The following is a 230686-nucleotide window of genomic DNA, read 5'->3' on the forward strand; positions in this document are numbered from 1 at the left end:
CGCGAGCAGGGCGTGGCGTTCCCGAACGACTTTCGCCGTGACCATACTTCCGACCAGCTCCATGCGGAATTTGATGGTAAGGGAAACGACGAGCTCATCTCTCTGAACGTCGAGGTCTCGGTCGCGGGCCGTATGATGACCCGCCGGATTATGGGCAAAGCCTCCTTTGTCACCTTACAGGACGTCGGCGGCCGCATTCAGCTGTACGTCGCGCGCGACGATCTGGCGGAAGGCGTCTACAACGAACAGTTTAAGAAATGGGATCTCGGCGACATCATCGCCGCCCGCGGTAAGCTGTTCAAAACCCAGACCGGCGAACTCTCCATTCACTGCACCGAGCTGCGTCTGTTGACCAAAGCGTTGCGCCCGCTGCCGGACAAGTTTCACGGCCTGCAGGATCAGGAAGCGCGCTATCGTCAGCGCTATCTGGATCTGATCTCCAACGAAGAGTCGCGCCACACCTTCAAGGTGCGTTCGCAGATCCTGGCGACCATGCGTCAGTTCATGGTCGCGCGCGGCTTTATGGAAGTCGAAACGCCAATGATGCAGGTGATCCCCGGCGGCGCCTCCGCGCGTCCGTTTATCACCCATCACAACGCGCTCGATCTGGATATGTATCTGCGCATCGCGCCGGAGTTGTACCTGAAACGGCTGGTGGTCGGCGGCTTCGAACGGGTGTTCGAAATCAACCGCAACTTCCGTAACGAAGGTATCTCCGTGCGCCATAACCCAGAGTTCACCATGATGGAACTCTATATGGCGTATGCGGATTACAAAGATCTGATCGAACTGACCGAATCTCTGTTCCGCACGCTGGCGCAGAACGTACTGGGTAAAACCGAAGTGCCGTACGGCGATCAGGTGTTCGATTTCGGTAAGCCGTTTGAAAAACTGACCATGCGCGAAGCGATCAAGAAATACCGTCCGGAAACCGAGATGGCGGATCTGGATAACTTCGATGCGGCAAAAGCGCTGGCGGAATCCATCGGCATTCACGTTGAGAAGAGCTGGGGCCTGGGGCGTATCGTCACCGAAATATTCGACGAAGTGGCGGAAGCGCATCTGATCCAGCCGACTTTTATCACCGAGTATCCGGCGGAAGTTTCGCCGCTGGCGCGCCGTAACGACGTGAACCCGGAAATTACCGACCGCTTCGAATTCTTCATCGGCGGACGGGAAATCGGTAACGGTTTTAGCGAGCTGAACGACGCGGAAGACCAGGCCCAGCGTTTTCAGGATCAGGTCAACGCCAAAGCGGCGGGGGATGATGAAGCGATGTTCTACGACGAAGACTACGTCACCGCGCTCGAGTACGGCCTGCCGCCGACTGCCGGCCTGGGTATCGGTATCGACCGTATGGTGATGCTGTTTACTAACAGCCACACCATCCGCGATGTGATCCTGTTCCCGGCAATGCGTCCGCAGAAATAAATCATGCAGAAACCAGGCCCCCTTATTTATTTAAGCCGGGGGCCTTAATTTCGACCCGTTTATCCCGGCGAGCGATATGGCGAATAAGCTTACTCCGGGCACCTTATGTGCTATAACAGCGCGCATAAAAAACATAAGGTGTTAATTAAATGAAAAAAATAAAATTAATTGTTGGCGGCGTGATCTGTGCAAGTTACTTATTAACGTCAGTATTATCAATGGCAAGTGATAATATAAACAGCAATACCATTCATTTTGATAAAGGCAGCAACGGCACGATAATAAAAAGCACCGTGACCGGCGACGATGTTAATGACTATACGCTGGAGGCGAAAGCCGGCCAGATGATGCATATCGGTATGAACAGCCAGTGGCCGCATCCCTTTTTTAATGTGATTACCCCGGATAATCACGCGATTTTTAACGGTTCGATGAGCGGCGATATTTTTGAGCAGCGTCTGGGTGTCAGCGGGAAATATACGGTGCGGGTATATCAGATGGGCGGCGCGCGTGATGAAGGGAAAACCAGCGCCTATGCGCTGACGTTTAAAATTACCGACTAATATTTGGCGGCTGTCTATTCAGGCTGTCCCGGAGGCGATGCTGCGCATCTGTCCGGGCTACCGGATCGCAGACGGTGGTGAACCCGTAGCCCGGGCAAGGCGCGTTGAGCGCCGCCCCCGGGAGCAGAGCGCAGAGTGGCTGAATGTTCCGGAGGCGATGCTGCGCATCTGTCCGGGCTACCGGTCCGCAGATGGCGATGAACCCGTAGCCCGAACAGCGCAGCGCTACCGGGAAAACAAAGCGCAGAGTGTTGCAGCACGAACCTGTTCCCGGGCTACAGCCCTTCGGTCACGATTTTCGCCGCCGCGGCTAGCACCTCTTTGCGGCTTTTCGCATCCTGCTGCGGTTGGGTAAAATAGGTCACTAGCACCAGCGGAGCATGATTTTCCGGCCAGATCACCGCGATATCGTTGGTGGTGCCGTAATCTCCGCCGCCGGTTTTATCCCCGACCGCCCAGCTTGCGGGCAGGCCTGCACGAATGCTTTGCCCGCCGGTGGTATTGCCTTTCAGCCATGTCACTAACTGGGCGCGCTGCTGTTCGCCCAGCGCATTGCCCAGCGTCAGCTTACGCAGACTTTCGGCCATCGCCAATGGGGTGGTGGTATCGCGCTTATCACCGGGAATCGCGCTGTTCAGCGCCGGCTCCATCCGATCGAGACGAAAAGTAACGTCACCGATGCTCTGGGCGAATGCGGTGACTTTTTCCGGCCCGCCAAGGTAACCGATAATCTTATTCATCGCGGTATTGTCGCTATACTGCAGCGCCGCAGCGCTGAGTTCCGCCAGGGTCATTCCGCTTTGCAGATGTTTTTCGGTAATCGGGCTCCAGACCACTAAATCCGATTTTTTAATCTCCAGCCTTTTATTCACCACATCGGGATGGCTTTCGCTCTGTTTTAACACCGCGGCGGCGGCCATCACTTTACCGGTGCTGCACATGGCAAAACGTTCGTCGCCGCGATAGAGGGTCTGCGAATCATCTGCCGTGTTAATCAGCGCCACGCCCAGCCGACCGCCGGAACGTTTTTCTAAATCAGCCAGCTTCTGCTGGAGAGTATCGGCACTGGCCCATAATGAACCGCTCGCCAGCAGTAGCGGAACGGCGGCGGCCATCAGGGCGCTTTTACGCCACGAACTTTTCAACATCTCTGACTCCTTGATAGTGATGAACTGCCCGGACTATCCGCGACTCCCGCGCGTTTGACAAGCACTATGTCGATGATGGAATTCCATCATAAATTCGTTATTCGTCCTCCTCTGCGCCTGCTTATAGTGTCTCTCCCCGGCAAAATAAAATCAGGAGCCGCTATGTTCCCGTCACAGTTACCAAAACCGCGCCATCCCGCCGCCTCGGCGATCCCCTCGCTGCGTTGGGCCATTATTGGCCCCGGCTGGATTGCCGAGCGCTTTGTGAAATCGTTAAAAGAGCTCAGCCACCAGCGGGTGGTTGCCGTCTCCTCGCGCACGCAGCAAAAGGCCGACAGCTTTGCCGCCCGCTGGGGGATCCCGCAGGCTTACGCTCAGGTGGATGAGATGCTGGCGCGCCCGGATATTGACGCGGTATACATTGCCACCCCGCATAACCACCACTTTCCCGACGGGTTGCGGGCGCTGCGGGCGGGCAAACATGTGCTGATTGAAAAGCCGTTTGCGCTGAACCGGCGGGAAGGCGCGGCGCTGAAAGCGGAGGCCATGAAGCAGGGGACGCTGGCGATGGAGGCGATGTGGTGCGACTACGCGCCGAAGTATGACGTGATTCGCCAGCTGCTGGAGGACGGCGTACTGGGCGATCTGCACACGCTGCTCGCCGATCACGGCGAGTTCTTTACTCCGGATCATCGCATTTTTAATGCCGATCTCGCCGGCGGGCCGATGATGGATCTCGGCAGCTATCTGACCTCATTCTGCGTGATGGTTGGCGGCGTGCCGCAGGACATTATCGCCCGCGGGCGTCCCGCCCAAAGAGGCGTCAACGGGCAGATTTCGATGCTGTTTAACTGGGAAAAGGGCCTCCAGGGATTATTGAACACCACCCTGTTCAGCAACACGCCGGGCGGCGCGGTGGTGGCCGGGCGCGATGCGACCCTTACCCTCGACGGGCAGTTCTACGCGCCGGGGAATTTTACTCTCGCCGCCAGTCAGGGCGGGCAGGTGCTGCGCTGGGAGGAGCCGCGCAACCGCTACGACCAGCTGTTTTATCAGGCCGAGCATTTTGCCTGGTGCGTCGGTCAGGGGCTGACGGACTCGCCGATCCGCCCGCTGGCCAGGGTACTGGAAAACCTGAGCGTGATGGATGAAGTGCGGCGGCAGATTGGCGTGGTATTTAACGAAGAGCGCTAAGTGAAGCGGCCCCGTATGCCGACCGCATACGGGGCTTTTTTACGCCAGTGGTTCAACGCTGACAAATTGTCCCTGCTGCAGCGAGAGCACAGCGGCTTCGGCGATGGCCTGCGCCCGCAGGCCGTCCAGCAGCCCCGGCAGGTCCGCCACCTCTTCTCCGCCTAGCGAGCGGACAAAAGCATCCAGATGCGCGTAGTACGACCCCTCGACGCGGCTGAACCAGTCCGGGTAGAGGCCGGGCTGAATGCGGCGCTCTCCCTGCCACAGCGTGACGCCGCGCGTTGTCTGACTGCCGGACTCCAGCACGCCATCCGGGCCAAGCAGGCTAATGCGCTCATCGTAGCCGTGGCCGGTGCGCCGGGTGTTGTCCAGCTGCGCCAGCGCGCCGCCGCGCATCCGCAGCATCAGAATGGAAGTATCGACATCGTCGAATTCAGCAATTTCCGCCAGCGCCAGCGCATCTCCCATGGCGGCGACGGTTGTCACTTCATCGCCGGTAAGAAAGCGCAGCAGGTCAAAGAAGTGAATCGCCTGGTCGCGCATCTGGCCGCCGGAGCTGCGCAGATATTCCAGCGGCGGCATAACCGATGCCCGACACACCATCTGCACCAGTTCAATTTTGCCAATCACCCCGGCCTCGATCTCCCGGCGCAGCTGCTGGTGGCTGGCGTCGAAGCGGCGGTTAAAGCCAACGGTCACCGGTACCCCGAGCGGCAGCACTTTCTCGACGACCTCGCGGGCGCGGGCCAGCGAAAGATCGATAGGCTTTTCGCAGTAGATCGCTTTCCCGGCGCGGGCGGCGGCCTCCAGCAGCGCCGCGTGTGAAGGCGTCGAGCTGGCGATCAGTACCGCGTCAATGGCGTCACTACTGATGGCCTCGGCGACGGTTACCGCCCGCGCGCCGTAGCGGGAAGCCAGCGCTTTCGCCCGCTCGGGGTCGGCGTCAGCCACCATGGACAGAACGGTTCGCTCATGGCGAGCGAGGCTGGCGGCGTGAACCTGGCCGATAAAACCGCTGCCCAACAAGGCAAAACGAATGCAGGTCATTTTTTTCTCCAGAAAGAGGGATTCAGCGTTGCCAAAGTAATCCGTTTGCTACACTGACCGACACAGGCGTTTTGATGGATTTCCATCATGGGGAAAACGATGAAAAGCATGTCGCTGGAGGCGCTGGCTAAACGGATTGGCGTGGGGGTAGCAACCGTTGACCGGGTGCTTAACGAACGCGGCGGCGTGTCGCCGGAAACCACGCGCAGGGTGCTACAGGCCGCTCGGGAAGCCGGGCTGAAGCGCATTCTGCCGGAAGAGCGTCGTCTACCGTGGCAAATAGAAGTGTTTCTCAGCGGTAACGATTCGCGCTTTTTCACCCGCCTGACGCAGGATTTCGCCGACGTGGCGGATAGTCTTGGCTATCGCCGACTGACGCTGCACCGTACGCTGGTGGCGGAGTCCGCGCCGGAAAAGCTGGCGAAAAGCATTATCCGCAGCAGCAAAAAACGCCATGCGCTGATTGTCTTTGGCAACGAACATCCGCTGGTCTACGAGGCTTTGCGCCAGTGCCGCGAGGCGAACGTGCCGGTGATTACGCTGGTTACCGATCTGCCCGGGGCGCAGAGGCTCTGCCACGTCGGCATCGATCAGCAGCAGGCTGGCCGCACCGCGGGCAGGATGATGGGATTAATGGCGCATCGGCCTGGAGAAGTGCTGATGCTCAGCGGACGCCAGGACTTCAGCGCCCATCGTTTGCGTATTCAGGGATTCCGCGAGGTGATAACCCAGCGCTTTCCGCATCTGCAGCTCGGCGATGTGCTGGCGGGGGAGGACAACCGGCAGCGGATCGACCGCCTGCTGGAAGAGGCCCTGCGCCGCAACCGCGACGTGGTGGGCATCTACAATACCGGTCTGGGCAACACGCAGGTGGCGCAGGCGCTGTCTCGCCACCGCCGCTACGGCGAGTGCTGTTGGATCACCCATGAACGTTACCGCACCACCCGTGAACAGCTGGCGCAGGGCGGAATGGCGTTGACGATCGATCAACACGTCCATCAGCATGCCCGCCTGGCGGTGGAGCTGGCCCTGCGTCACCTGGAAACCGGCTACCAGCCGCATCTCTTTAGCGACGGCAAGGTCGAATTTATCCTTTACAGCGCTGAAAACGTCGACTGAACGTTCGCGGTCCGCGTAACAATATCTCCTTTTACACCGTATCTGATACCCCGTTTCAAACCGCTATCGCTATCGCCGCGCCGCGTGGCAAACCGTCGCCTGCCTCTCATTTTTTGCGCGTTTATGCGTCAATGTTAGATGTGTGTCAAAGTTCTGTTAACACGTGGTTTTAAAATTTTCATTTCAGTTATTTACTTATAAAAGTTTCATATGAGTTTTTAATGAAATAAATGGTCTGGAATTTTTCTTACGCGGCAAATGGACTGATGTTTCAAAAAACCATTTTAAAACAACTGAATTTTGTGATTTCGATCACCCCTGAAAAATGCGCCAGCGCGTGGGTCGTTTTTTCGAAAAGCTGAAAAAGCAGGCGCTTAGCGCACGATTAATGAAACTATTTTTTCATTTTACCTTACCTAACCGATGCACCTGAAAATAAAGGATCAACTATGAACATCAAGAAAACGGTTGTTGCCTCTTTGATAGCCTGCATGCTGCCAGCGGTCGTGATGGCGAAAGATATTTCGGTCGGTGTTTCGATGGCGCTATTCGATGACAACTTCCTGACGATTCTGCGCACCGCAATGCAAAAAGAGATGCAAAAAGACGGCGTTAAGGCGCAGGTGGAAGATGCCAAAGGCGACGTCTCCCAGCAGCTACAGCAGGTACAGAACTTTATTGGTCAGGGCGTCGACGCGATTATCGTCAACCCGGTGGATACCAACGCGGTCAAACCGATTATGGACCAGGCGACCAAAGCGGGCATTCCGCTGATCTTTGTTAACCGCCGCCCGCAGGCGCAGCTGACCGACAAAATGGCCTACGTCGGCTCCGACTCGGTGCTGGCGGGGCGCTTACAGATGGAAGCGTTAGCCAAAGCGATGAACGGCAAAGGTAACGTCGCCATTCTGCTCGGCGACCTGGCGAATGAATCGACCCGTGACCGCACCAAAGGCGTCGAAGAGGTGGTGGCGAAGTACCCGGATATCAAAATCGTGCAGAAGCAGACCGCTAAATTTACCCGTAACGACGCCGTTGACGTGGTCAGCAACTGGATGACCAGCGGCGAAGATATTCAGGCCATCGCCTCCAACAACGATGAAATGGCGATCGGCGCGCTGCAGGCGCTGGGTAAAAACCCGAACCATATCCTGATTGCCGGCGTGGACGGGACGCCCGATGCCCTGCAAATGCTCAAAAACGGCAAAATGATCGCCACGATTTTCCAGGATGCCAAAGGGCAGGGCGAAGGCGCGGTGGATGCCGCCATTAAGCTGGCCAACGGCGAGAAAGTGGAAAAGGTCATCGACGTCCCTTACCAGCTGATCACCAAAGACAACATGGCTGAGTTCGTCAATCGCAACCAGAAATAGTCGCTCAGGGTACGGAGGTGAAGTATGAACGCTTTTGCACTTGAAGCCGAAGGGATCAGCAAATTCTTCCCCGGCGTGAAGGCGCTCGACAACGTCTCATTACGCGTGCGCCCGGGGACGGTGCACGCGCTGATGGGCGAAAACGGCGCCGGAAAATCCACGCTGATGAAATGCCTTATCGGGATCTACCGTCCCGATAAGGGCGCGATCCGCGTTAAAGGGGAGCCGGTCCAGTTTCAGGATACCATGGACGCGCTGCGCTCCGGGATCTCGATGATCCACCAGGAGCTGAACCTGGTGCCGCATATGACGGTGGCGGAAAATATCTGGCTCGGCCGCGAGCCGATGAAATACGGTTTTGTCGATCATCGCCAGCTTGCCCGGCAGACGCAGGATCTGCTGGATAAACTGAATATCCGGCTATCCGCCGACCGGCTGGTGGGAGAGTTAAGTATCGCCTCCCAGCAGATGGTGGAAATTGCCAAAGCGGTTTCGTGGAACGCGGATATTGTGATTATGGATGAGCCGACCTCGGCGTTAACCGAGAGCGAAGTGGCGCATCTGTTTACCATTATTCGCGATTTACGCCAGCAGGGAAAAGCCATTATTTATATCAGCCATAAAATGGATGAGATTTTTGCGATTACCGATGAGATCAGCGTATTTCGCGACGGCACCTGGGTCGGGAGTAAACAGACGACTGAGTTTACCCGCCAGTCGCTGATTACCCAGATGGTCGGCCGGGAGCTCACCCAGCTCTTTCCCAAGTTCAACAACGCCATTGGCGAAGAGGTGCTGACCGTCCGCAACCTGTCGCGCAAGGGGGCCTTTCACGATATCAACTTTAGCGTACGCCGCGGCGAGATCCTCGGCGTGGCGGGGCTGGTGGGGGCCGGGCGCAGCGAAGTGATGGAGAGCCTGTTCGGCATGGAGAAAGCGGATAGCGGCGAAGTGCTGATTGATGGGATGCCGGTCAATATTGATTCACCTTCAACGGCGATTGAGAAAGGGATGGCGCTGCTGACGGAAGACCGGAAAAAGTCCGGGCTGTTTCTCGTGCTGTCGGTGCTGGAGAATATGAGCATCGTTAAAATGCCGGAATATATCGGTAAAACCGGCTTTGTTCAGCACCTCAAAATGGCCGAAGACTGCATGGAGCAGATTCGCCGCCTGAATATTAAAACCCCCACCATGGATCAGATTATTAATAACCTCAGCGGCGGTAATCAGCAGAAGGTACTGATTGCCCGCTGGCTGCTGGCCCAGCCGAAAATACTGATTCTCGATGAGCCGACGCGCGGAATCGACGTCGGGGCGAAAGCGGAAATTTACCATCTGATCAGCGAGCTGGCCAACCGCGGCGTGGCGGTGATTATGGTCTCTTCAGAATTGCCTGAGATTCTCGGGATGAGCGATCGGGTAATGGTCATGCATGAAGGGCGTATTACCGGCATCCTCGATAAAGAGGACGCCGACCAGGAAACCATTTTGTCGTTGGCATCCCATTGAGGCACAGAGAATGAGCAATATGAAAATAACGGCGACCCCGATCACTGAGAAACCCTCTTTCTTTGGGCAATTACGCCACCGGCTGCCGAAAGATACCGGGATATTTATCGTCATGCTGGTGATTGCCCTGACTTTTGAAATTGCCGGCTGGTACGTCCGCGACCAGTCCTTTTTATTAAACACCAACCGTTTGATATTAATTGTTTTACAGGTAGCGATTATCGGTATTATCGCCGTCGGGGTCACCCAGGTCATTATTACCACCGGCATTGACCTCTCCTCCGGCTCGGTGATCGCTCTCGCCGCCGTGGTGGCGGCAAGCCTTGCGCAAACCTCCGATAGCCTGTCGCCGATGTTCCCGTCGCTGGTTAATATGCCGGCGATTATCCCGATTGGCGCCGGCATCGGCGTCGGCCTGCTGTGCGGCTTAACCAACGGCTTTCTGGTGACCCGCACCGGCATCCCGCCGTTTATCGCGACGCTTGGGATGATGGTGTCGGCGCGCGGTCTGGCGCAGTATTACACTCAGGGCAACCCCATCAGCTTCTTATCCGACAGCTTTACCGCCATCGGCCAGGGGGCGATGCCGGTGATTATTTTCTTCGTCGTCGCCGCGGTGTTCCATATCGCCCTGAAGCATACCCGCTACGGTAAATACGTTTACGCTATCGGCGGTAACATGACGTCGGCCAAGGTCTCCGGTATCAACGTGAATAAATACCTGGTGATCGTCTATGCCATCGCCGGGGCGCTCTCCGGCCTCGCGGGCGTGGTGCTGGCGGCGCGCGTCAGCAGCGGGCAGTCGAGCATGGGCATGTCCTACGAGCTGGATGCTATCGCCGCGGCGGTTATCGGCGGCAGCAGCCTGATGGGCGGGGTAGGGCGCATCACCGGGACCTTAATCGGCGCGATGATCCTCGGCCTGATAAAAAGCGGGTTTACCTTTGTCGGCGTCGACGCCTACGTGCAGGATATTATCAAAGGCATCATTATCGTCGCGGCAGTGACTATCGATATGCGCCGCAACCGCAAAAAGCATTGATCGGCAATAGCCCACGGCCTTTACTGCCGTGGGCCATGTCGCGTTTACGCCGCGCCGCAAGCGGGCTCATCCGCGGCAAGACGTAAACTGTTGAGCAGCACGTTCGCCCCTTTCTCCGCCCATTCCGGCAGAATGTTCTCCGCTTCGTTATGGCTAATCCCCTTCTCGCAGGGAATGAAAATCATGCTGGCGGGCGCGACCTTGCTGATATAGCAGGTATCATGCCCGGCGCCGGAAACGATGGTTCGGGCGCTGTAGCCCAACGCTTCCGCCGCCCGCTGGCTGCGCGCCAGGCATCTGGCATCAAAGGCAATGGGCGCGTAATCAAAAATACGCTCGACGTTTGCCGTCACGCCGCGCGCCGCCAGCGCTTCTGCGGCGCGATGCAGCGAGAGCTCCATCGCTTCCAGCGCCGGGGTTTGCGGATGACGAAACTCGACGCTGCACGCCACGCCTCCCGGCACCACGTTGCGCGAGCCCGGTATGACCTGCGCCATGCCGATAGTCGCGCGCCCGTCGGGATGGTGGGCGATACCGATTTGCTCCACCGCCAGCGCCAGCTCGGCGAAGGCGGTCAGCGCGTCGCGGCGGCTGCCCATCGGGGTGGTGCCGGCGTGGGCGGAAAAGCCCTCGAGGGTGATATTGAACCAGCGCTGGCCCATGGCCGCGTGAACAAGGCCGATATTAACGCCTTCTTCTTCCAGAATCGGCCCCTGTTCGATATGTACTTCGTAGCAGGCGTGGAGCGGGAAGGCGGCGGCCGGACATTCCCCGCGATAGCCGATAGCTTCCAGCGCCGCGCCAACGCTGATGCCGTCGCGGTCTACACGGGCGAGGGCGAAATCTTCGCTAAACTGCCCGGCCCATACGCCGGATGCCAGCATCGCCGGGGCAAAGCGCGCGCCCTCTTCGTTGGTCCAGTTCACCAGCACGATATCGCGTTCGGTCTCAATGCCGAGATCGTTCAGCGTGCGCAGCGCCTCCAGACCGGCGAGGACGCCGTAAATGCCGTCATAGCGGCCGCCGAGCGGCTGGGAGTCGACGTGGGAACCGGTCAGCACCGGGGCTAACTGCGAATTTTTACCGGCGCGGCGAATAAACATATTGCCCATGCTGTCGACTTCGCAGGGAAAGCCGGCTTCCCGCGCCCACTGGCGCAGCAGGTCGCGCGCCTGACGATCCTCTTCGCTGAGCGCCAGCCGGGTCACGCCGCCCGCGGGCGTGGCGCCGAGCAGCGCCATCTCGTTGAGCGTCGACCACAGACGTGCGCCGTTGACGGTTATCATGACTTGTCCTTTTGCACGCGATAGCGGAAGTCGCAGCACTTACCGCCCTGCATGATGGTGGTGGTGCGGGTCAGCTCCACGTCCGGCGCATAGCCGACGATAAATTTATCGTCGCGGGCGCAGGAGAGCAGGTGGCCAATCTCGCCGAGGCCCATTTCGTGGTACATCTCGGCGTAGCGGCAGCGGTTCACGTTGTAGTTATACTGCTGGTCGTCGGCGTCCAGCACCGTGACCTCCAGGGCGTTATCTTTCTCCCACAGATACTGCAGCGCGACAAAGCTGCGAATATCCGCGCCGTCAGGCTCCTGGCGGGCAAACGCTTTTCCCGCCTCAATGGCGGCGTTTTCAATGGCTTCGCCGATGACCGCCTGGGCGCGAGCCTTACCTATCTCGCGCACCAGGATGGCGTAAATCGGCTTGATTATTTCTGCTTCAATTTTGCGGCGGGCGAGAATGCCCAGCTCGTTATTATCACTCATCACATTGCCTCACTGCGTTACTTCGTTGTTGCGCCGCCGAGTACGGTTTGCGGCTGCCATTTGCCGTCGACGACTTTATAAACGGTAAAGGTTGGCGATTTCAGGTTGCCCTCTTTATCAAAGGCGATTTGTCCGGTCACGCCAGCGTAATTAATGCCGCGCAGGGCGGGCAGATAGTCGGCGGGATCGACGGAGTCGGCTTTTTCCATCGCCGCGACCAGCACGCGGGTGGCGTCATAGGCGAACGGCGCATGCAGCTCGATATGGGTGTGATAGCGCGACTGATAAGCCTGCTCGAAGGCTTTACCGCCCGGCATCTGCTCAACCGGCAGTCCCGGCTCCAGCGCCACCACGCCGTCGCCCTCTTTTTGCGCCAGCTGGAGGAAGGTCTGGCTAACGAAGCCGCCTGCGCCCATCAGGGTGGCGTTCATGCCCAGTTGTTTGATGCGGCGCGCCAGCGGGGCGGCCTGACTATCGACGCCGCCAAAGAAAATCAGGTCGGCGTTTTTGCTGCGGATCGCGGTCAGCACGGCGCTGAAGTCGACGGTTTTGTCATCGACGTACTGGCGGTCGACGATGTTGATTCCCTGCGCTTCCAGCGACTTAATAAATTCATCCGCCAGCCCCTGGCCGAAGGCGGTACGGTCATCGATAACCGCGATGCGTTTGGCCTTCAGGGTTTGTACCGCGTACTGTCCGGCAAACTGTCCGCCGTCATCGTCGTGGCCCATCACGCGGAAGCTGGTGTCGAAGCCCTGTTTGGTGTAGGCGTGCCCGGTGGCGACCGGCGCGACCTGGGCGATGCCCGCATCATGATAAACTCGCGCAGCGGGAATGCTGGTGCCGGTGTTCCAGTGACCGACGACGCCCGCGACGCCGCTGTCCACCAGACGCTGGGCGACGGCAACGGCGGTGCGTGGGTCGGACTGATCGTCTTCCGACTGCAGCTTGAAGGTTACCGCCTTGCCGCCGATGGTCGGATGCTGCTTGTTGATATCGTCAATCGCCAGCTGCGCGCCGTTTTCCAGATCCTTGCCGATACGCGCGGAAGGGCCGGTGAGCGGGCCTGCCAGGCCGATAATGACGGTTTCGCTGGCCGCGGACCACGCGGCGGATGAGGCAAAACCACTGAGCAGAATAGCGGCGCTGAGCGCACTGATTTTTACTGTTTTCATTGTTTTTCCCTGATGCTGGTTGTTTGTTAAACGGGCATTTCGCCCAAATAAATCTGTGCAATACGGTCATCGGCCAGCAGCGTCTGCGACGGACCGCGCTCGACGATGTTGCCGCTGTCCATCACCCAGGCGCTGTCGGTAGCCTCAAGAGCCAGGCGTGCGTTCTGCTCAATCAGCAGCAGCGCGACGCCGCGCTGGCGCAGGGTGGCGATGACGCGAAAAATGTTCTCGACCATCAGCGGCGCCAGGCCCATCGACGGTTCGTCGAGGATCAGCAGACGCGGCTGGCTGAGCAGGGCGCGGTTAAGCGCCAGCAGCTGCTGTTCGCCGCCGGAGAGCAGCCCCGCCAGCTGATGCTGACGTTCGCCAAGACGCGGAAAGTTTTCGAAAATGGCGCGCATCTCCTGTTTGACCGCCGCCCCGTCGCGACGCAGCCACGCGCCCATTTGCAGGTTTTCCAGCACCGTCATGCGTGCGAAGATTCCACGACCTTCCGGCACCATCACCAGCCCTTCACGCAGCAGGGATTCGGCCCGACGTTTGCGTATCGGCTTGCCGTTAAACAGAATGTCGCCGCTAAAGGGTTCCAGCCCGGTAATGGCGCGGACGGTTGAGCTTTTGCCCGCCCCGTTGGCGCCGATAAGCGTGGCCTGCTCACCCTCTTTCACGCTGAAAGAGACGTCGCGCACCGCCTGGATGCCGCCGTAATGAACGCTAAGCTGGTTGACGGTTAATAAATCAGACATGGGCACTGCCTCCCAGCCAGGCGGCGATCACCGCCGGATCGCGGCGTACGCTATCCGGCGTGCCGCTGGTTAACGTTTTGCCATAATCCAGCACCATCAGGCGATCGCAGATCCCCATTACAAGCTTGACGTCATGCTCAATCATCAACAGCGTTTTGCCGTCGTCGCGAATGCGCAGCAGCAGTTCGCCAAGGGCTATCTTCTCGGCGGCGTTCATCCCGGCTGCCGGTTCATCCAGCGCCAGCAGGCGCGGTTCGGTGGCCAGCGCGCGGGCAATCTCCAGCCGCCGCTGGTGGCCGTAGGCGAGGTCGCAGGCGCGATAGTGGGCGAACTGCGCGATGCCGGTATAGTCCAGCAGGTGCCAGGCCAGCTCGCGGGTTTGCGTCTCCTCGGCCCGGGCCCGTTTATGACGGGAGAGCGCGGCCCACAGGCCGTTGCGGGTGCGGACGTGGCGGCCCACCATAACGTTCTCCAGTACCGACATGTTGTTAAACAGCCGCACGTTCTGGAAGGTGCGGGCGATGCCCGCGGCGGTCACTTTCTCAATATTGTTCGGAAAATAGGCTTCCCCGCCGATAGCGAACTCGCCGCTGTCCGCCGGGTAAAGCCCGGTAATCAGGTTAAAGCAGGTGGTTTTCCCTGCGCCGTTGGGGCCGATCAGGCCGTAGATTTCACCCTGATTAATGCTCAGCGATACGTTGTCGACCGCCGTCAGACCACCGAAACGCTTCGTCATATGGCGTACGCTTAACAGGTTCATGCTTTCGCTCCTTGATGTCGCGCGGGCCAGATGCCCTGAGGGCGCAGCAGCATGACCAGCACCAGCGCCATGCCGTAGAACAGCTGGCGCAATACTTCCGGGTCAATCAGCACTTCGCCAAACAGCGCCTGCTGTACCGGCGCCGCCTGGCTGCGCAGCAGCTCCGGCAGCGCGGTCAGCAGCACCGCGCCGAGGATCACGCCGGGGATATGCCCCATGCCGCCCAGCACTACCATCGCCAGGACCGCAATCGACTCCTGCAGGGTAAAGGATTCCGGCGAAACAAAGCCCTGAAATGCGCCGAACAGCGCGCCCGCTACGCCGCCGAATGAGGCGCCGATAGCGAAAGCCAGCAATTTGTAGTTACGCAGGTTAATGCCCATCGCGCGGGCGACGTCTTCATCCTCGCGGATCGCGTGCCAGGCCCGGCCGATGCGCGAATGCTGCAGCCGCAGGCAGACGAAAATAATTGCCACAATCACCAGCATCAGCAGGTAGTACCACAGCCACAGCGCCGGGACTTTAAAGCCAAACCAGTGATAAACGCCGCTAAACTTGAGGCCGAACAGATTCAGCGAATCGACCCCGGAAATGCCTTTTGCGCCGTTGGTGATGTTGACCGGACGGTCGAGGTTGCGCATCAGGATGCGGATAATCTCGCCGAACCCGAGGGTGACGATGGCCAGATAGTCGCCGCGCAGCTTCAGCGTCGGCGCGCCCAGCACGATACCGCAGCCTGCCGCCACCAGCGCGGCCAGCGGAATAATCACCAGCCAGTAGATGTGCAGGCCGTCCGGAAACCAACTATTCAACATCGGGAAGACGTCCAGCAGATGCGGTGAGGCCAGCAGTGCCGCCAGATACGCGCCCACGGCATAAAAGGCGATAAAGCCCATATCCAGCAGGCCGGTATAGCCGACCACAATATTTAGCCCCAGCGCCAGCATAACGTAGAGCAGGGCGAAGTCGATGACTCGCACCCAGTAATTACCGCCGAGCTGGCTGGCGACCATCGGCGCCACCAGCAGCGCGCAGACGAACAGGGTCATCCCGGACCAGAAGCGGCGGGAGACGGCAGGCGTATCGAGTTGTGCCATTGTCATGATTTTTCTCCTAAGCCCGGTGCGCGACGCGTTCGCCGAGCAAACCGGCCGGGCGGAAGACCAGCACCAGGATCAGCACCATAAAGGCGAAAATATCCTGGTAGTTGCTGCCGAAGACGCCGTGGGTCAGGTCGCCGAGATAGCCCGCCCCAAGGGATTCGATAAGGCCCAGCAGCAGGCCGCCGATCATCGCGCCGCGAATATTGCCGATGCCGCCGAGTACCGCGGCGGTAAAGGCTTTAATGCCGGGTAGAAAGCCCATGGAGAAACCAGCGCTGCCGTAGTTGCTGGCCATCATCACGCCAGCCAGCGCGGCGAATACGCCGCCGATGGCGAAAGTGAGGGCGATAATCGCGTTAGGGTTAACGCCCATTAGCGTAGCGATGCGTGGATTTTCCGCTACCGCGCGCATACCGCGGCCTAAGCGGGTGTATTCCACCAGCAGCCACAGGCCAAGCATCACCGTGAGGGCCAGCGCGACGGTGACGATACCGGTGACGGTAACGAGAGCCGGAGGATGCGCTGCGCTGCCGTGGGTCACGGCGATCGGGTCCATCGGCAGGATCTGCGGGAACATCAGCGGATTGCGCGACCAGACGATCATCGCTACGGTTTGCAGCAGCACCGAGACGCCGATCCCGGAGATCAGCGGCGCCAGGCGCGGGGCGTTGCGCAGGCGGCGGTAGGCAAAGCGTTCGACCGCCATCGCCAGCAGGGCGCAGACCGTCATGGCCAGCAGCAGCGCCAGCCCGAGCTGCGCCAGCGGCGGCAGAGTGGGGAAATGCGCGTTCAGGGCGTGCATCCCGGAAAGGGTGGTCAACGCGCCGACCATCAGAATGTCGCCGTGGGCAAAGTTAATAATGCGCAAGATGCCGTACACCATGGTATAGCCGAGCGCGATCAGGGCGTAGATGCTACCGAGCATGACCCCGTTGATGATTTGTTGTATGAGTGTGTCCAACTGATTGTTCCGACAAGATGCTCAAATAATCGCTACCATCCAACAAATGAATTAAATTGTAAAATACGCATATATTCTTTCTTATTATAAATATGTTGTTAGATATCTTTATGATTTCTAACATAATTTAATAGTTCATCGGATAGCGAAATGCGCTAAGAAAATCAACATATGAAAAAAACAGAACAATCAGCGGGGCCGGTTAGCTGGTCGGAGAGTACGTTGGCCAACGATCCGCCGCTGCGGGCAGTGCGCGCCTTCGAGGCGATCGCACGCCTCGGCAGCGTGACCCTGGCGGCGCAGGAGCTGGCGATATCGCCCTCGGCGGTTAGCCATCAGCTCAAGGTGCTGGAGGGCTATTTGCAGATCCCGCTCACCGAACGGCAGGGGCGACGGCTGACTCTCAGCCAGCAGGGGCGGGAGTATTACCGCTCGATCCGCGCGGCGTTTAACGTACTGCGTCAGGCCACCGAGCATCTCGTCGAGCAGGTGCAAACCCAGCAGGTGACGATCAGCCTGATCCCGCTGTTTGGCATGGGCTGGTTTATTCCCCGCCTGCCGTCGTTCGTGCACGCGAACCCGCATACCGAAATCAACGTGGTTTACGCTAACCACCGCAACTATCTTAGCGACGCTTCCGATATGTCGATCCGCTTTGGCAACGGTCACTGGGTGGGCTATCAAAGTGAAAAGCTGATCTCCGGCAGAATGGTGCCGGTATGCAGTCAGGCTTTTCTCCGCCTCCATGGGCATATTGATACCCCGGAACAGCTGTTGCAGATGCCGCTGCTGCACGACGAGGAGCGCACGACCTGGAATCAGTGGTTTGTGCAGCAGGGAGTGAAGCGCCCGCCGCGCTCGACCGGGCCGCTGTTTGAGGACGGCCTGCTAACCCTGGCGGGCGTACAGGCCGGGCTGGGCTGTGCGCTCATGCGCGAGCCGCTGATCGCTCCCTATCTGAAGAGCGGCGAGCTGGTGAAAATCTTTGATGCGGCAATTGATGATGGCCGGGATTATTATCTCTGCGTACGTCAGGATAGCGAGATGACCCCCAACGGTAAACTATTGCAGAGTTGGCTACGCCAGCAGGCCCTCGGTTGATATTTAGTTAAGAATTTACTTAAGCCAGCTCACACTTTTGTTCGGTCGCCATTGTCATTACGCAGGGGCGCTTAGATAATCCGCCGAAATAACCCATTTTTATGATGGCGTGCTACTGCGAAAGCAGGCAAGACCAAAATAGAAATGCTCTCCCGCCAAGGGGAGCGTCTCTGTTTTGGTCTTTTTTTTTTGCCCCAACACCAGGGAACACTATGAACTATAACGAAACAGCAGACAAAATCCTCCACGCGGTGGGCGGTGCGGAAAATATCCGCATGCTCACCCATTGCGCGACCCGGCTGCGCATGGAGTTCAACGACCGCGCAAAGGTAAACGATGCGCAGATTGGCACCCTCCCCGGCGTAATCAGCGTGGTGGAGAAGGGCGGCCAGTTCCAGATTGTGATCGGCAACGAGGTGCAGCAGGTTTATCGGCGGCTCAATAAGGCGCTGCCGGAGAAAAAAGGCCCGGCAGGCGGCGATAAAAATGCGAAGCCGGCCGGCATCGTCGCACGGATTATCAGCGTTATTTCGACCACCTTTACCCCGGTGATCCCGGCGATTACCGGCGCGGGGATGATTAAAGCGCTGTTGGCTATTCTCAAGCTCACGGGGGTGATTAGCGAAACCAGCTCGACGTATCAGCTGCTGAATATTATTGCTGATGCGGCCTTCTTCTTCCTGCCGGTGCTGCTGGCCTACGGGGCGTCGCTGAAGTTTGAATGCAACCCCATTCTGGCGATGACCCTCGCGGGCGTGCTGCTGCATCCGGGCATTGGCCAGATGCTGGCGGCCGGTAAAGCGGTCGATTTTGTTGGCATCAACGTCCTGCTGTCCGATTACGCCGGTTCGGTGCTGCCGATTATTCTGACCGTGTGGCTGATGTCGTGGGTGGAGCTCTTTGCCGAAAAAGTGTCGCCATCGATTATCAAGTTTTTCGTTAAGCCGATGCTGATCCTGCTGATTACCGCGCCGCTGGCGCTGGTGGTGGTCGGCCCGGCGGGCATTTTGCTTAACGATCTGGTCGCCGCCGGAGCGGGCGCTATCGACCGCCACGCCAGCTGGTTGATCCCGATGCTGATGGGCACCCTGCAGCCCTTCCTGATCATTACTGGTACCGCCTGGGCGATGACGCCGATCGCCACCGGCCAGCTGAGTAAAAGCGGTTACGAGATGATTAACGGACCGGGGATGCTGGCGTCCAACGTGGCGATGGGGGCGGCGACGCTGTGCGTGGCGCTGAAAACCAAAAATAGCAACCTGCGCCAGCTGGCCTCTTCATCGGGCTTTACCGCGCTGCTGGGGATCACCGAACCGGCGCTGTACGGGGTGCTGCTCAAGTTCCGCCGCGTGCTGATTGCCGCGATGATCGGCGGCGGCTGCGCCGGGGTCTACGCCGGGGTGAGCGGGCTGGTGCGTTACGCGTTTGTCTCGCCAGGCCTCGCGGCGCTGCCGGCGTTTATCGGCGAAAACCCGATGAACATCGTCCATGCGCTGGTGACCTGCGCGATCTCCATCGTGGTGACCTTTACCCTGACCTGGTTTATCGCCTTTAAAGATACGCCTGAGGATCAAGAAGAGGTCAGCGAGGCGCCGCAGCCTGCGGTGAGCCCGAAAAGCGAAGGGGGGACGGAAGTATTCAGCCCGCTGCGCGGCCAGGTGGTGGCGCTCAGCGAAGTGAACGATGACGTCTTTTCCGGCGGTCTGCTGGGCGAGGGGCTGGCGATTCGTCCCGAGGAAGGGGTACTGCGCGCGCCGTTTAGCGGCACGGTGATGATGTTCCTGCCCTCCTGCCACGCCGTTGGCCTGCAGAGCGACAGCGGTCTTGAGCTGCTGATCCATATCGGTATCGACACCGTTAATCTTAACGGCCAGCACTTTAGCTCTACGCTGAAGGTGGGCGATAAGGTGGAAGCCGGACAGGCGCTGATCCGCTTTGATATTCCCGCCATCGAGCAGGCCGGGTATGACCTGATTACGCCGGTGATTGTGGTCAACGGTGACGAGCAGCACTCGCTGCGCCTGACCGCCGCCGCACAGGTCGATTACGGCGAGCAATTGATGGTGCAATCCGCTAAGGAGGCGCAGGCATGATTTATCAAAAGAAAGCGCAGTTCCCGGACGGTTTTCTGTGGGGCGCGTCCACCTCGGCCTATCAGGTCGAGGGCGCGTGGAATGAAGAGGGTAAAGGCCCCTCGGTGGTCGATATGCTCAGCCATCCGTCGGGAACGGCGGACTTCCGTATCGCCAGCGACCACTATCATCGGGTGGAGGAAGACGTCGCGCTGATGGCGCAGATGGGGCTGAAGGCTTACCGCTTTTCGGTGGCCTGGTCGCGGGTGATACCTGACGGCGACGGCGCGGCGAATCCGGCCGGGCTGGCCTTTTATCACCGCCTGATCGACGCCCTAACGCGCCATGGCATCACCCCCATCGTCACGCTGTACCACTTCGACCTGCCATGGGCGCTGGAGCGAAAAGGCGGCTGGCTGAACCGCAAAACCGGGGAGGCGTTCGTGCGCTATGCCCGGCTGCTGTTCAGCGAGTTTGCCGATAAAGTTGCGCTCTGGCTGACCATTAACGAACAGAACACCATGATCCTGCATCCCGGCGCGATTGGCGTGCCCGCCGATCGCGAACTGCCGGACAAGAAAGCCCTGTACCAGCAGAATCACCATATGATGCTGGCCCAGGCGCAGATCTTCGCCCTGTGCCACCGCGAATTCCCCGGGCTGCGCATCGGCCCGGCGATAAACACTACGTCGATGTACGCCGAAAGCTGTAAACCGGAGGACGCCGTCGCCGCGCATAACTGGGAGACGCTGCGCTGTTGGAGCTTTTTGGATGTGGCGGTACATGGCCGCTACAACGCCTTAGCGTGGGCGTATTTACTGGACCGCGGTCTTGCGCCGGAAATGCAGCCAGAAGATGCGTTGATTTTGCAGCAGGGACGGCCGGATTTTATCGCCATTAACTATTACTCCACCGCCACCATTGCCGCCAGCCGGGGTGATGGCGGCGACGTTGCGCCCCGCGCCGGGGACCAGCAAATTATGCTGGGCGAAGAGGGGGTTTATCGTCCGGCGGAAAACCCGTGGGTTGGCAAAACCCCCTACGGCTGGGTGGTTGATCCGGTGGGGCTGCGCCTGACGCTGCGTAAAGTGTGCGAACGCTACGGCCTGCCGATTCTGATTAGCGAAAACGGCATGGGCGCGCCGGATAAGCTGGAGCATGACGGGACGGTAAATGACGACTATCGCATCGCCTTCTTACAGGCGCATATCGAGCAAATGCGTCTGGCGATAGCCGACGGCGTCGAGCTGATGGGCTACTGCCCGTGGGCGGCGATTGACGTGGTCAGCACCCATCAGGGATACGCCAAGCGCTACGGTTTTATTTATGTCGATCGCGGCGAGGATGACCTGAAGAGCCTGCAAAGGATCCGCAAACGCAGCTTCTGGTGGTATAAGGATGTCATCGCGCAAAACGGCAACCACGACGAGTCGCAGAGATGATTGTTCAGAAGGTGCTCAATAATAGCCTGGTGCTCTCTATGGATGACGATAGCAGGGAGGTTATCGTCATGGGGAAAGGCATTGGCTTCAACAGCAGACCCGGGGATGAGATCGCCCCGGAGAAGATTGAGAAGCTGTTCGTGACTCAGGCGCTCGGCGCCCGCAGCGGCTATCTTGAAGCGCTCTCCGCCATTCCGGACGAGGTGATCGAAATGGCGGCGATGATTATTTCCCGCGCCAATATGCAGCTTGCCAGCAAGGTTCGCGAGCAGATTTTCTTTACCCTCGCCGACCACTTGACCTTTGCCATCGAGCGCAGCCGCAAAGGGATCGCCATTCAAAATCGCCTGCTGCCGGAAGTCAGGCGTTTTTATCCGCAGCAGTTCCGCGTCGCCAGCGAGGCGGTGACGATTATTCGCCAGCAGTACGGGATTGAACTGCCGGAGGAGGAAGCCGGGAATATCGCCTTTCATCTGGTAAACGGCCAGAGCGAGGGCGACGACGTGGCGCAGACCATGCAGTCGGTGAAGATGCTGAAGGATATTTTTAATCTCGTGCAGTATCACTTTAAACAGCAGATAGATACCGACTCGATTAACTACTCGCGTTTTCTGGTCCATATGCAGTTTTTCCTCCAGCGTTTACAAGAGGGAGAGCTGGACGGCGCGCGGGACAGTTTTCTGCTGGTGCAGGTGATTAAGGCGTATCCGGAGGCGTACCGCTGCGCGCTGCTGATCCGCGATTACGTCAAAGCCCAGCTCGATATCACCCTCGGCGGCAACGAGCTGCTGTGGCTCACCGTTCATCTGGTGCGGATCGCGGGCCTGGATGCGTGAATCACCGATGCCGAAACTGCAGCGTCGCCGGCAGGTAGCGCTGTAGCGGCTCGGGCGTATTGCCGTCAATCAGTTGGCTGATTAAATCGTAGCAGTGCCAGGCCAGTTGGCGGTTGTCCTGCTGGACGGTATCAATACGCAGCGATAGCGAATCGTAGAGATAGTGATCGTCAAAACTTGCCAGGTGGATGTCTGAATCCAGCAAATGGTGCTGGCTCATATAGCGCAGCACCCCTTCCAGTAGCCCGCAGGCGGCGGTAAACAGCGCCTTTGGCGGCCGACCCAGACGCGCACAGAGGGCGGCGAACATCTCATAGCCGGAGCTGGGATGGTAGTTGCCGTTGATCACCCACTCCGGGCGCAATTCAATACCCGCCTGGTCCAGACCCTGCGTAAACCCGGCCAGACGATCTCGGGAGGGCGACAGACGCGGCTGCCCGCCTAAAAACCAGAACTCATCGCGATGCTGAGGCGCGATGCGGGAAATCAGCTCCGCCGTCGGGGTAATTGAATCGGTCATCACCAGCGGCAGGGCGCTTTCATTAGGGCAGCGGTCAAACAGCACCACCGGCAGCTGTTCGCTGAGCTTCAGGTAGTCGGCATCGCTGTGCATACAGGAGGCGACGATCAGCCCGTCGACCTGGCGGGCAATCATGTTATTGACCACCATGCTCTCCTGACCGGGGTTTTCGTCGGTACAGGAGATCAGCAGCTGGACGCCCGCTTCGCGGCACAGCATCTCCAGCTCATGGGAAAAGACCGCAAAGCCGTAGTTGGTGATCTCCGGCACCACCAGGCCGATGGTGTGGCTGCGGTTATCGCGCAGCGAGCGGGCGTGAATGCTCGGCTGATAGTGCTGCTCGCGGGCAATCGCCAGCACGCGCTCGCGCGTCTCCTGCGCTACGCGCAGCTCTTTGCCACGCCCGTTGAGCACCAGGCTAGCGGTCGCTTTGGAAACGCCCGCCAGTTCGGCGATATCTTTAATGGTTACGCGTTTGGTTTTCATTACGACGCCATGAGCCTGAAAGCAAAACGCTTATTCTATCATGCATGTTCGCAGCGGCCAGTAGCAGAATGCATCCGGCGCGCTGCCGGAGAAAATCAGCTGCGACGGATAATCCGGGAAGCAGCGGCTGCTCATTACGCCTTCGCCGTCGTTAATGAAAATTTCCACGCTCGACCGATCGATGAAAATCCGCAGCGTGCGGACCTCGCCGCGCCAGTAGCGATAGTGCATCTCGTCGCTGGCGAGGCTGCGTCGCGCCAGACGGATACCGCTGGCGTTGCGCTCAAGGGTTAACGCGCCGCCGAAATCAAGGCTTAGCGCGTCGTCGACGGCGGTTTGCAGATTGATTTCCATCGGCGCCAGCGGTAGGGCGTTCCCCGACCAGCCGTGCGCTTCCCCGCGCAGGGCGGTCAGCTCGCGCAGCGGACGCTGGTAGAGCTGACCGTCGATAAACTCCAGCTCGCGCAGGCAGGTCATCTGATGGATCCAGCCATGAGCGAGCGTTGGCTGAAGCATCTCTTCGCCGTCCGGGACGCCCATCCAGCCGACCAGCAGGCGGCGGCCATCGCGGGTGTGCGTAGTTTGCGGGGCATAAAACTCAAATCCGGCGTCCAGCTCGTGCAGCTCGCCGTGTTTGAACGCAGCGCGTTCGTAGTCGACATCGCCGCTCATCCATACCGCCGGATAGGTATTGAGGAAACGCTCTTCTTCACGAGCTATCCCCTGCGGGCAGCAGATCAGAATATGCTGGTCGCCGAGCGGAAACAGATCCGGACACTCCCACATATAGCCCGCGTCGCTCAGGCCGTTAATGCCGTCGCCGGCGATTTCGCCCTCGCTGCGCCACTGATGAAGGTCCGGGGAGCTGAGCAGCAGCACCTTACCGCGCTTTTGCCGATCCTGCGCCCCCAGCACCATGTACCAGCGGTCTTGATGCCGCCAGACTTTCGGGTCGCGGACGTGGCCGGTATAGCCCTCCGGCAGCGGCAGGACCGGACCGAGCTTAGTGAAGGTACCGTCGGCGTTTTCCGTCGCCAGGCACTGCCACGCGGTTCGGCCGCCATCATTGAACTTCACGTTGCCGGTGTAGCACAGGGTGAGCGTACCGTTGTTATCCACCGCGCTGCCGGAGTAGCAGCCGTTGCGGTCGTACTCTTCATCCGGCATCAGCGCAATAGGCTCATGCCGCCAGTGCAGCAGATCCGCTGAACTCCAGTGCGCCCAGCATTTGAACTTATGATCGCAGGCGAGCGGGTTCCACTGGTAGAACAGGTGATAGCGCCCGGCAAACTCGACAAACCCGTTGGGGTCGTTCATCAGCCCTGTGACTGGCGCATGGTGCCAGCGGGGATAGTGGCTATCGGCCAGCGCGCGCGGCTGGCCCTGCATAACGGCCTGCAAAATCGCAGGCAGACGTGATGGAAGTGACATTATTCAGCGTCCGTTTTGTATTTCAGCAGCAGAGAGACGACGAAAGCGACGCCAAAGGCGATGACCATGCCGATAATGTAGTTCAGCAGCGAGCTGGCCTGCACGATGGCCATGCCGGGAATCGCCGTCAGGCCGACTGCGCTCATATAGACGTGCACGGACACGACCCACGCGCCGCCCGCCGCGCCGCCGATCAGCGCCGCGATAAACGGCTTCATGAAACGTAAGTTGATACCAAAAATCGCCGCCTCGGTGATGCCCAGCATAGCGGAAAACGCCGAGGGCAGCGCAATGGCTTTGATTTTGACGTCTTTGGTTTTAAACCATACCGCCAGGCAGGCGCCGCCCTGGGCGACGTTGGCCATAGACCAGATCGGCAGCAGGAAGTTGACCCCGATGGACGGGTTGCCCAGCAGGCCGGCTTCGATGGCGTGGAAGCTGTGGTGAATACCGGTAATGACGATAACCGAATAGAGACCGCCAAACAGCAGTCCGGCCAGCCAGCCGGCATGGCTAATCAGGGTACTCAGGACAAACGAGATGCCGTCGCCGAGCGCGCGACCGGCCGGGCCGATAATCAGTAGGGCGATAAAACCGGAAATAATCACCGTCAGGAATGGCGTCAGGATCAGGTCCAGCGCATCGGGGATCGCGCGACGCAGCTGCTTCTCAACGATACTCATAAACCATACCGCCAGCAGCACCGGGAACACCGTCCCCTGATAGCCGATCATGGCGATCTCGAGGCCGAAGAAGTTCATGGTATGGAAACCGGCGGCCACGCCCCAGGCGTTAGTCAGCGCCGGGTGGGTCAGAATGCCGCCGAGCGTCGCGCCGAGGTAGGGATTACCGCCGAATTCGCGGGCCGCGGTAAAGCCAATCAGGATCGGCAGAATGATAAACGCCGCCGAGCTGCACATATCCAGCATGATGTAGAGGGCGTTGCTCGGGTCAACCCAGCCGTAGGTTTTGACCATTCCCAGCAGGCCCATCAGCAGGCCGGAGGCGACGATTGCCGGGATAATCGGCACGAAGATGTTCGACAGCAGGCGCGCGATACGCTGGAAAGGATTAAGCTTTTTCGCCGCGATGTCGGCGGCTTCCGACTTGCTCGATTCGCTAATTCCTGCCGCCTGAATAAAGGCGGCGTAGACTTTGTTCACCACCCCGGTGCCGAAAATAATCTGCATCTGCCCGGCGTTACGGAAACAGCCCTTAACCCCTTCAATTTTGCCGATGGCCTGCTGGTCGGCCAGCGAATCATCGACCAGCACCAGCCGCAGACGCGTGGCGCAGTGCGCGGCGCTGGCGATATTTTCCTTGCCTCCCAGAAGCGGAAGCAGCGAGCGGGAAATCTGTTCAAAATCCATAGTACCCTCTGAATGCGTAAAAATTTTCGTGTTGTCGTCCCGTGTTCACGGGGGCGCAGTTTCTGCGTCGTTATCCTGTCCGGGGCGACAACGCGCGCGTAGCCGCCCCGGATGTTCCTGTCGTCAGACGTTACCCGTCAGAACCAGGTTTCCATCTGCATACCGAACGACCATTCGCCGCCCGATTTAAAACCACTGCTGCCCAGCGCGTCGTCGCTGGCGTAATTATTCAGTTTTTTGCTCCAGTCCATCCACGAGGTATAAAGGCGGATTTCAGGACGGCTGAAGAAATCACCGATACTGCCGACCTTAAAGGTCGGGGCGAAGGTGAGCTTGTAGAAGCTACCGTTCACCGCATGGCGATCGTTATAACCTTCAGGTTTAAGATCCATATACTGGTAGCTGCCTTCGTAAGCGAGAGCGAAGTTCTGGTTGATCTCCTGGATTAGACGCATGTTGAGCGTTGCCCACTGATAGCTGTCGCCCTCGGCATAACGATCTTTACTGCTTTGCGCCAGGATAGCCGGGGCGATAAACCAGTTTTTGCTGAGCGGCGTGGTGCCGTAGCTGGCAAAGCGCCAGGTGTTGGCCCCCGAGCGTAACGCGCCGTCAGAGCCGATGCCTTTAACTTCCGCGCCCAGGCCGTGACCGTAGAGCAGGGCGGTTTTGCTGGTGCCTTCACGCAGGCCGTAAAAACTGTCGTTATGCAACCCGAGCAGCGCATGGGTCCCGGTATTTGCCGCATCGCCTTTGACCGGATTACCGTTGGTATCCTGACGTTCATCGTTGTCTTTTGCCCGCATCCCGCTGACCATCACCTGCACCGGACCGATAAAGTTGTTCATGCTGACGATATAGTTCTGCACGCTGTTGCTCGAATCAGCAATATCGCCGAAGTTGCGTCCGTAGAGAGAGAAGTTACTGCGAATGCTATCGTTCCACCTGACGTCGTAAATACCGCCCCCGGTACCGGCGAGGAACACAACGTCAGAGTCAATCCAGTGAATATCAAAGTTGTCGCGATCGAAGCGTTTCCCGGCCCACAGGGTGGATCCTTTAAACGGCCCTTCGAAGGCAGGCAGGTTGCCCAGTTCGACGAAAGCCTGGCGAACGTTCAAATCACTGGTGCTCGCCGTCCAGTCGTTATAATTGGTTTGTCCGTCGGCGACCATCACTTTGAAGCGGGTCGTCGCGCCATTATCCAGGGTCTGCTTATGTTCAAGATTCATTTCAACATAGGTATCGGCCTGGTTTCCCAGACGGCCGATAGCCCCGCCGGTTTCCCCCGCTGGCGTCATGTAGGCGCCGGATTTGGTGCTGGCGGCGGAATCATTCATTATCACGCCGGAGCGGGCGTAGCCGTGAAACTCAAAGCCGCTTTTCTCATCGGCTTTTTTCTCAAGTTTGGCGGTACGTTGAACCACTTCCTGCGTCGTGTCCTGATTTTTTTGCTGCTGGGTGGTCAGCTGCTGGACTTTTTTCTCCGCTGACTCGGCGCGGTTTTCCGCGGTTTGCGCTCTGTTTTCCGCCTCCTGCAGGCGTTTTTCCAGCGCGACCAGGCGGGCTTCTATACTGCTGAGGTCCGTTTGCGCGTGGGCTGAGGCGGCGCCGGTTAGCAAAGCGATAAGGACCGCGAGTGTGCTTTTTTTATACATGCTGGTTGCATCCCGAAAGTAAAATTTGAAAATGTTGTTTTTTGCTAAACCGGTTTAGGCGCTATGTTAAACATGAGCCTTAACATTTTGAAATGGATTTTGCTAAACCGGTTTAATAATTGTGATGGATGCAACAAAGTGGGCCGCGCACGACGGCCTGAACAATCAAAACTGGCGATTAAGGTCGCGCTGGTATGGCAGAGCGGTCATCGCGCCTTTCGCCGTTGTCGCCAGAGCGCCGCAGGTTTGCGCCAGCGTCAGGGTGGGTTCCAGCCCTTCGATATCCGTCGGCATCCCTTTGGCGGCAAGGCTTGCGAGCAGTCCGGCGACAAAAGCGTCGCCCGCGCCGGTGGTGTCCACGCTGACCACGGGCTTGGCGCTGAAATGGGTAAACTGCTGCTGGAAAGCGGCAAGCACGCCCGCTTTGCCCTGGGTGACCAGCAGCAATTCAGGCTGGTAGCGCGCGGTGATGCTGGCGATGCCTTGCGCTAAATCATCACTTCCGCTGATGAATACCAGTTCCTCTTCCGACAGCTTCACCACGTTGGCCATGCGCAGGGCGCGATCGAGGCAGGCGTGCAGCAGCTCCTGATCCTGCCAGAGGTCCGGGCGGATATTGGGGTCAAAGCTAACCCGGCCGCCAGCTAGCTTGATTTTCTCCATAGCCGCGAAGGTGGTGCTGCGGCTGGGCTCGGCGCTAAGCGCGATAGAGCAGACGTGCAGCCACTGGTTGGCGGTAAACTGCGGCAGGTCTTCTTTCGCCAGGAACAGATCCGCGCTTGGGCGCACCATAAAGGTAAAGGTGCGTTCGCCCTGATCGTCAAGGTCGACCACGACGGTGGAGGTTCGGTGCTCGCCGTCGAGGCGCATGTGGCTGACGTCGACCAGCTCCTGCTGCAGCGTGTGGCGCATAAAGCGGCCAAACGGGTCGTCACCGACGCGCCCGATAAACCCGCTGATGCCGCCAAGACGGGCGATACCTACCGCCACGTTGGCCGGCGCGCCGCCGGGGCAGCGCAGCAGGCGGCCTTCGCTCTCCGGCAGCAGGTCAACTACCGCATCTCCCAGAACCCAAACTTTTGCAATCATGCTGAAAAATCTCCATAGCTAAACTTAGTTAAACCGTTTTAGCACATTAAAGCATAGCGACAGGATCAGGGGAACGTTACGGGCGGAAAAGTGCGAACCAGGGCATAAAAACGTGAGCTGGTTGGCAAAAGATTGATGATTCGGCCAGGCGGGAGGGGCTGCCGGTGGCGACGGGTGATATGGCGGCGAAACGCGGTATGCCGGAGAGGCGCAGCGCGCTGCCTCCGGCAAAGCCCAGGCAGAGAAGGGCTCTCAGGGCTGATGTTCAACGCCGAGCCTGCTCAAGCTCCCGCCGCCAGACCGTCGATAATCACCTGCATCACACCCTGAGAACAGGGCTCGATGCGCCCGCGCACGCCGTAAACCGCCGCCAGAGCCTGCGGGGTAATCACCTCGGCCGGCGCGCCGTCCCCCTGCAGTTGCCCCTCTTTTAACATCAGCACGTGATCCGCATGGCGCAGGGCGATATTGATGTCGTGAACCACCACCAGCGTGATGATGTTGCGCCTCCGCGTCTCCTCACGCACCAGATACATCACGTGAAATTGATAGTTTAAATCCAGCGCGCTAAGAGGCTCATCCAGCAGCAGGAGGGCCGGTTGGCGAATAAGCGATTGCGCCAGGCCGACGAGCTGCTTCTGCCCGCCGGATAGCCGGTCGAGGTAGCTCAGCGCCAGATGTTCAATGCCTAGCTGGCGCAGTAGCGACATCACCTGCGCCTGATTCTCCGGGCTGTGCGCTCCTCCGGCGGCGCGTTGAGCGACAATAATCGACTCCAGCACCCGCAAGTGCACGCCGGCGGGCAGCGTCTGCGGCAGGTAGACCACTTTTTCCGCTCGCCGGGCAAAGGGGAGGGCAAGCAGATTCTCACCGTCCAGCGACAGCTCGCCCGCGGACGGCCCCAGCCCGGCCATCGCCCGCATCAGGGTGGATTTTCCGCTGCCGTTGGGGCCGAGCAGCGCGGTGATTTTACCGCGCTGCAGCCTCGGTACCGTCAGGTCGCGGATCACCTGGCGTCTGGGATAACCGGCGCTGAAATGGGTCAGCGCCAGTCCGGATACAACCTGGCTCATACGTGCCCCCGATGACGCAAAATGATGCTCAGGAAAAAAGGCACCCCCACCAGCGAGGTCACGATGCCAACCGGAATTACAGCGCCGGGGATCAGGTTTTTTGCCGCAACCGAAGCCAGCGACAGGACGAGGGCGCCGATTAACGCGCTGGCCGGCAGGTAAAAGCGGTGATCTTCGCCGAAAACCAGTCTGGCGATATGCGGCGCTACCAGGCCGATAAAACCGATTGGGCCAACGAACGCCACCGAAATCGCCGAAAGAACGCTGATGCGCAGCAGGGTGGTCAGGCGCAGGCGGCGCACGTTGATGCCGAAACTGACGGCCCGGTCTTCGCCGAGGCGCAGCGCGGTCAGCTTCCACGCGCTGCGCATGGATAGCGGCATGACGACCGCCAGTATCGCAAACAGGATCCCCACCTTTTGCCATGAAGCGCGGTCAATGCTGCCCATCGTCCAGAACACCAGCCCCTGGAGGGTATCTTCGTTGGCGACAAACTGCAGCATCGATACCAGCGCATTGAAGGTAAACACCAGCGCGATGCCGAACAGAATGACGCCGGAGGTGGCGACCTGTGTCCAGCGCGTAATGCCGTCCAGCAGCAGCGCCGCCAGCAGGGCGAAGATAAAAGCGTTGGCCGAGACAAACCACTGGCCGGGAATGCCGGGAATACCCATCCCCAGCACGATAGCCAGCGCCGCGCCGAAGGCCGCCGCCGATGAGACGCCGAGCGTAAACGGGCTCGCCAGCGGATTGTTAAGGATGGTCTGCATTTCAGCTCCGGCGAGGCCGAGAGCCAGGCCGACGACGACGGCCATCAGCGCATAGGGCATGCGGATATCCCAGACGATCGCTCGCGTTCCGGCGCTGGCGCTGCCCGGGTCGGTAAGAGTTTGCCAAAGCGCCTGCAGCGACAGACCCGATGGCCCCATGACGAAGTCGAGCAGCAGCGAGGCAATAATCAACAGCGTCAGCAGCAGCAGCATGATGGCACGGCGGCGCACAATGTGACGATAGTTTGCCATGACGTCACGGCTATCGACGCCAAACGCGACGATATCGGATTCAGAAGAGAGACTCATGGCTCATTACTCACCTTGTTGCCAGGAAAAAACAAACGGCAGATCGGGCAGGGTGGTGAAATGACGAACAATGTAGTGCCAGCTGTCGTCAGGGTTGAGGCCGCTGAAGGTCTGGGGATAGATATCCTTCGCCAGATACGCCATACCGACGATATTCCACGGATGGTTATAGAAGTGGTGGTAAATGCCGTAAGCGCGTTTTGCTTCGATCGTCGGGATGTTGCTCACGCCGGTGCGCGACAGCAGCCGCTCCGCCTGGCGATTGACCTCCTGGGGATCGGCCTGTAAACCGAGCGGCAGCACCTGGCTATTCCCGCGTTTTGAACCGGTCATAATATAGGCATCCGGCTTCATGCTAATCACTTTTTCCAGCGACACAAATCCGGAAGCGCCCGGCAGCAGCTGCGAACCGATATTGTTCGCGCCGACGGCTTCGACCAGACCGCCCCAGCCGTTGTGGCCGTGCGTGAAGCAGCAGGCATCGCTATTACCCGCCAGCGCCTCGACAAAAACGTTAGCCTTCGGGGGGATGTTCGCGGTTTTCTGGCGGATGGCGTCCAGTTGCTGACGGTAATAGTCGGTATAGGCTTTGGCGTTTTCTTCACGGTTAAGGACTTTCCCCAGCAGATCGATACTCGGGGCGGTGTCTTTGCCGGGGTTGATTTCATAATCGACGAACAGCACGGGAATATTCAGCGCGCTGAGCTTGCTGATGACACCGCTCTCCTCCAGCGCGGGCTTCGCGCGAAGCTGGGCGATCATCAGGTCAGGCTGGCGGGAGATGACGCTCTCAAGGTCAACGTTGCCCTTATCGCTAAAGCCCATATCGAGGATCTGAGCGGATTGCGGCCACTTCTCCTGCAGCATTTTCCAGGTATTGATGTCCTGTTTTCTGGCCAGGTTATTCCATGCCACGACGCGCCTGAAAGGGTTGTCGCGGTCGAGCAGAGCCATGGCCATAATATCGCGACCATCCTGCAGGATAATGCGCTGTGGCTCATGCTGGAGCGTAATCGCGCGGCCGTCGAGATCGGTGACGGTGAGCGGATATTGCGCGGCAAAGCTTAAGAGAGGAGTGGAAATCAGGGCAGTAAGGATGAGCGAACCTACTGATTTTATTGCCATAATATGCGTTCCGTTTGCTAATTTATAAATATAATGATTCTGAGAATTATTCTCGTGTAAACATAAACGGCAAGTATATCAACGGCAAATGACTTAAAATGTAACAAATTTGTTGGAATTTATTCGAGCATCCAGAAGTGGGACGCGGCAGACCAAAAGTCGATAGAAAAGTCTGAAATCAGTTTTAAGAACAATCCCTAAAGCCAGACGGCAAAATCTTGTGCCATGCTAAATGCGACTCATAACATTAAGTTCGTTAGCGAGAGAGGATATTATGAAAAAAGCAATGATTGCATTATCGGCGATTCTGGTAGCAGCTCCTGTTTTTGCTGCAACAACGACACACGCAACCGACGATACCGTCGCGGCGGCCCATGAAGGGGCGAACACCGCGAAAGAAAAACTGCACGAGGCCCAGCACCAGGGCGAAGAGCAGCAGCTTAAAGCCAAACACGCGGCTGAAGGCAAAAGCGACAGCGTAGGCAGCGAAGTCAGCGAAGGCGCGCAGAAAACCTGGAACAAGACCAAAGAAGGGACTGAGAAGGGGTGGAACGCGACTAAAGAAGGCACCGAAAAAGGCTGGAATAAGACCAAAGAGGTCAGCAAAGAAGGCTGGGATAAAACCAAGCAGGGTGCTGAAGAGCTAAAAACTAAAGTCACTGAGTAATCACTGACTCTTTGCTAAAAAAGGCCGCGAAAGCGGCCTTTTTTGTTATTTAGCGCGTATTGTTCAGCCTCGGGATAATATTTTTAACAGGTGATAATGCTATCCCCAATGAAAATCGATCCGGCTTGCAGTATACCCGGGAGCAGAGTAAATCCTGTGGCTGGGTTAAATGAGCGCAGCCAATAAAAATGCGCCTTGAAAGACTAAGCGGATATGCCAGGAATTGTCCTGGTTATATTACTACTCACTATTCCTCCACATTTTCCTGGTACAAAGGAAATATATCAGGAGGTGTATTATGAAAAAAATTCTTTCACTGGCGATTATTTTATCTTGTGCTTTGACTTCCGTCTCCTGGGCGGATGGTCCTGGCGGCAACAACCACGGTCAGCAGCAGGTCTGGCAGCAAGACGCCGGCCGGGGCGGCCCGGACGGTAACCGTCAACAGGGGCCGCAGGCCAACAACCATCAGGGTAACGGCGATAACCGTGGCCCGACGCATGGTGACAAGGGGCCGCAGGGTAACCCTCATCAGGCGCGCCACGAGCGGGACCACTTCGCGTGGAACGGCCATGATTTCCGCAAAGGTCAGACGGCCCCGGAACGTTTTCGCGGCAATGATTACCGGATAAACGACTGGAACGATCGCGGATTACCGGCACCGCCACGCGGGCAGCACTGGTCCTATATTGACGGTAACTATGTGCTGATTGCCGCCGCGACCGGGATTATTACGTCGATCCTGATCAACGGCGCGCTGAGCCACTAACTTTTTTACTTAACCTCGCCACCGCTTCCCCCGGAGGCGGTGCCCCGGGCTACCGATTCCCCCGCGTCTGAGGGATGGTAGTCCGGCTAGCCTGGCGCTATCGGGCGATGCCCGCTCGCCCTTGTTTTCGCTTCAAATCCGCGCAAAAACTGCAAAGTTGAAAATATCATCCATGCGCCTCTTCTTTGCTGTTTTATCTGCTTATTTAGGCTTTATAAATGTGTATTGTGCTTCATGGTTAATAAAAAGCAGAGAATGTAAGAAGTACCCTGGTTCAGGCGTTAGTAAAAGACGTCCGCTTCGCCTTTAAATCGCTATGAATAAATCAGATGAAAACCCCGCGTGGAATAAGAAATCCTGCTTGCAATAAACCCTTAGCACGTTAAGTTATTAAAGCTTTGCATCTGATTCTATTCCCGGAGACCGGCATGACCGACTGTGTAATTCCTGAAATTAAAGCCACCGAAGATGAAATGATTGCGATCCGTCATTATTTACACGCCAATCCGGAATTAAGCCTGGAAGAGTTTAATACCAGCGAGCTGGTGGCCGGAAAACTGACCGAGTGGGGCTATATGGTGACCCGCGGGCTGGCGAAAACCGGGGTGGTAGGAACGTTAAGCAAGGGCGATTCGCCGCGTACTATCGGCCTACGCGCCGACATGGACGCGCTGCCGATTTTCGAAGCGACCGATCTCCCCTGGGCCAGCACCGTGGCCGGAAAAATGCACGCCTGCGGCCACGATGGCCATACCACTATTCTGCTGGCGGCGGCGAAATATATCGCCTCGCCGGCTTGCCAGTTCAACGGCACGGTACACCTGATATTCCAGCCTGCGGAAGAGGCGATCGGCGGCGCGGATTTAATGATTAAAGACGGCCTGTTTGAGCGCTTCCCCTGCGAGCGCATCTTCGGCCTGCACAATATGCCGGGCCTGCCGGTGGGGAAACTCGGCTTTTACGCCGGTAATTTTATGGCCTCGGCGGATACGGTAAAAATCACTATTACCGGCTACGGCGGCCACGGCGCGCACCCCGAGCGCACCGTCGACCCCATTGTGACCGGCGCGGCGCTGGTGATGAATCTGCAAAGTATCGTTGCCCGTAACGTACCGCCGGGCGAAACCGCGGTGGTCAGCGTCGGCACTTTCCAGGCGGGTATCGCCTCCAACGTCATCCCCGAGAACGTGGTGATGGAGCTGAGCGTGCGGGCGATGAAGCCGGAAATCCGCGACCTGCTGATTAAGCGCATCAAAGAGCTCGCTGATTTTACCGCCAAAAGCTACGGCGCCAGCAGCGAGGTTGAGGTTTTTGACTCTTATCCGGTGCTGACCAACAGCGGCGAGGAGACCGAGTTCGCCAAAGCGCTGGCGCTGGAGGTCTTTGGCGAGGAGGGCGTACTGGAATCCATTTCGCCGATGAACGCCAGCGAAGATTTCGCCTTTATGCTCCAGAAACGCCCCGGCTGCTACTTCCTGCTGGGCAATGGTGAGAAAGGCGGGAAGGGCGGCTGTATGGTGCACAACCCCGGCTATGACTTTAATGATGACATTATTTCCACCGGCGCGACGCTGTTCGCCCGGTTAGTTGAAACACACTGCCGTTGATCTCTGGAGTCCGTAAATAATGAAAAAATCTCTTCTGCTGTGGGTCGCGCTGATGGCCTCAACTTCAGCTCTGGCCGCAGAAAATAAGGAAATTCGCTTTGGCGTCGATCCCACCTTCGCGCCGTTTGAATGGAAAGATCCGCAGGGTAAGCTGGCGGGTTTTGATATTGACCTCGGCAACGCGATTTGCGCCCAGCTGCAGGCGAAGTGCGTGTGGGTGAAAAGCAACTTCGACGGCATTATCCCGGCGCTGAAGGCGCGTAAGTTCGACGCGATCCTCTCCGGTATGTATATGACCGAGAAGCGTAAAGAGCAGATCGGCTTTAGCGACAAGCTGTACAACGGCCCGGTGTTCCTCGTGGCGCGTAAAAACACCCTGGCCGGAAATACCGTCGAACAGCTGAAGGGGAAAACCATCGGCGTAGAGCAGGGCTCGGCGCAGGAGACTTACGTTAACCAGCACTGGCGCACGGCGGGGATCAATATCGTCGCTTATCAGGGGGCGGATCGCGTGGTTCAGGATCTGGAGTCCGGGCGTATTGACGGCGCGGTGTTGTCCGGGATGATGGCCGACTACAGCTTCCTGCAGCAGCCGCAGGGTAAAGATTTTGCCTTCGTTGGCGGTCACTTGAAGGACGACAAGCTGTTCGGCGCCGGCGCGGCGATTGGCCTGCGCAAAGAGGACGATGCCCTGCGCCAGGAGATTAACGGCGCGATAGCCCGCATTCTCGCCGACGGCACCTATAAAAAGCTCGCCGGGAAATATTTTAGCTTTGACGTCTATTCCGGGACATAATGTTGTTATGCATTCAGCGGGCACGGATAGCCCGCTTCAAGCTTCCTTTTCTTACTATCATTTCTGATCCTTGGCATTTCTTGAAAGGACACAGAATATAAGCATTACCCTATATAATTTGCGTTGCATGAAGGCGACAAGAGAGTGACAAATTCGTCAGGAACGAATTTGACCAGCCGAAGGCTGGCCTTCGGTGAGAGGCAGGAGCCTCTCATTAATCCCCGGGACCTTACTCGAGTATGTGACCGGGGTGAACACGCGAAGTCAACGCACAGGCAACGTGAAGTATGACGGGTAAATAAGGAGTGAACGGCATGATGACACGTCCCTTGGGCAAAACCGGATTTTCCATCGCCCCGCTGGTGTTTGGCGGTAACGTTTTTGGCTGGACCATCGATGAAAAAACCAGTTTTGCCATTCTTGATGCGTTTATAGACCACGGCTTCGATGCTATCGACACGGCGGATGTTTACTCCCGCTGGGCGGACGGCAACCAGGGCGGCGAGTCTGAAACCATTATCGGCCGCTGGCTACAGGCGCGGCCAGGCATGCGCGATAAGGTAAAGCTCTTCACCAAAGTGGGTTCCGATTTAGGCCTTCCCGGTCATAAAGGGTTGAAAAAAGCGTGGGTCCAGCAGGCGGTGGACGACTCCCTGCGACGCCTGAATACCGATTATATTGACCTCTATTTCGCCCACTGGCCGGACCCGGAAACGCCGGTCGCCGAAACCCTCGACGCCTTCCACGCCCTACAGCAGGCGGGGAAAATCCGCGCCATGGGCGCCTCGAACCTCGATGCGCAGCAGCTTTCGAGCGCGCTGGAAGTGTCGCGCAAAAGCGGTCTGCCGGCCTGGCAGGTGCTGCAGCCGGAATACAATCTTTATCATCGCTCGGCTTTTGAGGGCGCGCTCTGCGACCTGTGCATCAGCCGCGATATCGGCGTGGTGACCTACTACAGCCTGGCGTCCGGCTTCCTGACCGGCAAATACCGCCAGCAGTCCGATCTGGCGCAAAGCCAGCGCGGGGGCGGCATTGGCAAATATCTCAATCCGCGCGGGCTGCGTATTGTCGATACCCTGGTTGAAGTGGCGGAGCAAAGCGGCGCTAAACCTGCCGAAGTCGCGCTGGCCTGGCTGATGAGCCGCGACGGCGTGACGGCGCCCATCGCCAGCGCCACCAGCCTCGCTCAGGTGGAGAGCTTTGCTCGCGCCGCTGCACTGACCCTGAGCGCCGACCAACAGGCGCGTCTGGATACCGCCAGCGCGTAGTGATTGAGGCCGGAGCCTGTCGGGTTCCGGTCTTTTGTCTCGCCGCGTTTTGTTGCGCACGCTTCCTCACCTTCAGCCCAAACCACTGCGGCGAATCCCTTTCACCGAAAATGAAACGTTTTTCCAGACGGCAAAAGCCAGGCTTGATTACGATAAGATAATGAGTATAGTTCTCATTCTTCTTCTTGTTTGCGATTTTATCAGGAGATAACCTGCGTACGTCGCGGGCTCACAGGTAAACGGCGAAGGCACTGGATGGGGCTCACAGGCGCAAGACCGGAAACGCGAATTTCGGCGGCGGAGTCACTATCGGATCGTTGATTTTGTTCAGGACTGATCTTATGAAACGCACTCTCCCGGCGCTGGCCGTCTCTGCCAACTTAAGCGGCCGCGCCGCACCGGCTTTCCCACTGCGGAAAACGCTGCTGGCGTTAACCATTGGCGCTATCTCCCATTCGGCAACGGCGGCGGAAAACGTCGCCGAACGCCAGAAAAGCGAAGAAACGATGGTCGTTCAGGCCTCATCCGCCAGCGATTTTAAAGCCGGCGGCGATTTGGTGGTGCCCGCCTATCTCGATGGTCAGATAGCCAACGGCGGCCGTCTTGGGATGCTCGGCGAACAAAACGCGATGGACGTTCCGTTTAGCATCATCGGCTATACCTCGAAGCTTATCGAGGATCAGCAGGCGAAAACCATCGCCGATGTGGTCAGCAACGATGCCGGGGTTCAGCCAGTGCAGGGCTACGGTAACTACGCCGAGACCTACCGCATTCGCGGCCTTAAATTTGACGGCGACGATATGACCCTGAGCGGGCTGGCGGGCGTGGTGCCGCGTCAGGTGGTGGATACCGCCATGCTTGAGCGGGTCGAAATTTTTAAAGGTGCCAACGCGCTGCTTAACGGTGCGGCCAGCTCCGGCGTCGGCGGGATGATCAACCTGGAGCCTAAGCGCGCGGAAGATACCCCGACCGCTCGCGTGGGCGTCGACTATACCTCGGATTCTCAGGTCGGCGGTACGCTGGATTTGGGCCGCCGCTTTGGCGACGACAACCAGTTCGGCGCGCGGATGAATCTGGTGCACCGCGAAGGCGAGGCGGCGGTGGAGAGTGATAAGCGCAGAACCACGCTGGCCTCCATAGGGCTCGATTATCGCGGCGAACGGATGCGCAGCTCGTTTGACTTTGGCTATCAGAAAAAAACCTTCCACGGTAGCCCGATGGGCATCAACATTTCGGGCGTCGATTTTATTCCGCACCTGCCGGATAACACCCACAACTACACGCAAAAATGGGCTTATAGCGATATCGAAAATGAGTTCGGTATGCTGAGAATGGAATACGACATTGTCGATAAATGGACCGCCTACGCCGCTCTGGGGGCGCAGCATGCCCATGAAATCGGTCTCTATAGCGCCTCGAAGCTGATTGACCGGGCGGGCAACGCCACGGCGGGGCGCCTGGACACCAACCGCTATATGGATACCGCCAGCGGCATGGCCGGGATACGCGGCGAATTCGCTACCGGTTTTGTGTCGCACAAGGTCAACGTCGGCTATTCGGCGAAAACCCAGAACGACAAAACCGCGTGGCGGATGTCGAAGGCGGCGGATAATCCGCCGGTGAATATCTACGATACCCGTCCGGTTGCGCCCCCGGCGAACGCTTCCTTCGGCGGCGACTATGACGATCCGCTCACCAGCGGCCGTACCCGTTCCCAGGGCTGGCTGCTGAGCGACACCCTCGGCGTGCTGGACGATACGCTGCTATTCACCGTCGGCGCCCGTCATCAGAAAGTGGTGGTGCGTAACTACGATAAAGTCACCGGCCTGCAAAGCGATGCCTGGGACAATAGCCGCTGGATGCCGGCCTATGGCGTGGTCTATAAGCCCTGGCAGGTTCTCTCTTTATACGCTAACCATACCGAAGCCCTGCAGCCGGGCAGCAATGCGCCAACCTCCGCCGCTAACTATGGAGAAAGCGTCGGAATTATTCACTCGAAACAAAACGAAGTCGGGATGAAGGCGGATTTTGGCCGCATTGGCGGCTCGCTGGCGCTGTTTGAAATTAAAATGCCGTCTGCCTTCCTGGATAGCCAGAAACGCTATGGCCTTAACGGCGAGCAGCGCAATCGCGGCGTGGAATTTAACGTATTCGGCGAACCGCTGTACGGCCTGCGCCTTAACGCCAGCGCGACCTGGCTGAAAGCCGAACTGTCAAAAACCAAGGATGGCGTCAATGATGGTAAAACAGCCATCGGCGTACCGGGCTTCTACGCGGTGCTTGGCGCAGAGTATGACATCAAACCTATCGACGGCCTCACCGCCACCGCACGCCTCAATCACTCGGGTTCGCAGTATGCCGACCAGGCGAACAGCAAGAAGATTGATAGCTTCACGACCCTGGATCTCGGCGTGCGCTATCGTCTGGCGCTTAACGAGAACCAGAATCAGATGACGGTACGCGCGGGCGTCGATAACGTGACGGATGAGAACTACTGGTCCGGCGCGGACGACAGCGGAACCTATCTGTTCCGCGGCGAACCGCGCACGTTCAAGGTTTCGGTCGGCTACGAATTTTAAGGCAAAACCGCAGGAGCGGGCAGGGCGGCTCGTTTCCTGCGGGTTGCGACCGGCCCGGCTTAGTGTTAAAAGGTGCCCCTTCATATAAACACACAGGGGATCGACGTGAAAGACGCGTCAACGTCGTCGGATGCCGTAGAGGAAAGCGGCCCGACGCTTCATCGCGGTTTACAGAACCGACATATTCAACTTATCGCCCTTGGCGGCGCCATCGGTACCGGCCTGTTTCTCGGCATCGGGCCAGCGATTCAAATGGCGGGACCGGCCGTACTGATCGGCTATGCCGTCGCCGGGATCGTCGCCTTTCTGATCATGCGCCAGCTGGGTGAAATGGTCGTCGAAGAACCGGTTTCAGGCTCCTTTGCCCACTTTGCCTATAAATACTGGGGCCCGTTCGCCGGTTTTCTTTCCGGCTGGAACTACTGGGTGATGTTCGTGCTGGTGGGGATGGCGGAGCTGACCGCCGCCGGGATCTATATGCAGTACTGGCTGCCGGACGTGCCGACGTGGATCTGGGCCGCCGCGTTCTTCCTCATTATCAACGCCGTAAACCTGGTGAACGTGCGCCTGTACGGCGAGGCGGAGTTCTGGTTCGCGCTGATAAAGGTGCTGGCGATTATCGGCATGATTGGCTTTGGTCTGTGGATGCTGTTCGGCGGCCACGGCGGCAGCAAAGCGGGAATCGATAACCTATGGAAACACGGCGGTTTCTTCGCCACCGGCTGGCACGGCCTGATTATGTCGCTGGCGGTCATTATGTTCTCCTTCGGCGGACTGGAGCTTATTGGCATTACCGCCGCGGAGGCCCACAACCCGGAAAAGAGCATCCCGAAAGCGGTTAACCAGGTGGTATACCGTATTCTGCTGTTTTATATCGGTTCGCTGGTGGTTCTGCTGGCGCTCTATCCGTGGGTGGAAATCAAATCCGACAGCAGCCCATTCGTGATGATCTTCCATAATCTTGACAGCAATGTGGTGGCTTCCGTGCTGAACTTCGTGATTCTGGTCGCATCGCTGTCGGTTTATAACAGCGGCGTTTACTCGAATAGCCGGATGCTGTTTGGTCTGTCGGTGCAGGGCAATGCGCCGAAGTTTCTCGCCCGCGTCAGCAAGCGCGGCGTGCCGGTTAACTCCCTGCTGCTTTCCGGGATTATTACCTCCCTGGTGGTGGTGCTTAACTATCTGTTGCCGCAGAAAGCCCTCGGCCTGCTGATGGCGCTGGTGGTAGCGACGCTGCTGCTGAACTGGATCATGATCTGCCTGGCGCACCTGAAATTCCGCGCCGCCCAGCGGCGCAAGGGGCGCGAGCCGAAGTTTAAAGCTCTGCTGTCGCCCGGCAGTAACTACGTCTGTATCGCCTTTCTGGCGCTGATCCTGGTGCTGATGTGCACCATCGACGGGATGCGTCTGTCGGCGATTCTGCTGCCGGTGTGGATCCTGTTCCTGTTTGCGGCCTTTAAAACCCTGCGCCGGAAGGCGTAGCGCGCGATCGCCCCGCCGTCCGGCGGGGTATCATTCCTTTTATTGTGATCTTCTTCGCGCTTAGCGTATTTTGCCCGCGATCTTCTTTTTGTAATCGATTACTTTTCATTTGAGGGTATTTGTAATCGATTACTTTTTTGAGGGCGGTCGAAATGATCACAACAACCGAAGGTCGTGAAACTCCCCGCGCAACGCACCGTTTTCTGGTGCCGCGGCTGTCGTTAATGATGTTTATGCAGTTCTTTATTTGGGGAAGCTGGTCGGTCACGCTGGGGCTGGTGATGACCCGCTATGAGATGTCGCTGCTGATCGGCGATGCTTTCTCCGCCGGGCCGATTGCGTCCATTCTTTCGCCATTCGTACTGGGCATGCTGGTCGACCGCTTTTTCGCTTCGCAGAAGGTGATGGCGGTAATGCACCTGGCCGGGGCGGTGATTCTGTGGTTTGTTCCGCAGGCGCTGGTGGCGCAAAACGGCGCGCTGCTGATCGGCCTGCTGTTCGGCTACACTCTGTGCTATATGCCGACGCTGGCGTTGACCAATAACATCGCTTTCCACAGTCTGGCGAACGTCGATAAAACCTTCCCGGTGGTGCGCGTCTTCGGCACCATCGGCTGGATCATCGCCGGTATCTTTATCGGCGTGACGGGGATTTCCGATACCACAGGGATTTTCTCTGTTGCGGCGCTCTGTTCGGTGGCGCTGGCCATTTATAGCCTGACGTTGCCGCATACGCCGGCCCCGGCGAAAGGCACCCCGGTACAGTTTCGCGACCTGCTGTGCGCCGACGCCTTCGCGCTGCTGAAAACGCGCCACTTCCTGATTTTCTCCCTCTGCGCGACGCTGATTTCGATTCCGCTGGGGACCTACTACGCCTACACCGCGTCTTATCTGGCGGATGCCGGTATCGCGGACGTCAGCACCGCGATGTCTTTCGGCCAGATGTCAGAAATCTTCTTTATGCTGGTGATCCCGCTGCTGTTCCGCCGCCTCGGGGTGAAATACATGCTGCTGATCGGCATGGCGGCGTGGTTCGTGCGCTACGCCTTCTTTGCGCTGGGGGTCAGCGAAGAGGGGCGCTTCCTGCTCTATCTCGGCATCCTGTTGCATGGCGTCTGCTATGACTTTTTCTTTGTTGTCGGCTTTATCTACACCGACCGCGTGGCCGGTGAAAAGGTGAAGGGCCAGGCGCAGAGCATGATCGTGATGTTCACCTACGGTATCGGCATGCTGCTGGGGTCGCAGATTTCCGGCGCGCTGTATAACCATCTGGTGGCAGGCCAGAGCGTACCGCAGGCGTGGGTCGCCTTCTGGTGGATCCCGGCGGTGGCCGCAGCGGTCATCGCCCTGATTTTCCTTTTCTCTTTCCAGTACAACGAGAAAGAGCCGCGTTAATGTTTGGGAGGTGGTATGAAAACAATCAAGGGGCCGGGCATTTTTCTGGCGCAGTTTATCGGTACGCAGGCGCCGTTTAATACCCTGGAGGGCCTGGCGCAGTGGGCTGCCAGTTTGGGCTATCAGGCATTGCAGATCCCCTGCAACCATCCGGCGATTTTCGACGTTGAACGTGCCGCCGCCAGCCAGACCTACTGCGATGAGGTGAGCGGCAAGCTAGCGGAGCATGGCCTGGCGATCGGCGAGCTCTCTACTCATCTTGAAGGGCAACTGGTGGCCGTTCATCCGGCTTATGATAGGGCCTTTGACGCGTTTGCGCCCGTCGCGCTGCGCGATAACCCGCAGGCGCGCCAGCAGTGGGCGGTCGAGAAAGTGCGCCAGGCGGCGGTGGCGTCTGCGCGTCTGGGGCTGAAGGCGCACGCCACCTTTTCCGGGGCGCTGGCGTGGCCCTATTTTTATCCGTGGCCGCCGCATAATCAGCCGCTTCTCGATGAGGCTTTTGATGAGCTGGCCCGGCGCTGGCGGCCGCTGTTGGATGTTTTCGACGAACAGGGCGTCGATCTCTGTTACGAAATCCATCCCGGCGAAGATCTGCATGATGGCGTGACCTTTGAGCGTTTTCTGCAGCGACTCGATAACCATCCGCGCTGCAACATACTTTATGATCCCAGCCACCTTCATCTTCAGCAGATGGATTACCTGGCCTTTATCGATATCTACCACGCGCGGATCAAAGCGTTTCACGTCAAAGACGCTGAATTCCGCCGCAGCGGGCGCAGCGGGGTCTATGGCGGCTATCAGAACTGGCCGCAGCGGGCGGGACGTTTTCGTTCGCTGGGCGACGGGCAGATCGATTTCAAAACGATTTTCAGCAAGCTCACCGAGTATGATTTTGACGGCTGGGCGGTGCTGGAGTGGGAGTGTTGCCTGAAGGACGCGGAAGTCGGCGCGCGCGAAGGCAGCGAGTTTATCCGCCGCCATATCATTCCGGTCTCCGGACGGGCGTTTGATGATTTCGCCGCAGGCAAGGAGGGAGGAGAATGATTCAGGTCGGCATTATTGGCTCCGGGTTTATCGGGCCGGCGCATCTGGAAGCGCTGCGCCGGGTGGGCGATATCGAGGTGGTGGCGCTGTGCGATGGTTCGCTGGAAGTGGCTCAGCAGAAGGCGCGCCAGCTCAACGTGGCGCACGCCTACGGTAGCGTCGAGGCGCTGCTGGCGCATCCCGGATTGCAGGTGGTGCATAACTGTACGCCGAACCATCTGCATGCGCGGATTAACCGACAGATCCTCTCCGCCGGGCTGCACGTCTTTTCGGAAAAACCGCTCTGCATGACCGCGGAGGAGGCCCGTGAGCTGGTGGCGCTGGCGGAAAGCGCCGGGGTGGTTCATGGCGTCAGCTTTGTTTATCGCCAGTTTGCCATGGTGCAGCAGGCGGCGGCGATGATGCGCAACGGCGACGTCGGAAGGCTGTTTGCAGCGCACGGCAGCTATTTGCAGGACTGGATGCTGCTGGAGACCGACTATAACTGGCGGGTCGATTCGGCGCAGGGCGGCGCCTCGCGGGCGGTGGCCGACATTGGCTCCCACTGGTGCGATACGGTGCAGTTTATGACAGGCCGTCGCATTGTCGAGGTGATGGCGGATCTCTCTATCGTCTGGCCAGCGCGTAAAGCGCCCGTCGCCGGGGATGCGACCTTTAGCCAGCATCGCGATGATAGCGCGTATGAGGCGCGGCCCGTCGATACCGAAGATTTAGGATCGGTACTGTTCCGTTTTGATGACGGCAGTAAGGGCTGTTTTACCGTTTCGCAGGTCAGCGCCGGGAGAAAAAATGGCCTGACGGTGGAGATCAACGGCAGTAACTGTTCGCTGGCATGGGAGCAGGAGATGCCGCAGCGGCTGTGGGTGGGGCATCGCCAGCGGCCAAACCAGCTGCTGAGCGACGATCCGAGCCTGATGCTCGGCGAGGCCGCCGCCAGCGCCCACTTCCCCGGCGGGCATAACGAAGGCTGGCCCGATGCGTTTAAAAATATGATGCTGAGCTTTTATCAGGCGGTGCGCGCCGGCGAGATGCCGCCTGCGTCGTCGCAGCGTTTCGCCTCTTTCTATGAGGGGGCGGATGTGATGTACATCGTTGATGCGATAGTGAAAAGCCATCAGCAGCAGCGCTGGGTGCAGGTGGAAAGATAAGCAGAAGGCGCGGTGCGCATTTTGCGCACCCGCTGTATTATTTCACGCCAAAATAGCCGTCGAGATAGGTCCCGGACAGTTCATTACCAAACAGCACGGCGTCTTTATTTTCCATCTCGTTGTCCCATTTATCGCTGACGTTGCCGGTAAATGCGTGCTGGGTTTTTGTGCCCTGCGCCACCTGCTGCCTGATGGCGTCGGCAGTACGGCGGGCGTCGCTTTCGCTCATCCCCGACTTTCTGTCCTGCTGCCCACGGGCATAGATGTCGGTAAAGTTCGGCAGATTTAAGCGGTAGTTTTCCTGACGGTTACTCACGAAGTTACCACCGACGAAATCGCTGCGGTGTGAGACAAAATAGTAAGCGTGGCGTTCCGGGGAAGATTTTGAGGAGGTACAGCCGGAAAGGGCGGCAAGCGAACAGCCAAGCGCGATAAACGCCATTTTTAGTTTCATTGATATCATCATCCATAATTATTAGAACAGGTACACCGATCATTCGGCTACAGAACAAAACGGTTAAGTATGTCTGTACGGTAGCACCTGAAGACCCATGAATCCAAGGGTCTTCAGGCAGCATTTTTTAGATCTGCGCCAGTCCACCATCAACGTAGTCTGGTGGTTGCTGACAGCCCCTCGGACCTTATCAGCGGCAATATCGGCTGCGCGTATTTATCGACTGGCTGGCGGAGGCATTTCCGGCTGCGGTAAAAGGGGACTAGATGAAAGGAACCAGAAAATTATGCAGCGTGTGATTATAAATCAAGTAACAATAAATATTACGCTTACTTATAATATGGGGGATATATTTTGCTATATATAATATGACATGGTTAAATTCAGTGGGTATTTTATTAAAATATTTAATGAAATGTGTTAACGTTATTTTCTCTAAGGGCTTGAATTATAGATTAGTCTTTTATTTTCTATATTTATAGTAAATGTAATAGCAGCAATTTTTTTGTTTATAGTATGTTTGGTATTACGTCTGTATCTTTTTGAAAATATTTTTAGCCACTCAAGAGGTAAATGTAATGCCGGCAGGTAACCGTGAGATTAAATGTATGGCGTGTGGTTTAAACTGCCCTATTGAAGCGGAAGATAAAATTGAACGTTCTCTTTGTGGAGAGAGAAAATTTTCAGTATGGCCGGATAAAAATTATTTTTTTAAGCGAGCGGTCAATGATTTAGTTTTTCGTGAACTCACCTGTTTTTTGCCTGAAGGAATGGTGGTGGTGGACTTCTCCCTCGACAATATTTTGTATTTTCTGCATGAGGGATGGGCCGAAAAACTGCAGGAGACCGGGCTGAAGATTATTTTACTCGCGGATAAAAGCATGCTGCCCATGGCTAATTTTTGGATGCTGCGCTCCGGATTACTATGGTCGGTGGTGGAAGTCAACGATAGCTTAAGTAGCTTAATCAAGAAAATAAAACGCATCATGCTGGGGCGAAATCTTCGCTGCCGGCGCACACCGTCGCTGACGGAGCATGAAATGAAGACGCTACGCCTGCGGGCGGACGGGCATTCCAGCCAGGATATCGCCCGCATCATGGCGTGCGATACCCGCAGCGTCTACCGCTTTCAATACTCTTTATGCAAGAAGTTCGGCGGGCTCAATCGCCTGCACGAGCTGCGCTTCAGGCATAACATACCCGCGCTGGATTAGCAGCGGTTAACCCGGCGAATCCATGAAACAGCCGTTGCCTAATTTATGATAACGTCCTAATGCGACAATATATTTCCTGTTACTATTTTTCGCTTCGGGACCTGTCCAGCTCTCTCCTGGCAGCATATAAAATTGCGTTGAACTTTCATCGTCACCATTGCAGCCTTTCTGCAGAATGACTCTAAAATAGGTGTTGCCGGTATTTTTAATAGTGCCTGTAGCTTCGTTAATTTCATACTGGAATCGGGTCTTACGCGGGCGAACGATGAGAATCGTGCTCATCGATACCGAAGGGACAACATCCATTTTTTTCTGATCCAGACGCCAGGGAAGAACCATAACGGGCGTCTCCTTAAAGATCACCCGATAATAGCGCTCAACGTCATCTTTTGGCCCCCGGTAATAGAGTTTAAAATATTCCTGACTATTGGCCTGTACGGTGAACTGCAGCGGCGACCAGACCAGATCTTTATCCTGACCGGTCACTGGTCGCTCATCGCCGTTGCCCGGCCGGGAGATTTTATACGCAGATATAGTATATAAATTGTTGCTTTTAGTATCATTGACGATTGGCCGGGAGATAAAATCTTTACTGCCATCCATATCATAGATAATTGAGTCAAAGTACACCGCGGAAGCGGGCTGAATACACAGCCCACATAATCCGATGAGTAGGATTTTATTCATCACAGCCCCCGATCCACGCCGACCCACGTGGCGGTCACTTTTACATCCCCGGTGGCGCTGACGGTACCCATCCAGTCATGGCCATCGGTGGTGAACTGTGAATGCGGGTCATCCATCGGAAACAGCAGTTTCAGCGTGGTGGTAAAAAAGAAACCATCGTTGACGTTGGCGTTCCAGGCCGTCTGTACCCAGGCGGCGTTGGTCATATCGACAGGATTCTCACCGCAGCTGTTGCGCACTCTTACCGCTTTACCGGCGGCGGACGTCCATTCGAGGTAGGCCGGGACAGGTACTTTTAGCGTCTCGTCCGCTGAGGTAAACAGGCAGTACGGAAGACCATACATGTTGATGGCGTCGCCAATCACCTGGGCGGTGATACTGTCGGCCTGACGCGACGCGGAGGTAGTGACTTTATACTCAAAGGTGATGGGCTCTTCGCTACCGATCTTGCCGGATGCTTTTGGATGAGCGCTCCCGTCGCTGGCGATAATGCTGATGCCGTATTCCCGTGGGACAATGTTAATTAATGTTGATGGCGTAAACTGATAATAACCCGATTGCGGGGTAACGGAGTTATCAAAATAGAAGGTAAACAGCGCATCCTTGTTGGTTAAATCCGCGCCTGCTTTGAGGACTTTTTGGAAAAAGGCGTTGGACAGGAATACGTAGACGTACTCGCCTGATGGTTTGAAGACCTTGTTATAGGTGCTGACCGTACCAAAATTGGTCCAGCTTGCGCCATCACCGCTGTATTTTACGTCAGACGAAGAAGGAGAGAATCCCAACATCGCCGTGTCGATAACCATCCGGAAATCAAGTGAGGTGGTGAGGGTTTTAGTCTCCTGAAAGCTGTAAGAAACCATTTTACAAATGATCCCTGAAGCGCTTCCGACCACGCCCATCTGGCACAATTCAGAGCCGAGGTTGACGCTTGGCGTACCATCGCTGGCAATCCATACTTCCGCCATCGCTCCGGTACTGTTCAAGGCCAGATGCGAGACCTTTTCGAGATTCATCGTGTAGTAAACCCACTTTCCTCCGCTGGGGAGATCTTTACAGCGAACGCCGGAAGCAAAGTCATAATCGGCTTTGGAGTCCATGTAGCAAAGATTAAGCTGCAAACTATCGATGGTTCCCACCGGCCGATCGCGAAAATACTCATAGGCCGACTGGCTAAGCACTCCGGCACCGTAGTAACCGTTCGCTACGCTGTTGCCGGACATCGCGTGATAGTAACCGTCTTTGTCGAGAACATCGGCAGGGATAATGCCGGAAGCCGGGCAGTTTGCTCCCGTGGACATGCAGCGAAGCCCGAGAAACGGTTGGTTAATGGGGGAGTTGTCGATCCACAGATCAAAATAGCGGTTACTGTAACTCCAGCCCGAGTTGCCCATATATCCCAGACTACGCTGGTTCGTTTTATATTTTGTCCAGATATTGGCCCCGGTGAAGCGTGGGGACAGGGCGCTGGTGGTGATGAAATATTCATCATCGACATCGTTGTCGATAAACATATAGGTGTTGCTGCCGCTCCCGTCGTTGGTAGCGGTAAGTGCCATAGCCGGCGCGGCCAGCAGCCAGCCGGCCAGCAGCATGATGGCCTGGGGTTTAATAGACATTCTTAACATCTCCCGTCACTGATGCCGTTTGTTGTTGGATCTCACAAGGGATCTCACCGACCCATACGGCGCCTTTCGCCTCTGTCAGATCCAAATCCACTTCGCAAATGCCGCCGAATTTATCGACCAGGGTAATCACCGGATAGCGCTTATCGACGTCCATGGCGAACTCGCCGAGTTCGTCGGTGCGCGTTTTACCAATGTGGTTGTGTATATCGGCGTTGGCGTAGTAACCGCCGCGGCGATCTTTCACCCGGCCAAAGACGGTGACCAGCTGTTTGACTTCCGGGTTAATCACGCTGACGTTGCCGGGATAGAGCACGACTTTGTTACGTCGGCCGTTAACGATGTCGACGCTGTCTTCCGAATTTTTGTCGTTCATCAGTTCCACCTTATATTCCGCGTAAGGCGGAAGACTGATGAAGTTGCTTTTGCCGGTCAGCGGGTAGTTCTGGCCGTTGATCTGCGCCATCATCCTGCCCTTACCGCTGAAATTGGTATTCACTACCAGGCCTGCGGTTTGTGTGCCTTTGCCGACATAGACATTTTTTTCCGTCCAGGCCACGCTTCCCTGCGAGCTCAGGCTGTAGTTTGAACTGTGCTGCGATGAGCGGCTAACGGAGACGGTGCCAGCGTTATATTTGGTGTTATAGCTGACGTAACCATTGGCGGCGTAATCGTCTGAACGATAACGGCTATCGTCATTTTTATTTTGTTTAATCTGCTTCGAAACCGATGCTCCCACCTGGGTAATGGCGCTGTTGTCAAAGCTTTTGCGCAGCGTGGCGTTCGCCAGCATGTTTCCGTTTTGGCTGGACACACCGGTGCTTAGCCAGGTGGAGAAGGGGATAGAGACGTCAATATTGACGTACTTATCGCGCAGATTTTCATGGTTGTTGTACTGATAGTTCTGAATACCGACGCGTAACGTAACGGTTGCGTAGCGATTAGCTAACAGGGATTGATCGTAATCGACGTTGGTATAGGTGCTCCCGGTATATTTGTTATTGGTGCGGCTGACGCTCAGCGTACCGAGGAACGGCGCGATTTTACGCAGGTTAGCGTTGGCGCCGACGGTCACGTAGTCGTTTTGCTGCATCGGTAGCGCGTTACCAATGGAACTGTACTGGCGCGACCCCCACAGGTTGCCGTATCCGTCCGGTAAACTCATATTGAAGGTGGAGGTACTCTGCCAGCTGCCGTCGGTAGCGAGCAGCCCCTGCTGGTTAAAGCTGAACGCGTTGTTGAAAATCACGTTCGCTTCCGTTTCATTGACGCCGTTATTGTCAAAACCGTAGAGCGTGGTTTTCAGATTCACGCCGGAAAGCCAGGGTTGGCTGGTTGCCGCGGCGATCCCGGCTATCCACGTATTCCGTGTGCCATAATTGATGTTGTATTTATGGCGATAGTCCATCTTGTTGTATTCGAGGCTGCCGCCGAAAGTTTGCCATGAGAGATCGCCGGTCACGCTCGATTTCCGGGCGAACGTTTTATTGATGTTCGCCGTCCGGCTGCTGACCACGCGTCCGTTTACGACCACCTGTATATCAACGTTGTAGATGCCAAACGGCAGGCGCGACGTATCGAGCTCGTAGCTGCCCATCGAGAAGTTTTGAATGCTGAGCAGTTTGCCGTCACGATAAACATGCACTTCGCCGGCGGCCGGCAGGAACACCGTGACGGGCACCAGAGCTAGCGTATTGTCCTGCGTTTGGGAACTGCTTTTATTGCCATAGCTAATGCCGTAAATACGGCTGGAGTTCAGGGCGCTCATGCTGGCGATCGATTGCAGATTCCAGGTATCCACCATCCCCATTGCGAAGCGGCGTCCCTGATAGTCACGCTCGTACATCGAGCGATACAGTTTACCCTGCTGGTTGCCGGTACCAATCCCGTACAGGGAACCGTTAAAATTCAGATGGTGCTCGCGCAGCGACCAGGTATTGTCCAGCGTCAGATAGCTGCTGGCGCTATCGGTATTCTCATATTTGTTGTAATAGCTCCCCATCGAGTAATTCAGCACGCTCGAGAGATTCTGGGCAGTGGATTCCCCAAGCATATTGGTACGCGGCAAAATAGCGGCCTGCATGGCTGCCCGGTTAACCGTCAGCTCAAGATAAAAGGAACGCGTATCGAGTGAGAGAGAGGCGTCTTTGTTGATATAAACGCGCTGACCGTCGCCGATGCTTTTGTCCTGCATCTCGTTGAGCAATGATTTTATCTGAGGTGATAATTCGGTTCGTTCCGGCAGATCGCTGAGCGCGATCTGGTTCAGGCGAAACTCATTATCCTTGATGGTAAGGATGGCATCAGCGATTTTTTGCTGGCTGCGTTGGGTACTATTATCGCCTTCATAACGAATAAAAACAGGGACCGACATGCCCTGGTATAACGCGTTAGCAAATACCGAAGGAATAACATAGTTACTGACTTTAACTGGCGCTGTAGCATTAGCTGCCCATCCCTGGTTTACCGTAATTAATAATCCAGCGAACAACGTCCCTTTGACATAACCAAGATTATCCATAATGTTACTCAGTTTACATTTATATATTGCTCACCGTGCCATATTCCAATTCGCGTTTTTTTGTTGGTGAGATCGGTATGCTTTATTCTTACGCTAACACCAGGCATGACATAATAGCGTTCACGGCAGCCTTGCCCCTCATCCTTCGCTTTATCGCGACAGGGCCCGTAGGAGATAACGCGGAATGAAGCGTTACCGGTATTGGTTACCGTGTCATTATCGCGACGATAGTCAAATCTTTCTTCACGCGGCGCGACCACCAGAATCGTACCAATAATGGCAGAGGTCGTTGCCTCGCCCTGTTTTTTCTTTTTACTGGCTTCAAACTCGGTCACCGGCTCATCGGTCCAGGATATGCGATAATAACGTTCCTGGTTATCCTGAGGTCCTTTGTAAAAAAAACGAAAGTTCTCTTTAGCATTTCCGGGTAATATCAGACTGGCTGGTGTTGATAATAATTCCGATCTGCTCGCCATCGGGATAACCTTGCCGCCGGCCATAGGCGATGAGATACGCTCCACGCTGACGCTAACGTAACGCGCCGTATCGGTGGTATTAATGATTTCTTTTGCCAGAGTCGAGGCATCCGGCCTCATTATAGAGGTGACGTCCCCGACATTAATGGCATGGGAGGAGGGCGTCACGGTGAATAAAAAGAGAGAGAGTAATAATGGATTCAGTTTCATGGCGCATCCTTATAAGGAGGCCGAAGCCTCCTTGTCATACCGGACAGGTGTTGGCTACACCTGATTAGATAGTCCATTCCGCGTTGAACTGAACGCGAACGTCGCCGCTCCAGTAACCGTCGGTTAAATCTTTGAACTCAGCGGCGGTGCTGCCGTCAGAAGTCGCGGAGTCGATAGTGAAATCGAAGTTACCCTGAGTGCTGACGCGATCGGCGCCTGCGAAGGCGGTCGCGACAGCCAGCGCATCCAGACCCGCGGAGATGTTGTTGGCGGTATCAATCATCGTTACCGGGGTGGTTTTGTTCAGCGCGTTGCCGTTCCAGCTCACACCAACGGCCAGAGTAGAGGCGTCAGTGGTACGGCTCAGGGTGTTGCTGACGATCTGAGAGGTCAGCGTGAAGTCAGTCGCGCCAGACTGGCCCTGGATAGTGATATCAAAAGCGCCTTTCTGGGAGTTAAACGCTTTAATCCCTTCAGCGTACTGGAAGTTCAGGGATTTCAGCGGAGTGACAACCAGCGCGCTGGTGGTGTCTTTCGTTGCGCTAGCATCCCAGCTTGCAGTGGCGGAAGTAGTCACGTTAGCCATTGCGTTGGAAGAGATAAGAGCCGCAGCCACAACACCTGCTAATACGATTTTTTTCATTTTAAATTTCCTGAGAATAATTAAGTTAGTTCCATTTATGGAGTTATTGCTACAAATACTGATAATGACTTTATCCAGATAGAATAATGTTTAACTTCCCTCTGCCTCCCATCTTATTCTGCAAGCTGAGCTTGATTGCGTAAATTCTCTTTTCTGCCATTTGCAATTCTTTTGCTATCTCTTTAACCGACTTCTCGGCAAGTAAAAGATCGAGAACCAACACTTCCTGGTCGCTGAGTTTTTGACGGTAACCTCGTCCATCTCTTTGACCGAGAAACGAAAGCTGTATTTTCTTTTCAATCTCGTCTCGGGTATCGCTGGTGTTGATAATCGAAATTATCTGCTGACAGCGGTGTTTCCAGTACAGCGCCAGCGGCTGTGCTAATCTGTCGGCAATCAAAACTATCCGCAACCCTGTTTTAATCAGATATTCAATCCATTTTTCATTGGTGAATAATCTGATGTTGTAGCGAGAAAAATCAACAAAAATAAATCCAGAATTAGAGAAGTTGTAGTGCTTGCTAATTAAAAAACAATGCACACCATTTTTTAAGTAGATGTTTTTATCGGGCCATACGCAATAGTGAGTTTCAATGCAGTTAATCGATTTAATCGTAGGTCGTGGATAGATTTCGCATTGATACTGACAGCTAATGCAGTATACCTTCTCATATTTCTGAGGAGCCATATGTCGATTTATTTCCCTATATTGCATCATCCTATCGTTCAATGATGTGGCTATATTATGGCTAGTTAATAAATGTGACAACTTTAATTTCTGAAGAGTTATATAGATGAGAAATGTGTAAATTCTTAATGTCAAAAATTGCCTGAATCTAGACTAACTTACTATTATGAATAAGAAAAATCTTAAGGTGCAGAATTTTATGTCGATCGCTCTTTAAGAATTATCCATGATGACCAGGAATTTTCTCGCTGAATGGGGGAGAATTGGTTAAAAAAAAACAGCACAAAAGGTCAAAAAAAATGCTATCGCATCGTTGTTTGTTAATTTTGTGTTTTTATTTTGTTTTATTTCGTGGTGTTTATTCTGTAATGGCATGTTTTTCGTAAGGGAAAGTTGCGATGTTTTGGATTATGGGGGATAGGATTGTCTGGCCAAATATGATCTGGTGTACAAAAGAGGGCGTTTTAAGAACTAAACGCGTCGGCATTTGAAGAGGAGCGAATCAGAAGGATGTGCTAAATCTTAACAGGAGATGCGGGCAACTGATCTCGTGGAAGTGGGGCGCTTCAGCCTGAACTGGCTCTGCCTGCAAGCCGCCGCAACGCCACCGGAACGACGGCACCCTGGATTTTGACTTGCAGGCAAATGAGGCCATACTTTCGATGCGCCCCGGGCGCTTACGCCCCTTTCAGCAGAGGAAGCAGGTGATTCTCGGTAAGAGGAGCAAGCTTAATATGCCGATCCTGGCCCGGCGTATACCAGATAACTTCTTCTATTTCTGCCGTTGGTGTAAAGCTCGCTCTGTTGGTTGCTATTTGAAAGATATCCGCTGAGACCGTATGGCCCGGCTCGTTTGCCGCCGTATCGGTGAAGCGGCCTACCGGGACCAGTTCTTCAGGTGAGACGAGGAAGTTGAGCTCCTCTTCGAGCTCGCGGATCAACGCTGCTTCCGGGACCTCCCCGATTTCAGGCTTTCCACCGGGTTGCATAAAGTACTCCGTCCCTCGTTTTCGTACTAAGAGACAGCGTCCTTGACCGTCGGTGATCATTGCCGCTGCGATGTTAATATTTTTTATTGTGTTCAAGAGATACCCCAGTTATATGCCGATGACGTTCAACGGCCAGCGTACGTTTCGCCTCTCGCGAAACAACGCCGACGCTATCATGATAGCGACCTTAGCGTGCTAATCAATCCCGTCGATTCTTGCAAAACCTGCTGACGGCGCGGACGGGGCTCATTTATGATAGCCTGCGAAATATAACGTCTATGCGGGAAGTGCAGCCTCTATGTCAATTCAGAAAATCGCTCGCCTGGCGGGCGTCTCGGTGGCGACGGTATCGCGGGTACTGAATAACAGCGATACCGTTAAAGCGAAGAATCGCGAACGTGTGCTGCAGGCGATCAAAGAGAGTAACTACCAGCCTAATCTGCTGGCCCGCCAGCTGCGAACGGCCCGCAGCAATATGATTCTGGTGATGGTTTCGAATATCGCCAACCCCTTTTGCGCCGAGGTGGTCAAGGGCATTGAAGAAGAGGCGGAAAAGAACGGCTACCGGATCCTGCTGTGTAATTCAGGTTCGGATTTAGCCCGTTCAACCTCGGGTCTGCAGCTGCTCTCCGGCAAAATGGTCGACGGCATCATTACGATGAACGCGCTCTCCAGCCTGCCGGAACTCACCACCATGATCGGCGACGCGCCCTGGGTTCAGTGCGCGGAATACGCCGATAACGGCAGCATCTCCTGCGTCGGCATCAACGACGTCGACGCGGCGCAGGGCGCCGTTTCCCGGCTGGTTGACGCCGGGCGTAAACGCATTGCTTTAATCAACCACGATCTCAGCTATCGCTACTCGCGCCTGCGCGAGCGCGGCTATAAAAGCGTACTGCACGTTCGCGAACTGGCGTATCAACAGGTCACCTACGCCAGCGATCTGAGCGCCGCCGCCGGTAAACAGGCGATGGAGACGCTGCTGGCGCAGGAAGAGCAGCCGGACGCGGTGTTTGCCGTCTCCGATTCGCTGGCGGCGGGCGCGCTGCGGGCTATCGCTCAGGCCGGGCTGCGGGTGCCGGAAGATATCGCGGTGGTCGGTTTTGATGGCACCGAACTGGCCGAAGTGGTATCGCCGCAGCTGACCACCGTGGAACAGCCTTCGCGCGAGATTGGCCGCACGGCGGTGACGCTATTAATGAAGAGAATCGATAATCCTGACGCCGCCGTTGAGCGGGTGATGATGGACTGGCGCGTCATTTCCCGCGCCAGTACCTGAGGATATTACTGAGTAAACGCGCCCGCCAGCGAACGAATATCGTTGCCGGTGGGGGACTGATGGATCCGCAGGCCGAATTCGTCAACCACGGCATAGACGTGATCGAATATATCCGCCTGGATGCTTTCATATTCCGCCCACACCACGGTGTTGGTGAAGCAGTAAATCTCAATCGGCAGGCCGCTGGCGTCCGGGGCCAGCTGGCGCACCATTAGCGTCATATCTTTGCGGATGCGTGGATGATTACGCAAATATTCCTGCAAATAGGCGCGGAAGGTGCCGATATTGGTCATCTTGCGCTGATTCAATATCGATTGATCGGCGGCGTTCTGCTGGTTCCACAGGCTGATTTCCTGATGACGAGAATCCATATACGGCTTCAGCAGTCTGGCCTGAATTAAGCGCTGCTGCTCCTGTTCATCGAGAAAATGAATGCTGGTGGTATCGATATTCAGGCTGCGCTTAATCCGGCGACCGCCGGATGCCGACATGCCGCTCCAGTTTTTAAACGAGTCGGAAACCAGCGACCAGGTGGGAATCGTGGTGATGGTATTATCCCAGTTGCGCACCTTCACCGTGGTCAGCCCAATGTCGATAACCGCGCCGTCGGCGCCATATTTCGGCATCTCCAGCCAGTCGCCGAGTTTGAGCATATCGTTGGCGGAGAGCTGGATCCCAGCGACCAGGCCGAGAATCGGGTCTTTGAATACCAGCATCAGTACCGCGGCCATCGCGCCGAGCCCGCTAATCAGAATCGCCGGCGACTGGCCAATCAGTAAGGAGATCACCAGAATGCCGACAATAATCGCGCAGACCAGCTTAATCCCCTGAAATATGCCTTTAAGCGGCAGCTGAGAAGCGGTGGCGAATTTCTGCGATAAATTGAACACCACGTCCAGCAGCGAGAAGAAGGACAGCATCGCGTAGATCATCACCCACAGCTGGGCGCAGGTGGTGAGGATTTCCGCAGCCTCGCTGCCTTTTTGCAGCCACAACACCGCCTGCACGTTGACGATAATCCCCTGCAGGGTGAAGGCCAGACGATGAAAGAGTTTGTTCTGCGTAATAATTTGCAGCCATAGGTGACTACTGGCCTGCGCCCGCTTTTCGAAGGTGCGCAGCACCACTTTGTGCAGAATAAGGTGAACGACAATCGCCGTCAGAAAAATAATGCCGAAAATAATAATGAGTGAGGTGGTGGGGGTAATTTTGATGCCTAATGCGGCGATTTGCGATATTAATTCCTGCATAACGTCTCCTTTACATCCAGCGGTTATGATGACCGCTGGATGTCTATTATGCAAATAGCAGGTTACGCGAATGTGATTATGAGGTCGCTACCGCCGGACGGACGTTAAGGTGATGGCGTAGCCACAGCGCGATGGCGCCCAGTACCAGCATCATCACCACTTCCACCGCGAGGAAATCGATCAGCGCCCGTGGATAGTCACCGCCGCTGCGCTGGGCGAGGGCTAAGAATAGCGACCCGAGAATCGCCGGACCCAGACCCAGCGTCGCCTGTTGCAGAGTGCTGAGAATCGCGCTCCCGGCCCCGGCGTCGCAGGCGCTGATATCGCGCATCCCAATACGGTAAAAACTATTGACGATCAGGGCCTGCCCATAGCCGATAAGCGCCGTAGACGGGACCAGCGCCAGGGTGGCGGTGTGGACACCGAGACGATAAAAGGTCGCGCTCAACAGCAGCAGGCCGACAATCTGCACCGCCAGACCGATCAGCAAAATGCGTCCCATGCTGTAGCGGGCTATCAGTTTCGGCGCGTACAGCGCGGAGACGAAGTAGGCCACACCGAGGGCGATAAAGCTGTTGCCGGACTGCCACGGCGCCATCCCCAGACCGGCCTGCATGGTCAGCGCCATGCAGAACATGAACGCGGACCAGGCGCTGAAAAAGAGCAGGGCGATGGCCATGCCAAAGCGAATGCTGGTGAGCTTCAGCAGGCGAGGCGGTAAGAGCGGCTGCTCGCCGCGCTGCTGTTTGCTCAGCGCGCTGGCCCGCATCCAGACCAGCAGAGGCAGCACCGCAGCCAGCATCAGCTGCAGCGTCCACGGCCAGTGCAGTTCCGGCCCCAACGCCATCGGGAACAGCAGGCAGCAGAGGATCAGCGCAAGGCTAAAGGTGCCCTGCCAGTCGATGCGCGAATGCGCTTCGCGCCGGGTCTCCGGGACGTATCGCGGACTGAAAGCCAGCACCAGCAGGCAGATCGGCACGTTAATAAAGAAGGCGTTGCGCCAGCCTAAACCGGCGATATCCGCCGACACCAGCCAGCCGCCGCCCATCTGACCGACGATAAAGGCGATACCGCCAATGCCGCCGTACAGGCTGATGGCCCGGGCGTGGGCTGTGCCTTTCAGGGTGACATGCAAGGTAGCGAGGATTTGCGGCACGATCAGCGCCGCACCGGCCCCTTGCACCGCGCGCGCCGCCAGCAGCGTATTGATGGAGTTCGCCATTCCGCACAGCAGGGAGGCGACGCCAAACATCGCCACGCCCCACATAAACAGACGACGGCGGCCATAGTTATCGCCAAGCTTGCTGCCCATCGCCAGGCAGACGGCAAAGGCGACGCCGTACAGCGCGACGATCAGCTCAAGCTGAGTGGCGCTGGCGTTAAGCGATTGGGTAATGGAGTCCAGCGCGACGTTGGCGATCGAGGTATCGATCAGCGGCAGCATCTGGCCGGTCAACAGAAGGAATAAACCGGCGCGGCCGGGTGAAACAGCAGACGAATTCATCGGATCTCTCCATTGCGTCATTCAGCGGATAGCCGTAGCATCACCGATAAATTAAACGGGTACCAGTTCCTGTCTATACTGGTATTGGTACTACCATGCTGGAGGTTTTATGACGACCATGCCGCAACGTGAATTGACCATCGCCGCGCCCGATGACGGCCGCAAACAGCTGGGGGCGTTTCTGCGCGCCCGCCGCGAGAGCCTCGACCCGCAGCGCCTGGGGTTGCCCCGCGTTGGCCGGCGGCGCACGCCGGGCCTGCGGCGGGAAGAGGTGGCGATGCTGGCGGACGTCGGCGTCACCTGGTACACCTGGCTGGAGCAGGGGCGGGAGGTCAATCCGTCAGCGGCGGTGCTGGTAGGGGTGGCGAATGCGCTGCAGTGCAGCCCGCTTGAGACCCGGCATCTGTTTGTGCTGGCCGGGCTGACTCCGCCTGAGGCCACTCAGGTGACGGTATGCGAAGGTATCAGCCCCGGCACCCGGCGGATGCTCGATAGCCTGATGCCGCAGCCCGCCAGTATTCAGAATCCCGGCTTTGATATTGTGGCCTGGAACGACAGCTTCTGCCGCCTGATGGGCATCGATTTCGCCACCATCCCGGAGGAAGATCGCAACTGCATTTATCTGTACCTGACCAATGAAACCTGGCGCAGCCGTATCGAGAATCGTGACGTGCTGGCGACGTTTGTCTCCTATTTCCGCGCGGCGATGGCGGAGCACCGCGGCGATCCGCTGTGGGAAAATAAGCTGGCGCGCTTTTTCGCCGCGTCGGCGGAGTTCGAGGCGCTCTGGCATCAGCGCTATGAGGTGCGCGGGGTGGAAAATCAGGTGAAAAACTTTAACCATCCGCAGCTCGGACGCTTCAGCCTGCAGCAGATGTACTGGTACTCGGCCCCGCGCAACGGCTCGCGCCTGCTGGTCTATTTGCCGATGGATGAAACGGGCGAGCAGGCGCTGGCGTGGCTGGATAAACATTAACGACAGGGAATGCTTATGAACATAGCCTGAAAAGAGCAGCGCATTATTCAGCGTACGCTCAACGCCTGGCGGTCATTGGCCGCTATGCGAAGCGCATCTGGCACGCGAGAGCGGTAGATAAGGTGGGGGGATGCTGGCTACAAAATACTGCGGGCTATCCCCGGGGCGGCGCTTGACGCGCCTTACCCGGGCTACGGGTTCCCACAGTGTGTAATTTTGTAGCCTGGATAAGGCGACGGCTGCAATCCGGGGATTATCCTGACGTAAAAAAAACCAGAGAATTAAATCTCGGTAATGGTCGTTGCCTGCGGCAGGCGTGATTTCGGCAGCGTCGCGTTGAAGTCTTCGACGCTATGATGGCCGACCGGCACCACCACCAGGCTGGTGTAACCCTGGGCTTTCAGGTCGAATTCGGCATCGAGAATCGCGAAGTCGACGCCTTCAATCGGCACGGCGTCCAGACCCATGGCCGCGACGCCCAGCAGGAAATTGCCGACATTGAGATAAACCTGCTTCGCCATCCACTGATCGTCGTCGTGCAGCTCTTTGCGGTGCATATCGGCAAAGAAGGTGCGGCCTTTATGGTTTGCCGCTTTGGCTTCGGCGTTCGCAAAGCGGCCATCGGCCTCTTCCTGATCGACCACGCGCTCAAGCCAGGCGTCGTCCATTGCGGTTTTGGCGCAGAAAACCACCACGTGGGAGGCATCAAGAATTTTACGTTCGTTAAACACGTAGGTGCCGCTCGCCGCTTTGGCGACGCGCGCTTTGCCTTCATCGCTGCTGGCAACGATAAAGTGCCACGGCTGGGAGTTGGTGCTTGACGGGCTGTACTGCAGCAGCGTTTTCAGGTTTTCCGCCTGCTCGTCAGTTAGCTTTTTAGTGGCGTCAAAGGCCTTGGTGGAGTAGCGCTTTAAGGCAACCGATACGATATCCATACTCTTCCTCACTGTTTACAACCCCTTGCGGGTGCGTTTCGTGAAGGAAGAGTACAGCGATGACGGAAAAAAGATAAGGGGCAAAAATGCGATAACACTTATCGCGCAGCGCTGAAAATCACCGCGGGCGCAGCCGCTGCTGCTCTTTTTTGCTGAGTTTATCGACGATCAGGTTCCACGAATCATCGATCAGTTCCGCCAGCAGAGCTACGCTAATATCTTCGCCGGGAACCACGGTGATCCAGTGCTTTTTGTTCATGTGATAGCCGGGCTCAATGCTGCGGTAAATCGCCTGATGAAGCAGCGATTTCTGCGGATCGCACTTCAGGTTGACCAGCGCGCGGCCGCGAACCGTCGCGGTCAGCATAAAAATCCGCCCGCCGATTTTAAACACATCGTACTCCGGGCCAAACGGCCAGCAGTGCTCGGTAAAGGGAAGCTCCAGCGCGATACGATGCGCGTGGTCATGCAGCGAGCGGGGGTCCATCAGCTATTGTCCTCGGCAAGCGCCTGCCACATGGCTTCAAAGCCGAGTTCGACAAAACGCACGGCGCGTTCCGGCTCGTGGCAGGCGTATTCAATGGTGGTTTCGGCCAGCGAAAGAAACAGCGCATCGCCAAAGGTGCGGTATTCTTCGGATTGAAAAACGGGCTTGATGGAACGCTGGCACAGTTCATTGAGCTCGGGAAACATCTCTTTGACGCGGTTGCGGGTTTCGTCGGTGATCCTTTCACTCAGCGCCATCCGGCGAATCGCTTTATGCTCCATGGGATTACGCACGCCCCAGCCGATATAGCTGTTCCAGATATTGCGCGTGTTCTCTTTCGACTCGGTCTCGTTCGGATTGAGACCCGCGATCATTGTCTTAACCAGGTCTGCTTTTATAGTCAGATAAAGCTCGTTGAGCAGATCGTCCTTGGTGGCAAAGTAGCGAAACAGCGTACCCTCGGCAACCCCGGCGCTGCGGGCGATGGCGGAAGTTGAGGCGGCGATTCCCGATTGGGCAAAGGCGGCGGTTGCGGCCTCCAGTAACGCTTGCTTTTTATCTTCACTCTTAGGACGAGCCACTACACTTTACCTCACACATGATAAAACCACGATCTAAGCATGCCTGACATGGGCACTGCAACGCTGTCTGTCAAAATTTGAAAATCGTCTTGACGACTTTCAGCTTCTTCCTAATAATGAGTGCTTACTCACTCATAATCAAGCCTTATAACAAAAACCTCCAGGAAGGAGGATTTCGCCAGGTCAGGATATGAACCGTGTCACTTTCAGCGTGGTCGCCATCATGTTATTAGCGTCAGCAACAACTTTGCCGTTTGTGTTAAATGCCGGATTTGGTCAGGCGCCGCAGGGCGCGCAGCTCAGCCTGGTGGAGCAGTCGCCGCACTATCACGACGGTCAGTTTCACAATCAGCTTCCGACGCCTGGCTTTACCGGGCAAAAAAATATGCTGGCCGCGTGGTGGGAGTTTCTGGTCGCCAAACGTGAAAATGCCAGACCTGCACAGCCGCTGCCGCTGGTGAACACCGATCTGGCGGGCTTGCCGTCAGGGCAGGACGTGATGGTCTGGCTCGGTCACTCCTCCTGGTATCTGCAGCTGGCGGGCAAACGCATCCTGATTGATCCCGTATTTAGCAACTATGCCGCGCCGTTCTCGTTTATTAATAAGGCCTTCGCCGGGGATTACCCGTGGCACGCTGAGGGCATGCCGGATATCGACCTGCTGATTATCTCGCACGATCATTACGACCACCTCGATTACGCCACCATCAAAGCTCTAATGCCGAAGGTCAAGCGCGTGGTGACGCCGCTGGGCGTGGGGTCGCACCTGCGCTACTGGGGAATGGAGAGCGCGATAATCAGCGAGGCGGACTGGAATCAGTCGGTGCAGGTGAGCGATGAGCTGACGGTACACGTCCTGCCCGCGCGCCACTTTTCCGGCCGCGGCCTCAAGCGCAACCAGACCCTGTGGGCCAGCTTTATGTTCGTTACCCCGCAGCAGAAAATTTACTACAGCGGCGACAGCGGCTACGGACCGCACTTTAAAGCCATCGGCGAACAGTTTGGCGAAGTGGATTTGGCGATCATGGAAAACGGTCAGTATGACCAGGACTGGAAGTACATCCACATGATGCCGGAAGAGACGGCGCAAGCCGCTGACGATGTTCATGCACGCGCGGTGCTGCCGGGTCACGCCGGGCGCTTCGTGCTGGCAAAACACACATGGGACGATCCGTACAAAAGGCTGGCGGAGGCCAGCACAGGGCGACCGTGGCGACTGCTGACGCCAATGTTGGGTGAGCCGGTTTGGGTCGCCGATAAAACGCAATCATTTAACGCCTGGTGGCGCTAACGATGAGAGTGGTTCAGGAGGAGAGAGGACATATGACTATTTCCGCTCAGGTCATTGATACAATCGTCGAGTGGATTGATGATAATTTGCATCAGCCGCTACGTATTGACGATATTGCGCGCCACGCCGGTTATTCGAAGTGGCATTTGCAACGACTGTTTTTACAGTATAAAGGGGAGAGTCTGGGGCGCTATATCCGCGAGCGTAAGCTGCTGCTGGCGGCGCGCGATCTGCGCGATACCGATCAGCGGGTCTACGATATTTGCCTGAAATACGGTTTTGACTCGCAGCAAACCTTTACCCGCATCTTCACCCGCACGTTTAACCTGCCGCCGGGCGCCTACCGTAAAGAAAATCACAGCCGCGCGCACTGAAAACGTCCGCCGGGGGAAGACCGGCGGACGTTTTTCTTACCAGGCGTAGTTTACTGTCGCCGTCACCGTCCGGCCAATGCCGTAGAAGCAGGCGCTATCGCTGGCGCAGGAGGCCACGTATTTGGTATTGGCGAGATTGTTGACGTTGAACTGTACTTTCGCCCCTTTCAGGCTTGAATTCAGCTCGCCTAACTCATAGCTGACCATGGCGTCGTACAGATCCACTGCTGGTACCTTAAACGTGTTTTTCGCATCGCCGTAGCTGGTGCCGATATAGCGTACGCCAACGCCCGCAGTCAGGCTTTTTAACGCGCCGTCCGGCAGGGTATAGCTGGTGAACGCCGAAGCCATATGGGTCGGAATGCGTGCCGGCGTTTTCCCTTCGGTACCGACGACAGTGGTATTGACGGTTTCCGCGTCGGTGTAGGTGTAAGACGCGATCAGATTGAGGTTATCGAAGACCGTCGCGTGCGCTTCGGCTTCAACGCCTTTTGAGCGCACTTTACCGCTGTTCTCAAACCACCCGGCCGCGCTGTTGTAGGTCGCGACGTTGCTTTGCGTCAAATCGTACAGCGCGAGGGTCATTAACGCGTTTGGGTTAGGCTGGTATTTCAGACCCACCTCAACCTGTTTGCCTTCGCTGGGATCGAACGGTCCGACGCCCGGCGCGCGGTTGGTTTGCAGGTTAGGTTCGAAGGAGGTGCTGTAGCTGATATAGGGGGAAAGACCGGAATCAAAGGCGTACAGCAGGCCGGTGCGCCAGGTGAACTTATTATCATTCTGCTGGGTGCTGCTGGCGTCGGTAAAATCGGTGGTGCGTACTTCCGCCCAGTCGTAGCGCCCGGAAACTAACAGTTCCCAGTTTCGCCAGCTCAGCTGATCCTGAACATACACCCCAGCCTGGTCGAGATTTTGCTGTTCATTAGTGGCGGGACTGAAAGCGCTTTCATCGACGTTAACCCCGTAGGTCGGGCTGCGCCAGTCGATATCGTACTGCGAGCCGCCGGCCCGACCAAGATACTGCTTATCCTTACTGGTTTTGTAATCCACACCGCCAATCACCGTATGCGCCACCTGACCGCTGGCGAACTGCGCTTCAAGCTGGTTATCGATGCCAAACTCATCGGTCTGGCGCTGTTCATGCTGGGCGCGGCGGGAGAGTACCGAGCTGTTGGCGGCGCTGGTGGAATAAACCAGGTAGCGATACTTCTGTTTAATGGTGGCGTAACGGGCGTTCTGGCGCAGAGTCAAGGTATCGTTGAGCTGGTGCTCAAATTCATAGCCAATCATCGTTTGTTCACGCCACGACTGGTTGTAGTTGGGATCGCTGACGTTAAAATCGCGCGGAATATAGCTGCCGTCGACGCTTTCCACGGTACCGTAACGCGGCAGGAAGTTACGGTAGCCGGCATCCGGATCTTTCTGATAGCTGGTTAACAGGGTAAAGCGCGTGGCGTCATTAGGATACCAGGTGAGGGCGGGAGCGATAGCCATCCGCGTCTCTTTATAGTCATCGATCTGGTTATTCTGGGTGCGGGCGATCCCGTTCAGGCGATAGAGCAGGTGGCCGTCATCGCTCAGCGGACCGCCAATGTCGAAAGCGCCTTCGGCGAGATGGTTATTACCGGTACGGAACTGCACCTCATGAATCGGCTGGCTGGTCGGGCGTTTGCTGGTCATGCTAATCAGCCCGCCGGGGTTGACCTGCCCAAACAGCACCGAGGCCGGGCCGCGCACCAGTTCGACGCGCTCCAGCAGCCACGGATCGAAAGTGCCGGTTTGCGACGAGGCGGTGGCACCATAGCTCAGGCCATCGAGGAATTTGGGCACGTAGCTGAAACCGCGTACGAATACCTCGTCGTTGCGGTTAGATGAACCGCGGTATTCGGTAAAAACGCCCGCGCTATAGCGCAGCGCCTGTGAAACCGAGGTAACGTCCAACGCCCGCATTTGATCGCGGGTGACCACCGATACCGACTGCGGCGTTTTGACGATTTCCGCGGCGGTCTTTGTTGCCGACAGCGTTTTTGTTGCCACTATTCCCTTCAGCGGCGCGGTGGGATCCTCGCCGCTGGCGGCGGTGACGACGATCGTTTCCTCCGCCGCCAGCGCCGGCCCGCCAAACAGAGATGCCGCCACGCCCGCGGCCCAGAAAGCTTTTATCTTATTATATTTAAACATGTTTATTTTTTATCCTTGGTTGAATCGCCATCAAAAAACGCCCGCGTCGAGGGGGAATCGACCGGCGGCTAACATTAACGGCGTTAATGTTATTGCAAATAGTTATTGTTTGCATTAGCGTTATTAACAAATTCTTACAAGGAACTATCGGCTAATGAAGACGGCGTGGAGCGGCCTGCTGATTGGCATGAGTACCCTACCGGCGGCGGCAATGAACTGCGAATCTCCCTCGTTACAGGGTGAACTACAGGGGAAATTCGACGCCAGCGGCGAGGTCTGTTTTGACCTGCCGACATTGGGCGAGAACTACGTCGCGGCGACCCTCTCCGGCGTCACCGATGCCCGACTGCTGGATGACAATAACCGCCGTCTGCGCACGCTGCTGGCGGGCGGTCCGGCGGACGGCGAGCAAACCCTGCTATTTTCTCTGCCGGTAAACCGCGCCTCCTCGCTGGTGCTGCACGGCGAAGAGGGGGCGCGCTGGCGCTTTCAGTGGCAGATGCGGGAAACCACCGCGCTGGCCAAAATTCAGCCGCTGGATCCGGTCAGCCCGCGCCTGCAGCGGCTAAAGCGTGAACTGGCGGCGGGAGGTTCAACGACGCATTTCTGGCAGGAGCGCGAGCGGGAAGGGACGCCAATGGTGGAACCGGTGGACGCCGGCCATAAGCGGGTAACTTTCCTGTGGCGCGGGGCGAGCCGCAACGTGTTTATTCTGGGTTCGCCGGCGGGGGATCACGATCCGCTGTTTCGCCTCGGGGATTCTGACGTCTGGTTTCGCAGCTACGTGGTGCCCGCCGATACCCTCATGCAGTATAAGCTGGCCCCGGACGTGCCGCAGGTAAACGGCAGCGCGCGGGAACAGCGGCGGGCAATTCTGGTCAGCGCCCAGGCTGACCCTCTCAACCCGAACAGTATCAATGCCGCCCACGACCGCTGGAATCGCCACTCTCTGCTGGCCCTCAACGCCGCGCGTTTTTGCACCGCCCAGCGTATGGCGCAGCCGCTACGCTACGGAGTCTTAACCCGCCATCAGCTGCGCAGCGACTTTCTGCAAAATACGCGGGAAGTGCTGATTTATCGCCCGCGGTTGCCGCAGCCCGCGCGCTGGACCCTACTGCTCTTTGACGGCAAAACTTACCAGCACGAGTACCGCCTCGCCAACGTGCTGGATGCCCTGATCGCCAGCCATCGGCTACCGCCGATCAACGTGGTGTTTATCGATAGTCTCGATCATTCGCGACGGGCGAAGGAGCTGCCGCCAAATCCGCACTTTGCCGATTTTATGGCCCATGAGCTGCTGCCGTGGCTGCGTCGTCAGGGACTCAGCCTGAGCCGGCAAAAAACCGTGGTCGCCGGCTCCAGCTACGGCGGGCTAGCCGCATCCTGGGTAGCGCTGCGCTATCCGCGACAGTTTGGCAACGTATTAAGCCTGTCCGGGTCATACTGGTGGGCACCGCAAGGGGAGGAGGCCAGCTGGCTGACCCGCCAGTACCAGCAGTCGCCGCGCTATCCGGTGCGCTTCTGGCTGCAGGCGGGGAAATTCGAAACCAGCGGGCCGGACGGCGGCATTTATGCCAATACGCGTGAATTTGAGCGGGTGCTAAAAGAGAAGGGGTATACGGTGAGCTTCCATCCCTCATCCAGTGGCCACGATTACGCCGCGTGGTGCGAAGCGCTGGTCAGCGGCATGCGCGACCTGGCTGGCTTAGCGTTCAAGGGAAAACCAGCGACGCCAGACCCAGCGCAGCAGCAGATATTCAACCGCGCCCAGCGCTAAAAACCACAGGCAAAAGATCAGGGTATAAAGCTGGTTGAGATCCATCAGATGGAATGTCGCAACCAGCTTTTGCGCCAGCGTCAGGCCCAGAGAGGGCGCCGGCAACAGCAGGCAGGAGAGCAAAGCCAGCAGCAGAATGCCGGCGGCACTGAGGAGCGTTTCTAGCGGATGTTTCATTATTTGTTAATCATCAGTTAAAAACATATTGTCCGGTAAAAAGAGAATTAATGCAATATCGTTTCGTACGTAATCATAATACGCATTGGATATTATATTTAAACGTCCTCAATTATTCCCTTGTTAATTATTTTGGTAATATTTGTGATTAAGTTAATTACATTGCAATGTAAATTAACGTCATTATTATGCCAGCGCTTTTACAAAAGTATAGGTGCTATATCCCACCAAAGTAGCGATGATAATAGCCAGCAGGATGTACAGTAGCAGACGGCGTCCGCGGTAGATTCCAAACATAGTAGACCTCGTTTAGTTTTGGTTTATTAATATTCTGCAATAGTTGATTTATAGAATTAACTTACCACAAATTTTGTATTTGCGAGAGATTAAATATTGCGCAAGCTTAAATTATCTCCGCTGTTTAAAATTTTTCTCATTGGCCCGGAATGATTCCAGGCTTTCCGCCTCACGGAATTTTAAGGGAGATATATTTTGACCAAAACGATCAAAACTAATAATACCACCCCATCAGGGGATGCTGCGCCACGCCGCGCATATCAGCAGACGGTTGATGCGGTGCTGGCGCAGAATAAAAGCCATGCCAACGGCCTCAGCGCCGCCGAGGCCGCCGAGCGTTTGAAGACCTTCGGCCCCAACGCCTTGCCGGAGAAAAAAGGCAAGCCGGCCTGGCTGCGCTTCCTTGCCCACTTTAACGACGTCCTGATTTTTGTCCTGCTGGCCGCTGCCGCGCTCACCGCGGTCATGGGCCACTGGGTCGATACGCTCGTCATCCTTGGCGTCACGGTGATCAACGCTCTGATTGGCCATATCCAGGAGAGCAACGCCGAAAAATCGCTGCAGGGCATCCGCAATATGCTCTCCAGCGACGCGCGCGTGCAGCGCGGCGGCAAGCATGAAACCATCCCGACCCGCGACCTGGTGCCGGGCGATATCGTGATACTGCGCGCAGGTGACCGCGTGCCTGCCGATATGCGCCTGATTGAGAGCCATAATCTGCGGGTCGAAGAGGCGATTCTGACCGGCGAGTCGACGGTGGTGGATAAAACCACCGACGCGCTGGAAGGCGAACTGCCGCTGGGCGACCGCACCAATATGCTCTTCTCCGGCACAACCATCAGCGCCGGCGGCGGCGTTGGCGTGGTGACCGCAACCGGTCAGGAGACCGAGCTCGGCCACATCAACCAGATGATGGCGGGCATTGAGAAGCACCGCACGCCGCTGCTGGTGCAGATGGATAAGCTCGGTAAAGCGATTTTCGTTATCATCCTGGCGATGATGGCCGCGCTGTTCGTCTTCAGCCTCGCGCTGCGCGACATTCCTCTCGGCGAGCTGCTGCTCTCCCTGATTAGCCTGGCGGTGGCCGCCGTGCCGGAAGGCTTACCGGCGATTATCTCGATTATTCTCTCTCTGGGTGTACAGGCGATGGCGCGTCAGCGGGCGATTATCCGCAAGCTGCCGACGGTGGAAACCCTGGGCGCCATGACCGTGGTGTGCTCGGATAAAACCGGCACCCTGACGATGAACGAGATGACCGTCAAAGCGATCATCACCGCCGACTGCTGCTACCGCGTCGAGGGCGACAGCTACGAGCCTCAGGGTAACATCTGCCTGGAAGGCAGTAACGAGCCGGTGCAGATTAAAGCGGGCAGCGTGCTGGAAACCTATTTGCGCACCATCGACCTGTGTAACGACAGCCAGATGATTCAGGACGAGCGCGGCCTGTGGGGCATTACCGGCGGGCCGACCGAAGGCGCGCTGAAGGTGCTGGCGGCGAAAGCGCAGCTTGCGCCCGTCGATGCCCGCCTGGTGGCGAAGATACCGTTCGACTCGCAGTATAAGTACATGGCGACCCACCAGAAAATGGGCGACGTCGAGCAGGTGCTGATTACCGGCGCGCCGGACGTGATTTTTGCCCTGTGCCGCCAGCAGTTGAGCAAGCAGGGGGCGGTGCCGTTCGAGCCGCAGTACTGGGAAGAGGAGATGGCGCGCTTTGCCCGTCAGGGCCTGCGTATGGTCGCCGCCGCCTACAAACCGGCGAACGTCGGCAGCACCACGCTGACCCACGACGATCTGCGCGAAGGTCTGGTGTTCCTCGGCATTGCCGGAATGATGGACCCGCCGCGTCCGGAAGCGATTGACGCTATCCACGCCTGCCAGAACGCGGGGATCCGCGTGAAGATGATTACCGGCGACCACCCGCAGACGGCGATGAGCATTGGCCAGATGCTGGGGATCACCAACAGCCGCCAGGCGATGACCGGCTATCAGCTGGAGCACATGGACGACGCCGAGCTGGCGAAAGCCGCCGTTGAGTACGATATCTTTGCCCGTACCAGCCCTGAGCACAAGCTGCGCCTGGTGAAAGCGCTGCAGGATAACGGTGAAGTGGTTGGCATGACCGGTGACGGCGTCAACGACGCCCCGGCGCTGCGCCAGGCCGACGTCGGGATCGCCATGGGGATTAAAGGCACCGAGGTGACCAAAGAGGCCGCCGACATGGTCCTCACCGACGACAACTTTGCCACCATCGCCAGTTCGGTCAAAGAGGGGCGTCGGGTCTACGACAACCTGAAGAAGACCATTCTGTTCATCATGCCGACCAACCTGGCGCAGGGGCTGCTGATTATTATCGCCCTGCTGGCGGGGAATATCATTCCGCTGACGCCGGTGCTGATTCTGTGGATGAACATGGCCACCTCCGCCACGCTCTCCTTCGGCCTCGCGTTTGAAGCCGCCGAGCGCAACGCCATGAACCGCCCGCCGCGTAAAACCGGCCAGCACGTTATGGACGCCTTCGCCGTCTGGCGCGTCGCCTTCGTCGGCACGATGATTGCCGTGGCTGCCTTTATTCTTGAAGCCTGGCTGGCACCGCGCGGCCACAGCCCGGAGTTTATTCGTACAGTCCTGCTGCAGATGCTGGTTACCGCACAGTGGGTGTACATGATTAACTGCCGCAGCAGCGACAGCTTCTCGCTCAACATGGGGCTCCTGCGCAACAAAGGCATCTGGCTGGTGAGCGGCGTGCTGCTGCTGATGCAGCTGGCCATCATCTACGTACCGGTGATGCAGACGATGTTTGGCACCGAAGGGCTGCCGCTGCGCTACTGGTTCATTACGCTGGTCATCGGTATCGCGATGTTCCTGGTGGTGGAAGTTGAGAAGCGCCTGACCCGTCGTTTCCGTAAAACCGCGTAGCGTGACTGACTCGCCCGGCGTCCCTTCTCCTGCGGGGAAGGGACGCCGCATCGTCGTAAGGAATTCCCCATGAACAAGATCATCCGCTCCGCCCTGCTGGCCTGCGGCCTGGCAGGCTACGCGCTCGCCGCCGCCGCCGCGCCGGCCGTTCCGGTCCGCGTCGTCACCGTGGAACACGCGCCGCACGCCGGCGAACGGCAAATCTCCGGCCGCGTTGAGGCCATTCACTCCGTCGATATTCGCGCCCGCACCGAAGGAAAGATTGTGCAGCGCCACTTCCAGGATGGGCAGTACGTCAACCAGGGCGATCCGCTGTTTACGCTGGATGACGCCCAGCCGAAAGCCGCACTGGCGCTGGCCCAGGCTGAACTGAAGAGCGCCCAGGCGTCGCTACGCCAGGCCCAGCAGCTGCTGAGCCGCTACCGGCAGTTGATCAATAACCACGCGATTGGCCGCAACGACCTTGATACCGCGCAGATGCAGCGCGATGTCGCCGCCGCCGCCGTGGAGCAGGCCCGGGCGCGCATTGCCGCCCAGCAGATTACGCTCGGCTACACCCGCATTACCTCGCCGGTCACCGGGCGCGTCGGCCATAGTCCTTTTCACGTCGGTAGCCTGGTGAACCCTGCCAGCGGGGTACTGGCCGATGTGGTCCAGCTCGATCCGATTCGGGTGGTGTTTTCGCTGGATGAAACCGCCTTTTTCGCCAAAGCGGGGCAGCACACGGATATTGCCGCGCTGAAGGAAGCGTGGCTGGCGCAGGTGGATGTCGATGGACGGCGTGAAGACGGGGTTGTGACCTCCGTCGATAACCGTATTGATAGCCGCACCGCCAGCGTGGCGCTGCGCGCTGAATTCGCTAACCCGCAGCACCGCCTGCTGCCCGGCGGCAACGTCACCATTTTCTTCCGCCCGCGGCAGCTTCAGGAGAGCCCGATGATCCCTGCTTCTGCGCTACGGCAAGATGCGCAGGGCTTTTACAGCTGGGTACTGACGGCGGACAACACCGTGACGATGCGCCGCTTGACCCCCGCCGGTCAGCATGGCCAGAGCTTCGTGGTGGCCGATGGCCTGAAAGCGGGGGAGCGCGTAGTGACGGAAGGCGCCCAGCGCCTGCGTGACGGCGCGGCCGTTCAGCTGCTGAGTGAATAAGGGAGAGGCGATGCTCACATTTTTTATCCGTCGTCCGCGCTTTGCGATGGTGATTGCACTGCTGATGACCTTTGTCGGCGCGGTCTCGCTGAAGCTGATCCCGGTCGAGCAGTATCCGCAGATTACGCCGCCGGTCATCAACGTCAGCGCCAGCTGGCCGGGCGCCAGCGCGGCGGACGTGGCGGAAGCCATTGCCGCGCCGCTGGAGACCCAGCTCAACGGCGTCGACCATATGCTGTACATGGAGTCCACCAGCTCCGATGAGGGGACCTACAGTCTGAGCCTGACCTTTGCCGCCGGTACCGATGCCGATTTAGCCGCGATCGACGTGCAGAACCGCGTGTCGCAGGCGGTGGCGCAGCTGCCTGCCGACGTGCAGCAGAACGGCGTGCAGGTGCGCAAGCGGGCAACGAACCTGCTGATGGGGGTGAGTCTCTATTCGCCGCTCGGCACGCTGTCGCCGTTGTTTGTCAGCAACTACGCCAGCACTCAGGTGCGCGAGGCGCTGGCGCGTCTACCTGGCGTCGGGGAAGTGCAGATGTTCGGCGCGCGCGACTACAGTATGCGCATCTGGCTGCGCCCCGACCGCATGAACGCGCTGAATATCACAACCGACGATGTTGCCCAGGCGCTACGCGAGCAGAACGTGCAGGGCGCGGCGGGGCAGGTGGGGACGCCGCCGGTTTTTAACGGCCAGCAGCAGACGCTGACCATCAACGGTATCGGGCGACTGAGCGACGCCGCCGGCTTCGGGCAGATTGTGGTTCGCAGCGGCGACCGCGGCCAGCTGGTGCGCCTGTCCGACGTGGCGACCATCGAGCTGGGCGCGCGCAGCTACAGCTCCGGCGCGCAGCTCAACGGCAAAGATTCCGCCTATCTCGGCATCTACCCGACGCCCACCGCGAACGCTCTGCAGGTCGCCAGCGCGGTACGCGCTGAGCTGACCCGGCTGCACGCGCGTTTCCCGGCGGATCTCACCTGGGAAGTGAAGTTTGATACCACCCGCTTTGTTGCGGCGACGATCAAAGAGATCGGCGTGTCGCTGGCGCTGACCCTGTTGGCGGTGGTGGTGGTGGTCTCGCTGTTTCTGCAGAGCTGGCGGGCGACGCTGATAGTCGCTCTGGCGATCCCGGTATCGCTTATCGGCACCTTCGCCGTGCTCTATGGGCTGGGCTACAGCGCCAATACCCTGAGCCTGTTCGCAATCATTCTCGCCCTGACGATGGTGGTGGATGACGCCATCGTGGTGGTAGAGAGCGTGGAAACCAAAATGGCGGAGGGACTGGCGCGCGGCGCGGCAACCGCCGAGGCGCTGCGGCAAATCGCCGGGCCGGTGATCGCCACCACCCTGGTGCTGCTGGCGGTGTTTGTGCCGGTAGCGATGCTGCCGGGGATCGTCGGCGAGCTGTATCGCCAGTTCGCGGTGACCCTATCGACGGCAGTGACCTTGTCGAGCGTGGTAGCGCTGACCCTGACGCCCGCGCTGTGCGCGCTGCTGCTGCGTCCGCGGCCGCAGCAGCCAGCCGCCATCTGGCGCGGTTTTAACCGCGGTCTGGATAGGGTGCGCGATGGTTACGGGCGTCTGGTCGGGAGGATGAATCGTCGCCCCTGGCTGGCGCTGGCGGCGACAGCGGCGGCGGCCGGGGTGGTGGTGTTTAGCTTTACCACCATGCCGAAGGGGTTTCTGCCGCAGGAAGATCAGGGTTATTTCTTTGCCAGCGTACAGCTGCCCGAAGCCGCCTCGCTGGAGCGTACCGAAGCGGTGATGGCCCAGGCGCGCGAGCTGCTGAAACTGAATCCGGCGGTTGAGGATGTGATTCAGGTGTCCGGTTTTAATATTCTCAACGGTACCAGCGCTTCAAACGGCGGATTTATCTCGGTGATGCTGAAGGACTGGCACCAGCGGCCGCCGCTGGAGGCGGTGATGGAAAAAGTGCAGGGCCAGCTGATGGGGTTACCGGAGGCGACAATCATGACTTTTGCGCCGCCGACGCTGCCGGGGCTGGGCAACGCCTCCGGGTTTAATTTACGCATTCTGGCCCAGGCCGGACAATCGCCGGCGGAGCTGGAGCAGGTGACGCATCAGGTGCTGCGGACGGCTAACCAGTACCCGCAGCTGAGCCGGGTATTTACCACCTGGAGCAGCAACGTGCCGCAGCTGACGCTCACGGTCGATCGCGACCAGGCGGCCCGGCTGAACGTACCGGTGGCGAGGATTTTCAGCAGCCTGCAAACCGCGTTTGGCGGCACCCGCGCCGGCGATTTCAGCATCAACAATCGTGTCTACCACGTGGTGATGCAAAACGAGATGCAGTGGCGCGAGCGAGCAGAGCAGATAAGCGAGCTGTACGTGCGCAGCGACAGCGGCGAGCGGGTTCGCCTGAGTAATCTGGTGACGATTACGCCGACGGTGGGCGCGCCGTTTATTCAGCAGTATAACCAGTTCCCGTCGGTATCGGTGAGCGGGTCGGCGGCCGAAGGCGTCAGCAGCCGGACGGCAATGGCGGTGATGGAGCAGATTTTACAAGCGAATCTGCCGCACGGTTATGATTACGCCTGGAGCGGCATTTCCTGGCAGGAGCAGCAGACCGGTAACCAGGCTGTGTGGATTGTGCTGGCGGCGGTAGCGATGGCGTGGCTGTTCCTCGTCGCCCAATATGAGAGCTGGACGCTGCCGGCGAGCGTGATGCTGTCGGTGCTGTTCGCCATCGGCGGGTCGCTGCTGTGGCTCTGGTGGGCCGGGTACGCCAACGATGTGTACGTGCAGATAGGCCTGGTGCTGCTGATCGCGCTGGCGGCGAAAAACGCGATTTTGATCGTCGAGTTTGCCAGGGCGAAGCGCGAAGAGGGGATGTCGATCGTCGACGCCGCCCGCGAAGGGGCGACCCGCCGCTTCCGCGCGGTAATGATGACGGCGGTCTCTTTTATTATTGGCATTGTGCCGATGATGCTCGCTACCGGCGCCGGAGCGCAGAGTCGGCGAATTATCGGCACCACGGTGTTCAGCGGCATGCTGGTGGCGACGGTAATCGGCATTTTGTTTATTCCTTCGCTGTACGTGCTGTTTCAGCGCCTGCGCGAGTGGGTCCACCGCCGGATGTAGGTGGGCTGGGGTTTGGTGTCTGGAGATGTGCTGCGGGTTTGGTAGCCCGGACAGGCGCGGTAGCGCCGCCTCCGGGACGGTGTGGTAGGGGTTCCGTTCACTATTATTCCGCAGAAAATGTCTCACCGTGGTAGGTGAACGGGTAAAGGGGGAGAAAACCGTCTCCCCCTTTACAATCCCCGCGGTCCCGCAAAGAAATCGGTGCTGCGCACTGCGCTCACCTCCCGGACCTCAGCCTGCGGTCGGCTCAACTCGACATCCCTGTCTCGATTCGCCTCTGTCCGCCATCCCTGGCGGCCAGCCCTTGTCTTCAGGCCTCCGGTTCGCCGATTTCAGCGGGCACCAGGGCATCGCTGCATATCACGTTGTTTCAGAGACATATCCGCAGCGGCATGAAAATCTCCCGGAGGCGGCGCGTTGCGCCTGTCCGGGCTACTCTTCCGCAGACGGCTGGAAACCCGTAGCCCCGGTAAGCGCAGCGCCACCGGGGAAATCGGCTGCAGAATATTGCCGGGTTGCGAAACACCCCCGGAGACGATGTTTTGCCGATTACCTGCTCTCTACCGCGATCATGGTGACGAACGGATGGTACTGCCACGGCACGCTGCCGCCTTTCTGGTACATCTTCGAAATGGTGCCGTCGAGATAGAGCATCTGGCGCACGTTGAGCTTCGACTGCGCATAGCAGGCGAAATCGTAGAAATTGGTTTCGCGCGCGCTGAGCATAAAGACCACCTTGCCATCGCCGGTGATGCCCACGCCGTTACGCAGTTTGCGCGAGCTGGCGGACGGCTTCAGCCGCCAGTTGATCTTGCCGTTTTCAATCAGCATTGGCCCGGACTGCACGGCGTAGCGGATAGCCGGCGATGGCCTGAATTTATTGATGCTGACAATCCCCGCGTTTTGCCCGCGCAGATAAAAGACCCCGCCGGGACGAATAAAAAAGTTGCCACCGCCGGAGGCGCGGTTAAGTGGGGTCAGCTGCCTGCCATTCTCGATATACAGCCCCAGCGGCGCGTAAGCTTTATCATAAATTCCGCCGTTCATCGCCATCTGTACCTGCCCGTCGCGGTTGATATCCCCCAGCAGCGAGCGCAGCGATCCCCAGGCTTTACCGTCCTCATTCTGCCAGTACATCACGATGCGTTCGCGATGCGGATCAACGGTATAGCTTTGCAGCGTCAGGGACGGGTCGGTCAGCGAGCACTTCCCGCTGGCAAAGGCGGGCAGAGATAACAGCAACAGCGGCAGAAGCGATGACAAGCGCACGGCGGGGTTCCAGACAACCAAAGAGAGCGTGCAGTATAGCGTTTTATCGCCGCTACGCCGTCCAGATTTCGCAGTGCTTTTGTACCAGCCCGATCAACGAACCGCCATTGGCGACAAATTCGCGCATCTGCTGCGGCTCGCTGCGATTCTGCTTCGCCTGGCGCACCATCGCCTCCAGCGCGCTGCCGGCGTTGAGCTTATGGGCGCTGGGCGCCAGCTTATCCGCCAGCTGTAAAATCTCTTCGCGCAATGTTCGCTGTTCGCCGCTGTTCACATCGGTATTGATCCCGTCGAGCCCATAGCGGCAGGCCTGATAGCGGTTGAAGGGGTAGAGCAAATAATCCTCGGGCAGATGCTTAAACGGCCGCTCCGTCAGCAGCCAGCAGGCGATGATCTGGATAAAACCGGCGATATTCACCGCCTGGCTAATCGTCAGCGGCGTATCCATCACCCGGACTTCGACGGTGCCAAAGCGCGGGCTGGGGCGAATATCCCAGTGCAGATCCTTCATGCTATCGATCATGCTGGTATAGCTAAGACGGCGAAACAGACCGGTAAAAGCCTGCCAGTTATTGACCCACGGCATCGGGCCGTTATCAGGATAGGCGGCGAAAAGATTAAGCCGCGAGCAGGCAAAGCCGCTATCGGTCCCGTCGAGCCAGGGCGATGCCGCGTTCAGCGCGATAAAATGCGGTACGAAGCGCGACAGGCCGTGCAGAAGATAAATGGCATCATCGCCGTTTTGACACCCCACGTGCACGTGCTGGCCGAAGATCGTTGCCTGCTTCGCCAGATAACCAAAGTGCTCGACGGTTTTCCGGTAGCGCGGGCTATCGCTGATCTGCTGGCGCTGCCAGCTTTGAAACGGATGCGTTCCACCGCCGCAGATTTTCACATGATGGCGGGCGGCGGCACGAAGCACCGCCTGCTGAACCGCGCTCAGCTGCGCCGTCGCCTGGTGGATATCGCGGCAGACGCCGGTGGCGATCTCCAGCATGCTTTCGGTAATGTCATGCTTGGCCTCGCCCGCTTTCAGCGTGCCCTGCACCTCGTCAATCAGCGCGGAAGAGTCCTGGCTCAGATCGAAACCCGGCGGGTTGACGACCTGGAGCTCAAGCTCGATACCGAGGGTAAATGGCTCGGAGCGGTGAAAATCAGGTAACGGCATGGCGACTCCCTCTTTCTCTTTATCAGAAAGTATAGAAGACAACGTCTCAAACTGATGATTTGTCGGACATTATGAATTTAATTTATAGAAAATAACGCCACGTGATTATCCCTTTAAAAAGAAAGTAAGGCTGGTGCAATCCTGCAACAGAATTCCCGCCGGTGGTGCAAAAAGATAAGGTGATTATATTTTTTCGAGTAAAATCATATGGATGTTATAAGTCATTCTTATTTTATAAGCCATTTCACACTTATTTTCCGCGCATTCAGAACTGGTATGTATCTTGCCTGTTAAATAGCGACTTTTATTTAACAGGGACAATGTGATGCTGAAGACAAAATTACTTTCGCGTAAACGCCATCTCGCCGTTGCTGTTAGCGGGGCATTGGCGCTGTTTGCCTCTGTGCCGACTCAGGCTTCAACCCTGCGGATCGCCATGACCGCCGCCGATATCCCGTTAACCCTCGGACAACCCGATCAGGGTTTTGAGGGCAACCGCTTTACCGGCATTCCGCTTTACGATGCCTTAGTTGAATGGGATTTGTCGCAGGGAGAGAAACCCAGCGGCCTGGTGCCGGGGCTGGCGACCGAGTGGCACGTTGACCCGCAAAATCAAAGCCGCTGGATTTTCACCCTGCGTCCGGGGGTTAAATTTCACGATGGTTCTGCGGTCAACGCCGATGCCATCGTCTGGAACGTGGATAAGGTGTTGAATAAAGCCGCGCCGCAGTACGCGCCCGGCCAGATCGGCAACACGCTGTCGCGCATGCCGACCCTCACCGGCGCGGAAAAGATTGACGACCATACCGTGGCGCTGACCACCTCCGAACCGGACGCGCTGCTGCCGTATAACCTCACCAACCTGTTTATTGTTTCGCCGACCGCGTGGCAGAAGCTGTACGACGCGGTGCCGTCCGGCACCGGCGATACCGCCGCGCGCAGTAAGCAGGCGTGGACCGAATTCGCCGCCCACGCGGTGGGCAGCGGTCCGTTCAAAATGGAAAAACTGGTTCCCCGCCAGCAGCTGATCCTCGATAAAAATCCCGACTACTGGAACAAAGATCGTATTCCGCGGGTGGATAAAGTGGTGCTGATCCCGCTGCCGGAAGCCAACGCCCGCACCGCGGCGCTGCTCTCGAAGCAGGTGGACTGGATCGAAGCCCCGGCCCCGGATGCGGTTGATCAAATTAAAGCCCAGGGCTTTAAAATCTACGCCAACACCCAGCCGCACCTGTGGCCGTGGCAGTTCTCCTTTGAAGAGGGCTCGCCGTGGAAAGATATTCGCGTGCGCAAAGCCGCCAACCTGTGCCTGAACCGCGCGGAGCTAAAAAGCTATCTCGGCGGCTATATGACCGAAGCGACCGGCGTCTACGAGGCTGGCAGTCCGTGGCGCGGTAAACCCACCTTCCAGATCAAATATGACCCGGATACCGCCCGCAAGCTGATGACCGAAGCCGGCTATAGTGCCGGGAAACCGCTGCACGTCACGGTCGCCACCTCGGCCTCTGGCTCCGGGCAGATGCAGCCGCTGCCGATGAACGAGTACATTCAGCAGAGCCTGAAAAGCTGCTTCTTTAATGTCGATATTAAAGTCAACGAATGGAACACCCTGTTTACCAACTGGCGCCTCGGGGCGAAAGATCCCTCCGCGAAAGGGATCGATGCGATCAACGTCAGCGCCGCGGTTAACGATCCCTATTTCGGCATGATCCGTTTCTCTACCGCGAAGGCCTTCCCGCCGGTGGCGACCAACTGGGGCTACTTCTCGACCCCGGAAACCGAAAAGCTGGCGGCGGCGGTAAAGCACGCGTTTACCCCGGCCGAAATGGATAAAGCCGCCGGTGAACTGCACGCCGCGCTGGTCGATCAGGTGCCGTTCCTGTTCGTCGCCCACGATGTCGGACCAAGGGCGATATCGCCAGCCGTCACCGGTGTGGTACAGCCGCAAAGCTGGTTTATCGACCTTAGTCTGGTGAGCAAAAAAGAGTAATCGACACGGGAGCAAGAGATGATCAATACGCTGCTATATCGCATCCTGCTGGCCGTCCCCACCATGCTCGGGGTGGCGGTGATCTGTTTTATGCTGGTGCAGATAGCGCCGGGCGACCCGCTGGTATCGGTGATGCCGCCGGACGCCTCGGAATCGCTGCGTCAGACCTTAATGCAGGCCTACGGCTTTGATAAACCACTGCCGCTGCAGTTTGTGCACTGGCTATGGCGGGCGCTGCACGGCGATTTGGGGATGTCGGTCGCTACCGGGCGTCCGGTCATCGATGAGGTGATGACGGCGGTCACTTACTCTCTGCGTCTGGCGCTGCTGGCGACGGCGATCGGATTTGTGCTGGGCAGCCTGTTTGGTTTTGTCGCTGGTTACTTTCGTAACAGCATTATTGACCGTCTGGCCTCGGTGCTGTCGGTATTCGGCGTCAGCGTGCCGCACTACTGGCTGGGGATGCTGCTGGTCATCGTTTTTAGCGTCAAATTCGCGCTGCTGCCGGCGACCGGCGGTGGGCCAATCGGCGAGGTGGGCTGGCAGTGGAACTGGGAACACCTGCAGTTTATGCTGCTGCCAGCCTTCACGCTGTCGGTGATCCCGACCGGCATCATCGCCCGCACCGTTCGCTCGCAGGTGGCGGATATTCTCAGCCAGGAGTTTATCGTCGGCCTGCGCGCCCGGGGGCTCAACGAGTCGCGGATCTTTCTGCACGTGGTGAAAAACGCCGCGCCGACCGCGCTGGCGGTGATGGGACTGCAGGTTGGCTATCTGATGGGCGGCTCGATTCTGGTGGAAACCGTTTTCTCCTGGCCCGGTACCGGTCTGCTGCTGAACACCGCCATTTTCCAGCGCGACCTGCCGCTATTGCAGGGCACCATCTGGGTACTGGCGCTGTTCTTTGTGCTGCTCAATCTGCTGGTGGATATTCTGCAAACCAGTCTCGACCCGCGAATTAAGAGGAGCTAACGATGGTGGATACCGTGACGACCAAAGGCATTGCCGTCGCCGCCACGACGGTGGCCAGACAAGGCTACTGGCGCGGCGTGTTTCGCCGCTTGCTGCGCGACCCCGGGGGCGTATTCGTTGGCGCGATCATCCTCGTGCTGTTGACGCTGGCGCTGTTCGGTCCCTGGCTTATCGTCAAAGACCCGTATCAGACGTCGATGTTTTTACGCCTCAAGCCGATCGGTACCGACGGCTTCCCGCTGGGCTCCGATGAGCTCGGGCGCGACATGCTATCAAGGCTGATTCTTGGCACCCGGCTATCGCTATTTATGGGGATTGTCCCGGTGGTGTTCGCCTTTTTTATCGGTGGGGCGATCGGCATTATCGCCGGCTATGCGGGGGGGAGAACCAATACCCTGATTATGCGCACCGTGGACGTGTTTTACGCCTTTCCCTCGGTGCTGCTGGCGATAGCGCTCTCCGGCGCGCTGGGGGCGGGCATCGGTAACGCGCTGCTCTCGCTGACCCTGGTGTTCGTGCCGCAGGTGGCGCGTATCGCCGAAAGCGTCACCGCGCAGGTACGGCATATGGACTACATCGACGCCGCCAGGGCCACCGGGGCCAGCGCGTTCACCATTATTCGCGTGCAGGTGCTGGGCAACGTGCTGGGGCCGATTTTCGTCTTCTCCACCGGACTCATTTCGGTGTGCATGATCCTCGCCTCCGGGCTCTCTTTTCTCGGCCTTGGGGTTCGCCCGCCGGAGCCGGAATGGGGGCTGATGCTGAACACCCTGCGTACGGCGATTTATACCCAGCCGTGGGTGGCGGCGCTGCCCGGCCTGATGATTTTTATCACCTCCATTTCGTTCAATATCCTCGCGGACCGCCTGCGTGCGGCAATGGCGATTAAGGAGTAAGCGATGCAACCCTTTATCAATATCGACCTCGGCGGACCGGCGCAGCCGTTGCTGAAGGTCAACAACCTGCTGAAGCATTTTCCCGCTGGCGGCGGCAAAGCGCGCGAAGTGGTGCAGGCGGTGGACGACATCAGTTTTTCGGTGATCAAAGGCGAAACCCTCGGCGTGGTGGGGGAGTCGGGCTGCGGTAAATCCACCACCGCGCGGCTGCTGATGCAACTGCTCAAACAGGATAGCGGGGAGCTGATCTTCGATGGTCTGGAGGTGGGCTCATCGCGCCTGCCGATGAAAGCGTATCGCCGCCAGGTGCAGATGGTCTTCCAGGATAGCTACGCCTCGCTCAACCCGCGTATGACCATGGAAGAGAGCATTGCCTTCGGCCAGCGGGTACACGGCGTCAGCGCCAAAGAGGCCAGCGAATACGCCCGCTATCTGCTGGCGCACGTCGGCCTCGAACCGGAACGTTTTGCCCACCGTTATCCGCATGCGCTCTCCGGCGGCCAGCGCCAGCGCGTGAATATCGCCCGCGCGCTGGCGATGAAGCCCCGACTGGTGATCCTCGACGAGGCCGTCTCGGCGTTGGATAAATCGGTGGAAGCCCAGGTGCTGCAGCTGCTGCAGGAGCTGAAACGGACGCTGGCGCTGACCTATGTGTTTATCAGCCACGATCTGCACGTGGTGCGCTGGCTGTCGGACCGCATTCTGGTGATGTATCTCGGCGAGGTGGTGGAGATTGGCCCGGCGGAGCAGCTGTTTACCGCCTCGGCTCACCCCTATACCCGGGCGTTGTTAAGCTCGATGCCGTCGATGGACCCGCATAATCGCACCTTAACCTCTGCGCTGAACGGCGATCCGCCCAGCCCGATTTCGCCGCCTTCCGGCTGCCGCTTTCATACCCGCTGCCCGCACGCCAGAGCGGTGTGCGCCGAGGTGAAGCCGACGCTGCAAAGCGTCGGCGAGGGGCACCAGAGCGCCTGCCTGATGGCGCAGCCCGCGTCACCCTGGCATCAAAATATCGCCATTCAGGAGGTCAGCCATGTCGCATGAAGCTTACGTCCATATCCGCGACCTGCGGGTTGAGTTTCGCCGCGACGGCCAGACGGTCAACGCGGTCAACGGCGTCTCCTTTGATGTGCAAAAGGGCGAGGTCATGGCGCTGATCGGCGAATCTGGCTCCGGGAAAAGCGTGACCCTGCGCGCCCTGATGCGGCTGCATCCGCCGAAAAGCAGCGTGCTTTCCGGCACCCTGAAGGTCGGTGAGGACGAGGTGCTGACCATGAATGCCGGGCAGCTGCGGCGCTACCGCGGCGCGCGCTGCGCGATGATTTTCCAGGAGCCGCTGTTGGCCTTTGACCCGGTCTATACCGTGGGTCAGCAGATCGTCGAAGGGTTGCGTCGCCATGAAGGCCTGTCGCGCCAGGCGGCGCGAGAGCGGGCGCTGGAGGCGCTGCGCCAGGTGCGTATTCCGAGCCCCGAGCGGCGGCTGGATGCATACCCGCACGAGATGTCCGGCGGGATGCGCCAACGGGCGATGATTGCCCTCGCGCTCTCCTGTAACCCGCAGCTGCTGTTGGCGGATGAGCCGACCACCGCCCTTGATGCCACGGTGCAAATCCAGATCCTGATTCTGCTGCGCGAGCAGCAAAAGCAGCGCGATCTGTCGATTATATTTGTGACCCACGATATCGGCGCGGCGGTGGAGATCGCCGACCGGGTGGCGGTGATGTACGCCGGGCGCATCGTCGAAGAGGCGTCGATTGAGGAGATTCTGTATCGTCCGCGCCATCCTTACACCCAGGTGCTGCTGGGCAGCCGTCCGAAAGAGGGACTGAAAAAGGGCGATGCGCTGCGCTGCATTCCCGGCTCACCGCCGGATCTCTCGCGCCTGCCGCCGGGCTGCGCGTTTGCCGAACGCTGTCCGCACGCGCGTCCCGCCTGTACGCAAAGCCAGCCGGCCACCGAACAGGCCGGGCCGCGTCACGTGGTGAGCTGCCATCGCTGGCGCGAGCTGAGCTCGTCCGTTGAAAACCAGGCGCTTTACGCCTGAAGCCAGGAGAAAAACACGATGCAGGATGACCTTCGCGCGTTTATGCCCTATCCGCCGCATCCGGTGGCGCATGCGCTCAGCGGGCCGCTGAGCGGGTTAACCTTTGCGGTCAAAGATCTGTTCGACGTGGCGGGCTACCCGACCGGCGGCGGCAATCCGCATCTGCTGGCGCTATCCGGGATTAAAAACCGCACCGCGCCGGTGGTGCAAACGTTGTTAGATAACGGCGCGCGCTTTATCGGCAAAACCCATACCAGCGAGCTGGCGTATTCGATGAGCGGGCACAACGTTCATTACGGCACCCCGCGCAACGGCGCCGCGCCGAATCATATTCCCGGCGGCTCTTCGTCCGGTTCGGCGTCGGCGGTATCGAACGAAGTGTGCGACTTTGCCCTCGGTACCGATACCGGCGGCTCGGTTCGGACGCCGGCGAGCTACTGCGGACTGTTCGGCCTGCGTCCGACCCACGGCCGTCTTTCCCTCGACGGCTGCCAGCCGCTGTGCGCTACCATGGATACCTGCGGTTTCTTTGCCCGCTCGCCGGAGGTCTTTTCCGCCGTCGCTGCCTGTCTGTTTGCCGATGAACGCGCGGATCTGAGCGGTGTTCGGCTGGCCTGTCATGATGGGCTGTTTTCCCGCCTGCCGCTGCGCAGCCAGCAGGCGCTGCAGCCGGTTCGCCAACGGCTGGCGCGCTTTTTCGGCGCGGTAACCCCGCTCACCGCGCCGCTGCCGGACGTGGACGATATCTATCTCGCCTTTCGCCAGATACAGGGCTATGAAGCGTGGCAGGCGCAGGGCGAAACCATTGAGCGCTACGGCCTGCAGCTAGGGCCGGACGTCCGCGAGCGCTTTTTTTGGGGCAAAGCGGTCACCCGCGCGCAGTTTGACGCCGCCTGTCAGCAGCGCGAGCGTTTCGCCGCCTGGTGGGACGCGCAGCTGGGCGATGCGGTACTGGTGATGCCGACCGTTCCTGACGGCGCGCCGCTGCTGACGGCGCAGGCCGAGGAGATAGAGGCGGTCCGCCGCCTGTCCCACGACCTGCTGTTAATTTCCGTGATGACCCAACGTCCGCAGGTGACGCTGCCGGTCGCCCAGACGGGCGGTCTGCCGCTGGGGATCTCATTTTTAGGGCCGCGCGGCAGCGATCGTCTACTGGTTGAGCTTGCCGCCGCGTTTATGCAAGGAGACCGAAATGAGCAGTGATGTCCTTTTTACCCCGATGACCGAAACCACCGACTGCCGGATTAACGGCGAACGCCTGTGGAATTCGTTGATGACGCTGGCGGAAATCGGCGCCACGCCGAAGGGCGGCTGCTGCCGTCTGACGCTGACCGATCTTGATCGCCAGGGACGGGATTTGGTGATTAGCTGGGCGCAGGCGGCGGGGATGTGCGTCACCGTCGACAAAATCGGCAACGTCTTTATGCGCCGCGAAGGGCGTAATCCGGCGCTGCCGCCGATTGTCTCCGGCAGCCATATTGATACCCAGCCGACCGGCGGCAAATTTGATGGTAACTATGGCGTGCTGGCGGCGCTGGAGGTAGTGCGCACCCTGAACGATCGGGATATCGAAACCGAAGCGCCGATTGAAGTGGTGTTCTGGACCAACGAAGAGGGATCGCGCTTTGTGCCGGTGATGATGGGTTCCGGGGTATTTGCCGGGGTTTTCCCGCTGGAAACCATCTATGCCGCGCAGGATGCGGACGGTAAAACCGTGGGCGAGGAGCTGGCGCGCATCGGCTATATCGGCAGCCAGACGCCGGGCGATCATCCGATTGGCGCCTACTTCGAAGCGCATATTGAACAGGGGCCGATTCTGGAGGATGAAGAGAAAATTATCGGTATCGTGCAGGGCGTGCTGGGGATCCGCTGGTATGACTGCGTGGTGACCGGCCAGGAATCCCATGCCGGACCGACGCCGATGCGCCTGCGCCAGGATGCGCTGCAGGTGGCGACGCGTATTATGCAGGAGGTTGTGGCGATCGCCGGGCGCAGCGAGGAAGGGCGCGGTACGGTAGGGAGGGTGCAGGTCTATCCAAACAGCCGTAACGTGGTGCCGGGGGAGGTGACGTTTTCGATTGATATGCGCAATCTCAGCGATGCGCTGGTGGATGAGATGGACCGTCAGCTGCGGGCGTTTATCGCCGACGTTGAACGGGAGAGCGGCCTGAAGGTAGCGCTGAAAGAGGTGAGCCACTATCCGGCCGCGCCGTTCCACCCGGATTGTCAGGCGGCGATTGCCGACGCCGCGCAGCGTCTTGGCTATCCCGCGCGGGAGATTGTCTCCGGCGCCGGACACGACGCGGTGTATATGAGCTACCTGGCGCCAACCGGGATGATTTTTATCCCCTGCAAGGATGGGATCAGCCACAACGAAATCGAGTACGCGTCGCCGGAGCACGTTGAGGCCGGCGCGAACGTGCTGCTGCAGGTGATGCTGCAGTACGCGCGGGTAGTATAAACGACCGTCCTCCCCGGTCGCGCTGCGCTTACCGGGGCTACGGGTTTCCAGCCGTCTGCGGGGCGGTAGCCCGGGTAAGGCGTTTACGCCGCGCCCCGGGATTTCCGGGCCCGGTGCCTGAGGGAGGCAGTTTGGGTAGCCCGGACAGGCGCGCAGCGCCGCCTCCGGGAGATTTTCATGCAGCAGCGGATATATCTCTGAAACAACGTGATATGCAGCGATGCCCTGGCCCCCGCTGAAATCGGCGAACCGGAGGTCCGAAGACAAGGGCTGGCCGCCAGGGATGGCGGACAGAGGCGAATCGAGACACGACAAAATTGCCTGGAGCAATTTTGAACAGCGCTTGCGCTGGCCCCGTAGGGGCGAGTCCCAGGGATGGGACGAGTAATGTCGAGTTGAGCCGACCGCAGGCTGAGGTCCGGGAGGTGAGCGCAGTGCGCAGCACCGATTTCTTTGCGGGACCGCGGGGATTGTAAAGGGGGAGACGGTTTTCTCCCCCTTTACCCGTTCACCTACCACGGTGAGACATTTTCTGCGGAATAATAGTGAACGGAACCCCTGCACGCTTTCCCGGAGGCGGCGCTTACGCGCCTGTCCGGGCTACAAGGGCAATATTAGCGCCCACCTTCGGGAACGACTTTAGCGGCCAAATTTGCGCGAACCGATAACGCACAGAATCACGCCCAGGGTTACGTTCAGCATCAATGGGCTGACGGTTTCGTGCAGCAGCGCCGCCGCCAGGCCAAGCCCGAAGAACGGCTGTAAGAGCTGGAGCTGGCTGACGGCGGCGATACCGCCAGCGGCCAGCCCTTTATACCAAAAGATAAAGCCAATAAGCATACTAAAAACCGACACGTAGCCGAGCGCGGCCCAGGTCGATACCGACAGGGCGCTCCATGATGCTGGTTGGGTTATCCACGAGGCAACCAGCATAAAAGGCAAGGCGATAATCAGCGCCCAGCTAATCACCTGCCAGCCGCCGAGCTCCCGGGTCAGCTTCGCGCCCTCCGCATAGCCCAGGCCGCAGACGATCACTGCCGCCAGCATCAGCAGATCGCCGCTGAGCGACGCCGCCGCGTTTTGCGTCAGAGCGAATCCCACCACCAGCAGGCTGCCAATAACCGAAAAGATCCAGAAAGCGCGACGCGGACGCTCGCCGCCGCGCAGCACGCCAAAAATGGCCGTCGTCAGCGGCATAAGCCCGATAAAAACGATCGAATGTGCTGAAGTGACGTGCCGCAGCGCCAGCGCCGTGAGCAGCGGAAAACCGATCACCACCCCTGACGAGACAATCGCCAGCGGCATAAGCTGCGACACGCGCGGGCGTTGTTGGCGAAAGCCGACAACCAGCACGATGGCCAGCAGCCCGGCGATGGAGGCGCGCAGAAAGGTCAACAGAAAAGGGTCCATCTCCAGCACCGCCAGACGCGTCGCGGGCAGCGAACCGCTAAAAATGATGACGCCCAGCAAACCATTAAGCCATCCGGACCATGGCCCCGGCGCCGTGTTATGAACCGCTGAATCTACCACGCTAACCTCGCAATATTGGCTGTGCAGTGCCCGCTTGAGCAATGTCTGAAGCGATGGTAGTGTCCTTAATCTAATACAATCAAATTATTGTCATAGATACATTCACCGATGAAAGCCCGATACAAAACCATTGTCGACAGCTACGCGCAGGCGATTCATCGCGGACAGCTGCCGGCCGGCACCCGCCTGCCGACCCATCGTACCCTTGCCGCCGACGAACGCATCTCGCTGGCCACGGCCACCCGCGTTTATCGTGAACTGGAAGCAATGGGGCTGGTCAGCGGTGAAACCGGGCGCGGCACCTTCGTACGGGATATCTCGCTGCCGCCGGGGCACGGCGTCGATCAGCAGGCGGTGGCGGGCGATGTAGTCGATCTCAACTTCAACTATCCTTCGCTGCCGGCGCAGGGGGATGCGTTGCGCGAGGCGCTCAGGCGGCTGGCGATGGCGGGGGATATTGAATCTCATCTGCGCTACCAGCCTCATGCCGGACGGCTCTCCGAACGCGAAACTATCGCCCGCTATTTGACCGGTAACCGCTTTGCGCCTGACGCGGAAAACGTGCTGATCGTCAGCGGCGCCCAGCACGGGTTGGCGGTGACCGTGATGGGTCTTCTGCGCCCCGGCGATGTGGTGGCGGTTGATGCGCTGACCTATTCGGGCTTTAAGGCCCTGGCCGCGCTTTATCATCTGGAACTGGTGGCGATCCCCTGTCGCGCAGAGGGGCCGGATCTGCAAGCGCTTCACCTGCTGTGCCGGCAGCGGCGGATACGGGCAGTTTATACCATGCCGACGCTGCACAATCCGCTCGGCTGGGTGCTCACTTCTCGCCAGCGGCAGGCGCTGACGGACCTCGCGCGCCTGCATGACCTGCTGATTATTGAAGATACCGCATACGCCTGGCTGGTCGGCAATCCGCCGCCGCCGCTGGCCAGCTATGCGCCGGAAAGAACGGTTTATATCGCCGGTTTTTCGAAAAACGTTGCCACCGGGCTACGCGTGGGGGCGGTAATTTGTCCACCCTACTATCGGCAAGCGATTGAGCGTGCTATACGGGCGACGACCTGGAATACGCCTTCGTTGATGAGTTCACTGATCTGCGCCTGGATTGACGATGGGACGGTTGCGCGTTTTGCGGCGCAGAAGCGACGGGATGCACGGCTGCGGCAGTCGCTCGCGCGTGAGGCGCTCGGCGCGCTTCCCGTTGTGAGCCATCCGAGTTCGTACTTCCTCTGGCTGCCTCTGGGCGAGGAGAGCCGGGCCGATCGGCTGGTGAAAATGCTGATGGATCGCCACATTTCCGTGTCGACCGCCGAACCATTTTGCGCTGCCGCGAACGTGCCGCAGGCGCTCCGCATCGCCCTGGGTTCGGTTCCCCTGGATAGCCTGCGCGCGGCGCTGGTCCAGGTTCGCGAAGCCGTGGAGTATGAGCAATATCGCTAGCGTTTCGACGACGAGCGATGAGGTGACTGGTTAGTCACTTTTTATGGGGTAAATGGCGGGTTAATAGTGTTGAAATAAATGTTTGTTTTTTATTATTATGATTTGTAAGGTTAATTTTAAATTTGATGACAATTTAAAATTGTTACGGTAGTGTACATAAAACATCAAGTACGGTTGTGCTGTTGACGCTGAGCAAGCGCACGTCCTGAAGATACGACGTTGTTAATCATTTCAGGGGCGGAGCCGCGCCCTGTTCTGTACAGGATCCTTTTTCAATGCAGCAGCTCTACCTTTATATACTGATCGCCAGCCTGACCATTGCCAGTCCCGGCCCCGGTGTACTCCTGACGCTGACCAACACGCTGAATTATAATCTGCGTAATGCGATGGCGGGGATTATTGGGGTGGCGGTGGGGATGGGCGTCATATCGATTATTGCTGCCAGCAGCGTTGGCGTGATTATTACCACCTCTCAACTGACGTTGTTGATAGTCAAGGGGGTTGGGGCGGCCTATTTGATCTATCTGGGTGTAAAGCTCTTTCGCTCGGTGCCCCGCGCGCTGAATCAACCTCTCTCTTCTTCCGATATAACGATGCCTTCCGCCAGTCAGCGGTTTCGTCAGGGAGTACTGGTGTCGTTGTTCAATCCCAAACCCATTGTGTTTTTTATGGCGCTGTTCCCCCAGTTTATTCATCCGCAGCAGCCCTTTATTCCGCAGTTCAGCGTGCTGTCGATAACCTTCTGTATTCTGGTGGTTGTCATTCATTCACTCTACGGCCTTTTCGCACACAGCGTAAAAACGAAAATGTCGTCCGGAAATGCCTTCGTTAAGCTGAATAAAACTGGTGGCATCGTCTTTATGTGTTTTGCCGTCGGTCTCATTGTATCCGCCGTTCATCCTTATTTGTCGCTATCATCGTGAGGGCGCCGCGTTAAGGCAAGGGGCCTTGCGTTCACCCCATCTGCGCCAGCTGGCCACGCAGCACCTCCACGCCTTGTTCGATAGCGTCAGGATTAATGGCGTGAAACCCCATCCGAAAGAAGTTAGCCGGCGGCGCGTCGCTGAGAAAATGCCGCGCGCCGGGCTCAATCAGTACCCCGGCGTGGGCGGCGCGCCAGGTCAGCTGCTGGGTGTTGATTTGCTCCGGCGTGGCCAGCCAGAACGCGTTGGCGTGTTCGCTGCCGGGGATGATTTGGCACTCCGGCAGATGCTGCTGCAGCGCGTTGTTGAGCCGGTCCCAGCGCTGGGCCGAGTCGTAATGGTAGCGCCGCAGGTGGGTTTCATAGTGGCCCTGGGCGAGGAAATGGGCCATCTGATACTGAATATTGGTCGGCGGATGACGGTACACCAGCCGGCGCAACGCTCGGGCTTCATCAATCAGATCCGGGTCAGCGACCATAAAGCCCAGCCGCAGGCCTGGCGATAGCGCTTTTGACAGGCTGCTCACGTAGATGACTCTACCGCAGCGATCGCTGGCCTTCAGCGCCGGCAGTGGGTTGAGCATAAAGTTACTTTCAGAGTCGTAATCGTCCTCAATAATCACCGCGTCATGGCGAGCGGCATGCTCCAGCAGCTGGCTGCGCCGCGCCTTACTCATCGCCACCCCGGTTGGCACCTGGTGTCCGGGCGTCACGTAGTAGTAATCGCAGGAGGCGTCATTCAGGACGATCCCCTGTTCATCCACCGGATGCGGCACGATATCGGTATCGGCGAGCAGAAAGGTGTTAATAGCCTCGCGAAAACAGGGATTCTCCACGCCAACGCGCGTGCTGGATGACATCAGCAGGCGCGTCAGCAGGTAAAGCGCGTTTTGCGAACCGAGGGTAATCAGAATCTCGTCCGGCGCGGCGACAATGCCGCGCTTGGGCAGTACCCGGGTGCGGATCTGCTCAATCAGCATCGGCACGTCCTGATCGATATGATCCACCACCCACGCCGGGTCGCGCACGCCGCCGTGCAGCCAGTTCGCCGCCGAACGCCAGGTCGCCAGCGGAAACTGGCGGGTATCCGGCTGACCGTAGATAAACGGATAGCGGTAGTTCATCCAGCCGGCCGGTTTCAGAATCGACTCCTGCTGGCTGGGCGTGATTTGCAGCCGCGTGCCCCAGCGTGGTGCAGAACGCTCATCCTGGGGTGCAGTTTCTGGCGCGGCGGCGGGGTTGGCGTGCTGATAATCCGGGTGCAGGTAGTAACCGCTGCGCGGACGGCTCAGCAGATAACCTTCGTTAACCAGGCCCTCAAAAACTAGCGCCGTGGTGTTACGCGAGACCCGCAGCTGGCTGGCCAGCTGGCGGCAGGAGGGGAGCGGCGTGTCGGCGGAAAAAATGCCGCCCAGAATGGCGTTAATCAGCGTCTCGCGCACCTGCTCCTGCAAACCGCGGCGCGGGTCGAAATCAACGTGTAACAGGTGTCGGATCATGCCAGGCTCCTTACTCAAACGCTCAGTACAGGAACTGGAGCAAATTCCATACCACCCTGAGAATGACTGACACATCCGCGCGGTGAATCTGGCTCTATCTGGAAATTAAAAACCGTCCCTACAGTGAGAACCGACCCCATCAGGCTATTTTATTTGCCATTTTGGTCCTGGGCAGTGCTCACACTCCTCACGTACGACGTGTACGCTTCGGGTGTTCCGCGCTGTCCGTGTCCAGACTGGCTGCAAGAATGTACGCCTGATGGGATGGCTCTAAAAACGTATTCATCAGTCGCGGTTCGGAACTTCCGTCGGCACATATTTTGCAAAACCTTTTCATGTTCTGGAATGAACACGTCTGGCGAATTAATTAGGGGTGAATTAATGAACAAATCATTAGGTTCAATTTGTCTGGGCGCCATCATGGCGATGGCCTTTTCTTATCACGCAGCCGCCGCGGATCTTCCGGCAATAGAAAAATCCGGCACCCTGAAAGTCGCGACCGAAGATGATTACGCGCCTTTTAACTTTATGAATAACGGCCAGGCGGATGGCTTTAACAAAGATATGCTCGATGAATTACGTAAATACGCGAAATTCAACGTCGACCAGAGCATTCTGCCGTGGACCGGATTATTGGCGGCGGTGTCTACCGGGCAATACGATATGGCGTTAACCGGCGCAGTGATTACCGATGATCGTCTCAAGGTTTTTGATTTCACGCCGCCGTGGGCGTCAGCGCAGCACTATTTTGTTAAACGCGCGGGCGATAATTCTCTGAACACTATTGCCGAACTGAGCGGGAAAAAAGTGGGCGTCCAGGCGGGCAGCGCGCTGCTGGCGCGGCTGCCGGAGCTGAAAGCGATGCTGGAGAAAACCGGCGGTAAGCTGGGGCCGGTAGTGGAGTATCCCTCCTATCCTGAAGCCTACGCCGACCTTGCCAACAAACGGCTGGACTACGTGATTAACGTGGTTATCTCGGTCAACGATCTGGCGAAGGCCAAGCCGAAGGTGTTCGCTAAAGGTCTGGCGGTATCCGGCCCGGGCTATATGGCGTGGCCGATCCCGAAAAACTCGCCGCAGCTGCTGGCCTATATGACCAAGTTTATGAACCACATGAAGGAGACCGGCAAGCTCGCGGAACTACAGAAAAAGTGGTTTGGCGAAACCTATGACGATCTTCCTGACGTGCCAATCACCAGCCCGGAACAGTTCCATAAATTAGCCGGTCTGTAATGGGTTCTGCGGCGGGAAACCGCCGCCTGTTTAGGTGAAGGAGGGCTTCATGGATGCAATTTCCTGGCAGTTACTGATTGAAGGCGCATGGACGACCCTCTGGATTTCGGCCATCGCCATTGCCTTTGGGGTAGTGATTGGTCTGCTGATCGCCCTGGTGCGCATGCTGCGTATCCCGGTTATCGATCAGCTGCTGGTGATCTATATCAGCCTTGCCCGCGCGACGCCGCTGGTCACGCTGGTGCTGTTCCTGTTTCTTTCTCTGCCGACCGTCGGGATTAACCTCGATAAAAACGTCGCGGCGATTGTGGCGCTGACGCTCAATACCTCGGCCTTTAACGCCGAAATCTGGCGCAACGCCTTTCGCACCTTCCCCCGCGAACAGCGGGAAGCGGCGGAGTCGGTAGGAATGCGTCGCTGGGCCTACTTCCGCTATATCATGCTGCCGCAGATGTGGATTGAAAGCCTGCCCGCGCTGGTTAACGAGATGTCGTTCCTGATCAAGGGTAGCCCGGCCATTGCGGTGATTGGCGTGGTGGATTTGACGCGCGTCACTAACCGAATTTCTTCGGTCACCTATGAACCTCTTTCGCCAATTCTGGCGGCGGGTCTGCTGTACGTGGTGATTATTGGCCTGCTGCTGAAACTGCAGGGGATGGCCGAGCGTAAAGCGAAACGTCTGGCGCGATAAATACAGGAGGTACTATGAATCAGTGGGCCGTTATCTGGTCGGTGCGCGACAGCTTTATTGCCGGTTTACTCGCCACCCTTGAGCTTTTTATTACCGCGGCTATCGCCGGATTAATTATCGGCGTGGTCCTGTGCTATTTAACCGAATATCAAAAGAAAACGCTTAACCGGCTTATTATTGCCTTTGTCAGCTTAATGCGGGCGATTCCTTTTTTGATTCTTGCCTATTTGCTCTATTACGGGCTACCGCAAGTTGGTATTAGTATGGAACCGTGGACCGCCGGCCTGATCGCCTTAATTATCTACCATGGCGCCTATTTCTTTGAGATTTTGCGCAGCCAGCGCCGGGTATTTTCCGGCGGCTATATCGAGGCCGCGGTGGCGCAGGGATTTTCGCGCTACAAAATATTCCGCCGCATTATTCTGCCCAATATTCTCTCTTCAGCGCTACCGCTGATGGGCAATCAGCTGATTATCTGCCTGAAAGATACCGCGTTTCTCAGCATTATCACCGTCCAGGAGATAACCGCTGCGGCTAACAGCGTGCAGGCCACTTATTTTATCCCGTTTAACGCTTTTATCGTCGCGATTGGGCTCTACTGGGCGATCAGCATCCTACTGGAGCTGCTGATTAAGCGTCTGAGCGCCTGGGGAGTCAGAAGAGGAATGAGTCATGTCTGATACCACTGCAGTAAGCGTCAAAAACGTCTCTAAACAGTTTGATAACATTGAAGTTCTTCGTGATATCAACCTGACGGTAGAGAAGGGGACCGTGGTGAGCATTCTCGGCTCGTCGGGGTCGGGTAAATCGACGCTGCTGCGCTGCATGAACTGGCTGGAACAGCCGGATCGCGGCGAGATCCGCATCAGCGGCCAGCGGCTGGGTATTGATGAGCATAATGGCCGGGCGATGTCCCACCGCCAGCTATCGAAAATCCGCGAGCGGGTTGGCATGGTGTTCCAGAGCTTTAACCTGTGGCCGCACCTGACGGTGCAGCAGAACGTCAGCGAAGCGCTGCTGCACGTGAAGGGGATGAAGCGTGATGAAGCGAAAACCATCGCCATGCAGCAGCTGGAGAAAGTGGGGATGGCGCATAAAGCCGACGTTTATCCGATTACGCTCTCCGGCGGACAGAAACAGCGGGTGGCGATTGCCCGTTCGCTGGCGATGTCGCCGGAGGTCATTCTGTTTGATGAGCCGACCTCGGCGCTGGACCCCGAGCTGGTCAACGAGGTGCTGGGCGTGATGAAGGCGCTGGCCGCCGAGGGCTACACGATGGTGGTGGTGACCCATGAGATGGATTTTGCGCGCCAGGTCTCGGATGAGGTGGTGTTTCTCGAAAAAGGGTTGTTGATAGAGAAGGCGCCGCCGGAGAAGTTTTTCACCAATCCGGATTCCGAACGCGTCAGGCAGTTTTTGCAGAGCAGCCGCTAAGCATCAGCGGTCAATCTCCCCGGTGGCGCTGCGCTTACCGGGGCTACGGGTTTCCAGCCGTTTGCGGGGAGTAGCCCGGGTAAGGCGTTTACGCCGCGACCCGGGATTTCCGGGCCCGGAGCCTGAGGGAGGCAGATTGGGTAGCCCGGACAGGCGCGGCAGCGCCGCCTCCGGGGGATTTTCCGTCAGCTGTTGGTATCTTTCTGAAACTATGGGACACGCCGCGATGCCCTGGCCCCCGCTGAAATCGGCGAACCGGAGGACCGAAGACAAGGGCTGGCCGCCAGGGATGGCGGACAGAGGCGAATCGAGACAGTGATGTCGAGTTGAGCCGACCGCAGGCTGAGGACCGGGAGGTGAGCGCAGTGCGCAGCACCGATTTCTTTGCGGGACCGCGGGGATTGTAAAGGGGGAGACGGTTTTCTCCCCCTTTACCCGTTCACCTACCACGTTGAGACATTTTCTGCGGAATAATAGTGAACGGAACCCCTGTACACTTTCCCGGAGGCGGCGCTTGACGCGCCTGTCCGGGCTACCGGGCCCGGGCGCGGTGTCTGATACAACCAAACCTTAATCCCGATCGATGGCGAACGGCTGCCAGGCCTGACGCACCGGCATCACTTCGACCCGGTTGATATTCATATGGTCCGGCAGCGTGGCGATATAAAACATCTGTTCGGCAATATCCCGCGCGCTCAGCGGTGTGGTGCCGCGATACAGGTTGTCCGACGCCGCCTGGTCGCCTTTGGTGCGCACCAGGGTAAATTCCGTCTCGGCAATACCCGGCGCGAGATCGGTCACGCGCACTCCGGTCCCGAGCAGATCGCAGCGCAGGTTATAGCTGAACTGCTTCACGAAAGCCTTGCTGGCGCCGTAGACGTGGCTGCCGGGATAGGGCCACTGCCCGGCGATAGAGCCGATATTGATGATGCTCGCCCCCGCGCCGTGGTTAATCAGCGTCGGCAGCAGCGCGTGGGTCACGTTAACCAGCCCGGTGACGTTGGTATCGATCATCGTTTTCCAGTCGTCCAGATCCACTTTCTGCGCGGGCTGCGGCGACAGCGCCAGTCCGGCGTTGTTAATCAATGTCGTGATATCGGCGAACTCAGCGGGCAGCGCCGCTACGGCCGCGGCGACCGCATCGCTATCGCGCACGTCGAGTTCGATAATGTGCACCGGTACCTGCGAGGCGTGCTTGTCCTGTAACTTCTTTAGCCGCTCAAAACGGCGTCCGCTCAGCACCAGCGACCAGCCCGCATCGGCGAAGACCTGCGCCGCCGCTTCCCCAAAACCCGAGGTCGCCCCGGTAATAAACACCACTTTGCTCGTTGCCATTTCATTCTCCTGTGCAGGTTGTCGCTCCCACTATAGAAACCCTTCGCGCGCGGGCACAGGGCCAGTCGGCGCGCGGCGATGTGACACGGTGTCACATCATTTTCGCCTGACTGGCTCTATCCGTTTCTCCTCTGAACGGCCAATGATGAGGCCAACAACAACGACATGAGAGAGGGCAGGGTATGAAGCTGGCACTACAGAACGATGTAGCGATAAGCAATGATGAAGTTCGGCAGCTGGATCGCGCTTATGTGTTTCATTCATGGTCGATGCAGGGCAATTTACATCCGCTGGTGATCGCCGGGGCAAAAGGCTGCGAGCTGTGGGATTACGAAGGCAATACTTACCTCGATTTCAGCAGCCAGCTGGTCAACGTCAACATTGGCTATCAGCACCCTCGCGTACTGGCGGCGATGAAAGCCCAGCTGGAAGAGCTGGTGACTATCGCGCCCGCCACCGCCAACCTCGCCCGCGGCGAAGCGGCGAAGCGGATTGTCGAGCTGGCGCCGGAAGGTTTTAGCAAAGTGTTCTTCACCAACGCCGGCGCCGATGCCAACGAGAACGCCATCCGTATGGCGCGGCTCTATACCGGGCGCGATAAAGTGCTCTCCGCCTATCGTTCCTATCACGGCAATACCGGCAGCGCGATTGCCGCCACCGGTGACTGGCGGCGCGTGCCGAACGAGTATTCGCGCGGTCACGTTCACTTCTTTAACCCCTATCTCTACCGCAGCGAATTTAACGCCACGACGGAAGAAGAGGAGTGCCAGCGCGCACTGGCCCATCTGCGGCGGATGATCGAATGTGAAGGTCCGAACGCGATTGCCGCGATTCTGCTGGAGTCAATTCCGGGGACCGCCGGGATTCTTGTCCCGCCGGAGGGCTATATGCAGGGCGTGCGGGCGCTGGCCGACGAGTTTGGTATTGTGCTGATCCTCGATGAAGTGATGGCCGGTTTTGGCCGCACCGGGAGCTGGTTCGCCTTCGAGCAGGACGGCGTAGTGCCGGATCTGGTGACGTTCGCTAAAGGGGTTAACGCCGGCTACGTCCCGGCCGGCGGCGTGCTGATCAGCGAGCCGATCGCCCGCTACTTTGATGACCATTTCTTTGCCGGGGGGCTAACCTATTCCGGTCATCCGCTGGCGATGGCGGCGATTGTCGCCACCATTGACGCGATGAAAGAAGAGAAGGTGGTGGAAAACGCGGCGACCATCGGCAATGAGGTGCTGCGTCCGGGGCTGGAAGCGCTGGCGGAGAAGCACGCGATTATCGGCAACGTGCGCGGCCGCGGTCTGTTCCAGGCGCTGGAGCTGGTCAGCAGCCGCGAACATAAAACGCCGCTGGGCGCGGCCGATATGGCGGCCATTAAAGGCGCGTTGACCGAAGCCGGCCTGCTGGCGTTCGTCGTGGAAAATCGCATTCACGTGGTGCCGCCGTGCACCATCAGCGCCGAACAGGTGACAAAAGGGCTGGCGATTTTTGATGCGGTATTCGCCCGCTTCGCGAGCCTGGCGAAGTAAGAGGATGATTTCCCGGGTCGCGGCGTAAACGCCTTACCGGGCCATCCACTCGTAGCCCCGCTAAGCCTCGCGCAAGCGGGGCTGATTTTCATCCCATCTTAACTCAGTCGCTTATTCTGCCAGCATCTTCCTGCAATCCGGGTTTCTTGATATAACAACCTGATAACACTACGGGAGAGATAAGCGTGCCGGAAATCAATGAATTTGGTCAGCAGGTCAACGATCGCGTGCCGGGCTGGCAGGGCGCGGGGCTTCTGCGCCGCACGGCGTTAAATGGCCGCTTTTGCCGGCTGGAGCCGCTGGATACCGAGCGGCACGCGGCGGATCTGTTTGCTGCCTATGCCCTCGGCGATGACAGCGACTGGACGTGGCTGGCCAGCAACTGTCCGCAGAGCGTGGAGTCAACGGCGCACTGGATCACCGGCAAGGTCATGGACGACGGGCTGGTACCGTATGCGGTTATCGATCTGCACGCCGAGCGGGCCGTCGGGCTGGTCAGCTATATGGCGATTGAACGGGCGATGGGCACGGTGGAGATTGGCCACGTCACCTGGTCGCGGGCGATGAAAAATACGCCGCTCGGGACCGAGGCGGTATGGCTGCTGCTGCAAAATGGTTTTGCTCACGGCTATCGTCGGCTGGAGTGGAAGTGCGACTCGATGAATCTCGCCTCCCGCCGCGCCGCCGATCGGCTGGGGTTTACCTGGGAAGGGCGTCTTCGCCAGAGGATGGTGCGTAAAGGACGCACCCGCGATAGCGATATGCTGTCGATTATCGATAGCGAATGGCCCGCGCGCGATGCGGCGCTGCGGGCGTGGCTGGCGCCGGAGAACTTTGATGCTGGTGGACGGCAGATAAAGCGGCTGGAAGATTTTCGTTGAATTCAGGCCGTGCGCGATGAGTCGCCCGAATAAGCGTAGCGCAATCCGGGAAAATCGCGGTCAGGCCGGGTGAGGCGACGCCGCCACCCGGCATAGATCGTTTAGCGGCGAACCGGCGCATCCCCGGCGACATAATAAGTCGCGGTACTGCGCGGCAGCGGCTGGCGGCCGCGAATGGCATCGGCCATTTTTTCGCCAATCATAATCGTGGTCGCGTTAAGGTTGCCGGTAATAATCTGCGGCATAATCGAGGCGTCGACCACGCGCAGGCCTTCCAGCCCGTGAACCCGACCTTCGCCATCGACCACCGCCATCTCGTCGTAGCCCATTTTACAGGTACCGCAGGGGTGGAAGGCGGTTTCCGCATGGTTGCGCACGAATTCATCCAGTTCGGCATCGCTCTGGCACTCAATGCCCGGACTGATCTCCCGGCCGCGATAGTTATCGAGCGCCGGCTGGCTCATGATTTCACGGGTGATGCGAATGGCGTCGCGGAACTCCTGCCAGTCCTGTTCATGCGACATATAGTTGAACAGGATCGCCGGATGCTGGTGCGGGTCGCGCGATTTCAGACGCACGTGCCCGCGGCTCGGGGAGCGCATGGAACCGACGTGGCACTGGAATCCGTGCTCTTTTACCGCGTTTGAACCGTTGTAGTTAATCGCTACCGGCAGGAAATGGTACTGAATATTCGGCCACGCAAACGCCTCGCGGCTGCGGATAAATCCGCCCGCTTCAAACTGGTTGCTGGCGCCAATGCCGGTCCCGCCGAACAGCCACTCGGCGCCGATTTTCGGCTGATTCCACCACTGCAGCGCCGGGTAGAGCGACACCGGCTCTTTACATTCGTACTGCAGGTACATCTCCAGATGATCCTGCAGGTTCTCGCCGACGCCGGGTAGGACGTGAACCAGCGGAATATCGAACTGGCGCAACAGTTCCGGGTTGCCGACGCCGGAGCGCTGCAGGATCTGCGGCGAGGCGATAGCGCCCGCGCAGAGCAGCACTTCTTTATTGGCGGTGGCTTTTGACGGTGCGGCGCTGTCGCCCTCCAGCCATTCGACGCCGACGGCGCGCTTGCCGGCAAAAATAATATGATCGGTCAGCGCGTGGGTGCGAATAGTCAGATTGGGACGCGCGCGGGCCTGGTCGAGATAGCCGCGCGCGGTACTGGCGCGGCGTCCCTGCGGCGTCACGGTACGATCCATCGGGCCAAACCCTTCCTGCTGATAGCCGTTGAGATCGTCGGTGCGGGGGTAGCCGGCCTGTACGCCGGCTTCAATCATCGCGTGGAACAGCGGATTATTGCCCTGCTTTGGCGTGGTGACGCTGACCGGGCCGTCGCCGCCGTGGTAGTCGTTGGCGCCGATATCGCGGGTTTCCGCTTTGCGGTAGTAGGGCAGGCAGTCGAGGTAGCTCCAGTGCTCCAGCCCCGGCGCCGAGGCCCAGTTGTCGAGATCCATGGCGTTGCCGCGGATATAGCACATGCCGTTAATTAACGAGGATCCGCCGAGGCCCTTTCCGCGTCCGCACTCCATGCGGCGATTGTTCATATGCGGTTCAGGCTCGGTCTCGTAGGCCCAGTTATAGCGCCGACCCTGGAGGGGAAAGGCCAGCGCGGCGGGCATCTGGGTGCGGAAGTCGAAACGGTAATCCGGGCCGCCCGCTTCCAGCAGCAGGACGGTGGTATCGGGATCTTCCGTCAGTCGTGTCGCCAGTACGTTGCCGGCGGAACCGGCACCAATAATAATGTAGTCAAACTGCAAAAATGACCTCCTGGTTAAAATATGGATTGAAACTGACCCATCTCAACCTGGATGGATTTTATCTGGGTGTAGCTGTGCAGCGTCTGCACGCCGTTTTCGCGGCCAATGCCGGAGTGCTTGTAGCCGCCGACCGGCATCTCCGCCGGGGATTCGCCCCAGGTGTTGATCCAGCAGATCCCGGCCTCCAGCCGATGAATCAGGCGATGGGCGCGGTTTAAATCCGGGGTGACGACGCCGGCGGCGAGGCCATATTCGGTGGCGTTGGCGCGGCGGAGGGCCTCTTCTTCATCGTCGTAGCTCAGAATCGACATCACCGGGCCGAAGATCTCTTCGCGAACGATGGTCATCTGGTCATCGCAGTCGGTAAACACCGTCGGGGCGACCCACGCGCCGTGGTCGAAGCCTTCGCCTTTCAGCGCTTCGCCGCCGCAGAGCAGGCGCGCGCCTTCTTGCTTACCGGTCTCGATGTAGCGCAGCACGTTATCGCGATGCGGAAAGCTCACCAGCGGCCCGAAGTTGGTGCCTTCAGCGAACAGATCGCCGGGGCGGATACGCGCCACGCGCGCGAGGATTTTCTCTTCAAACGCCGCTTTCAGGCGTGCCGGAACGAATACCCGGGTGCCGTTGGTGCAGACCTGGCCTGAACTGTAGAAGTTAGCCATCATCGCGATGTCGGCGGCGAGGTCGAGGCTGGCGTCTTCGCAGACGATCAGCGGTGATTTGCCGCCCAGCTCCATGGTTACTTCTTTCAGTGAAGAAGCGGCGGCGTTAGCCATCACTTTTTTGCCGCTGGCGACGCCGCCGGTAAAGGAGATTTTGGCGATGTCCGGGTGCTCGGTGAGATACTGACCGGTTTCGGCGCCCGTGCCCGGTAGCACATTAAACACGCCTGCCGGCAGGCCCGCTTCGCGGTAGATCTCCGCCAGCTTCAGAGCGGTGAGCGGGGTAACTTCACTCGGTTTGAAGATCATCGCGTTACCGGCCGCCAGCGCCGGGGCCGATTTCCACAAGGCGATCTGGATCGGGTAGTTCCAGGCGCCGATCCCGGCGACCACGCCCAGCGGTTCCCGGCGGGTATAGACAAATGCGCTGTCGCGCAGCGGGATTTGGCTGCTTTCCAGCGCCGGGATCAGGCCCGCGTAGTACTCCAGCACATCCGCGCCGGTGACGATATCGACGGCGGCGGTTTCGCTCAGCGGTTTGCCGGTATCGAGGGTTTCCAGACGCGCCAGTTCGTCGTTGCGAGCGCGCAGAATATCTACCGCTTTACGCAAAATGCGCGAACGTTCCATGGCGCTCATCGCCGCCCAGATTTTTTGCCCTTTTTGGGCGCTTTTTACCGCCCGGTCGACATCTTCGCGCCCGGCGGCCTGGACGGTCGCCAGCACTTCCCCGTTGGCGGGGTTAATCGTCTCGAAGGTTTTACCGCTGGTGGCGGATACATAACCACCGTCGATGTAAAGCTGCTGTTCGGCCATTCGGGACATGGGTCCTCCATTATTGAGAAGTCGGTGGCAGGTATTGGCTGATGAAGTGCTCGGCGAGCGTTTCGGCGCGGGCTTTATCCAGCGGTTTACCGCTCAGCGCCGCGCGTAGCCACAGCCCGTCGATCAGCGCGGCGAGACCGTATCCGGCCTCCTGCGCCTCTTCGCGCGGCAGGGCGCGCTGGAATTCATAGACGATATTCGACAGCAGTCGTCGGCTGCTGACCTGCTGCAGGCGATAGAGCATCGGCTGATGCATGCTGCTGGCCCAAAAGGCGAGCCAGGCTTTCATCGCCGCGCTGCTTATCTGGCTGTCGTCGAAGTTGCCCGCCACGATGGCGCGTAGGCGTTCCTGCGGGCCGGCGTCGGGCAGGGCGTGCAGGCGGCTCAATACCGCCTGGCGCAGCTGGCCGGTGATATCGCGCATCGTCGCTTCCAGCAACCCGTTCTTATCCTTGAAATAGTGGCTGATGATGCCGGTCGATACGCCAGCCCGTCGGGCGATCTGCGCGACGGTGGCATCGTGCATTCCCACTTCATTGATGGCGGCCAGGGTGGCGTCAATCAGCTGCCGCTGCCGTATCGGTTGCATCCCCAGTTTGGGCATTTCGTAGACTCCATTCATCAGCTTTGTTTATCTATTAAAGCGGTTTTTGATTGGACGTTCAATATAAAATGTGTCTTAATTGTTGCGGATTTTTGTTTTAATAGTTGCAAAAACAGTAAGGAGAATGGATGACAGACCTTTCACCGAGCAGAGAAAAGGACAAAATCAATCCGGTGGTTTTTTACACTTCCGCCGGACTGATTTTGTTGTTTTCCCTGATGACTCTTTTCTTCAGCGATTTTTCCGCGGCCTGGATTGGCCGTACCCTGAACTGGGTTTCCCGCACCTTCGGCTGGTACTATTTGCTGGCCGCGACGCTCTATATTGTGTTTGTGGTGTGCATCGCCTGCTCGCGTTTCGGTTCGGTGAAGCTCGGGCCGGAACACTCGAAGCCGGAATTTAGCATGCTCAGCTGGGCGGCAATGCTGTTCGCCGCCGGTATCGGCATCGACCTGATGTTCTTCTCCGTCGCCGAGCCGGTGACCCAGTATATGCAGCCGCCGGAAGGGGCGGGGCAGACCATGGAGGCGGCGCGCCAGGCGATGGTGTGGACGCTGTTTCACTACGGGCTGACCGGATGGTCGATGTATGCCCTGATGGGGATGGCGCTGGGATACTTTAGCTATCGTTATAATTTACCCCTGACCATCCGCTCCGCGCTCTATCCGATCTTCGGCAAGAAGATTAATGGTCCGATTGGCCACAGCGTGGATATCGCCGCCGTTATTGGCACCATCTTCGGTATCGCCACCACCCTCGGGATTGGTGTGGTGCAGCTAAACTACGGCCTCAACGTGCTGTTTGATATTCCGGATTCGCTGGGGGCGAAAGCGGCGCTGATCGTACTGTCGGTGATCATCGCCACTATCTCGGTGACCTCTGGGGTGGATAAAGGCATCCGTATTCTTTCCGAGCTTAACGTGGTGCTGGCCCTCGGGCTGATCCTGTTCATCCTGTTTATGGGCGACACCGAGTTTCTGCTCAACGCGCTGGTGCTCAACGTTGGCGACTATGTGAATCGTTTTATGGGCATGACCCTTAATAGCTTCGCCTTCGATCGGCCGGTAGAGTGGATGAATAACTGGACCCTGTTCTTCTGGGCGTGGTGGGTGGCGTGGTCGCCGTTTGTCGGCCTGTTCCTGGCGCGTATTTCACGTGGACGCACCATTCGTCAGTTTGTGGTGGGAACGCTGATTATCCCGTTCACCTTTACCCTGCTGTGGCTGTCGGTGTTCGGCAATAGCGCGCTGTATGAAATCATCCACGGCAACGCGGCCTTCGCCGCCGAGGCGGTCGCCCACCCGGAGCGCGGCTTCTATAACCTGCTGGCGCAGTATCCGGCGTTTACCTTTAGCGCTTCGGTGGCAACCATTACCGGCCTGCTGTTCTATGTGACCTCCGCGGATTCCGGGGCGCTGGTGCTGGGTAACTTCACCTCGAAGCTGAAGGATATCAACAGCGATGCGCCAAACTGGCTGCGCATCTTCTGGTCGGTGGTTATCGGCCTGCTGACCCTGGGGATGCTGATGACTAACGGCATTTCCGCCCTGCAGAACGCAACGGTGATTATGGGGCTGCCGTTTAGCTTCGTGATCTTCTTCGTGATGGCGGGGTTATATAAGTCGCTGAAGGTTGAGGATTATCGCCGCGAGAGCGCCAACCGCGACACCGCCCCGCGACCGCTCGGCGTGCAGGATCGCCTGAGCTGGAAGAAGCGCCTGTCGCGGCTGATGAACTACCCCGGCACGCGCTATACCCGCCAGATGATGGAGACGGTGTGCTTCCCGGCGATGGAAGAGGTGGCGCAGGAGCTGAAGCTGCGCGGCGCTTACGTCGAGCTGAAAAGCCTGCCGCCGGAAGAGGGAGACAGCCTTGGCCATCTTGACCTGCTGGTGCATATGGGCGATGAGCAGAACTTTGTTTATCAGATCTGGCCGCAGCAGTACGCCATTCCCGGCTTTACCTACCGGGCGCGCAGCGGGAAGTCGACCTACTATCGTCTGGAGACCTTCCTGCTGGAAGGGAGTCAGGGCAACGACCTGATGGACTACAGCAAAGAACAGGTCATTACCGATATTCTTGACCAGTACGAGCGTCATTTGAACTTTATTCACCTGCATCGCGAAGCGCCGGGCAACAGCGTGACCTTCCCCGGAAAGTAGGCCGTCTAAACGTTTTCTGAAAAAGGGATTTAGCTGGTTAAATATACAGTGAATTGCGCAGGGAAGCGTATGATGACGGCGGGTGCCTGAGGCTTTCTGCGTTCAGGCTTAGGTGAGGATTCAGAAAGACGAAGCCTCAGGAGATGTTCCCATCAACCTGAGGCCTACAATCCAAACCTAGCACGCTGGATAGTAGCCTCTTCTTCGCATGGAGGCAACGAGATGCTGACAAAATACGCCCTGGTGGCAATCATCGTGCTGTGTCTGACAGCGCTGGGATTGACGTTAATGGGGCGCGACTCGCTGTGCGAGCTGAGCATCAAAGAACGTAGTATGGAGTTTAAGGCCGTTCTCGCTTACGAAACGAAGAAGTAGCCGGTATGCGGGGAGCTATCCCCGCTTATCCGCAGGCTGGGTAAGGCACCTTAAGGCACCTTTTTTCTGCTTATGGGGCAGGATGGACGGCGAGAGAACATCGACCGGTTAAAACAATCGCGCCGCCACCCTGCATACTGCTTCGCCGGTCGCTGCCAGTATATTGACATCCATACCGGTATTCGGTCCGTTCTACCAGCAGACAAAACCACCATCAACCACCAGGTCAACGCCGGTACAGAACGATGCGGCATCGCTGGCGAGGAACAGCGCCGGGCCGGCCATCTCCTCAACCTTCGCCATACGCTGGATCGGCGTCTGGCTTTCGAATTCGCGAGTCTGATGAACCATCTCAGGCCGGGTGTTCATCGGCGTGGCGGTATAGCCGGGGCTGATGGAGTTGACCCGAATCCCTTTGCCAATCCACTCCATCGCCAGGCTTTTTGACAGGTGGATCACGCCCGCCTTGGAGCAGTTGTAATGGGCCTGATCGAGGCCGCGGTTAACGATAATGCCGGACATCGAGGCGATATTAATAATCGAACCGCCGCCCGTTTCCTGCATCAGTTCGGCTTCCGCTTTACAGGAGTTCCATACGCCGGTGAGGTTAATATCGATCACCCGCTGCCACTGCTCGGTTTCCATCTCCAGCGCCGGATTGGCGTTGGCGATACCGGCGGCGTTGACGGCGATATCAAGGCGGCCAAAGCGGCTTTTTGCCAACGCCACCCCAGCGCGTAAGTCGCTAAGCTGGCGCACATCGCCGGTGTAGAAACAGGCCTCGCCGCCGATGGCTTCGATATTTTTTACGGTTTCGGCAAGGCCGCCATCTTCGCGGAGATCGAAGCAGACGACCCGAGCGCCCGCGCTGGCGAGTCCGTAAGCAATCATTTGGCCGATGCCGCTGCCCGCGCCGGTTACAAAGGCCACGCGGTCCTGCAGATTAAATAGCTGTTGGGCAAAATCTTTTGCGATCATAGTTATCACTCTCTGAATAAATATCCTGCGGCACGCCAGGTGACCAAACCGTGCCGATCTGTAGCCCGGGTAAGGCGTCAGCCGCAACCCGAGGAAACAGCCCAACTACGACATAATCAAGCCGCCGTCGATATTGATGGTCTGCCCGGTGAGATAACGCGCATCATCGGAAGCCAGGAATGCCACCAGCCCGGCAACGTCTTCCGGTTTGCCGGCGCGCTTCATCGGAATGCCTTCGACCCACTCCGCCATCAGCTCGCCTTTACCGTAGCGCTTCTGCTCGGTGCTGAGGATTTCGCCCCAGACGCGATCGTTGTAGTCCCACATCTCGCTCTCGATAATGCCCGGACAGAAGGCGTTGACGGTGATATTCCACGGCGCCAGCTCGTGGGCCAGGCTCTGGGTGATGCCGATCACGCCCATTTTGCTGGCGGCATAGTGCGGGGTGTAGATAAACCCCTGGCGGCCCTGGCCGGAAGAGGTGTTGATCAGGCTGCCGTGGTTCTGTTTGACCATATATTTGGCGGCCTCGCGGCAGCACAGCCAGACGCCGGTGGTGTTAACTGCCAGCACTTTTTCAAAGTCGGCTTTTGGCATGCGATCGTAATAGTCGATGGTGATCACCCCCGCGTTCTGGATAGAGACGTCGATGGCGCCGAAACGTGCCGCCGCCTGCTCGTACAGCGACTGCACCTGCGCTTCATCGGTGACATCAACCTGTAACGACAGGATATCGGCCTGATAGCGCTGGCGTAAGGTTTCCGCCGTTTCGTGGACGCGCTCGGCGTTAGAGACCATCACCAGATTCGCGCCGTCGCGAGCAAAGCGCTCGGCAATACCGGCGCCAATTCCGCGGCAGGCCCCGGTGATAACCACCGTTTTATTTGTGAAATTTCTTTGCATATTTTTCATCCCTTATAGAGGCCGGGCGGCAGAGCGTCCGGCGGGGTAATAAAGACGTGATTAACTGGTGGCTCCTGCCGCAGCCAGCTTCTCCTCATGACGACGCATCAGGATGACTTTGTTCTGCAGTTTTTGCTGGAACTGGTCGACGACGACGGCGGTGACGATAACCACGCCCTTAATGACCATCTGCCAGAAGTCGCTGACGCCCATCATCACCATGCCGTCGGCGAGGAAGACGATGACGAACGCGCCGATGATTGAGCCGGTCACCCGACCGCGACCGCCCGCCAGCGCGGTTCCGCCGAGCACGGTGGCGCCGATGGCATCCATTTCGAACATATTGCCGGTCATCGGGTGCGCGGTTTGTAGCTGGGAGGCGACGATAAGGCCGACGAACGCCGAGCACAGGCCGGAGAAGGCGTAGACGAAGATTTTTGCCTTAACGATAGGCACGCCGGCCAGACGAGCGGCGGATTCGTTACCGCCGATGGCATAGATATAGCGGCCCAGCGGGGTTTTGGTGGTCAGCCAGTAGCCCAGCAGCAGGAAGCCGATCATCAGCCAGATTGGCAGATAAATGCCCATCAGCGTCCCGGATCCGAGGGTGGAAAAACCGGTGTTGCCCAGCGCTTCCATGCCGTTAAGGTTCGGGTAGGTGCTGCCGTCGTTGAACAAGAGCGCCGAGCCTCTGGCGACATACATCATGCCCAGGGTGCAGATAAAGGGCGCAACGCCGAAGCGGGTGATGACCGCGCCGTTCACAAAGCCGACCAGCACGCCGAAGAGCGCCACGCAGAGGATCACTTCCGGTACGTTGAAGAAGATAACGCTGCCGTTCCATAAGGGCAGGCCGCTGGTTAACAGCGCCCCGGCCACCATGCCGCAGATGCCGGCGACGGCGCCGACGGAGAGGTCGATACCGCCCGTCAGGATAACCAGCGTCATGCCGATGGCCAGCAGGCCGGTGATGGCCACGTGCTGGGTCATAATCAGCAGGTTAGATGTGGTCAGGAAATTCGGTACCATCACGCTGAAGAACGCGATAACCAGCAGCAGAGCGATAAACGTTCTGGCCTTCAGCAGGTACATATAAATCATATATTTCTGGTTCATGATGGGTTCCAGCCTGATTAATCTTGAGGTGTTGAAGCCGCGATTAATTTTTCGCGGGTCACCGCATGACGCGGTAAATCGGCAGTAATCCGGCCGTCGGCCATGACCAGGATGCGATCCGCCAGCGCCATCACTTCATCCAGCTCCGATGAAGAGAACATCACTGCCAGACCCTGCTGGGCCATTTTGCCGATCAGGTGATATACGTCGGTTTTCGCGCCGACGTCGATACCGCGAGTGGGCTCGTCGAGAAACACCACCTCCGGCTTCGTCATCAGCGCTTTGCCGAGCACCACTTTTTGTTGGTTGCCGCCGCTGAGCGAGGTGATAGGCAGATCGGGGTCGCTGACCTTGATCGCCAGTTCGCGAATCATCTCTTTGACGCAGGCGATTTCTTTCTGCGGATTGAGCCACTTCCACGCCCGGCGAAAGCCCTGCAGGCTGAAATCAGAGAGGGTCATATTCGATTGAATCGACATCATCTGCACCACGCCTTCGCCCTGACGGTCTTCGGGCACCAGCGCCAGCCCTTTTTTAAGCCGCGCCTGGAACGGCGCCTTGTCGATATTTTCGCCGTTGAGATGGACGTTCCCGCTCTGGCAGGGCATCAGACCGACCAGGCCTTTAAACAGCTCCGTGCGTCCGGCGCCGAGCAGGCCATAGATGCCGATCACCTCTCCCTTACTTAAGGTAAAGGTCACATCGTTGAGCTTATAGCCGCCGCTGGAATGAAGCGCCGTCAGACCTTCAACCGCAAGCACCGCTTCGCCTTTCGGCGCCGGCCGGTAGTCGAAATGTTTTTTCTTATCGCCGACCATCTGTTCGATAATCCACGGAATACTGGCGTCGCTGACCTCGCGCTCGCTGATAAAGCGCCCGTCGCGGAAAATGGTGATGTGGTCGCCAATTTCCATTAGCTCTTCCAGACGGTGGGAAATATAGATGATGGTGACGCCGCGACGTTTAAGCTGCTCAATGACGTTAAACAGGATTTTGACTTCCGACTGGCTGAGCGCGGAAGTGGGTTCATCCATAATTAATACCCGGGTGTCTTTTGAAAGCGCGCGCGCAATTTCTACCAGTTGCTGATGGCCGATGCCTAATTCGCCGAGTTGGGTGTAGGGATCGACATCAAGCTCCAGCCTTTCCAGTAATGATTTGGCTAACTCATATTGATATTTTTCGTTAATTTTCCCTTTTTGAAAGAATTCGTTAGCCATAAAAATATTATCCATGACGTTCATATTCGGGAATAAATTTAACTCCTGAAATATGATGCTGATTCCCTGCTTTTCCGCCTGGTGCGTCGAGCTAAGGGTCACCGGAGCGCCATCAAGAATAATTTGACCGGACGAGGGTGTTTCAACGCCAGCAAGCATTTTCATCATGGTGGATTTACCCGCACCATTTTCACCGATCAGAACGTTTACTTTATTTCGATAGACCCGGTAATTCACGTTATCTAAGGCGACGACGCCCGGATAAACACGGGATAATTCGCGGGTTTCGATAATAACTTCAGAGTCGACTGGTTGGGAATTGACGAGTTCTTGCCGCTGCATGTTATTGTCCTCCCAAACGAACAATTTTTGCTGGCGTAATATCAGGAATGTTCTGTGGAATATCCCAGGCCGAGAACACGCCGTACACCTGTACCGCTTCGCCGGTTTTCACTTGCGCCGTCTGGATCATTTTTACCGCGTGTTCGTTAATCTTCCGGCTATATTCGCCAAACAGCACCTGATCGTTAAAGTCCTGATAGCTGGAGCCCTGATAGCCGTCGCGTAATAATGTGCCGCGCAGCGTCGGGCCAATTTGCACCACCACGTTGCCGCCGTGGGTATCCTCAATCGTCATTTTTCCGCTGCGCGAAGCGGAATCAATTTTGCTGATATTGCCTTCGACTTTGACGTAAAACACGCAGGGGTTTTCGTCCTGAGCGCGATAGCCTAACGCTTTGCAGGCGCTATCAATATCTTTCGCCGCGCGCAGGGCGGTCATAAGCTCGGCAACGGGGCGAGCTTTAGCCACAACCTGGGGAACCAGCTGGTCTTGCCATGTCCGATCGATATCCGCCATATGCGGATTGGGCGGAGATTTAAGATCGGCCAGCTCCTGCTGAGAGACGATACGACAGCCTCCGAGCGCGAGAACGACCAGCATCAGCGAGATTTTTTTATACATAATACGCTCCTGTGCGCCCCGGACGGGGCGCAACAACCCGAAATCAGGATTTGATATTGAAGTCCTGCACTTTGTCTGCATTGTCCTGAGTAATCAGAATGCCGCGGAACATCACGCGCTGCTTGGCCGGTTTTTCACCTTTTTGCAGGTAGTTATCGAGGTCGGTCACCCCCTGAGCGGCGATGGCCTGTGCCTGAAGCATCACGGTGGCCTGCAGGGTGCCGGCTTTTACCGCGTCGCGTTCATCGTTGCTGCCATCGATACCGACCACCACCACATCGTTACGATTCGCCGCTTTCAGCGCGGCAATGGCGCCAAGAGCAACGGGACCGTTGCCGCAAATTACGCCTTTAACATCGGGGTGCGCCTGCAGAATACTGTCCATAATGCGCTTGCCGTCGATTAAGGTGCCCTTCGCGTCCTGTTTAGCGACGCTGACCATATCCGGGTACTGGTCAATCACCTGGTGGAAAGATTTAGAGCGGGTCACGCAGTTATTATCTGCAAGGTTACAGGTCAGTTCGGCATATTTTCCTTTTTCCGCCATTTTCTCGACAAATACGTTGGCGACTTCAGAACCGGCCTGGAAGTTATTGTGGGTAATTTGCTCCAGCGCGATATCATCGACAGGAATTTCGCGATTGATTAAAACCACCGGAATACCCGCTTTCTTCGCTTTTTCAATGGCGGCGACGCTGGCGGTGGAATCGGCGTTATCCAGAATAATGCCCTGAACTTTTTTACCGATGGCGGTATCGATCAGCTCATTCTGTTTTTTGACATCTTCGCCATGCGACAAAATGGTGGTCTGGTAGCCCAGCTCTTTGGCTTTTTCGCTGGCGCCCTTGGCTTCAGAGGCGTAATAGGGGTTATCCAGCGAGTTAACCATGATCATAATGGTGCCTTTTTCTGCCGCCTGGGCAGCGAAAGAAAAGGCGGTCAGGGTGGCTGCGGTTAAAAGCGTTAAACGTAATTTCATGACAATTTTCTCTCTTGGTTGTTATTGTCGGGTACGGTGAAACAACGTAAGGCCTGCAAATCGAGTTTATGGGCCGGGGGTCTCCTTTTGTTGATAATTAAGAGCCTATCCATTAGGGCTATTTTACTGGCCATTTTGAACGCCCTTCAGGGCGGCCCGGAGGGCGAGCATCGCGAGTTAATCCTCACGTACTACGTGTACGCTCCGGGATCGAAGCGCTGTCCGTATTCAAACTGCCTGCGCCAATAACGCCTACGGGAATAGGCTCTAAGGTGCGTCACGCGTTCGATTCCCTGGTGGGCGTCAGGCGGACGTTGCCGGTTTCCATAATGTTCTGTTCACCGCATGGCGCCACTCCTGCCATCTCTTCTGCAGGCGCTGGTGGCGGGCCATATCGGGGATAAATTCGCTGTGTTCGGTTAAAAAGGCTTTCAGGTCGGTGACCGTTCCCGGATTCAGGGCCTTGCGCGCAAGGAGGGCCGCGCCAATCGCCGACAGCTCGGCAACGTCGCTGCGCATCACCGGGCAGCCAAGCAGGTCAGCCTGATACTGCATTAACCAGTCGTTCTTAGTCGGGCCGCCGTCGACCATCAGCGCCGTTAAGTGGAAGTCGTCCTGCTGGCGCATCGCCACCACAACATCGGCAATTTGATAGGTAATGGATTCCAGCGCGGCGCGAATCAGATGGGCGCGCTTGACGCCGCGGCTCAGGCCGCAAATCACGCCGCGGGCGCTGTCATCCCACCACGGGGCGCCCAGGCCGGTTAACGCCGGTACAAAATAGACGCCCAGCGTGGAGTCCACGGAGGCGGGCAGGGTGTTGAGTTCATGCGCCAGTTCAGCATCGGAAAGTTCGCTCAAGCCGGTGCTGTCCGCCATCCACGCTACGGCATCGCCGGTATGCGGAATATTACCTTCGAGTCCGTAGGTGATGCTGTCGCCGTCGTGCCAGGCGATGGTGGTGGCCAGCGCGTCGATATCGCACTGTGCGGATTTTACCGGCGCCATCACCGATGACCCCGTACCGTAGGTGGCTTTCACGCAGCCGAGTTCGCCCAGCGCGTGGCCAAACAGCGCGGCGTGGGAATCCCCGACCATCGCCATCACCGGAATACCGTCTGGGATAGCGTTCAACCCCCGGGTATAGCCAAACAATCCGCTGGAGGGCTTGATCTCCGGCAGCGCGGCGCGCGGGATCTGGAACAGCGCCAACATGTCGTCGTCCCACTGGCCGGTTTGCAGGTTCAGCAGCTGGGTACGCGCGGCATTGGAGTAATCGCAGTAGAACGCATCGCCCTGGGTTAAGTTCCACAGCAGCCAGCTGTCGATAGTGCCGAGGCAGATTTCTCCGCGCTCAGCCAGCGCGCGCCCCTCATGAAGAGATTCCAGCAGCCAGCGCATTTTCGAGGCCGAAAACAGAGGCGCGATCGGCAGGCCGGTCACGGCCTTGATTTGCTGCTCTTTATCGCTGTGGCGCAGTTCATCGCAAAACGCGGCGCTGCGGCTGCACTGCCAGGTGATCGCGGCGTTAATTGGCTTACCGCTCTGGCGATACCAGCCGATCGCGGTCTCGCGCTGGTTGCTGATGGCTAATGCCGCGACGTTTTCTGCGCCAACGTGCGCTACCGCTTTCGCGATAACCGCCAGCGAAGCGTCAACCAGGACTTCTCCCGACTGCTCGACCCAGCCTTCACGCGGCGTCTGGATCGCCAGCGGCTGAGAGAATTTCACCACGACCTGGCCGCGGCTATCGAGTACGACGGCTTTGGCATTGGTGGTGCCTTCGTCCAGCGCAATGATGAACTCTTTACGTGTTGCCTGCATTAGGTAGTCTCCTGAGTCACACTTCGTCCTGGCGCGGAGGGGGAAGTCGGTATTCCTCTTTATCGCATTGCTTCTTAGCAGGCCATGATGTGACAATTCGTTTTCACTTTTTTAATCACTGAATATATATTCGATAGTGATTATTTATTTGTTACCTTAGCCAGAAACTTCCCGTCGGGCTACCGGAAAAGTTATCAATTGTGCTGGCAATCACACTTATCCGTTTGGTGAAGCTTCCGGATGTCGGAGGAAAAGAGCGCGGTTGGATGGTTATATACGATTGAAATATAAAAATTTATTGCCTAAGCCTTTACGCCTGAAGGAGAGCGTAAAGGCTGTGGGAAAGTGTTTGAGTGAGGAAATTACCCGGCGATAAGCAGCCTGGCCGTTGGATAATCGGTGATCAGAACATCGATATAACCGCCCGAAAGCGCGCCTTTGATAGCCGCCACCTTCTCGCTGCCACCGGCAAGGGCCACCACGTTAGGGCACTTCTTCACCTTCTCCAGCGCCATGCCGATCACAGGATCTTCATCATCGCGCAACACCGCCTTGCCGTTTTTATCGTAGTAGTGCAGGCAAATGTCGCCCACGGCGCCGCGTTCCGCCAGCACCTGGAGCATATCTTCGTGATAGTAGTTACCGGAAGTTTTGAGCAGCTGCGAAGGCTCAAGGATGCCAATTCCGACGATGGCGATATCGACTTCGTCGAAGCGGGCAATGACGTCGGCGACATCTTTGCTGGCCACGAGGCGATTTTTCTCCTCAGTGGAGCCTTCAATGCTCTGGGAAGGGAGTAGCCAGGCTTCACAGTTCAGATGCTGCGCCAGGGTCTGGGTCAGGATAGTCGCCTGCACGTTACCATTTGGGCCCACGCCGCCAAGCAGTTGAATCACGCCGTTGGCCTTCAGGTTTTGCGCGTGAACCTCATCAACCATTGCGCGGATAGTCGAACTCCATGAAGAGACGCCGATCAGATCTTTCGGCCGCAATCGCGTTTCCAGATAGTGGGCGGCGGCGGAACCGATGGCGCGCTTGATGGTGTGATCGTTGGCGTCGTCTTCGGTATCCACGACGATGGCCTGTTTAATTCCGTAGCGATCCTCGAGGCCTTTTTCAAGATTGAGGAAAATATTCGATGGCTGAACAACGCTGATTTTGACCACGCCCTCTTTTTGGCAGCGGGCGATCGCTCGGGAGATAAATGACTGAGAAAGCGAGAGAAGTTGAGCGATATCGGACTGCTTTCGTCCTTCAAGATAGTAGAGCGTGGCAATCTTAACTAATAGCCGTTGTTCATCCTGCTTAGCCATATATTTCCCCGAAAATCATTTACGTGCAGCCATTATGTTAGAGCTCATTATCATACGCGAAAAGAAAAGACAGTTAAGTGTGATGGATATCTAACTTTCGCCAATCCTCAAAATCAGCGATGGACAAAAACAGAACAGTAGCCGCATAATTGAATAAAGAGTCGTTAGTGAATATATATTCATAGCGATTTCAGGTCAACTGAAAAGTGTCCGGGTGACGTTACGCCCGGTGGTAAGGAGGCAGAATGTTCCTGAGTATGATGCAGCGGCGTAAGTCTTACGATGCGTTGCCTGGGGATGTCTGGTTTTTTTAGTCCCTGACGGAATAAATATTCCAAGTTGAAAATAAATTCAGAGGTATTAAATGAATCCCTATAGCTATGATGTCCAGGCACTCGAGCGCAAAGCCCGCGCCGTACGTCGCCATATCGTCAGATTGAACGCCAACAGCCCTGCGGGCGGGCACACCGGCGCCGACCTGTCGCAGGTTGAACTGCTCACCGCGCTCTATTTCCGCATTCTGAACGTCGCGCCGGAGCGTCTTGCTGACGATCAGCGCGATATTTACATCCAGTCGAAAGGCCATGCGGTGGGCTGCTACTACTGCGTGCTGGCCGAGGCGGGCTTCTTCCCGGTTGACTGGCTGGACACCTATCAGCATGCCAATTCCCATCTTCCCGGTCATCCGGTTCGTCAGAAAACGCCGGGCATTGAGCTCAACACCGGCGCGCTGGGCCACGGTTTGCCTGTTGCGGTGGGGCTGGCGCTGGCGGCGAAAAAAAGCAACAGCTCCCGCCGCATCTTTTTAATTACCGGCGATGGCGAACTGGCGGAGGGCAGTAACTGGGAAGCGGCGCTAGCCGCGGCGCACTACGGCCTTGATAATCTGATCATTATTAATGACAAGAACAATCTCCAGCTGGCGGGGCCGACGCGCGAAATTATGAATACCGATCCGCTGGCCGACAAATGGAAGGCCTTCGGGATGACGGTCACCGAATGCCAGGGCAACGACATGGCCTCGGTTGTCGCGACCCTGGAAGGGCTGAAGCAGGAAGGTAAACCGAACGTCGTTATCGCCAACACCACGAAAGGCGCCGGTATTTCCTTTATCCAGGGGCGCCCGGAGTGGCACCACCGGGTACCGAAAGGCGAAGAGATTGCACTGGCACTGGAGGAACTGAAAGATGAGTAATGCAGAACACCTGGCGAGCGTGATGGTTCAGGCCTTTATTGATGCGGTTGACCGCGGCGTCGATCTGGTGCCGGTCGTCGCTGACTCCACCTCAACGGCCAAAATCGCGCCGTTTATTAAGCAGTTCCCCGGTCGTCTGGTGAACGTGGGCATCGCCGAGCAGAGCATGGTCGGGACGGCGGCGGGTCTGGCGCTGGGGGGGAAAGTGGCGGTCACCTGTAACGCCGCGCCGTTCCTGATTTCCCGCGCTAATGAGCAGATTAAGGTCGACGTTTGCTACAACAACACCAACGTTAAGCTATTTGGCCTTAACGCCGGCGCCAGTTACGGACCGCTGGCCAGCACCCATCACGCGATTGACGACCTGGCGGTGATGCGCGGCTTCGGCAATATCCAGATTTTCGCCCCGTCTTCGCCGCGCGAATGTCGACAGATTATCGATTACGCCATCGGCTATCAGGGGCCGGTCTATGTTCGTCTTGACGGTAAGGCGCTGCCGGAACTGTATGACGAAAGCTATCGCTTTGTGCCGGGAGCGGTCATCACGTTGCGGGAAGGCGAGGATATCGCGCTGGTCGCTACCGGATCGACGGTGCACGAAATCGTCGATGCCGCGCAGATGCTGGCCGATGCGGGGATTCAGGCCAAAGTGGTGAGCGTGCCGTCTATTCGCCCTTGCGATACCGCCGCGCTGCTGGCGGCCCTGAAGCCGTGCAAGACGGTGATTACGGTGGAGGAGCATAACGTCAACGGCGGCCTTGGGAGCCTGGTGGCGGAAGTGCTGGCCGAAGCCGGCGCGGGAATCCCCCTCAAACGTCTGGGGATCCCGGATGGCGAGTATGCGGCGGCGGCGGACCGCGGCTGGCTGCGTAAACATCACGGTTTCGATGCCGCATCCGTCGCCGAACTGGCGCAGAAAATGCGCTGATATCAGCGAGTGGCAAGCGCGTGCCCGGTGATACCGGGCCTGCAACAAATGTGCAGCGAGAGGATAGCGCGGTATTCGTAGGCCGGGCAAGGCGGTAGCCGCCGCCCGGCAGAAATGCGGGTATGGTGCTGAAAGCGGGTTGCCATCCGTCTCCGGTTGTCGCAGCGGCGCGTCTTTTATGGCGCGCAGAGCGTGATGACGCAGTCCCCTGCCTTAATCCACTGTAGCTGATACTCCCCGGCGGAGAGCCGAAGCCGCAGGTTTCCTTCCTTTATATATGTAACCTCAAAGTCGCTGAAACCTATCCTGGCCTGGATCGCCGAATGGCTGGCCTTAAACGCGCTCTCTTTTGCCGAAAACGCCAGCGTCAGCGCCAGCTCAGGCGGCAGGCCGCTGGCGTCCAGCCGTCTTTTTTCCGCGCTATTGATGATGCTGCTTTCCAGTTCCGCCGCCAGCGAAGGCACCATGACTCGTTCGATATCAACGCCGACCGGCCCGGCGGAGACAACCGCCAGCGCGCTGCGTTCGCAGTGGCTGATGCTGCCGTACCACGGCGCGGGCCACAGGGGCTGGCGTTGGTCACCAATGGCAGGCACCTCTTTTTCACCCACTTCCCGCAGCGCGTAAACCGCGGCGATACGCCCGGCGAGATGCTCGGACTGCCGCTTGCGGACGCAGCCGCTTAACCGGGCATGATGCGGGAGCCAGAGGAGGTCTTCAGGCTGGAAGGTCAACGGGTCGAAATCCACCCGCTGCAGCGAGTGACCGGCAAGTTGAATGATCGAGTGTTGGATGTGCATCAGGCGATGTTAACAGATTCTCCCTTCCGCCCTCTATGGGAAGAGGGCGGGGGAACGGTAGACAATCAGAAGTGGGTATTGACGCTCATATACCAGGTGCGGCCTGATTCGTTATAGGTATTGGCGCCCGCGCCAGCCATATAAGAAACATCGGTCAGGCTACCGGTGGTTTGCGCATTACCCGCGCGCCAGTGGCGCTTGTCGAAGACGTTATCCACGCCGCCGGTCAGGCTGACGTTTTTGGTCACATCCCAGGTGGCGCTCAGGCCAACGATGCTGTACGGGCTGACTTCGTCCGTTTCAGAACCCTCCGCCGGTTGACCTTTGTAGTTATATTTCTTCGGCTGCTGCTTGCCGTACCAGGTGAAGGTCGACTGTACGGAAATATCCTCCTGAATCTGCCAGCTCAGGGTAGAGTTCAAGGTGTATTCCGGAATAATCGACAGACGATCGCCGGTTTCCTTGTTTTTACTTTGCAGCATATAAGTGATGTTATTGGTCCAGTTCACCGTTTCGCTGACCGGCACGTTCAGGGTGCCTTCCAGACCTTCAACCACCGCTTTCGGCACGTTTTCCCACTGATAGATATCGGTTTTGACGTTACCTTTCGACGTTTTTGCAATCGGCGCGTAGCCCGCTTCGATTTTATCGCGGTAGTCGTTGCGGAACCAGGTCACCCCCGCCAGCCAGCCGTCGCGCTTAAACTCAAGGCCAATCTCTTTGTTGATGCTGGTTTCGGCTTTCAGGTCATCGTTACCCATCATGTAGCAACCGGTGCCGTTACCGCTGGCGTAGCAGCCCTGGCCTTTACTATAGAGAATATAGTTCGGGTTAGTTTGGTACAGGCTCGGCGCTTTGTAGGCGCGGGCGATGCCCATTTTTAACGTGAAGTCATCCCACAGACCCTGAGACAGGTTCAGCGACGGGCTCCAGTTGTTGCCGACGATCGTGTGATGATCGAAACGCAGCGCCGGCGTCAGCATGGTGGTGTCGGTCAGCTCCACGTTATCTTCGGCAAACAGGGAGAAGATCTCGGCCTTCGAGTACGGGCTACGGCCGGTGCTGTCATAGCCGTCGATATCGCCGCCCATAAAGGTCTGGGTATTTGACGCCAGATCCTTCATCCGCTGCTGATTCCACTCGGTGCCCAGCGTCAGGTTCTGGTTGAACACCAGATCCAGAGGAATGTTGACTTCGCTGTGCAGCATCACGTCGGCGAGGTCGATATCGCTGAACTGGTTGCTGTTGAAGATACCTTCCGTGCCGCCCGCCAGACCTTCGCCTTTACGCGAGTTACGGGTACGTTCGTACTGGGCCCAGTTGCTGGTGGTCACGCCGTTATCCCAGCCGCCGTTCCAGGTGACGGAGTAAGTCTGGCGATAGAGGCGGTTCGTCTCTTTACCGTAGTTCTCTTTCACCAGATCGTTGGTATTGGTGTTCTGCGTATCGCCCGCGTAGAGGTTGCCCTGACGGCTGTAGCCGGATTCAAACTCCAGCGACTGCATCGGGGCGAAATCCCAGCGCACGACGCCGTTAATGTTCTTATTTTTCACCCCTTCGCGCCCGGCAGGCATGGTATTGGCATAGGCGCCGGTACGCTCGGACTGATGTCCGTCGTTGATATCCCAGGCATCGGCCTGGGTTTTGTCGAGGTTGCCCAGCAGGCGGAAGCTGAAATCGCCGCCCAGCGGGCCACTGAGGCTAAAGTTGGTGCGTTTAGTCGAGCCTTCGTCTTTATGCTCCGGGGCGTTCATGTAGGTATTCCATGAACCGTGCCATTCGCCGTCGCTCTTCTTGGTGATGATATTGACCACGCCGCCCGCCGCGCCGTTGCCGTAGCGCGCGGCCGCCGGGCCGCGAATGACTTCAATACGTTCGATCAGCTCCGGCGGTACCCATGAGGTATCGCCGCGGGTATCGCGCTCGCCGCGCCAGCCCAGACGTACGGAGTTGCGGCTGGTCACGGGCTTGCCGTCAATCAGGATCAGGGTGTTTTCCGGGCCCATGCCGCGAATATCAATCTGGCGATTGTTGCCGCGCTGGCCGCTGGTGGAGTTGCCGGTCAGGTTAACGCCGGGCATGGTACGAATAATTTCCGACACGTCGCGGGCGGGCGGGCGTTTACGAATTTCGTCCGCGGTAATGGTTGAAACGCCGGGGGCCTGCAGGTTCTGCTCGGCGGCGGTGACGACCATGGTTTCATCAGCGGCTGCGGCTTTGCTATCGGAGGCCGTTTCCGCCGCGCTCAGCGGAAAGGCAGCCCCGTAGATTCCCAGATTGACCAGCAAGGCCAGGGATTTGATCCTGTTATTCATTGTCATTCCTGCTTTTCGTCGCCGCCTTCCCCAAAGGCCCTTCCCGTCGGGAGGGGAGGCGGAATCAATAGTGCCGGTAGAGGGCAAAGGCATTCCGTCGCTGGCTAAATGAGCCCTCTCTGACATGTTTATTTTTGAAAGACGCGCTTCCCACAGCGCGCTAATACGCTATTGCAAATGAAAATAGTTATCAATAATATTATCAATAAATATTGCGTTTATTAATGCGTTTGTTGATAAATGTCACGATAAACATAGGGTTGAAAAGGAATGCATAAGACAGGATGCGACGACTGGTGGCGCACTATCTCCGGTCCGCAAATAGAGGCCGTGGACGACGCGTATCGGGTGACCTTCTGGTGGCGCGATCCGGCGGGCGACGAAGCCTCTTCGGCAACCCGGCGGGTGTGGATTTATATTACCGGCGTGACTGACCATCATAAAAACGCCGTGCCGCAAACGCTGCAGCGCATTCCCGGCACCGATGCCTGGTGCTGGCAAACCACGCTTTCTCCCACCTGGCGCGGCAGCTACTGCTTTATCCCTTCCGCGCGCGACGACGATTTTTCTCCTCAGCTTTTTAACGGCGACAGCCCGGACCGCGCGCTGCTGCGCGAAGGCTGGCGCAAGCTGCTGCCGCGGGCGATTGCCGACCCACTTAATCCGCAAAGCTGGAAGGGCGGGCGCGGTCACGCGGTCTCCGCGCTGGAGCTGCCGGAAGCCCCTGAGCAGCCGGGCTGGGCGCTGCGCGATGAGCCTTATCAGCCTCCGATCTGCATTGAGTGGCGCAGCCAGCGGCTCGGTAACCGCAGACGAATATGGGTTTACGCCACCGGCGACGCGCAGCCGCAGCAGCGCCCGTTGGCGATCCTGCTCGACGGCCAGTTCTGGGCCGAAAGCATGCCGGTATGGTCGCCGCTGGCGGGCCTAACCCGCGAAAAACGGCTGCCGCCGGCAGTTTATCTGCTGATTGACGCGATTGATAACTCACACCGGGCCGCAGAGCTGCCCTGCAATGACGCGTTCTGGCTGGCGGTACAGGAAGAGCTGCTGCCAATGGTTCACCGGCTAGCGCCTTTTAGCGATCGCGCCGATCGCACGGTGGTGGCGGGGCAGAGCTTTGGCGGACTGGCGTCGATGTTCGCCGCCCTCTACTGGCCCCAGCGCTTTGGCTGCGTGCTCAGCCAGTCCGGCTCCTACTGGTGGCCGCATCGCGGCGGCGCGCAGACGGGCCTGCTGGTTGACCGCCTGAGCCGCGGCGAATTACATCCGCAAGGGCTACGTATCTGGCTGGAAGCCGGTATTCGCGAGCCGATCATTTTTCGCGCTAACCAGGCGCTGCTGACGCATCTGGAACAGCAGACGATTTTCTGGCGTCAGGTTGACGGCGGGCATGATGCGCTGTGCTGGCGCGGCGGGCTGACGGCGGGGCTCATCCAGCTGTGGCAGCCTTTATGCCGTGACGAGTAGCAAACCGCGCTTTAGGAGGAATTTGACATGCAATTCAGTAATCCCTTCGACAATCCACAAGGGCAGTTTTACATCCTGCGCAATGAGCAGCAGCAGTACAGCCTGTGGCCGCGCCACTGCGCGCTGCCGCAAGGCTGGTCGGTAGAGTGCCCGCCGCAGTCGTTAGAGGCGTGCAACGCCTGGCTGGCGGCGAACTGGTCTACCTTGAGCCCCGCCCACCATGCGTCCTGAGGAGCCGATAATGACCACACGTTTACCGCTGGTTGCGGCGCAGCCTGGGATCTGGATGGCGGAGCGCCTCTCGACGCTGCCCGGTGCCTGGAGCGTCGCCCACTATGTTGAGCTGCGCGGCGATATTGACCCGGTCCTGCTCGGGCGGGCGATTATCACCGGGCTGTCGCAGGCCGACACCCTCAGCATGCGCTTTTGTGAAGATAACGGCGAAGCCTGGCAGTGGGTCGATGAACATCGCATTTTTGCCGAGCCGGACTGTCGGGATCTGCGCGCGTTGAGCGATCCGCACGCCGCGGCGTTGGCGCTGATGCAGGCCGACCTCGGGCAGAATCTGCGGGTGGACGGCGGTAATCCGCTGGTCTGCCATCAGCTGCTGCGGGTAGGGGATAAGTGCTGGTACTGGTATCAGCGTTACCACCATTTGCTGGTCGATGGCTTCAGCTTCCCGGCCATTACCCGCCAGATCGCCGCAATTTATCGCGCCTGGCAGCGCGGTGAAGATACGCCCGCCTCGCCGTTTACGCCCTTTGCTGAGGTGGTGGAAGAGTACCAGCGCTATTACGGCAGCGACGCCTGGCAGCGTGACAAACGGTTCTGGCAGGCGCAGCGTCAGGCGCTGCCGTCCCCGGCCTCGCTGTCGGACGCGCCGCTAGCGGGAAGGGCGACCAGCAGCGATATCTGGCGCATGAAGCTGGAGGCGGATGCCGGCGTCTTTAGCCGGCTGGCGGCAAGTGCGCCGCAGTGCCAGCGCGCGGATCTGGCGCTGGCGCTGACCGCCCTGTGGCTGGGACGGCTGTGCAGCCGAACGGAGTATGCCGCAGGCTTTATTTTTATGCGTCGTATGGGCTCCGCGGCGCTCACCGCCACCGGTCCGGTGCTCAACGTTCTGCCGCTGGCAGTCACCATTGACGCCGGGGAAACGCTGCCGGAGCTGGCCGCGCGTCTTGCCGGACAGTTGAGGAAAATGCGCCGCCATCAGCGCTATGATGCCGAACAGATTGTCCGCGACAGCGGCAAGGCGGCGGGCGATGAACCACTGTTTGGCCCGGTGCTTAATATTAAAGTTTTTGATTATCAGCTAGATATCGATGGCGTACAGGCGATAACCCATACCCTGGCGACCGGTCCGGTCAACGACCTGGAGCTGGCGCTGTTCCCGGATGAAGCCGGTGGCCTGTCTCTGGAGGTGCTGGCCAATAAGCAGCGTTATGATAAACAGACGCTGGGCAACCATATCGCCCGACTTTCCGCGCTGCTGGCGCAGTTTGCCGATAATCCGGCCCTGCGCTGCGGCGACGTGAATATGCTATCGGCGGCGGAAGCGGAGCAACTACGGCGGGTGAACGCCACCGCCGTCGATCTGCCGCTCACCACCCTGAGCGCCCTGGTGGCGGAGCAGGCGGCGAAAACCCCGGATGCCCCGGCGCTGGCGGACGGCCGCTGGCAGTTTAGCTACCGCGAGATGCGCCAGCAGGTGGTGGCGTTGGCTGAACAGCTTCGCGCGCGGGGCGTCAAACCGGGCGATAGCGTGGCGGTGGCGCTGCCGCGTTCGGTATTTCTGACCCTGGCGCTGCACGGCATCGTTGAAGCCGGCGCCGCCTGGCTGCCGCTGGATACCGGCTATCCCGACGATCGTCTGCGGATGATGCTGGAAGACGCCCGGCCGTCGCTGTTGATTACCTCTGAAGATCAGCGGGCGCGCTTTAGCGATATCCCCGGACTCGAAAGCCTGTGCTATCAACAGCCGCTGGCGGCGGCGGATGCCGCGCCGCTGGCGCTCTCGCAGCCGGAGCATACTGCCTATATCATCTTCACCTCCGGCTCGACGGGGCGACCGAAAGGAGTCATGGTCGGGCAAACCGCCATCGTCAACCGCCTGCTGTGGATGCAGGACCACTATCCGCTCACCGCCGATGACTTGGTGGCGCAGAAAACGCCGTGCAGCTTTGATGTATCGGTATGGGAGTTCTGGTGGCCGTTTATCGCCGGCGCGCAGCTGGTGATGGCCGAGCCGGAAGCCCATCGCGACCCGCTGGCGATGCAGCAGTTCTTCGCCCGCTACGGCGTGACTACCACCCACTTTGTGCCGTCGATGCTGGCGGCGTTTGTCGCTTCGCTGGATACGGAAAATGTCGCGTCCTGCCAAACCCTGCAACGAGTATTTTGTAGCGGTGAAGCGTTGCCGACAACGCTGTGCCGGGAGTGGGAATCACTGACCGGCGCGCCGTTGCATAACCTGTATGGACCGACGGAAGCGGCGGTGGACGTCAGCTGGTATCCGGCCTGCGGGCCTGCTCTGGCGGCGGTAACCGGCGCCAGCGTGCCGATTGGCTGGCCGGTATGGAATACCGGATTGCGTATTCTGGATGCATCGATGCGCCCGGTACCGCCGGGCGTGGCGGGGGATCTCTACCTGACCGGCATTCAGCTGGCGCAGGGTTATCTCGGGCGTCCCGATTTAACCGCCAGCCGCTTTATCGCCGATCCTTACGCGCCGGGCGAGCGCATGTACCGCACCGGCGACGTTGCCCGCTGGCTGGATAACGGCGCGGTCGAGTATCTCGGGCGCAGCGACGATCAGCTAAAAATCCGCGGCCAGCGGATCGAACTTGGGGAAATTGATCGCGCAATGTCGGCGCTGCCGGACGTTGCGCAGGCGGTGGCTCACGCCTGCGTCTTCAACCAGGCGGCGGCGACCGGGGGCGATGCCCGCCAGCTGGTGGGCTATTTGGTTTCTGAATCCGGCCTGCCGCTGGATACCGAGGCGCTTAAAGCGCGGCTTGGCGAACAGTTGCCGCCGCATATGGTGCCGGTGGTGCTGATTCAGCTGCCGGCGCTGCCGCTGAGCGCCAACGGCAAGCTGGATCGCAAAGCGCTGCCGCTGCCGACGCTGAGCCGCGTAAGCCGCGGTCGTCCGCCGGAGCCGGGCGTTGAAACCACCGTTGCCGCAGCGTTCAGCCAGCTGCTGGGCTGCGAGGTGAACGATATCGACGCCGATTTCTTCGCCCTCGGCGGCCATTCGCTGCTGGCGATGCGTCTGGCGGCGACGCTCGGCCGCGAACTGCAACGCCAGGTGACGCCGGGGCAGGTGATGGTCGCTTCTACCGTTGGCAAACTGAGCGCGCTGCTGGCATCGGATCTCAGCGATGAACAGGCGCAACGGCTGGGCTTCGACGCGATCCTGCCGCTGCGCGAGAGCGAGGGCCCGACGCTGTTTTGCTTCCATCCAGCCTCCGGTTTTGCCTGGCAGTTCAGCGTGCTGGCGCGTTATTTAAACCCGCGCTGGTCGATCGTCGGCATTCAGTCGCCGCGACCGCACGGACCGATGGCGACGGCGGCGGATCTGGATGCGGTCTGCGAGCATCATCTGCAAACCCTGCTTTCGCAGCAGCCCCACGGCCCCTATTATCTGCTGGGCTATTCGCTCGGCGGCACCCTGGCGCAGGGAATTGCCGCCCGCTTACGCCAGCGCGGCGAAGCGGTGGCGTTTCTCGGCCTGCTGGATACCTGGCCGCCGGAAACGCAGAACTGGGCGGAGAAAGAGGCCAACGGTCTGGATCCTGAGGTGCTGGCGGAGATCGCCCGCGAGCGCGAGGCGTTTCTTGCCGCTCAGCAGGGGCAGGCTTCCGGCGAGCTGTTCCGCGTGATCGAGGGTAACTACGCCGACGCGGTGCGCCTGCTGACCACCGCGCACAGCGCGAAGTTTGACGGTAAGGCGACGCTGTTTGTGGCGGAGAAAACCCGTCAGCCCGGGATGGATCCGCAGAGGGTCTGGAGGCCGTGGGTCGGTGAGCTGGAGGTATTTAGCCAGGATTGCGCCCACGTGGATATTATCTCCCCGCAGGCCTTTGAGGCGATTGGCCCGGTGCTCAGGGAGATATTGGGGCAGGTATAGATGAACTCCCGGGTTGCAGATGGTGGTGAACCCGTAGCCCGGTCAGCGAAGCGCCACCGGGGAAGCAAACCGCAGAGCATTTCAGACCTGGCACATTTCCCGGAGGCGGCGCTTGACGCGCCTGTCCGGGCTACCGGCCCGCAGAAGGCGGTGAACCCGTAGCCCGGCTAAGCGTAGCGCGAGCCGGGAGTCTCTACTTTCGACCCAGCGGCACCACCAGCGGCGTATGTGCCACCGGATCTTCAATAATCGTACAGCGCAGGCCGTAAATCTTCTCGATCAGCGCCGCGTTGACAATCTCCTTCGGCGCGCCTTCGGCGACGATTTTACCCTCGCGCAGTGCAATCAAATGGGTAGCGTAGCGGCAGGCCTGGTTTAGATCGTGCAGCACCGCCGCCAGGGTATAGCCCTTCTGCTGATTCAGCTCGCTTAGCAGCTCAAGCAGGTCGATCTGATGGCTGATATCCAGCCAGGTGGTGGGCTCATCGAGCAGCATAATCGCCGTCTCCTGGGCCAGCACCATGGCGATCCACGCCCGCTGGCGCTGGCCGCCGGAGAGCGTATCGACGCTTTGTCGCGCCAGATCGGTAATACCGGTGGCCTTCATCGCCCTGCTGACCGCCTCTTCATCCTCTTTGCGCCAGCGGGTAAATAGCGGCTGGTGCGGATAGCGCCCGCGGGCCACCAGCTCATGGACCGTAATATCCCCCGGGGTGGTGGCGTTCTGCGCCAGCAGGCCAATGCGTTTGGCAACCTCTTTACTGGCGTAACGCTGGATCTGCTCGCCGTCGAGATAAACATGACCGCTGGCGGGCGTCATCAGGCGGCTCAGAGTGCGCAGCAGCGTCGATTTACCACAGCCGTTGGGGCCAATAATGGCGGTAAAGTGGCCGTCGGGAATGGTGACGTTCAGCGATTCGGCGATGGTTTTTTTGCCGTACGCCAGGGTCAACTGGTCGCCGCGCAAACGGGAGGTTACAGCGGTCATTTTTTGCGGGACTCCTGAATTAACAACCCGATAAGGTAGATGCCGCCAATGCTGACGGTCACCACGCCCACCGGTAACTGATAGGGCATAAACAGACGCTGCGCGCAGTAGTCAGACAGCGCCAGCAGCAGGGCGCCGCATAGCGCCGCCTGCGCCAGCCCCCAGCGGGCGGTACCGCTAAGGCGCCGCGCGATATGCGGCGCCACGAGGGCGATAAACGAAATCGGCCCGGCGAGCGCGGTAGCGGCGGCGGTCAGCACCACCCCGACCAGCATCAGCAGCAGCCGCGAGCGTTCAACCCGCACGCCCAGCGCGCAGGCGGTGTCGTCGCCCATCTCTAGCAGCCGCATACGCCGCGCCAGCAGCGCCCCGCACGCCAGCATCAAGAGAATCAGCGGCGCGGAGGGCCAGGTTTTCCCCCAGGTCAGACCGTTAAGCGAACCGGCATACCACAGCCCGGCGGAGAGGGCGGTTTCCAGCGAAGCGCGCAGCAGCAGCCAGGTGTTGAACGCCACCAGCATGGCCCGCACGCCGATGCCGATTATAATCAGGCGAAAGGTCTCAATGCCGTTGCGCCACGCCAGCAGCCAGACCACCAGCGCGGTGAGAATACCGCCAACCATTGCCGCCATGGCGATAGCCGCCAGGTTCTGGCCGAACATCACCATCGCCACCAGCACGCCGCTCCAGGCCCCGGTGTTGAATCCCATCACGTCCGGGCTACCCAGCGGGTTACGGGTCAGCGACTGGAAAATCGCGCCGCTGACGCCAAGGGCGGCGCCGATCAGCAGCGCCATCAGCACGCGCGGCAGTCGCCACTCGGTCACCACCAGGGTGACGTTACGCGGCGCATCGCCGAGCAGCGCGGAGATAACCTGCTCAACGCTTAACGGCACCAGGCCGCTACCCAGCCCCCACAGGGAGACCAGCACGCTGGCGACCAGCAGCAGCAGACAGCTCAATATCAGGCGACGAGAAGGCGCAATCACATGCCACCTCCGCGCGGCTGGCGGCGCACCAGCCAGATCAGCACCGGCGCGCCGATAAAGGCGCTGACCACCGAAACCCGCAGTTCGCCGGGCACCAGCAGGCGCCCCAGTACGTCGGCAAACAGCAGCAGAGCGGGGGTCGCCAGCAGGGTCACCGGCAGCGACCAGCGATGATCCGCGCCCACCAGCCAGCGGGCCATATGCGGCATCATCAGGCCGATAAAGGCGATCGGCCCAACCACCGCCGTGGCGCTACCGCACAGGACCGTAATCGCGAGCAGACCAATAAGCTGAGTCCGCGCGACGCGGCTGCCGAGGGCGGTGGCCGTATCGTTACCGAGGCTCAGGCTGTTTAAGGCACGACTCAGCAGTAGGGTCACCAGACCGGCCATCAGCACCGGGATTAGCACAATTTTCAGGGTTTGCAGGGTGCGCACGTCCAGCGAGCCCGCCTGCCAGAAGCGCAGTTGGTCATAGACGTCAGGATTAAGCAGCGCGATACCGCTGGAAAGCCCTTCCAGCACCGCCGCCAGGGCGACCCCCGCGAGGGTCAGACGCACGGGGCTAAGCTGTCCGCCGCCCTGGCTGCCGGTAAAGGCGACCAGCAGCGAGGCGCCGAACGCGCCGCAAAAGGCCATCAGCAGCTGCTCCTGCGGCGAGGAAAGGCCAAACAGCGCCGCGCCGAGCACGATAGCGAAGCTGGCGCCGGAGTTGACGCCAAGGATCCCCGGGTCCGCCAGCGGGTTGCGGGTCAGCGTTTGCATCAGCGCGCCGGCCAGACCCAGCGCGCCGCCGGCCAGCAGCCCGGCGAGGGTTCGCGGCAGCCGGGCATCAAGGACGATGGTGCAATCGGCGCTCTGGCAGGTGCCGGTGAAGGCATCGAGGACGACGCTAAACGGTAGGGGTTTGGCGCCGATCAACAGGCTGAGCGCAACGGCGATGATTAAAACGATTAAAAGACCCGGCACGGCAAAGGCGCGCGCCGCGGTCGTGGAACACGACATGGCTTACATCCCTGGCATGATAATGATAGTAATTATCGTTATCGATTCTATTCAGTTATGTTAGCATGTGCACCCATAAAAATGGTATGGAAAATAATAACAAGGCGCTGTCATGAACCGACAATCCTGGCTGCTGAATCTCAGCTTGTTGAAAACTCACCCGGCCTTTCGCGCCGTCTTTATCGCTCGTTTTATTTCAATCCTGTCGCTTGGCCTGCTGGGCGTGGCGATCCCGGTGCAAATCCAGATGATGACCCATTCGACCTGGCAAGTGGGGCTGTCGGTGACCTTGACCGGCGCTTCAATGTTTGTCGGTTTGATGATCGGCGGCGTGCTTGCCGACCGCTATGAGCGCAAGCGTTTGATCCTGCTGGCGCGCGGCACCTGCGGGATTGGCTTCGTTGGGCTGTGCCTGAACGCCATGCTGCCGGAGCCGTCGTTAATCGCCATCTATCTGCTCGGTATCTGGGACGGTCTGTTCGCTTCTATTGGCGTGACCGCGCTGCTGGCGGCGACGCCGGCGCTGGTTGGCCGGGAAAATCTGATGCAGGCCGGGGCGATCACCATGTTGACGGTGCGGCTGGGCTCGGTGATTTCGCCGATGATTGGCGGTCTGCTGCTGGCAACCGGCGGCGTGGCCTGGAACTATGGCCTGGCGGCGGCGGGAACCTTTATCACCACGTTGACCCTCCTGCGTTTACCGCTGCTGGCGCCGCCGCCGCAGCCGCGCGAGCACCCGCTGAAATCGCTGAACGCGGGGCTGAAGTTTCTGTTTAACAGCCCGCTTATCGGCGGCATCGCGCTGCTTGGCGGCCTGCTGACGATGGCCAGCGCGGTGCGCGTGCTCTATCCGGCGCTGGCCGGAAGCTGGCAGATGTCGGCGTCGCAGATTGGCCTTTTGTATGCCGCGATCCCTCTCGGCGCGGCGCTCGGAGCGTTGACCAGCGGGCAACTGGCGCAGACGGCGAGGCCGGGCGTGCTGATGCTGGCGACCACCGTCGGCTCGTTTGTGGCGATTGCGCTGTTCAGCCTGATGCCGGTGTGGGAGCTGGGCGCGCTGTGTCTGGCGCTGTTTGGCTGGCTGAGCGCGATAAGCTCGCTGCTGCAATATACGCTGATTCAGACCCAGACCCCGGAAAATATGCTCGGGCGCATCAACGGTCTGTGGACCGCGCAGAACGTGACCGGCGATGCGATAGGCGCGGCGCTGCTCGGCGGACTGGGCGCGATCCTGACGCCGGTGGCCTCGGCGAGCGCCAGCGGTTGGGCGCTGGTGATTGTAGGCGCGGTGCTGGTGGGGCTGTTACGCGAACTGCGCCGCTTTCAGCGCCCGGAAGTGGTCAGCGAAAGTTAACTCCGCTGGGTTTCCCGGCGGCGATGCTGCGCATCTGTCCGGGCTACGCTTCCCCAGCGGTCTGCGGTCCTGTAGCCTGGTCAGGCGCTTTGCGCCGCCCCCGGGAGATCGGCTTAGGCAAAGAGAGCTGCTAAACGCTGCAGCACCAGAACGGCGCTGTAGTAATCCAGGCGGAAGGTTTCCGTCCCTAGCGGATAAACGCGTTTGCCTTCGACCGCTGGCAGATGCGCCAGCAGCGGGTTGGCGTCAATCGCGTCGGCGTCCTTTTGGTCGCCGGCGAACAGGAACAGGCTCTGGCCATTAAGCCCGGCGGCCAGATTCTCCCCGCCCAACTGCACGATATCATGACGTTTTCCCTGGCTCTGGCTGGCATGCAGCCCGCCGGGCAGGTCGGCGAGGGTAAAGCCTAACTGCTCGAGCAGCTGTCCCTGAGCGGATTCTTTGGTCCAGATATTGGCGCTATGGGCCGTGGCGGTATAGACCAGCGCGGTGACCGGCTGCGGCGGCAGCTTCATTTTCTCTTTCAGCGCCGCTAGCTTTTTATCAAACTCCGCGATTCTCTCCGCCGCCTGTTTTTCGTGGCCGGTAATCTCCCCCAGTTGGGTCAGCAGGGCCTGCCAGCTTTTATCATCGTAGTTAATGATAAGCGTTGGAGCGATGGTGGAAAGCTGGTCGTAGAGCGTCATCGCTGAATCGCCGCCGGTGGCGCTAATCAGAATCAAATCCGGCATTTGCGCGGCGACGGCCTCAGCGCTCGGTTCGCCAATATAGAGGCGTGAGAGCTTGCGCGCTTTCGCCACCTCGCTCCATTGGCGCAAAAAACCCTGGCCATCGGCGACGCGGTTATTGGGCGTCGTGGCCCCGCTGGCCACCACCGGCGCGTCAATCGCCAGCAGCGAGCCGGTCAGCGTCACGCTGGTGGAAACAATGCGCAACGGCTGGCTTTCCAGCGTATGTGTTCCGCGGCTGTCGGTAATCTGTCGTGGCCAGTCTGCCGCCAGCGCTGAGCTAATACCTAAAATCGCCAGGCCGCTGGCGAGGAGGGTACGGCGGCAAAAGGTGGAGAAATTCACGTATTCGCATCCTGATTGAGTGGTGATAAATGCTTCTCATTTTCAGCTTTGCGCCGCGTGGATGCAAGTCTATACCCTAATAATTCGAGTTGCAGGAAGGCGGCAAGTGAACGAATCCCGATGAGCTTACTGTAGTAAGTGATTCGGGTGAGCGAACACAGCCAACACACCTGCAACTTGAAGTATGACGAGTATAAGTCGCACAACATGCTACCTGTACGGTTGACATAAAGCGCAATACCTTTTAGGTTAGCCAACCAAAATATAAATGATAATTATTCGTAATATCTTTATCGTTTTTGGAGGATGATATGGAAACGTCTTTGGCTGAGGAAGTTCGGGAGAAAAAAATGACCCTGCCGCCGGAAAGCTTCTTCTTTATGTCGCCGTACCGCAGTTTCACCACCGCTGGCTGCTTTAGCCGATTCTCTCATCCCGCCGCCGACGGCGATGATCCGAACGGAGAGTTTCAGCAAAAAATGGCCGCTGCTTTTAAAGCGGCGCGAACTGCCGGGATCGCCAGGCCGGTGATGGTCGGCGCCATTCCGTTCGATACCAGCGAGCCCTCCGAGCTGTTTATCCCCGCGAGCTGGACAGCATTCTCCCGCACTGAAAAGCAGCACTCCGCGCGCTATGCGTCGGGGCAAAATCCGATGGATGTCGTGCAGCGCCGGGAGATCCCCGAGCAGGATACCTTTATGGCGATGGTGGCGCGCGCGGCGGCCCTCACCGCGACGCCGGAAGTGGACAAGGTAGTCCTGTCGCGCCTGATTGATATCACCACCCGCGAACGAGTCGATAGCGGGGCGCTGCTCGAGCGCCTGATCGCCCAGAACCCGGCCAGCTTTAACTTCCACGTGCCGCTCTCAGACGGCGGCGTGCTGCTGGGCGCAAGCCCAGAGCTGCTGCTGCGTAAAGAAGGCGCGCATTTCAGCTCTCTTCCGCTGGCCGGTTCTGCCCGCCGCCAGCCGGACGATGTGCTGGATCGTGAAGCAGGGCACAGGCTGCTGGCGTCGGAAAAAGACCGCCATGAACATGAGCTGGTGACTCAGGCGATGAAGGCCGTATTAGCGCCGCGCAGCAGCGAACTCTCTCTGCCGGACTCTCCGCAACTGATCACCACGCCGACCCTGTGGCATCTGGCGACGCAGATTCAGGGTACCGCGCTGGCAAACGAGAATGCCATGTCGCTGGCCTGCCTGCTGCATCCGACTCCGGCGCTGAGCGGTTTCCCGCATCAGGCGGCGAAACGCCTGATCGGCGAACTGGAGCCGTTCGACCGCCAGCTATTCGGCGGCATTGTCGGCTGGTGTGATGATGAAGGCAACGGCGAGTGGGTAGTGACCATCCGCTGCGCGCGCCTGCAGCAGCGCACCCTGCGGCTATTTGCCGGCGCAGGTATCGTTCCGGCCTCTTCGCCGTTGGGCGAGTGGCGCGAAACCGGCGTCAAATTGACCACCATGCTGAACGTATTCGGCTTGCAATAAGGGACGATGATGATCGAATTTACCCGCTGGCCGGAAGCGTTCGCGGCCCGCTATCGGCAAAAAGGTTACTGGCAGGATCTGCCGTTAACCCATCTGATTACCCGTCATGCGGAAAACGACGCCCCGGCGATTATCGACGGCGAAAGAAGCTACAGCTATCGTGAATTCAACCACCTGGTGGATAACCTCGCTTCCTCGCTGCAGCGTCTTGGCCTGAAGCGCGGCGAAACGGCGCTGGTGCAGCTGGGCAACGTCGCGGAATTCTATATTACCTTTTTCGCGCTGCTGCGCATTGGCGTGGCGCCGGTCAACGCGCTGTTCAGCCATCAGCGTAGCGAGCTGAACGCCTACGCCGCGCAAATTGAACCCGCCTTACTGATTGCCGACCGCGCACATGCGCTGTTTGCCGATGATGATTTTCTTAACGCTTTTGTTACGCAACATCCGTCGGTACGCGTGGTGCTGCTGCTGAACGACGACGGCGAGCAGAGCCTGACGGCGGCCATTGAGCGCACTGACGATAGTTTCGTTGCGCATCCGACGCCTGCCGACGAAGTGGCTTTTTTCCAGCTTTCCGGCGGCAGTACCGGGACGCCGAAGCTCATTCCACGTACGCATAACGACTACGACTATAGCATTCGCCGCAGCAACGAGCTGTGCGGCGTGAGCGCCGAAACGCGCTACCTGAACGCGCTTCCCGCCGCCCACAACTACGCGATGAGCTCGCCGGGTTCATTAGGCGTGTTCCTCGCGGGCGGCGTGGTGGTGTTAGCGCACGATCCGAGCGCGACCCTCTGCTTCCCGCTGATAGAAAAGCACCAGATCAACCTGACCTCGCTGGTTCCCCCCGCGGTCAGCCTGTGGCTACAGGAGATCCATGACGCCGGCAGCAATGCTCAACTGCAATCGCTGCGACTGTTGCAGGTGGGCGGAGCGCGCCTGTCAGCGACCCTCGCCGCGCGCATTCCGGCGGAAATCGGCTGCCAGCTGCAGCAGGTCTTCGGCATGGCGGAGGGGCTGGTGAACTATACCCGCCTCAACGACAGCCCCGAGCGCATCATCAACACCCAGGGCTGTCCGATGTGCCCGGATGACGAAGTGTGGGTGGCCGATGCCGACGGTAATCCGCTGCCGCGCGGCGAAGTCGGACGCCTGATGACCCGCGGGCCTTACACCTTCCGCGGGTACTACAAGAGCCCGCAGCATAATGCCGAAGCCTTTGATGCCGAGGGCTTCTACTGTTCGGGCGATCTGATTTCGATCGATGAAGCGGGCTACATCACCGTGCAGGGGCGGGAAAAAGATCAGATCAACCGCGGCGGCGAGAAGATCGCGGCGGAAGAGATCGAAAACCTGCTGCTGCGCCACCCTTCGGTGATCCACGCGGCGCTGGTCAGCATGGAAGATAGCCTGCTCGGTGAAAAAAGCTGTGCGTATCTGGTAGTGAAAGAGCCTCTGCGTGCGGTGGCGGTGCGCCGCTTCCTGCGTGAACAAGGGGTCGCAGAATTTAAACTTCCGGACCGCGTGGAGTGCGTTGATGCGCTGCCGCTGACGCCGGTGGGCAAAGTCGATAAAAAACAATTACGTCAGTGGCTGGCTGAACGCAAGCTGGGCTGAAGGAGAAGACAGAATGGCAATCCCAAAATTACAGGCTTACGCGCTGCCGGAAGCCAGCGATATCCCGGCGAACAAAGTGAACTGGGCATTTGAGCCGTCCCGTGCCGCGCTGTTGATCCACGATATGCAAGAGTATTTCCTCAACTTCTGGGGCGAAAACAGCCCGATGATGGAGAGAGTAGTGGCCAACATCGCCGCCCTGCGCGAGTTCTGCAAACAGAACCATATTCCGGTCTTTTACACCGCTCAGCCGAAAGAGCAGAGCGATGAAGACCGCGCGCTGCTGAACGACATGTGGGGACCGGGCCTGACCCGTTCGCCGGAACAGCAGCAGGTGATTGCCGCGCTCGCACCGGACGACAGCGACACGGTGCTGGTGAAATGGCGCTACAGCGCGTTTCATCGCTCGCCGCTGGAGGAGATGCTGAAAGAGGCGGGGCGCGATCAGCTGATCATCACCGGCGTTTACGCCCATATCGGCTGTATGACCACTGCGACTGACGCGTTTATGCGCGATATTAAACCATTCTTTGTCGCTGATGCGCTGGCCGATTTCAGCCGTGAAGAGCATCTGATGGCGCTCAACTACGTGGCGGGCCGCTCCGGTCGCGTGGTGATGACCGAAGAGCTGCTGCCGCTGCCGGCATCGAAAGCGGCGCTGCGCGCGCTGGTGCTGCCGCTGCTCGATGAATCCGATGAACCGATGGATGACGAAAACCTGATCGACTACGGCCTGGATTCGGTACGCATGATGGCGCTCGCCGCGCGCTGGCGTAAAGTTCACGGCGATATTGACTTCGTGGTGCTGGCGAAAAACCCGACCATTGATGCCTGGTGGGCGCTGCTTTCCCGCGAGGTGAAATAATGAATGGACTCGATTTTCACGGCCAGACCGTGTGGATCACCGGGGCGGGCAAGGGGATCGGCTACGCCACCGCCCTGGCGTTCGTTGAGGTCGGCGCGCAGGTAACCGGCTTCGATCTGGCGTTCGACGGTGAAAGCTATCCGTTCGCCACCGAGACGCTGGATGTCGCCGACGCGCGGCAGGTGGCGCAGGTCTGCGGTCGCCTGCTGGCTGGCATTGAACGGCTGGATGTGCTGGTCAATGCCGCCGGCATTTTACGGATGGGGCCGACGGATGCGCTGAGCCTGGAGGACTGGCAACAGACCTTCGCCGTCAACGTCGGCGGGGCGTTTAACCTGTTCCAGCAGACGATGGCGCAGTTTCGCCGCCAGAAGGGCGGGGCGATTATCACCGTGGCTTCCGACGCCGCACATACCCCGCGTATCGGCATGAGCGCTTACGGCGCTTCGAAAGCAGCGCTGAAGAGCCTGGCGCTGACCGTCGGCCTGGAGCTGGCGGGCAGCGGGGTACGCTGTAATCTGGTTTCTCCTGGCTCGACCGACACCGACATGCAGCGGACGCTGTGGGTCAGCGACGACGCTGAACAGCAGCGTATTCGCGGCTTCGGCGAGCAGTTTAAGCTGGGCATTCCGCTGGGCAAAATCGCCCGTCCACGGGAGATTGCCAATACCATTCTGTTCCTCGCCTCCCCTCACGCCAGCCACATCACGCTGCAGGATATCGTGGTGGACGGCGGCTCGACGCTGGGAGCATAAATGGCCTGGAAACGTCAGCTGACGCTGGATGCGCTTAATGCGACCAGCGCGAATACGATGGTGGCGCATCTGGACATCGTTTATACCCGGCTGGAAGAGGGGGTACTGGAGGCGGAAATGCCGGTCGATGCGCGAACCCATCAGCCGTTCGGGCTGCTGCACGGCGGCGCCTCCGCCGCGCTGGCAGAAACCCTCGGTTCAATGGCCGGATGGTTGATGACCGAAGAGGGGCAGTGCGTAGTAGGCACCGAGCTCAACGCCACTCACCACCGGGCGGTTTCCAGCGGTAAAGTGCGCGGTGAATGTCGACCGCTGCACCTGGGGCGTCAGGGCCAGAGCTGGGAAATTGCGGTGTTCGACGAGCGGGGGCGCCGCTGCTGCACCTGCCGGCTGAGTACGGCGATCCTCGGCTGAGGAATAGCCTGTTCCCGGGTCGCGCTGCGCTTACCCGGGCTACGGGTAACGCGCCGTCTGTGGTTCCGGACAACTCACCGTCGTCTGCGGTGTGCTTCCCCGGTGGCGCTGCGCTGACCCAGGCTACGGGCTCACCGTCATCTGCGGACCGGTAGCCCGGGTAAGGCGTTTACGCCGCAACCCGGGGATACGCCGGGATGAATGTATCGGTGCGTTTTCTTCCCGGGTCGCGCAGCGCTTACCCGGGCTACGGGTTCATCATCGTCTGCGGACCAGTAGCCCGGACAGGCGCGTCAAGCGCCGCCTCCGGGAAACAGACCGCGATGCAGTTACAGATTATCCTCTCCGTTTTCATCTCTTTTCCTGCCAGAAGTGATCTCGCTTGCAATGTGAGATAAATCCTTGCCGTCAGGCGACATCCGCAACGTTTCAAAGTTGTTAAAATTCACATTATGTTCTAGAAACAACTTGTAACATCCTGATTACCCTACAGTGGAACACAATGATGAATAATTCAGGGAAATACCTCATCTGGACACTGCTCTCCGTTATCGGAGCCTTTGCCCTGGGCTATATCGCGCTAAACCGGGGTGAACAGATCAACGCGCTGTGGATTGTCGTCGCGGCAGTCTGCGTCTATCTGATCGCCTATCGCTTCTACGGCCTGTATATCGCTAAAAATGTACTGGCGGTCGACCCGACGCGCATGACCCCGGCGGTGCGTCACAACGACGGCCTCGACTACGTTCCGACCGACAAAAAAGTGCTGTTCGGCCACCATTTTGCGGCCATTGCCGGCGCGGGGCCGCTGGTCGGCCCGGTGCTGGCGGCGCAAATGGGCTACCTGCCGGGAATGATCTGGATTCTCGCGGGCGTGGTGCTGGCCGGGGCGGTACAGGACTTTATGGTGCTGTTCGTCTCCACTCGCCGCGACGGACGTTCGCTCGGCGAACTGGTGAAAGAGGAAATGGGCCCGACCGCCGGCGTACTGGCGCTGGTGGCCTGCTTTATGATCATGGTGATTATCCTCGCGGTACTGGCGATGATCGTGGTGAAAGCGCTGACCCACAGCCCGTGGGGGACTTACACCGTAGCCTTTACCATCCCGCTGGCGATTTTCATGGGGATCTATATTCGCTATCTGCGCCCTGGGCGCATTGGCGAAGTGTCGGTGATTGGCCTGGTGATGCTGGTGTTCGCCATCATTTCCGGCGGCTGGGTGGCGGAAAGCCCGACCTGGGCGCCGTGGTTTGATTATACCGGCGTGCAGCTCACCTGGATTCTGGTGGGCTACGGCTTTATCGCCGCCGTGCTGCCGGTCTGGCTGCTGCTGGCGCCGCGCGACTACCTCTCCACCTTCCTGAAAATCGGCACCATCGTCGGCCTGGCGATCGGTATCCTGATCATGCGTCCAACGCTGACGATGCCGGCGCTGACCAAATTTATCGATGGCACCGGCCCGGTGTGGAGCGGCAGCCTGTTCCCGTTCCTGTTTATTACCATCGCCTGCGGCGCGGTTTCCGGCTTCCATGCCCTGATCGCCTCCGGCACCACGCCGAAAATGCTGGCCAATGAAGGCCAGGCCTGCTTTATCGGCTACGGCGGCATGCTGATGGAGTCCTTCGTGGCGATTATGGCGCTGGTGGCGGCCTGTATTATCGACCCGGGCGTCTATTTCGCGATGAATAGCCCGATGGCGGTGCTGGCTCCGGCGGGCGTGACCGATGTGGTGGCGTCGGCGGCGCAGGTGGTGAGCAACTGGGGCTTTACCGTGACGCCGGATACCCTTAACCAGATCGCTCACGAAGTGGGAGAGCAGTCGATTATCTCCCGCGCGGGCGGCGCGCCGACGCTGGCGGTAGGCATGGCCTACATTCTGCACGGTTCGCTGGGCGGCCTGATGGATGTCTCCTTCTGGTATCACTTCGCCATTCTGTTCGAGGCGCTGTTTATCCTGACCGCGGTGGATGCCGGTACGCGCGCGGCGCGCTTTATGCTGCAGGATCTGCTGGGGGTGATAAGCCCCGGCCTGAAGCAAACCAGCTCGCTGCCGGCGAACCTTCTCGCCACGGCGCTGTGCGTGCTGGCCTGGGGCTACTTCCTGCATCAGGGCGTGGTTGACCCGCTCGGCGGCATCAACACGCTGTGGCCGCTGTTTGGTATTGCTAACCAGATGCTGGCGGGGATGGCGCTGATGCTGTGCGCGGTGGTACTGTTTAAGATGAAGCGCCAGCGCTATGCATGGGTCGCGCTGCTGCCGACCTCATGGCTGCTGATTTGTACCCTGACCGCAGGCTGGCAAAAGTCGTTCAGCACCGACACCAAAGTCGGCTTCCTGGCGATTGCCAACAAGTTCCAGGCGATGATCGACAGCGGAAATATTCCGCCGCAGTACACCGAGTCGCAGCTGGCGCAGCTGGTGTTTAACAACCGTCTGGATGCCGGGCTGACCATCTTCTTTATGGTGGTGGTTGTGGTGCTGGCGCTGTTCTCGATTAAGACCGCGCTGGCGGCGCTGAAAGAGGACAAACCGACGGCGAAAGAGACCCCGTACCAGGCGATGCCTGCCGATGCCGATAGCCTGGTGACCCAGGCGAAACGCGCTCACTAAGCCATCACGTTATCGCCCCTCTTCGAAAGAAGGGGGGCGATTATGAGAGTTGAAAATGTTTGATACCCTTTCGAAAGCAGGAAAATATTTAGGCCAGGCGGCGAAAATGATGATCGGCGTCCCGGATTACGACAACTACGTGGAGCATATCCGCGCGACCCACCCCGAGCAAACGCCGATGACCTATGAAGAGTTTTTCCGCGAGCGTCAGGACGCGCGCTACGGCGGTAAAGGCGGCGCGAAGTGCTGTTAACCCTCTTTCGGCAGATACAGGCTGATCTGCTCCTGCGTGCAGCCGTAAATGGCCGCCAGCTTTTCGCGGGTGCGCTTTTGCGGGCGGGAGTCGATAGCTTCTAGCTGGGAAACCGCCGACTGGCTAATCCCGAGCTTATTGGCCACCTCCTGCTGCGACAGGCCGCGCAAAATGCGCCACGCCGCCTGCAGGCTGACTTTCTCACGATGCATGATGTCGCAAACGCTATCTGGTAATGGAACGCTGTCATATTCATCGGATTCGTAGGGGATGTCTTCCCACACATCCTCTTGCTCATCATCGTATTCCGCCATTTTCAGGCGCATCTGGAAGTATTCGTTATAGGGGATCACCACATACTGTGGATTGCCCTCGTCATCCTTAATGAGTTGCACTGCCATAATGCGTTGCCTCCTCGTGAAGATAGGTTGTTGAGGTTCTGCGTTTTATTGCTACGACATAGCAGCTTTCAGATATCCCCTCAAACTGAGTGAAGATGATTCGATAATCACCTACACGCAATCGATAATGATCTTGGACGCCGGCTGCTTGAGTTTCTTAATGTCCGGAGCCGGTGCATTTTTATCATCCATGGCTCGTAGCTTTTCTTTGATTCTCTCCTGATAGCGGGAATCAATTGCGGCGAGCTGCTTTTCTGCACTTTTTGACCAAAAAACGATCATCCTGACCTCCACTTTAAGTCAAAGCTCTTTATAAGTAAATAATAAGATTATAAGTAAATTTTAATTTTCTTATAGAGGACCATAGCGTAGATTTAAGGCAGGATAAAGACGGAAAAATCAGCTTTGCGAGGCGGCTCGAAAGCGCCTCCGCCGGGCGGCAGAGGCGAATAAAACGGAGATTAACCGACGAAACGTTCGACCTTTTCAAACGCCGCGCGCAGGGTTTCGGCATTCAGTTCAACCGGCAGAAAATGGATGGACTCCACCGGGCGCAGGGTATGGGCAATTACCTGATCCAGCTGTTCGCGATTCTTGATATCCACCTCCAGCGCCGCCAGCGTGGTCGGCAGGTTAAAGCGCTGATACGCCTGCACCAGCTGCGCCAGCACCTCGTCCTGGCCGAGCAGGGCGCTCTGGACCAGAATGCCGTAGGCGACTTTGGTCCCGTGAAGATACTTCTCGGTCTGCGGCAGCACCGTCAGCCCGTTATGCACGGCATGGGCGGCGGCGACGCGGGTATAGCGCTCGCCCAGCCCGCCGACCATACCGCCGCCGGCGATGATCGCATCCACCACGTCGCGAAAAGCCTGGGTCAGCTCGCCGCGCTGCTGGTCGGCCAGCGCCGTTTCGCTGCTTTCCAGCAGCACATTGCGGATCGCCAGCGCGCCGTTGATACCCAGGCGCACGGTGAGCGGCAGCGTCTCCGGCTGCGGAGCCAGCACCACCGCTTCATACCATTTCGCCAGCGTATCGCCGATGCCCGCCAGCAGGTATTCCGCCGGCGCGTTAAGAATAATGTGCGGCTCCACCAGCACCAGGAAGTTGGCGTCGTCGAAAATCTCGAACTGCAGCGCCTGACCGGCATCGTTATACCACACCGACAGTGGCGTCCACGCCGCGCAGGTAGCGGCGATGGTGGGGATGACCACCACCGGCAGGCCGAGGCGACGGGCCAGCGCCTTCGCGGTATCGAGCAGCGCGCCGCCGCCAACGCCAATCACCACCGACCGATCGTCGCCGGATGCGCGGGCCAGCTCGCTGACGTCGCTTTCGCTGCAGTGGCCTTTAAATAATATTTTTTTGGCGCCAGGCGCGTTAAACGCTGCCGGCAGAAAAGCCTGCGCGCCCGCGATAGCCCGCTCGCCGTAAACCCACACCGCGCGTGAAAGCTGTTCTTCGCTGTAAAAATCCTGCAGCCGGGCAAGGCTGCCGGGATGGGAATAGTAGTTGGCGGGGCCGGGGACCACGCGGATATCGCTGTGACTCATCAATGCTGTCCTTGTGCTGTTTCGCTAACCCGATGTTATGTCTGGACATCCGGATGGCTAATATTATTTCGCTTTAACTTATGCCTTTTATGCATTTGTCAGTCAAGGGCGGCTATGAAAAATTCGTTAAATCAGAACATTAATCGACAGGGTGCAGGGGATGACCGGCAATCGCCTTGAGATGCAAAATATTAGCCTGGCCTTTTCCGGCTTTCGGGCGCTGAGCAACGTGTCTTTTACCCTGAAGGGGGGGTCGGTGCACGCACTCACCGGCGCCAACGGCGCAGGTAAGTCAACGCTCATGGCGGTGCTGTGCGGCACGCACGCCCATTACGAAGGCGAAGTGGTGATTAACAATCAGCCGGTAAGCATTCGCTCGCCTCGCGACGCCAAACAGCTGGGGATTCACCTGGTGCAGCAGGAGGTTGACGTCGCGCTGGTCCCGGGCCTGAGCATCGCGGAAAACATCATGCTCGACAGGCTGGCTGAACCGGGGCTGGCTTTTCGCTGGGGGCGGCTGCGCCAGCTGGCGCGCGAGGCGCTGGCCCAGCTTGACGTCAGCCTCGATGTACGCCGCTCCATCGACAGCTGCACGCTGGCGGAAAAGCAGCAAATTCTGCTGGCCCGCGCGCTGTCGCACCACTGCCGCTTTCTTATCCTCGATGAACCGACCGCGCCGCTGGACCAAAACGAAAGCGAGCGCCTGTTTGCGGTGGTTCGCCGCCTGCAGCGGCAGGGCATCGGTATCGTGTTTATCTCGCACCGCATTCATGAATTAAACGCGGTTTGCGACACCCTGACGGTGCTGCGCGACGGCCGGCTGATTGAGAGCGGGCCGATGGCCGATCTGAGCGGCGAGCAGATCGTCGAAAAGATGCTCGGCCATGAGCTGAGCGATATCTTCCCGCCGAAGCGGCCGCCGCATAGCGATGAGGTGCTGTTACAGGTTGAAGGGCTGCACGACGAAGGGCTGCTGCAGGATATCTCGCTGCGCCTGCGCAAGGGGGAGATTCTGGGGATCGCCGGGCTGGCGGGCGCCGGGAAAACCGAGCTGTGCAAGGCGCTGTTTGGCGCCAGCAAAAGCCGGTTGACGCGCGGCGAGCTGAATAGCCAGCCGTGGCGACCGCGCGACCCGGCGGATTCGGTGGCGCGCGGTCTGGCGCTGGTGCCGGAAGAGCGGCGCAAAGAGGGCATTTTTATCGAAGAGCCGGTGGCGATGAATCTGGCGGTTAGCGCCGACAGCAGCTTCTCTCGCTGGAGTCTGTTTGGCCATCGTCAGGCCTGGCGCTGGGCGGAAGAAGTGATCGCCCGGGTGGGGATACGGACGTCGGGTCCGGCGCAAACCTTGCGCCGTCTCTCCGGCGGCAATCAGCAAAAGGTGGCGATTGGCAAATGGCTGCGCGGCAACGCCAACGTCCTGATTTTCGATGAGCCGACCAAAGGGGTCGACGTCAAAGCCAAAACGGATCTTTTCAACGTGATTGACGGCCTGGCGCGGGAAGGCAAAGGGGTGATTTACGCCTCGGGCGAATTCTCCGAGCTGGTCGGGCTGTGCGATCGCATCTGCGTGCTGTGGGACGGGCGCATCGTGGCGGAAATTCCGGGCGCAGAGGCCCGGGAAGAGAACATTCTTTATTACTCCACCGGAGGAGCAGCAGCGTGAGTAAAGCCCTGGCAGTGAACGCGACGGTATCGGGCCGTCAGCGATTTTTCGATTTTCTCTACAAATGGGGCATGTTGCTGACCGTCGTCCTGCTGATCGCCGTTTTTGGCCTCGCGTCGGACAACTTCCTCGACCCGTTTAACATCATCAACATCCTGCGCTCCATCGCCATCGTGACGGTGATCGCCATCGGCGTGTCGATATCGCTGACCATCGGCGGCTTCGATTTGTCCGTAGGCTCCACCGCCTCGCTGGCCAATGCGCTGGTGATTTCGCTGTTTGTCTGGCACGGCTTCGGCACCACCGAGGCGATTGTTGTCACCCTGGCGCTCTGTACCTTAGTGGGGCTGTTTAACGCGTTTCTTATCGTGATCCTGCGTATTCCCGACATGCTGGCGACGCTTGCCAGCCTGTTCGTGATTCAGGGCGTGGCGATGACCTACAGCTATGGCGGGTCGATCACCGAAAATATGGTGCTGCCGAGCGGCGATATGGCGGAAGGCGCGATCCCGGCGGCGTTCGGTTCGCTGGGGCAGGTGCCGACGATAGTGATCATTATGCTGGTGGTGACCGTTATCGCTCAGCTGGCGCTCTCTTTTACCACCCACGGGCGGCGGATGTACGCCATCGGCGGCAACCCGGAAGCGGCGCGCCTCTCCGGCCTGCGGATCACCCGTTATAAGGTGGCGGCATATGTGATCGCCTCTCTGCTGGCGGGGCTCGGCGGCATTCTGCTGGCTTCGCGTATCGGCTCGTCGCAGGTGAACGCCGGCGGCGGCTACCTGATGGATGCGGTGGCGGCGGCGTGGATTGGCTTCTCGCTGGCTGGTTCAGGTAAACCGAACGCGCTCGGTACGCTGGTGGGGGCGGTGATTCTGGGCGTGCTCTCCAACGGCCTGGTGATGCTCTCGGTGCCGTACTACGCAATGGACATTATTAAAGGGCTGGTGCTGGCTGGCGCACTCGCACTGACTTATTTTCAGCGCCGTACCTAAAATTTTACCCGTCATTCTTCAAATTGCAGGTGTGTTGGCTGCGTTCACTCACCCGAATCACTTACTTATGTAAGCTCATCGGGATTCGTTTACTTGCCGCCGTCCTGCAATTCGAATTATTTAGGGTAACAAAAAGGAAACACTATGAAAAAGATAACGTATTCACTCATCGCACTGGGGTTGTTCAACGCGACGGCAGCTTTTGCTGAAACTCCGACGCCGCTTCCGGCGGCGATTGCCGAACATAGCGGGCCGATTCGCATCGCGGTGATCCGCAATCTGGGCTCCGACGATAACACCACCCAGTTTGTCTCCGGGGCGATCCAGGAGGGGAAAAAGCTCGGGTTTAAAATCAGCACCTTCCTCAGTAACGGTGATGATGCCAAATTCCAGGACTTCGTTAACCAGGCGATTAGCCAGAAATACGACGGCATTATTCTATCTCAGGGACGCGACCCCTACGCCACCGCGCTGGTGAAAAAAGCGGTAGACGCCGGGATCAAAGTCTCGGTCTTCGATACCGCGGTAAACGGCGAGATCCCGGGCGTTACCGTTACCCAGCAGGATGACGCTTCGCTGACCGAACTCTCCTTTGGCCAACTGGTGAAAGATTTCAACGGCAAAGCCAACATCGTCAAACTGTGGGTCGCGGGTTTCCCGCCGATGGAGCGCCGCCAGGCGGCCTACCAGACGCTGCTTAAACAAAACCCCGGCATCAAAGAGCTGGAGTCCATCGGCGCGGTCTCTTCCGACGTGCAGGGCGATACCGCCAACAAGGTCGGCGCGATCCTGGCGAAATATCCGAAAGGCAAAATTGATGCTATCTGGGGAACCTGGGACGCCTTCAGCCAGGGCGCGTATAAAGCGTTGAAAGAGAACGGCCGCACCGAGATCAAACTCTACAGCATCGATATTTCCAACCAGGATCTGCAGCTGATGCGCGAATCCGGCAGTCCGTGGAAGGTGAGCGTGGCGGTGGATCCGAAGCTTATCGGCGCCACCAACGTGCGCCTGATCGCCAATAAGATTGCCGGGGAACCGACGCCTGCGACCTACGACTTTAAAGCGGCGGCGATCCCGCAGGCGCTGCTGGCGGCGCAGCCGGGGGCGGTGAACGTCGCCTCGCTGGGTAAAATAATCCCGGGCTGGGGCCAGACCGAAGACTTTATCGCCCCGTGGTTCGCCACTCTCGAAGCAAAGAACAAATAACAACTACCCGGTAGCGCTGCGCTTACCGGGCAACAGGAGGTTGCGTGACTGCGTTACCCACACCAGAATACAGCCGCAATATGCGGCTGATCGGGCATAGCGATCAGGGGGGACGCCCGGACGGCGTCCAACTGATGGTCCATCGTGGTTTTGCCTATATCGGCCATATGGTCTCGCAGGGTTTTTCCGTGGTGGATGTGCGCGACCCGAAAAATCCGCAAACGGTCAATTACATCGCTGCGCCGCCGGGTACCTGGAACGTCCATTTACAGGCGCACGACGATCTGCTGCTGGTGATCAACGCCCGGGATCTGTTCGCCGATGCCCGCTTCGCCGACGAGAAGGTTTACTACACCCGTTCGGTGGGCGAGACGGTCAGCGACGTACGGGATAAGGGCTGGAGCGCCGGACTGCGGATCTTTGATATTTCGGTTGCGGATAAACCGCGTGAAATCAGCTTCCTGTCGCTTAACGGCATCGGCATTCACCGCATCTGGTACGTCGGCGGACGCTGGGCCTACGTCTCCGCGCTGATCGACGGTTTTAGCGACTACGTTTTCCTCACTATCGACCTGGCCGATCCGCGTAAGCCGGAAGTCGCCGGGCGCTGGTGGCTACCGGGAATGAATCTGGCGGCGGGGGAGACCGCGCAGTGGCCGGAGGGCAAGCGCTATGCCCTGCATCACGCGATTATCGCCGGCGACACCGCCTACGGCAGCTGGCGCGACGGCGGTCTGACCCTGCTTGATGTGCAGGACCGCGCGCATCCGAAGCTGATCAGCCACCGTAACTGGAGCCCGCCGTTTGGCGGCGGCACCCACACCGCGCTGCCGCTCCCGGATCGGGATCTGCTGGTGGTGCTTGATGAGGCGGTGCTGGATAACCAGCAGGACGGCGAGAAGCTGATCTGGCTGTTTGATATTCGCGACCCAACAAACCCGGTGAGTATTTCGACTTTCCCGCAGCCGGATGAGACCGACTATGTGGCGAAAGGGGCGCATTTCGGCCCGCATAACCTGCATGAAAACCGTCCCGGCAGCTTTGTCAGCTCAACGCTGATTTTTGCCACTTACCAGAATGCGGGCGTGCGGGCTTACGATATATCTAACCCTTATCGACCGGTGGAAACCGGGGCGCTGGTGCCTGCCGCACCGGTAAAAATGATGGATACCCGCCCAGGCCGCCCGCGGGTGATCCAGTCCTGCGACGTCTTCGTTGATGCGCAGGGCATAATCTACAGCACCGACTATAACGGCGGGCTATCGGTGATTGAGTATCTGGGGTAGGGGATTGTGGGTTGTTGCCTTCCCGGGTTGCGGCGTAAACGCCTTACCCGGGCTACCGGACCACCGATGGTGGCGAACCCGTAGCCCGGCTAAGCGCAGCGCGAGCCGGGAAAGGCTGGCCGGAGATTCAACCGTACTGACGAATTCGCGCAATCAGTTCTTCGACATTGTCGAGACGGTCAGCAATGAGAATAAGCGCTTTACCCAGCGTGATGGCGTGGCGCAGGCATTCATAGCGCATGGCTTCGTCCTGGATAGTATCGATATCCGCCACGTGCGACAGCCCGACGCTGCGGCGAATCAGTTCGGTGCCGCAGAAGCCCACCGCGTCTGCCCAGACTTTCTTCAGGAACATGGAAGCATAGCCGGGCCAGGCCAGCGCGGCATCACGGGATTTCTCCGCCGCCAGCGTCTGAAAACGCTCGGCGAAGGTTGTCCAGAACTGCTGAATATCGCTGAGGCGCTGTTCGCGAGCCGCAGCGGCATCGCGAATGCCCAGATGGCCTGGCAGACCGCAGTAGTTGAGCAGCAGGTTGCCGATGGCGGTACCGATATCGAAGCCTATCGGGCCGAAAAAGCCGAACTCGGCGTCGATGGCCTTAAAGCTGTCCTCGGCGACGAAAATCGAGCCGCTGTGGATATCGCCATGCAGCAGCGCTTCGGCATGGGAGAAGAAGCGGTGCTTGAGCGCGGCCACCGCCAGCTTCAGCTGCGTATCGTCGCGCAGGGCGGCGACATCGGCTTCCAGCGCGGCTGGATAGCTGTTGCGCTCGTGAACCTGATACGGGTCGTTGAAAAACAGATCCTCGGTGATTTCGCACATCTCGGGGTTAATAAACTGCGCCACCTGGGCTTTTTTCTCGTGAGGATGCAGATAAAAGTCGCTGGTGTGGAACAGCGCCTGGGCCAGGTATTCCCCCAACTGGCTGGCGGCCTGCGGGTAGTAAACGTTGTTAATCAGCTCGCCGCGCCAGATGCGGTGATCGGAGAGGTCCTCCATCACCATCACCGCCAGCACGGGGTCGAAATGCACAATCCGTACCGTGTGCTGCGGGCAGTGCTGATAGTGAGCCACCAGGGTTTGCGCCTCAAGGCGGGCGCGATCAAGGGTCAGCGGCCAGGATTCTCCCACGCAGCGCACGTAGGGCAGCGCCTGCTTAACGATGATCCGGCTCACGCCCTCGGTATCGAAAATTTTAAACACCAGGTTGAGGTTACCATCGCCCACTTCCTGCGCGGACACCAGTTCTGACGGGTTTTCGATACCGCCAAATTGTTGGGCGTAAGCCACCGCATCGCTGGCCGTGAAAGTATGGTATTGCGACATTGCCTCGATCCTCAAAATTCTGATTAAGCCGTTCAGACGTCTATACTTCTGGATTCCATCCTGACACAATGTGATACAACAACGCAACAGGGATTTAACTAAATGCAGACACTACAGACCACCAGCCTGCGGGTAAGCGAAAATCAGCTCTTTATTCTTGACCAGCAGGCCTTACCGCAGGAAAAACGCTGGCTGGCGGCGGATAACGTGGCGCTGCTGGTGGATCATATTCACGCCCTGCGGGTGCGCGGCGCGCCGCTGATTGGCCTGTCGGCGAGCCTGTTGCTGGCGCTGCTGGCGCAGCGCGGTCTGACCCGCGATGCGCTATCTCAGGCGCTGGAAACGCTGCGCGCCGCGCGGCCGACGGCGGTAAACCTGATGAATAATCTGGATCGCATGAAGCAGGCGCTGGCGGAGGAGCACTTTCCGCAGGCGCTGGAAGCGGAAGCGCTGCGTCTGATCGCAGAAGATAAACAGCTTTGCGCCAGCATCGCCGAGGCGGGCAGCGCGCTGGTGACGCCGGGCAGCCGCCTGTTGACCCACTGCAATACCGGCGGCCTGGCGACGGCGGGCGTCGGCACCGCGCTGGGGGTGATTGCGCTGGCGCATCAGCAGGGAAATGTGGTCAACGTCTGGGTGGATGAAACGCGCCCGCTGTTGCAGGGCGGACGTTTGACCGCCTGGGAGCTGGGTGAGCTGGGCGTGCCGTACCGGCTAATTACCGATTCGATGGCCGCCAGCCTGATGGCGCAGGGCCAGGTCGACGCGGTTTGGGTGGGCGCTGACCGTATTGCCGCCAACGGCGACGTGGCGAATAAAATCGGCACCTATTCGCTGGCGGTGCTGGCGAAGTATCATCAGATTCCCTTTTACGTGGCCGCGCCGCAGACCACCCTGGACCGCCATTGCCCGAACGGCGCGGCGATTCCGATTGAGCAGCGGGCAGCCGCCGAAGTGACCGGCGTCGCTGGCAGCTTTGGCGCGGTACAATGGGCGCCGAGAGAGGCCGCGGTGTACAACCCGGCCTTTGACGTCACGCCCGCATCGTTAGTCAGCGGCTGGGTGCTGGACAGCGGCGTGGTGACCCCGGAGCAGGTCGCCGCCGGGGCGTTCAAGCCAGAAAAGGCCTGAACCTGAGCGAAAAAGGCGAAGCGACCTCACTCGCTTCGCCTTCAACTTATGGCAGCGCCATTTCTACCGCCGGAGCGGACTGCCGGTCGATATGCTTGCCGAGCGCCGTCAACGCCGCCTGGTAAGGGCACAGCGTTCCGACGTCGGTGGTCTGACAGCCCGACTGACGCCACTCCTGGCGCAGCATTGGATGCTGGCTATCCGGCATTTGCAGGCGGCGTAAATCGTCCAGACTTTGCGCCTGGAAGTAGACGCGCAGGTAGCGTTTCCCGCTGTGGGTATCGCGCCAGCGCTCGAGGACCAGGCTGCTGCCCGGCGGGATGTTGCCGCGGCTGTACCCCGGCAGCTGCCAGCTAAAATCCATCAGCGTACGCACCATGGCGATATTGGTATCGTGTGCCACCAGCAGCAGCCAGCGTACGTTTGGCGTGGCGCCTTCTTGTACCCCTTCCAGCATCGCGTTAAGCAGAATCGAGCCGCGTTTTTGCGCGGTATAAAACACGTCGTTGCTCAGATCGTAGTTTTCCGTCAGCAGCGGCAGCAGGGCGGTGATCTGGCTGGCGCGGGTAATATGGTCCCACGCCAGCTGGCTGAGGGGCAGGTTTTCGCTCCACCCCAGGCGCAGCGTCTCGACCATATTGGCCATTACGCTCAGACCGCTAATCGACGTTTTGCCGCTTTTGCTCTGCTCCACCTGCCACGGTAGATCAAACACCGGGCAGGGCTTATCGGGTACGCAAACCGCGTTTTTCAGCAGTTGAATAGCCGGGGCCAGCGCCTGCCGACGCTGGGCCAGATCGCCGGCCTTCTTCTTCACCTCCGCCAGCTGGCGGGCGGGATCGGGTTGCGTGGCGGCAAATTTATCGGTCTGAAACAGCGGGTCGGCGTCGCCGCTGACGTGATGAATCATCACGCCGCAGCCGGGAAATGCGCCGTCCACCAGCGCCTGGGCGGTGGCCCGCGTGCGCTGCAGGGGGCTGGCGCGAACGTAAATTTCCCCGTTCGCCGGACAGCCCGCCGTCAGCAGACCGAGCTGGCGATAGCGCGCGCCTTCATCGCGCCCTTTATTGACGACGGCGGCATAGCCGTGGCCGGTGAGCTCGCCGTCGTGGGTGGTCCACTGCGTCCACGGACGCTGGGTCGCGGCTTCGATGGCCTCCCGGTTGCCCTCCGTCGGCGGACGAATGCCGTGGCGGCTGAGTTCAACCACCTTTTCCAGCGCATACTGCGTGGCGGCATGGCCCGGTGCGGCCAGCAGCGGCAGAGCGCAGGCAAGCAGCAGGCGTAGCAAAACCTGATGTCGTACAGGCATCATAAAATCTTCCTTATAAGTTAAAAGGTTATGACGAGAATGAGGTCTGACGTTCTATCGCGTGTCGCCTGGCGACAATCGCGGCGGTGGTAAAACAGAATAGCGCGGACATCAGGCCGGTGCCTACCCAAAACAGCGACAGCGTACTGAAGTCATACAGCGTTTTGCCGTTTTCGATCATCGAGGTTTTATCGATGATGATGCCGGTGAGAAACTCGCCGAGTCCTGCCCCCGCGTAGCTGGCGATACCGATGGTGCCGAGCGCGGCGCCCGCCGCTTTACGCGACGAAATATCGACGGCGATCAGGCCGCCAAGGAAGCAGGTCAACGCCCCGATAGTGGCGCCGAAGATAATCATCGCCAGAATATCGGTGTAGTAGCCGTGCGGCGACCAGAGCATCAGCGCAAAGCCGGCGGTATTGAGCAGGCTGATAAAGCCGGCCATCACGCTGCGGTTGCGCGGGAAGAAACGGTCGGAGAGCATCCCGGCGATAATGGTTCCGGCGATACCTGCGATGGCGTTGACCCCGATAATCCCGGACGCTTCGAGAGTAGAGTAGGCTTTATCCTGTTCGAGGAAGAAGATCCCCCATGAGTTCACCGCGTAGCGGTCGATATACATAAACGCCGAGGCCAGCGCCAGCGTCCACAGGGCCGGGTTGCGCAGCGCCAGCAGCTGGTTTTTAAACACCGAGCCGCGGGCTTCCGTCTCCTCCAGCGGTTCGTCGCGAATCACGTTGATTGACGGGAAGCCGCAGCTTTGCGGCGAGTCGCGCATAAACAGCAGCATCAGCACCACCCCGGCGGCGCCGAGCGCGGCGGTCGACAGGTAGCCCATCTGCCAGCCGAACCCGGCAATCACCGCCGCGATCACCATATAGGTCATCGCTTCGCCGATATTATGCGCCGTCGACCAGATGGCGTAAAAGGTGCCTCGTTCTTTACAGCCGTACCAGCGCGCCAGCGATACCACGCAGGGGCCGACGCCCATCGACTGCGCCCAGCCGTTGATCCCCCAGAAGATAGCCAGCAGCATGGCGTTGCTGGTCATCCCCATCATCAGGTTCATCCCGGCGCTTAGCAGCAGCCCGAGGCTCATATAGCGCACCACGTTGGCATGATCGGCGATAAAGCCATTGACCAGCTTGCCGATGGCGTAGATGAAAAACAGCGTTGAGCCGATCATGCCCAGCTCCGTCGGGGTAATGCCGAGCTCCACCAGCGCGCTTTTGGCGACGGTGAACGACAGCCGACAAACGTAGAAGGTGACGTACGCCAGGGTCATGGTAATAAAGGTTTGCCAGCGCACGCTGCGAAAGCGCTGCTCATCGAACTCTCCGCCCGCTTTGGGCGGCGAAGCGCGAAAAAATGCGATAATTCTTCCAGACATAATGGTATCTCCGAAGGTCGGAGGCCTGACTGATTAGTGTGGTTCGTCCATGAGGTTTAACCCGTCATACTTCAAGTTGCATATGCGTTGGCTGCGTTCGTTCACCCCAGTCACTTACCAGAGTCAGCTCCTGGGGATTAATGAGAGGCTCCTGCCTCTCACCGGAGGCCAGCCTTCGGCTGGTCAAATTCGTTCCCGACGAATTTGTCACTCACTTGCCGCCTTTCTGCAACTCGAATTATTTAGGGTTGATTGTCGTTGTGTAGAGTACATAATCAGATAAAGCCTGACCCGATACGGGTTAAGGTAGTGGGTGACAAAGCATGTTTTTTAATTGTGGGTAGAGCGTCTTGCTGGCCAGCAGCAGCGGGTTGCCGTGACGAATCCCGTCGTTTGCCAGATAGTCGTTGCTAAGGCCGCCCGCTTCGCGCATCAGCACCAGCCCCGGCAGTCCGTCCCATGGGTTCATATGCGGTTCGTAGTAGCCGATAAGCCTGCCCGCCGCCGCCCAGGCGCTCATCAGCGCTCCGGAGCCGTTGCGGATAAACATCCCGCCGTCGCTCAGCAGCGCATCAAGGAAGGGCAGAAAGACCGCAGGCGTCACGCGGTGCGACGTGCCGACGCCCATCACCCCCTCTTTGACCGTCGCCGCCGGATGCGGCGCGATGGGCGTATCGTTAAGCCATGCGCCCTGGCCTTTCAGGGCGTGGAACAGCTCGCGGTGGTTGGGGTCGTACACCACCCCGATAACCGGTTCGCCGTCGGCAAGGATGGCCAGCGACAGGCACCAGGTGTGCAGGCCGTTAAGAAAACAGCTGGTGCCGTCGATAGGATCGACAACCCACAGCACGCGCGCGTCCGGCATCTGCGTCCCGCTCTCCTCGCCGAGAAAACCGTCCTGCGGGAAGGCGTCGGTAATGCGCTGCTTAACAAACGCTTCGACCCGCTTATCGGCGACGCTGACCACATCCTGCAGGTCGTCGCCTTTATGATCCACCGCCAGCCGGTCGCGTTGCTGATAGTATTCGAACGCCAGCTCAGCGCCGGCCTTCGCCAGCTCGCAGGCTAAACGATAGCGGGCCTGCAGTTCATGTAATTCCAGTGATTTCATCGTAACTCCCTATTTTTGCACACGTGTGCAATTTACCTGAAAAAAACAGCCCCGAAGGGCAAAATGAGTGTGGATGGATTAAAAGAATTATTCTGTGATCGCTCCGGCATAAAATGAATTTTTCATTTCGCGCTTTGACGAACGATCAGTTTCACCGGTACTTCACGATGGCGTGACGGCAGGCTGAATTTGGCGATCCTCGTCACCAGCAGATCCACCGCGTGGTGGGCGAGCAGGGCGGTATTCTGCTGCACGGTAGTCAGCTGATAGGGCTGCCAGTCCGCCTGCGGGATATCGTCGAAACCGATAATTGCCGGCAGCGAAGCCGTGGGGTTGTCCGCCCGCAGGCCGTCCAGGGCGCCGAGCGCCAGCATATCGGTGGCGCAGAATAGCGCCTGCAGACGCGGATGCGCGGCGAGCAGCTGCCTGGCGGCGGCAAATCCCGCCTGATAGCCGCTGCTGTCGCAGAAGTGCGCGGCGATCTCCATGCCCTGGCTATGGGCAACAAACGCTTCGTAGCGCTGGCGGGTGCTGAAGTTATCCAGACTTTCGCCGATAAACCCGGCCTGGCACCACCGGCGCTGGGCACACAGCTCGGCCACCAGCTTCGCCCCCTGCGCGTTGTCGCTGCACACGCGGTCGCAGCCGGCCAGCTCGGCGTGGCGGTTGATAAGGGTTACCGGGATTTTTCGCTCCAGATACTCCTCCGCCAGCGACAGCGGCGGCGCCCCGGAGGTGATAATGACCCCCGCGACGTGATAGCTCAGCAGCTGCCTGAGCGACGGGGCGAGCTGCTGCGGATCGTCGGCGTTCATCAGTAGCGGCATAAAACCGTTGAGCGCCAGCTGGTGGACCAGCGGCGACAGCAGCTTGCTGCGGAACGGGTTATCAAACCCAGCGGTGACGATGCCAATAAAGTTGCTGCTGCCGGTGTTCATCGTGCGGGCGATGATATTCACCTGATAGCCCAGGGTTTCCGCCGCGGCGAGAACCTTCTGGCGGGTTTTTTCCGCCACCGATGCCCCGGGCGTAAAGGTACGGGAAACCGCGGAACGGGAGACGCCAGCGAGCCGGGCAACGTCCTCTGCCTTAATCCATTTTTTTTCGCTCATAGTATCAGGGTACGGGTTATCCTCAGTGAGCCCGCGCCGACGCTGGAGCCCATGGCCGGCACGGAAAAAGTCGTTAAAAGGTACCACATAAATCCCCGGGCGAGCAGTGGGTTGACGCGGCATCGCGACCGCGTCAACTTCAGGCTTATGCCGGATAGCGAATCTGCTCCGCCTGACGCTGCAAAATGACCTTGCCATGTCGAATGGAGGTCAGCACTTTGGCCTGGCGGCGCAGCGCGTCATAGTCGTCTTCCGCATCGAGGATCAGCAGGTTCGCCGGGCGTCCTTCGGCAATGCCGTAGTTGTCGCCGAGGCACAGGGTGCGGGCGCTGTTCTCGGTAATCAGATCGAGGCAGCGCTGCAAATCTTCGTATCCCAGCATATGGCAGATATGCAGCCCGGCGTCGAGAATGCGCATGATGTTACCGTTGCCCAGCGGGTACCACGGGTCCTGAATGGAGTCCTGAGCGAAGCAGACGTTGATCCCGGCGCGGTCCAGCTCCGCCACCCGCGTCACGCCGCGGCGTTTCGGCCAGCTGTCGAAGCGACCCTGCAGATGAATGCTTTCGGTCGGGCAGGAGATAAAGTTAATGCCCGAAGCTTTGAGCAGGCGGAACAGCTTCGAGCAGTAGGCGTTATCGTAAGAGCCCATGGCGCAGGTATGGCTGGCGGTGACCTGCGCGCCCATGCCGCGCACCCGGGCCTCTTCCGCCAGCACTTCCAGAAAGCGCGACTGCGGGTCGTCGGTTTCATCGCAGTGCACGTCCACCAGGCAGCCGTGGCGCTCGGCCAGGTCCATCAGAAAAACCAGCGAGCTGACGCCCTTATCGCGGGTATTTTCATAGTGCGGAATGCCGCCCACCACGTCGGCGCCCATTTCGATGGCGCGGGTCATCAGTTCGCGTCCGCCGGGAAAGGACTCAATGCCCTCTTGCGGAAAGGCGACGATCTGCAGATCGATAAGATGGGCCGCCTCCTTTTTCACCCTCAGCATCGCCTCAAGGGCGGTCAGGGAGGGATCGGTGACATCAATGTGGGTACGCACGTGCTGTACGCCGTTGTCGCGCAGCATGCCGATGGTTTTCAGCGCCCGCTGGCGCGTATCTTCGACGGTGACGCTCGCTTTGCGCTGGCTCCAGCGGGCGATGCCCTCAAACAGAGTGCCGCTCATATTCCACTCCGGCTCGCCCGCCGTCAGGGTGGCGTCAAGATGGATATGCGGCTCGACGAATGGCGGGATAACCAGCTTTTGTTGGGCATCGATATCGCTGGCGCCAGCCACCTGCGCCGCCGCCTGCGCGGTAATGCTTTTAATCACGCCGTCCTGTAAGTCGAGGGTATAGAGCGCTTCTTGCTGGCGCAGGCGCGCGTTGATAATTTTCATGGTTGTTCCCGTAAATGGTTTTGCGACATACGCCAGATCGCTAAGGCGACCGAGGCGTTGAGATGAAATTGCGGATGGCTGACCGGATAGCCGGTCAACTTTTCAATACGCTGAATACGTTGATGCAGCGTGTTACGGTGAATGCCCAGCCGCTCGGCGGCCCTGACCACGTTGCCGCTCTCCTGAAGCAGCGTTTCCAGGGTCTCCATCAGCAGCCACGGGCTTTTGCGATCCGGCTCAATCAGACAGCCGAGGGTGTCGTGCATAAAGTCGCTCAGCAGGGCGGGGTCGCTAACGGCGGAGAGCAGCTTGATAAACCCCAGTTGCTGGTAGTCGCTGATGCGCTGGGCCGGACGCAGATTATCGCTAAGATCCAGCGCCTGACGCGCTTGCGATAGCGCGCGCTGATATCCCTGCAGCTGCTGCACCGGCGCCGAAAGGCCGCACAGCAGCGAAAGCCCGTCGTCGCCCTCCGCCAGCGCAATCAGCCACGCCTGGAGCCACGTTTTCTGCTGATAAAACTCACCGTCTTCATCCGGCAGGAGGAAGAGAAACATATTGCTGCGCTCGACCAGAGGGAAGGGGTTGCCCTGCTGATTGAGCTGCTGCTGCAGGCGCTGGCGCACGGTGCGGCGGGCCTGCTGAAGCCAGGCTTCGGCCTGCTCCGGCGGAAACTGGCGAAACAGACGCGGTATCCCCTCAAGGCGCAGCGCCGCCACCCGCAGCGGACGTGTAAAATCCAGCTGCTGGTGGAGCGCGCGCTGATGCAGTATTTGCAGGTCGGGGTAGTCGCCGGTTAACAGCTGCAGCAGAATATCGCGCTGCGATTGCAGGGCGTTTTCGCTGCGTACCAGTGCGGTACCGATGCGTTCGGTCACGATCACCATTTTCAGCAGATAGGGCTGTTCGATTAGCGGAATGCCCAGCGCGTCGGCCAGCGCGATCAGGCGCGGCGGGATCGCCTGAATATAGACGTCGCCGGTGAGGATCACCATGCCGGCGATCCCGCGCTGTTTGCCTTCCATCAGCAAATGAATCAGGTTGTCTTCATCGCGGGGATGGTTGATCCCGGTGATAAATACTAGCTCCCCGCCCATGATCCATTCGGCGATATTTTCATTTTCCGCCACGTAGTACCAGCGAACCGCCAGCTGCAGCCCCTGCTTACCGGCGCGCAGGCGCATGGCGGAGAGCCCCTCCAGGGCGAGGATTTCGCCGACCGTCAGGCTCACGGCTACTGCTCCGCGACCGAATCAGCGGCGGGCTGGCGTTTGCTCAGGCGAGTCAGCGCGATATAGGCCAGCGCGGACACGCTAATGCCAACCAGCGGGGCGATCCACGGCGACAGGTAAGCCACCACCGCGCCCACGGCGTAGGCGCTCAGCCCCAGCCAGTTAAAACGCGGCAAACGGGCGGTGTGCAGTAGCGGATAGCGGCCGCCGCGATAAAACCAGTAGTCGGCGAGGATCACGCCGCCGATGGGCGGAATGATGCTGCCCAGCAGCACGAGGAAAGGGATCAGCATTTCATACATACCGCCAATGGCCAGCAGAATGCCGACCCCGGCGGCAACCACGGTCAGGGTGCGGCGACGCTCGCTGCGCAGCAGATGGCAGGCCGCCGCCGAAACGTTGTAGATCGTCGGTCCCTGAATCGTCAGCAGGTTGAGGCACAGCATCACCACCGCGGCGACCGACAACCCCTGCAAAATCAGCACTTCCACGATATCGGCCTGCTGGTAGACGATGGCGCACCAGGCGCCGGCGATAATCATCAGCCCGTTGCCGATCAGGAAGCTGCTCATGCTGGCGACGATGGCGGTGCGGCTGGAGTTAGCCAGCCGCGTCCAGTTCGTCGCCTGGGTCGCGCCGCTGGCAAAGGTGCCGAATACCATGGTGATGGCCGCCGACCAGGTCATGGTTTCGCCCGGTTCGATTTTGGTCATCGCCTGCCAGCCGCCGGCATGATGGGCGGCGAGATACATCGACACCACCAGCAGAATAAACATCAGCGGTACCGACACGCGCGACAGCGCATCCAGCCCCTTATAGCCCACCAGCGCGGTGACGCAGAACAGGATGCCGAACAGGATCATCAGCGGAATGGTTGTCGCCTCAGGAAGGGCGAGGATTTTGACCAGCGAGATGGCGACCGTCGCGGTCCCCCAGGCGTACCATCCCAGCTCGGCGAAACCGAGAATAAAATCGGCGAGCTTGCTGCCGATTTCACCGAAGCAAAAACGGCCCATCAGCACGGTATTCAGCCCGCTGCGCGCGGCTATCCAACCGAGCGACGCGGCGTACAGGGCCAGCAAAAAGTTACCGATGACCGCAATCCACAGCAGGTTAACGATGGAGAAAGAGACGCCAAGCTTGCCGCCCGCGAACATGGTGCCGGTAAAAAAAGTAAAGCTGAACAGAACCATCGAGATGGAAAATACGCCTTTACGCCCGGATGCGGGCGCTTCGACGAGCGGAAAATCATTGCTGTTTGACATGGTGGAACCTCTGAGTGGCTATCCGAAAAGCGATGGCAGAGGAGTAGCAAGAGGTGTGCCAGAAAAAGCGAGGCAGGGGTAACACAATGAAGTGGGCAGTGTGCACATAAAATGGCGTTTTTTAGCCGATGTTTGCCATAAATGTGTGCACAATGACATGTTTTGCACCGCCGTGGAGCAGGGGAGTGCGCTATTGCACGCATTCCTGTCGGCTGGCACCTTACCCGACCTGCGGGGAGGGCGGAATCGACAAATGATGCCAATTTTGCGCCATTTCCCGGCGGCACGATCCCCCATCTTTTTGACCACCTGTAGCCGGTAATTTTGGCGTCATGAAAATGCTCAGTTGTATTGTTGTTAAAAACAGTAATTTCATATGCTTTTCTGATATAACCATTATCAATGTAAGTCTTTCCTGAAATATTGTTCGCTTACGTCGGCGGTGTTAGTATCGGGTAAATAGCCATTTAGACGGCTAAATACAACATCGCTAAACTAAGGAACTGCTATGTGGCAAGAAAGACTCGCGCAACTGGTCACCACCTGTCACTGGATCGGCGCGAAGGGCTGGGCGCCGGCCACCGGCGGCAATATGTCGGTGCGTCAGGATGAGACCTGGTGCTGGCTCAGCGAGTCGGGGCGCGATAAAGGCAGCCTGACGACGGAGGATTTCCTCCAGGTGGAGATCGCCAGCAACACAGCGCCTTCCGGGCGTAAACCCTCCGCTGAAACCGGCCTGCATACCCTGGTGTATCGCCTGTTCCCGGAGGCGAACGTGGTTCTGCACGTGCATACCGTCAACGCCACCGTGCTGTCGCGGATTGAAAAAAGCGCCACCCTGGCGCTGCAGGGTTATGAGATGCAGAAAACCCTGACCGGCCAGCACAGCCATCTCGATACCGTGCCGGTCGCTATTTTTGATAACGACCAGGATATCGATGCCCTGGCGGCGCGCATTGAAGATTATGCCCAGACCCACCCGCTGCGCTACGGCTTCCTGCTGCGCGGCCACGGCCTGACCTGTTGGGGTAAAGACATTCACGAGGCCCGTCGCCAGCTCGAAGGACTGGAGTTTCTCTTCGAATGCGAGCTGATGCGCCGCCGCTACGAACGTGACTAATTTCTCTTCACTAACGGGTCAGGCATGGATTTTTATCTCGGAATCGATATCGGCACCTCGCGTGTGAAAGCGGTGCTGTTTGATGAACGCTTTCAGGCGTGCGCCAGCGCGGCGCAGAACACCGGTCCTCTGCTGTCGGCCAACGGTGACGCCGAGCAGGATATGGCCCAGCTGTGGCAGTCGGTGGTAGCGATTTTACGCGATATCGCCCGGCATCCGGCGCTGCAAAACGGGCGTTTACGCGCCATCGGCCTCGCCGGGCAAGGCGAAGGGGTGTGGCTCAGCGACGCCGAAGGCGAACCGGTCGGGCCGGGCATTCTGTGGAGCGACACCCGCAGCCGCGATCTGATGAGCGAACTGCTCAGCCGCCCCGGCTTTGACCGCCGTTTCTTTGACGATACCGGCACCCACCTGCAGCCTTGTAACACCAGCATGCAGCTATGCTGGCTCAAACATCACCAGCCAGAGCGGCTGGCGGCGGCCCGCTATCTGTTTTTCGCCAAGGACTGGATCCGCTTTCGCCTCACCGGCGTCGCGGCGCTGGATCTCACCGATGCCAGCACCTCTTTGCTGAATCAGCAGAGCGGGAAGCTATCCACGGTGGTGCTCAATGAGATGGGTCTGGCAGATTTACAACATCTGTTCCCGCCGCTACTGGCGCCGGACGCACAGGCGGGCGCGCTGCGTGAAGAGGTCGCGGCGCTCACCGGGCTGCCTGCGGACACGCCGGTGGCAGCTGGTGCGCTGGATGTTTGCAGCGCGGCGCTGGGCTGCGGCGCGGTCAACGACGGCGATATCTATACCATTCTCGGCACCACCTGCTGCACCGGCATCGTCTGCCACGGTCGCCAGACGGTCAACGAGGGGACGCGCTACGTCACCCATACCGAAGCCGGCAGCTTTATTAACCTTTTTCCGATGCAGGCCGGGACGCCGAACATCGACTGGCTCCAGCAGCAAATCTCGCTTGAGCCGGATTTACGGCAGCTGGAACAGAACATCGCCAGCGTTGAACCGGGCAGCGGCGGCGTCTTCTGGCAGCCCTACCTCAACGGCGAACGCGCGCCGTTCTTTAGCCCTGAGGCGCGGGCCGGTTATTTCGGCATTAGCCAGCACACCACCCGCGCGGAGCTGCAGCGGGCGGTGTTCGAAGGGCTGGCCTTCGCCATCGTCGACTCGCTTCAGGGCTACCCGCAGGGCGGCGAACTGTACCTGACCGGCGGCGGCGCGGCTTCGGCGACCTGGCTGCAAATTATTGCCGACTGTACCGGCAGAACGGTGGTTTCCAGTCCTTTCAACGAACTTAGCGCGCGCGGCGCGGCGATTCTGGCGGCGCGCAGCGTCGATGCGCTGACCCGTCATCCGGCGCTGGAACAGACTCGCTATCGGCCCAATCCGCAGGCGCACAGCCGCTATGTCGCGCTCTATCCGGTTTACCGCCTGCTGCGCGAGCAGATGCTCCCGGTGTGGCAGGCCCGCCGCGAGGCGCTTCAACATATTTCTCAGGAATAACGCATATGAAAATTGTTTTTACTGCCGAGCACGCCGGCGACCTCAGCGCTTTTCAGCAACTGGGCGAACTGCGGGTGGAAGGCTGGGCGCTGGGCAAGCCGAAGCTGAGCGCAGGCCAACTGATCGAACTGGCCCACGACGCCGAGGTGCTGGTGACCAGCTACGATGAGGTGACGGAAGCGGTGATCGCCGCCTGCCCGCGTTTACAGGTGATCGCCTGCACGCGCGCCAATCCGGTGAACATCGATACCAAAGCCGCCCAGGCGCGCGGTATCCGCGTGCTCTATACGCCGGGGCGCAACGCCGACGCTGCCGCCGAGCTGACGCTGGGGCTGATGCTGAGCCTGGCGCGGCATATTCCGCAATCCCACGCGGCACTGAAGCGCGGTGAATTCACTCACGCCGAGAACGCGGCCCAGGCTACCCAGAGCGGGCTGCGCCGCGATGTGGTGTGGGACGTCAGTCCGCAAAGCCCGTATGAGGTGTTTAAAGGCAGCGAGCTGCGCAACAAAACCCTGGGGCTGATCGGTTACGGTAATATTGGCCGCCGGGTGGCGCGTATCGCCCGCGCCTTTGGCATGGCGGTACTGGTGGTGGACCCGTTTGTCGCCGCTGAGGATATCAACGAACCGGGGTTGCAGAAGACGACGCTTGAAGGGCTGTTCCGCGAGGCGGATATCGTGAGCCTGCATCTGAGCAGCGGCCCGCACAGCGATGGGCTGGTGAACGCGCAGTTGTTGAATAGCATGAAGCCGGGCGCGCTGTTGATTAATACCTCGCGCGCGGCGGTGGTGGATGAGGAGGCGCTGATTCACGCGCTGCGCCACGGCCCGCTGGGCGGTGCGGCGCTGGATGTCTACCATCGCGAGCCGCTGTGGCGCGATCATCCTTTCGTTACCGAGTTTGATAACGTGATTATTACTCCGCATATCGCCGGGGCGACGCGGGAGAGCATTGCTAAGCATACGGCGATGATTGCCGCCGATCTCCAGCGCTACGTCGCCGGAGAGCCGCTGCTCTATCAGTGGCGTTAAGCCGCGCTTGCCGCCGCGCAATGCGGCGGCGAAGCTTGTTATCTACGACGGTGGGTCGCCATAAACTCCTGCGTATGCTGCCAGTCAACCACGCCGGCATCCGATCCCATGCCGGTCGCCACCAGGGCGGCGACGGCGGAAGCCACCTCGCATGCCTCTTTGACGCTTAGCCCACGGGCCAGCGCGGCGATAAAGCCGCCGCAGTAGCTGTCGCCGCAGCCGGTAGTATCTACGGCATCGACCCGGTACGGCGCGATATGCTCGACGGCGCCGTCGCGGGTCAGCAGCCAGGAGCCGTTCTCGCCGTCCTTCAGAATGCAGGTTCCGACGCCAAGCGCAAAGAAGAAGCGGGCGATCGCTTCCGGCTGGGTCTCCCCGGAGAGATACGCCGCTTCTTCAAGGGAAGGCATAAAGTAGTCCACCGACGGCAGCAGCGGGCGCAGCAGATCCAGGGTGCGCGCGTCGGGGGCGATTAAATCAAAGCTGGTGGTGACGCCGCGGGCTTTCGCCGCCTGTAACAGCAGCGCGCTTTGCCCACTGTCCATCGCCGCCAGCAGGCCGCTGCCGCCGTGGTGCAGAAAGCGGCAATCAAGGATCGCGTCAAACTCCTCTTCGCCGACGAAAAGGGCATCGGAGGCCCCCCGACAGTGCAGCGCCGGGCGCTCGCCGTTGGGGCGGATGGGCAGGATCGTCGCCGATGTTTCCTGCTGCGCGGTGCGCTGGATCAGCGAGCAGTCGATCCCCAGACGCGCGTAGCTGGCGAGGATAAAATCGGCTTTTTCATCTTCGCCGAGGCAGGCCACCGCGGCGGTGCGAATGCCCAGTTTCGCGGCGTTAATATTGGCCCCGGCGGCGGTTCCGGCGGGGTTAAGTCGGATCTGTTCGATAAAGGCTACCCCGCCGCGCGGCGGGATGTCGATGACCGGGCGACCGGCGATATCAAGAATAGTCAGGCCGACAAAGACGGCGTCAAAGGTTGCCATGAGAGCTCCGCTTAACGATGGGTCTGGCGCAGACGCGCCTGCCAGAAGGAGAGGGCCAGCGCGACCACCAGAATCACGCCAACCAGCGCGTCTTTCACCAGGTAGTTCAGCCCCATCAGGTTCAGGCCGTTATCTATAATCGCGAGGAACAGCACGCCGCCGAGGGTGCCGGCGATGCTGACCCGACCCAGCCGGTTGAAGGCGGTGCCGATAAAGACCGCGGCGATGGCGTCCATCAGGTAGGCCTGACCGGCCAGCGGCGTAAACTGACGCAGGTTGGCGGAGAGAATGACGCCGCCGACGGCGCACAGCGCGGAGGCCGACACCAGCACCCACAGCATGGTCCGGCGGTCGCGGATCCCGGCGATCCGCGCCGCTTCGCTGTTCTGACCAATAGCGCGCACGTATTTGCCGAACAGCGTACGTTCGGTAATCAGCCAGGCCGCCAGCCACAGCGCCAGCACGATCACCACCGGCGTTGGAATACCGGCGATATTGCCGACCGCCAGATCGTGATACTCCGGCGCCATCCGGCGGTAGGAGATAGAGCCGCCGCCGTCGGTATAGATGCGTTCGGCGCTGCTGGCGATAAACCAGGTGCCGAGGGTGGCGAGGAACGGACGAATCTGGCAGACAAGGATCAGGAAGGCGTTCAGCAGGCCGATAATCACCCCGCCGAGCAGCGCGCAGCCCACCGCTGCCTGCCACGGCAGGTGCCAGGTTTTGAGCGCCACCAGCGCAAAGGCAGCGCCGAAATCAAGCGCGACGCCGACGGAGAGGTCAATCGCCCCGGCGCTAACGATAAGGGTCATCGCCATCGCCACGATCAGCAAAATCGCGCTGCCCTGCAGCAGATTGGCCCAGTTATCGAAGGTCAGAAATACCGGGTTCGCCCAGCCGAACAGGGCAATCGCCAGCAGGGTAATGCCGCCGAATCCCGCCCGAGAAAGCCACGCCAGCGGGGTGCTGCCGGTTTGACTCGTTGATGGGGTCTTGAGCGTCATCTGGCTCATCAGTTGCCTCCTTTATGTCTGACCGCCGACGCCGCCAGCACCACGAGGATCAGGCCGCCTTTGATCGCGCCCATCCAGAAAATATTCACCCCCAGCAGGCCGAGCCCGTTTGAGAGCGCGTTGACCAGTACCGCGCCGAGCAGCGCCCCCCAGATGGTGACCACCCGACGCCGCGAAAACGCCGCGCCGATAAAAGTAGCGAGGACGGTTTCCAGCAGCAGCGGCGTCGCCGTGCCGCTGGAGCTGCCGGAGCCCTGGCTGAGCAGCGGTAAAATCGCCAGGCCGGCGGCAATGCCTGCCAGCAGCCAGACGATAATGGTCAAACGGCGAACGTTGAGCCCGCTCATCTGCGCCATATCGCGGTTACCGCCCACCGCCTGTAAATGCTGGCCGAAGCGGGAGTGGTGGAGCAAAAACTGAAACAGCGCGAAGACCGCCAGCAGATAGATAAGCGGCAAGGGAATGCCGAACAGATCGTTATCGCGAAAAGCCACCATCAGCGGGTCGTTTACCGCGATGCGCCGCTGGCCGGTCAGCAGGTCGGTCAGTCCGGTGAAGGCCACCGAGGTTGACAGGGTCGCCAGCAGCGGCGGCAGACCCGCCGCCAGCACCAGCGTAGCGTTGACCGCGCCGCAGGCCAGGCTCACGGCAATCAGCAGTATAAACAGCGCCAGGTACGGGGTGTTCCACTCGGCCATGCCGAGGCTGAGCAGCGCGACGCCGAGCACCGCGATGGCGGGCAGCGACAGGTCGATGCCGCCGGAGACCACATCATCGCCGCCGACGGCAATCACGCAGACCAGGCCGAAGCAGAGGATCGCCAGAGGCACGCTCTGCACCAGCATCATGCTGATATTTTGCCAGCTTAAAAAGAAAGGCGACTGCAGGCTGAGCCAGACCAGCAGCGCAAAAAAGAGAATCAGGGGAAATTTTTCGATAAGCGTCGTGATGCCCGGAAGGGGGCGGCGCTGGATACCTGCACTCATACCTGTTGTTCCTGTCCACCGTTAATCGTCACCAGCAGCGCGTCCAGCGTCAGCCCGCGGGTCGGGAGATTAGCCACTAGCTCGCCGCGCCACATCACCAGGATGCGGTCGCAAAGGCCCAGCAGCTCCGGCGCGTCGCTGGATGAGACCAGTACGCCGCGACCGCGATCCGCCAGCTCGCGGGTACGCTGATAGATATCGCTGCGCGCGCCGATATCCACCCCGAGGGTGGGTTCATCGAGGATGAAAAGCCGCGCATCGGTGCCCAGCCAGCGGGCGAGAATCGCCTTTTGCTGGTTGCCGCCGCTCATAAAACGCACCGGCAGTTCCGGACGGCCGGGGCGGATGGCGAGCTGTTCGATCCAGCCGCGCGCTTTATCCAGCGCTTTGCCGCGATGTTCCCAGCCGAAAGTGGCGGTCTCCGGTAGCGAGGCCAGATTGATATTGTCGGCGGTGGAGAAGGGGAGAATCAGCCCCTGATGGCGACGGTCGCGCGGCACAAGGGCTAGCCCGGCGCGGGTAGCCTGATACGGCGTCCGCAGCCGCTTCGCCTGGCCGTCGATGCTAATCGTGCCGCTGCGGGGGCGGCGCAGCCCGTAAAGCAGATCGACCAGCACGTCGCGCCCGGCGCCCAGCAGCCCGGCGATGCCGACGATCTCTCCCGGCTGAATATCAAAGCTAATATCGTGCAGCTGCTGACCGTCGCTGAGATGGCGAACCGACAGCACCGGCGCGGCGGCATCGACCTGATGAGCGCTGCTCTGGCGAGGGGTATAGAGCTGTTCAATGTCGCGACCGACCATCATTTTAATCAGCGCGTCGGTATTCTGCAGGAGCTCCCGGTCGGGATAGCCGACGACCTCGCCGTTACGCAGCACCGTACCGCGATCGCAAAGGGCGGCGATTTCGTTGAGATAGTGGGAAATATAGAGGATCGCGATCCCCTGCTCGCGAAGGCGCAGAATCGCTGAGGAGACCAGGCTGGCCTCTTGCGCCTCCAGCGGCGCGGTGGGCTCATCGAAGACCACCAGCTTTGCCGCGCCGTCGATCAGCGCCCTGGCGATTTGCACCAGTTTGCGCTCGGCGAGGCTGAGGTCGCGGATCAGGCGGCGGGGATTGATGTCCAGCTGCCAGCTGTCGCGGAAAAACGCCTCGGTCGCGGCGTTCATCCGCCGCCGGTCCAGCGCCCCCCAGCGGGTGCGATACTCCTGGCCGAGGAATACCGATTCCGCCACGGTAAAGTGCGGGATCAGGTTGAGCTCCTGGTGAATAACGCGGATGCCCAGCGCTTCAATCGCCGCGGGATTGCCGAGCGGCAGCGGCTCGCCGTCGAGCGTGGCGTTGCCGCTATCGGCCCGATAGACGCCAGCGAGGATTTTTATCAGCGTCGATTTTCCTGCGCCGTTCTCGCCGATCAGGCCGTGAATTTCACCGGGGTTCAGAAGCAGCGTGACCGCATTTAATGCAGTCACGTTGGCAAAGCTTTTGCTGATCTGGTTCATCGCCAGGCCAGCGGCGGGGGTCGCCCCGCCGGAGGATTGAGTGATCACTGCAGTTCGCCATATCCTAGCTGTTTGTAGACCGCTTTCGCCTCTTGCGGACCTTTCACCGGGACCACCGGAATAAAGGTTTGCAGGGGCAGCTTCTGTTTGTCGAAGTAGCGCGCGACGTTATCGGCAGAGGTCTGGCCAATCAGGTGCGGCTGCTGGGCGACGTTGGCGACGAACGGGCTGCCCGGTTCGGCCATGATCTCCAGCGTTTCCGGGCCGGCGTCGATGGCGGTGACTTTCACGTCTTTATCGCGTCCGGTCTCTTCCAGCGCCTGGACAATACCGATTGCCGGCTGATCCCAGCAGGCCACGTGAATTGCGTCGAGCTTACCTTTCGGGTACTGGCTCAGCAGTTCGAGGGTTTTCTTCCGCGCGTCTTCCGGGGAGTTGGCAAACTGTTCGGCCAGCTCCGGCTGAATAATATGAATATCCGGGTAATCTTTAAGGACATATTTCCACTGGTCGTAACGAATGCCGCAAATACGCAGGGAGCTGGAGAACGCGTTAAATACCGCGACGTTGCCTTTGCCACCCAGCTCATCGGCCATATAACGACCAATGGTCGATCCCAGCGTGTAGTTATCGGAGGTGGTGTTATTGACCGAATATTTCGAAACGTGGTCTACGGTAAATACCGGAATGCCGGCATCGCGCAGCGCTTTGAATTTAGGCTCAACGGCGCTGTCGCCCAGAATGCTAATTACCGCATCAACCTTACGCGACAGTAAAATATCGTGGTTATTCGCATGAACCTGATTATCGCGGCCGCCGTCGACGCCGATCACCTTACCACCCAGTTTCTCTACCTCTTCGGTCGCACCCTTATAGGCTTCACGATCCCAGAAGTGCTGTGTGCCGACCACGGCGACGCCGATGGTTTTTCCCTGAAGCGATAGCGTCTCCGCCGCCAGAGCGTTAACGGAGGCAAGCGAGAGCATGCCCAGCGCGAGGGGCAATAATTTATTTTTCTGCGACATTCTTATTATGGTCCTGTAATGGAGGTGGCTGCGGAGCCGTAGCATGACAATAACAACTACACAACCTCAAATACAAAATATGTCTAAGTTATATCAACAATGTTATATCGCAGATTTGCCTGAGGAAAACGTAAATTTGTCATCTGCAACCTGAAAATATTTCATGATGCAGTTTAATCCCTTTTTATTTTGTGGGCTTAATTTGCTTGCAACTCTTATTTAATCAAAACAATATTGCTGCTTAATTAGTATTAATGCATATCTTAAATATATCGTATTACGCAATAATCTTAAGCCATTTTAATTGGTAAACGCTTTTAAGGCAGTAGATTGTATGGCGACAGGGCTTTTAAATTTATTATTCCTGCGATTTATTATAGCGGCCGTTAGCAGGTGAGAAAAAACCACATGAGAAAACAACATAATCTGACCGTAATGCATTGGGGAACCTGGCAGGTACAGGCACGTGACGGCAACATTGAGGCGGTGACGCCGGTGCCGTGGGATAAAAATCCCTCACCTATCGGACAGTCGCTCCCGGATGCGGTCACCAGCAAGACGCGCATTCGCCGTCCGGCGGTGCGCGCCGGCTATCTGCAAAATGGTCCGGCTTCCCGCGAGGGGCGAGGTAAAGAGCCGTTCGTGGAGGTGAGCTGGGAGGTGGCGCTCGATCTGCTGGCGCGCGAACTGAATTCGGTCAAAGCGCGTTGCGGCAATGAAGCGATTTTCGGCGGTTCCTACGGCTGGGCCAGCGCCGGGCGTTTCCATCACGCGCAAAGCCAGCTGCATCGCTTCCTTAAGTGCTTCGGCGGCTATACCGCCAGCACCAATACCTACAGCAGCGCGGCGGGTGAGCGCATCCTGCCGCATATTCTCGGTCCGCTGAGCCCGCTGCACCGCCAGCATACCCACTTTTCCGAGCTGGCGCGCGAGTGTCAGCTGTTCGTCGCCTTCGGCGGCCTGCCGCTGCGTAATGCGCAGGTCAACGGCGGCGGCGCCAACGACCATATGCTGAAATACTGGCTGGAAAAGATGCAGGCGCAGGGGACGCGCTTTATCAATATCAGCCCGGTACGCAACGATCTGAGCGCCGTGGAGAGCGCAGAGTGGTTTGCGGTTCGTCCGGGGACCGACACCGCGCTGCTGCTGGCGCTGTGCTACGTGCTGATTAATGAATCCCTTTACGACAGCGCTTTTGTCGCCAGCCATACCGTGGGCTTTGCGCCTTATCGCGCCTACCTGATGGGGGAGCGCGATGGCATCGCGAAAACGCCGGAGTGGGCGGCGGCGATAATCGGTATTGAGGCGCAGCGGATTGTCGCGCTGGCGCGCGAGATGGCGAGCCTGCGCACGATGGTCAATATCTCGTGGTCGATTCAGCGGGCGCGCCAGGGCGAACAGGCCTACTGGGCGACGGTGGCGCTTACCGCGCTGCTGGGGCAAATCGGTACGCCGGGCGGCGGGTTAGGATTTGGCTACGCCTGTACCAATCTGGCAGGAGCGGCGCGGAAAGCCTTTTCCGGACCGCGTCTTCCTGCCGGGGATAACGCCGTGAACAGCGTGATTCCAGTGGCGCGTCTCTCCGATATGCTGCTGCATCCGGGTGAAGCGTACGAGTTTGACGGCCAGCATCTGCGCTATCCCGATATTCGCCTCGTCTACTGGGCGGGCGGCAACGCGTTTCATCATCATCAGGATCTTAACCGCCTGTGCGAAGCCTGGCGGAGGCCGGAAACGGTAGTCGTACACGAGCAGTTCTGGACCGCGCAGGCCAAATTTTCCGATATCGTTTTGCCGGCCACCACTTCGCTGGAGCGGGAAGATATCGGCAGCGGAGGCCACGACGGCTTTATGATCGCCATGAGCGCGCAGATCCCGCCGGTGGGCGAAGCGCGCGATGATTACGCCATCTTCTGCGATCTCGCCGAACGGCTGGGGTTCGCTGAGCGTTTTAGCGAGGGGCGCGATGCCGGGCAGTGGCTGCGGCAAATCTACGAAGCGTCGCGGCCGCGCGCGCAGGAAGAAGGGATCGCGTTGCCGTCGTTTGACGCGTTCTGGCAGCAGGGAGTGCTGGAGTATAGCGCGCCGGAAAAACCGCAGGTCTTTTTGGCGGATTTTCGCGCCGACCCGCAGCGCTATCCTCTCGCCACGCCGTCCGGCAAGATTGAGCTTTTTTCAGAAACCATCGCCGGTTTTGGTTATCGCGAGTGCCCAGGCCACCCGTGGTGGGATGAGCAGGAGGCGGAGCGGCAGCGGCAGGAGGCGGCGCGCTGGCCGCTGCACCTGCTCTCCAGCCAGCCGCGCACCCGTCTGCATAGCCAGTACGATCACGGCAGCGTGAGCCGGGCGACGAAAATTGAGGGGCGAGAGCCGCTGTGGATGCACCCTCAGGATGCGCAGGCGCGGGATATTCGCGAAGGCAGCGTGGTCAAGGTTTATAACGCCCGTGGCGCGATTCTCGCCGGCGTGCACCTGAGTGAGCAGATTTTGCCGGGGGTGGTGCAGATGTCGACCGGCGCCTGGTACGATCCGTTGGATCCGAATGAAAAGGGGTCGCTGGATAAGCACGGTAATCCCAACGTGCTCACCGAGGATCGCGGCAGTTCGCGACTGGGGCAGGGCTGTAGCGCTCAGAGCTGCTGGGTGGAAATTGAGCCATGGCGCGAGGCGCTGCCGCCGGTGACCGCTTTCGATCCGCCGAGGTTTATTAGCGCTTAGGCGCAGGGAATCGCCGGGCGGCGGCAGGCGCCTTGCCCGGCCTACAGGATCATCGCCGTCTGCGGGTCGAGTAGCCTGGACAAGCGCGTTACGCGCCGCCTCCGGGAAAGCGCCTTGAGAGCGATGATAAGCCTGCTCACCCCTTGAATCGCGGCATTACGCCAGCCGTGGGTAGGCGCTGGCGATATCGTCGCCGGTAAACTGGGCTATCCAGCCTTCCGGGTTGTCGAAGATGCGGATGGCGGTGAAGTTGGGCTCAGAGCCCATATCAAACCAGTGCGGCGTGTGAGCGGGAACCGAAATCAGGTCGTTCTTCTCACACAGGACCTGGAACACCTCATCGCCAATATGCAGGCAAAACAGCCCGGCGCCCTCGACGAAGAAGCGCACTTCGTCTTCCCCGTGGGTATGCTCGTTGAGAAACTTTTCCCGCAGCGCCTCTTTTTGCGGATTATCCGCGCGCAGGCTGATCACGTCCCAGCTCTGATAGCCTTTCTCTGCCACTAGCTTATCAATCGCATGCTGATAGGCGGCAATGACCGTTTCTGCGGTTGGCGCCGCGCCTAAATCACGGTCGGCCTGCCAGCGCTCGAAACGGACGCCTTTGGCATTGAGCTGCTGCTGGATCTCTTCGGCGTCAGTGCTGTGCCAGAGCGAGTTTTGCGGGTCTTTCACGGAAAAAATGGTTAATGCGCTCATGCTGGGATCTGCTCCGGATGAATATCGTCAAAACGCTGAACCTGCGGATGGTGGCTGGCCGGGTCGCGGTCGCCGCGCACCAGCTGTAGGGTGCGGAAACCGGCCTCTTCCGCGGCATCCAGCTCCTGATGAATATCGGAAAGGAACAGGATGGCGGCAGGAGGCTGTCCCAGCTGCTCAGCAATGTTGCGGTAGGACTGCGCTTCACGCTTGGCGCCTACCAGGGTATCGAAATAGCCGTTGAACAGATGAGTAATATCACCTTCATCGCTGTAGCCAAATAACAATTTCTGCGCTGCAACGGAGCCTGAGGAATATACATATAAATCAATACCCTGTGACCTCCATTTTTCCAACGCCGGCAGAACATCCGGATACAGGTGGCCGGTAAAGTCGCCATGAACGTAGCCATCGCGCCAGATAATGCCCTGCAGCGCCTTGAGGGCAGTCGATTTGCGGTCTTCATCCATAAAGGCGAAGAGGGTCGCAATCAGTTCTTCGGCGCCAGCCGCCGGCTGGGCGATCTCTTCGCGCAGGTTATCGAGAATGGTCTTCACCGGCTCGACAAACTGCTGAGCGGTCACGAAACCGGCCAGGCGTTCGCGGGCGTACGGGAACAGAACGTTGTGGACGAAGCGAATGTCGCTGGTGGTGCCTTCAATATCGGTCACGATAGCGCGGATCATGAGTTCTCCAGAGTGAGCGGTAGGTCGTGCTGACGGTGGCGTTGTGCTGATAGCTGTTTTTCAATCATAAGCGAAATAACGTTATCATTTAGACGTCTAAGCGTCTTGATTGCCAAATATTAACATCGTGTTATAGTGGCTTCAACAACAGCATCACAAACGGTACAAAAAGAATGAGCAATAAGCCACTGATTCCTGAGAGTAAACTCCCCTCACTGGGCACGACCATTTTTAGCCAAATGAGCGCCCTGGCCCAGCAGCATCAGGCAATAAACCTGTCGCAGGGGTTTCCGGATTTCGACGGCCCACGCTATTTGCAGGAGCGACTGGCGTATCATGTTGCGCAGGGAGCCAATCAGTATGCGCCGATGACCGGCGTAGCCGCGCTGCGCGAAGCCATCGTCGATAAAACCGAAGAGCTGTACGGCTACCGTCCCGATGCCAACAGCGACGTGACCGTGACCGCCGGAGCGACGGAAGCGCTGTATGCGGCGATTACCGCCCTGGTGCGCGCCGGCGACGAGGTTATCTGCTTTGACCCAAGCTACGATAGCTATGCCCCGGCGATTGAGCTGTCGGGCGGCGTGCTGAAGCGAATTGCCCTCCAGCCGCCGCATTTTCGCGTTGACTGGCGGCAGTTCGCCGCGAGCCTCAGCGACAAAACTCGACTGGTTATACTCAATACGCCGCACAACCCGTCAGCAACGGTGTGGCTGCGGGAAGATTTTGCCGCGCTATGGCAGGCGATCGCCGATCGTGAAATCTACGTGCTTAGCGATGAAGTTTATGAACATATCTGCTTTGCTGCTGAAGGGCATGCCAGCGTGCTGGCGCATCCGCAGCTGCGCGAACGGGCGGTAGCGGTTTCTTCATTTGGCAAAACCTTTCATATGACCGGCTGGAAGGTCGGCTACTGTGTAGCGCCTGCCGCCATTAGCGCGGAGCTGCGTAAAGTGCATCAGTATCTGACTTTTGCCGTCAATACGCCCGCCCAGCTGGCGATTGCCGATATGCTGCGTCGCGAACCGGAGCATTACCGGCAGCTTCCGGCGTTTTACCGCGAGCGGCGGGATCTGTTTATTGATGCGTTGCGTTCCAGTCGCCTGGAAATTTTGCCCTGCGAAGGGACTTATTTCCTGCTGGCGGACTATAGCGCCGTCTCGGATCTGGATGATGTCAGCTTCTGCCGCTGGTTAACCACCGAAATCGGCGTCGCGGCGATCCCTCTGTCGGTGTTCTGCGCCGATCCGTTCCCGCATAAGCTGATACGCTTGTGCTTCGCCAAACAGCCAGCAACGCTGCTGGCTGCGGCGGAACGACTGTGTCGTCTGTAATTATTTAACGGTCCACGCCTGAGAAAATTGACGATCGCCGAACATCTCTACCAGACCGTTGATTTGCTTCAGGCGCAATACTTCGTCTGAATCCATACCTAACTCTTTGCCGATTTTAGTATCGGACCAGCCGAGATGCGCCAATTCCTGGACAATTTCCGACATCGCATGAATCTGATGCCGCCCGCGCGCCCGGTTGTGGCGAATGGTCGCGGCCATTAGAGAATCACGCTTAGCGCCGTTGCTTTCCAGGCAGGCGATGGGCAGGTAGCCTTTCAGCCGTTTTTTCAATGTCGCTTTGCCGCTGGCCAGTTCATGACGATGAAAACCATCGATAATGGCGTAGCGCTCCTGCTCCTGTTTCAACACCACAACGGGTTGCGTGAAGCCGTCCGTTTCCAGCGAGGTGAATAACAGGCGCTTTTCAGGCGGCGCAAGGTTATTTGGGTTGTAATCATTAGGCAAAACGTTTTCCTGTTTGACCCACAGCACGCAATCAACCGGTTGTGATTTGAAAGGACTATATTCATGCAGAGTCTGGCGAAAGGCGTTAAGCGCAGTAATCTTTTCCTCTTCATCTTCCAGCGATTGCAGATAGCGTTCAATAGCCTGGATTAATTGTCGTTGCATAGTATTCCCCATTGCTGGCGCTTTTTATTCATACGCTCGCGATAGCGTTTATATTGATGAGATTTGGTCGGACTAAAAGAAAGCTGGCGGCACCAGTAATCATTATTCAGGAGAACTTTGCAGATGCGCCGCCATGAGGGGATATCTTTGGAACCAATGTCCGCCGGTTGTGTATCCGGTATATCCGCCATTCCCTGCTTCTGATACCAGTGCAGATAAACGGCGATTTTATTGCGATAGTGTTCCGCCGTTTTCTCCGGCATGCTATCGAGCAAGAACAGGGCATAGCTTTTCCACGTGTGCTGTTCCGGCTTATCCAGCTTTCGATGACCGTAGAACTGATTATCGTGACCGGCGTAGACCCCGCCGCAGTGGACGCCGCTGACGCGCTGGCACATGGCGGCCCAGCGTTCAGGTTCCAGCACATGGTAGAGCCACAGTCCCTGGCGCTGTTCCGGGCCAAAGGGTTCGCAAATGCGCATATAACGCAGCGGAACGCCCGCCTGATACATCAGGTTATAGAGTGGGTTATAGGACAGGCCGCTTTTACCAAACCAGGTCCAGATATCGGCGGTTTTCCAGTCGTAGATAGGATAGATGTACCATGCGTGACCGCCCGGCGCTGAGGTGGTCCAGGGCTTATCGTCGGCAAAGCGAAGCTTACGCTGCGAGGAGATGGCGATAAACCGATTAAGCGATTCATCGGCACGGATGCCGACCATAACTGCCGCAGGACGGTTTTGCGAAAACCAATCGGCAAATTCGCGGACGAACGTTTCAAAGCTCATACCCGATTGATAAAATGGGAAATAGCCCGGATCGGTAATCGCGTCCTTCGGTGGTTGACGCACCCAGCGCGCGCCGGGTTCCCAGCACTGCCATTCGGGGTTGTATTGGGTCAGCGAGTTTTGCGTGGTGAGGGGCAGCGCCACCCAGAAAAATTGCTCAATAACGTCACGATACTCTTCGCGCATCCTTTCGCAATGCGCAATGGTGCAGGAAAACTGCGCTTCCCAATCAACAAACAGGACGCAAATCTTTTTGCCTGTATGGCGGGCATGCTGCGCAGTGAGGTGCAGCATGGTCGTTGAATCTTTACCGCCAGAAAAAGAGACGCAAATGCGAGAGAAGTTATCCATTACCCATTCTATTCTCTGCTGACTGGCCTGCAGAACGGACTCTGGTAATGGAAGTTTTATAAAAGACACAGCCATTATTCCTTTAATGCGAAAGATACTGTGTACTTATATCATATTCTTTTCGTAATCAAGAGATTAGTTATTATTCATTAATTTAATGAAAATTATTTTAATTATTCACCGATATTATTGTTTTCGAAATTGTCGATGAATCTTGCAAACTTGGGGTCATCAAGGTTTACCCGATTATAGATCATGTAAATACTGACGGAGGGGATCTTAAATGGCACGTTGATAACTTTAAATTTATTCTGGAAACTTATATATTCCAGAATGCACGTCGGTACAAAACCGATTAAATCAGTCTGTTGAATAATATTAAGGATGGCGGTGTATGAATCGCTACTGAAAGCGATTTTTCTATCAGCAAGAATGCCTGCAGCCTGGTTTTGAAAGGATTTAGTTCCCTGATCGTTAGACAGATAATAGGTAAAGCGTTCCTGCAGTATGGCTTTTGTCGTGGTCAGCGATGCCAGCCTGGGATGGTTTTCATTACACACCAGCGAAATGTCCATCTCCTGGATGCGCTTACAGACGGTAGCTCGCGATATTAGCGGCAGAGTGCTGAATATCAGGTCGGCTTTACGGTAGGATAGCAAGCTTTCTACCGACTCTCCTGATGCCAGCAGATCGTGATGCTCAACGTGCAGGTTTGAATCATTTAATAGCATATGAATCAAATTAGTTGTTTTAGGGGTAATAAAAAGCTGCGGGGCATAAACCACAAGACGTTTCTTTAATTCAGAACGGTTGGTCAGATAGATAGTTTGTTCTAATTGATTCAGGTTTTTTTCGAGATGATGATGCAGATTAACACCTACCGTAGTCGGCGTTATCCCTTTACCTGAACGAACGAATAGTGGGTCATTTAGCTGGGTACGGAGACGCTGAAGTGACTGACTGACGGCAGAGGGCGTAATAAATAGCGTTTCCGCCGCTTTGCTGATACTTAAATGCTGGTAAATGCATTCAAAAATAACGAGTAGATTCAGATCGAATTTCTTGAGATCGTAAAGGTTAGCCATTTTCAACGTCCTGTTAAGCTGGCAGTAAGAAAAATAGATTATAATATGTTTTCATTATATTTGTTTGGTGAATGTTCGTTCTTAATTATTTAATGCTCGTGTCGTCGTTAAGTTTATCTAAATATATACCACCGTCGCGCATTCCGCCAGATCCTTTTGTTTACTGCAACGCCAGAGACGGAAGGACGTTTATGAAGTCTGGCTTTGCCTCCTTCATAATCTGTAGTTTTTCTTTATCCGCAGCCTCATTGCGTGTTGAATCCTTCTTTCGTTATTCATAAGGTCAATTGCTGATATGACGTTGGCACCGGGATAGCTTATCAACCGGTGAGGGGCATTAAGACGCTTCGTTTGTGCTGGGTGGAAAAAGGCCCGATCGTAGAAGCCGGGGATTCAGATCCGCATGAACAGGGGGGGATAGAGTGAAGCCCAGCAAAATCAAAGGTAAAAGTCATGGCTGTGGTAAAACCTATTACAGCCATAGGTAAGACCTGACGCCGCGTGGATTGCCCTTTCGTTCAGCGGGTGATGTAATCGCTGAGCTGTTACATTAAGGTGTAGAGCGCAACACATTGCCAGCTACTGGCGCTGAACCTACCTGCGGGTGTTTCAGGTAACGGGGCCGCCTGCGAGGGCGGCCTTTTTACTTTTCAGCGCATATAATGCGAAACGCGGTAGCGGTTTGCCATCGCGTTGACAGGTTCACAAAGTTGTCTTGTTTCGGTTGTTAGATAACGCTTATTGATTCGATAATGCAAACGCATTGGTCGAGTCAGGAAAAATTCGTTAACTTAGACCTCAACGAAAACACGGAGGAAGTATAGATGTCCTTAATTAATACCAAAATCAAACCTTTCAAAAACCAGGCGTTCAAAAACGGTGAATTCATCGAAGTAACCGAGAAAGATACTGAAGGCCGCTGGAGCGTCTTCTTCTTCTACCCGGCTGACTTCACTTTCGTTTGCCCGACTGAACTGGGCGACGTCGCAGACCATTACGAAGAACTGCAGAAGCTGGGCGTAGACGTGTACTCCGTCTCTACCGATACCCACTTCACCCACAAAGCGTGGCACAGCAGCTCTGAAACCATCGCCAAAATCAAATACGCGATGATCGGCGACCCGACTGGCGCCCTGACCCGTAACTTCGACAACATGCGTGAAGATGAAGGTCTGGCAGATCGTGCAACCTTCGTTGTTGACCCGCAGGGTGTTATCCAGGCTATCGAAGTTACCGCTGAAGGTATCGGCCGTGACGCGTCTGACCTGCTGCGCAAAATCAAAGCAGCTCAGTACGTAGCTTCTCACCCAGGCGAAGTTTGCCCGGCTAAGTGGAAAGAAGGCGAAGCGACTCTGGCTCCATCCCTGGACCTTGTCGGCAAAATCTAAATTTCCGTCGTCTTTCACGCCATAGCTGCGTTGGCGTCGCCTGCTCACCCCGGTCGCTTACTTCAGTAAGCTCTCGGGGATTCTCAGGCTAGCCGCCTTGCTCTGACGCGAAATACTTTGGAAATGACTTCAGTCATGGGCGCACCGGCGCCCATTTCATTCCAACACCATGATGCAAGCGTATTCAGGCTGCCTGGACGAGGCCGCTTGCATGATGATGTTTTAAGCCCAGGAGATAAAAATGCTCGACACCAACATGAAAACCCAGCTCAAGGCCTATCTTGAGAAGCTGACTAAACCTGTTGAGCTGATTGCCACGCTGGATGACGGCGCTAAATCGGCAGAAATCAGGGAACTGCTGGCTGAAATTGCTGAACTGTCAGATAAAGTCACCTTTAAAGAAGATAACGGCCTGGCGGTGCGCAAGCCGTCATTCCTGATTACCAACCCCGGCTCCAGCCAGGGGCCGCGCTTTGCCGGTTCTCCGCTGGGACATGAATTCACCTCTTTAGTTCTTGCTCTGCTGTGGACCGGCGGCCATCCGTCAAAAGAAGCCCAGTCCCTGCTTGAGCAAATCCGCAATATCGACGGCGATTTTGAATTCGAAACCTACTATTCGCTTTCATGTCATAACTGCCCGGATGTGGTTCAGGCGCTGAACCTGATGGCGGTACTGAACCCGCGTATCAAGCACACGGCGATTGACGGCGGAACGTATCAAAATGAAATCACCGAACGCAACGTGATGGGCGTACCGGCAGTATTTATGAACGGTAAGGAATTTGGTCAGGGCCGCATGACGCTGACTGAAATCGTGGCTAAAGTGGATACGGGTGCGGAAAAACGTGCGGCGGAAGAGCTGAATAAACGTGAAGCCTACGATGTCTTAATCGTCGGCTCCGGCCCGTCCGGCGCAGCTGCAGCCGTTTACTCCGCGCGCAAAGGCATTCGTACCGGCCTGATGGGCGAGCGTTTTGGCGGCCAGGTGCTGGATACCGTGGATATCGAAAACTATATCTCGGTACCTAAAACGGAAGGCCAGAAGCTGGCTGGCGCATTAAAAGCGCACGTTAGCGAATACGATGTTGATGTTATCGATTCCCAAAGTGCCTCAAAACTGATCCCTGCTGCGGTTGAAGGCGGTCTACATCAGATTGAAACCGCCTCCGGTGCGGTGCTGAAAGCGCGTAGCGTGATCATTGCTACCGGCGCGAAATGGCGTAACATGAACGTGCCGGGTGAAGATCAGTATCGTACCAAGGGCGTAACCTACTGTCCGCACTGCGACGGCCCGCTGTTTAAGGGCAAGCGCGTGGCGGTGATCGGCGGCGGTAACTCCGGCGTGGAAGCGGCAATCGATCTGGCAGGCGTTGTTGAACATGTCACTCTGCTGGAGTTCGCGCCGGAAATGAAGGCCGATCAGGTTTTGCAGGATAAAGTCCGCAGCCTGAAAAACGTCGATATTATCCTGAACGCGCAGACCACAGAAGTGGTGGGCGACGGCAGCAAAGTCACCGGCCTGCAGTACCGCGACCGGGTGAGCGGCGATGAACATCACGTGGCGCTGGCGGGGATCTTCGTTCAGATAGGTCTGCTGCCGAATACCAACTGGCTGGAAGGCGCGATTGAACGCAACCGCATGGGGGAAATCATCATTGATGCGAAATGTGAAACCAACGTGAAGGGCGTTTTCGCTGCTGGCGACTGCACGACCGTTCCGTATAAACAGATTATTATCGCCACCGGCGAAGGTGCGAAGGCGTCGCTGAGCTCGTTCGATTACCTGATTCGCACTAAAACTGCATAATTCATAATAAAGTAAGACTCAACCTGCACAGTAAAGAGGCTACCCTTGGGTAGCCTCTTTTTTTAGCATGCTGGAGTTACCTGACCACCATCACCGGAATATGGGCATGACGAATCACGCTTGAGGCGTTGGAGCCCAGCAGGTGCGTGCTGATGGAAGGATTGCGGGAGCCAATCACGACCACATCGGCTTTTATTTCATTGGCCAGTTCATTGACCATATCGCGCACGTTGCCAAAGCGGACGTGCATTTTGATTCGCGACGGGTCAATGCTGAAATGTCCAGCCATTGTTTTCAGGCGCGTTTCTGCTTCATGCTGCAAATGCTCTTCAAAGCGGCGCAGGTCGGCGGTAAAACGACTCATCGTGAAGCTTGAAGAACCGGGTAGTACGTGGAGAAGATGGATAACCCCGTCCTGCTGGGCTAAAAACTCGGCATGGCGAACGGCTTTATCGCTTAACTCCATTTCAAAGACATCAACGGGCATAATGATTGTTTTATACATATGCATTCCTCCTTGTTCGTCTGCTTTTATATCAACACATTATAGGAAAGTATTGTGCCATTCAGGTCGCAAAATTGTCAGAACGGCTGGAGTGCGGCGTAAAAGTTTGTCAAATGAGAAGTGAAGAGTGAAAAGTTCAGAAAGAGGATGTGGATACATCCTCTGGATAAAGCGTAAACGCCTCAGGCAGGAAGGGGGTTAACGGTGGAAATCGCCAGCGGCTTCCGGCTGATAGAGCAGTTCCAGCACTTCAAGATGCGTTGAGGTGCCGCCCGGTAATTCCCAGTGAATCGCGCTGCCGACTTTTAGTCCCAGCAGGGCGGCGCCGACCGGGGCCATAACCGATAGCTGAGTGGCGCTATCCGTTACCTGGGCCGGGAAAACCAGGGTGCGGATACGCTCTTCACCGGTTGTTAAATCGCGAAACCTGACCTGGCTATTCATGCTGACAACATCATGCGGCATGGCTTCCGGGGCCAGCATTTGCGCGCGGTCAAGCTCGTCATTTAGCGCGTCCGCGACCGGCGAGTTGGCGAAAGCCGGTTGCTCCAGCAGCCTGTCGATGCGCTCTGCGTCAAGTTCATTAATGATGATTGCGGGTCTGGTCATCTCATACTCCATGTTATCCAGGAACCTGTCCGTAAAAGAAAACCCTCACCGAAAATGGCAAGGGTTAATGTCCTCTCATCATACTGAGACTTGCTGGTGGTTTGAAGTGATTAAACGCACATTCATTAACGAACGATAGCTAAGTCGTATAAAACCTAGCCGGCTTTATCCAGCAGAAATTGCTTACCGCAGTTCCCCGGATGGGGCTGAGGTAAGAATGAGTTAGCGGATAAAGGGGCATTGATAGCCGCGGCTTTGATGGAGATTTGCATCTCAGTCAGATAGGCGGGGTTGCCGTTGCAGGTTAACTTGAACGCCTTAACGTTCTGTTTTCCATAGGCCTCAGCGACCGCGGCGTTGAAGTCATCCCGGCTAACGGTTTGCCCGTAATGTTTGGCCAGGAAAGCGCCAAGGGGGCCTTGCTTAATTTCGCCGTTCAGGCGCACCATGGCGCCGAAATAGTTGTCAGGATCAAACCCAAAGCAAACGCCATGCTTGGCGTATTCATAACGTTCAAGACATGAGTTGCCGCCCGAACCCGGCATGACGCCGTTAAGTTTATTCGCCATTTCCAGCGATAGACCGGTTTCCGCCGCCCGACATTTTTGCCCGGCTTTCGCTTCCGGCATATTGGGGACAGGGCGGGTCGCGCAGCCAAAACGCATCCAGCGGCGCTCGTCCACTCCGCGCGCGGCAATGGATTTTGGCAGACTCGGCCACAGGCCGTGAACGGTCAGGAAATCGGCTTTATTGCTGCGATCTTGCTGCAGGCGACACTCTTCCGGCTCGCCGCGGTTTCGGTCTTGCATACTTTGGCAGAACCCCGTTTGCCAGGAGAGAGCCAGCACGTAGCGATCAAAATCACCGTATTGCGTGGCGATCAGCGGATCCGCGCTGACCTGGGCGGCACTAAGCAAAAGGGCAATGGCGACGAAATCCTTCCTGAACATTTTTATTCCTGATGACAAATGGTCATTGATAACATTGCGTTATTAAAGCATAAAAAAGGCGCCAACAGGCGCCTTTTCACAGGGGGTCACCGTTAGCGGATTGCGCTGCCGGGAACCAGCACTTCGGTGGCGATAATAACCACTAGCAAACCCACCAGAACCGGGACAGAGGTCCGTTTTACCACCTCGAACGGTGATATTTTTGCCATCCCGGCGACAGCGACCACCACGCCGGATACCGGCGAAATGGTTCGTCCAAGGTTAGACGCCTGCAGCATCGGTATCGAAAGATAAGCCGGGTTGATACCGGAAGAGTGCGCCAGCTTCGGGATCATCTCAACGAAAGCATAGAAGGGGGCGTTACCGGAACCGGTGGTCATGGCCGCCAGCATGGTCAGAATGACCAGCACCAGCATCAGAATAATGCTGGCGGAGCCGAACGACGTGGCAATAGAAATCAGACCGTTAATAAAGCCAATGGTACTCAGCCCCTGAGCAAAGACGCCGGCGGCGACCAGCAGCATCACCACTCCGGCAAAAGCGTCAGCCATGCCGCGATACGCCGCTTCCAGGCCGTTAAACACATTTTTGGTGTTAAAGCCGCGGCAGAATTCCAGAATCGCCGCCAGCAGCATGCAGAGAACCAGAATGGTGATGATATGCAACTCCGGGCCCCATTTGCCGTCGAAAATCAGTACCCCAACGATCGGCGTAAACGGCAGGATGGCGTAGAAAGCGGGAGCAGTGGTGGTTATTTCGTTCACATCGAGCATTTCATGGACGACGTTTTCTTTTTTATCCAGATAACGCTGCCAGAAAAAGTGAGCGATCGCCATGCTGATGATAGCGACAATTGAGATGGGCAGCGTGGTTTTAAAGGCAAAGTCAATCAGCGGCATTTCGGCGGCCTTAGCGGCCAGCACGACATCACCGGAGGTCGGTGACAGAATAATCGCCGCCGGAGAGGCGCAAATAGCGGCGGCGGCACCGCGGCTGATGCCAACGTTGACCATGACCGGGAACAGCGTCGCCATCAGCAGCACCCCAAGACCGGTTGCCGAGGAGACGGCCAGCGACATCAGGCAGGCAACGAAATACGCGGCGATCATCAGTAGATAGGGTGAGTTAATGAAGCGCAGCGGTTTTGACGCCAGCTTCACCACCATGTCATTGGCGCCGATGTGCGTCATATAAGTCGCGAACCCGCAGAGCATCATGATCATCATGCCGAGGTCGCCGCCGCGGCTCATAAGCAGTATCTTGATATATTCAACAATATCGGTGGCGGAGTAACCGGTGCTCTTTGCGTCGCCTGGTAAAATCTTATGCCCCATTAGCGCACTGGCGATGAGTAATACTAAGCCACCGACGAATAGCACGCCGGTGGCTGAATAGCCTTTAATGATGTAGCGGGCGACGCCCACAATGACCACAATCCCAATCAGGATCTCTACTAGCGTAAGCATTCTTTTACCCCTAAACCATTAATCCAAAGAATCTGCTGATAAATAAAGCGAAGGAAAAATTAAGTGAGCGAATGTGCCTAAAAAACGGGCGAAACTCGCTGATGCAAATCAATAAATCGATGAGAATCTCTCGCTGACGGTACAAGGCCGGCATAGTTAAACGTTAGCTAAGAGGGATTTCAGATTTTTTGTACCGGGCAAATCAAGAGTTTGCCTAATTCCGTTAAGGTAGTATTAAGTTTATCTTTGCTATCTTACTCCGCTTTAAAAATGATACTGGTAAGAGAAAGTGTTAATGCGACGTCGATTTATTGGATTTTTTCTTGGATGCCTGGGCCTGCTGCTATCATCCACCTCCGCTAATGCATCGTTCAGCTCGACGCTTCGCGACGGCTACAACACGCTGAGCGATAACGTCTCGCAGACGTGGAATGAGCCTGAGCACTACGATCTTTATATCCCTGCGGTGACCTGGCATGCCCGTTTCGCCTACGATAAAGAGAAAACGGACCGGTATAACGAACGCCCGTGGGGCGCCGGCTTCGGGGTCTCGCGCTGGGACGATAAAGGAAACTGGCATGGCATCTATCTGATGGCCTTTAAAGACTCTTATAACAAGTGGGAGCCTATCGGCGGCTATGGCTGGGAGAAGACGTGGCGTCCGCTGGCGGACGATAATTTCCACTTGGGTCTGGGCTACACGCTTGGCGTGACGGCGCGTGATAACTGGAACTATATCCCTATTCCGGTCGTGCTGCCCCTGGCTTCCATCGGTTACGGTCCGGCAACATTCCAGATGACCTATATACCCGGTACCTACAACAACGGTAACGTTTACTTTGCCTGGGCGCGCATTCAGTTTTGATGCGAATTTTGATAGCCATAAAAGAGATAAGCGGACTGTCTTGTGGAAAAACAAAGACTAAAGTGAACCCTGTACAAAAAGATAGAGACTTTTATCACTTTTTAGCAAAGTTGCGCTGGACAAAAGGTACCACAATTGGTGTACTGATACCCGACACAGTATTAGTGTCGATTTTTTCATATAAAGGTAATTTTGATGTCTAAGATTAAAGGTAACGTTAAGTGGTTTAATGAGTCCAAAGGATTCGGTTTCATTACTCCGGAAGATGGCAGCAAAGATGTATTCGTACATTTCTCTGCAATCCAGTCCAACGGTTTCAAAACTCTGGCTGAAGGTCAGCGCGTAGAGTTCGAAATCACTAACGGTGCCAAAGGCCCTTCTGCTGCAAACGTAATGCCTATCTAAGCAACGCGTCAGTAGAATATAAAAACCCGCTCGTGGCGGGTTTTTTTTTGCCTGCGGTTAGCGGCTGGCGGCATGAGAGAACAGCCAGAACGCAGCGGCAGTCATGGCAAATGAGCCTAATAAGTTGACGAGTACGTTGAGTAACGCCCAGCTAAGGCGCCCTTGCTGCAGGAGAAACACCACCTCGGCGGAGAACGTGGAGAAGGTGGTCAGCCCGCCGCAAAAGCCGGTGGTGATAAGCAGCTTCCACATCGGATCGATATCCGTCAGGCGATTAAACCATGCCAGCCCTGCGCCGATAATAAAAGCCCCCAGCAGGTTAGCGGTGAGCGTACCAATGGGGATAGCATGATGCATGGGGTTAAACTTCATACCCAGCCACCAGCGCAAAACGCTGCCGGTGCCGCCGCCAAGAAACACAGCAAAAAGGAGTTGCAACACGGTCATTCCCTGTTTATTGATTGAGACTAAACTTCGAGTGTAGCGCGCGAAAGGCCTTACTGGCTACGACTAACCTGACGGGAGAGAAAAGATGCTTGTTGCTGCCGGACAATTTGCCGTAACGCCGGACTGGAGTGAAAACGCGCAGACCTGCGTCAGTATGATGCGTCTGGCCGCGGAGCGGGGGGCATCTCTTCTGGTTCTGCCAGAGGCGTTGCTGGCGCGAGACGATAACGATGCGGATTTGTCAGTTAAATCCGCCCAGCAGCTTGATGGCGACTTTTTACAGCTCTTGCTGGCAGAGAGCGAAAATAGTGCGTTGACGACGGTGCTGACCCTGCATATCCCTTCCGGCGAAGGTCGAGCGACGAATACGCTGGTGGCCCTGCGTCAGGGGAAGATTGTGGAGCAATACCAGAAACTGCATCTCTATGATGCGTTCAATATCCAAGAATCCAGGTTGGTCGATGCCGGGCGGCAAATTCCGCCGCTGATCGAAGTCGATGGGATGCGCGTCGGGCTGATGACCTGCTACGATTTACGTTTCCCTGAACTGGCGCTGTCGTTAGCGCTCAGCGGTGCGCAGCTTATCGTGTTGCCTGCCGCGTGGGTAAAAGGGCCGCTGAAGGAACATCACTGGGCGACGCTGCTGGCGGCACGAGCGCTGGATACCACCTGCTATATTGTCGCCGCAGGAGAGTGCGGGACGCGTAATATCGGCCAAAGCCGTATTATCGACCCCTTAGGGACAACGCTTGCCGGGGCGGGAGAGCGACCGCAGTTGATTTTTTCTGAACTTTCAGCTGATTATATCCAGCAGGTACGCGAGCGCCTGCCGGTGTTGCGTAATCGCCGCTTTGCGCCACCGCAATTATTATGACGTTTTTTTAAACAAGGCTTGATTCACCTTGTTACAGATTGCTATTGTGTCCGCGCGTCAAATAGCCGTTAATTGTATGCGTGTATGATGGCGTATTCGCAGCTTGTATTAGAGAAGAAGGTTAGCTATGGGTGAGATTAGTATTACCAAACTGCTGGTAGTCGCAGCGCTGATTATCCTGGTGTTTGGTACCAAAAAGTTACGCACGCTGGGTGGAGACCTGGGCTCGGCTATCAAAGGCTTTAAAAAAGCCATGAACGATGACGATGACAGTGCGAAGAAGACCAGTGCTGAAGAAGCGCCGGCACAGAAGCTCTCTCATAAAGAGTAATTCGCGACGAGTTTCCTGATAGAGGAGGCTCGCTACCGACGGGGCTAAACCGCGTCGGCAAAGAGGCCGCAACGTTAACGCTGCGGCCTTTTTTATGTTAAATGTATATACATTGGTCTAAAAAGATGCAACCAACTGTTACCGCGTTGGGCTTTTTCTCAGGAAAAGAATGCATTGGCAGGATGGACCGCAGCGCGAAAAATATCACGCCGCGGTTGGGAGGGGTTACTTCACTTCCATGCCTTTGGCCTGCAGGTCGGCATGATAGGACGAGCGAACGAACGGCCCGCAGGCAGCGTGGGTAAAGCCCATGGCCATCGCTTCGGCTTTCATCTCTTCGAACTCATCCGGGCTCACGTAGCGCTGTACCGGCAGGTGATGGCGGCTCGGCTGCAAATACTGGCCTAACGTCAGCATGGTGACGCCATGGCGACGCAGATCGCGCATCACTTCTACGATTTCAGCATTGGTTTCGCCTAAACCAACCATCAGGCCCGATTTCGTCGGGATCTCTGGATGTGCTTCTTTAAAGCGTTCCAGCAGCTTCAGCGACCAGTTGTAGTCGGCGCCAGGGCGTACCTGGCGATACAGGCGCGGCACGTTTTCCAGGTTATGGTTAAACACGTCCGGCGGCGTCGCCTGGAGGATTTCCAGCGCGCGATCCATACGGCCGCGGAAGTCCGGTACCAGGGTTTCAATTTTAATCGTCGGGCTTTTTTCACGAATCGCTTTGATGCAGTCGGCAAAGTGCTGAGCGCCGCCATCGCGCAGATCGTCCCGATCCACGGAAGTCACCACCACATAGCGCAGCGCCATATCGGCGATGGTTTGCGCCAGCTTCTGCGGCTCGTTGGCGTCCGGCGTAACCGGGCGACCGTGGGCAACATCGCAGAACGGGCAACGACGGGTACAGATGGCACCCAGAATCATAAAGGTTGCCGTTCCGTGATTAAAACATTCCGCGAGGTTAGGGCAAGAGGCTTCTTCGCACACGGAGTGCAGGCCGTTCTTACGCATCGCTGCCTTAATCCCCTGGATACGGGACGAGTCAGCCGGAAGTTTGATTTTCATCCATTCCGGTTTTCTGAGCAGAGCTTCACGCTCAGTTGCCACGTTTTTCACCGGGATAAGGGCCATTTTATCGGCATCGCGGTATTTAACACCGCGTTCCATCACAATGGGTTTACTCATAGCGTGCGTGTTCCAGTTGCGAGTGACGAAGGAAAGCGAATCAATTCAAGTAAATGTTGCATTTATCAACTATTTTTGAATTAAACGCAGGCAGTATATCATTGATACGGGGGATAAAGCAGCCTGCTGGCCGGCAAATTGTAAAATAGTTGTTGTTTTATGCTTTTCCCTCACGTGCTTTATCGACTAAAAAGCCTGGCGAATCGTCTCAACGATCTCTTTCAGCAAGGGCTCCTTCGCGCTGAGCTTGTTATAGTGCAGCGCAATATCAATTCTTTCTTCCCGCAGAGGCGGAAAATCGATCATTTTTAAGGGCCAAATCTTCTCGACCAGCGAGAACATTCCGGACGTGATTAGCCCCAGCATATCGCTGTCGTTGACCAGGGCTGCTTGAGTTAACAGATTGTAGCTGCTGAACCCATAGCGACGTTCGCCGAGATGCTCATGCAGGTGGCGCAGGATCGTCGTATAGCGCTGGCCTTCAGGCTGCAGAAGCGCGAATTCATATTGACTGAGATTTGCTGAGGTTGCCGGCAGCGTCAGGGCCGGATGCCCTGCCCGGCAGAAGATATGTACGCTATCCTGAAATAGCACATGGTGCGTAATCCCCTGCCCGCTGTGGGGGAAACTGTCAACCAGCAGGTCAACCTGACGCTGGTTTAACTGGCTGGCCGCGTCGGTGATGGCGACATTGTGCAGCAAAATCTGGGGAAAGACGCTCCGCAGCTGCCTGGTGATAACCGGCATGATCAACGCGCCAATAGCCGGCGAGGTAGCCACGGTTATCACCCGCTCGCTCCGGGTATTCCCGGTTAAATCCAGGGCGTTAAGAAATGCCTCCATACCCTGGCTAATATGCTTATGAAGATGCGAGGCATAAGCCGTTGGCGTTACGCCCTGGCCCTTGCGGATAAAAAGCGGGTCAGGGAAGAGGGCGCGCAGTTTGTTGATGGACTGACTAATCGCAGAGGGCGTGATATTCAGTATTTTGGCCGCGTTGACGATACCTTTATGGACGTAAACCGCTTCAAAAATAGTGAGTAAATTGAGATCGATATTACGCAGAATGCGAAACATATGCCGATCGTGGCGATCGTCAAGGCGTTCGGTTGGTTCTGTCTGAGAGTTATTTTCGTCCACTCTATATTTCCGCTAGTGATGATTAGCACCATTATAGCGGTCACAATTATTTTATTAGTGATAATTGATTGCAAAAATAAAGACTTAATCCAGGCGGATGTAAAAATGTGACGTCCCGCGTTCACGGGACGTGATAGCTAGCAAGATTGAATATATTCCGCCGGCGGATCGTTTAGTAAAGCCAGCAGATTGGCGGCGAGGCGTGGCGCGACGGTATCCGTACGGGCATCGGGCCGCCACTGGCGCATCTGCGTCATCTCCATTCCGGCATAACCGCATGGGTTAATCCTGAGGAACGGTGACAGATCCATGTTGATATTCAGCGCCAGACCGTGGAATGAGCAACCTTTGCGGATGCGCAAACCCAGAGAGCAGATCTTCTGTTCGCCCACGTAGACACCGGGCGCGTCTGCCCGCGGATGCGATTCAATACCATACTCCGCCAGGGTGTTAACGACGGTTTGCTCTAAAAGAGTCACCAGCTCACGCACGCCCAGCTTGCGGCGTTTAAGGTTCAACAGAACGTACATCACCTGCTGTCCGGGGCCATGATAGGTGACCTGTCCGCCGCGATCGCTCTGAATAACCGGTATCTCGCCGGGGACCAGAACATGTTCAGCCTTTCCGGCCTGACCCTGCGTGAACACCGGGTGATGCTCCACCAGCCAGATTTCATCCAGGGTGGCATCGTCGCGGGTATCGGTAAACTCATGCATTGCCTGCGAGACAGGTTCGTAAGGTTGCAGGCCGAGCTGGCGGATGAGGATTTTATTGTGCTGCAAAACAACGTCTCCGCAGAGAGAGAATGACTTGAGTGGGGGAGTATATCACAGCGAGAAAGACCCGGCGCAGGGCCGGGTCGGGGGAATAGATTTACAGTACCATCCGTACGATTTCAATATTGCCCAGTTCTTCATACAGGGTTTCTACCTGCTCAATGTGGGTTGCATTGATGGTAATAGAGACTGAGTGGTAGTTGCCTTTGCTGCTGGGTTTTACCGTCGGAGAGTAATCACCTGGTGCATGGCGCTGTACCACTTCAACCACCTGGTCAACCAGCTCCGGCAACGCCTGTCCCATTACTTTGTAAGTAAATGGTGTAGGGAATTCAAGCAGTTCGTTAAGTTTGGTTTTCATGTCAGCTCCGGTGTTACAACAAAAAATAATAACTCCCACGACGTGTGGGAGTTATCAGGATATCTAGTATATGGGGATGTAAATCACACTTTCAAGTGGTCGATTTTTAACCAAACCAGTGATGGAACATTAACTTAATGTAATCAATGATTTTGCCGAAGAAATTGCCTTCCTGGATTTCCTGCAACACGACTAGCGGGCGCTGATCGATCGTTTTGCCATCCAGTTGGAAGTTAATCGTGCCGACCACCTGATTTTTCTGCAGCGGCGCGTGCAGTTCGGCGTTATTCAGCACGTAGCTGGCTTTCAGATCTTTCATGCGGCCGCGCGGGATAGTCAGATAAACGTCTTTATCCACGCCGAGAGAGGCGCGATCGCTATCGCCGAACCAGGCGGGTTCAGAAGCGAACTCTTTACCGGCTTTAATTGGGTTAACGGTTTCGAAGAAGCGGAAGCCCCAGGTCAGCAGCTTTTTGCTTTCGGACTCGCGGCCTTTAAAAGTACGGCCGCCCATTACGGCGGAGATCAGGCGCATCTGGCCTTCGGTTGCGGAAGCCACGAGGTTATAGCCCGCTTTGTCGGTATGGCCGGTTTTAATACCGTCGACGTTCAGGCTGTTGTCCCACAGTAGCCCGTTGCGGTTGAGTTGGCGAATACCGTTGAAGGTAAACTCTTTTTCTTTATAGATGGTGTATTCGTTCGGGACATCGCGAACCAGCGCCTGGCCAATAAGCGCCATGTCGCGCGCAGAACTGAATTGACCATCGGCATCCAGGCCGTGAACGGTCTGGAAGTGGGTATTTTTCAGGCCAAGGGCGTTAACGTAGTTGTTCATCAGGCTGACGAAGGCATCCTGACTACCCGCGACGTAGTCGGCCATCGCCACGCAGGCGTCGTTGCCGGACTGCAGGTTGATACCGCGGATCAGCTGGGATACCGGCACTTGCATACCCGGTTTGAGGAACATCAACGAGGAGCCTTTAAAGACCGGGTTGCCGGTCGCCCATGCGTCGTTACCCACGGTGACCAGGTCGGACTCTTTAAACTTGCCCGCTTTCATGGCCTGACCAATCACATAGCTGGTCATCATCTTGGTCAGACTTGCCGGGTCACGGCGGGAGTCGGCGTTGTTTTCTGCCAGTACTTTGCCTGAGTTGTAATCGATAAGAATCCAGGATTCGGCGTCAATCTGCGGGGCGCCTGGGATCATAGTTTTGATATTCAGGTCATCGGCGCGGGCAGCGGAGGACAGCGCTGCCACGGAGAGCGCCGTAACGAGTAAACGAGCGGTAAAAGAGGTCTTCATGGTCTGAACAACGGCATCCGTGATGGAGTTAAAAAAGTGCCTTACTATAACAAACGCATTACGAACCAGCATCCGACATTGCGCACGACTTTGTTAATGACTTTGTCATGCGCAACGAGCAGGGGATGCGGGTGCGATGCCTTTAGTTGGCGCGAGTAATAAATGACTGCAGCTGAGCTTCGCTTTGCAGACGCTGTTGGATCGTGCTGGCCTGCGCTTTGCTGCTGAATGGGCCGAGCTGAATCCGCCATACCGCGCCGTTTTGCGTGACGCGGCCCGGGACGGAAAATTGCTGGCTCAGACGCTGCTGGTACTGCTGGGCGCGCGATTGATCGCTGACGGCACCGACCTGCACGACGAAATCACCGCTGGCGGCTGCGGCAGGCGTCACGGCGGCGGTGGCGGCTACGGCAGGCGCCACGCTGCCTTGCACTGAACCCGGCGCGGTAACCGGGGCGGTTTGCACGACAGGCTCGCTGCCTTCCAGCACGCCGTTATTCAGCGGCGTCGGCGCGCCGAGGAAACCGCCGCTGTTAACCGGAGCGCCGGTAGTGTCTTCCGGCTTCAGGGTTGAGTTACTGATGGCGTGCACGTCAGTTTGTGCGGGTTGACTCATCCCCGCGCTGTTATCGCCGTCAAGATTCGGGCGGGCAGGCAGGGCATAGGTCTGTTTGGCCACCGTCGTACATGCCATCCCCGGACCGGAAAGCGAGCCGTCCGGCGCGACGACGATCGGATCGATGCGCACTTTGGTGTTATTCGAGGTATTCAGACGATCGGCCGAGGCGCGCGACAGTGAAATCACGCGATCGTTACCGTAGGGGCCGCGATCGTTGATACGTACTACGATCATGCGGCCGTTCGCCAGGTTGGTGATCCGCGCGTAGCTTGGGATCGGCAGCGTGGGATGGGCTGCGGTAAGCTGTGTGGGATCGAACGCTTCTCCCGATGCGGTCAGGTTGCTGTTAGGCTCGGCGTCGTAGATAGCTGCGAAGCCCGCTTGGGTGAAGTTAGACGGATCCTGAACGATTTTATAGCTTTTGCCATCACGTTCGTAATCCTGATTCGCCGTTGCGTTAGGCGTTTCATACTGCGGATCGGCGCCGCTAATTTCCACCGTCGGGCCATTGCAAACGGCCGGCTGTGGAGTGCTGACCGTTTTTTGTTGAACGTCTTCACCCGAACATGCCGCCAGCAGTCCTGCTGCTATGCAGATCCCCAGCCATTGCTTACGCATCGCGAACCCCTTACACGCTTTTCGACAACATTTTTCTGTGAGTATGGATCGACATAACGATACCAAACCCGGCCATCAATACGATTAGGGCAGAGCCCCCGTAGCTGACCAGCGGCAAAGGTACCCCCACCACCGGTAAAATACCACTTACCATACCAATATTTACGAAGACATAAACGAATAAAATCAACATTAAACCACCGGCCATGACCCGGCCAAAAGTGGTTTGCGCCTGGGCGGCAATCCACAACCCGCGCATGATCAGCAGAATATAGAGCGCCAGCAGGATCAGTACGCCAATCAGTCCCAGCTCTTCCGCCAGTACGGCAAAGATAAAGTCGGTATGGCGTTCAGGCAGAAACTCCAGCTGCGACTGGGTGCCATGCAGCCAGCCTTTCCCGCGCAGCCCGCCGGAGCCGATGGCGATTTTTGACTGAATAATGTGGTAACCCGCACCGAGCGGATCGGTTTCCGGGTCGAGCAGCATCATTACGCGCTGGCGCTGATAATCATGCATCAGGAAGAACCAGAGGATCGGAATAAAGGCGGCGACCAGCACCACGGCGATACCGATCAGACGCCAGCTGAGACCAGACAGAAAGAGCACGAACAGGCCGGACAGAGCGACCAGAATCGAGGTCCCGAGGTCAGGCTGCGCGGCGACCAGCAGCGTGGGCAGGAAAATCAGCACCAGCGCGATAGCGGTATTTTTCAGCGATGGCGGGCAAACATCGCGGTTGATAAAGCGCGCCACCATCAGCGGTACGGCTATTTTGGCAATTTCCGACGGCTGGAAGCGGACGATGCCGAGATCCAACCAGCGCTGTGCCCCTTTAGAGATGGCGCCGAAGGCATCAACCGCCACCAGCAGGATAATACAGAAGATATAGAGATAGGGTGCCCAGCCCTCATAGACCCGCGGCGGAATTTGCGCCATGACGATCATGATAACAATCCCCATAGCGATCTGGCCGATTTTACGCTCCATCATGCCCATGTCCTGACCGCTGGCGCTCCAGATAACCAGCGCGCTATAGGTCAGCAGCGCCAGCAGGATAAGCAGCATGGTGGGGTCGAGGTGGATTTTATCCCATAGCGATTTTTTATTCGGATTATCAGTCATTATTGATCCTCCCCAGCCGTTACCGCCGGGTTTTCACTCGGCAGGTTGGTGTTGTTATCGCCCAGCATTATATGATCGAGAATCTGACGCATAATGGTACCGACTGCCGGACCTGCGCCGCCGTTCTCAAGAATAATGGCAACGGCAACCTGGGGGTTGTTGTAAGGGGCAAACGCCGTCATCAGTTTATGGTCACGCAGGCGTTCAGCGATTCTGTGCGCGTTATAGGTCTCGTTGGCTTTCAGGCCGAAGACCTGAGCGGTACCCGACTTGGCCGCAATTTTATACGGCGCGCTGGCGAAGTATTTATGCGCGGTACCGTTGCCGCGGTTGGCGACGCCAAACATACCGTCTTTGGCGATCTCCCAAAAACCAGAGTGGATATCGCCGACCGGCGGTTCATGGGGCTGAACCCACGGCACCGGTTTACCGTCCTCTACCGTACTCTGCAGCAGGTGCGGCACTTTTACCACGCCATCGTTAATCAGGATCATCAGCGCCTTGTTCATCTGGATAGGCGTCGCGGTCCAGTAACCCTGCCCGATGCCGACCGGAATGGTATCACCCTGGTACCACGGTTTCTTGAAGCGCTTGAGCTTCCATTCGCGGGTCGGCATATTGCCGGAGCGCTCTTCCGCCAGGTCAACGCCGGTATAGTGGCCATAGCCGAACTTACCCATCCACTCCGACAGGCGGTCGATACCCATATCGTAAGCAACCTGATAGAAGTAGGTATCGGCCGACTCTTCCAGCGCTTTGGTGACGTTCAGATGGCCGTGGCCCCATTTTTTCCAGTCGCGGTAGCGCTTATCCGAGCCGGGGAGCTGCCACCAGCCGGGGTCAAACAGGCTGGTGTTGCGGGTAATAACTCCGGCGCTGAGCGCCGACACGGCAACGTAAGGTTTAACCGTTGACGCCGGGGGGTAAACGCCCTGGGTCGCGCGGTTGACCAGCGGTGTATTAGGATCGTTAAGCAGCCCGGAGTAGTCTTTGCTGGAAATACCGTCAACGAACAGGTTGGGGTCGTAGCTTGGCGTCGAGACCAGCGCGAGGATGGCGCCGGTACGCGGGTCTGTGACCACGACCGCCGCGCGACTGCCGGCCAACAGCGTTTCAATATACTGCTGTAGCTTCAGGTCGAGCGTTAAATAGATATCGCGCCCGGCCTGTGGCGGAACCTCTTTTAGCTGGCGAATTACCCGGCCGCGGTTGTTTACTTCAACTTCTTCATAGCCGGTCTGCCCGTGCAGGACATCTTCGTAATAACGTTCGATCCCCAGCTTGCCGATATCGTGCGTGGAGGCGTAGTTAGCCAGCTTTCCCTCTTTATCCAGGCGATCGACGTCTTTATCGTTAATTTTGGAGACGTAGCCGATAACGTGGGTCAGAGCGGAATTATAGGGATAGTAGCGGCGCTTATAGCCTTTGACTTCCACGCCGGGAAAACGGTACTGGTTAACCGCGAAACGGGCGACCTGCACTTCACTGAGATTGACTTTCACCGGAATGGAGGTAAAGCGGTGCGAGCGGGCGCGCTCTTTTTTAAAGTTCGCTACATCGTCATCGGTGAGATCGATAACGTCGCGCAGCGCATCCAGCGTTTGCTGAACGTTGTCGACCTTCTCCGGCATCATTTCCAGCTGGTAAATCGTGCGGTTGAGCGCCAGCGGCGTGCCGTTGCGATCGTAGATAATGCCGCGGCTCGGCGGAATAGGGACCAGCTTGATGCGGTTTTCGTTCGAACGCGTTTGATAGTCGGTGTAACGCACAATCTGCACGTTATAAAGATTGGCGATCAATACGCCGGTAAGCAGCAAAATCCCCAAAAAAGCGACCAGCGCCCGGCGCACGAACAGCGAGGATTCAGCCGTATAGTCGCGGAAAGAATTCTGTAATTTCATTCGCTGCTTAGTCTACCCTGGTCATCATTACTCACGGTGGTAAGGGTGGTTGGTGGTAATGCTCCACGCCCGATACAGACTCTCGGCCACCAGTACGCGAACCAGAGGGTGAGGTAAGGTGAGCGTTGAGAGCGACCAACTTTGTTCCGCTGCCGCTTTGCAAGCGGGTGAAAGGCCTTCCGGGCCGCCGATGAGCAGACTGACATCCCGGCCATCCTGTTTCCAGCGTTCCAGTTCGCGCGCCAGCTGCGGCGTATCCCATGGCTTCCCCGGAATATCCAGGGTGACGATGCGGTTTTTGCCTGCGGCCGCCAGCATCATTTCACCTTCTTTTTCAAGAATTCGCTTGATGTCGGCATTTTTACCGCGTTTTCCGGCGGGGATTTCCACCAGTTCGAACGGCATATCTTTTGGAAAACGGCGCAGATATTCGCTAAAGCCGGTCTGAACCCAGTCCGGCATTTTGGTGCCAACGGCTACCAGGTGCAGCTTCACGCGTTAACTCCAGAGTTTTTCCAGCTCGTACAGACGACGGCTCTCTTCCTGCATGACGTGAACCATAACGTCGCCGAGATCGACGACAATCCAGTCCGCGGCGACTTCGCCTTCAACGCCCAGCGGCAGCATACCGGCGGCGCGAGACTCTTGCACTACGTGGTCGGCGATGGACATAACATGGCGCGTAGAAGTGCCTGTGCAGATAACCATGCAATCAGTGATGCTGGATTTGCCATGAACGTCAATGGCAACGATGTCCTGACCTTTCAGGTCATCAATTTTGTCGATAACAAAATCCTGGAGTGCTTTACCCTGCAAGAGTTCCCCCTGGGTGTGTGAAGAGTGATAATAATAAACAGCCTGACAGTATACCCGAACTGGTAGCAAAGTCGGGATAAATGTCGATAAATGGGCGGTTAAGGCCGCTATCATCCCATCCATCGCCGATGTTTGCATCGCCATTTTTGTAAAACAATTTCTGCAAAGTTCAAATGGTAAATGCAGCCTGGCTGCGGAGAATAACAGCCTGCTTTGCCCTGTCAATGGTCTGCGCGCAATTCTTCTTCCGCCAGCCAAACTGCCCGGCTATTCAGCACGCGCAGGGTAGTGAAATCGGGCTGTAGATCGACAAGGCTCCACGCGCCATGCTCGATGGGGAAGTGCCACATCGCCGCATCCGGCATACTCAGAAGTTGAGCGATTAACAGGCTAAGAACGCCCTGGTGGCCGACGATCAGCAGATGATCAAGTTCCTGGTGCTGAGGGAGAGTGGCGGTGAAGCTGGCGACACGTCTGGCGAACGCCTGAAAACCTTCACCGTTAGTGGGCGCCGCATGCTGCCAGTCGGCGCACCACGCGGCGTAGTTTTCCGCATCTTCATGCTGTAAATCGCGATGGTGGCGCATTTCCCAGTCGCCGAAGAACATTTCATTGAGTTCGGCGAAGGACTGGCGAGGGACGTCACGGTCGCCAAGCAGCAGGCTGGCCGTGCGCTGGGTGCGCTCAAGTTCACTGCAAAACACGCGCTGAAAAGGAACGGCCTGCAGCCGCTTTCCCAGCGTTTGCGCTTGTCCGATTCCGCGTTCGGTTAAGGCTGTGGGAGCATGCCCGCTATAGAGGCCCGCGACGTTAGCTTCGGTTTCGCCATGACGAACTAACCATAACTTCATGATGACCCTCTCAAAAGGAGTCTATGAGACTCTCCTTGTTGTAAGGCTAGCAGTAGAGCTTCTGCTCATGGATATAGTCGAGCACGGTTTCCGGCAGCATGTCCGCGCAGGACTCGCCAGCTTCAAGACGCTGGCGAATCAGGGTGGCAGAGATATCAAACCACGGCGTTTCGGCCAGGTAGATAACGCCCGCCGGGCTGCTATGCAGCCGCTCGACGTCATGAGTGAGATGTTTGTCCAGCCATTGCTGATCCTGCTCGCACGCCATGGTCAACGGATAACCCGGGCGTCGGCAAACGATCAGATGTACGTTATCAAGAATGCTTTCATACTCGTGCCAGGTGGTAAAGGTGAGCAGTGAATCCTGGCCAATAATAAACGCCAGGGAGCGTTGTGGCCCTTGCTCCTGGCGCCACTCGCGCAGGGTTTGCGCTGAATATGACGGCGTGTCGCGCTTAAGCTCACGATCGTCGAGGATAAACAGAGGTTTATCGGCGATGGCGAGCGCCAGCATATGCCTGCGTTGGTCGCTGGTGGCTTCGGGCTGCGGGCGGTGCGGCGGCACATTGTTGGGCACGATGGTGACTTTATTGAGGCCGATAAGGTTGGCCAGAATTTCCACCGGTTTAAGGTGACCGTAATGCACCGGATCGAAGGTGCCGCCATACATCGCCTGTAACTGAGTCATATCAACCATCAATAAAAACGTCTGCCAGCGCTTTATGGCAGAGCAATAAAGAGAGACTTTCCAGCTCGGGCCATATGGAGTGCCCGTAATCCTGCTTGAAGGTGAGCTCCGCGCGGGCCAACAACGTGACAGCCTGACGCAGCTGATCGGCGCTAAGGCGGGCCAGCGCGTCGCTGACCAGCTGGCGGCGGTTTTGCCATACGCGATGCTTGTCAAACAGCGAACGCAGCGGCGTATGGGCCGATTGCCGCTTCAGGTTGACCAGCAGCAGCAGTTCGCGTTGTAGGGTGCGCAGAAGGATAGCGGGCTCGCTGCCTTCCAGACGCAGCTGTTGCAGAACGTGGAGAACGCGCTTGCTTTTACCGGCCAGCAGCGCATCCACCCAGTGGTAAGGTGTGAAATGCGCGGCATCATTCACGGCCTGCTCAACCCGCGGCAGCGTCAGTTTACCATCCGGCCACAGCAGCGAAAGGCGCTCCAGAGCCTGCGCCAAAGCCAGCAGATTACCCTCATAGCAGTAGCACAGTAGCTGGCTGGCCGCGTCATCAAGCTGCAGATTATTCTGCTTTGCGCGCGCGGCGAGCCAGCGCGGCAGCTGGGCATATTCCGGCGTCTGGCAGCTAACCTGCACCGCCCGGCTGGTTAGCGCCGTCATCCACGCTGCGTTCTCCTGCGTTTTCGTCAGCTTATTACCACGAACGATCAGCAGTAAATCGTCATGCAGCATGCCGACGAGCGTCGCGAGCTGTTCGTTAATTGCCGCATTAGGGCCATTATCGGGCAGGATCAGCAGCAGCGTCTGGCGGCTGGAAAACAGGCTCATGGCCTGACTTAACGAGAAGAGGGCAGGCCAGTCGGTACTGGCATCAACGGTGGCGGTGTGGTGTTCGATAAAGCCCTGGGCTGCGGCGGCTTCGCGGATGGCGTCCTGGCTCTCCTGCAGCAGCAGCGGATCGTTGCCAAGCAGTAGATAGGCCGCGCGCAGCCCTTCAGTGAGCTGCGCGCGGAGCTGTTCCGGGTACAACCGAATCATCAGTTACCCAGCGTAGTGGAGACGCGATTGCCGGAGGTGGAAGCGGCTGGGGTCGTGGTGACCGGCTTCTCATCCTCTTTGGTGGCTTCGACATCCGCAACGTGTACGCTCGGTAGTTTACGGATCAGCTGCTCCGCCGCTTTGTCGTACATTTCCTGAACGATCATGTCCTGCTCAGCATCTTTCGCTAACGCCGCCTGTGGGTTATCGAAGAACGAGCGGTAGACTTTGGTCGTGATGGGATAGATATCATGGCCTGGGATCAGGACGCTGGCATTTACCGTCATTACCATTTGATATTCCGCAGTACGGCCGTCCTGGAAAATAGACGCCGTATCTTTCTGAATGGACGATGTCTCCAGACGCAGGGAAGGAATATCCTTGCGCAGCGTACTGCTATCGACCAGTTCAACCCCGTTCAGACGCAGCTGATTACGGACGGCACGACTTAATGGACCATTAGGATCGCCCGACTGGAAGATCATGGTTTTCATTGCGGTCGGAACCTGCGTAGTGCTACGCAGGTGCCAGCCACAGCCGGCGGTGATTAACACCGCCAGAGATAACAACAATGTTGCCAGATATCGCACGCTTCCTCCTGCGCTTAGCCAACGACCAGATTGAGCAGTTTACCCGGAACGTAGATCACTTTACGTACGGTCACACCGTCGAGATATTTCGCAACCAGATGCTCCTGACCCGCACGTTCACGAACCTGCTCTTCGGTTGCATCCACCGCAACGGTAATTTTACCACGAACTTTACCATTTACCTGGACCACGACCAGAGTGGTGTCTTCAACCATTGCGCTTTCGTCAGCGACCGGCCACGGCGTGTTGTCAATATCGCCTTCGCCACCCAGCTCCTGCCACAGGGTAAAGCTGGCATGCGGAGTGAACGGGTTGAGCATACGAACCACGGCCAGCAGGGCCTCACGCATCAGCGCGCGATCCTGTTCACCTTCCTGCGGCGCTTTCGCCAGCTTGTTCATCAGCTCCATGATCGCCGCAATCGCGGTGTTGAAGGTCTGACGACGGCCGATATCATCGGTCACTTTCGCGATCGTTTTGTGCACGTCGCGACGCAGCGCTTTTTGATCTTCGCTGAGGCTGGCAACGTCCAGCGCAGCGGCTTCGCCCTGAGAGGTATGTTCGTAGACCAGTTTCCAGACGCGTTTCAGGAAGCGGTTCGCACCTTCCACGCCGGATTCCTGCCACTCAAGCGTCATGTCGGCCGGCGAAGCGAACATCATAAACAGACGCACGGTGTCCGCGCCGTAGCGTTCAACCATTTCCTGCGGATCGATGCCGTTGTTTTTCGACTTGGACATCTTGCTCATGCCGGTATAGACCAGCTCGCGGCCCTGCGGGTCGAAGGCTTTAACGATACGGCCCTTTTCGTCGCGCTCGGTAGTCGCCTCTTTCGGCGACACCCAGTTACGCTCGCCGTTCTCGCCAACGTAGTAGAAGGCGTCCGCCAGCACCATCCCCTGGCAAAGCAGCTGTTTAGCCGGTTCGTCAGAGTTCACCATGCCTGCGTCGCGCATCAGCTTGTGGAAGAAGCGGAAATAGAGCAGGTGCATAATGGCGTGTTCAATCCCGCCGATATAGATATCGACCGGCAGCCAGTAGTTCGCCGCTTCCGGGTCCAGCATACCCTGGTCGTACTGCGGGCAGGTGTAGCGCGCGTAGTACCAGGAGGACTCCATAAAGGTGTCAAAGGTATCGGTTTCGCGCAGCGCCGGCTGACCGTTAACGGTGGTTTTCGCCCACTCCGGATCGGCTTTAATTGGGCTGGTGATGCCGTCCATCACGACATCTTCCGGCAGAATAACCGGCAGCTGATCTTCCGGCGTCGGCATCACGGTGCCGTCTTCAAGAGTGACCATTGGGATCGGCGCGCCCCAGTAGCGCTGACGGGAAACGCCCCAGTCGCGCAGGCGATAGTTCACTTTACGTTCGCCGACGCCAAGAGACGCGAGCTTATCCGCGATGGCATTAAAGCCAGCTTCATGATCCAGGCCGTTGAACTCGCCGGAGTTAAACAATACGCCTTTTTCGGTCAGCGCTTGTTCGGAGAGATCGGGTTCTGAGCCATCAGCGGCCAGGATAACCGGCTTGATGTTCAAACCGTATTTGCTGGCAAATTCGTAGTCGCGCTGATCGTGACCCGGGACGGCCATAACCGCGCCGGTGCCGTACTCCATCAGCACAAAGTTTGCCGCCCATACCGGGATCGCTTCGCCGGTCAGCGGGTGAATGGCTTTGTAACCGGTATCGACGCCTTTTTTCTCCATGGTCGCCATATCGGCTTCGGCAACTTTGGTATTACGGCATTCGTCGATAAAGGTCGCCAGCGCGGGGTTATTGGCTGCAGCCTGCTGCGCCAGCGGGTGGCCCGCAGCGACGGCAAGGTAGGTGCAGCCCATAAAGGTGTCCGGGCGGGTGGTATAAACGGTCAGCTTGTCGGCGTAGTCGTTGACGTCAAAGGCGATCTCGACGCCTTCAGAGCGGCCGATCCAGTTGCGCTGCATAGTTTTAACGGTGTCAGGCCAGTGATCCAGGTTATCCAGATCGTTCAACAGTTCGTCAGCGTAGGCGGTGATTTTAATAAACCACTGCGGGATCTCTTTACGCTCGACTTTGGTGTCGCAACGCCAGCAGCAACCGTCGATAACCTGTTCATTCGCCAGAACGGTCTGATCGTTCGGACACCAGTTCACCGCGGAGGTTTTTTTATAGACCAGCCCCTTTTTATACAGCTCGGTGAAGAACTTCTGCTCCCAGCGGTAGTATTCCGGGGTGCAGGTGGCCACTTCACGGCTCCAGTCATAGCCAAAGCCCAGCTTTTTCAGCTGGTTTTTCATGTAGGCGATGTTGTCGTAGGTCCACGGCGCCGGCGCGGTGTTGTTTTTCACCGCCGCACCTTCCGCAGGCAGACCAAACGCATCCCAGCCGATAGGCTGCAGGACATTTTTGCCCAACATACGCTGGTAACGGGAAATCACGTCACCGATGGTATAGTTGCGCACGTGGCCCATGTGTAGTCGACCAGAAGGATAGGGAAGCATCGACAGGCAGTAATACTTCTCTTTGCTCTCGTCTTCGGTAACTTCAAAGGTACGCTTCTCGTCCCAGTGTTGCTGGACTTTTGATTCTATCTCTTCCGGGCGGTATTGCTCTTGCATGGCAGCCAGTGGTCCTGTTTTCAATACAGCTACAAAATGTAGCCAATGGATGTGTTATTTCAGATCGGCATAGCATAGCCCAAACGCCAACGTCAAAACAGCCTTTCACGCACTTACATAGATGAAAGCGGTAGAGAAAATTTCGCGACTCTGTGGCTTGGCTTGCAGAGCAATCTGTAGATAACGTCTATCATTAGAAGAAGTTAACCACACCGGAGGCGAAAAGATGGACAAGGTTGCTCAATTCTACCGAGAGCTGGTGTCGACGCTCAGCGAGCGGTTACGCAACGGAGAACGCGATATTGACGTGTTGGTGGAGCAGGCCAGGGTCAAGATTAGCCAGTCGGGCGAGTTAACGCAGAGCGAAATCGAGAACGTGATCCGCGCTGTCAGACGCGATCTGGAAGAGTTCGCGCTCAGTTATGAAGAGAGTCAGGATGAGCTCACTGATAGTGTCTTTATGCGGGTGATCAAAGAGAGTCTGTGGCAGGAACTGGCGGATATTACCGATAAAACACAGCTTGAGTGGCGCGAGGTGTTTCAGGATCTCAGCCATCACGGCGTCTATCACAGCGGCGAAGTCGTGGGACTTGGCAATCTGGTGTGCGAGAAGTGCCACTACCATCTGCCGGTTTATACGCCGGATGTGCTGCCGCATTGCCCAAAATGCGGGCACGATCAGTTCCAGCGCCGGCCATTTGAGCCGTAGGGATACGACTGAGAGCGATAAAATTCGCGGAGATTTTTGCTTACACGTTTAATCAGTTAGAAGGTCAATATAAAACGCGTTAATATATTGACCTTCTATTTAAAGGGCTGGCTAACTCTTTATCACTATGCGTAAAAATGCTGGCGCCGAAGAACCAGCATAAGATTTTTTTTAGAAAGAGACGCTCATCTTCATTGACAACTTCATGTTAATTGATGGTGTTAATGGTCGCGATTTTAAACTGCTGAGTGCCGCCCATTTCATTGGCGTATTTATGGGATGAGTTTAAAAACAGATTAGTCGTGGATATAGTGCCTTTGCCACAGGTTGCCAACCCCAGGAAACCGCAGCGGTAACCGCCATTAATCACTTTTTTAGCCGACATGGTTAAAGTGCCGCCAGCTCCTATGTGAGAACGGTTAGTAATATTACCGTGATTTTGTGTATCCAAAGTCATGTTTGTTGAACTTAAAATTTCGCCTTCATTGTAAAGATCGTTATAGGTTTTAATTAAAACATTATCACGGCCAACAATCGTACCATAGTTGTTGGTAACGTCATTTTCGATATTGATATTGTGTCCACCAATATATCCTTCATTCTTTAGCTGGTAGCTCTTTGTTACCAACGTTGATGAACCGTGCAGTTGACTATTTTTTTGTAGCGTCAGGGTACCTTTAGTTTGAACAGTTGCGTTGTCACCGGCTATATAGCCTGAGTTGATGATTTCTCCGGATGTCAGGCTATCATTTTTTTTTGCCTGAATGAGGAGGGTATCATAACCGTAAATATTGCCGGTCACTTTAAGGGCGTCTCCGCCAAAGGTTACCGTAGTGTTTGTAGCTCTGGTAGAGCCCCCGTTTTCAATGTTACCACCCGCGGTCACGACTAATTGGTTATCTGACAGCAGATTGGATCCATAAGTGGTTTTCAGGTTGCCATCCGCCGTAACGTTTAACGCGGCACCGCCGCTTAAGGTACCTGTATTTTCGATATTCCCTGACGCCTTGGCTAACAGCTGACGAGTCGTGGAAATAGTCCCATTATTGGTTAAGGAACTTAGCGAGTTGATCACAGTTGTATTTGTTGTTGATATATTACCAGTGTTTTTTAAATTCCCTACAGATACTATCTGAGTGATAATACCGTTGCTGGCGATAGAGCCTTCGTTGGTGAGTGAACCTAAGCTAGTCAAGGAGAGGCCAGAGTTAGCAACAATCGCACCTTTATTTCGTACGCCAAAACCTAAATTATTGCCAACCATGGTAATGCTATTGGCTTTGATGCCGCCCAGATTACTAATGTCGATACTGTATTCAGGGAATAAGGTCTGCAGCGCCGTCGCAGATTTACCTGCCGGGGTCATTGCACCTGAGCCGTTATCAAAGGTAAAGTTTCCAGCGCCTACTATCGCGTTCTTCGCATTAATCGCACCGTTAATGGCTATTGCATCGGCGAGGAGAACAGCGTAGCTATTGCTGGCATTCATTCCGTTTTTTTCGATGGACAGTTTACCACCGGTAACGTTATAGCTGGCGATAGCGCCAGTATCGGAAAGTGTCACTTTCCCTGTCGTTAAAACCGCCTTATTGGTGTTGATAAAGCTACAACCTGAGCAGGAAATACCATTGGGGTTAGCAATAACAACATCAGCTCTTTGACCCGCCACTTCAATAAATCCGTTCAGCGAGCTTGCGCGGTTTGAGGTGACTTCATTAAGAATAACAGAAGCGCTATCGTTAGTAAGATTGTTATTTTTCGCAATATTGCCCAACGTCGCGTGGGTGAGATCGCTGGCGCTATTGTTAAGAACGACGCCATTACTATCAACATTAAACTCACGATACATATTATGTGAGACACCGGCGGCATTGGGTTTTTCAATATCAATAACCTTGGCACCTGATAGATGGGTATAACTATTCGGGTCGGCATAAACAAAGCTTGAGCTTAAAGCTGCTGCTAGTGCAACATAGGATAATTTGAATTTAAACATTTAACTGAGTCCTTTAAAAATAAAAAAAATTAACCGGTTATTTGAAAAAATGACTTTAATACCTCCATTGTAAAGAAAATCCCATGCTGACAGGATCGGTATGAAAACCGTTTGGTTTTGCCAGCGGCGTTCCTATGAATAAATCATACTGAGTGGCAATGATGCTTCCGCGCACTCCGGCAGTGGCGCCAGAGATGACTTTGCCATTTTCGTACTGCTCGGTTCCTGTAATGCGGCCAATATCCAGGCCTAAGTAGAGCTGCCGATCCGGAGTTGGCATATCCCAAATAAAATCATTGCGCCAGTACCAGCCCTGGTTTCCTGAAAGCGTTCTTTCACCGTCAAAGCCACGTACTGTCCAACGATTACCAATATTGAATTGATTATCTGCGGACAAGATATCGGGGCTGACCTGGATATTAATATGCGGCGCATAGCTGAATTTATCCCCCGTTGATTCAAACTTCATTAAAGCTTGAAGATCGGCGTGGATAATGCGCGAAAGTTTACTGTACAGACCTGCTTTTTCTTCAGGTGTAGGGGTGGAACTAAGCCAGGGAAGGCTACGCTGTACGCCCAAACTGGCATCTAAAATAGTGTTGGTAAAGTACCGTTGGTGGTGCGCGGTAATATCCCAGGCAGGATTCTGTTTGCGCATAACGCCGATTTCGCTGCCGCCAAAATAATAATGTGATGTGCTTTTTGATATACGCGCATCAATTGTTGTTTTTTGCTTGCGGGTATGTGAAAGTAAACGTGATAAGGTTGCGCTGGCATAATCATTTTTACTTTTATATTCAACGGTCGAGTATCTACCATTAAACTGCTGACGATATTGGCTTTGTGAACCGTAAAGATTGAGTGACCAAAATCCAAAAGGAAAAGAATAATAGAGGCTATTATTCTGATTGCCATCGTTATGTTGATTAAACTCGACATCGCCGCCGACAGAGACATAGAGGATGTCATTTAGCGTCGTCAGGTCATAAAGATAAATCGCGGCACCTGCCTGGTATCGCCCGCTGGTACGGCTTCCTGCATCATCCAGCCAGGCGCCTACCTGCCACTTTTTTGCCAGATGCCGTGTGAGTTGAATATCGCTTTCCGCATTTTTTTTACCGGGTAGGATTTTCATCTGCGCCGATGAACCGGGTAAACGTTGTAAGTTAGCCATCCCTTGTTCAAGTTCAGTTAGCTGCAGAATATCCCCGGTTTTGGCGGGTATCGCGTTCCACAGACTGGTTGTCGCGCTGTTGCCTGCAGTCCAACTTATATTACCGATATAACCATAGGTCAGAGTGATGCTCAGAATACCATCGTTCAGAGATTGGGAAGGAACATCAATAAGGGAAGTGATATATCCCCGGGCAATGAGTTCATTTTGCAATGTTGTGGTGAGTAGACGTATGCCTTCAATACCCAGACACTTTTTTTCTGCTTGCAGGGCTATATTGCCGAGTAGGCTACGGGTCAGTTTGTCGTCAGCGGAAAGAATTTCAACGTGGTTGATATATCGGCAGGTTGCTTCCAGTGGGAAGACGAGTTGATATTTCCGCGATCCCGTACCTGATGATTGATACTCCTGCTGTGCTGGCGCCAGTGCGCTTTGGCGCGCCTTATCCTGTTCGACCTGATTGGTATTGCTAATCGATAAGCTCGCCATTGTTGATGCGGTTAGAAAAATATAAAAAGAGATGGCGGTGACCAGTATTTTATTATTCACGAAGCAATATCCATTTGTTTCATTCGTCCGTTATACCCTTATAAAGGATGTTTAGTGTTCATAGAGTAGGGTTAACGAAGTCGGGTTCTCAACCTCAATAATAATTTTATTTTCTTAAAATCAAAACAAAACCGCTAATGCTACTCAGTGTCGTTGTAAAAACCGCGATATATTATCTATGCCGGATTATGTAATCCACGAGGTAAAGAGTGAATTTTTGTTGAATTGAGGATTTCAGGTCGTGAATTATTTGTCGTGAGGCGGGATATATTTATGCCACGCATTTGATAATAGCTAAGATTTTACCCGGACTATGGATGGAGAGGGATGGGGAATAGATAAAAGGCGTGTACGGGAGCGTACACGCCAGAAGGTTAGTGGAGGATCTTGGCGAGGAAGTCTTTGGCGCGATCTGACTGTGGATTAGCAAAAAACGCCTCTTTATCCGCGTCTTCGACAATTTTTCCTTCGTCCATAAAGATCACCCTATTGGCGACCTTACGCGCAAAGCCCATTTCATGGGTGACCACCATCATGGTCATCCCTTCATTCGCCAGTTCAACCATCACGTCCAGCACTTCGTTGATCATTTCCGGGTCAAGCGCGGAAGTGGGTTCATCGAACAGCATGGCGATGGGGTCCATACACAATGCACGAGCGATGGCCACGCGCTGCTGCTGCCCGCCCGAGAGCTGAGCGGGGAACTTTTCTGCATGAGCGGAAAGCCCTACGCGTTCCAGCAGCTTAAGCCCTTTTGCGCGTGAAGCGGCTTTATCGCGATTGAGCACCTTAACCTGCGCCAGCGTCAGGTTATCGATAATCGACAAATGCGGGAACAGTTCGAAGTGCTGGAATACCATCCCGACGCGAGAGCGCAGCCTGGCCAGGTTAGTCTTTTTATCGTTAACCGTGGTGCCGTCGACGATGATTTGACCCTGTTGGATTGGCTCCAGACCGTTGACGGTTTTAATCAGCGTGGATTTACCCGAGCCTGATGGTCCGCAAACCACCACCACTTCGCCTTTTTTCACTTCCGTGGAGCAATCGGTCAGCACCTGAAAGTGACCATACCATTTTGAAACGTTTTTCAGGGTAATCATTACACAGTCCTTTTCTTCAACCAGCTGACCAACAGCGATGCGCTGAGACTAAATACAAAATATACGGCGCCTGCGAACAGAATCATCTCTACCTGGGTTCCATCACGTTCGCCGATCGTGGAGGCGGTACGGAAGAAGTCGGCCAGGCTCAGGACATAGACCAGCGAGGTATCCTGGAACAGCACGATGCCCTGGGTGAGCAGCAGCGGTACCATGGCGCGGAAGGCCTGAGGCAGAATCACCAGCTTCATGGATTGCCAGTGGGTCATGCCCAGCGCCAGCGCAGCGCTGGACTGGCCGCGAGAGATACTCTGAATGCCGGCGCGAATAATTTCCGAGTAATACGCCGCTTCAAACATGGAGAAGGCGATCATCGCTGAAATCAAGCGGATATCGGTTTTCGGCGACAGACCAAGCACGTTCTGCAGGAACCCCGGAACAATCAAATAAAACCACAACAGTACCATCACCAGCGGAATGGAGCGGAAGACGTTAACGTAGGTTTTGGCAAACCACGCCAGCGGCAGGAAGCTCGACAGGCGCATAACGGCCAGAATCGTCCCCCAGACAATCCCGATAACAATCGCGGTCACGGTAATTTTTAAGGTAATAACCAGTCCAGCCAGCAGGTACGGCATGGACGGAATAATGGAACTCCAGTCAAAATCGTACATTATTTACCCCCCATATTGCCCGGCAGGCGGACCTTACGTTCGACTACGTACATGATCAGCATAATAACGGCGTTGATAAACACGTAGGCCAGGGTGATAGCGGTAAACGACTCCCAGGCATGGGCTGAGTAATCCAGCAGCTTGCCCGCCTGTGCAGCCATATCGGCAAGTCCGATGGTGGAGGCGATGGCCGAGTTTTTCACCAGGTTCATCATTTCTGAGGTCATCGGCGGCACGATAACGCGATAGGCATTAGGCAGCAGAACGTAGCGGTAGGTTTGCGGTAAGGTCAGTCCCATCGCCAGCCCGGCGTTTTTCTGCCCGCGCGGCAGGGACTGGATGCCGGAACGAACCTGTTCGCAGACGCGTGCGGCGGTAAACAATCCCAGACAGAGCATCGAGGAAACGAAGAACTGAATATTGGGATCCAGCTCGGACTTAAACCACATGCCAATGTTTTCCGGCAGCAGTTCAGGCACCACCAGATACCAGGTGAAAAATTGAACGATAAGCGGAACGTTACGAAAAAGCTCAACGTAACAGGTGCCGATAGTCGACAGCAGACGGTTCGGGACCGTACGGAGAATACCGAAGAGCGACCCCACAAAGAACGCGATAATCCAGGCCGTTACCGACAGGGTGACGGTGACCTGAAAACCACTCCACAGCCAGCCTAAATAGGTGGTGTTGCCGAACGGGGCCTGTTGCAGGAATATCCCCCAGTTCCAGTCTATTGACATAAATGACTCCTGGAAAAAAAAGGGTAGCAGCGCTACCCTCGAAGATTGTTGCTCAGCCTGTTTCGGTATTCGCGGCCGCTGGGGAACGACCAGCTGCCGTATAGTCTGTCCGCGCCGTGGCAACAATCGGGAGGGCAGGATTCCCCGCCCTTTGTTTTTTTAATTAGTTAAGAGCTTTGTCGTTAGGTGATTTGAACAGCGCTTTCATTTCGTCAGAGAGTTCAAAGTTCATATTCAGATTCTTTGGCGGAATTGGATTTTTAAACCACTTATCGAACCATTTTTCGGCTTCACCGGAGGTCTGGACATGGGCAACCGTGTCGTCCACCAGCGTTTTGAACTGTGGATCGTCTTTGCGCAGCATGCAGCCATAGGCTTCCTGAGATTGAGCGGTACCGACAATCTCCCAATTATCCGGTTTCTTCGCTTTCGCACGTTCGCCCGCCAGCAGCGCGTCATCCATCATAAAGGCCACCGCGCGACCGCTTTCCAGAGTACGGAAGGAGTCACCATGATCTTTTGCGCTGATAATACGCATATTCATTTTTTTCTCGTCGTTCAGCTTGTGCAGCAGAATTTCCGAGGTGGTGCCGGAGGTGACGACGACGGCTTTATCCTTCAGATCCGGGAAATCTTTAATCGCGCCGCCTTTTTTCACCAGCAGACGGGTACCGACAACGAAAATGGTGTCGGAGAAGGCTGCCTGTTTTTGACGCTCAAGGTTATTGGTGGTGGAACCGCATTCGAAGTCATAAGTGCCGTTTTGCAGCAGCGGAATACGGTTTTGTGAGGTTACCGGGATCAGTTTGACCTGCAGATCCGGTTTGTTCAGCTTCTTCTTAATGGCATCAACGATCGCGTTCGAGTAGTCCTGAGAATAGCCGACGACCTGCTGCTTGTTGTCATAGTAAGAGAACGGAACGGATGATTCACGGTGACCGACGACGATAACGCCGTTTTTGGCAATTTTATCCAGAGTGCTCTGGCCAGCGGTGGATGCTGCATCTTCTGCATGCGCCGCACCGGCGGTCAGTCCCATGACCAGCATTGCTGCGGCCAGTTTACGTAATTGCATATCCGACTCCTTATCCTCAGCGCCATCAGACGCTATTGATACCCATTGTGAATGTGTGTGCTTTTTTATTGCTGCCGTCTTTGCGTGCAGCATTTGTATGTGTTTGTTAGCATTTAGTTTGGCTTAATGTAAAGATTTTGCTCTTATATTGTTGATATTTGCGAAGCGCACCGCACCATTTAAAGGCAAAAATCCCCCATTGCACCAAAATAGCGCAGCAGGGCGATCGGTGGTGGTGCAACCAGGTTGTACCCTCAAGGATCGCGCTACTACATCAATTTATTAAGCAATGGTCGTGCCAAAATGGACAAGAAGGAGAGGTGACCGCGGCGACGAATGCCGCCGCGGGAGAAGCAATTAGCGACGGCGCTGGCGCAGGCTCATCAGCAGCGCCGCAAAGCCAAACAGCGCGGTTAACGCCCACAGCGGCCAGTTCCCTGTACGCGCGTACGGCGTCAGTCCTGAAGTCGGGGTCACTTTAGTGGTCAATACGGCGCGGGTGAACTGCGGGATCATCTCCTGTATTTCACCGCGTGGGCCGATGACCGCGGTAATGCCGTTATTGGTGCTGCGCAGCAGCGGACGGGCCAGCTCCAGCGCGCGCATCCGCGCCATCTGAAAGTGCTGCCACGGACCGATAGATTTGCCGAACCACGCATCATTAGAGATGGTTAACAGAAAATCCGTATCCGGGCGGAAGTTATCCCGCACCTGCTCGCCAAGAATGATCTCGTAGCAAATAGCCGCCGTCAGACGCATATTATGCGCAACCAGCTGCGGCTGCACGTAAGGCCCGCGGCTGAAAGAGGACATCGGCAGATCGAAGAACGGCGCCAGCGGACGCAGAATCGATTCCAGCGGCACAAACTCACCAAACGGCACCAGATGATTCTTGTTGTAGCGATTCTTTGAGTCGTAGCTGTACGGGTTATCTTTGCCCAGCGTAATAATGGTGTTGTATGTATCGTAGCGATTCTGCGCGTTCAGGCGCGCGTCGACGATACCGGTAATCAGCGAGCTGTTTTTCGACCGCATCAGATCGTCCATCATACTCAGGAAACGCTGCTGATTGATTTCCAGATCGGGAATCGCGGACTCCGGCCAGACGATCAGCTGCGATTTACCCATGTGCGGTTGGGTGAGATCCAGATAGGTTTTCAGGGTGTTGAGCAACTGATTCTGGTCCCATTTCATCGCCTGGGGGATATCGCCCTGTACCAGCGAAACCGTGGTTGCGCGTTCCGGCAGCGGTTGATACCACTGAATATAGCGAAGTGGGAAGGGCAGGGCGAACAGCACGACGGCGGCGATCAGCGGCTTCCAGTTACGCTGCGCGATAGCGAGTACCAGTAGGCCGCTGACGAGCATCAGCAGGAAGTTAATCGCCTCAACGCCCATCACGGGAGCCAGGCCTTTAAGCGGGCCGTCGATTTGACTGTAACCGAATTGCAGCCACGGGAAGCCGGTGAGCACCCAGCCGCGCAGAAATTCGCTGATTTGCCAGACCACCGGTGCGGCGATGGCCACGCGTATCCAGCTGGTTTTCGGCCACAGGCGCGAAAGAATACCGGCGAATAACCCGGTATAGAGGGAGAGATACGCGGCCAGCAGAATCACCAGGAAAACGTTGACCGGTCCGGGCATGCCGCCGAACTGCGCGATACTCACGTAGACCCAGTTTATACCCGAACCGAATAGCCCGAGTCCCCAGAAATAGCCAATCGCGGCGCTTTGTAAAGGGCGGCGGTTGAGGGTTAAACCCTGCAGGCCAATTAGCGAAATAATCGCCGCAGGCCAGAAGTCATAAGGTGAAAAAGCCAGCGTTCCGCTGGCTCCGAATAGCAGCGCCAGCAGCAGGCGTACGCGCTGGCGTTCAATAAGAGAGGCAAATACCATTTAGGTTAATCGTCCCGTTGGATTAGTCTTCCAGCTTCGGCTGCGGGGCATCATCAGGAAGCTTTACATGTACCTGAATAATACGTCGGCTGTCAGCCATTGCGACCTTGAATTGGTAACCATCAATGTCGATAGACTCGCCGCGGGCAGGCAGATGACCAAACGCCTGCATCACCAGGCCGCCGATGGTGTCGACCTCTTCATCGCTGAAGTGGGTGCCGTACGCCTCGTTGAAGTCTTCAATTGAGGCCAGTGCGCGCACCGTCCACGTATGGCGGCTTAGCTGACGGAAATCGATGTCTTCCTCTTCGTCGTATTCGTCTTCAATTTCACCGACGATCAGCTCAAGGATATCTTCAATGGTCACCAGACCCGAGACGCCGCCAAACTCATCGATAACGATAGCCATATGATAACGCTGGGAACGGAACTCCTTCAGCATGCGGTCGACCCGCTTGCTCTCAGGCACGACAACCGCCGGGCGCAACACTTTTTCCATGCTGAAGGCTTCAGCATCGCTGCGCATAAACGGCAGCAGATCTTTGGCCATCAGAATCCCTTCAATGTGATCTTTATCTTCGCTGATCACCGGGAAACGCGAGTGGGCGGATTCGATGATCACATCGAGGCACTCGTCCAGCGTCTGGTTGCGTTTCAGGGTAATCATCTGCGAGCGGGGGATCATGATGTCGCGGACGCGCTGGTCGGCGATATCCATTACCCCTTCGAGCATATCGCGCGTATCTTCGTCGATAAGGTCGTTTTGCCCGGAATCACGGATCAGCGCCAGCAGTTCGTCACGATTTTTGGGTTCACCGTGAAAGAGCTGGCTGAGTAACAGGGAGAAGAATCCCTTTTTGCTGTTTACTGTGTCGCTACTGTGTGAATTGTCGTCGCTCATGGCGTCGTATGGGTTCTCATGTTAGTTAAATAGTCGCTCGTCACGCGTATACTCAGCGCCCGGCATAGCGGCCAGTCGCCGGCAAAGCCGGCAACGGGTTATTCCTTCTCGGCAATGTACGGATCCTCATAGCCCAGAGCAAGCATTATCTCTGTTTCGAGGGATTCCATCTCCTCCGCTTCTTCGTCGATGATATGGTCATAGCCCAAAAGATGCAGGCTACCGTGGACCACCATATGCGCCCAGTGCGCTTCCAGCGGTTTACCTTGCTCTTTCGCTTCCTGTTCAACCACCTGACGGCAGATAACCAGGTCGCCAAGCAGCGGCATTTCGATACCCGGCGGGGCTTCGAACGGGAAAGAGAGCACGTTAGTTGGCTTGTCCTTCCCACGATAGGTCAGGTTTAGCTCGTGGCTTTCCGCTTCATCAACCAGGCGAATCGTCAGCTCCGACTCTTCCTGAAACTGCGGGATAACGCTATCGACCCAGCGCTGAAACAGGGCTTCATCCGGCATTCCGCTGTTATCTTCGCAAGCCAGCTGTAAATCGAGAATGACCTGACTCATTTATGCTCCTGTTCCTGGGCTTCGCGCTTGCGCTCGGCGGCCAGTTCTGCTTTACGTTTCTGGTCTGCTTCTTCCCAGGCTTCATAGGCGTTAACGATGCGGGCGACCACCGGGTGGCGCACGACGTCTTCGCTATGGAAGAAGTTGAAGCTGATCTCATCGACTTCCGCCAGCACTTCAATCGCGTGGCGCAGGCCCGATTTGGTGCTGCGCGGCAGGTCAATCTGCGTGACGTCGCCGGTAATGACCGCCTTAGAGTTAAAGCCGATACGGGTCAGGAACATTTTCATCTGTTCAATGGTGGTGTTCTGGCTTTCGTCGAGAATGATAAACGCATCGTTCAGCGTACGGCCGCGCATATAGGCCAGCGGCGCGACTTCAATCACGTTGCGCTCAATCAACTTTTCGACTTTCTCGAAGCCGAGCATCTCGAACAGCGCGTCGTACAGGGGACGCAGATACGGATCGACTTTCTGGCTTAAATCGCCGGGCAGGAAGCCCAGTTTTTCGCCAGCCTCAACCGCCGGACGGGTCAGAAGAATACGGCGGATCTCCTGACGCTCCAGCGCGTCTACCGCGGCGGCGACCGCCAGGTAGGTTTTCCCGGTCCCGGCAGGGCCGACGCCGAAGGTAATGTCGTGGTCGAGAATATTGGCGATGTACTGCGCCTGATTCGGCGTACGCGGCTTAATCACGCCACGCTTGGTTTTGATATTGATGGCTTTACCGTAGTCCGGTACGCTTTCGGCGCTCTGCTCCAGCACGCGGGCTTCTTTGATCGCCAGATGAATTTGTTCCGGTTCAATATCCTGAATTTCGCCGCGCATCGGCGCGGTATCGACGTACAGACTGCGCAAGATATCCGCCGCAGCGGTGACGCAAATCGGCCGACCGGTCAGTTTAAAGTGGTTGTCACGACGGTTAATCTCGATGCCGAGACGGCGCTCCAGCTGTTTAATATTGTCATCAAACGGGCCGCACAGGCTCAGCAAACGGGCGTTGTCCGCGGGCTCAAGGGTGATTTCGCGAGTGTCTGTATTCAAGCTGTTCCTCTTATACATAGATAGCCGGAAGGTAGCCGGTCAGGAAATTATTCACGTCATCGGAATATGGCGCAAGCATCGCTATAGATATTGGGTTCAGGAGAGGAAATACAAGGCCTGCCGGAGCCGGCAGGCCTGAACGGATTATGGCTGGTAGATACCGACGCCAAGATCGTTTTCTTTACGAGTGCGGGCAATCACCGACTCCGGGGTTTCCGCAATGCGCAGACCCATTTCGTCCTCGGTGCGCACCACTTTACCGCGCAGGGAGTTTGTCCAGACGTCGGTGATCTCGACATCGACAAACTTGCCGATCATCTCAGGCGAGCCTTCGAAGTTCACCACGCGGTTATTTTCGGTGCGGCCAGACAGCTCCATAATGCTCTTACGTGAGGTGCCTTCCACCAGAATGCGCTGCACGGTGCCGAGCATACGGCGGCTCCAGGCCATCGCCTGCTGGTTGATGCGCTCCTGCAGAATATACAGACGCTGTTTCTTGTCCTCTTCCGGTACGTCGTCGACCATATCGGCCGCCGGCGTGCCCGGACGCGCGGAGAAGATGAAGCTGTAGCTCATATCGAAATTCACATCGGCGATCAGCTTCATGGTTTGTTCGAAATCCTGCGTGGTTTCGCCAGGGAAGCCGACGATGAAGTCGGAGCTGATCTGAATATCCGGACGCGCCGCGCGCAGTTTGCGGATAATCGCTTTATATTCCAGCGCCGTGTGGGTTCGGCCCATCAGGTTCAGCACGCGGTCGGAACCGCTCTGCACCGGCAGGTGCAGGAAGCTGACCAGCTCCGGCGTATCGCGGTAAACCTCGATGATATCGTCGGTGAACTCGATGGGATGGCTGGTGGTAAAGCGGATCCGGTCGATACCGTCGATCGCCGCAACCAGGCGCAGGAGATCGGCAAAGCTACCGCTGGTGCCGTCATAGTTTTCCCCGCGCCAGGCGTTCACGTTCTGCCCGAGTAGGTTAACTTCACGTACGCCCTGAGCCGCAAGCTGGGCGATTTCAAACAGGATATCGTCGCTTGGGCGGCTCACTTCCTCACCGCGGGTATAAGGCACCACGCAGTAGGTGCAGTACTTGTTGCAGCCTTCCATGATGGAAACAAAGGCGCTTGGGCCTTCGGCGCGCGGTTCCGGCAGGCGGTCGAATTTTTCGATTTCCGGGAAGCTGATATCGACGACCGGGCTGCGGTTGCCTCGTACCGAGTTGATCATTTCCGGCAGGCGGTGCAGGGTCTGCGGCCCAAAAATAATATCGACATAGTGGGCGCGCTGGCGAATATGGTCGCCTTCCTGAGAGGCCACGCAGCCGCCAACGCCGATGATCAGGTTGGGATTCTTCTCTTTCAGCAGCTTCCAGCGTCCTAGCTGATGGAATACTTTTTCCTGAGCCTTCTCACGGATTGAGCAGGTATTGAGCAGCAGCACATCCGCTTCTTCCGCCACTTCAGTGAGTTGATACCCGTGGGTGGCATCCAGCAGATCGGCCATCTTTGATGAATCGTATTCGTTCATCTGACAGCCCCAGGTTTTAATATGGAGTTTTTTTGTCATCGACTTGCTCATGCTTAATTAGGTATACCCAAAGTCAGCGTCTTCACCGGATGTTGCTCTGCAATGTGAAGGGTGACGGATATAAAGCCAGGATTGCAGGGCGCGTATTGTAATGCTTTGACCGCGCCCTGACCAGTACGACCGTAATCACCACAAGCCGAATAAAAATCCGGTAAACTGAGGGGATTCGGGTTTAAGGATAATAGCCATGACAATTCATGCAACAGATGTCGTTATCGTCGGCGGCGGGATGGTTGGCGGCGCCCTCGCGCTTGGCCTGGCGCAGCAGGGCTTTACGGTGACGGTCATTGAAAAAAACGCGCCTCCGGTTTTCGATGCTTCTTCACCGCCTGACGTACGTATTTCGGCAATCAGCGCGTCATCGGTAGGGCTGCTGAGAGGCCTCGGCGTCTGGGACAGCGTGCGGTCCATGCGCGCCCATGCGTACCGCCAGCTAGAAACCTGGGAGTGGGAAAGCGCCCATGTTGTCTTCAACGCCGCGGAGCTGAAGCTGCCGGAACTGGGTTATATGGTGGAGAATAACGTTCTGCAGCGAGCCCTGTGGCAGGCGCTGGAAGCCCATGAACGCATATCGCTGCAGGTGGGGACATCGCTTCAGGAGATGCGGCGTGGAGAAACGTACACCTCCTTAACGCTGACCGACGGCAGCCAGCTTGATGCGCGGCTGGTGGTGGGCGCGGACGGCGCCAGTTCGCAGGTGCGTCAGCTGGCCGGAATCGGCATCCACGCGTGGCAGTACCAGCAATCCTGTATGTTGATCAGCGTACAGTGTGCGGACGATCCCGGCGACAGTACCTGGCAGCAGTTCACTCCGACGGGGCCGCGCGCGTTTTTACCGCTGTTCGATCATTGGGCTTCGCTGGTGTGGTACGACGCGCCAGCGAGGATCCGTCAGTTGCAGGGAATGAGTATGGCTCAGCTACAGCAGGAAATTACTCGCCACTTCCCGTCGCGGCTGGGAGAGATTACGCCGCTGAGCGCGGGCGCTTTCCCGCTTACCCGCCGTCACGCATTGCAGTATGTTAAGCCGGGGCTGGCGCTGGTGGGCGATGCTGCGCACACCATCCATCCGCTGGCGGGGCAGGGGGTTAACCTCGGCTATCGCGATGTCGATGCGCTGCTCGATATTCTTGGCAGAGCAAAAGCGCACGGTGAGGAGTGGGCCAGCCTGCCGGTACTTAAGCGCTACCAGACGCGGCGTCAGGCGGACAACTTTATTATGCAGTCGGGAATGGATCTGTTTTACGCCGGATTTAGCAACGATTTGCCGCCGGTGCGTATGCTGAGAAATATTGGGCTGATGGCGGCCGAGCGCGCCGGCGGACTGAAGCGTCAGGCGTTGAAATACGCGTTAGGTTTATAACGAGAACGACCCCGGCTTGCAAAGGTGAGGCCGGGGTGCGGAACGGTAATGTGCATAGCGTAAACGCCAAAAAGCAAAAAGCTCGCCGAAGCGAGCTTTTTGCTTTTGTTGGCTGGGGTACGAGGATTCGAACCTCGGAATGCCGGAATCAGAATCCGGTGCCTTACCGCTTGGCGATACCCCAATTTTACGTTGACCATTTCGTACCGGGGTCAAACCGGTGGCTTAGTGCCTGGAGATACTCCAACGGGTGCGCACACAGCGTGAGCGACTTTTGAAATTGGCTGGGGTACGAGGATTCGAACCTCGGAATGCTGGTATCAGAAACCAGAGCCTTACCGCTTGGCGATACCCCAACAATTTTTTTGGATTTATCGAACTGAATCAATAATTCCTTTGTATGGTGGCTACGACGGGATTCGAACCTGTGACCCCATCATTATGAGTGATGTGCTCTAACCAGCTGAGCTACGTAGCCAAAATCTTACTCTTTTTTCGATGGCTGGGGTACCTGGATTCGAACCAGGGAATGCCGGTATCAAAAACCGGTGCCTTACCGCTTGGCGATACCCCAATACCGTCGCGGTGAACCGCAAACATCGAAAATATGGCTGGGGTACCTGGATTCGAACCAGGGAATGCCGGTATCAAAAACCGGTGCCTTACCGCTTGGCGATACCCCAACAAAAACCTTTTACTGCCAACGCGAAAGAGTAAATGGTGCGGGAGGCGAGACTTGAACTCGCACACCTTGCGGCGCCAGAACCTAAATCTGGTGCGTCTACCAATTTCGCCACTCCCGCAAAAAAGATGGTGGCTACGACGGGATTTGAACCTGTGACCCCATCATTATGAGTGATGTGCTCTAACCAGCTGAGCTACGTAGCCATCTTTTTTTCGCGTTACCTTATCGGCGTTGCGGGGCGCATTATGCGTATTGAGCCTTGAAGCGTCAACCCCTTTTTCATCGAAAATGGGCTGAACGTAACTGTTTGGTTAGGTTGCGAACAGCGTGGCGCAATAATCGTCAATTATTGGTTATTTATCGTTTTTAACGGCTTAAATAAGGCACAAAACAAAAACGGACTCCGCAGAGTCCGTTTTGAAAACAGCGCCGGTTAGTAGGCCGACTGGTGTACGCCAACCGCGCGTCCCGACGGATCGTTCATTTTTTTGAAAGATTCGTCCCACTCAATCGCTTTTGCTGAAGAGCATGCGACGGAAGGGCCGCCAGGCACGCATTCAGCCGCGCTTGGAACCGGGAACAGCTCTTCGAAGATCTCACGGTAGAGATACGCTTCTTTCGATGATGGCGTGTTGTACGGGAAGCGGAAGCTGGCGGTTTCCAGTTGCTGATCGGAAATTTGTTCAGCGGCCACTTCTTTTAAAGTATCGATCCAGCTGTAACCTACGCCATCAGAGAACTGTTCTTTCTGGCGCCAGGCGACGCTTGCCGGCAGGTAAGATTCAAAACATTCACGCAGGACATGTTTTTCCATTTTACCGTTGCCGCACATTTTGTCCTGCGGGTTGATACGCATTGCCACGTCGAGGAATTTCTTATCCAGGAACGGCACGCGCGCTTCAACGCCCCATGCGGACATCGCTTTGTTGGCGCGAGCGCAGTCAAACATATGCAGCGCCTGCAGCTTGCGTACGGTCTCTTCGTGCAGCTCTTTAGCGTTTGGCGCTTTATGGAAATAAAGGTAGCCGCCAAATACTTCATCAGAACCTTCGCCAGACAACACCATTTTGATGCCCATCGCTTTGATTTTACGCGACATCAGGTACATCGGCGTTGACGCGCGAATTGTCGTCACGTCGTAGGTTTCAATGTGATAGATAACATCGCGAATCGCGTCCAGGCCTTCCTGCACCGTAAAGTGGATTTCGTGGTGAACGGTGCCCAGATGGTTAGCCACTTCCTGCGCGGCTTTCAGATCGGGCGCGCCTTCCAGACCGACGGCGAAGGAGTGCAGCTGCGGCCACCAGGCTTCTGATTTTTCCTGATCTTCGACGCGGCGCGCGGCATATTTTTTGGTGATGGCGGAAATCACCGATGAATCCAGGCCGCCGGAGAGCAGGACGCCGTACGGGACATCGGACATCAGGTGGCTTTTCACCGACTCTTCCAGCGCCTGACGCAGTTCATTTTTGTCCGTGACGTTGTCTTTGACGGCGTCATAATCGAACCAGTCGCGCTGATAGTACTCGCGGATTTCGCCATCTTTGCTCCACAGGTAGCTGCCTGCCGGGAACTCTTTAATCGTACGGCATACCGGAACCAGCGCTTTCATTTCTGAAGCAACGTAGAAGTTGCCGTGTTCATCGTGACCCATATACAGCGGGATGATGCCGATGTGGTCGCGACCAATCAGATACGCGTCTTTTTCGCTGTCGTAGAGAGCAAAAGCAAACATCCCCTGCAGATCGTCGAGGAAGTCCGGACCTTTTTCCTGATACAGCGCGAGGATAACTTCGCAGTCGGAACCGGTCTGGAACGCATAGCGGTCGCCGTATTCCGCGCGCAGCGCCTGGTGGTTGTAGATTTCACCGTTAACGGCGAGGGCGTGAGTTTTTGCAGCGTTATACAGCGGCTGCGCGCCGGCGTTCACGTCGACGATTGACAGGCGTTCATGCGCCAGGATGGCTTTATCACAGGCATAGACGCCTGACCAGTCCGGGCCGCGGTGGCGCATCAGGCGGGAAAGCTCCAGTGCCTTTTTACGCAGTTCACCCGCGTCAGTTTTAATATCCAGTACGCCAAAAATCGAACACATAGCCTTCTCCGTTACCCTGTCTTGTTTGATGTTGTGCAGGCTTCGTCTAAACGCGAAGCCTCAGTGCATGCTTTAGAAAATGCCGTAAAGGGGCGAAGGGCGCAAGGGGTTTACGCCAGCAAAAGAAAATAATGCAATTGTGATTGTCGAATAGTGAAAAAAGAGTATGTTTTGAGCGCTTTTGTTGATGAATATTCAGTAATAGTGCTTTTCTTTTAGATAAAAGCGTTCAGAAGAGGCTTGGAAATAAGAAACCACGTCGCAGGACGTGGTTTTATTTAGAAAATATCGATTTCCGCAACCGATGGATAAATCCAGGACGGACGGAACGGCATGCTGTCGATATCGTCGAGCGTGGCAACCCCGGAAAGCACCAGAATGGTTTCCAGACCGGCCTGGAAGCCCGCCAGAATATCCGTGCGCAGGTTGTCGCCGACGATAACCGTTTGTTCCGAATGCGCCTGCATTTTATTCAGCGCAGAGCGGATAATCCATGGGCTTGGTTTACCGACGTAGAACGGCTTACGGCCGGAGATTTTTTCAATACCGGCGCACAGCGCGCCGCAGGCCGGGTAATAGCCGCGGCCGTGCGTATCCGGGTTAGTTGCGATAAAGCGCGCACCGTTGGCGACAAAAAACGCCGCCTTATGCATCATTTCCCAGTTAAAGGAGCGGGTCTCACCGACGATAACGAAATCAGGATTGACGTCAGTGATGGTAAAGCCTGCTTTATACAGTTCGTGAATCAGCGCGCCTTCGCCAACCACATAGGCTTTTTTGCCTTCCTGACGGCGCAGAAAATCGGCAGTGGCCATCGCTGAGGTATAAAAGGCGGTATCAGGAACATCGATTCCGGCGGTCGCAAAGCGGTTCGCCAGGTCCTGGCCGGTCTGCGAAGGGTAGTTAGTCAGCATCACCAGCGGCATCTCTTTTTCGAGAATGCGCTTGATGAATTCGGCGGCGCCCGGTACGGCCACATTGTCGTGCATCAGCACACCGTCAATATCACAAATTACGTTTTGAATGGTCATGGACTGTCCGACATCGTTAAAGAAAGGCGAAACTATAAAGCGGCTTTAGCTTTCCAGCAAACGCTGGAGCAGGATCCCGTTAAGCATCGCACGCTTGACCAGGGCAAAAGCGCCGATGGCAGAACGATGATCGAGCGTAGAACGGACTACCGGCAGATTTTTACGAAATGCCTTCAGCGCCTGGGTGTTAATGCAGCCTTCAATAGCCGGTAACAGCACTTTTTCCGCCTCGACGATCTCACCGGCAATCACCACTTTTTGCGGATTAAACAGGTTAATGGCGATGGCGATAGTTTTACCCAGATGACGGCCAACGTGCTCGATCACCTCGCAGGCCAGCGCATCGCCTTTATTCGCGGCTTTACAGATCGTTTTGATCGTACAGTCATCGAGGGGGATCTTGCTCTGATAACCCTGCGCCAGCAGATGACGAACCCGATGTTCAATGGCGGCGTTGGCGGCGACGGTTTCCAGACAGCCGAAGTTGCCGCAGTGGCAGCGCTCACCCAGCGGGTCGACCTGGATATGGCCGATTTCCCCGACGTTTCCGTTACGGCCAATAAAAATCCGGCCGTTGGAGATGATCCCCGCACCGGTCCCGCGGTGTACGCGCACCAGAATGGAGTCTTCACAGTCGTGGCTCGCACCAAAGTAGTGCTCCGCCAGCGCCAGGCTACGAATATCGTGGCCGACATAGCAAGTGACTTTAAAGCGTTTTTCCAGCGCTTCAACCAGCCCCCAGTTCTCCACCTGAATATGCGGCATATAGCGAATGACGCCGCTTTCCGGATCGACCAGTCCCGGCAGGATCACCGAAATGGCGATTAGCTCGCGGATTTTGCGCTGACAGCTCTCCATAAAGGAGGCGATGATGTTGAGCAGGGCGTGTTCCAGCGTTTCCTGGGTTCTTTCCGGCAGCGGGTAGTGCTCTTCTTCGAGGGTCTTACTGCTTAAATCATAGAGCGTCAGGGTAGCGTCATAGCGGCCAAGACGTACGCCGATGGCGTGAAAGCTGCGGGTTTCGGCAACAATCGAGATGGCGCGGCGGCCCCCGGTGGAGGCCTGCTGATCGACTTCTTTGATCAGTCCGCGTTCAATAAGCTGACGCGTAATTTTGGTTACGCTGGCAGGGGCAAGCTGGCTTTGTTCCGCAATCTGGATACGCGAGATGGGGCCGTGCTGATCGATGAGCCGGTAAACGGCAGCGCTGTTCAGCTGTTTTACGAGATCGACGTTACCAATTTGAGCTTGTCCGCCTGCTGTCATACTTTTACTTACTCAGTGACGACCTCGTTACCATTAACGATGGTCTTGGTGATTTTATAATCGCGGGTGAATGCGGTCAGGTTAGCGACCATCCCCGGGGCAATGCTGCCTAACTGTTTGTCTACGCCAATGGCGCGGGAAGGGTAGAGCGTCGCCATACGCAACACTTCATCCAGCGCAATGCCGCAATGCTCAACGAGGTTACGCACCCCTTCAATCATGGTCAATGAAGAGCCGCTGAGGGTGCCGTTCTCATCTACGCACAGGCCGTTCCGGTAGTATATTGTTTTACCAGCAAAAATGAACTGCTCAATATTGGCACCCGCTGGCGCCGTTGCGTCGGTAACAAGACACAGCTTGTCGCCTTTCAAGCGTTTAGCGAGGCGCACGTTAGCGTAATCGACGTGCAGGCCATCGACGATGATGCCGCAGTAGACATCCGGCTCGTCGAAAATCGCGCCAGCCAGGCCCGGCTCACGACCGGTAATATACGGCATGGCGTTAAACAGATGGGTGGCAAAGGTAATCCCGGCGCGGAAACCGATTTTCGCTTCTTTTAGCGTCGCGTTGGAATGACCGGCGGAGACGATGATACCTGCGGCCACCAGTTTGCGAATAACTTCTGGTTCTACGCGTTCCGGCGCGAGAGTGATTTTGGTTATCACATCCGCGTTTTCGCACAGGAAATCGACCAGCGCGGCGTCCGGTTTACGGACGAAATCCGGGTTATGGGTGCCTTTTTTGACAATATTCAGCCACGGACCTTCAAGATGCAGGCCCAGCGCCTGGTTGGGATGCTTTTGCAAATACTCGCGCATCACGCGGACACCCTGTTTCATCAGGTCATCGCTGGCGGTAATGAGCGTGGGCAGATAGCTGGTGCAGCCGGAGCGTTCATTCGCCTTCTGCATAATTTCCAGCGTTTCAACGGTGACCGCATCCGCCGTGTCGTTGAACTGCACGCCGCCGCAGCCGTTAAGCTGGACGTCGATAAAACCGGGGGAAAGGATCGCACCATTAACCGAGCGCTGTTCGATCCCGGTGGGCAGCTCAGTCTGCGGACAGATACGTTCGATAAGGCCATTGGCGATAACAATCGCATGGTCATCCAGAATTTCATGACCGGTATAAATCCGGCCTTGGGTTAATGCATACATTACGACCCCCGGTTGTCAAAAATGGTTGTCCCGCAGGGTCTGCTGCGGGACGAGACTACATTACAGACCTTTGATATTTTCGGCTTCTAATTCGTTGAAATATTTCAGTGTCTTAACTTTCAGTTCCATAGTGGATGGCTCATCGCAGACGACAACCGCTTTCGGGTGCAACTGCAGACAGGTGATGGTCCACATATGGTTTACGTTGCCTTCCACCGCCGCCTGCAGCGCCAGCGCTTTCTGATGACCCAGCACCAGAATCATCACTTCTTCCGCGTCGAGCAGCGTGCCTACGCCAACGGTCAGCGCGTATTTAGGCACCTGGTCAACATCACCGTCGAAGAAACGGGAATTCGCTACGCGAGTATCGTGGGTCAGGGTTTTGATGCGTGTGCGTGAAGCCAAAGAAGAGGCAGGTTCGTTAAAAGCGATGTGGCCATCGTTACCCACGCCGCCCATAAACAGGTGGATTTTACCGTAAGAACGAATTTTTTCTTCATAGCGACGGCATTCTGCATCAATATCCGGCGCGTTACCATTCAGCAGATTAATATTTTCCGCCGGGATATCAACGTGATCAAAGAAGTTGCGGTGCATAAAGCTATGATAGCTTTCCGGGTGCTCTTTCGGCAGGCCAACGTACTCATCCATGTTGAAGGTGACAACATGCTTAAAGCTAACCTGGCCTGCTTTGTGCATCTCAACCAGGGCTTTATAAGCGGTTAGAGGCGTGCCGCCGGTGGGCAGACCGAGGACAAACGGACGGTCCGCAGTCGGTTTGAACGCATTGATGCGGTTAACGATATGCCGGGCAGCCCATTTACCGACTTGTTCAGCTGTTACCAGGGGGATCAGTCTCATTGTTCACCTCTATAGTTAAATTAGAACCTGGCGGATTGGCGCCAGCATACTATTAAGAGTATCGCAGCAACTGCGCCGACCGGGGTCAATCCGTGTTGATTTTTTGAATGATAAAATAAGTTTTCATTGTTAGCCAGTCAAAGACGGAGGTGAATACGATATTTGGTGACTATTGTCACAAAAAATACCCATTTAATTTGCGAGACGAATTAATTTTTCAGACACTTTGCAGGTAAGTTAAAAAATTAACCAGGTTACACAATAATAAAGTGGCTTTAATGAGCCTTATCGGGGTCTCATAGGGGGAATAAGATGAATATTTTAGGTTTTTTTCAGCGACTCGGTAGGGCGTTACAGCTCCCTATCGCAGTGCTACCGGTCGCGGCGCTCCTGCTGCGATTCGGTCAACCGGATCTGCTTAACATTTCGTTTATCGCCCAGGCGGGCGGGGCAATCTTTGACAACCTGGCGCTGATTTTCGCTATCGGCGTCGCATCCAGCTGGTCGAAAGACAGCGCCGGCGCCGCAGCGCTGGCGGGGGCGGTAGGTTACTTCGTTTTGACCAAAGCGATGGTCACCATCAACCCTGCCATTAACATGGGCGTGCTGGCGGGTATCATTACCGGTCTGGTCGGCGGTGCCGTGTATAACCGCTGGTCAGGTATCAAACTGCCTGACTTCCTGAGCTTCTTCGGCGGCAAACGCTTTGTGCCCATCGCCACCGGCTTCTTCTGTCTGGTGCTGGCAGCCATCTTCGGCTACGTCTGGCCGCCGGTGCAGAACGCCATCCATGCTGGCGGTGAATGGATTGTGGGCGCGGGCGCGCTCGGCTCCGGTATCTTTGGTTTCATCAACCGTCTGCTGATCCCGACGGGTCTGCATCAGGTGCTGAACACCATCGCCTGGTTCCAGATTGGTGAATTCACCAACGCTGCTGGCGCCGTGTTCCACGGTGACATCAACCGCTTCTATGCGGGTGACGGCACCGCGGGGATGTTCATGTCCGGCTTCTTCCCGATCATGATGTTCGGTCTGCCGGGTGCGGCGCTGGCGATGTATTTCGCGGCCCCGAAAGAGCGTCGTCCGATGGTTGGCGGTATGCTGCTGTCGGTCGCGATCACCGCGTTCCTGACCGGTGTGACCGAGCCGCTGGAATTCCTGTTCATGTTCCTGGCGCCGCTGCTGTATCTCCTGCACGCCATCCTGACCGGTATCAGCCTGTTTGTTGCGACGGCGCTGGGTATCCACGCGGGCTTCTCCTTCTCTGCAGGTGCCATCGACTATGTTCTGATGTACAGCCTGCCGGCAGCCAGTAAAAACGTCTGGATGCTGATTGTGATGGGCGTTGTGTTCTTCGTTATTTACTTCCTGCTGTTCAGCGCGGTTATCCGCATGTTCAATCTGAAAACGCCGGGTCGTGAGGATAAAGTGGATGACGTGGTCACTGAAGAGGCCAACAGTAATACCGAAGAAGGTTTAACCCAGCTGGCGACCAACTACATCGCGGCGGTCGGCGGTACGGATAACCTGAAAGCGATTGATGCCTGTATTACCCGTCTGCGTCTGACCGTGGCGGACTCTGCGCTGGTTAACGATGCGGCCTGTAAGCGCCTCGGCGCTTCCGGTGTGGTTAAACTGAACAAGCAGACCATCCAGGTTATCGTGGGCGCGAAAGCGGAATCCGTCGGCGATGAAATGAAGAAAGTGGTTGCCCGTGGCCCGGTTGCTGCAGCGACTGCAGCGTCTCATAGCGCACCCGTAGCCGCTCAGGCTGTTAAACCACAGGCTGTTGCTAACGCGAAAACCGTTGAAGCGCTGGTTTCGCCGATTACCGGCGACATTGTGGCGCTGGAGCAGGTACCTGATGAAGCCTTCGCCAGCAAAGCGGTCGGCGACGGCGTGGCGGTTAAACCGACCGATAAGATTGTTGTTGCGCCGGCGGCAGGTACCGTGGTGAAGATTTTCAACACCAACCATGCCTTCTGTCTGGAAACTGAAAACGGTGCGGAAATCGTCGTCCATATGGGCATCGATACCGTCGCGCTTAACGGCCAGGGCTTTAAACGCCTGGTGGAAGAGGGCGCGGAAGTGAAAGCGGGTGAGCCGATTCTGGAACTGGATCTTGAGTTCCTGAATGCTAACGCGCGTTCGATGATTAGCCCGGTCGTCTGCAGCAACAGCGACGACTACAGCGCGCTGGTTATCCAGGCAACCGGTAAAGTGGTTGCTGGCCAGACACCGTTGTACGAAATTAAAGGCAAATAAGACTCCTGAGTGGCGTTTATGCCTCAGCGGCGCAGCGAAAGCTGCGCCGCTTTTTTTTACCGCAAACACCCCCATAATCTCCTTCTGATCGCTATTTTGCGTAACTAATAGTTGTCTCTACGCCCTGCTTGTAAGATCATGTGCCGTTATACGTTGTTTACGCTTTGAGGAACCCACGATGAGTGAGGCAGAAGCCCGCCCGACTAACTTTATTCGTCAGATCATTGATGAAGATCTGGCTACTGGTAAGCACACCACCGTTCATACCCGTTTCCCACCGGAACCGAACGGCTATCTGCACATTGGCCACGCGAAGTCTATTTGCCTGAACTTTGGCATCGCCCAGGATTACCAGGGCCAATGCAACCTGCGTTTCGATGACACCAACCCGGTGAAGGAAGATATCGAATATGTTGAGTCGATTAAAAACGACGTGCAGTGGTTAGGTTTCCACTGGTCCGGGGATGTTTGCTACTCGTCTGATTATTTCGATCAGCTGCACCAGTATGCGGTTGAACTAATTAATAAAGGCCTGGCCTACGTTGACGAACTGTCAGCAGAAGAGATCCGTGAGTACCGCGGCACGCTGAAAGAGCCGGGTAAAAATAGCCCGTACCGCGATCGCAGCGTGGAAGAGAACCTGGCGCTATTTGAAAAAATGCGTACCGGCGGATTTGCCGAAGGTAAAGCCTGCCTGCGCGCGAAAATCGATATGGCTTCTCCGTTTATCGTGATGCGCGATCCGGTGCTGTACCGCATTAAGTTTGCCGATCACCACCAGACCGGAAGCAAATGGTGCATCTATCCGATGTACGACTTCACCCACTGCATCAGCGATGCGCTGGAAGGGATTACCCACTCGCTGTGTACCCTCGAGTTCCAGGACAACCGCCGCCTGTACGATTGGGTGCTGGATAACATCAGCATTCCCGTGCATCCGCGCCAGTATGAATTCTCGCGCCTGAATCTCGAATACACCGTGATGTCCAAGCGTAAGCTGAATCAGCTGGTGACTGAGAAGCACGTTGAAGGCTGGGATGACCCGCGTATGCCGACCATTTCCGGTCTGCGCCGCCGCGGCTACACCGCTGAGTCTATCCGCGAATTCTGCAAACGCATCGGCGTGACCAAGCAGGACAATACTATCGAGATGGCGTCGCTGGAATCCTGCATTCGTGAAGATCTGAACGAAAACGCCCCGCGCGCGATGGCGGTTATCGACCCGGTTAAGCTGGTTATCGAAAACTATCCGCAGGGCGAAAGCGAAATGGTGGCCATGCCGAACCATCCGAACAAGCCGGAGATGGGCAGCCGTGAGGTGCCGTTCAGTGGCGAAATCTGGATCGATCGCGCCGACTTCCGTGAGGAAGCGAACAAGCAGTACAAGCGTCTGGTGCTGGGTAAAGAAGTTCGCCTGCGTAACGCCTACGTAATTAAAGCGGAGCGCGTGGAGAAAGATGCGGAAGGCAACATCACCACTATCTTCTGCACCTACGATGCCGATACCCTGAGCAAAGATCCGGCCGACGGTCGCAAGGTGAAGGGTGTGATTCACTGGGTGAGCGCGGCGCACGCGCTGCCGGTAGAAATCCGCCTCTACGATCGTCTGTTTAGCGTACCGAACCCGGGCGCGGCGGAAGATTTCCTCGCGGTGATGAACCCGGAATCGCTGGTGATCAAACAGGGATTTGCCGAGCCGAGCCTGGCGCAGGCGCAGGCGGAAAAAGCCTACCAGTTCGAGCGTGAAGGTTATTTCTGCCTGGATAGCCGCTATGCCACCGCAAGCCATCTGGTGTTTAACCGCACCGTCGGCCTGCGTGATACCTGGACGAAAGTCGGCGCGTAGCTACTCGCCATCATTAAGAACGCCGCTTACTGCGGCGTTTTTTTTATTCAGAATCAGCGAATTAAATTACCATATTTTCGCGATGCGAATTAATCTTGTTTACAGATTGTAATAAGCGTTATTTTTAATCCTTCCTGTATATCACCTGAAATCAGCTAATCGCTTTCATTTCCATTTGTTTTCTCTGTTTTTGCAAGCACTTCCACGCTAAACGTGTGATGTCTAAGACTGAAACATAAAGACATAAATTATGTGCGCTTTGTCATAATCTTCATCTTTGCTCGGCAAAAGAGATTGATAATTCGCGTCACGAAAAATAGTCTATACCCAGTGGTTATGCGAATTTTTACCGCACCACTTTTTAAGCTGTCTTATTTTATTTTTTTGCGCGTTGCCTTTGGTAACCGCACTTTTAAAACGTCAAAGAGGATATGCATATGCGTACGTTTAGTGGCAAACGTAGTACGCTGGCGCTGGCTATTGCCGGTGTCACAGCCCTGTCAGGATTTGCAATGGTGCCGGATGCAAAAGCAGAAGGGTTCATTGATGATTCAACGTTAACCGGCGGCATCTATTACTGGCAGCGTGAACGCGACCGTAAAGATGTGACCGACGGTGATAAATATAAAACTAACCTGTCGCACTCCACCTGGAACGCCAACCTCGACTTCCAGTCCGGCTATGCCGCCGACATGTTCGGTATTGACGTTGCTGCCTTTACCGCCATCGAAATGGGCGAAAGCAGCGAGAGCGGTCACCCGAACGAAATCGCTTTCTCCTCGCGCAATAAAACCTACGATGAAGACTATTCCGGCGATAAGAGCGGGATCAGCCTGTATAAAGCAGCCGCAAAATTTAAATTTGGTCCGACCTGGGCGCGCGCGGGCTATATTCAGCCAACCGGCCAGACGCTGCTGGCGCCGCACTGGAGCTTTATGCCGGGGACCTATCAGGGGGCTGAAGCCGGTGCGAACTTTGACTACGGCGATGCGGGCGCGCTGAGTTTCTCCTATATGTGGACGAACGAATATAAAGCGCCGTGGCACATTGAGATGGATGAGTTCTACCAGAACGACAAGAAAACCAAGGTGGATTACCTTCACTCTCTCGGCGCCAAATATGATTTTAAAAACGATCTTGTGCTGGAAGCGGCGTTTGGTCAGGCACAGGGTTACATCGACCAGTATTTTGCCAAGGCCAGCTATAAGTTTGATGTTGCAGGCACGCCGTTAACCACCAGCTATCAGTTCTACGGCACCCGCGATAAAGTCAGCAACGGCGGGGTTAACGACATCTATGACGGCACCGCGTGGCTGCAGGCATTGACCTTTGGTTATAAGGTTGCCGACGTTCTGGACCTGCGTCTGGAAGGAACCTGGGTTAAAGCTGATGGTCAGCAGGGCTACTTCCTGCAGCGTATGACGCCAACTTACGCATCGTCTAACGGGCGACTGGATATCTGGTGGGATAACCGTTCGGACTTCAACGCCAACGGTGAAAAAGCGGTGTTCTTCGGCGCGATGTATGACATGAAGAACTGGAACATGCCGGGCTGGGCCTTTGGCGCATCCTACGTTTATGCCTGGGATGCAAAGCCGGGGAGAATGTCCTCGCCTGATGCGTACTACAATCCGGATAAACGCCTGGAAGAGTCCGCCTATAGCCTGGATGCCATGTACACCGTTCAGGAAGGACGCGCGAAGGGCACGCTGTTCAAACTCCACTTTACGCAATACGACAACCACTCCGATATCCCAAGCTGGAGCGGCGGATACGGCAACATCTTCCAGGATGAGCGCGACGTGAAGTTCATGGTTATCGCTCCGTTCACCATTTTCTGATGCCACTGCGGCGGGAAAAACCCGCCGCAATTTCCCGAGGTTCATGATGAAAAAGCTAATACTTGTCGCCTTTATGGCAGCAGGTCTGGTTGCCTGTTCCCAGTCGCCAGCGCCTAAGGAAGACTCAAAGTTAAAAGATGCCTACAGCGCCTGCATTAATACCGCAGAGGGCAATCCGGATAAAGTGGAAGCCTGTCAGAGCGTATTGAACGTGCTGAAGCAGGAGAAACAGCATCAGCAGTTCGCGACCCAGGAAAGCGTGCGGGTGCTGGATTATCAGCAGTGCATCCAGGCGCGGAAAACCGGTAACGATCAGGCTGTAGAGGCGCGCTGCGACCAGATCTGGAAAGAGATCCGTAGTAACAATACGCCGCGTTAAGCCTGACTGAGGCGGGCAACGGGCGGAGCGTAAACTCCGCCCGTTGCTATTTTAGCGTGGTATTTCTGCCGGCTGGTAGCCGCGGCTCAGGCGTACGAAGAGCATCGCGGTAGCGGCCAGGCCGCATAGCGCGGCGCACATCAGCCACCAGCCCGGCGAACTTTTATCGCCCGTTATCTCTACCAGCGCGGTGGAAATTGCCGGCGTCAGGCCACCAAAGATCGCGGTGGCGAGGCTAAAGGCCAGTGAAAAGCCGACGGTACGGACGTAGACCGGCATCACTTCCGTCAGGGCGGCCACCATCGCGCCGTTATACATACCAAAGAAGAATGAGAACCAGAGCAGGACCAGCGTCATGCGGGTGAAATCCGGCGCGGCGGTGAGCCAGTTCATTACCGGCCAGGTCGTGAGCAGCGCCAGCAGGGTAATGCCCATCAGCACCGGTCGACGGCCTATTTTGTCAGAAATTGCCCCGCCGATCGGTAACCAGATAAAGTTAGAGATGCCGACCAGCATGGTCACCAGCAGACTGTCGCGGGCGCTCAGGTGCAGCACGGCTCTCCCGTAGGTTGGGGTATAGACGGTAATAAAGTAAAAAGTGGTCGTGGTCATCGCCACCAGCAAGGTCCCCGCCGTGATGATGCGCCAGTTTTTGACAATTGTGCTCAGAATCTCTCGCGTATCAGGACGATGTTTACGCTGCAGGAAGGCTTCGGTTTCTTGTAACGAACGTCGCAGCACAAAAATCAGCGGAATGATCAGACAGCCGATAAAGAAGGGAATGCGCCATCCCCATTCGGCGATCTCATCGTGGCCAAGCGTTTCGTTCAGCGCGTAGCCAATCAGCGCCGCGACGACGATAGCCACCTGCTGGCTGGCGGATTGCCAGCTGGTGTAGAACCCCTTGTTCCCCGGCGTGGCGATTTCCGATAAATAGACCGATACGCCGCCGAGTTCGACGCCCGCCGAGAAACCCTGCAACAGCCGCCCGACAACCACCAGAATGGGGGCGAGAATGCCGATGGTTTGATAGCCGGGAACCAGCGCTATCAGAAGCGTCCCGCAGCCCATAATCGCCAGCGTCACCATCAGTCCTTTACGCCGTCCGATCCTGTCAATATAGGCCCCCAGCACTATCGCGCCGATGGGGCGCATCAGAAAGCCCGAACCAAACACGGCGAAGGTAAGCATTAACGCCGCAAACTCGCTCTCCGCCGGAAAGAACGTTCTGGCGATGTAGGTGGCGTAAAAACCAAACAGAAAAAAGTCGAACTGTTCGAGAAAATTACCGCTGGTCACACGGAGGATGGCGCCAAAGGTACCGGCGCGCGATGAGGGGTGCGTCATAGGGTTTGCTCTCCATTGTCTTTATCTTGTTTTTATAGAGGTAAGAGGGGGCTAGTCGCCTGCGACTGCCGCCTGTTTTCCGCGCCGTTTCTCAATCGCCCACTTGAGTAACGCCGCACAGCGATAAAATCCGTGGGCAAATTTTCCGTAAGGAAGGGTTAAAAACAGCGCCATCACCACGCCGAGATGAATGGCAAGCAGAATGCCCATCCACGAGGTGTCCCGTCCCGCCAGCAGGGTGAGACCGGTGAAGCTGGTCAGCAGCAGCAGCAGGATAAAGGCGCGATCCATCGGTTTTTGCCGCGGGTCGCCGTGCAGCGGTGAGCGGCGCAGGTTCAGCCATAGCAAACCCGCCGGGCCCACCAGCAGGCCGATGCCGCCGAGCGTACCCAGCACAACCGGTACGCTGAAGAACGGGTAGGGGGCTTCCCAACCGGCGATATAGTGATAACCCGTAGCCACCACGGTGGCGGCGAAACAGAGTAGAAAACCGTAGAAGGTAAAGTGATGGAAACGACGGCGCATCAGGGTAAACGCGTCATCAGCCTCGTTGCAGCCTTTACCGTGCCCGCCGTCGAGATACTTCAGCGTGAGCGCATCATGTGAGGCTTTAGCGATGTCTATGGCCTGGGGCTGACCCGGCGAGATCTCGCGCCAGAAACGGATCACCCCGGCCATCAGTAACCCCATGGCCAGCATGAAGACCGTGCCAAACATCCACGCCAGCAGGTTATGGGGAAAAATCTGGTAAAAATCTCCTGCCAGCGGCGGATGTAGCAGAGAGCCTTTGAGCCCCATCGCCAGCAGCAGAAAGAGGATCAACCCACCGACCAGCGCCAGCGCCGTGGTCACGCCGGCCCGACGATACAGGCTGCCGAAAGCCGCGAGCTGGGCATAATGTTGATAGGTTTCCAGCCGCACTTCCGCCATCGCCTTCGGGACATTAATGGCAAACTCGTGCAGCGGCGCGTACTGGCAGGCATGTAGACAGGCGCCGCAGTTATGGCACAGGTTAGCCAGATAGTTTATATCCGCTTTACCAAAAGCCAGGCGCTGGGTCATCGCCGGAAATACGGCGCAAAAACCTTCGCAGTAGCGGCAGGCGTTACAGACCTGCATCACTCGTTCGACTTCCGCTTCCGGCTCGGTGATGATTTGCGCGTCAATGATCAGCTTTTCAAGCGACTTCATGGTGTCTCTCCTGCAGTGCCGCGCGGGCGGCTTGTTGGCCGGCAATGCGGCCGAATGTCGTCCCGATGGACATGCCCACGCCGGCGGTATAGCCTTTGCCCAATACGTTGCCGGCCATCATCTCACCGGCAACGAACAGGCTACGGCTCGGCTTGCCCGCAAAATGGACGGCGGCGTGTTCATTGACGTAGAGCCCCAGGTAGGTGAAAGTGATCCCCGGTCGTAGGGCATAGCCGTAGTAAGGCGGCGTATCGATGGGCCGCGCCC

The 230686-nt window shown here is 57.4% G+C and carries 196 protein-coding genes, 7 tRNA genes and 1 pseudogene (2 of these 204 cut by a window edge); 82 read left to right on the plus strand and 122 right to left on the minus strand.

The features are described from left to right. A protein-coding gene (lysS, locus tag IYV58_RS06850) for a lysine--tRNA ligase (protein WP_154902288.1) crosses the window boundary here: on the plus strand, positions 1–1431 show its 3' portion. The gene continues 87 nt to the left of window position 1, outside the view; 1431 of the gene's 1518 nt are visible here — the last part of the coding sequence; the start codon falls outside the window, past its left edge; it ends in the stop codon at positions 1429–1431. Positions 1432–1580: 149 nt separating this feature from the next. Further along, complete coding sequence (locus tag IYV58_RS06855; RefSeq protein ID WP_004130120.1) at positions 1581–1994, plus strand: hypothetical protein; 414 nt, start codon at positions 1581–1583, stop codon at positions 1992–1994. A 275-nt stretch (positions 1995–2269) separates the two neighbouring features. Here the strand turns inward: IYV58_RS06855 and IYV58_RS06860 are convergent, their stop codons facing one another. Further along, positions 2270–3142 carry an extended-spectrum class A beta-lactamase OXY-4-1 gene (locus IYV58_RS06860; RefSeq protein ID WP_004130122.1) on the minus strand — a complete coding sequence of 291 codons (873 nt, stop codon included), beginning with the start codon at positions 3140–3142 and terminating at the stop codon, positions 2270–2272. A 162-nt stretch (positions 3143–3304) separates the two neighbouring features. Between IYV58_RS06860 and IYV58_RS06865 the strand changes: the two genes are divergently transcribed. Continuing rightward, positions 3305–4336, plus strand: coding sequence for a Gfo/Idh/MocA family protein (locus tag IYV58_RS06865; protein WP_004130124.1), 1032 nt, complete (start codon positions 3305–3307; stop codon positions 4334–4336). A gap of 39 nt (positions 4337–4375) precedes the next feature. Here the strand turns inward: IYV58_RS06865 and IYV58_RS06870 are convergent, their stop codons facing one another. Further along, complete coding sequence (locus tag IYV58_RS06870; protein WP_004130126.1) at positions 4376–5383, minus strand: Gfo/Idh/MocA family oxidoreductase; 1008 nt, start codon at positions 5381–5383, stop codon at positions 4376–4378. Positions 5384–5482: 99 nt separating this feature from the next. On the opposite strand from IYV58_RS06870, the gene IYV58_RS06875 reads away from it, so the two are divergent. The 4 genes from IYV58_RS06875 to IYV58_RS06890 all read left to right on the plus strand — a co-directional run bounded on the left by IYV58_RS06875 (position 5483) and on the right by IYV58_RS06890 (position 10426). Beyond that, positions 5483–6502, plus strand: a complete 1020-nt coding sequence (locus IYV58_RS06875; RefSeq protein ID WP_195729497.1) for a LacI family DNA-binding transcriptional regulator — start codon at positions 5483–5485, stop codon at positions 6500–6502. Between the two features lie 449 nt (positions 6503–6951). Further along, the gene (locus tag IYV58_RS06880; RefSeq protein ID WP_004130128.1) at positions 6952–7875 is read left to right on the plus strand and encodes a sugar ABC transporter substrate-binding protein; all 924 of its coding nucleotides are present in this window, start codon (positions 6952–6954) and stop codon (positions 7873–7875) included. Positions 7876–7899: 24 nt separating this feature from the next. Beyond that, positions 7900–9384, plus strand: coding sequence for a sugar ABC transporter ATP-binding protein (locus tag IYV58_RS06885; RefSeq protein WP_004130130.1), 1485 nt, complete (start codon positions 7900–7902; stop codon positions 9382–9384). 19 nt (positions 9385–9403) lie between these two features. After that, complete coding sequence (locus IYV58_RS06890; protein ID WP_170873311.1) at positions 9404–10426, plus strand: ABC transporter permease; 1023 nt, start codon at positions 9404–9406, stop codon at positions 10424–10426. 44 nt (positions 10427–10470) lie between these two features. Here the strand turns inward: IYV58_RS06890 and IYV58_RS06895 are convergent, their stop codons facing one another. From IYV58_RS06895 to IYV58_RS06925, 7 genes are read right to left on the minus strand one after another with little or no spacing between them, the layout of a single operon-like run. Next, entirely contained in the window at positions 10471–11712 is a 1242-nt protein-coding gene (locus IYV58_RS06895) for a Zn-dependent hydrolase (protein WP_139529612.1), read from the minus strand. Continuing rightward, positions 11709–12191 carry an L-2-amino-thiazoline-4-carboxylic acid hydrolase gene (locus IYV58_RS06900; RefSeq protein ID WP_004130135.1) on the minus strand — a complete coding sequence of 161 codons (483 nt, stop codon included), beginning with the start codon at positions 12189–12191 and terminating at the stop codon, positions 11709–11711. Before IYV58_RS06900 ends, IYV58_RS06895 begins: the two co-directional genes overlap by 4 nt. A 17-nt stretch (positions 12192–12208) precedes the next feature. Then, positions 12209–13366, minus strand: a complete 1158-nt coding sequence (locus IYV58_RS06905; protein ID WP_004130137.1) for a branched-chain amino acid ABC transporter substrate-binding protein — start codon at positions 13364–13366, stop codon at positions 12209–12211. 26 nt (positions 13367–13392) lie between these two features. Next, positions 13393–14112: an ABC transporter ATP-binding protein gene (locus tag IYV58_RS06910; RefSeq protein ID WP_123828373.1), complete on the minus strand. Its 720-nt coding sequence runs from the start codon at positions 14110–14112 to the stop codon at positions 13393–13395. Further along, entirely contained in the window at positions 14105–14872 is a 768-nt protein-coding gene (locus IYV58_RS06915; protein WP_139529613.1) for an ABC transporter ATP-binding protein, read from the minus strand. The genes IYV58_RS06910 and IYV58_RS06915 overlap by 8 nt, the downstream gene beginning before the upstream one ends. Next, positions 14869–15975: a branched-chain amino acid ABC transporter permease gene (locus IYV58_RS06920; protein WP_195729498.1), complete on the minus strand. Its 1107-nt coding sequence runs from the start codon at positions 15973–15975 to the stop codon at positions 14869–14871. Before IYV58_RS06920 ends, IYV58_RS06915 begins: the two co-directional genes overlap by 4 nt. Before the next feature lie 10 nt (positions 15976–15985). Further along, entirely contained in the window at positions 15986–16900 is a 915-nt protein-coding gene (locus tag IYV58_RS06925; RefSeq protein ID WP_004130142.1) for a branched-chain amino acid ABC transporter permease, read from the minus strand. Between the two features lie 207 nt (positions 16901–17107). Here IYV58_RS06925 and IYV58_RS06930 point away from each other — a divergent pair, with 207 nt between their 5' ends. The 4 genes from IYV58_RS06930 (at position 17108) to licT (ending at position 22387) form a co-directional block, all read left to right on the plus strand. Beyond that, positions 17108–18037 (plus strand): LysR substrate-binding domain-containing protein, encoded by a 930-nt coding sequence (locus tag IYV58_RS06930; protein ID WP_032742070.1) that lies wholly within the window; start codon positions 17108–17110, stop codon positions 18035–18037. 212 nt (positions 18038–18249) lie between these two features. Continuing rightward, a complete protein-coding gene (locus IYV58_RS06935) occupies positions 18250–20130 on the plus strand; it encodes a beta-glucoside-specific PTS transporter subunit IIABC (RefSeq protein ID WP_195729499.1) in 1881 nt (626 codons plus the stop codon). Further along, positions 20127–21551: a glycoside hydrolase family 1 protein gene (locus IYV58_RS06940; protein ID WP_195729500.1), complete on the plus strand. Its 1425-nt coding sequence runs from the start codon at positions 20127–20129 to the stop codon at positions 21549–21551. The genes IYV58_RS06935 and IYV58_RS06940 overlap by 4 nt, the downstream gene beginning before the upstream one ends. Then, positions 21548–22387 carry a BglG family transcription antiterminator LicT gene (gene licT, locus IYV58_RS06945; protein WP_004130146.1) on the plus strand — a complete coding sequence of 280 codons (840 nt, stop codon included), beginning with the start codon at positions 21548–21550 and terminating at the stop codon, positions 22385–22387. Before IYV58_RS06940 ends, licT begins: the two co-directional genes overlap by 4 nt. A gap of 1 nt (position 22388) precedes the next feature. Here the strand turns inward: licT and IYV58_RS06950 are convergent, their stop codons facing one another. The 8 genes from IYV58_RS06950 to IYV58_RS06985 form a co-directional block, all read right to left on the minus strand. Continuing rightward, complete coding sequence (locus IYV58_RS06950; protein WP_049112201.1) at positions 22389–23393, minus strand: LacI family DNA-binding transcriptional regulator; 1005 nt, start codon at positions 23391–23393, stop codon at positions 22389–22391. A 30-nt stretch (positions 23394–23423) separates the two neighbouring features. Further along, positions 23424–24824, minus strand: a complete 1401-nt coding sequence (locus IYV58_RS06955) for a sucrose-6-phosphate hydrolase (RefSeq protein WP_004130148.1) — start codon at positions 24822–24824, stop codon at positions 23424–23426. Next, positions 24824–26194: a sucrose-specific PTS transporter subunit IIBC gene (locus IYV58_RS06960; protein WP_004130149.1), complete on the minus strand. Its 1371-nt coding sequence runs from the start codon at positions 26192–26194 to the stop codon at positions 24824–24826. The genes IYV58_RS06955 and IYV58_RS06960 overlap by 1 nt, the downstream gene beginning before the upstream one ends. 137 nt (positions 26195–26331) lie before the next feature. Then, positions 26332–27849, minus strand: a complete 1518-nt coding sequence (locus IYV58_RS06965) for a carbohydrate porin (RefSeq protein WP_004130150.1) — start codon at positions 27847–27849, stop codon at positions 26332–26334. Positions 27850–28014: 165 nt separating this feature from the next. After that, complete coding sequence (locus IYV58_RS06970) at positions 28015–28938, minus strand: aminoimidazole riboside kinase (RefSeq protein WP_049115002.1); 924 nt, start codon at positions 28936–28938, stop codon at positions 28015–28017. A 281-nt stretch (positions 28939–29219) separates the two neighbouring features. Beyond that, positions 29220–30011: an ABC transporter ATP-binding protein gene (locus IYV58_RS06975; RefSeq protein ID WP_195729501.1), complete on the minus strand. Its 792-nt coding sequence runs from the start codon at positions 30009–30011 to the stop codon at positions 29220–29222. Beyond that, entirely contained in the window at positions 30008–31090 is a 1083-nt protein-coding gene (locus IYV58_RS06980) for a FecCD family ABC transporter permease (RefSeq protein ID WP_004130153.1), read from the minus strand. The genes IYV58_RS06975 and IYV58_RS06980 overlap by 4 nt, the downstream gene beginning before the upstream one ends. A 6-nt stretch (positions 31091–31096) precedes the next feature. After that, complete coding sequence (locus IYV58_RS06985) at positions 31097–32215, minus strand: ABC transporter substrate-binding protein (RefSeq protein ID WP_195729502.1); 1119 nt, start codon at positions 32213–32215, stop codon at positions 31097–31099. Positions 32216–32489: 274 nt separating this feature from the next. Between IYV58_RS06985 and IYV58_RS06990 the strand changes: the two genes are divergently transcribed. From IYV58_RS06990 to IYV58_RS07035, 10 genes are all read left to right on the plus strand, one after another. Next, positions 32490–32882, plus strand: a complete 393-nt coding sequence (locus IYV58_RS06990) for a hypothetical protein (protein ID WP_004130158.1) — start codon at positions 32490–32492, stop codon at positions 32880–32882. Between the two features lie 298 nt (positions 32883–33180). Continuing rightward, entirely contained in the window at positions 33181–33651 is a 471-nt protein-coding gene (locus tag IYV58_RS06995) for an RcnB family protein (protein ID WP_087828710.1), read from the plus strand. A gap of 428 nt (positions 33652–34079) precedes the next feature. After that, positions 34080–35258: a M20 aminoacylase family protein gene (locus IYV58_RS07000; protein ID WP_142480700.1), complete on the plus strand. Its 1179-nt coding sequence runs from the start codon at positions 34080–34082 to the stop codon at positions 35256–35258. A gap of 19 nt (positions 35259–35277) precedes the next feature. Then, complete coding sequence (locus IYV58_RS07005; RefSeq protein ID WP_195729503.1) at positions 35278–36054, plus strand: ABC transporter substrate-binding protein; 777 nt, start codon at positions 35278–35280, stop codon at positions 36052–36054. A 314-nt stretch (positions 36055–36368) separates the two neighbouring features. After that, positions 36369–37322, plus strand: coding sequence for an aldo/keto reductase (locus IYV58_RS07010; protein ID WP_087828709.1), 954 nt, complete (start codon positions 36369–36371; stop codon positions 37320–37322). Positions 37323–37663: 341 nt separating this feature from the next. After that, complete coding sequence (locus tag IYV58_RS07015; protein WP_087828708.1) at positions 37664–39901, plus strand: TonB-dependent receptor; 2238 nt, start codon at positions 37664–37666, stop codon at positions 39899–39901. Between the two features lie 105 nt (positions 39902–40006). Next, complete coding sequence (gene pheP / locus IYV58_RS07020) at positions 40007–41383, plus strand: phenylalanine transporter (RefSeq protein WP_087828707.1); 1377 nt, start codon at positions 40007–40009, stop codon at positions 41381–41383. Between the two features lie 152 nt (positions 41384–41535). Next, positions 41536–42777, plus strand: coding sequence for an MFS transporter (locus tag IYV58_RS07025; RefSeq protein WP_004130172.1), 1242 nt, complete (start codon positions 41536–41538; stop codon positions 42775–42777). Between the two features lie 15 nt (positions 42778–42792). Continuing rightward, complete coding sequence (locus tag IYV58_RS07030) at positions 42793–43821, plus strand: sugar phosphate isomerase/epimerase family protein (RefSeq protein WP_004130174.1); 1029 nt, start codon at positions 42793–42795, stop codon at positions 43819–43821. Then, positions 43818–44969, plus strand: a complete 1152-nt coding sequence (locus tag IYV58_RS07035; protein WP_004130176.1) for a Gfo/Idh/MocA family protein — start codon at positions 43818–43820, stop codon at positions 44967–44969. Before IYV58_RS07030 ends, IYV58_RS07035 begins: the two co-directional genes overlap by 4 nt. A gap of 37 nt (positions 44970–45006) precedes the next feature. Here the strand turns inward: IYV58_RS07035 and IYV58_RS07040 are convergent, their stop codons facing one another. Then, a complete protein-coding gene (locus IYV58_RS07040) occupies positions 45007–45423 on the minus strand; it encodes an Exc2 family lipoprotein (RefSeq protein WP_004130178.1) in 417 nt (138 codons plus the stop codon). A gap of 578 nt (positions 45424–46001) precedes the next feature. Here IYV58_RS07040 and IYV58_RS07045 point away from each other — a divergent pair. Further along, the gene (locus IYV58_RS07045; protein WP_004130180.1) at positions 46002–46637 is read left to right on the plus strand and encodes a helix-turn-helix transcriptional regulator; all 636 of its coding nucleotides are present in this window, start codon (positions 46002–46004) and stop codon (positions 46635–46637) included. A gap of 6 nt (positions 46638–46643) precedes the next feature. On the opposite strand, the gene IYV58_RS07050 is transcribed toward IYV58_RS07045, so the two are convergent. From IYV58_RS07050 to IYV58_RS07080, 7 genes are all read right to left on the minus strand, one after another. After that, entirely contained in the window at positions 46644–47327 is a 684-nt protein-coding gene (locus tag IYV58_RS07050; protein ID WP_176690160.1) for a fimbria/pilus periplasmic chaperone, read from the minus strand. Next, positions 47324–48943 carry a hypothetical protein gene (locus tag IYV58_RS07055; RefSeq protein ID WP_004130183.1) on the minus strand — a complete coding sequence of 540 codons (1620 nt, stop codon included), beginning with the start codon at positions 48941–48943 and terminating at the stop codon, positions 47324–47326. Before IYV58_RS07055 ends, IYV58_RS07050 begins: the two co-directional genes overlap by 4 nt. After that, positions 48933–51470, minus strand: a complete 2538-nt coding sequence (locus IYV58_RS07060; RefSeq protein ID WP_087828705.1) for a TcfC E-set like domain-containing protein — start codon at positions 51468–51470, stop codon at positions 48933–48935. Before IYV58_RS07060 ends, IYV58_RS07055 begins: the two co-directional genes overlap by 11 nt. Positions 51471–51478: 8 nt before the next feature. Continuing rightward, positions 51479–52156, minus strand: coding sequence for an EcpB family pilus assembly chaperone (locus tag IYV58_RS07065; protein WP_087828704.1), 678 nt, complete (start codon positions 52154–52156; stop codon positions 51479–51481). 64 nt (positions 52157–52220) lie between these two features. Continuing rightward, positions 52221–52799, minus strand: coding sequence for a common pilus major fimbrillin subunit EcpA (ecpA, locus tag IYV58_RS07070; protein ID WP_004130190.1), 579 nt, complete (start codon positions 52797–52799; stop codon positions 52221–52223). 70 nt (positions 52800–52869) lie between these two features. Next, positions 52870–53487 (minus strand): LuxR C-terminal-related transcriptional regulator, encoded by a 618-nt coding sequence (locus IYV58_RS07075; RefSeq protein WP_004130192.1) that lies wholly within the window; start codon positions 53485–53487, stop codon positions 52870–52872. Positions 53488–54164: 677 nt separating this feature from the next. Next, the gene (locus tag IYV58_RS07080) at positions 54165–54563 is read right to left on the minus strand and encodes an NUDIX hydrolase (RefSeq protein WP_032742261.1); all 399 of its coding nucleotides are present in this window, start codon (positions 54561–54563) and stop codon (positions 54165–54167) included. A 211-nt stretch (positions 54564–54774) separates the two neighbouring features. Here IYV58_RS07080 and IYV58_RS07085 point away from each other — a divergent pair, with 211 nt between their 5' ends. Continuing rightward, a complete protein-coding gene (locus IYV58_RS07085) occupies positions 54775–55755 on the plus strand; it encodes a LacI family DNA-binding transcriptional regulator (protein WP_004130197.1) in 981 nt (326 codons plus the stop codon). A gap of 5 nt (positions 55756–55760) precedes the next feature. On the opposite strand, the gene IYV58_RS07090 is transcribed toward IYV58_RS07085, so the two are convergent. Both IYV58_RS07090 and IYV58_RS07095 read right to left on the minus strand, forming a co-directional pair. After that, a complete protein-coding gene (locus IYV58_RS07090) occupies positions 55761–57005 on the minus strand; it encodes a mechanosensitive ion channel family protein (protein ID WP_049114716.1) in 1245 nt (414 codons plus the stop codon). 76 nt (positions 57006–57081) lie between these two features. Continuing rightward, the gene (locus IYV58_RS07095) at positions 57082–58509 is read right to left on the minus strand and encodes an MFS transporter (protein WP_087828703.1); all 1428 of its coding nucleotides are present in this window, start codon (positions 58507–58509) and stop codon (positions 57082–57084) included. Between the two features lie 109 nt (positions 58510–58618). On the opposite strand from IYV58_RS07095, the gene IYV58_RS07100 reads away from it, so the two are divergent. After that, complete coding sequence (locus IYV58_RS07100) at positions 58619–59485, plus strand: helix-turn-helix transcriptional regulator (RefSeq protein ID WP_087828702.1); 867 nt, start codon at positions 58619–58621, stop codon at positions 59483–59485. Positions 59486–59766: 281 nt separating this feature from the next. On the opposite strand, the gene nfsB is transcribed toward IYV58_RS07100, so the two are convergent. The 3 genes from nfsB to IYV58_RS07115 form a co-directional block, all read right to left on the minus strand. Continuing rightward, positions 59767–60420, minus strand: a complete 654-nt coding sequence (gene nfsB, locus IYV58_RS07105) for an oxygen-insensitive NAD(P)H nitroreductase (RefSeq protein WP_087828701.1) — start codon at positions 60418–60420, stop codon at positions 59767–59769. Between the two features lie 118 nt (positions 60421–60538). Beyond that, positions 60539–60907 (minus strand): MmcQ/YjbR family DNA-binding protein, encoded by a 369-nt coding sequence (locus IYV58_RS07110; RefSeq protein ID WP_087828700.1) that lies wholly within the window; start codon positions 60905–60907, stop codon positions 60539–60541. Continuing rightward, a complete protein-coding gene (locus IYV58_RS07115) occupies positions 60907–61488 on the minus strand; it encodes a TetR/AcrR family transcriptional regulator (RefSeq protein WP_004130217.1) in 582 nt (193 codons plus the stop codon). The genes IYV58_RS07110 and IYV58_RS07115 overlap by 1 nt, the downstream gene beginning before the upstream one ends. A 190-nt stretch (positions 61489–61678) precedes the next feature. Here IYV58_RS07115 and IYV58_RS07120 point away from each other — a divergent pair, with 190 nt between their 5' ends. After that, entirely contained in the window at positions 61679–62779 is a 1101-nt protein-coding gene (locus IYV58_RS07120; protein ID WP_004130219.1) for an MBL fold metallo-hydrolase, read from the plus strand. Between the two features lie 32 nt (positions 62780–62811). Beyond that, positions 62812–63153 (plus strand): RamA family antibiotic efflux transcriptional regulator, encoded by a 342-nt coding sequence (locus IYV58_RS07125; RefSeq protein ID WP_004130221.1) that lies wholly within the window; start codon positions 62812–62814, stop codon positions 63151–63153. 36 nt (positions 63154–63189) lie between these two features. Here IYV58_RS07125 and IYV58_RS07130 read toward each other — a convergent pair whose 3' ends face one another. Next, positions 63190–65334 (minus strand): TonB-dependent siderophore receptor, encoded by a 2145-nt coding sequence (locus tag IYV58_RS07130; RefSeq protein ID WP_004130223.1) that lies wholly within the window; start codon positions 65332–65334, stop codon positions 63190–63192. 154 nt (positions 65335–65488) lie between these two features. Between IYV58_RS07130 and IYV58_RS07135 the strand changes: the two genes are divergently transcribed. After that, complete coding sequence (locus IYV58_RS07135; protein WP_087828699.1) at positions 65489–67111, plus strand: alpha/beta hydrolase-fold protein; 1623 nt, start codon at positions 65489–65491, stop codon at positions 67109–67111. Here the strand turns inward: IYV58_RS07135 and IYV58_RS07140 are convergent. After that, positions 67040–67288: a DUF1158 domain-containing protein gene (locus IYV58_RS07140; RefSeq protein WP_004848573.1), complete on the minus strand. Its 249-nt coding sequence runs from the start codon at positions 67286–67288 to the stop codon at positions 67040–67042. The genes IYV58_RS07135 and IYV58_RS07140 overlap by 72 nt on opposite strands. 492 nt (positions 67289–67780) lie before the next feature. On the opposite strand from IYV58_RS07140, the gene IYV58_RS07145 reads away from it, so the two are divergent. From IYV58_RS07145 to IYV58_RS07155, 3 genes are all read left to right on the plus strand, one after another. Next, positions 67781–70504, plus strand: a complete 2724-nt coding sequence (locus IYV58_RS07145; RefSeq protein ID WP_004130228.1) for a cation-transporting P-type ATPase — start codon at positions 67781–67783, stop codon at positions 70502–70504. A gap of 69 nt (positions 70505–70573) precedes the next feature. Continuing rightward, a complete protein-coding gene (locus tag IYV58_RS07150) occupies positions 70574–71656 on the plus strand; it encodes an efflux RND transporter periplasmic adaptor subunit (RefSeq protein WP_195729504.1) in 1083 nt (360 codons plus the stop codon). A gap of 10 nt (positions 71657–71666) precedes the next feature. After that, on the plus strand, positions 71667–74759 hold the full coding sequence (locus IYV58_RS07155; protein WP_195729505.1) for an efflux RND transporter permease subunit: 3093 nt from the start codon (positions 71667–71669) through the stop codon (positions 74757–74759). A 549-nt stretch (positions 74760–75308) separates the two neighbouring features. On the opposite strand, the gene IYV58_RS07160 is transcribed toward IYV58_RS07155, so the two are convergent. Together IYV58_RS07160 and IYV58_RS07165 are read right to left on the minus strand one after the other, a co-directional pair. Next, entirely contained in the window at positions 75309–76028 is a 720-nt protein-coding gene (locus IYV58_RS07160; protein WP_004130234.1) for a phosphodiester glycosidase family protein, read from the minus strand. 52 nt (positions 76029–76080) lie between these two features. Continuing rightward, entirely contained in the window at positions 76081–77196 is a 1116-nt protein-coding gene (locus tag IYV58_RS07165) for a YbdK family carboxylate-amine ligase (RefSeq protein ID WP_004130236.1), read from the minus strand. A 325-nt stretch (positions 77197–77521) separates the two neighbouring features. Here IYV58_RS07165 and IYV58_RS07170 point away from each other — a divergent pair, with 325 nt between their 5' ends. From IYV58_RS07170 to IYV58_RS07200, 7 genes are read left to right on the plus strand one after another with little or no spacing between them, the layout of a single operon-like run. Next, entirely contained in the window at positions 77522–79186 is a 1665-nt protein-coding gene (locus IYV58_RS07170; protein WP_004130238.1) for an ABC transporter substrate-binding protein, read from the plus strand. 18 nt (positions 79187–79204) lie between these two features. Next, a complete protein-coding gene (locus IYV58_RS07175) occupies positions 79205–80158 on the plus strand; it encodes an ABC transporter permease (RefSeq protein WP_049114184.1) in 954 nt (317 codons plus the stop codon). A 2-nt stretch (positions 80159–80160) separates the two neighbouring features. Then, complete coding sequence (locus tag IYV58_RS07180) at positions 80161–81054, plus strand: ABC transporter permease (protein ID WP_004130242.1); 894 nt, start codon at positions 80161–80163, stop codon at positions 81052–81054. A 3-nt stretch (positions 81055–81057) separates the two neighbouring features. Continuing rightward, positions 81058–82101, plus strand: coding sequence for an ABC transporter ATP-binding protein (locus IYV58_RS07185; RefSeq protein WP_004130245.1), 1044 nt, complete (start codon positions 81058–81060; stop codon positions 82099–82101). Continuing rightward, the gene (locus IYV58_RS07190; RefSeq protein WP_049114182.1) at positions 82091–83101 is read left to right on the plus strand and encodes an ABC transporter ATP-binding protein; all 1011 of its coding nucleotides are present in this window, start codon (positions 82091–82093) and stop codon (positions 83099–83101) included. The genes IYV58_RS07185 and IYV58_RS07190 overlap by 11 nt, the downstream gene beginning before the upstream one ends. A gap of 18 nt (positions 83102–83119) precedes the next feature. Then, entirely contained in the window at positions 83120–84304 is a 1185-nt protein-coding gene (locus tag IYV58_RS07195; RefSeq protein WP_004130248.1) for an amidase, read from the plus strand. Then, positions 84294–85562 carry a Zn-dependent hydrolase gene (locus IYV58_RS07200; protein ID WP_004130250.1) on the plus strand — a complete coding sequence of 423 codons (1269 nt, stop codon included), beginning with the start codon at positions 84294–84296 and terminating at the stop codon, positions 85560–85562. The genes IYV58_RS07195 and IYV58_RS07200 overlap by 11 nt, the downstream gene beginning before the upstream one ends. 639 nt (positions 85563–86201) lie before the next feature. Here IYV58_RS07200 and IYV58_RS07205 read toward each other — a convergent pair. Continuing rightward, positions 86202–87092 carry a DMT family transporter gene (locus tag IYV58_RS07205; protein WP_087828694.1) on the minus strand — a complete coding sequence of 297 codons (891 nt, stop codon included), beginning with the start codon at positions 87090–87092 and terminating at the stop codon, positions 86202–86204. 108 nt (positions 87093–87200) lie between these two features. Here IYV58_RS07205 and IYV58_RS07210 point away from each other — a divergent pair, with 108 nt between their 5' ends. Both IYV58_RS07210 and IYV58_RS07215 read left to right on the plus strand, forming a co-directional pair. Then, positions 87201–88535, plus strand: coding sequence for an aminotransferase-like domain-containing protein (locus tag IYV58_RS07210; protein ID WP_087828693.1), 1335 nt, complete (start codon positions 87201–87203; stop codon positions 88533–88535). A 275-nt stretch (positions 88536–88810) separates the two neighbouring features. Beyond that, the gene (locus IYV58_RS07215; protein ID WP_123828356.1) at positions 88811–89458 is read left to right on the plus strand and encodes a LysE family translocator; all 648 of its coding nucleotides are present in this window, start codon (positions 88811–88813) and stop codon (positions 89456–89458) included. 31 nt (positions 89459–89489) lie between these two features. On the opposite strand, the gene IYV58_RS07220 is transcribed toward IYV58_RS07215, so the two are convergent. Next, complete coding sequence (locus tag IYV58_RS07220; protein WP_049113177.1) at positions 89490–90956, minus strand: MocR-like pyridoxine biosynthesis transcription factor PdxR; 1467 nt, start codon at positions 90954–90956, stop codon at positions 89490–89492. 381 nt (positions 90957–91337) lie between these two features. Between IYV58_RS07220 and IYV58_RS07225 the strand changes: the two genes are divergently transcribed. From IYV58_RS07225 to IYV58_RS07240, 4 genes are read left to right on the plus strand one after another with little or no spacing between them, the layout of a single operon-like run. Further along, positions 91338–92189 carry a transporter substrate-binding domain-containing protein gene (locus IYV58_RS07225; protein WP_004130261.1) on the plus strand — a complete coding sequence of 284 codons (852 nt, stop codon included), beginning with the start codon at positions 91338–91340 and terminating at the stop codon, positions 92187–92189. Positions 92190–92238: 49 nt separating this feature from the next. Beyond that, positions 92239–92880: an amino acid ABC transporter permease gene (locus IYV58_RS07230; protein ID WP_049113179.1), complete on the plus strand. Its 642-nt coding sequence runs from the start codon at positions 92239–92241 to the stop codon at positions 92878–92880. A 14-nt stretch (positions 92881–92894) separates the two neighbouring features. After that, positions 92895–93560, plus strand: coding sequence for an amino acid ABC transporter permease (locus IYV58_RS07235; protein WP_004130263.1), 666 nt, complete (start codon positions 92895–92897; stop codon positions 93558–93560). Then, positions 93553–94314 carry an amino acid ABC transporter ATP-binding protein gene (locus IYV58_RS07240; protein WP_009653167.1) on the plus strand — a complete coding sequence of 254 codons (762 nt, stop codon included), beginning with the start codon at positions 93553–93555 and terminating at the stop codon, positions 94312–94314. The genes IYV58_RS07235 and IYV58_RS07240 overlap by 8 nt, the downstream gene beginning before the upstream one ends. 570 nt (positions 94315–94884) lie before the next feature. Here IYV58_RS07240 and IYV58_RS07245 read toward each other — a convergent pair. Continuing rightward, positions 94885–95649, minus strand: a complete 765-nt coding sequence (locus IYV58_RS07245) for an SDR family NAD(P)-dependent oxidoreductase (RefSeq protein ID WP_195729506.1) — start codon at positions 95647–95649, stop codon at positions 94885–94887. A 182-nt stretch (positions 95650–95831) separates the two neighbouring features. On the opposite strand from IYV58_RS07245, the gene IYV58_RS07250 reads away from it, so the two are divergent. Together IYV58_RS07250 and IYV58_RS07255 are read left to right on the plus strand one after the other, a co-directional pair. Beyond that, entirely contained in the window at positions 95832–97169 is a 1338-nt protein-coding gene (locus IYV58_RS07250; RefSeq protein WP_139529628.1) for an aspartate aminotransferase family protein, read from the plus strand. 185 nt (positions 97170–97354) lie between these two features. Next, positions 97355–98050: a GNAT family N-acetyltransferase gene (locus IYV58_RS07255; RefSeq protein WP_004130276.1), complete on the plus strand. Its 696-nt coding sequence runs from the start codon at positions 97355–97357 to the stop codon at positions 98048–98050. A gap of 101 nt (positions 98051–98151) precedes the next feature. Here IYV58_RS07255 and betA read toward each other — a convergent pair whose 3' ends face one another. Genes betA through betI form a run of 3 tightly spaced genes read right to left on the minus strand, consistent with a single transcriptional unit; the run spans position 98152 to position 101907 of the window. Continuing rightward, the gene (gene betA, locus IYV58_RS07260; protein ID WP_142446220.1) at positions 98152–99816 is read right to left on the minus strand and encodes a choline dehydrogenase; all 1665 of its coding nucleotides are present in this window, start codon (positions 99814–99816) and stop codon (positions 98152–98154) included. Between the two features lie 14 nt (positions 99817–99830). Further along, a complete protein-coding gene (gene betB, locus IYV58_RS07265; protein ID WP_195729507.1) occupies positions 99831–101303 on the minus strand; it encodes a betaine-aldehyde dehydrogenase in 1473 nt (490 codons plus the stop codon). A gap of 10 nt (positions 101304–101313) precedes the next feature. Beyond that, a complete protein-coding gene (gene betI / locus IYV58_RS07270; protein ID WP_004130288.1) occupies positions 101314–101907 on the minus strand; it encodes a transcriptional regulator BetI in 594 nt (197 codons plus the stop codon). Between the two features lie 128 nt (positions 101908–102035). Between betI and IYV58_RS07275 the strand changes: the two genes are divergently transcribed. Together IYV58_RS07275 and IYV58_RS07280 are read left to right on the plus strand one after the other, a co-directional pair. Continuing rightward, the gene (locus IYV58_RS07275; protein WP_195729508.1) at positions 102036–104069 is read left to right on the plus strand and encodes a choline transporter; all 2034 of its coding nucleotides are present in this window, start codon (positions 102036–102038) and stop codon (positions 104067–104069) included. Between the two features lie 222 nt (positions 104070–104291). After that, a complete protein-coding gene (locus IYV58_RS07280; protein ID WP_112165465.1) occupies positions 104292–104444 on the plus strand; it encodes a Hok/Gef family protein in 153 nt (50 codons plus the stop codon). A gap of 192 nt (positions 104445–104636) precedes the next feature. Here IYV58_RS07280 and IYV58_RS07285 read toward each other — a convergent pair whose 3' ends face one another. From IYV58_RS07285 to IYV58_RS07320, 8 genes are all read right to left on the minus strand, one after another. After that, positions 104637–105422, minus strand: a complete 786-nt coding sequence (locus tag IYV58_RS07285) for an SDR family oxidoreductase (protein ID WP_004130297.1) — start codon at positions 105420–105422, stop codon at positions 104637–104639. A 105-nt stretch (positions 105423–105527) separates the two neighbouring features. Further along, a complete protein-coding gene (locus IYV58_RS07290) occupies positions 105528–106325 on the minus strand; it encodes an SDR family oxidoreductase (protein ID WP_004130299.1) in 798 nt (265 codons plus the stop codon). 60 nt (positions 106326–106385) lie between these two features. Next, entirely contained in the window at positions 106386–107441 is a 1056-nt protein-coding gene (locus IYV58_RS07295; protein ID WP_004130301.1) for an ABC transporter permease, read from the minus strand. A gap of 17 nt (positions 107442–107458) precedes the next feature. Next, positions 107459–109003 carry a sugar ABC transporter ATP-binding protein gene (locus IYV58_RS07300; protein WP_004130303.1) on the minus strand — a complete coding sequence of 515 codons (1545 nt, stop codon included), beginning with the start codon at positions 109001–109003 and terminating at the stop codon, positions 107459–107461. A gap of 1 nt (position 109004) precedes the next feature. Continuing rightward, the gene (locus IYV58_RS07305; RefSeq protein ID WP_170100663.1) at positions 109005–109625 is read right to left on the minus strand and encodes a DUF2291 family protein; all 621 of its coding nucleotides are present in this window, start codon (positions 109623–109625) and stop codon (positions 109005–109007) included. Between the two features lie 43 nt (positions 109626–109668). Beyond that, entirely contained in the window at positions 109669–110604 is a 936-nt protein-coding gene (locus tag IYV58_RS07310) for a D-ribose ABC transporter substrate-binding protein (RefSeq protein WP_004130307.1), read from the minus strand. Positions 110605–110907: 303 nt separating this feature from the next. Continuing rightward, on the minus strand, positions 110908–112428 hold the full coding sequence (locus IYV58_RS07315) for an FGGY family carbohydrate kinase (RefSeq protein ID WP_195729509.1): 1521 nt from the start codon (positions 112426–112428) through the stop codon (positions 110908–110910). A gap of 362 nt (positions 112429–112790) precedes the next feature. Further along, positions 112791–113741, minus strand: coding sequence for a sugar-binding transcriptional regulator (locus IYV58_RS07320; RefSeq protein ID WP_004130309.1), 951 nt, complete (start codon positions 113739–113741; stop codon positions 112791–112793). Positions 113742–114105: 364 nt separating this feature from the next. Between IYV58_RS07320 and IYV58_RS07325 the strand changes: the two genes are divergently transcribed. Then, positions 114106–114936 carry a transketolase gene (locus IYV58_RS07325; protein WP_004130310.1) on the plus strand — a complete coding sequence of 277 codons (831 nt, stop codon included), beginning with the start codon at positions 114106–114108 and terminating at the stop codon, positions 114934–114936. Beyond that, the gene (locus IYV58_RS07330; protein ID WP_049113604.1) at positions 114929–115864 is read left to right on the plus strand and encodes a transketolase family protein; all 936 of its coding nucleotides are present in this window, start codon (positions 114929–114931) and stop codon (positions 115862–115864) included. The genes IYV58_RS07325 and IYV58_RS07330 overlap by 8 nt, the downstream gene beginning before the upstream one ends. A 176-nt stretch (positions 115865–116040) precedes the next feature. On the opposite strand, the gene entD is transcribed toward IYV58_RS07330, so the two are convergent. Together entD and IYV58_RS07340 are read right to left on the minus strand one after the other, a co-directional pair. Beyond that, complete coding sequence (gene entD, locus IYV58_RS07335) at positions 116041–116664, minus strand: enterobactin synthase subunit EntD (protein ID WP_195729510.1); 624 nt, start codon at positions 116662–116664, stop codon at positions 116041–116043. Positions 116665–116729: 65 nt separating this feature from the next. Continuing rightward, the gene (locus tag IYV58_RS07340) at positions 116730–118979 is read right to left on the minus strand and encodes a TonB-dependent siderophore receptor (RefSeq protein WP_004130316.1); all 2250 of its coding nucleotides are present in this window, start codon (positions 118977–118979) and stop codon (positions 116730–116732) included. Positions 118980–119249: 270 nt separating this feature from the next. Between IYV58_RS07340 and fes the strand changes: the two genes are divergently transcribed. From fes to entF, 3 genes are read left to right on the plus strand one after another with little or no spacing between them, the layout of a single operon-like run. Further along, positions 119250–120449, plus strand: a complete 1200-nt coding sequence (gene fes / locus IYV58_RS07345) for an enterochelin esterase (protein WP_004130317.1) — start codon at positions 119250–119252, stop codon at positions 120447–120449. 27 nt (positions 120450–120476) lie between these two features. Beyond that, complete coding sequence (locus IYV58_RS07350) at positions 120477–120680, plus strand: MbtH family protein (protein WP_049113610.1); 204 nt, start codon at positions 120477–120479, stop codon at positions 120678–120680. Positions 120681–120690: 10 nt separating this feature from the next. Beyond that, a complete protein-coding gene (entF, locus tag IYV58_RS07355) occupies positions 120691–124578 on the plus strand; it encodes an enterobactin non-ribosomal peptide synthetase EntF (protein WP_195729511.1) in 3888 nt (1295 codons plus the stop codon). A gap of 193 nt (positions 124579–124771) precedes the next feature. Here entF and fepC read toward each other — a convergent pair whose 3' ends face one another. Genes fepC through fepD form a run of 3 tightly spaced genes read right to left on the minus strand, consistent with a single transcriptional unit; the run spans position 124772 to position 127559 of the window. Next, entirely contained in the window at positions 124772–125566 is a 795-nt protein-coding gene (gene fepC / locus IYV58_RS07360; RefSeq protein ID WP_139529631.1) for an iron-enterobactin ABC transporter ATP-binding protein, read from the minus strand. Beyond that, positions 125563–126555: an iron-enterobactin ABC transporter permease gene (gene fepG, locus IYV58_RS07365; RefSeq protein WP_004130323.1), complete on the minus strand. Its 993-nt coding sequence runs from the start codon at positions 126553–126555 to the stop codon at positions 125563–125565. Before fepG ends, fepC begins: the two co-directional genes overlap by 4 nt. After that, positions 126552–127559, minus strand: a complete 1008-nt coding sequence (gene fepD / locus IYV58_RS07370; RefSeq protein ID WP_087828685.1) for a Fe(3+)-siderophore ABC transporter permease — start codon at positions 127557–127559, stop codon at positions 126552–126554. The genes fepG and fepD overlap by 4 nt, the downstream gene beginning before the upstream one ends. A 112-nt stretch (positions 127560–127671) precedes the next feature. On the opposite strand from fepD, the gene entS reads away from it, so the two are divergent. Beyond that, positions 127672–128913, plus strand: a complete 1242-nt coding sequence (gene entS, locus IYV58_RS07375; protein ID WP_004130327.1) for an enterobactin transporter EntS — start codon at positions 127672–127674, stop codon at positions 128911–128913. Positions 128914–129026: 113 nt separating this feature from the next. Here entS and fepB read toward each other — a convergent pair whose 3' ends face one another. Beyond that, entirely contained in the window at positions 129027–129986 is a 960-nt protein-coding gene (gene fepB, locus IYV58_RS07380; RefSeq protein ID WP_195321713.1) for a Fe2+-enterobactin ABC transporter substrate-binding protein, read from the minus strand. A gap of 311 nt (positions 129987–130297) precedes the next feature. Between fepB and entC the strand changes: the two genes are divergently transcribed. From entC to IYV58_RS07415, 7 genes are all read left to right on the plus strand, one after another. Next, positions 130298–131473 carry an isochorismate synthase EntC gene (entC, locus tag IYV58_RS07385; RefSeq protein ID WP_004130331.1) on the plus strand — a complete coding sequence of 392 codons (1176 nt, stop codon included), beginning with the start codon at positions 130298–130300 and terminating at the stop codon, positions 131471–131473. Between the two features lie 9 nt (positions 131474–131482). After that, complete coding sequence (gene entE, locus IYV58_RS07390) at positions 131483–133090, plus strand: (2,3-dihydroxybenzoyl)adenylate synthase EntE (RefSeq protein ID WP_154902353.1); 1608 nt, start codon at positions 131483–131485, stop codon at positions 133088–133090. Between the two features lie 13 nt (positions 133091–133103). Next, positions 133104–133955, plus strand: coding sequence for an enterobactin biosynthesis bifunctional isochorismatase/aryl carrier protein EntB (gene entB / locus IYV58_RS07395; RefSeq protein WP_004130335.1), 852 nt, complete (start codon positions 133104–133106; stop codon positions 133953–133955). Beyond that, entirely contained in the window at positions 133955–134710 is a 756-nt protein-coding gene (gene entA / locus IYV58_RS07400; protein WP_142467816.1) for a 2,3-dihydro-2,3-dihydroxybenzoate dehydrogenase EntA, read from the plus strand. Before entB ends, entA begins: the two co-directional genes overlap by 1 nt. Further along, a complete protein-coding gene (entH, locus tag IYV58_RS07405) occupies positions 134711–135124 on the plus strand; it encodes a proofreading thioesterase EntH (protein ID WP_142469751.1) in 414 nt (137 codons plus the stop codon). It begins immediately after the preceding gene. A gap of 505 nt (positions 135125–135629) precedes the next feature. Continuing rightward, entirely contained in the window at positions 135630–137735 is a 2106-nt protein-coding gene (gene cstA, locus IYV58_RS07410; RefSeq protein ID WP_032742073.1) for a pyruvate/proton symporter CstA, read from the plus strand. Positions 137736–137790: 55 nt separating this feature from the next. Next, on the plus strand, positions 137791–137988 hold the full coding sequence (locus IYV58_RS07415; protein WP_004130340.1) for a YbdD/YjiX family protein: 198 nt from the start codon (positions 137791–137793) through the stop codon (positions 137986–137988). On the opposite strand, the gene IYV58_RS07420 is transcribed toward IYV58_RS07415, so the two are convergent. From IYV58_RS07420 to IYV58_RS07430, 3 genes and pseudogenes are all read right to left on the minus strand, one after another. Then, positions 137985–138389, minus strand: a complete 405-nt coding sequence (locus IYV58_RS07420; RefSeq protein ID WP_142467815.1) for a helix-turn-helix domain-containing protein — start codon at positions 138387–138389, stop codon at positions 137985–137987. The two genes, IYV58_RS07415 and IYV58_RS07420, sit on opposite strands and share 4 nt — an antisense overlap. Continuing rightward, positions 138370–138671, minus strand: a pseudogene (locus tag IYV58_RS07425) (type II toxin-antitoxin system RelE family toxin). Before IYV58_RS07425 ends, IYV58_RS07420 begins: the two are co-directional and overlap by 20 nt. Before the next feature lie 179 nt (positions 138672–138850). Further along, positions 138851–139939, minus strand: coding sequence for an oxidoreductase (locus tag IYV58_RS07430; protein ID WP_142467814.1), 1089 nt, complete (start codon positions 139937–139939; stop codon positions 138851–138853). 160 nt (positions 139940–140099) lie between these two features. Between IYV58_RS07430 and IYV58_RS07435 the strand changes: the two genes are divergently transcribed. The 4 genes from IYV58_RS07435 (at position 140100) to IYV58_RS07450 (ending at position 145092) form a co-directional block, all read left to right on the plus strand. Next, positions 140100–141602: a sugar ABC transporter ATP-binding protein gene (locus IYV58_RS07435; RefSeq protein WP_049114540.1), complete on the plus strand. Its 1503-nt coding sequence runs from the start codon at positions 140100–140102 to the stop codon at positions 141600–141602. Then, positions 141599–142597 (plus strand): ABC transporter permease, encoded by a 999-nt coding sequence (locus IYV58_RS07440; RefSeq protein ID WP_004130353.1) that lies wholly within the window; start codon positions 141599–141601, stop codon positions 142595–142597. Before IYV58_RS07435 ends, IYV58_RS07440 begins: the two co-directional genes overlap by 4 nt. 144 nt (positions 142598–142741) lie before the next feature. Further along, complete coding sequence (locus IYV58_RS07445; protein WP_004130354.1) at positions 142742–143806, plus strand: sugar ABC transporter substrate-binding protein; 1065 nt, start codon at positions 142742–142744, stop codon at positions 143804–143806. Between the two features lie 44 nt (positions 143807–143850). Beyond that, complete coding sequence (locus IYV58_RS07450) at positions 143851–145092, plus strand: LVIVD repeat-containing protein (RefSeq protein ID WP_142983402.1); 1242 nt, start codon at positions 143851–143853, stop codon at positions 145090–145092. 127 nt (positions 145093–145219) lie between these two features. Here IYV58_RS07450 and mtnK read toward each other — a convergent pair whose 3' ends face one another. Further along, positions 145220–146419 (minus strand): S-methyl-5-thioribose kinase, encoded by a 1200-nt coding sequence (gene mtnK / locus IYV58_RS07455; protein ID WP_142446210.1) that lies wholly within the window; start codon positions 146417–146419, stop codon positions 145220–145222. 102 nt (positions 146420–146521) lie between these two features. Between mtnK and mtnA the strand changes: the two genes are divergently transcribed. After that, a complete protein-coding gene (mtnA, locus tag IYV58_RS07460) occupies positions 146522–147550 on the plus strand; it encodes an S-methyl-5-thioribose-1-phosphate isomerase (RefSeq protein ID WP_195729512.1) in 1029 nt (342 codons plus the stop codon). Positions 147551–147596: 46 nt separating this feature from the next. On the opposite strand, the gene IYV58_RS07465 is transcribed toward mtnA, so the two are convergent. From IYV58_RS07465 to IYV58_RS07500, 8 genes are all read right to left on the minus strand, one after another. After that, positions 147597–148865: a histidine-type phosphatase gene (locus IYV58_RS07465; protein WP_142481188.1), complete on the minus strand. Its 1269-nt coding sequence runs from the start codon at positions 148863–148865 to the stop codon at positions 147597–147599. Positions 148866–148890: 25 nt separating this feature from the next. Beyond that, positions 148891–150252, minus strand: coding sequence for an MFS transporter (locus IYV58_RS07470; protein WP_195729513.1), 1362 nt, complete (start codon positions 150250–150252; stop codon positions 148891–148893). 301 nt (positions 150253–150553) lie between these two features. Further along, on the minus strand, positions 150554–151363 hold the full coding sequence (locus IYV58_RS07475; protein ID WP_004130365.1) for an inositol monophosphatase family protein: 810 nt from the start codon (positions 151361–151363) through the stop codon (positions 150554–150556). A gap of 122 nt (positions 151364–151485) precedes the next feature. Continuing rightward, positions 151486–152475, minus strand: a complete 990-nt coding sequence (locus IYV58_RS07480; RefSeq protein ID WP_195729514.1) for a LacI family DNA-binding transcriptional regulator — start codon at positions 152473–152475, stop codon at positions 151486–151488. 145 nt (positions 152476–152620) lie between these two features. Beyond that, positions 152621–153859 (minus strand): cytosine deaminase, encoded by a 1239-nt coding sequence (codA, locus tag IYV58_RS07485; RefSeq protein ID WP_049112308.1) that lies wholly within the window; start codon positions 153857–153859, stop codon positions 152621–152623. Then, positions 153856–155091: a PucR family transcriptional regulator gene (locus tag IYV58_RS07490; RefSeq protein WP_004130370.1), complete on the minus strand. Its 1236-nt coding sequence runs from the start codon at positions 155089–155091 to the stop codon at positions 153856–153858. The genes codA and IYV58_RS07490 overlap by 4 nt, the downstream gene beginning before the upstream one ends. A 2-nt stretch (positions 155092–155093) precedes the next feature. Next, positions 155094–156356, minus strand: a complete 1263-nt coding sequence (gene codB / locus IYV58_RS07495) for a cytosine permease (RefSeq protein WP_004130372.1) — start codon at positions 156354–156356, stop codon at positions 155094–155096. Between the two features lie 220 nt (positions 156357–156576). Then, entirely contained in the window at positions 156577–156732 is a 156-nt protein-coding gene (locus IYV58_RS07500; protein WP_158414298.1) for a hypothetical protein, read from the minus strand. Positions 156733–156864: 132 nt separating this feature from the next. On the opposite strand from IYV58_RS07500, the gene IYV58_RS07505 reads away from it, so the two are divergent. Genes IYV58_RS07505 through IYV58_RS07515 form a run of 3 tightly spaced genes read left to right on the plus strand, consistent with a single transcriptional unit; the run spans position 156865 to position 160022 of the window. Beyond that, entirely contained in the window at positions 156865–157476 is a 612-nt protein-coding gene (locus IYV58_RS07505) for a methylthioribulose 1-phosphate dehydratase (protein ID WP_004130374.1), read from the plus strand. Between the two features lie 24 nt (positions 157477–157500). Then, positions 157501–158988, plus strand: a complete 1488-nt coding sequence (locus IYV58_RS07510) for an FGGY-family carbohydrate kinase (protein ID WP_087828678.1) — start codon at positions 157501–157503, stop codon at positions 158986–158988. A gap of 5 nt (positions 158989–158993) precedes the next feature. Further along, positions 158994–160022: a 2-hydroxyacid dehydrogenase gene (locus tag IYV58_RS07515; RefSeq protein WP_004130378.1), complete on the plus strand. Its 1029-nt coding sequence runs from the start codon at positions 158994–158996 to the stop codon at positions 160020–160022. A gap of 38 nt (positions 160023–160060) precedes the next feature. On the opposite strand, the gene IYV58_RS07520 is transcribed toward IYV58_RS07515, so the two are convergent. From IYV58_RS07520 to IYV58_RS07540, 5 genes are read right to left on the minus strand one after another with little or no spacing between them, the layout of a single operon-like run. Next, entirely contained in the window at positions 160061–161005 is a 945-nt protein-coding gene (locus IYV58_RS07520) for a carbohydrate kinase family protein (RefSeq protein WP_087828677.1), read from the minus strand. An 11-nt stretch (positions 161006–161016) separates the two neighbouring features. Further along, positions 161017–162018, minus strand: coding sequence for an ABC transporter permease (locus tag IYV58_RS07525; protein ID WP_004130382.1), 1002 nt, complete (start codon positions 162016–162018; stop codon positions 161017–161019). After that, positions 162018–163004, minus strand: coding sequence for an ABC transporter permease (locus tag IYV58_RS07530; protein WP_004130384.1), 987 nt, complete (start codon positions 163002–163004; stop codon positions 162018–162020). The genes IYV58_RS07525 and IYV58_RS07530 overlap by 1 nt, the downstream gene beginning before the upstream one ends. Continuing rightward, a complete protein-coding gene (locus IYV58_RS07535; protein WP_170100751.1) occupies positions 163001–164506 on the minus strand; it encodes a sugar ABC transporter ATP-binding protein in 1506 nt (501 codons plus the stop codon). Before IYV58_RS07535 ends, IYV58_RS07530 begins: the two co-directional genes overlap by 4 nt. A gap of 44 nt (positions 164507–164550) precedes the next feature. Then, on the minus strand, positions 164551–165531 hold the full coding sequence (locus tag IYV58_RS07540; protein ID WP_004130388.1) for a sugar ABC transporter substrate-binding protein: 981 nt from the start codon (positions 165529–165531) through the stop codon (positions 164551–164553). Positions 165532–165939: 408 nt separating this feature from the next. Between IYV58_RS07540 and IYV58_RS07545 the strand changes: the two genes are divergently transcribed. After that, a complete protein-coding gene (locus tag IYV58_RS07545) occupies positions 165940–168249 on the plus strand; it encodes a molybdopterin-dependent oxidoreductase (protein ID WP_195729515.1) in 2310 nt (769 codons plus the stop codon). Positions 168250–168405: 156 nt separating this feature from the next. Here IYV58_RS07545 and IYV58_RS07550 read toward each other — a convergent pair whose 3' ends face one another. Beyond that, the gene (locus IYV58_RS07550) at positions 168406–168948 is read right to left on the minus strand and encodes a 1,2-dihydroxy-3-keto-5-methylthiopentene dioxygenase (RefSeq protein ID WP_004130392.1); all 543 of its coding nucleotides are present in this window, start codon (positions 168946–168948) and stop codon (positions 168406–168408) included. Further along, positions 168945–169634 (minus strand): acireductone synthase, encoded by a 690-nt coding sequence (mtnC, locus tag IYV58_RS07555; protein WP_004130394.1) that lies wholly within the window; start codon positions 169632–169634, stop codon positions 168945–168947. Before mtnC ends, IYV58_RS07550 begins: the two co-directional genes overlap by 4 nt. Positions 169635–169822: 188 nt before the next feature. On the opposite strand from mtnC, the gene IYV58_RS07560 reads away from it, so the two are divergent. Continuing rightward, a complete protein-coding gene (locus IYV58_RS07560; protein ID WP_176690163.1) occupies positions 169823–170968 on the plus strand; it encodes a pyridoxal phosphate-dependent aminotransferase in 1146 nt (381 codons plus the stop codon). Here IYV58_RS07560 and IYV58_RS07565 read toward each other — a convergent pair whose 3' ends face one another. From IYV58_RS07565 to citR, 3 genes are all read right to left on the minus strand, one after another. Continuing rightward, complete coding sequence (locus tag IYV58_RS07565) at positions 170969–171598, minus strand: IbrB-like domain-containing protein (RefSeq protein ID WP_004130398.1); 630 nt, start codon at positions 171596–171598, stop codon at positions 170969–170971. Continuing rightward, positions 171583–172806 (minus strand): phosphoadenosine phosphosulfate reductase, encoded by a 1224-nt coding sequence (locus tag IYV58_RS07570; RefSeq protein WP_004130400.1) that lies wholly within the window; start codon positions 172804–172806, stop codon positions 171583–171585. The genes IYV58_RS07565 and IYV58_RS07570 overlap by 16 nt, the downstream gene beginning before the upstream one ends. Before the next feature lie 104 nt (positions 172807–172910). Continuing rightward, positions 172911–173822, minus strand: a complete 912-nt coding sequence (gene citR / locus IYV58_RS07575) for a DNA-binding transcriptional repressor CitR (protein WP_049112035.1) — start codon at positions 173820–173822, stop codon at positions 172911–172913. A gap of 824 nt (positions 173823–174646) precedes the next feature. Here citR and ahpC point away from each other — a divergent pair. Then, complete coding sequence (ahpC, locus tag IYV58_RS07580) at positions 174647–175210, plus strand: alkyl hydroperoxide reductase subunit C (protein ID WP_004130404.1); 564 nt, start codon at positions 174647–174649, stop codon at positions 175208–175210. 241 nt (positions 175211–175451) lie between these two features. Continuing rightward, positions 175452–177017: an alkyl hydroperoxide reductase subunit F gene (ahpF, locus tag IYV58_RS07585; RefSeq protein ID WP_004130405.1), complete on the plus strand. Its 1566-nt coding sequence runs from the start codon at positions 175452–175454 to the stop codon at positions 177015–177017. Between the two features lie 76 nt (positions 177018–177093). Here the strand turns inward: ahpF and uspG are convergent, their stop codons facing one another. The 4 genes from uspG to dcuC all read right to left on the minus strand — a co-directional run bounded on the left by uspG (position 177094) and on the right by dcuC (position 180547). Continuing rightward, a complete protein-coding gene (gene uspG, locus IYV58_RS07590; protein ID WP_004100140.1) occupies positions 177094–177522 on the minus strand; it encodes a universal stress protein UspG in 429 nt (142 codons plus the stop codon). Positions 177523–177720: 198 nt separating this feature from the next. Continuing rightward, complete coding sequence (gene rnk / locus IYV58_RS07595) at positions 177721–178131, minus strand: nucleoside diphosphate kinase regulator (RefSeq protein WP_004111326.1); 411 nt, start codon at positions 178129–178131, stop codon at positions 177721–177723. A gap of 155 nt (positions 178132–178286) precedes the next feature. Next, a complete protein-coding gene (gene rna, locus IYV58_RS07600; RefSeq protein WP_142471027.1) occupies positions 178287–179081 on the minus strand; it encodes a ribonuclease I in 795 nt (264 codons plus the stop codon). A 92-nt stretch (positions 179082–179173) separates the two neighbouring features. Next, on the minus strand, positions 179174–180547 hold the full coding sequence (gene dcuC, locus IYV58_RS07605) for an anaerobic C4-dicarboxylate transporter DcuC (RefSeq protein ID WP_004130407.1): 1374 nt from the start codon (positions 180545–180547) through the stop codon (positions 179174–179176). Positions 180548–180836: 289 nt separating this feature from the next. On the opposite strand from dcuC, the gene pagP reads away from it, so the two are divergent. Both pagP and cspE read left to right on the plus strand, forming a co-directional pair. Next, the gene (gene pagP / locus IYV58_RS07610) at positions 180837–181412 is read left to right on the plus strand and encodes a lipid IV(A) palmitoyltransferase PagP (protein ID WP_162626021.1); all 576 of its coding nucleotides are present in this window, start codon (positions 180837–180839) and stop codon (positions 181410–181412) included. Between the two features lie 195 nt (positions 181413–181607). Then, a complete protein-coding gene (gene cspE, locus IYV58_RS07615; protein WP_004100146.1) occupies positions 181608–181817 on the plus strand; it encodes a transcription antiterminator/RNA stability regulator CspE in 210 nt (69 codons plus the stop codon). A gap of 57 nt (positions 181818–181874) precedes the next feature. Here the strand turns inward: cspE and crcB are convergent, their stop codons facing one another. Continuing rightward, positions 181875–182258 carry a fluoride efflux transporter CrcB gene (gene crcB, locus IYV58_RS07620; RefSeq protein WP_004130409.1) on the minus strand — a complete coding sequence of 128 codons (384 nt, stop codon included), beginning with the start codon at positions 182256–182258 and terminating at the stop codon, positions 181875–181877. Positions 182259–182349: 91 nt separating this feature from the next. Between crcB and IYV58_RS07625 the strand changes: the two genes are divergently transcribed. Both IYV58_RS07625 and tatE read left to right on the plus strand, forming a co-directional pair. Next, on the plus strand, positions 182350–183138 hold the full coding sequence (locus tag IYV58_RS07625) for a deaminated glutathione amidase (RefSeq protein WP_087828672.1): 789 nt from the start codon (positions 182350–182352) through the stop codon (positions 183136–183138). Between the two features lie 127 nt (positions 183139–183265). Then, complete coding sequence (gene tatE, locus IYV58_RS07630; protein ID WP_004130411.1) at positions 183266–183469, plus strand: twin-arginine translocase subunit TatE; 204 nt, start codon at positions 183266–183268, stop codon at positions 183467–183469. Positions 183470–183694: 225 nt separating this feature from the next. Here the strand turns inward: tatE and lipA are convergent, their stop codons facing one another. From lipA to leuS, 15 genes are all read right to left on the minus strand, one after another. Then, positions 183695–184660, minus strand: a complete 966-nt coding sequence (gene lipA, locus IYV58_RS07635; RefSeq protein WP_004130412.1) for a lipoyl synthase — start codon at positions 184658–184660, stop codon at positions 183695–183697. Between the two features lie 186 nt (positions 184661–184846). Continuing rightward, complete coding sequence (locus IYV58_RS07640; protein ID WP_195729516.1) at positions 184847–185800, minus strand: YbeF family transcriptional regulator; 954 nt, start codon at positions 185798–185800, stop codon at positions 184847–184849. Between the two features lie 137 nt (positions 185801–185937). Next, positions 185938–186582 (minus strand): lipoyl(octanoyl) transferase LipB, encoded by a 645-nt coding sequence (gene lipB / locus IYV58_RS07645; protein WP_004130414.1) that lies wholly within the window; start codon positions 186580–186582, stop codon positions 185938–185940. 91 nt (positions 186583–186673) lie between these two features. Beyond that, positions 186674–186937 (minus strand): DUF493 family protein YbeD, encoded by a 264-nt coding sequence (gene ybeD, locus IYV58_RS07650; RefSeq protein WP_004100153.1) that lies wholly within the window; start codon positions 186935–186937, stop codon positions 186674–186676. A gap of 106 nt (positions 186938–187043) precedes the next feature. Continuing rightward, positions 187044–188243, minus strand: a complete 1200-nt coding sequence (gene dacA / locus IYV58_RS07655; protein WP_032742271.1) for a D-alanyl-D-alanine carboxypeptidase DacA — start codon at positions 188241–188243, stop codon at positions 187044–187046. Between the two features lie 142 nt (positions 188244–188385). Continuing rightward, positions 188386–189480, minus strand: coding sequence for an endolytic peptidoglycan transglycosylase RlpA (rlpA, locus tag IYV58_RS07660; protein ID WP_004130416.1), 1095 nt, complete (start codon positions 189478–189480; stop codon positions 188386–188388). A gap of 10 nt (positions 189481–189490) precedes the next feature. Next, a complete protein-coding gene (mrdB, locus tag IYV58_RS07665; protein WP_004100156.1) occupies positions 189491–190603 on the minus strand; it encodes a peptidoglycan glycosyltransferase MrdB in 1113 nt (370 codons plus the stop codon). Next, positions 190603–192504, minus strand: coding sequence for a peptidoglycan DD-transpeptidase MrdA (gene mrdA, locus IYV58_RS07670; RefSeq protein ID WP_004130417.1), 1902 nt, complete (start codon positions 192502–192504; stop codon positions 190603–190605). Before mrdA ends, mrdB begins: the two co-directional genes overlap by 1 nt. 27 nt (positions 192505–192531) lie before the next feature. Beyond that, entirely contained in the window at positions 192532–192999 is a 468-nt protein-coding gene (gene rlmH / locus IYV58_RS07675; protein ID WP_004100160.1) for a 23S rRNA (pseudouridine(1915)-N(3))-methyltransferase RlmH, read from the minus strand. A 3-nt stretch (positions 193000–193002) separates the two neighbouring features. Then, on the minus strand, positions 193003–193320 hold the full coding sequence (rsfS, locus tag IYV58_RS07680) for a ribosome silencing factor (RefSeq protein ID WP_004130418.1): 318 nt from the start codon (positions 193318–193320) through the stop codon (positions 193003–193005). Positions 193321–193541: 221 nt separating this feature from the next. Beyond that, positions 193542–194171, minus strand: coding sequence for an adenosylcobalamin/alpha-ribazole phosphatase (locus IYV58_RS07685; RefSeq protein WP_170100666.1), 630 nt, complete (start codon positions 194169–194171; stop codon positions 193542–193544). 46 nt (positions 194172–194217) lie between these two features. Then, complete coding sequence (nadD, locus tag IYV58_RS07690; protein WP_004130420.1) at positions 194218–194868, minus strand: nicotinate-nucleotide adenylyltransferase; 651 nt, start codon at positions 194866–194868, stop codon at positions 194218–194220. Beyond that, on the minus strand, positions 194861–195892 hold the full coding sequence (gene holA, locus IYV58_RS07695) for a DNA polymerase III subunit delta (protein ID WP_004130422.1): 1032 nt from the start codon (positions 195890–195892) through the stop codon (positions 194861–194863). Before holA ends, nadD begins: the two co-directional genes overlap by 8 nt. Then, positions 195892–196482: an LPS assembly lipoprotein LptE gene (gene lptE, locus IYV58_RS07700; RefSeq protein ID WP_004130425.1), complete on the minus strand. Its 591-nt coding sequence runs from the start codon at positions 196480–196482 to the stop codon at positions 195892–195894. The genes holA and lptE overlap by 1 nt, the downstream gene beginning before the upstream one ends. A gap of 14 nt (positions 196483–196496) precedes the next feature. Then, complete coding sequence (gene leuS, locus IYV58_RS07705) at positions 196497–199079, minus strand: leucine--tRNA ligase (protein WP_170100668.1); 2583 nt, start codon at positions 199077–199079, stop codon at positions 196497–196499. A 226-nt stretch (positions 199080–199305) separates the two neighbouring features. Here leuS and IYV58_RS07710 point away from each other — a divergent pair, with 226 nt between their 5' ends. After that, a complete protein-coding gene (locus tag IYV58_RS07710) occupies positions 199306–199788 on the plus strand; it encodes a zinc ribbon-containing protein (protein ID WP_004130430.1) in 483 nt (160 codons plus the stop codon). A gap of 208 nt (positions 199789–199996) precedes the next feature. Here the strand turns inward: IYV58_RS07710 and IYV58_RS07715 are convergent, their stop codons facing one another. The 11 genes from IYV58_RS07715 to miaB form a co-directional block, all read right to left on the minus strand. Beyond that, complete coding sequence (locus tag IYV58_RS07715; protein WP_195729517.1) at positions 199997–201784, minus strand: filamentous hemagglutinin N-terminal domain-containing protein; 1788 nt, start codon at positions 201782–201784, stop codon at positions 199997–199999. A 55-nt stretch (positions 201785–201839) separates the two neighbouring features. Further along, positions 201840–203447, minus strand: coding sequence for a ShlB/FhaC/HecB family hemolysin secretion/activation protein (locus tag IYV58_RS07720; RefSeq protein ID WP_217276474.1), 1608 nt, complete (start codon positions 203445–203447; stop codon positions 201840–201842). A gap of 434 nt (positions 203448–203881) precedes the next feature. Continuing rightward, positions 203882–204607: an amino acid ABC transporter ATP-binding protein gene (locus IYV58_RS07725; protein ID WP_195729518.1), complete on the minus strand. Its 726-nt coding sequence runs from the start codon at positions 204605–204607 to the stop codon at positions 203882–203884. Further along, a complete protein-coding gene (gltK, locus tag IYV58_RS07730; RefSeq protein WP_004130439.1) occupies positions 204607–205281 on the minus strand; it encodes a glutamate/aspartate ABC transporter permease GltK in 675 nt (224 codons plus the stop codon). Before gltK ends, IYV58_RS07725 begins: the two co-directional genes overlap by 1 nt. Next, on the minus strand, positions 205281–206021 hold the full coding sequence (locus tag IYV58_RS07735; protein WP_004111387.1) for an amino acid ABC transporter permease: 741 nt from the start codon (positions 206019–206021) through the stop codon (positions 205281–205283). The genes gltK and IYV58_RS07735 overlap by 1 nt, the downstream gene beginning before the upstream one ends. A 163-nt stretch (positions 206022–206184) precedes the next feature. Then, on the minus strand, positions 206185–207096 hold the full coding sequence (locus tag IYV58_RS07740) for an amino acid ABC transporter substrate-binding protein (protein ID WP_004130441.1): 912 nt from the start codon (positions 207094–207096) through the stop codon (positions 206185–206187). Positions 207097–207453: 357 nt separating this feature from the next. After that, positions 207454–208992 (minus strand): apolipoprotein N-acyltransferase, encoded by a 1539-nt coding sequence (lnt, locus tag IYV58_RS07745; RefSeq protein ID WP_004130442.1) that lies wholly within the window; start codon positions 208990–208992, stop codon positions 207454–207456. A gap of 22 nt (positions 208993–209014) precedes the next feature. After that, a complete protein-coding gene (corC, locus tag IYV58_RS07750) occupies positions 209015–209893 on the minus strand; it encodes a CNNM family magnesium/cobalt transport protein CorC (protein WP_004130445.1) in 879 nt (292 codons plus the stop codon). A 98-nt stretch (positions 209894–209991) separates the two neighbouring features. Beyond that, positions 209992–210459, minus strand: a complete 468-nt coding sequence (gene ybeY / locus IYV58_RS07755; protein ID WP_004130446.1) for an rRNA maturation RNase YbeY — start codon at positions 210457–210459, stop codon at positions 209992–209994. Further along, positions 210456–211502 (minus strand): PhoH family protein, encoded by a 1047-nt coding sequence (locus IYV58_RS07760; RefSeq protein ID WP_004134159.1) that lies wholly within the window; start codon positions 211500–211502, stop codon positions 210456–210458. Before IYV58_RS07760 ends, ybeY begins: the two co-directional genes overlap by 4 nt. A gap of 144 nt (positions 211503–211646) precedes the next feature. Beyond that, positions 211647–213071, minus strand: coding sequence for a tRNA (N6-isopentenyl adenosine(37)-C2)-methylthiotransferase MiaB (miaB, locus tag IYV58_RS07765; protein WP_049114269.1), 1425 nt, complete (start codon positions 213069–213071; stop codon positions 211647–211649). A gap of 208 nt (positions 213072–213279) precedes the next feature. On the opposite strand from miaB, the gene ubiF reads away from it, so the two are divergent. Further along, on the plus strand, positions 213280–214455 hold the full coding sequence (ubiF, locus tag IYV58_RS07770) for a 3-demethoxyubiquinol 3-hydroxylase (protein WP_049123141.1): 1176 nt from the start codon (positions 213280–213282) through the stop codon (positions 214453–214455). A 109-nt stretch (positions 214456–214564) separates the two neighbouring features. On the opposite strand, the gene IYV58_RS07775 is transcribed toward ubiF, so the two are convergent. The 12 genes from IYV58_RS07775 to nagB all read right to left on the minus strand — a co-directional run bounded on the left by IYV58_RS07775 (position 214565) and on the right by nagB (position 221550). Next, positions 214565–214639: transfer RNA gene (locus IYV58_RS07775), tRNA-Gln, on the minus strand. 97 nt (positions 214640–214736) lie between these two features. Then, positions 214737–214811: transfer RNA gene (locus tag IYV58_RS07780), tRNA-Gln, on the minus strand. A 45-nt stretch (positions 214812–214856) separates the two neighbouring features. After that, positions 214857–214933, minus strand: a tRNA-Met gene (locus tag IYV58_RS07785). A 21-nt stretch (positions 214934–214954) separates the two neighbouring features. Next, positions 214955–215029: transfer RNA gene (locus tag IYV58_RS07790), tRNA-Gln, on the minus strand. 34 nt (positions 215030–215063) lie between these two features. Beyond that, positions 215064–215138: transfer RNA gene (locus tag IYV58_RS07795), tRNA-Gln, on the minus strand. Positions 215139–215173: 35 nt separating this feature from the next. Then, positions 215174–215258: transfer RNA gene (locus tag IYV58_RS07800), tRNA-Leu, on the minus strand. Positions 215259–215266: 8 nt separating this feature from the next. Continuing rightward, positions 215267–215343, minus strand: a tRNA-Met gene (locus IYV58_RS07805). A gap of 230 nt (positions 215344–215573) precedes the next feature. After that, positions 215574–217235, minus strand: a complete 1662-nt coding sequence (gene asnB, locus IYV58_RS07810; protein ID WP_004130452.1) for an asparagine synthase B — start codon at positions 217233–217235, stop codon at positions 215574–215576. Positions 217236–217513: 278 nt separating this feature from the next. Next, on the minus strand, positions 217514–218266 hold the full coding sequence (locus IYV58_RS07815) for an HAD-IIA family hydrolase (RefSeq protein ID WP_004100215.1): 753 nt from the start codon (positions 218264–218266) through the stop codon (positions 217514–217516). A gap of 45 nt (positions 218267–218311) precedes the next feature. After that, entirely contained in the window at positions 218312–219532 is a 1221-nt protein-coding gene (nagC, locus tag IYV58_RS07820) for a DNA-binding transcriptional regulator NagC (RefSeq protein ID WP_004130454.1), read from the minus strand. An 8-nt stretch (positions 219533–219540) separates the two neighbouring features. Beyond that, complete coding sequence (gene nagA / locus IYV58_RS07825) at positions 219541–220689, minus strand: N-acetylglucosamine-6-phosphate deacetylase (RefSeq protein WP_004130456.1); 1149 nt, start codon at positions 220687–220689, stop codon at positions 219541–219543. A 60-nt stretch (positions 220690–220749) separates the two neighbouring features. Beyond that, entirely contained in the window at positions 220750–221550 is an 801-nt protein-coding gene (gene nagB / locus IYV58_RS07830) for a glucosamine-6-phosphate deaminase (RefSeq protein ID WP_004130458.1), read from the minus strand. Between the two features lie 312 nt (positions 221551–221862). Here nagB and nagE point away from each other — a divergent pair, with 312 nt between their 5' ends. The 4 genes from nagE to chiQ all read left to right on the plus strand — a co-directional run bounded on the left by nagE (position 221863) and on the right by chiQ (position 227881). After that, positions 221863–223815 carry a PTS N-acetyl glucosamine transporter subunit IIABC gene (gene nagE, locus IYV58_RS07835; RefSeq protein ID WP_004130459.1) on the plus strand — a complete coding sequence of 651 codons (1953 nt, stop codon included), beginning with the start codon at positions 221863–221865 and terminating at the stop codon, positions 223813–223815. A gap of 178 nt (positions 223816–223993) precedes the next feature. Then, positions 223994–225661, plus strand: coding sequence for a glutamine--tRNA ligase (gene glnS, locus IYV58_RS07840; RefSeq protein ID WP_049114179.1), 1668 nt, complete (start codon positions 223994–223996; stop codon positions 225659–225661). A 437-nt stretch (positions 225662–226098) separates the two neighbouring features. Then, entirely contained in the window at positions 226099–227502 is a 1404-nt protein-coding gene (gene chiP, locus IYV58_RS07845; RefSeq protein WP_004130464.1) for a chitoporin ChiP, read from the plus strand. A gap of 46 nt (positions 227503–227548) precedes the next feature. Further along, complete coding sequence (chiQ, locus tag IYV58_RS07850; RefSeq protein WP_049114178.1) at positions 227549–227881, plus strand: ChiQ/YbfN family lipoprotein; 333 nt, start codon at positions 227549–227551, stop codon at positions 227879–227881. A 51-nt stretch (positions 227882–227932) separates the two neighbouring features. On the opposite strand, the gene IYV58_RS07855 is transcribed toward chiQ, so the two are convergent. The 3 genes in view from IYV58_RS07855 to tcuA are tightly spaced (at most 51 nt apart) and all read right to left on the minus strand, a layout consistent with a single transcriptional unit that may run on beyond the window. Beyond that, on the minus strand, positions 227933–229228 hold the full coding sequence (locus IYV58_RS07855; protein ID WP_142480705.1) for an MFS transporter: 1296 nt from the start codon (positions 229226–229228) through the stop codon (positions 227933–227935). Between the two features lie 51 nt (positions 229229–229279). Continuing rightward, positions 229280–230419: a tricarballylate utilization 4Fe-4S protein TcuB gene (tcuB, locus tag IYV58_RS07860; RefSeq protein ID WP_195729519.1), complete on the minus strand. Its 1140-nt coding sequence runs from the start codon at positions 230417–230419 to the stop codon at positions 229280–229282. Continuing rightward, positions 230406–230686 carry the 3' end of an FAD-dependent tricarballylate dehydrogenase TcuA gene (tcuA, locus tag IYV58_RS07865; protein ID WP_004130471.1) on the minus strand. It continues 1123 nt past the right edge of the window, so the window shows 281 of its 1404 coding nt (coding positions 1124–1404); its start codon lies beyond the right edge, outside the window; the stop codon is at positions 230406–230408. The genes tcuB and tcuA overlap by 14 nt, the downstream gene beginning before the upstream one ends.

This window comes from Klebsiella sp. BDA134-6, assembly GCF_015601345.1.
Lineage (GTDB): Bacteria > Pseudomonadota > Gammaproteobacteria > Enterobacterales > Enterobacteriaceae > Klebsiella > Klebsiella grimontii.

Excerpts from the sequence above, each read along its gene's own strand:
- IYV58_RS07435 (WP_049114540.1), top strand. The coding sequence starts at position 140,100 with ATGACCGGCAATCGCCTTGAGATGCAAAATATTAGCCTGGCCTTTTCC.
- IYV58_RS07085 (WP_004130197.1), top strand. The coding sequence starts at position 54,775 with ATGTCAATTCAGAAAATCGCTCGCCTGGCGGGCGTCTCGGTGGCGACG.
- IYV58_RS06885 (WP_004130130.1), top strand. The coding sequence starts at position 7,900 with ATGAACGCTTTTGCACTTGAAGCCGAAGGGATCAGCAAATTCTTCCCC.
- lipA (WP_004130412.1), bottom strand. The coding sequence starts at position 184,660 with ATGAGTAAACCCATTGTGATGGAACGCGGTGTTAAATACCGCGATGCC.
- entS (WP_004130327.1), top strand. The coding sequence starts at position 127,672 with ATGAACCGACAATCCTGGCTGCTGAATCTCAGCTTGTTGAAAACTCAC.
- IYV58_RS06865 (WP_004130124.1), top strand. The coding sequence starts at position 3,305 with ATGTTCCCGTCACAGTTACCAAAACCGCGCCATCCCGCCGCCTCGGCG.
- IYV58_RS07045 (WP_004130180.1), top strand. The coding sequence starts at position 46,002 with ATGCCGGCAGGTAACCGTGAGATTAAATGTATGGCGTGTGGTTTAAAC.
- asnB (WP_004130452.1), bottom strand. The coding sequence starts at position 217,235 with ATGTGTTCGATTTTTGGCGTACTGGATATTAAAACTGACGCGGGTGAA.
- mrdA (WP_004130417.1), bottom strand. The coding sequence starts at position 192,504 with ATGAAATTACAGAATTCTTTCCGCGACTATACGGCTGAATCCTCGCTG.
- IYV58_RS07500 (WP_158414298.1), bottom strand. The coding sequence starts at position 156,732 with ATGAAATTACTGTTTTTAACAACAATACAACTGAGCATTTTCATGACG.
- IYV58_RS07465 (WP_142481188.1), bottom strand. The coding sequence starts at position 148,865 with ATGATGCCTGTACGACATCAGGTTTTGCTACGCCTGCTGCTTGCCTGC.
- cspE (WP_004100146.1), top strand. The coding sequence starts at position 181,608 with ATGTCTAAGATTAAAGGTAACGTTAAGTGGTTTAATGAGTCCAAAGGA.
- IYV58_RS06855 (WP_004130120.1), top strand. The coding sequence starts at position 1,581 with ATGAAAAAAATAAAATTAATTGTTGGCGGCGTGATCTGTGCAAGTTAC.
- IYV58_RS07520 (WP_087828677.1), bottom strand. The coding sequence starts at position 161,005 with ATGGCAACCTTTGACGCCGTCTTTGTCGGCCTGACTATTCTTGATATC.
- IYV58_RS07530 (WP_004130384.1), bottom strand. The coding sequence starts at position 163,004 with ATGAGTGCAGGTATCCAGCGCCGCCCCCTTCCGGGCATCACGACGCTT.
- glnS (WP_049114179.1), top strand. The coding sequence starts at position 223,994 with ATGAGTGAGGCAGAAGCCCGCCCGACTAACTTTATTCGTCAGATCATT.
- IYV58_RS07250 (WP_139529628.1), top strand. The coding sequence starts at position 95,832 with ATGAAGCTGGCACTACAGAACGATGTAGCGATAAGCAATGATGAAGTT.
- IYV58_RS06860 (WP_004130122.1), bottom strand. The coding sequence starts at position 3,142 with ATGTTGAAAAGTTCGTGGCGTAAAAGCGCCCTGATGGCCGCCGCCGTT.
- tcuB (WP_195729519.1), bottom strand. The coding sequence starts at position 230,419 with ATGAAGTCGCTTGAAAAGCTGATCATTGACGCGCAAATCATCACCGAG.
- IYV58_RS07210 (WP_087828693.1), top strand. The coding sequence starts at position 87,201 with ATGAAAGCCCGATACAAAACCATTGTCGACAGCTACGCGCAGGCGATT.
- IYV58_RS07320 (WP_004130309.1), bottom strand. The coding sequence starts at position 113,741 with ATGGCTAAGCAGGATGAACAACGGCTATTAGTTAAGATTGCCACGCTC.
- IYV58_RS07090 (WP_049114716.1), bottom strand. The coding sequence starts at position 57,005 with ATGCAGGAATTAATATCGCAAATCGCCGCATTAGGCATCAAAATTACC.
- IYV58_RS06900 (WP_004130135.1), bottom strand. The coding sequence starts at position 12,191 with ATGAGTGATAATAACGAGCTGGGCATTCTCGCCCGCCGCAAAATTGAA.
- entC (WP_004130331.1), top strand. The coding sequence starts at position 130,298 with ATGGAAACGTCTTTGGCTGAGGAAGTTCGGGAGAAAAAAATGACCCTG.
- IYV58_RS06960 (WP_004130149.1), bottom strand. The coding sequence starts at position 26,194 with ATGGATTTTGAACAGATTTCCCGCTCGCTGCTTCCGCTTCTGGGAGGC.
- IYV58_RS07155 (WP_195729505.1), top strand. The coding sequence starts at position 71,667 with ATGCTCACATTTTTTATCCGTCGTCCGCGCTTTGCGATGGTGATTGCA.
- IYV58_RS07515 (WP_004130378.1), top strand. The coding sequence starts at position 158,994 with ATGAAAATTGTTTTTACTGCCGAGCACGCCGGCGACCTCAGCGCTTTT.
- IYV58_RS06950 (WP_049112201.1), bottom strand. The coding sequence starts at position 23,393 with ATGAAAACCAAACGCGTAACCATTAAAGATATCGCCGAACTGGCGGGC.
- IYV58_RS07735 (WP_004111387.1), bottom strand. The coding sequence starts at position 206,021 with ATGTCAATAGACTGGAACTGGGGGATATTCCTGCAACAGGCCCCGTTC.
- ahpF (WP_004130405.1), top strand. The coding sequence starts at position 175,452 with ATGCTCGACACCAACATGAAAACCCAGCTCAAGGCCTATCTTGAGAAG.
- chiP (WP_004130464.1), top strand. The coding sequence starts at position 226,099 with ATGCGTACGTTTAGTGGCAAACGTAGTACGCTGGCGCTGGCTATTGCC.
- IYV58_RS06890 (WP_170873311.1), top strand. The coding sequence starts at position 9,404 with ATGAAAATAACGGCGACCCCGATCACTGAGAAACCCTCTTTCTTTGGG.
- IYV58_RS07315 (WP_195729509.1), bottom strand. The coding sequence starts at position 112,428 with ATGCAGGCAACACGTAAAGAGTTCATCATTGCGCTGGACGAAGGCACC.
- entA (WP_142467816.1), top strand. The coding sequence starts at position 133,955 with ATGAATGGACTCGATTTTCACGGCCAGACCGTGTGGATCACCGGGGCG.
- IYV58_RS07175 (WP_049114184.1), top strand. The coding sequence starts at position 79,205 with ATGATCAATACGCTGCTATATCGCATCCTGCTGGCCGTCCCCACCATG.
- IYV58_RS07170 (WP_004130238.1), top strand. The coding sequence starts at position 77,522 with ATGCTGAAGACAAAATTACTTTCGCGTAAACGCCATCTCGCCGTTGCT.
- IYV58_RS07220 (WP_049113177.1), bottom strand. The coding sequence starts at position 90,956 with ATGATCCGACACCTGTTACACGTTGATTTCGACCCGCGCCGCGGTTTG.
- IYV58_RS07180 (WP_004130242.1), top strand. The coding sequence starts at position 80,161 with ATGGTGGATACCGTGACGACCAAAGGCATTGCCGTCGCCGCCACGACG.
- IYV58_RS07005 (WP_195729503.1), top strand. The coding sequence starts at position 35,278 with ATGAAAAAATCTCTTCTGCTGTGGGTCGCGCTGATGGCCTCAACTTCA.
- IYV58_RS07420 (WP_142467815.1), bottom strand. The coding sequence starts at position 138,389 with ATGGCAGTGCAACTCATTAAGGATGACGAGGGCAATCCACAGTATGTG.
- IYV58_RS07025 (WP_004130172.1), top strand. The coding sequence starts at position 41,536 with ATGATCACAACAACCGAAGGTCGTGAAACTCCCCGCGCAACGCACCGT.
- nagC (WP_004130454.1), bottom strand. The coding sequence starts at position 219,532 with ATGACAGCAGGCGGACAAGCTCAAATTGGTAACGTCGATCTCGTAAAA.
- IYV58_RS07330 (WP_049113604.1), top strand. The coding sequence starts at position 114,929 with ATGAGTAATGCAGAACACCTGGCGAGCGTGATGGTTCAGGCCTTTATT.
- fepC (WP_139529631.1), bottom strand. The coding sequence starts at position 125,566 with ATGACCGCTGTAACCTCCCGTTTGCGCGGCGACCAGTTGACCCTGGCG.
- rnk (WP_004111326.1), bottom strand. The coding sequence starts at position 178,131 with ATGACCAGACCCGCAATCATCATTAATGAACTTGACGCAGAGCGCATC.
- IYV58_RS07195 (WP_004130248.1), top strand. The coding sequence starts at position 83,120 with ATGCAGGATGACCTTCGCGCGTTTATGCCCTATCCGCCGCATCCGGTG.
- IYV58_RS06880 (WP_004130128.1), top strand. The coding sequence starts at position 6,952 with ATGAACATCAAGAAAACGGTTGTTGCCTCTTTGATAGCCTGCATGCTG.
- IYV58_RS07055 (WP_004130183.1), bottom strand. The coding sequence starts at position 48,943 with ATGTCTATTAAACCCCAGGCCATCATGCTGCTGGCCGGCTGGCTGCTG.
- nagB (WP_004130458.1), bottom strand. The coding sequence starts at position 221,550 with ATGAGACTGATCCCCCTGGTAACAGCTGAACAAGTCGGTAAATGGGCT.
- IYV58_RS06970 (WP_049115002.1), bottom strand. The coding sequence starts at position 28,938 with ATGATTGCAAAAGTTTGGGTTCTGGGAGATGCGGTAGTTGACCTGCTG.
- entD (WP_195729510.1), bottom strand. The coding sequence starts at position 116,664 with ATGCACATCCAACACTCGATCATTCAACTTGCCGGTCACTCGCTGCAG.
- IYV58_RS07060 (WP_087828705.1), bottom strand. The coding sequence starts at position 51,470 with ATGGATAATCTTGGTTATGTCAAAGGGACGTTGTTCGCTGGATTATTA.
- IYV58_RS06915 (WP_139529613.1), bottom strand. The coding sequence starts at position 14,872 with ATGAACCTGTTAAGCGTACGCCATATGACGAAGCGTTTCGGTGGTCTG.
- IYV58_RS07445 (WP_004130354.1), top strand. The coding sequence starts at position 142,742 with ATGAAAAAGATAACGTATTCACTCATCGCACTGGGGTTGTTCAACGCG.
- IYV58_RS07120 (WP_004130219.1), top strand. The coding sequence starts at position 61,679 with ATGAACCGTGTCACTTTCAGCGTGGTCGCCATCATGTTATTAGCGTCA.
- IYV58_RS07715 (WP_195729517.1), bottom strand. The coding sequence starts at position 201,784 with ATGTTTAAATTCAAATTATCCTATGTTGCACTAGCAGCAGCTTTAAGC.
- IYV58_RS07185 (WP_004130245.1), top strand. The coding sequence starts at position 81,058 with ATGCAACCCTTTATCAATATCGACCTCGGCGGACCGGCGCAGCCGTTG.
- IYV58_RS07100 (WP_087828702.1), top strand. The coding sequence starts at position 58,619 with ATGACGACCATGCCGCAACGTGAATTGACCATCGCCGCGCCCGATGAC.
- IYV58_RS07550 (WP_004130392.1), bottom strand. The coding sequence starts at position 168,948 with ATGAGCGCATTAACCATTTTTTCCGTGAAAGACCCGCAAAACTCGCTC.
- IYV58_RS07110 (WP_087828700.1), bottom strand. The coding sequence starts at position 60,907 with ATGGACCCCCGCTCGCTGCATGACCACGCGCATCGTATCGCGCTGGAG.
- IYV58_RS07235 (WP_004130263.1), top strand. The coding sequence starts at position 92,895 with ATGAATCAGTGGGCCGTTATCTGGTCGGTGCGCGACAGCTTTATTGCC.
- IYV58_RS07150 (WP_195729504.1), top strand. The coding sequence starts at position 70,574 with ATGAACAAGATCATCCGCTCCGCCCTGCTGGCCTGCGGCCTGGCAGGC.
- IYV58_RS07280 (WP_112165465.1), top strand. The coding sequence starts at position 104,292 with ATGCTGACAAAATACGCCCTGGTGGCAATCATCGTGCTGTGTCTGACA.
- IYV58_RS07540 (WP_004130388.1), bottom strand. The coding sequence starts at position 165,531 with ATGTCGCAGAAAAATAAATTATTGCCCCTCGCGCTGGGCATGCTCTCG.
- IYV58_RS07275 (WP_195729508.1), top strand. The coding sequence starts at position 102,036 with ATGACAGACCTTTCACCGAGCAGAGAAAAGGACAAAATCAATCCGGTG.
- betI (WP_004130288.1), bottom strand. The coding sequence starts at position 101,907 with ATGCCCAAACTGGGGATGCAACCGATACGGCAGCGGCAGCTGATTGAC.
- IYV58_RS06990 (WP_004130158.1), top strand. The coding sequence starts at position 32,490 with ATGAAAAAAGCAATGATTGCATTATCGGCGATTCTGGTAGCAGCTCCT.
- IYV58_RS07030 (WP_004130174.1), top strand. The coding sequence starts at position 42,793 with ATGAAAACAATCAAGGGGCCGGGCATTTTTCTGGCGCAGTTTATCGGT.
- IYV58_RS07190 (WP_049114182.1), top strand. The coding sequence starts at position 82,091 with ATGTCGCATGAAGCTTACGTCCATATCCGCGACCTGCGGGTTGAGTTT.
- IYV58_RS07310 (WP_004130307.1), bottom strand. The coding sequence starts at position 110,604 with ATGAAATTACGTTTAACGCTTTTAACCGCAGCCACCCTGACCGCCTTT.
- IYV58_RS07525 (WP_004130382.1), bottom strand. The coding sequence starts at position 162,018 with ATGAGCCAGATGACGCTCAAGACCCCATCAACGAGTCAAACCGGCAGC.
- entB (WP_004130335.1), top strand. The coding sequence starts at position 133,104 with ATGGCAATCCCAAAATTACAGGCTTACGCGCTGCCGGAAGCCAGCGAT.
- IYV58_RS07625 (WP_087828672.1), top strand. The coding sequence starts at position 182,350 with ATGCTTGTTGCTGCCGGACAATTTGCCGTAACGCCGGACTGGAGTGAA.
- IYV58_RS07685 (WP_170100666.1), bottom strand. The coding sequence starts at position 194,171 with ATGAAGTTATGGTTAGTTCGTCATGGCGAAACCGAAGCTAACGTCGCG.
- cstA (WP_032742073.1), top strand. The coding sequence starts at position 135,630 with ATGAATAATTCAGGGAAATACCTCATCTGGACACTGCTCTCCGTTATC.
- rlpA (WP_004130416.1), bottom strand. The coding sequence starts at position 189,480 with ATGCGTAAGCAATGGCTGGGGATCTGCATAGCAGCAGGACTGCTGGCG.
- entF (WP_195729511.1), top strand. The coding sequence starts at position 120,691 with ATGACCACACGTTTACCGCTGGTTGCGGCGCAGCCTGGGATCTGGATG.
- ybeY (WP_004130446.1), bottom strand. The coding sequence starts at position 210,459 with ATGAGTCAGGTCATTCTCGATTTACAGCTGGCTTGCGAAGATAACAGC.
- IYV58_RS07040 (WP_004130178.1), bottom strand. The coding sequence starts at position 45,423 with ATGAAACTAAAAATGGCGTTTATCGCGCTTGGCTGTTCGCTTGCCGCC.
- IYV58_RS07510 (WP_087828678.1), top strand. The coding sequence starts at position 157,501 with ATGGATTTTTATCTCGGAATCGATATCGGCACCTCGCGTGTGAAAGCG.
- fepD (WP_087828685.1), bottom strand. The coding sequence starts at position 127,559 with ATGTCGTGTTCCACGACCGCGGCGCGCGCCTTTGCCGTGCCGGGTCTT.
- IYV58_RS07225 (WP_004130261.1), top strand. The coding sequence starts at position 91,338 with ATGAACAAATCATTAGGTTCAATTTGTCTGGGCGCCATCATGGCGATG.
- IYV58_RS07035 (WP_004130176.1), top strand. The coding sequence starts at position 43,818 with ATGATTCAGGTCGGCATTATTGGCTCCGGGTTTATCGGGCCGGCGCAT.
- IYV58_RS07245 (WP_195729506.1), bottom strand. The coding sequence starts at position 95,649 with ATGGCAACGAGCAAAGTGGTGTTTATTACCGGGGCGACCTCGGGTTTT.
- IYV58_RS06995 (WP_087828710.1), top strand. The coding sequence starts at position 33,181 with ATGAAAAAAATTCTTTCACTGGCGATTATTTTATCTTGTGCTTTGACT.
- codA (WP_049112308.1), bottom strand. The coding sequence starts at position 153,859 with ATGAAAATTATCAACGCGCGCCTGCGCCAGCAAGAAGCGCTCTATACC.
- IYV58_RS07165 (WP_004130236.1), bottom strand. The coding sequence starts at position 77,196 with ATGCCGTTACCTGATTTTCACCGCTCCGAGCCATTTACCCTCGGTATC.
- fes (WP_004130317.1), top strand. The coding sequence starts at position 119,250 with ATGCATAAGACAGGATGCGACGACTGGTGGCGCACTATCTCCGGTCCG.
- IYV58_RS07470 (WP_195729513.1), bottom strand. The coding sequence starts at position 150,252 with ATGTCTGGAAGAATTATCGCATTTTTTCGCGCTTCGCCGCCCAAAGCG.
- IYV58_RS07740 (WP_004130441.1), bottom strand. The coding sequence starts at position 207,096 with ATGCAATTACGTAAACTGGCCGCAGCAATGCTGGTCATGGGACTGACC.
- IYV58_RS07480 (WP_195729514.1), bottom strand. The coding sequence starts at position 152,475 with ATGAGCGAAAAAAAATGGATTAAGGCAGAGGACGTTGCCCGGCTCGCT.
- IYV58_RS07475 (WP_004130365.1), bottom strand. The coding sequence starts at position 151,363 with ATGAAATCACTGGAATTACATGAACTGCAGGCCCGCTATCGTTTAGCC.
- IYV58_RS06985 (WP_195729502.1), bottom strand. The coding sequence starts at position 32,215 with ATGGCAATAAAATCAGTAGGTTCGCTCATCCTTACTGCCCTGATTTCC.
- IYV58_RS07350 (WP_049113610.1), top strand. The coding sequence starts at position 120,477 with ATGCAATTCAGTAATCCCTTCGACAATCCACAAGGGCAGTTTTACATC.
- IYV58_RS07295 (WP_004130301.1), bottom strand. The coding sequence starts at position 107,441 with ATGAACCAGAAATATATGATTTATATGTACCTGCTGAAGGCCAGAACG.
- IYV58_RS06940 (WP_195729500.1), top strand. The coding sequence starts at position 20,127 with ATGATTTATCAAAAGAAAGCGCAGTTCCCGGACGGTTTTCTGTGGGGC.
- entH (WP_142469751.1), top strand. The coding sequence starts at position 134,711 with ATGGCCTGGAAACGTCAGCTGACGCTGGATGCGCTTAATGCGACCAGC.
- IYV58_RS07015 (WP_087828708.1), top strand. The coding sequence starts at position 37,664 with ATGAAACGCACTCTCCCGGCGCTGGCCGTCTCTGCCAACTTAAGCGGC.
- IYV58_RS07065 (WP_087828704.1), bottom strand. The coding sequence starts at position 52,156 with ATGAAACTGAATCCATTATTACTCTCTCTCTTTTTATTCACCGTGACG.
- IYV58_RS06955 (WP_004130148.1), bottom strand. The coding sequence starts at position 24,824 with ATGTCACTTCCATCACGTCTGCCTGCGATTTTGCAGGCCGTTATGCAG.
- IYV58_RS07565 (WP_004130398.1), bottom strand. The coding sequence starts at position 171,598 with ATGCAACGACAATTAATCCAGGCTATTGAACGCTATCTGCAATCGCTG.
- IYV58_RS06925 (WP_004130142.1), bottom strand. The coding sequence starts at position 16,900 with ATGCTCGGTAGCATCTACGCCCTGATCGCGCTCGGCTATACCATGGTG.
- IYV58_RS06870 (WP_004130126.1), bottom strand. The coding sequence starts at position 5,383 with ATGACCTGCATTCGTTTTGCCTTGTTGGGCAGCGGTTTTATCGGCCAG.
- IYV58_RS06920 (WP_195729498.1), bottom strand. The coding sequence starts at position 15,975 with ATGACAATGGCACAACTCGATACGCCTGCCGTCTCCCGCCGCTTCTGG.
- citR (WP_049112035.1), bottom strand. The coding sequence starts at position 173,822 with ATGGCTAACCTTTACGATCTCAAGAAATTCGATCTGAATCTACTCGTT.
- IYV58_RS06935 (WP_195729499.1), top strand. The coding sequence starts at position 18,250 with ATGAACTATAACGAAACAGCAGACAAAATCCTCCACGCGGTGGGCGGT.
- IYV58_RS07545 (WP_195729515.1), top strand. The coding sequence starts at position 165,940 with ATGAGAAAACAACATAATCTGACCGTAATGCATTGGGGAACCTGGCAG.
- IYV58_RS07000 (WP_142480700.1), top strand. The coding sequence starts at position 34,080 with ATGACCGACTGTGTAATTCCTGAAATTAAAGCCACCGAAGATGAAATG.
- IYV58_RS07430 (WP_142467814.1), bottom strand. The coding sequence starts at position 139,939 with ATGAGTCACAGCGATATCCGCGTGGTCCCCGGCCCCGCCAACTACTAT.
- mtnA (WP_195729512.1), top strand. The coding sequence starts at position 146,522 with ATGCAGACACTACAGACCACCAGCCTGCGGGTAAGCGAAAATCAGCTC.
- IYV58_RS06895 (WP_139529612.1), bottom strand. The coding sequence starts at position 11,712 with ATGATAACCGTCAACGGCGCACGTCTGTGGTCGACGCTCAACGAGATG.
- entE (WP_154902353.1), top strand. The coding sequence starts at position 131,483 with ATGATCGAATTTACCCGCTGGCCGGAAGCGTTCGCGGCCCGCTATCGG.
- miaB (WP_049114269.1), bottom strand. The coding sequence starts at position 213,071 with ATGACAAAAAAACTCCATATTAAAACCTGGGGCTGTCAGATGAACGAA.
- ubiF (WP_049123141.1), top strand. The coding sequence starts at position 213,280 with ATGACAATTCATGCAACAGATGTCGTTATCGTCGGCGGCGGGATGGTT.
- IYV58_RS06910 (WP_123828373.1), bottom strand. The coding sequence starts at position 14,112 with ATGTCTGATTTATTAACCGTCAACCAGCTTAGCGTTCATTACGGCGGC.
- nfsB (WP_087828701.1), bottom strand. The coding sequence starts at position 60,420 with ATGGATATCGTATCGGTTGCCTTAAAGCGCTACTCCACCAAGGCCTTT.
- mrdB (WP_004100156.1), bottom strand. The coding sequence starts at position 190,603 with ATGACTGATAATCCGAATAAAAAATCGCTATGGGATAAAATCCACCTC.
- IYV58_RS07325 (WP_004130310.1), top strand. The coding sequence starts at position 114,106 with ATGAATCCCTATAGCTATGATGTCCAGGCACTCGAGCGCAAAGCCCGC.
- IYV58_RS06875 (WP_195729497.1), top strand. The coding sequence starts at position 5,483 with ATGAAAAGCATGTCGCTGGAGGCGCTGGCTAAACGGATTGGCGTGGGG.
- IYV58_RS07815 (WP_004100215.1), bottom strand. The coding sequence starts at position 218,266 with ATGACCATTCAAAACGTAATTTGTGATATTGACGGTGTGCTGATGCAC.
- IYV58_RS07200 (WP_004130250.1), top strand. The coding sequence starts at position 84,294 with ATGAGCAGTGATGTCCTTTTTACCCCGATGACCGAAACCACCGACTGC.
- IYV58_RS07300 (WP_004130303.1), bottom strand. The coding sequence starts at position 109,003 with ATGCAGCGGCAAGAACTCGTCAATTCCCAACCAGTCGACTCTGAAGTT.
- rna (WP_142471027.1), bottom strand. The coding sequence starts at position 179,081 with ATGTTCAGGAAGGATTTCGTCGCCATTGCCCTTTTGCTTAGTGCCGCC.
- IYV58_RS07240 (WP_009653167.1), top strand. The coding sequence starts at position 93,553 with ATGTCTGATACCACTGCAGTAAGCGTCAAAAACGTCTCTAAACAGTTT.
- IYV58_RS07505 (WP_004130374.1), top strand. The coding sequence starts at position 156,865 with ATGTGGCAAGAAAGACTCGCGCAACTGGTCACCACCTGTCACTGGATC.
- IYV58_RS07075 (WP_004130192.1), bottom strand. The coding sequence starts at position 53,487 with ATGGCTCCTCAGAAATATGAGAAGGTATACTGCATTAGCTGTCAGTAT.
- ybeD (WP_004100153.1), bottom strand. The coding sequence starts at position 186,937 with ATGAAAACCAAACTTAACGAACTGCTTGAATTCCCTACACCATTTACT.
- IYV58_RS07535 (WP_170100751.1), bottom strand. The coding sequence starts at position 164,506 with ATGAACCAGATCAGCAAAAGCTTTGCCAACGTGACTGCATTAAATGCG.
- IYV58_RS07710 (WP_004130430.1), top strand. The coding sequence starts at position 199,306 with ATGGACAAGGTTGCTCAATTCTACCGAGAGCTGGTGTCGACGCTCAGC.
- IYV58_RS07305 (WP_170100663.1), bottom strand. The coding sequence starts at position 109,625 with ATGTATAAAAAAATCTCGCTGATGCTGGTCGTTCTCGCGCTCGGAGGC.
- IYV58_RS07855 (WP_142480705.1), bottom strand. The coding sequence starts at position 229,228 with ATGACGCACCCCTCATCGCGCGCCGGTACCTTTGGCGCCATCCTCCGT.
- IYV58_RS06930 (WP_032742070.1), top strand. The coding sequence starts at position 17,108 with ATGAAAAAAACAGAACAATCAGCGGGGCCGGTTAGCTGGTCGGAGAGT.
- IYV58_RS07340 (WP_004130316.1), bottom strand. The coding sequence starts at position 118,979 with ATGAATAACAGGATCAAATCCCTGGCCTTGCTGGTCAATCTGGGAATC.
- IYV58_RS07720 (WP_217276474.1), bottom strand. The coding sequence starts at position 203,447 with ATGGCGAGCTTATCGATTAGCAATACCAATCAGGTCGAACAGGATAAG.
- IYV58_RS07125 (WP_004130221.1), top strand. The coding sequence starts at position 62,812 with ATGACTATTTCCGCTCAGGTCATTGATACAATCGTCGAGTGGATTGAT.
- IYV58_RS07140 (WP_004848573.1), bottom strand. The coding sequence starts at position 67,288 with ATGAAACATCCGCTAGAAACGCTCCTCAGTGCCGCCGGCATTCTGCTG.
- IYV58_RS07290 (WP_004130299.1), bottom strand. The coding sequence starts at position 106,325 with ATGCAAAGAAATTTCACAAATAAAACGGTGGTTATCACCGGGGCCTGC.
- lnt (WP_004130442.1), bottom strand. The coding sequence starts at position 208,992 with ATGGTATTTGCCTCTCTTATTGAACGCCAGCGCGTACGCCTGCTGCTG.
- chiQ (WP_049114178.1), top strand. The coding sequence starts at position 227,549 with ATGAAAAAGCTAATACTTGTCGCCTTTATGGCAGCAGGTCTGGTTGCC.
- dcuC (WP_004130407.1), bottom strand. The coding sequence starts at position 180,547 with ATGCTTACGCTAGTAGAGATCCTGATTGGGATTGTGGTCATTGTGGGC.
- IYV58_RS07010 (WP_087828709.1), top strand. The coding sequence starts at position 36,369 with ATGATGACACGTCCCTTGGGCAAAACCGGATTTTCCATCGCCCCGCTG.
- nagE (WP_004130459.1), top strand. The coding sequence starts at position 221,863 with ATGAATATTTTAGGTTTTTTTCAGCGACTCGGTAGGGCGTTACAGCTC.
- IYV58_RS07130 (WP_004130223.1), bottom strand. The coding sequence starts at position 65,334 with ATGTTTAAATATAATAAGATAAAAGCTTTCTGGGCCGCGGGCGTGGCG.
- IYV58_RS07230 (WP_049113179.1), top strand. The coding sequence starts at position 92,239 with ATGGATGCAATTTCCTGGCAGTTACTGATTGAAGGCGCATGGACGACC.
- nagA (WP_004130456.1), bottom strand. The coding sequence starts at position 220,689 with ATGTATGCATTAACCCAAGGCCGGATTTATACCGGTCATGAAATTCTG.
- ahpC (WP_004130404.1), top strand. The coding sequence starts at position 174,647 with ATGTCCTTAATTAATACCAAAATCAAACCTTTCAAAAACCAGGCGTTC.
- dacA (WP_032742271.1), bottom strand. The coding sequence starts at position 188,243 with ATGAAGACCTCTTTTACCGCTCGTTTACTCGTTACGGCGCTCTCCGTG.
- IYV58_RS07725 (WP_195729518.1), bottom strand. The coding sequence starts at position 204,607 with ATGATTACCCTGAAAAACGTTTCAAAATGGTATGGTCACTTTCAGGTG.
- IYV58_RS07285 (WP_004130297.1), bottom strand. The coding sequence starts at position 105,422 with ATGATCGCAAAAGATTTTGCCCAACAGCTATTTAATCTGCAGGACCGC.
- IYV58_RS07095 (WP_087828703.1), bottom strand. The coding sequence starts at position 58,509 with ATGAATTCGTCTGCTGTTTCACCCGGCCGCGCCGGTTTATTCCTTCTG.
- IYV58_RS06980 (WP_004130153.1), bottom strand. The coding sequence starts at position 31,090 with ATGAGTCTCTCTTCTGAATCCGATATCGTCGCGTTTGGCGTCGATAGC.
- nadD (WP_004130420.1), bottom strand. The coding sequence starts at position 194,868 with ATGGTTGATATGACTCAGTTACAGGCGATGTATGGCGGCACCTTCGAT.
- betB (WP_195729507.1), bottom strand. The coding sequence starts at position 101,303 with ATGTCCCGAATGGCCGAACAGCAGCTTTACATCGACGGTGGTTATGTA.
- ecpA (WP_004130190.1), bottom strand. The coding sequence starts at position 52,799 with ATGAAAAAAATCGTATTAGCAGGTGTTGTGGCTGCGGCTCTTATCTCT.
- IYV58_RS06975 (WP_195729501.1), bottom strand. The coding sequence starts at position 30,011 with ATGAGCCAGGTTGTATCCGGACTGGCGCTGACCCATTTCAGCGCCGGT.
- IYV58_RS06905 (WP_004130137.1), bottom strand. The coding sequence starts at position 13,366 with ATGAAAACAGTAAAAATCAGTGCGCTCAGCGCCGCTATTCTGCTCAGT.
- holA (WP_004130422.1), bottom strand. The coding sequence starts at position 195,892 with ATGATTCGGTTGTACCCGGAACAGCTCCGCGCGCAGCTCACTGAAGGG.
- IYV58_RS07415 (WP_004130340.1), top strand. The coding sequence starts at position 137,791 with ATGTTTGATACCCTTTCGAAAGCAGGAAAATATTTAGGCCAGGCGGCG.
- codB (WP_004130372.1), bottom strand. The coding sequence starts at position 156,356 with ATGTCAAACAGCAATGATTTTCCGCTCGTCGAAGCGCCCGCATCCGGG.
- licT (WP_004130146.1), top strand. The coding sequence starts at position 21,548 with ATGATTGTTCAGAAGGTGCTCAATAATAGCCTGGTGCTCTCTATGGAT.
- corC (WP_004130445.1), bottom strand. The coding sequence starts at position 209,893 with ATGAGCGACGACAATTCACACAGTAGCGACACAGTAAACAGCAAAAAG.
- IYV58_RS07135 (WP_087828699.1), top strand. The coding sequence starts at position 65,489 with ATGAAGACGGCGTGGAGCGGCCTGCTGATTGGCATGAGTACCCTACCG.
- leuS (WP_170100668.1), bottom strand. The coding sequence starts at position 199,079 with ATGCAAGAGCAATACCGCCCGGAAGAGATAGAATCAAAAGTCCAGCAA.
- IYV58_RS06965 (WP_004130150.1), bottom strand. The coding sequence starts at position 27,849 with ATGTATAAAAAAAGCACACTCGCGGTCCTTATCGCTTTGCTAACCGGC.
- IYV58_RS07215 (WP_123828356.1), top strand. The coding sequence starts at position 88,811 with ATGCAGCAGCTCTACCTTTATATACTGATCGCCAGCCTGACCATTGCC.
- mtnK (WP_142446210.1), bottom strand. The coding sequence starts at position 146,419 with ATGTCGCAATACCATACTTTCACGGCCAGCGATGCGGTGGCTTACGCC.
- gltK (WP_004130439.1), bottom strand. The coding sequence starts at position 205,281 with ATGTACGATTTTGACTGGAGTTCCATTATTCCGTCCATGCCGTACCTG.
- mtnC (WP_004130394.1), bottom strand. The coding sequence starts at position 169,634 with ATGATCCGCGCTATCGTGACCGATATTGAAGGCACCACCAGCGACATT.
- tatE (WP_004130411.1), top strand. The coding sequence starts at position 183,266 with ATGGGTGAGATTAGTATTACCAAACTGCTGGTAGTCGCAGCGCTGATT.
- uspG (WP_004100140.1), bottom strand. The coding sequence starts at position 177,522 with ATGTATAAAACAATCATTATGCCCGTTGATGTCTTTGAAATGGAGTTA.